The sequence below is a fragment of the Halocalculus aciditolerans genome (genome assembly GCF_014647475.1).
GTDB classification, from domain to species: Archaea; Halobacteriota; Halobacteria; order Halobacteriales; family Halobacteriaceae; genus Halocalculus; species Halocalculus aciditolerans.
The window spans coordinates 1-215853 of sequence record NZ_BMPG01000002.1 but is presented as its reverse complement, the minus strand read 5'-3'; the positions used below and the strand labels follow the sequence as shown (position 1 = coordinate 215853).

Here is a 215853-nt window from a genome sequence, read left to right as displayed (position 1 = left end):
CGGCGTTCCGCGTCGCCGCGACGAGCGCGTCCTCGGGAGTCATCCCCATTCCGACGCACGCGAGCGTCGCCGCGAACCCCATGCTCCGCGCGTAACAGTTCGGGTTGAAGTCCGACGCGATGGCCGGCTCGTCGAACAGCGACGGGTCGGCGTAGTCCGCGCCGAGTCCGAACGCCGTCCCCGGCAGGAGCACGGGCGTCACGCCCGCTTCCGCCAGCGCGGCCGCGTCTTCATCTGTGGCGTTCAGGAGGTGGTCGGCGGACGCCGCGCCGACGTCGGCACCGACCTCGCTCCCGCCGATGCGCGCGAACTCCTCGGCGTGGATCTTCGGCGTCAAGCCGCGCTCGACGCCGGCTTCCAGCACGCGACGCGACTGTGCTGCGGTGAACGCGCCCTCGTCGCAGAAGACGTCGCAGAACTCGGCGACGCCCTGCTCGGCGACGGCAGGCAACTGCTCCTCGACGACCGCGTCGACGTAGTCGTCGGCGTCCGTCCCTTCGGGAACGGCGTGTGCGCCCATGAACGTCGGGACGACGTCCACGGGGTGTGCGCCGGCGGCGCTGTCGATGGCGTCGAGCATCCGGAGCTCCGTCTCCGTGTCGAGGCCGTAGCCGGATTTGACCTCGACGGTCGTCGTCCCGAACGCGAGCATCCGGTCGAGGTGCTCGGTGAGGTTCGCGGCGAGTTCTTCGGTGCTCGCGTCGCGGACCGCGCGCACAGTCTTGAGGATGCCGCCGCCGCCCGCGAGAATCTCCTGGTAGCTCTCCCCGCGGAGTTTCCGCGCGAACTCGTCGCTGCGGTCGCCCGCGAAGAGCGCGTGCGTGTGCGGGTCGACGAACCCCGGAGTCACCGCCTTCCCCGACGCGTCGACCGCGGTGTCGGCGTTCTCGGCCGGATACTCCCGCGTCACGTCGGCGGTGTCGCCGACGGCGACGACGCGCCCGTCCGCGACGACGAGCGCGCCGCCCTCGATGCGGCGGAGGCGATTCGGACTGTCCGCGTCGGCCGGGCCGACGACGAGGTCGGCGGCGTCATAGACGAGTGTGTATCCGGTGTGACCCGGTTCGACAAACGGGTCAGTGCGGCTCTGGCCGTGTTCGGTAGTGTTCTCAGGCATGGTGGTGTGTGTGCGCGCTGAGGAAGTGTGCGACGGCGCGCGCGGCCGTCTTCGTCGTGTGGCCGTTCGAGTCGAGGCGGGGCGCGGTCTCGACGACTTCGAACCCGGCGACGCGGTCGTCCGCGGCGAACGCGCGGAGGAGCGCGAACACCTCGCGCGCCGTGAGCCCGCCGGGCGTCGGCGCGGACACTCCGGGCGCGAGCGCGCCGTCCAGAACGTCGACGTCGAGGCTCACGTAGAGCGTGTCGACGTCCGCGACGGTGGCGAGCGCCGCCTGCGCGGCGTCCTCGACGCTCTCGCCGACTTCGCTCGCGGTGAGGACGCGGCCGCCCTGCTCGCGGAGGAAGGCGTGGTAGGCTCCCGTCGTCTCGAAGTGCCGCGCGCCGACGACGGCGAGCGCGTCGAGGCCCGCGTCGAACAGCTGGCGGTACGGCGTCCCCGAACTCGGCTCGTCGCCGACTTCGCGGCAGTCGAGGTGGGCGTCGAGACTGACGACGCCCACTGCCCCGTCGTCGAGGAGCGGGCGGACGTTCCCGTACGTGAGCGAGTTGTCGCCGCCGAGGAAGACCGGCGTCGCGTCGAGCGCGTGGACCTCCGCCGCGACATCCGCGACCGTTTCCTGTACGTGCGCGACGTCCCCCTCGGGAGGTCGGACGTCGCCGAGGTCGCCAACTGAAGCGACCGTGCCGTGCTCGAAGTGGTAGGCTTTCGCGGCGGCGAGCGACTCGCGAATCGCCGCGGGGCCGTCGCGCGCGCCCGTCCGACCGATGACCGCGCCGTCGTAGGGCTCGCCGACGAGCACGCGGTCGTAGCTGTCGGCGTCCGCGAGCGCCGTCCCCTCGACGACGTCGCCGAACTGGACGTCGTTCGGGTCGCTCGACGACCCCGACCACGCCGGCGGGTCGGCGAAGCCGCTCACTCGCCGCCCTCCGTTCGGTCGCGCATCGGCACGGCGACGCTCGATTCTTCGGCCTCGTCGAACGCCTCCTCGTAGCCGGCGTCCGCGTGCCGAATCACGCCCATCCCCGGGTCGGTCGTGAACACACGCCGGGCCTTCTTCGCCGCGAGGTCCGACCCGTCGAGGACGACGTGGTTGTTCGCGTGCAGGGCGTTCCCGATGCCGACCCCGCCGCCGTCGTGCACGCTCACGATGTCCGCGCCCGCCGCCGTATTCAGGAGCGCGTTCAGAATCGGCCAGTCCGCAATCGCGTCCGAGCCGTCCCGCATCGCCTCCGTCTCCCGGTGCGGGCTCGCGACGCTCCCCGCGTCGAGGTGGTCGCGCGTCACCACGATGGGCGCGGAAATCTCCCCCTCTGCGACGAGGTCGTTGATGCGGAGCGCGAACCGCGCGCGCTCCGTGAGTCGTTCCGCTCCGGCGGCGTCGCCGCCTCCGTCCCGGCGCGTCTCCGACGCATCGGCCGCCTGGTAGCCGAGCCAACAGACTCTGGAGGGGAGCCCCTGGAACTGTACCTGCTCCTGTGCGAGGTCGATCCACCGCGTGAGATCCTCCTTCTCCGGGAAGAGCTCTTTCACTGCTTCGTCGGTGCGGTGGATGTCGGCCTCGTCGCCGGAGAGCGCCACCCAGCGGAACGGGCCCTTCCCGCGGCAGAAGAGCGGGCGGATATACGCCGGAACGAACCCGGGGAAGTCGAACGCGTCCGCCATCTCGCGGTGTTCTTCGACCTGTCCGCGGATGTTGTTCCCGTACTCGAACGCGACCGCGCCCGCGTCCTGGAGGTCGAGGATGGCGCGGACGTGGCGCTCCATCGTGTCCAGGCTCTCCTCGACGTACCGCTCGGGGTCGTCGTCGCGGAGGGCGTCGGCTTCCTCGACGGTGTACCCGCTCGGGTAGTAGCCCTCCAGTTCGTCGTGCGCGCTCGTCTGGTCGGTGACGACGTCGGGGGTGAACCCGCGTTCGAGCATCCCTTCGAGCATGTCCGCGGCGTTCACGTGCACGGCGACGGAGTACGGGTCGCCCGCGTCCGCGGCCGCTTCCGCCTTCTCGATGGCGTCGTCGAGGTCGTCCGCTCGCTCCATGCAGTAGCCCGTGTCGAGGCGGCGCTCGATGCGTGACTCGTCCACTTCGGCGGCGATGCAGACGCCGCCGTTCATCGTCACCGCGAGCGGCTGTGCACCCCCCATCCCGCCGAGGCCGCCCGTCGCCACGATACGACCTTCGAGAGAACTCGCGTCGTACTCCTGGCTCGCCAGCTCCGCGAGCGTCTCGTACGTCCCCTGGATGATGCCCTGTGTCCCGATGTACGCCCACGACCCCGCCGTCATCTGCCCGTACATGATGAGCCCCTTCGCCTCCAGCTCGTGGAAGTGCGTCCAGTCGTCCCACTTACCCACTAAGTTGGAGTTCGCGATGAGCACGCGCGGGGCCATCTCGTGCGTCCGGAAGACGCCGACCGGCTTCCCCGACTGCACGAGGAGCGTCTCGTCGTCGTCGAGCTCACGGAGCTCCGCGAGGATGGCGTCGTAGGCGTCCCAGGAGCGCGCCGCGCGTCCCGTGCCGCCGTAGACGACGAGGTTCTCGGGGTCCTCGCCGACCTCCGGGTCGAGGTTGTTGTTCAGCATTCGAAGCGCGGCCTCCTGCCGCCAGCCCTCGCATTCGATGTCCGTTCCGGTCGGCGCGCCCTGATAGTCGAGCCACTGCTCGCTCGGGTCGCCGACGTCGAACCGTCGCGTCCTGTCCATACCGCGGTAGTCGGCCGCCCGCCACAAGGACGTACGGCCAGCGTACGCGGGGTTCTTTATCGGTGCGGCGCGTCGTTAGCGGTGTGTTCGAGGCGACGTTCCGGGTCGCGGGCGACTCGCCGTACGCGGCGGCGACGGCGGGGACGGACGCGACCATCACGCTCTGGTGTACCGACCACCGCGACCTCCTCCGCGTCGGCGCGGGCGCGGACAGCCTCGCCGTCGACGCGGTCCGTGACGCCGTCGGCGTCGCCGCCGAAACCACGTCCGAGGGCGACCGCCTCCTCGTGACGGAGACCTGCCTCCGCGACACCATCGCGGGCGTCGAAGCCCCCATCGCGGACGCCGGCTGCGTCGTCGTCCCCCCGATAACCTACGCGGGCGGCGCGCGCGTCGTCCACGTCCTCGCGCTCGACGCCGGCGACCTCGCCGACGCCTACCGCGCGCTCGGAGAGCGCTTCGACGTCGACGTCCTCGAAAAACGCGAACGCGCGCCCTCCCTCGCGTCCCGCTCGCCCGTCCCGCCCGACGTCTCGCTCACCCCGCGACAGCGAGCGGTGTTCACCGCCGCCTACGACGGCGGCTACTACGAACAACCTCGGAGGACCACCGTCGCCGAAATCGCCGACGGAATCGGCATCGACCGGCGCACCGCCGGCGAGCACCTCCGGAAAGCGGAAGCGAAACTCGTAGACGCCGCCGTGGCCGCCGGATTCGCCTGACTTCTAGCGTCGGTCGGCGACCGCCGGGAACTCCTCGCGGACGTCGGCGACCGTCTCCGGGTCGACGTCGGCGTAGACGACGTCCGGCTGGTCGTCCGTCGTCGACACCGGCGTCCCCCACGGGTCGTAGACCGTGGAGCGGCCGAGGAGCGACGCCTCCTCGTAACTCCCGCTCCCGTTCACCGCGGCGACGTAGGAGAGGTTCTCGATGGCGCGGGCGCGCGGCAGCGTCTTCCAGTGTTCGACGCGCGGATACGGCCACGCCGACGGGACGAGCGTGAGCGTGACGCCGCGCGCTACGTAGTCGCGGTAGAGTTCGGGGAACCGGAGGTCGTAGCAGGTCGTCACACCGACTGTGAACCCCTCGAACTCCGCGACGCCGGGTGTTTCGCCGGGCGTGAGGAGCTCCGTCTCCGCGGACCCGTACCCGAAGAGGTGGCGTTTCCGATACGTCAACAGCCGGTCGCCGTCCCGGCCGAAGAGCACCGACGTGTTCGCGAGGCCGTCCTCCGCCGGCCCGCCCTCGCTCGCCGCGAGGTCCTCCACGATACTCCCCGCGAGCACCCCGACGCCCTCGTCCGCGGCGACTTCCCGTATCCGCGTGAGCGTCGGGCCGTCGAGCGCCTCCGCCTCGCGAGCGTACGAGTCGAACGCGAAGTACCCGACGTTGAATATCTCGGGGAGAGCGACGAGGTCCGCGCCCGCTGCGGCCGCCGCCTCGATGGCGTCGACGGCGCGCTCGACGTTCGCCGACACCGCCGCGTTCTCCACGTCGAGCTGTGCGAGCGCGAGCCTCATGCGTCGCTCCCGTCCGCCTCGTCTTCGCTCTCGTCTCCGACCGACTCCACGAGCTCTCGCTCCAGCCGGTCGAGCTCCGCGTCGAGGTTCTTCTCGAAGAACCGCTCCACGCCCGGGAGCTTCCCCTGCACGACGAAGCGGTTCGTCAGCCGACAGCCGCCCTCGGTGTCTTCGAGCTCGTGCTCGCCCACGACGTTCGCGACGCGCGACTTCCCCTCGAACTTCACGTACTCGTTCTCGCGCACGTCGACGTCGTGCGTCTCGAACTCCACGGTCGTCCCGATGACCGGGAGTTTCACGAACCAGATGAACGCGTCCCCGCGGTCCTCGTAGCGGTCCACGACGCTAATCGCGGACGCGCGCTTCGCCGGGTCCGAGATGAACGCCCAGACCGCATCCCGCGACGCCGGCACGTCGAACGTCCGCTCCACTCGAACAGTCATACTCCCGGGTTCCGCCGGCGAGTGGAAAAACCCGCCGGTCACCCCCGAACCCCGAGGGCGACCGAACCCGACCGAACACGAGAGCGCACCGAAAAACCACGGAGAATCAGACCGGTTCGACCTTCCACGTCGTCGACTTCGACCGCCCCCACTTCTCGATGTCGACGTCCTCGGCCTTCTCCGCGAGTCGCGGGAGGCGGACGCCGACCTGTTTCGCGGTCAACCCGAGGTGTTTCGCGATTTTCTTCGCACGGAAGTAGCGGTCCCCGGACGCCGCACTGTCCTGGAGGTACTCGAGGATCGCCTGCTCCTCCTCGGTGTACTCCGTCATACGTTGACGTACGGCCGCGGGCGATTTAACGGTTGTTCTATTCGTACGCGTGAACGGCCGCGACGGAGAGCGCCGCGAAGACGAGCGCGAGCCCCATCCCGTACGCCCGACCGAGCTGCGTGCCGCCGACGAGGAGGTACGCCGCGGACGCCGCCGCGAGCAAGCCGAAGACGAGTGCGATGCCGGTTCGCTTGTCGGTCGCCGTCGCTGTATCAGACATATCCGCCAGTCACCCCCGAACACCCATAAAAACACGCGGTCCACGCCTCGACGACAAGCGAACCGATTCGTCCCGATACCTCGTCGTCTGGCGAGCCGGCTCTGGGTGCGCCGCGGTTCGACAGACGCGGCGCGACTCGTACCGGGACGTTTTCGTTTGCTCGCGCCTCCACGTGAGGTATGGACGTTCGCGTGCTCCTCTTCGGTTCGACGCTGAAGACCGCGCTGACGGTGGTGTTCGGCGTCGGTCTCGTGGTGGGCGGGGCGACGGTGACCGGCGTCGTCGGCGTGCCGGGGGTCGCTCGCCTCGACAACGCCTTCGGCCCGGTCAACGAGACGGACACGACGGTCTACTCGGACCTCGTCGTGCACAACCCGAACCCGGTCGGAGTTCGGCTCGGCGATACGACCGTCGACTACCGTATCGACATGAACGACGTGACGGTGGCGACGGGGACGAAGCACGGCGTCGGCGTCACGCCCGGAAACAGCACCATCAACCTCACGACGTACCTGAAGAACGACCGGATTCCGCCGTGGTGGGTGTCGCACGTCCGGAACGGCGAGAACACGTCGGTCGTGGTGACGGCGGAAGTTCACTCCGGCCTGCTCGGTCGCACGACGACGTACCAGACGAGCCCGCAGTACGTCACGACGAACATCACCGACCAGTTCAACTCCACGGAGACGCGCCCGATACCCGGCCCGACGGGCGACCCGCTCCTCTACGTCAATCAGACGAACGCGACGTGGGGTGCGGTGACGAACGAGACGACGCCGCTGGAGACCCGGTTCGTCGTCTACAACCCCCACCGCGTCCCGGTGACGTTCACGAAGCTCGGCTACAACATCACGATGAACGACGTCGCGGTCGGGAGCGGCGCGACCGAGGAGGAGATTCTGGTTCCGCCGCGCGGCACGCAGGTCGTCACCGCGACGACGAACATCCGGAACCAGCGCTTAGACGAGTGGTGGGTGAGCCACCTCCGGCAGAATCAGACGACGGAGTTCAATATGGACTTCTACGCCGTCGTCGACTCCCCGCTCCCCGGCGTGAACGACCTCCGCCTCCCCCTGCAGAACGCGGCGTACACGGAGATCATTCGCACCTACATCTTCCAGGAAGTGAAAGAGGAGGTCGGTCCGGAGAACGGGACGCAGTCCACAACGACGACGACGGAGCCGTTGACGACCGAGCGCGAAACGTCCGACACGACGGCGCTCACGGGCTCAGTCACGGACGCCGTACCGTCGGTCGTCGACTCGACGACGGAAGCCACAGACACCACGAAGACCACGAGCGCTGAGTCGGCGGCGAACGAGACGACGACAGACGGAACGACAGCAAGCGAGACGACGACCACGACGAGTGACGACGGGTCGCTCCTCGACGTTCGCGACGCGGGCGGACGGGTCGCGCCTGTGTCGCCGTAACTTCTTTACCTGACTGGGGCGTCGAGTCGGGTATGGCACGGAGTACTCACTCTCCTGGTCGAGTTCTCGGCCCCCAGTGAATCCACTTCCAGCGACTCGGAGCCCGACACCGTTCCGGCCGTCGACGCCGCCGGCGACGACGTCGCGTTGACGGTCGACAGCGACGGGGGCAGTATCGTTCTCTCGGTCGACGGCGAGCACGTCGAACTCTCGCGGAGCGCCGCACAGGAGTTGACGGACGCCGTCGGCGACGCGCTCGTCGAGCGCGAGGAGTTCTTCCGCACGGCCTGCGAGCACCGCGAGGACGGGAGTTACGTCGTGGAGCGGCGCGCCGCCGACTCCACGGGGAACTCCACGGTCTTCGACTCCTTCGACGACGCCCGACGGCTCTTCGAACGGCTGCCGCGAGCGTTCGGCGCGGACGACGTGCAGGCCGCGGGAATCACGGGCAGTCGTCGACACATGCTCGTGCGGCACTTCGCCGAGCATCCGGCCTTCCCGTGCTCGCTCGCGTCACGGAACCCGCTCCGCGCGGAGAAACAGGGCGGCCCGAGGGAGGGCTGAGACTGGCCCGCCTCCGCGGGGCGCTCGACCGCCGCCCATCGAGAACTGTCACGATTCTCTCCAAGACCACCACAATTGTTATGTGGTACCACAACACAGATGTTGGTGATGAGCGACGCCCAACAGACCAACAGCGGACGGCTCCGGTCAGCGGACAGAGCGATACTCGAGTTCCTCCAAGACAACGGAGCCGAGTACGCCGCCATCATCGCGAACCGAACGGGCGTCCACACCTCGTACGCCGAGTCCAGAATCGCCGCGCTCGCCGAACGCGGCCTCATCGAACCCGTCACCGACGAAGTCGTCTACCGGCTGACCACCGAGGGCCGCACCGCCCTCGACCCCCACGACCCCCGACTCTCCTGACACCCGAACCACACGCCGTCGAGGGAGTGTCGGTCGGCGTCGAACCGGCGAACCCACTCGACGCAGACAGGTCTGAGAGCCGATATTCTCCCGGCAGATTCAGGCGAGTGGCCGCCGGAACTAAGGGACGGACGGTCAACCTTTCGGACAACATGCACGACCTGACGGGCTTCCAGCGCGACCTCCTCGTCGTGACGGCCGGGATGTCGGAACCGAACGGCCTCGACATCAAAGACGAACTGGAGAACTACTACGAAACCTCGATCAACCACGGCCGACTCTATCCGAACCTCGACGCAGTCGTCGACAAAGGCCTCGTCGAGAAGGGAAAACGCGACGAACGAACGAACATCTACACGCTGACCAAACGCGGAGAACGAGAGCTCGAAGACCGAAAAGAGTGGGAACAACAGTACCTCGACGACGTCGTCGACATCGACGACTGACGGGGGGCAACGTTAACCGTCCCCTCTCCGAAGAGAGTGGTGATGCACGAAGGCGCTCGAAACCTTATCGACCACCTCCACGACGCGGACATCGGCCAGCTCCGCCGAGCCATCGCGTACGACGGCGAGGAGTACGACGTCGTCTTCGAGCAAACGGACCTGAGCGACGCCCTCTCCCCCGAGGAAGAAGAGGAGTTAGCGAAAAACCTCATCCTGAAAGGCTTCGACGACGACATCGAACAGCCAGAGTTCGGACGATTCGGCCACCTCGACATGAGCGTACGCTGGTTCCACGACGTCGTCGTCCTCCAAGTACCACTCGGCGAATGGAGCGGCGTCATCCTCTCCTACAACCGCGACTCCATCGTCGACACCGGCGCCTTCACCGACACCGCCCTCGACTACATCGACAACCCCGAGAGCGAACTCCGCGAGCAAGCCATAACCGAAGACGCCGAAGACGCCGACGAACGCGTCGAAGACCAATTCTCCTGAGGGCGCCGTACCACAGACCGTGATATATCGACGCACGCCTGATCCCTAACGCATCAAACGTTCGTCTGTAACACTGGAACGAGGCCCTCCTCTTCGGGATTTACGTCCCGATTCAACCGCTCTAGCGTTCATCTGTAACCCGAGAGCGAGAGAAGGTCGATTTCTCCCATACCGCTTCAACCGCTCTAACGTTCGTCTGTAACGCACCGTGTCGTGAGCCGTCGAACGGTCGTGAGCGCTTCAACCGCTCTAGCGTTCGTCTGTAACCGAGGACGCCCGCGGTGGCGAGACCGCTGGTAGCGAGGCTTCAACCGCTCTAGCGTTCGTCTGTAACGCGGTGTGCGAGCACCCGCGGCAGGTGCTCGTCGGCACTTCAACCGCTCTAGCGTTCGTCTGTAACGCGGTGTGCGAGCACCCGCGGCAGGTGCTCGTCGGCACTTCAACCGCTCTAGCGTTCGTCTGTAACCGTCCTCTCGTTCCTCGGCCAGCTTCTCGGCATCACACTTCAACCGCTCTAGCGTTCGTCTGTAACTGGTCGTCGAGCTCGCGGAGCGTCGGCCGCATCAGACTTCAACCGCTCTAGCGTTCGTCTGTAACTCGCAATCGTCTGCCTCGAAGACGCGCGCGAAGACCTTCAACCGCTCTAGCGTTCGTCTGTAACATAGCCGAGAGAAGGTCCTGACCGAGCGCCAGTTCCCTTCAACCGCTCTAGCGTTCGTCTGTAACGTTCGCCGTAGAGGTACGAATCCGGGATGGTACTGCCTTCAACCGCTCTAGCGTTCGTCTGTAACACGCCGCATCGCCCGTCGTCGACGCCGAACTTGAGCCTTCAACCGCTCTAGCGTTCGTCTGTAACTTGACGACAGTCTGACTGTGCCGAACGCGCCGAGTCTTCAACCGCTCTAGCGTTCGTCTGTAACTGACGACGGGCCCGTTACGTGGATTAACCACAACGATCTTCAACCGCTCTAGCGTTCGTCTGTAACGACGTCTGAGAATGACCGGATGCTTGTGTTGGCATCTTCAACCGCTCTAGCGTTCGTCTGTAACGGGACGCGCAACCCCAACCCTCGTCTGCCGCATCCTCTCTTCAACCGCTCTAGCGTTCGTCTGTAACGAGGACGCCTACGAGCGTGCAATTCTCGCGGACGCCTCTTCAACCGCTCTAGCGTTCGTCTGTAACCATGCCCGATTCGGGGCGTGTAGGGCTTGTACTGTGGGGTTTGCCTTGGGTGTTTCCGTCGACCGTTAGTAGTCCCTGAACGCGGCCCGTCGCGGCGAGCCCGGTCGGCCCGCGTTTCCGTCGACCGTTAGTAGTCCCTGAACCCCCGGGGGGTCGACGGTTAGAGGAAGGTGTCGTCTGCTTTGGGGTCGGTTCCGAAGACGGTGCGGTCGACGTAGTCTTCGCTGGAGACTTCGTAGATGAGGACGGATTCGTGGGGTTCGAGGAGGGCTTCTATTTCGCCGCGGAGGCGTTGGAGGCGGCCGTCGGTGATGAAGCCTTCGAGGACTGAGTTCTGGATGTGGGTGAGGTAGCGGCGGAAGAGTTTGAGGAAGAGGTGGGTGCGGTCGGCGTCGACGTCGTAGACGGCGATGATGTAGGGCATTACCACCACCGCCTGAGGGGGACGTATTCTTCGCCGGTGAGGAGGTGTTTTTTGAGTTTGTAGGCTTCGAGGCGGAGGAGATATTGGTAGCTGACGTTTCGGTCGAGGGTGGGGTGGTGGACGGTTTGGTCGAGGGTTTCTTCGAGGGCTCGGGTGAAGGTTTCGCGGCCGTCGTCGGTGAGGAGGCAGCCGTTGAGGTCGGATTCGAAGTCGTCGGTGGAGAGTTGGCGGCGGTTGAGGAGGCGGAAGATGACGCGGTCGGCGAGGATCGGTTTGAAGATGTCGGCGATGTCGAGGGAGAGCGAGTAGCGGCGTTCGCCGGGTTCGTGGAGGTAGCTGACGGTCGGGTCGAGGGCGGTGGCTCGGATGGCGGAGACGGTGTTGGCGTAGACGAGTGAGTTGGCGTAGGAGATGAGGCTGTTCGTCTCGTTGTCCGGGGGGTTGTAGGTGCGGCCGCGGAAGGCGAAGTCGTCGGGGAGGATGTCGTCGAAGGTGGCGTAGTAGGCTCTGCGTGCGCCGGCTTCGACGCCCATGAGTTCGTTGACGTCGGTGGCGTCGTCGATGGCGGCTTGTCGGTCGTCGAGGGTGTCGAGGGCGGTCGTGAAGTCGTGGTCTCGGTTGTGGTAGTAGGAGACGTTCGCGCGCATGTTGTGGATGCTGCCGTCGACGAAGCGTTTCGCGATGGTGAGGCGGTGGTCGGGGTCGTCGTAGGCGCGGACTTGGGCGACGACGGTTTGGCCGGAGGTCTGGCCGCGTTTCGGCATGATGGAGCCGGCGTAGTAGTCGTTCCAGCCGAAGACGTGCATCGCGATTCCCTGCTCGTTGAGGAAGGAGACGAGGCGGGTGTTGTAGTCGACTTGGCCGTGGAGGTAGATGGCCTCGGCGCGCTCGATGGGGAGGTACTGTTTCTCGCCGTCTTCGCGGACGAGTCGGATGGTGTCGTCGGTGCGTTCGATGCGTCCGTCGCTGAACACGTGGAAGTTGTCGTTCATGGGTTAGCAGCTCCAGCAGAAGTCGTAGTAGGCGCAGGATTCACAGAACGGCTTCTCGGTGGGGGCGGGCGGGCTGTCGCGTTCGATGACGTCGACGACGCCGCGAATCGCGTCTTCGACCCACTCCTCGTTCTCGGGGGTGAGTTCGACGTCTTCGCGGCGGCGTTCTCTGGGGTGTGCGAGGACGCCGTCGCGGTCGACGCCGGTGACGTGCTTGAGGTACCAGAGGTAGTAGAGGAGTTGGAGTTTCGCGGGGTCGACGAGCGCCGAGGAGGGCTTGACTTCCATCACGCGGCCGTCGTCGAGGACGTCGATGGCGATGGTGCCGTCGATGGAGACGTGCCGGCGTTTCTCGCTGTAGGCTTCGTCGTCGACGCGAGTGCCGCGCGCGACGGCGGCGTTGTCCCGGTCGATTTCGATGTCCCGCGAGTCGAACCAGAGTTCGCGCGTACAGACCTCGTAATACTGCATCATCACGCCGGTGACGTGCACGTCGTCCTCGATCGATTCGTCGCGGGCGGACGCGAGGAGGCGGTCGACGGGGTCGTCGGAGGGGGCGGTGTCGTCACCGTCTCCGGCTGTGTCGTCGATCATAGGAACTGGTGGGCGACCGTGCTCTCGGGGACCGTGAACCCGGTGCTGGTGTTGAAGTGGTCCCGGTACTGGTGCGTGTCGAGTGCGTACAGCCCTTCGTCCTCGATGACCGGAGGGAGGTCGAGGATCGCGTCCTTCGTCTCGTCGTCGTAGAGCGGAATCGAGAGCCGGATAGGCTTCGTTTCCGCGCGGAGGCGGTCGAGGGCGTCAAAGTCGAACGTTCGGTTCGCCTCTCTGAGTGCTTCGACACGCCGGCGCTCGGCGGGTGTTCGGGTGACGAGTACGTCGGCGGTGGGTTTCTGATCGATGAGGGAGCAGTCGCCGAGTGCGTCGGCGTCCGCGTCGTCGACGTAGTCGGCGTACGCTTGCGTCCCGACGTCGCGGACGTCGTGGAGTATCCGGTAGAATCTCTCGACCGCGGTTTTCGCCATCGCGGTTTCGTCGAACGATTCGACGCGACTCCGTGTCTGTTCGACCGCCTTCGCGGTGACGGGTAAGAGCTTCGTCCCCCCTCCGTCACCGCCAGTGTTGTAGACGGCTTCCGCGGGCGTCTTCTGACTGTCGTCGTTCGGCGCGTCGAGCCACCAGACGGTGACGGTGCCGCGGTCGCGTTCGAACGAGCGGTTGCAGCGCCCGGCGGCCTGCACGATGCTGTCGAGCGGCGCGAAGTCGCGGTAGACGCGGTCGAAGCTGATGTCCACGCCGGCTTCGATGAGCTGCGTCGAGACGACGAGCAGCCCGCAGTCTTTCTCTGTGAGTTGCTTCGCAGTCTCGACGAGGGTGAGTCGGTCGACGGGGCGGAGGCGCGTCGAGAGGTGGAGGACGGGGCGGCGGCCGTCGTCGAGGACGCGCTTGGCGACTTCGCCGACTTCGACGGCGTCGGCGTCGCCGACCGCGTCCAGTTCGTCCGCGTACGCGTCCGCGACGTCGACGAAGCCACCGTCGTCGGTGACGGCGTCGGTGAGTTCGCGCGCGCTGTCGATGGTGTTCGTCACGGCGAGCGCGGACTCATCGGAGAGCGCGCGGAGTTCCGCGGCGGCGTCCGCGTAGGAGTTCGGCTCCGCCCGTGATTCGATGTAGCGTTCGGCCGAGTCGTCGAACTCGTAGGTGACGCGTTCGACGGCGTCGAAGTAGTCGTAGTCGTCGACGTCGACGAGTTCGGGGACGTCCCCTCCTGACTCGACGCTGTCTCGGAACAGCAGCGGCTGCGTCGCGGTCATCGCGATCACGGTGGCGTCGTACTGGTCGACGAGGAGTTCGGCGAGCCGCGGCGCGAGCTTCCACCAGTCCAGCGGGAGGCTCTGCGGTTCGTCGAGAATTACCACGGCGTTCTGGAGCGCGGGGAGCTTCATCGACTGACGGTTCCGCGGGCCGGCGAGGCTCTCGAAGAGCTGGACGAACGTCGACACCGTCAGGCCGGCGCGCCACGCTTCGCCGAGCATCTTCGCGACGTCACCGTCTCGCTCCGCTCTGTCGGCCGCATTATCGCCGTCTGCGGCGTCGTCCGCGCCGTCGTACTCGATAGCCGCGTTCTCGAGGTGGTGATGGGCGGTGAGGAGGGGGCCCGCGAGGTCGGCGTCGTAGATGTCTCGGACGTCGTCGACGACCTGGTCGATGACGCTGGTGAAGGGGAGCGCGTAGACGACGCGGTCGCCGTCGAGCGCGTCCCGTATCGTGAACGCCGCGGAGAGCCCGGTGAGCGTCTTCCCCATGCCCGTCGGAAGGGTGAGCGTCGCGACCCCACCCCCGCCGTCCTCGGCGAACGACGCGGCGTTCTCGACGACCGCTTCGCGGGCGCGAGCGCGACAGTAGTTGAGTCGCTGCTCGCGCGTCCCGTCCGGGTCGGGGTTCGCCGCTGCTTGCAGGCCGTCGATGTGGCCGTTCAGCGTCTCCAAGTCGGGCGACTCCGCGCCGTACGTCTCTTCGCCGCGGTCCGCGCCGGCCGCGCTCGTCTTGTCGGCGAGCACGAGCGCGCTCCAACACTGGAGGACGAGCCCGTAGCAGGACGGGGACAGCGCGTCGGTCAGTTCTTGTCCGTCCGTCGAGACGTGTTCGGCGATCTCCTCGAGGAGGGAATCGTCGTTGACCAGGGACCGCGCGAACGCCGCCCATTCGTCTTCGCTCCCGGTCGCGTCCTCGAAGACCGTCGTCGCGACGTCGGGGGCGTCGTCGTAGATGTCCTTCGCCTGGTGGACGAGCGCGTCCAGCCGGTCGGCGTCGTCGGCGAGGTCGCCGGTCGTTCGCTTGTAGACGTAGTCAGTGACGTCGGGGAGGCGGCCGTGGTGCTTCGCGACGGCGACGAACCCGGCGAGGCGCGTCTCGTCGGCGAACTCGTCCCCATCGAGGACGGCGTAGGCGGCGAACGACCCGAGCGGCGCGTGATACCGCTTCCTCTCGGGCGTCGGGTCGCGGCGGTCGTCGTCGATATACTGCTGGAACCACGTCGTCGCCTTCCCGAAGTCGTGGACGAGCGCGAGACGCCGGACGACTTCGCGGAGCGACTCGCCGCTCGGCGTCGTCGCGTCCGCCGGAACGACGTGGTCGACGCGCAACGCGACGTCCCGGAGGTGGTCGAGGAGGAGTGTTCCGCCGTCGCCGTCCTCGGGCGGGTGAGAGTAGCGCTTCGCTGGGTCGAGCGCCATTCAGACGAACACCACTGTCCGGCCGTCCACCAGCGAGGTTTCGACATCCCGCACGGCGAGCGGACCCGCATCAGGGTTGTAGGTGTACGCCGTAAACGCCGTCGTCGTCCGGCCGCCAGCGTCAGTCTCCATAAACGCCGGTGACTCCTCGACCTGACACCGCGTTCCGGGGTCGGGAACGACGCTGTCGACGGCGTTCGGCACCGCCGAATCCACGTCGACGACGCCCTCGCTCGAACCGTCTTCGACGGCGTACTCGCCGTGGTAGTCGATCTCGGCGAGATGCTCTGAGAGCCCGAGACTCGGGACGTAGTGAGACTTCCCCGCGTCGAGCGTCTCGCGAAGTTCCCGGTAGCGCTCGTCGTCGGCGAGCGCGACGTCGACGCGGTAGGCGGGGTCGACGAGGACTTCGTAGTTGTGTTGCTGGCGGAGCTTCGCCGGGTTCGGGAGGCGCACGCTAACCTTCCCGCGCCCGTTCAGCGACGTGAGGTCGCTCTTCGCGGTCGAGAGCGCGTTCATCGGCATGTTGAGCGTTCGGAGCTCGCTGACGGGCTCGATAGCGACCGCCGACGCGCCCTCGGCGAACAGCTCGTAGTAGTCGTCGCGGCCGATGCCGAGCACGGCCGCGAGCAGCCCCGCGACCGTCGTCCGCGGGATGACGCGATACGTCTGCTTCACGACGTTCCCTTCGACGCGCCGGAAGTGCCCCCACGGACCGCGAACGGTGAAGGAGAGACAGCGCTCGGGGAACTCGTGCGAACTCGAAGCCGTCGACGCCTCGGCGGTCCCGTCGCTCGGCTCGGACGAACGGTCCAGAGCGTCGCGCTCACCACGACTTGCGCTCTCTTCGCCTTCGTCGAACCAGCCGTCGAGCGATTCCTGCGCCACGGCTACGCTCCCAGCGTCTCCGGGTACTCGTCGTAGACGTCGACGACGTCCACCGTGTCCTCGCCGACGGCGTCGCGGAGCGCGTCGTAGAGGACGACGGGTCCGCCGACGTCGCCGTCGTAAGAGCACTGGAGGACGTCGCTCGCGACGACGCGGACGCGTTTCACCTGTTTCTCCGCGTTCCCGAGACGGTCGACGAAGTCGTCGACGGCGAGCGTCAGGTCGCGGACGTTCCGCAGGTCCTCTTCGGCCTTCGACTCCGACTCGTCGAGGGCGAGATCTTTGTCCAACCCACCGAGGTGGTAGCTCTCCTCCGCGTACTCGACGCGGCAGTAGAGTCGCGGTTCCTGTCCGACTTTCGACCGGCTCACGGTCTGATTCTTCAGCGCACGCCAGCAGAGCGTGTCCAGCCGCCGGACGTCCTCGGACGTGAGCTTCGTGTCTTCCGCGCCGTGTTCGTCGACGAGCCCGTGGAACCTGATGAGCCCGTACTGGATGCGGTGGTCGTCGAGGTCGAACCCGCCCTGCTCTTTCTCGCCTTGCGTCGCGATGACGCTCGTGAGGCTGTCGTACTCCTCGTTCTCGTTCACCGCGTGCATCGACTTCCCCGGCGAGAACTGCACCGGCCCCGTGAAGTGGTCGGGGAGGAGGTCCTCGTAGTCGTCGTCGGTGTCGACGCTCATCGTCGCGCCGAAGTATCGGACGTCCGCGCTCTCGTCGAGGAACTCACCGAAGACGTCCTCACGAAGCCGCTCCGCGTCCTCGTCGTCGTCCGGGTCGTAGTCGTCGAGGTCAACGCCTTTCAGGCGGTCTTCGAGGAGGTCCACGCGAGTCGCCTGATAGCCCGCTTCGTTCTGCACGTTCCGGATGTAGACGCCGTGGCCGTCGTCGTCGAGCTGGTCGCGGAGGTACCGCTTCAGGCGGACGTCCGTCACGATGGCCTGCTGGGTTCCGGGGTCGATGCGCGGGCGGTTCGCGCCGCTGAGCGGGTTCTCGTTCGGGTTCGCGTCGACGGCGTCGTACAGGAAGACAATCTCGGAGCGGTTCTCGACAGCAGTGGATTCGGATTGGGTTTCGGACATCGTTAGTTCTCCTCGGGGTCAGCGTTCGCGTCGTCTGTGTCGTCGCTCTCGTAGAGCGAGCGGTCGTTCATCCCGTACGTCACGCCGAGCGCGTAGTAGAACCGGAGGTCGTTCTTCTCCAGATCCCACTCGTCGGGGTCGGGGTTGATGACGCGCTCGCGGAGGCGGTCGACGATGTGGTCGAACTTCGTTCCCGGATACGTCTGCCCGCCGCGTTTCTTCTCCTGGCGGGTGTAGGTGAGCGTCTTCTCGATCGCGTCCTGCGTGACCTTCTTCACGCGATTCGCGGTGATCGACTTCACGGGGAACTGGTCGACGAGCGTCGTCGAGCGGTCCTCGTGCCACTCCTGGTAGTTCCCGACCGCGCCGACGAGCGCGCCGAGCAGGAAGACGCCACAGCGCTGGTCGTTCGCGAGCGCGGGCGTGTCGTCGATGAAGTCTGCGAGTTTCTGTTCGCCGGCGAAGCCGCCGTCCGGAATAGTGATTTCGTCTCGTGATCCCATGGTTCGTGTCTCGTACGTCGGTGGTTCGGTGATCGGTCTCTTCGCGCCCTCGCCGGTGAGGAAGCCGTCCCCGGCGTCGGCGAGCGCGCAGAGCTGTGCGTACTGCGAGGCCACCCGGAAGACCGGGAACCCCTCGACGTCGTCGTCGGACGCGTCCGCCTCGATGCGGTCCACGTAGGCGTCGAGGAGGAACGAGACGGGAATCGACGTGCCGCTGAGGACGTCGACGAGCGCCTCGATCCGCGGGTCGTCCGCGCTCGCGTCCGTGTCGTCGTCACCCCGCGGGAACGTCTCCGCGAAGTACCAGCCGGACGTCACGGGTCCGAGAAGCTCGGTCGCGCCGTCTCCGGAGAGCAGCGTCCAGTTCGCCGTCGGCAGCGCCGCCGTCGCGTCGTCGCCGTCGCGGAACGCCGCCGTCTCCAAGATTCGACTATGGGCGTTCGCGACGACGGCCGGATAGAGGAGTCGGGCGTTCAGCGTCTCCCCGACGACGTCGTACCGCGAGGTCTGATGCGGCAGCACGGCGGAAACGTAGAACCGCAGGCGGTTCTCGTCGAACGAGCACTCCTCCCTGTACTGATACGCCCGCTCGATGGCGGTGATGCGCGACTCGTCGTCCGCCGTCGCCGCCGCGTAGAGGATGCGGTAGAGCGACTGCGCGCGCTCGGGATTCACTGTCCCGAAGAAGTACGGGAGCGCGTACACCTTCGCGCCGAACGTCCGGTACGCACAGGCCTCGACGAAGGCCCCCGCGTTCATCACGGTGACCGCCGCGTCCTCCGAGATCGGATGCGTCCGCCACGCCTCCTCGATGTCGAGCCCCGGGAACTTCTCCAGTTGCTTGCCGAGGAAGTAGTTCTGCGGGTCCTCCGCGGTCCCGACCGTCCGCGCGGACTGTCCGGTCACGAGGTCGACGGCGTCCCCCGAGGAGTCGTCGGCCTTGTTCTTCGTGACGAGCTTCGAGAGCTTCCGCGCGCGCATCGCCGCCTGGAAGACGTCGACCTCGCCCGGCCACCGGTAGTCGCCTGCTGGGTCCGTCTTCACGCGAACGGTCAGGAGCGCCGTCGCGGACTCCCCGCCGAGTTCGCGCTCCACGCCGTCCTCGATTTCGTCGAGGGCGTCCTCGCTCTCGCCGAGCGCCGCGAGCGCGTCGACGACCCAGCCGTTCTCGTGCTCCTCGGCGGTCTCCTGCACGACGTCGTCGGTCGCCCACTTCGTCAACCGCTCGTTCGCGTACCGCGCGAGCTTCTCCGGGTCGCTGTTCCGGCCGGCCTGATGCGTGACGCTGTGATCGATGCCGCGCGCCGCGGGATACTTACAGTGCGCGACCTTCTCGACGAGATCGTCGCTGTACCGCGTCACCTCGACGGGGCCGGTCTCGTCGTCGGCGAGCCGGGGGTCGTCGCCGGAGAGGTCGACGCGAACGACGACGAGACTGTCGGCGGTGTCGACGAGGTCGCCCGCCGCGTCCGGCGTGAGGTACGACGCGTACTCCCCGCCGCCCGCCGTCGCGAGCGTGTAGAGCGTCCCGTAGAGATACTGGAGGTCGCGAAGCGACGCGACCGGCGACGCCGGAAGCTCCTCGCGGAGTTCGTCGGCATCGTACGCCTCCTCGAACTCCTCAGGGGAAAGCATGCTCGCCCTCCAGTTCGGTCTCGCCGGGCCGCGTCCGGTCGACGACGTTCACGAACCCGAACCCGAGCGCGTTCCGGCCGCCGATCCCCGTATCTAACGCGAGATTCAGGTGGCGGCGGTGGTGGTCGTCGCGAACACGGTAATCGAGCTTCCACTTACTCACGACCGCCTCGATCTCGACGCCTTCCGTCACGGGAAGCGCGTACGTCTTGATCAGGTCGTAGCCCTCGAAGAGGTCGCCGTCGACGTCCTCCGGACCGGGCAGGTAGTCCGGTGCGAACTGATCGTGTTTGTGCTGGAGGTTCGCCTCTACCGCGTTCGCGAACGGCTCGACGGTGTGCTCGGGCTGCCAGTACGTCGGCGTCCCCTCGTACTCCCCGTCGATTCCGTACCGCTCGCGGTGCTCGTCGAACAGCCGTACGAACACACCCGTCGCCGTCTCGATCGTTCCCCGAGTCCCCGGTTCGCCGACGTCCGGATCGACTTGGGTGAGACCGTCGACCTCGAAGGACATCTCGCCGACGTTGAACTCGGGGTTCTCACGGAGGTCTTCCGCGACTGCCGCGAGAACGGGCTCCCGCGCAGACGCGACGAGCAACGACCGCTCGTCGCCCTCCGAAATCGAACCCCACGGGAAAATATTCGAGAACGACCACCCGCGCGGGTTCGGAGTGTCGTGCTCCTCGTCGAACGCCGTCCCCTCGAACGCCCGCCACAACCGACCACGAAGCTTGTGGTGGTACGAGATCGAATACTCTGCGTCCGCCTGTGCCGTTAATCGGACGAGAAGCCTCATCGGCTCACGGGAACCACCCAGGGTTGTTCCTGCTCATCGGACAGAAATGGATGGACTAGTGACATAAGTGTTTAGGTGAAAACGACCACGCATACAGCAGGGTAAAAGCCTGACTGGAACACCCCCCTCACCACAGCTCCCCAAACACACTCAACAGTGGTGTTCTGTCCAGAAGAGTACACGCCCGCGTGCTACCACATCAGAAAAACGTACTGCGCCGACTACCCCAAAATAACGCTGTCGCTGTTTGCCTTTACCTCAGGTAACCGGAACCCAGCAATACCTTCCGGTTTAGTTATATGTAGTATGGGGCCGGAGGGGGTAGAAATACGCGGCTATTGGCGTGTTTCGGGGCGTGATGCGGTCGTTTTCGAATTCTGATTTTTCGTGTATCATTCTTCGTAGAGGTCGAGGTTGTCGACGTAGTGACGGCGGCGGTGCTCCATGCGCTCGCGGGCGGTGGCCTTGTCGTAGTGCTTCTTGATGGTCGCGACGCTGGCGTTGACGCGTTCGGCGACGACCTCGGGCGGGATGCCGCGGTCGAGTTGCCACGTCACCGAGCCTGTTCGGACTTGGTGGGGGCTCCTCGACGACGGGCACTTACTCGCGTGGTTCCGCTCGGTGAACTGGCAGTCGTCGGGGTCGCGACCGTGCGGACACTCCGTGTGGATGCAGGGGAGCGTCGCGAGGTACGTCCAGACGCGGACAGTGTTCTGGGAGGGACGTCCCTGCCGACTCGACAGCAGCGGCTCGCGACCGTGTTCGTCGTGCGTCTCCCAGCGGTCATCACTCGTGAGGTACGCGTTAATCGCGGCCGCCGTGTCGTCCATAATGGCGACGGGCCGTTCCCCCATGCTCTTCTTCTTCAGCGGCGTCTCCGCGTCCGGTCTGTGCCGGAAGGAAAGGTACTGCTCGTCACGGTGGTAGTCGCGGACGTCGAGGCCGCGGAGAGCGCCGAGGCGGCAGCCGGTGTCCCAGAGTATCGCGAGGAGGACGTGCCGGCGTGAGCCGTGTTCATAGCGTTGGTAGTAGCTGAGGAGGGCGCGAGCCTCGGGCGTGTCGAGCTTGACGTCGGAACTCTCCTCGTCAGGCGAAACGCTGGGAACGTGAACCTTCTCGGAGAGGCCTTCGTCGACGGCCTCGATGCGTTCGAGGTAGCGGACGAACAGGCGGACATCGCCCATCTCTCCGTTGAGCGTGACGTTCGCGACGCCGTCGCCGGCGCGGGCGGTCTCGTAGTTCTCGAACGTCCACCCTGAGAGTTCGCTAACGCGCTCGATGCCGTTCTCTTCGCACCACTCTACGAACTGTTTCAGCCGGTACCAGTACGTCTTCGCGCTATGGTCGGTCGACTCAGGTCGGCGGCGGTCGACGTAGCGGTTGACGGCTTCGCGAGGCGTGAGGTCTTCCGGATTCACGCGTCCCTCCGGTCGTCGACGGCGTCGGCTTTCTGGTCGAGCTTCACCGCTTGGTGGTCAAGCTTGTCGCGGAGGGTGCGCAGAGTCTCCCCTTCGGTCCGAGTGACGTCGCCAAGGTGGAGCGCGTCGATGGCGTCGCGCGCGTCGGCGAGGTCGTCGGCGACGGCGCGGAGCGTGTTCGTGTCTGGGAGGTCTGGGGCGTCGTCCGTCATTCGTAGCTCGCCCCCTCTGCGGCCGCGTGGTTGTAGCGAGCGCGAGCGACGCCGAACGAGACGGTCGCGGTGTCGAGGAGCGCGCCGGGGTCGGTGACGGCGTCGGCGGCCTGCCACTCGTCGGCGGCGTTCCGGCGGAGCGCGTCACTCATCGTCGGCTTCCTCGCAGTCAGGGGCGTGGGTGAGGTTCGAGCGCTCGTCGACGAGTACCTCGCGCTCGCAGTCGGAGCACGCGACGTAGTAGTCGCCCGTCGGCTCGCCGTGCCGGTCCAGTTCGGCAGACGGTCCCTCCCACTTCGGGAGCTCGCCCGCGGTGAAGAACTCCTCCCGACTCACTGCCGTCGGAACGGACGGCGCGGTCACACCGCCGTCGGCGACGAGTCGCGGGCCGTTGTTGTTCGCGCACTCCCAGCAGAGGTTCTGGCCGGTCTCGGCGTCGAGGCCGACCGCCGGCCGCGTCCCGCAGCGCTCGCAGGTCGCGCGCTCGTCCGTCGACGTCTCGGGAGCGTGGCCGCTGGGGAAGTCGGGTGCGGCCGCGTAGCTACGCTTATCAGAATCCGGTACGTCCGTCGTCGTGTGGGCTTCCAGGCCCACGGTCGTGGTTTCGGTCATGTTCCGTACCGAAACCGCTCTACGGGGCGCGTTGCACCGCGCCCCGGTCTCACACCGTCCAACAGAGTCTTCTTCAACCAACCGTCGCGGCTTCGTACTCTCCACTATCAGACTTCCTGTGCATAAATGCACTGGTCGTCTGACTCTGTTCCTTAGTTGGCTCTATGCCCAATACGTCTAAAACTACTATATTCGGGCGCTATAGGCCGAACTAGTGCATACAAACGCACAATGAGAAAGTCTGCGTCGTGGATGACGCTATGGGACGACCGACTACTGGAATGGGCAGAAACCCATGACTCGGTTTCCGCCTCTGATGTCAAAGATACAGTCTACTTTCAGATATCACGGTCTAGTATCTCTCGTCGGTTGAAGAAACTCTCAGAACACGGTCTCCTTCAGCATCTCGGGAATGGCGTCTACGTCATTACGGAGCAGGGCGAGCAGTACCTTCGTGGCGAACTCGACGCGAATCAGTTAGAGCCAGTGAACGGGGAAGGCGGGGGCGCGGAGGCATAATGCCGGCTCAGATTCGCCGTCAGGGCGAGTGGATGCGCCCGGTAGACGAACGAATCCTCGAACACCTCTCGGAGCGAGCGTTGTCGTCGTCGCCGCGGGTCATTCTCTCACGCACTGAGTTCCACGACCTTGATGTCTCGAAAATCGGTGTTCGCGAGCGCCTTCGCGTGCTCTCTCAGGCCGGCCTCGTCGAGCCGTCGACGCCGAACCACGGGTCGTTCGAGCTGACCGTCTGGGGTCGGATGTACCTCGACGGCGACGTCGCCGCCGACCAGATCGTGCCGTACCCGGACGCCCGGCGGGCGGGGTACGTCCTCGGTTAGTCTGAGAGGACGACGGTCACGTAGACGTCACCGTTCGTCGCGGTGTGAATATCGGCTCCGTAGTGTCTGTACTCCGGCGAGTCGAGTGAATTACGTATATCAGGATCCTCTCTCCATCCGTCGATTATGTCGCTCGCGAGTTGACCAGGGCTCTCGTAGTAATCGATGGCGCGACCGCTCTCCAACGTGAATTTGTTTCGAACGGCATACCAATTCTGTAGGCCAAATTCCTGAAAGCTCTGGTCGAGCGTATCTGAGTCCATCGATTCATACCCGTTCTTCACGAGATAGCGCGTATAGTACGTAGACGCGTCGTCTGTCTCTGATTTTACCGTGAGACTGTTGGAACGCGAGCTGTTGAGTTGGCTACGCATCATCGCCTCGACGGTGGAGAACTCAATATCGCTCGCAGAATCTGCTTGACCGGGAACGTCGTCGACAGTCGGCGAGGTGTTAGCGGCAGCATCGTTGTTTGACGGGCTCTCAGCATTATCGACCGACGCGCTGGTGTCGTCCTCTTGGTTGGCGAAGTCATTGTCGTAGATGAGCGCTCCGCCGCCGAGTAGGACCGCGCCGGCGGCGACGCCGTAGCCGAGGAGCGCGCGCCTCGATGAAGGGACGCCCGACGCGCTCTCACTCTCGCTCCCGCTCTGTACGCTCTGCCCACGCTGGCGGGGGACGGACGGGTTCGAGGAGTTCAGCCGGAGAGGAGACTTCTCGAAGCGCATCGACCCGCATTTCTTACACGGCGGGGAATTCTTCGGATGGCGCGTCCCGCACTCCTTACACCGCCACTCGAACTCTCCGGGTTCGAGATCGCGGTCGTCTACCTGCTCGGTCGTCTGAACGAAATCCATAGAACCGCAGTCCTTGCACGGTGGGGAGTTCTTCGGATGGGGCCGACCGCAGTCCCGACACATCCATCTCATACGTCCGCTAGCGGCAGTGCGGCGACAAATAACGAAGGGTTACAATCCGTAGAGGTCGGTTCGTTCGAGCGCGCGGTTGATGGTGGCGCGTGAGGTGTCGAGGCGTCGAGCGGCCTTCCGCTTCGAGAGCTCGTCTTTCTGGACCATGTCGAGCGCGGCGACGACGTCGTGGTAGTCGTCAGCCTCGACGAGCCGACCGTCATCTTTCGAGAACCCGAGAGGAGCGGGGCCGTGGTGGTAGTCGTCGTTCGCCTGTCGCGCGGCGATTCCTTCTTTCGTCCGCTGCTGGGCCATGTTTGCTTCGAGTTCGGCGAAGACGCCCAACAACTGGAAGAGCGCAGTCTGGTACGGGTCGGACTCCTCGGGGCGGAGCGTCAGGCCCTCGCTGACGATGTGGAGCTCGACGCCGTCGCTTTCGAGACGCGACGCTGTCCGTTCGAGGTCGCTGATGGACCGACAGATGCGTGAGATGCTGTGAACGACGACGGCGTCGAGGTCTCCGTCGGACGCGTCAGTCATCATCTCTTGGTAGCCGGAGCGGTCGGTGTTCGTGCCGGTGCTTTTGTCGCGGTAGATGCTGAGGTCAGAGAGGCTCGCGCCGAACTCGCGTTCGGCGTACTCCTGGGTACTCGTCAACTGGCGTTCGAGACTCTGGTCGTCTGTCGAGACGCGGCAGTAGCAGGCGATTTCTCCCATGCACTCGTGCACGGGGGGCAGGTATTTAAAATTCGGGCGAAACGTACAGGATGTACGAGAACGGTCGTAGATGAACGGGGCGTCAGACTCTCAGGGAGGAGTCAGACAAGTTCACCCTCGGTCTCTGCGAAGGGACTAAGCGACTGGCACGCCCACACACGAGTATGAGCAGCACAGACGACGGACTAAGCGAGCACACCCTGAAGCGGCTCCGTCGGCTCGAAGAAGACGACGAGGACATCGACGACGTCGTGAACCGTCTCATCGACGAAAGCACCGAGACAGAGGACGACTACGTGATGCCTGAAGAGGAATACGAACGCATCGAGGAAGGACGTCGCCGCTCGAAGAAGAAGAGCAAGGAGCGCATGAAGCAGCTAGAGGACGCCGACCTGTGAAGGTCCTCGATGCCACCTTTCTCATCGACTACCTCGCCGACAAGAACAACGCCCGTGAGTTCGTCGACAACCACGGTGGAACGGGAGCCGACTGGGTGATGCCGACTCCCGCGTACGCCGAAGTCCTCGTCGGTGTCGGAAACGGACCGGAAGGCAACTTGGACGCCGCTCGTGAAACGCTCGACTGGGGCGAAGTCGTCGGCGTCGACGAACGTCTGGCGAACATGGCCGCCGAGATCGCGGAAGATATCCAGCCCGGTGGTCCCTATCTCGCTGGGATGGACGGCGTGATTCTCGCCGTCGGTCGCGACTTGAGTGCGCCCGTCGTCTCCCGAGACAACGACATGACCCACGAGAAAACGAAAGAAGTCGTCGACGTCGAAGAGTACGCCGAGTAACGGGTCCCGCTGAATCAGCGGAAGTTCCCGTTCTCGTCTCGCTCCTGTTCTCTCGCGCGTTCCGACCGCGACCGCTCTCGTCCGCGTTCCTCTTGGACGTCGCGGGCGATGTCGCGCGCTGGCGGACGTCGCCGGCGAGGTCGCGGACGACCGTCGCGACCACCGCCACCGAAGACCTTGGCGACGTTCGCGAACGCGGCGTCGCCGAAGGCCCATGCGGCGGCGAGGAGGACGCTGAACTCGACGACCCACCAGAACTCGTCGGGGAGCTGGTAGCCGGTGTAGAGCGCGCCGGCGAGGATTCCCACCTCCGAAACGATGAGCACCGCGGCGAGGCCGTCGTTCGTCCACCGAAAGCGAGTCATCGCTGACGTCGTCTCGTTGTCTCCGGTCTGGTCTGGGTCAGTCATTCAGAACGTCCTCCTTCACGAGTTCGCGGCGGAGTCGCGCCGCCTCTTGCTCGATGGCGACACGGGCGGCGTCGTCGAGACCGCCCGCGTTCAGCTCGTCTTCGAGATCGCGGACGCGACCGACGAGGCCGTCGTCGCTCTCGACGTCGGTCTCGCCGACGAGGACGCGCCGAGAGAGTCGTGCGTCTCCGGCCGCCTCGCGCGCCCAGCGAGCGCCGCCGACGGCCGCGCCGGCCGTCACGATGCTCGACGCGCCAACGACGACCTGAAAGACCGCGTCCATCGTCAGGCACTCCCTCCGTCCCACAGGCCGCCGACGACGTCCTCGGCGCGGTCGTCGATTTGCGTCTCGAAGTCCGCGGCCGGCACGGCTTCCGCGACCTCGATGATGACGTAGATAAGCGCGAGCAGGAGCACGATGGAGATACCGGACTCCACCGCACCGAGCGGGTTCGCGCCCATCAGAGGCCCCCCGTGTAGGAGTTCGTGCTATCCAGTTGTGCGCCGATGCGCTCGTAGCCGGTGGGGATGTTGTCGTCGGTGTCCACGGTCGTACTCTCGTCTTCGTCGCTGCTGCTCGACCCGCCGCCTCCACCGCCTCCGCCGCCGGAGTCGTTGGAGTCGTCGGGAGTCGATACGTCGCCAGTCTCCGCGTTGTAGTCGTAGCCGCCGCCGAGGCCGGTTCCGTAGCCGTCGGTCGGCGAGGTGTACGCGGGCTCGTCGTCGTCGCTCGACGAACTCCCGCCGCTCGATGAGCTGGTGTCGTCGCTCGACGAGTCGCCGATGACGTCGTTGTCGTAGACGTCGCTCGGATTCTCTCGGAGGTTGCTTCCCGGCCCGGAGTAGCCCGGCCACTGTGAGGGGTCAGGGATGCCGAGGCCGTCGACGACGTCCTGAAACGGATCGCCGAGGTTGTCCCGAAGCTCGCTCTCGCCGTCGGCGGTTCGTTTCAGGAGGTCTGGGATGTTCAGCAGGTCCTGAACCGTCTGCGGGTCGGTGACGACCGCAGTCGCGCCCGACGCTCCGCGAGAAGCGGCGAGAAGCTTCCGCGCTTGGTCCGCAGTGAGCGCGCCGGTGGCGATGACGCCCGCGGCCGTTCCGACGTCGGTGACGTCGTCGGGGACGTGCTGCCAGAGGTTCGGGAGCGCGACGGCCGCGGCCGCGGTCGCGACGCCCGAAGCGACGTCGGAGTCGCTTCCGCCGTCGTCCCCATCCTCACCGACTTTTGGAGTGTAGTCGTAGTAGCTCCCTCCGAGACCGGTTTCGTAGTTGTCGGGCAGTGAGGTGTACGCGGGTTGTTCGTTCTCCGCGTTTTCCTCGTCGTCTTCCTCCTTCTCGTCGGCCGTCGTTGAGTCGTCAGGCGTCTGAGTAGGCGACTCCTCCTCGTTCGGAGGCGTCGACGGTGTGCCGGGGCTATCCGGCGTCGGGTTCGGCGTCTCCTCCGTCGTCGTGTCGTCGTTCTTGTCGGCGTTCTCGTTCGTCGACGTGTCCGTGTCCGGGGTGGGTTCCGGGTTCCCGCCCTCGCTCGTCTGTGGGCGCTTCAGCGTCCCCACGAGGCCGAGGAGCAGGAGCATCACGGCCCATGCCGCCTGCGCCTTCTTCGTCTTGCTGTCCATCATCTGATTCTCTGCCCTGTGGCTCTGTGTGTCGTGTTTGTCATGGATTAGACTGAGTGACTGTGTGGTCCGACCGCGTACTTCCGGGGAGTGACCACGAACCGCTGTCTATACGACCCGCTATATCCGCCGCTGAAATCGATTTCGACGCGCGTAATCGTTCCCGACTGGAACGTTGTTTCGTACGACGCTGTAGGGCTTGAATACCCGCTGTGGGTATCCACAAGAGAGCCATCGAGATAGACCCGTGACTCATCAATATAGCCATATTGTCCTACGAGATGTTCGATTTTGACTCCGTCCCCTGCCGTATGGAAATCGATGGCGAACGTCTTGTCGCCGTTTACCTGTTGGTCGTAGGTCCATGCTGCTCCATCATCGTAGCCAGTTGAGGACGACGCCGACTGCGTACTGGTCGGCCGATTGTGGTGCGCGTCGGCGTCAAGGGCGTGCGAATCGAACTCAGACTGCGTGGCGACGTCGAAGGCGAGCTGGTTGTTGCCGACGGAGTCGGGAGCGATGTGGGCGGACCCCACGGCGTCCGCGGCTATTTCGGAGCCGGTGACGGCGTCGGCGGCGAGCGCGCCGGTCGTCACTGCGTTCGTCGCCAACTGACCGGAGCCGACCGCGGACGCGGCGATGTGCGCGGCCTGGACGGCGTCGGTCGCGAGCTCGGCGGAGTTGACCGCGTCGTTCGCCAAGTGCTCGTTCGCGACGGCGTCGACGGCGACTTTCGCAGCCGTGACGGCGTCGGTCGCGAGTTCGGCGGAGTCGACGGCGTCGGCCTGTAGGTGCTCGTTCGCAACCGCGTCGACAGCGACCTTCGCGGCCGTGACGACGTCGTCGTCGAGGTCGCCAGTGGCGAGCGGATACGCCGAAAGCGAGGAAGCCGGGCCGCCGAGACGGGACTGCACGAACTCGCGGTTCGCGGCGTCGTAGAGGGTCGTGCCCTCGTCGACGAGGTCCGCGGCGTGCACGTCCATATCGGTGATGGCGTTGAGCGCGTAGGGACTCGCGAGCGCCGCGAGCAGCAGCGGGGTGTCGTAGTCGTCGATAGTCGCCGCGACGTCGGCCTTCGTCGGTGGGTCGGTGTTTGGTCTGTCGCTCATCGTGCGTACACGCTCACGTTCGGCTTGTTCTCGTTCCCGCTGGTGTCCTCGACGTCGACTTTGAGATACGGGCTCGCTACCGAGGTCTCGATGAAGACGTCGGTCGTGCCGTCGCTCTCGTAGTCGGGATTATCGCTCGCTCCGCGGCTGGTGACAGGGTTGAACTCCTCGTCGCAGAAGTGGAGCGTGACCGTGCCGGAGCCGTCCCAGTCGGCGACGTGGACGGTGACGACGTCAGCGCGGTCGGGGGCGCGAACCCCGAGGTGAACGGGGTCGTCCTTCACGTTCCGTCCGGTGTCGGTCCAGTGCACGAAGTCGTCGCTCGCAGGCTGCACGGAGTCGCCTGACGCGTTCTCGACGGTGGCGAGTTCGCGGACCTGCGTGTTCGTTTCAAGCCCCATTAGGCCACCTCGTAGCCGACCGGCTGCACGTGGTAGGTGTGCGTGGAGTTCGAGACGTTCGAGATGACGACCTTCAGCGAGCGCTCGAAGCGCCGCGCCGGGACGAACGTCACGGCGAGGTCGTCGATGTCGGTCGGCGGCACGCCCGCCGGCCCGTACACGTTCTCGCCGTCCGTGCGAACCTCGTAGGTCGTGTTCGGTTGCTTCGTGACGGCGCAGATGGGGAGGACGAACTGCGTCGAGCGCTGCTTCGGCTCGAACGAAATCGTCCCCTGCTGGCCGGCGTCGAGCGTCACCGTCACGGGTTCGTTGAACGGGACGTCGTCGGTCGAGGGGGCGGGAGTGACGTGCATCGTCACCGCCTCCCCAGCTCGACCGTGCGGTCGTTGGTCTGTTCGTCCTGGTCGTCGTCGACGAGGTCGAGGACCGCTTCGGCGTCCCGTCGCTGGGATGCGTTCAGCGTGTCCTTGTCGACGTTTTTCTCGACGTCAGTCATTCTTCTGGATGTAGAGGATGGCGAGGAACAGCACGACGTTCACCGCGGAGAGCGCGATGTCGAGGTCTTGGCGGGACCACGACGTACTCTCGACGAATCGGTCAATGGGGTTCCTGCCGGTGTTGGTCATTTCCCACGCGCCAGTCGACGTGCTCTCCGACTCCTCCGACGTCGACGTCGTCGAGGCCGTGGTGTCGAAGTTGCCCGCGCCAGGCGAGGGTGTGGGAGTGGTCTCTTGCTGTCGCTGCGCGCTCGCGTTGAGTCCTGAAGACATGGGAGAGAGGGAGTTAGCCCATGTCCGCCTTCACGGCGGACTTGAGGCCGGGGATGGTCTCCGAACCCCGCTCGACCGGGATGGAGAGCAGGAGGTTCGTCGCGCTCGCGCCGTCACCGTCCGGGTCCTCGAAGCGCACCTCGTAGGGCGCGTTCACGTAGACGTCGAGGGTGATTTCGGTGGCGAGGTAGCCTTCCAGCTCGGTGCTGAAGCTGAAGTACTCCGGCTGCTCGAACTGGTTGCCGAGATGCATTCGGGAGAGGCTGACGCTCTCGATCTCCTTCGACGCGCTCGTCGTGCCGGAGGGGGCGGCCTTCCGAACGGAGAGGCTGGCCGCCTCGTCGACGATGTACCAGACGTGAACGTTCGAGTCGGTCCCGCTGTCGGTGACGTCGACGGTGTTCGCGTCGTAGTCGATGGCGTCGGGCGTCCCGTAGTACGTGCCGTCGAGCCAGACGACGACGTCCTGCGTGTTCGGCGTCTCCACCAGCTCGTGCGAGAGGCTGAACGTTTCCGTGTTGTCGGCCGTGCCGTCGCTCGTGAACCCCTCGTAAGCGGGGATGGCGACGCGGAACGGATTGGACCGGCCGGAGCGGATGCGATGCCAGTAGTCTGCGCGGAGGCGAGCGACGCGAGACGACTGTCCCGGCGTACTCGCCTGCGTCTCGAAATCGTCCTGGGCCAGCTCGCCGGGCGTTCCCTGCGCGTTCTGGACCCGAGTGAGTGCGTCCGGCATCTTAGAGGTCGTGCGGCCCCTCCACGCCGTTGCTGTCGAACTCGAAGCGACTCTGCGACCAGTCGATGACCGCGTCGGATTCGATTTCCACGAGGAAGTCGTCGACGTCGCGGATGTCGACGTGGTCAGCGTTCCCGGTGGCTTCGGCCATCTCCGGGTGCTGGAGCTTGATTTTCGAGCCGTCGATGTTGTCGACGTCCTGCTGGGTGGTGATGTCGTTCTGGTTCCAGAACGAGATGTTCTTGATCTTCTCGCTGACCTTGTACGCGTCGGAGTGGCCGGCGAGCTTCACGTAGAACGCGACCTTCGTGTTCGGAGGGAGCGGGTCGCCGTTCGAGTCGCGGAGCTTGAAGTAGCACGGGAGGCCGACGGTCGACCCCTTCGCGACGTGGTTGAGGAAGCGGAGCCAGAGACTCCGGTCGGGCGAGACGGTGAGGATGGGCGTCTTGATGCCCGCAGCGTTCTGACTCGTCTCGACGAACTCGCTGGTGACGCCGTTCTGGGCGTAGAGTTCCGTCATTTACACTGCCTCCTGAACCTTGCTCTTGACGCCGAAGCGCTCCATTGCTTTGTCGAGCGTGTAGAGGCCGCCGCCGGTGACGATTTCGTGCTGGTAGTCGCCGCCAGCGAACACGCCACCGACCATGATGACGACGCCGTACAGCTCGTCGGGCGCGTCGACGCTCCGCTCGATGGTGTTCTTCATCACGGACCCCGCGAAGAACGCGGCCGCGATAACCACGATGCTAATCCACGAATCGACGTCTGCGATTTCGTCGAAGTAGTTGCCTAATTCAGCCATCTGCAAAACACTCTGAGAGGCCGTATACCCTTAGGATACCAACGAATAGACGAATTCGTGAACGTGGGAAAACGGGCGGAGGATGGCGTGGGATTGCTCAGTCAGTCCGCTCGTGAAATTCCATCAACCGCCGCGCGGCTTCGGCGTTCCCGAGGTCGCGGTCCAGATGGCGGCCCAGCTCTTCCCGAATCCGTCTCCACTGTGCGGCGTCTTCTCCGTAGAGCGTCACCTGTTCTCGACTCATTCGATACCTGGAATGCTGATTTTGTTCCCTTCTCGCGCGTAGTGCGGCGCTTTCGGGTTCCAGTCCTGTGTGTTCAACCGGGCGGTCGTCCCCTCGTCGTCGGAGAAAACGAACTCCATCCCAACCGTCTGGTCGCCCTCGCGATGCACGCGGACGCTGCGCGCCTCTCCGTCGGCAGGTAGCAGCTCGTCACGCCCGGCAATCGACGGGACAGAGTGCCCACCGAGCTTGTGGACGTCCTCGTCGTAGTCGAGTACGCCAGACAGCTTGTTCAAGTCGTTCTCTTCCTTGAAGCCGCCCATGAGCCACGCCGTCGCCTGACTGATGACTACCTTATCAATCTCTGATAGTTTTTGGGTGATCCATATCGCCGAGATACCACGCTTCCGGCCCGTCTGCGCCAGCCAACGGATGTTTGGGAGGAGCTTCGTCGCTTGGGGCGCGACGGTGTGCGCTTCGTCGACGACGAGGAGCAGGTCGAGGTCGAGCAGCCTGATTCCCGCGATAACCGTGTCGCAGACTTCTCGCCATTGCTCGTCGGAGAGTTCGTGTTTCGCGAGAATGACCGACGGGTTCCGTTTCAAGAATGTCGCCCACTGCTCCGCGGACCAGCTCAGCTCGCGCTCTCCGACGAGCCAGTGCTTCGCCATCCCCGCTTTGACGAGCCCGCGGAACTCGTCGCAGTAATCGAGCGCAACCACGCCGTCATACTCGCGGTCGGAATCGCCGAATCCGTCTTCGTCGTCGCGCAGGTTGAACTCCGTGACGGCCTGGCCGGTGTAGCTCTTTCCCGTCCCGGTCGCAGACGCAAGGGCGAGGTGCACGGTGGTTTACTCCGTGTCCAGGCTCTCGGCGTCGACGACGACTTCGTCAGCGGCAATCGTCGTTTCGCCGCCGTGCCATCGGTCGACTGTGTACGTCCCGCCCGATTCGAGATGTTGCAGGAGCGCTTCCGGGATGAGCTGGTCGCGTTCGCGATCGCCGTCGTCGCTCGGGTTGCGCGTGTCGCGATAGACCTGCCACACTAGCAGCAACACGAGGAAGAGCGCGTAGAGACCGACGATGCGGTCGTTGTGAGAGAGACGAGACAGTCGGCTCATCGCTGGTCCTCCTCGAACTCCGTCGCGAGCGCCGCATGCACGCCGTCCGGGGCCTCCCCGTCGCCGACGTACTCGTGCGTCTCCGCGCCGTTCTCCTCGACGACGAGGAACGGATACTGCGACGTTTCTCCCGTCGCGTCCGTCGACTCGACGATGCGGCGTGTCTCTTGGCAGCCCTGTTCGTCCTTCTCGTGTACGGTGTCGATGTTGTATCCCATCAGTTGCTCTCCATGCTGTCGTTCAGCTTCTTCAGCCCGTGCTCCGTTTCTTCGAGCGGCCCCGCAACCGCCGCGCGCATCGCTTCCGGCTCGGAGAAGTTGACGATCTCGCGCTCGAACGTCTCGATTGACATCCCGAACTGGCTGTCGACGAAGACCGCCGCTAAGTCCTCGTCTCGGTCGCTCTCGTCGTACTGCGGGAACGTCGAGCGCATCCGGTCTGCCCACGTCTCTTTCTGCGCCTCCCACTCCTCGTCATCGAGGTTCAGGTACGTCGCCGCGTCCGGCTCGCCCAAGAACTCCTCGACGTAGTGGTCGGAAAGACGTCGCTGGAACATCGCGCCGATGAAGCGTAGTAGCTCGTCGGTGCGCTCCTCAACGTCGATTGGTTCGTCGAGGACATCGACACCGTTCGCCTTCTGGAGGGCGCGCGTCTCCTTGCGCAGCGCTGCCTCCTGCTCTGCGAGAGCGCCCGCCCAGGGACGGAGGAAATCGCTCTCTGTCGGGTCGCTCCGTAGAATCTGTGCTTCTCGCTTCAGTTTTCGAAAGTCGTCGAACATCGTTAGAGGTCGTAGTTGTCCATCAGTCGTTCAATCGCGTTGCTCGCCAGGTCTGTTTCCAGCACGAGGACTGCGCCGACAATCGCCACCGACCCGAGCAGCACGGAGACCCACGGAGGCATCTCCGTTGGCGCTCCCTGCTGGTCGAGCAGCCTGTCGACGTCACGGGCGAGGTCGAAGGGGCCGATGTCCGTCATCGCCTCGACGTCGCTCGCCTTCTGTTCGAGGTCCGCGCCGTCGTTCTCGGAGACGATGACCGCCGCGCACACCAGCGCGAGCAGCCCGACGTAGGCGTCTCCGAGTGTCGACGCGTCCCCAAGCGCGTTCCCGAGCGCGTCGTCGCTCTCGACATCGTCGGCCGTCTCGTCGGTGGCATCGTCTTGGCTGGCGTCGTCGGCCTCTCCGGCCTCGTCATCTTGGTCGTCGGGGCGAGACTCCTCCTCAATCTCCGAGAGCAGGTCACTGTCGAGTTCTGCGCGCTCGCTCTCGTCGATTTCGGGCAGTTCTTCGTCGACATCCTCGTCGACGTCTTCTTCCTCCCGCTCTTCTAGGGCAGTGGCACTCATCGTTTCACCACCGGGTCAGGGGAGGGGCCGGCGGTGGTTTCACCGCCTTCGTCGTCCCCCTCGTCGCTGGTCTCGTTGTCCGTGTTCTCCACGGAGGGCGATCCGTCCGTTCTGCGTCGGATGACCACCACGACGCCGACGGCGAGGATGAGAAGGCAGGCCCCTGCAACCACCCGCTTTGAGGTGATCGGGCTCTGGTCGTCGTCGCCGTCGTCGGTCGTATCGGGTACACCACCCGCATCCGCCCTGTTCGAGGGGGTGGTATCGTCGTCCTCGTCGTCCTCCTTGTCGCCGGACCACTGTTCTTCGTACTCGTCAGCGCCTTCGTCCGTCTCTTGCTGGTTCACGTCCTTGCTCTCCGCCCCCTCCGAGGGGGTGGTGTCGCTGGTGTCGTCGACGTCGCCGCCGACGCGCGTCTTCACGTCGTCGCGATACCGGCCCCAGTCGTGGCTCTTCGCCGGGCTGGCGTTGATGTGGCCGCGGTACTGGTTCCCCGTCATCGTCTGGCCCGCTCCGTAGTCGCAGCCGTCGACGGGGCACGAGTCGCCGGGGGTGTCGGTCTGCTCCATCCAACTCACAGGCCGTCCACCTCGGTCATCTGAGGGTCGCGTTCACCGCAGGCGGGACACTTCCCCCGAAAGATGTCCTTCCGTCCCGTCTTCGGGTTTCGGCAGGCCGTTTCGCGTCGGGCGTCGGCGTGGTCGCCGACGTCGGCCTCGACGATGTTGTCGGGACCATGGCCGGGGAGAAAGAGCGCTCCGCAGCACTCAGAAACGAACACTTGCGGCGTCGAGCGCGTTCTAAGTAGCATTAGAGTGTCCCCTGCGCCGCGTCTCTGAACTGGCGCTGCTCGGTGGCTTCTTCGTCGTTCTCGACGCCCCGGCTCGCGTCACTCCGGTCGTCGACGCCGAACTCGGTTGCGGCCTCGACGTCGGCGCGTGCCTCCTGGCCCTGTGCGTGACGCACGTCGGTTTCGACGTCGAGGTCGGTTTGGCCGTCGTCCCGGTCGTCGACGAACTCGCCAGCGTCGTGGTCGTCGAACTCGTCGAGAGTCGTGAGTTCGGGGAGGTGGGCGAGGTCGTCGACCAGCTCGTGCAGGCGTTCGGGATGGAGCGGTTCCTGTCCGTGGCGGCGTCGAATCGCGTTGATGGCGCTGAAAGCGCGTTCGGCGTTCGCGCGCTGCTCGCGGACGGTGTCGACGGCGTCGTCAAGGTCGCTGATTGCGCTCTTGTAGCCGCTCCACGCTCGCGAGAGCGCCCCCTGTTCCTGTCCGGTGAGGGTGTCCTGCTCGCTGGCGTCGTCGACGTCGCGGTCGTCCTCCAGGAGGGACGCGACTTCGTCGTCGGCGTAGCCACACGAGTCCTTTAGGAACTCGCAGGCGTCGGGGTCGCCGTGTTCGCAGTGGTCTCGGGCGTGGTCGCACTCGCCGGCGTCGGCGGCCTTCTGTGCTCGCGCCAGCTGGTCGTCGACGTCGTCGCCGGCGTCGAGGCGGCGACCGCCATCTTCGCGGGCGGCCCGTTCCGCCACCTCCCGGTGTTCGTCGACGCTCAGCTCGGGGTCGTACCAGCTGGTCCAGTCGTCGACACCGGCGTCGAGGAAGACGCCTTTCGCGGCGCGGGCCTTCATCACGTTGTTCGAGCCTGTGAAGGGGCCAACGCGCTGCTTCTCGGAGTCAGAGAGGGGGACCTGACCACCCCCTTCGGAGCGCTCCGACCGCTCTTCGGCGGCGTGGCCGACGGCGTCGTCGAGGACGTCGTCGGGGACGTCGCTCACGAACGCGACGGTCTTGGTGCGGCGGTCGTCGTCGATGGGGCATAACCAGTCGCTATGCTCGTCTCGGAGTCTGTCGGCAGCGTCCTTGCTGCCCATTTCTACCAGCTCGCTCACGGGTGCGACCACCCCGGAAAGCGCACCGGTAGGGGTTGGTTGAGGAAATCCATGCGGCCGATACCAAGCGGTAGACCCGCAAAGGGGAGGGGAAAACCAGAGTTAGACTATGGTTTGATGAAGGTTTTTACTAGTTCGTATCCGAGTAGTGGTGTCGTCATGGCGATGAATAAGTTGCAGTCCATGGGCGGCACGTCGTTCGGCGTCGTGCTCCCGATGGACGACCTGCGAGACGAAGACTTGGTTGTGATGAACGAGAACGGCGGTCTCGAAGCGGAGGAGGTTCAGATGCGCATTCGACGCTTCGACACCGGGGCGTGGCAGGTGCTTCGCACCGACCTGCACGACTACCCCGCGTACCACGAAAAACCGGCATACGCGCAACCGGCGAAAGCGACCGTCTGAAGAAGAAGGACGCTGGTTCTACTGCTGTTCTACTTCCGCACCTACTGAACGATTCGCGGCGTTCGCGAGTGTCGTCTGAGTCTTCCGGTCGACAGTGAGGAAGACGTCGGGCTTCTGCGGTCGCTGGAAGAGGTGGACGGCCTCCCGCTCGAAGTCGTTGAGGTGCGAGAGTCCGACGCTGTTCCAGCCGACCGAGAGAACGCGGCCACCGGGACAGGTGAGGCGTCCGAGCGCCTTCCGCGCCGCCCAGATACCTCCCGACGGGCCACGCCCGACCGTGCGGCCGTCGTAGTGCTCGCGGGCCTGCTCGCCGTCAAACGGCGGGTCGAAGACGACGACGTCGAACGACTCCGCGGGGAGGTAGTCGTCGAGGTCGCGGACGTCGTGGTGGGTGTCGGCGTCGCGTCGATCGTCGAGGTCGTTGCGGTGGATGGTCGGGTGTGAAAGGTGGGTCTTACCGGCGCACGCGTTGAGGACGTCGCCGGTGAGGTAGCACTCGACGACGTCGCGCACCTGCGGCGTCTCGAACGTCCACGCGCCGAGCGAGATAGGCGTCCCGTCCGGGTGGCGGCCGCCGATGGTGTGGTACGCGGTCGGGACCGTCTTCCCGTGTCGGAGCGCGGCCGGTTCGCGTTCGACTCCGCTCATAGAACCACCACTGAGTCAGGGGAGACGCCTGGCTCTCCCTCGACATGATCTTCGGCATCGCCACGCGTGTCGTAGACCGAGTGGCAGACTGGACACTGATACCTGTGGTCGTCCTCGCCTCCCGCGACCTCGCAGTCAGCAAGTTCCGAGAGGCAGTCGCGAGCCGCGGACGGGTTTGCTCTGAAGCCTGACTCCACGACCACCCAACCGACGAGATGGCGGAGTTCGTCCTCGCTCGGGTTCGGGTCCTTCTCAATGGCCTCACGGCACATCTGGAGCAGTAGGCCGCCGTAGCGGCACTCAATGTCGCTCACGAATCGGACTCACCCCGTTCGGCGTCCGGGAGCACAGTCTGCCCGCCCCGCCGCCGGGCGCGTTCAATCGCGGCTTCCGAAACATCCACACCCCAGTAGTGGAGGCCGAGGTCGCGGGCCGCCTCAAGAGTGGGAGCGCTCCCGCAGAACGGCTCAAGGACGCGCTCACCCGGAGACAGAACCGGCTCAAGGACGTCGCGGAGCAGGCTCGCCGGTTTCTCGGTCGGGTACGTATCCGCACGTCCCGGTTGACGCGCGGGCTCAACCGCTTCAAACACGGTACCAGTTGATTGCGCATACCGGTCGGTCTCGCCGACCGTCCCACCGACGAGGTACCCGTGCTCACTCCGGTAGTAGTGTCCGAGTCCGATTCGCTCACAGTCCCAAATGAGCGTTTTCCGGAACGTGAACGCCTCCTCGACGGCGCGCCGGAACGCAGGCAGGACATCGTCGTCAGCGAAGACGAACACCCACGAGCCCGGTTCTAGCGCCGGACGAAGCGCCTCGAGGAACGCCGGGAGGCGGTCGTTCGAGACCATCTGCCAGTCGTCGGGCCGGGATTTCTCTGCCGCGCCGGGACGCGTCTCATTCGCGAACGTCCAGGGGTAGTCGACGACTGCGGCCTGCGCGCTGTCCGCCTTGAGGCCGCGGACGGCTTCAAACGCATCCGCGCGTTCGAGGACTCTCTCGCGTTCGATGTCGCTCGCAGACTGAACGGTGTCGTCAGTCATCGCTACCACCTGCGACGGCGGTGTCGGTGTCGTCGCCGATGATGCTGGGGATGTCGGTAGGGAGGATGACGCGGTAAACGGTGTCGCCGCGGGCGTCCCAGCCGCCGCGGAGTTCCTTGACGTAGCCTTGTTCGATGAGGGGCTGAACGCGGGTCTTCCGGACGGTCTCCTTCTTCTGTCCGGTGTGCTGGGCGAGTTCGGAGAGAGCGGCGTCGGCGTCGACACGTCCGTTATCGCTCCGTGCGCACTCTTGGAGCGTGTCAAGGGCGTCCTGTAGCTCGGGCGTGTTCGGCGGTCGGATGTACGGGCCATCGACTTCTTCGTCGGGGAGGTAGTCTTCGACGGCTTCACGGACGAGTTCGGTGGCGTCGAGGCCGTGGTTTTCGAGGTAGGCTTCGACGCGCTCGCCGAGGTCGCCCTTGAAACGCGTGTCGGCACGCACGACGACGCCGGCGTGGTCACCACCGGATTCCATCCGGGTCATCAGGCATCGCCTCCTGCCGCAATCTGGGGGGTCTCTGCGGCAACAGATGAAACGGAGGTTCGAGACACCCGCATCCGGGGGGTCCGAACTGAGGGGTCATTTCCGCTGGAGACAGTAGTGGCCGCAACCCCCTCCCCGTGGTGTTCGAGAGTGTGTCTGGGGGTCGGGTTCATCGTCCCGTCCACCCCTGGCCGAACGTCCGTTCGTCCTGGCCGCCGGCCTGCCACTCGACGGGTTCACGGCCGCCGTCGGTGACGAGTTCGGGTTCGGTCTCGGTGGCGTCGGTGGCTTCGAGGGCGACGGCGTCGCCTGCCTCGATGAGCTGGCCGTCGACGCTGGTCGCGCCGATGAAGTCAGCTTTGCGGAGCACGCAGAGGTGCGCGCAGGGGGAGTCGTCTTCGTCGCGGTACTGGAAGCCCTTGCAGTCGCAGTAGCCGACGCGAGCGCCGCGCTCGGCGGCGTAGGTGACGCGGTGAGCGGTCGCGCCGTCGCGGAGCGTGACGACGTAGTCGATGGGTGACTGTCGCTCGATGAGCGCTTGATGTGGGTCGGCGCGTTCCCAGCTCGTCGACGACGCCTCGGCTTCGCGCTTGAAGTCGAGATACGTCACGCCTGGCACCTCCCATCGTCGAGGGCCGGGCACTGTTGGTCGTCACTCCGGATGTAGCAGCCGCAGTAGACACATATCTCGGGTTCCCGAGAGGTCGCGGAACTCACGCCGAACACCTCCGTTCTGAGCCCGCGCTATCCGGTGATTTTACGGCAGGAGGGAACCAGAAAAAGCTGCTGGTTTCCTTATATATGGTATGGGGCCGGAGGGCGCGCAGTCGCAGTCAGGTCGATACTCCAACCCAGTCGTAGTTTTGGTGTTACTCGTCATCGTCTTCCTCTTCGCTGTCAGTCATGATGTCCAAGTCCTCTGTCTCCGGCCGCCGCCGCGCGAGTTCGTCGTCAAGATCGGCCTTGTCGTAGTAGCGCCGGATCGTCTCCGGCGACGCCGCGACGCGCTGCGCGACACGGACGTAACTCAGGCCGCGATTCAACTGCCACGTAATCGAGCCTGTTCGAATAGCGTGTGGCGGGCGACTCGACGGACATTTCGAAGCGTGTGACTTCTGCGTGTACTCGCAGCGATCTCGCTGACGGTTGTGCGGACACGCAACAGCAACACACGGCTGGGTTGCCTGATAGCCCCACGTCTGAATCGTCGACTCCGCCGGCCGACCGTACCGCGTCGCGAAGAGTGGCTCACGGCCGTTTTCGTCTCGTTTATCGGGACGCTCGCGGGCGATGTAGAATTTCAACGCGTCCGCGATTGGCTTCGGAACAGCCACGTTCCGCTCGTGCTTCGTGCCGTCCTTCAGCCGCGTCGGTGGCCGGTGGCGGAACGTAATCTTCCGTTCCTCTGGGTGCCAGTCGCGAAGGTCGAGCGACCGCACGCAGCCGGTTCGACACCCAACGTGCCAGAGAAGCTCAAGTAGAACGTGCTGAACCGTTCCGTAGTCGCGCTTACTCTCGCGATAGTGTTCGATGAGGCGGCGCGCGTCTTCAGGTTCTAACTGCTGGTCGTCGGTCTCCTCATCATTCGAGAGTCTCGGGATTTCGACTCGGTCGGGAAGATCCGTAGACACGACGTCGAGCTGCACGCAGTACTTGACGAGTTCCTTTAGCGAGACCATCTTCCCCTTCACCGTACTCGGGGCGTCGCCCCGCTCGTCGAGGAATCGTTCGTACTCGTCGATGAGCCACCCGTCAAGGTCGCGCATCGTCTCGATCTCGTCGCGTTCGTCGCACCAACGGACGAACTGTCGAAGCCGCTGCTCGTAGCTCCGAACCGTCTTCTCCGTGTTCTTGTTCCGTCGCTTCGCGATGAATCGGTCAACCGCCTTCGCCGGCGTGATGTCGCGCGGTGGCCGGCTTGTCGTCGACTCACTCACGCTCCCACCTCGATGGAGTGGTCACCGGCGTCGCGCATCGCACACCCGAGACAACGAACTCCGTCGAAGCCCTCGCTCCGGCACGGCGTCTCCGCGGGCTCGCCGCACGCCACGCAGACCGATTCGTCGGTCTCGGGTTCGCTCGCGGTCTCGACGTCGCGCTTCGTGTCGGCAGCCCACGCGCGGCGCTGCGCCTGCGTCGTCTCCGAGTGCCGGCCGTGATCCATCACCGTCAGATTCGACGGCCGGTTGTCCCACTCGACGCCCGACTCGTGGTGGACGTCGCGACCCGCGAGGTCCGCCAGCACGTCCTCAATAGGGTCGTCGACGTCGTAGCACGCAACGACGGCGAGCAGCCGATGGTGGTAGAGGTAGATGTCCTCCTTGCCCTGCCGCGCCGTGTGTGGACGCCACTCCGTGGAGCGCCAGCGCTCGTAACCACCGCCAGAATCGACGCGCGTGTCCGTCAGCTGCGTTGTCGGCTTCGTGCGCAGTGACGCGTAGCCCTGCGTCTGTCGCGGCGTTGGCCCAATGACGTGGTCGCCGGTTTGTTGGGTAGCCACGATCATCAGTCGCTCACGATGCGGGGAGCCAGTCCAATCTCGACACTACCGCGGCCGTCGTCGAGTTCGTGCACGGCCTTCAGCGGCATCTCGTCGCCGAGTTTCACCGAGAGAATCGCGTCCTTCGGCATCGGATTCAGCATCCCGTCGTCGCCGACGAGGTAGTCCGTCGAGAAGATGCTCCGGACCTCCTCCGGAACCTGCGCCTCCTCAAGGCCCTCGTTTCCGAAGACCGTGCGCACGTCGTCCGTATCGCCGTTTCCGAGCACGCGTATCTCTTCCGCGTCTGGGTCGGCTTCCACAATGACGTGGTCTGCGACGAGATCGGCGTCCTCGATGGCCGCTCGAAACTCCGATACCGCCACGGAGAACGACACCGGCACGTCCGGGACCATATCGTCCGGTCCGTTCCGCATCGAGTCTGGGTCGATAGCGGCCATGTTGAACTCGCGTTTCTCGTGTCGAATCTCCATCTTCCGCGTCTCCGGCAGGTACTCGAACTCAACCGGGTCCGACTTCGACGCGCGCTTCAGGTAGTCCTCCAGCCGGTTGATGTCGAGCCCGATGGGGAACTGTCCGTCACCAACTGACTCGAACGCCTTCGGCTCCAGGTCGATTTCGAGCATCGCGACGTTCGCCGGGTCAACGACGCCGACGTAGAGCCCTTCGCGGCCAATCTGGAAGACGCCCTCATCGACGATTGACTGCATCTGCCCGATGACGTCCTTGACAACGCCAGCGCGCACGATGACCTCCAGCGGGTCCGTCGAAGTTGCCGCGCTCGGCTCCTCTTCGGCGTCCTTCGGGGCGGCTTCACTCATCGACGTCACCTCCGTCGTCCGCGCCCGGCTCCGCAGGATTCTGCGTGTCGAATCCTTCGCGGTAGCACGGCCAGCACGGCAGGTCGAGTGTCGCGTCCCAACACACGCAGTCGTTGGGGCGGCCATCCTCCGGAGTGTCGGGCGTGAAACCGTCCAGTGTAGACGTCCCGCCGTCAGCGATGAGGATGCCGTCCTCCCACACATCCACGTCCTCGCCGCCATCCGGCTCGCCGCCGTCCGTCACCAGTTTCGGCTCGTCATCCGCGGCATCGTCGAGGGGGTCAACGAGGCGAATCGTCGTCCGGCTCGGACAGTACGCCTGACCGCGCACGCAGAGGCCCTGGACCGCATCGAGCGCCGACAGCGACCCCATATCCTCAACGGCCTCCTCGAACACCTCCGCCGTCGGCGCTCCGACGACGCCGTCGTTCTCGCGGTCGAGACGCTGGATGATGTGTCGGACCTCCTCGCGCTGCTTCGCGCGAATCTCACGGCGCTCGCGGCGCGCTTTCTCCGCCGGAGACTCCTCCTCGTCTTCGTCGACGACCTCCGACGTTTCGGGGTCGACATCACTCATCGCGACCACCCGAGCTACCCGCGTCTGTTCCGACATCGATGCTATACTCATCGAATCGCCGGCCATCATCGTGGTCTCGAACACGAAGATACAGCCGACGACTCCCGTCATCACCCTCCCACACCTTCGCCTTCACGTCGCCTGATTCATTGAGCGGCTCGTACTCGTTCCCGAGTGCATCGGTCTCGATTTTGCTGTCTCCGTATTTCCCTTCCTTGACCGCCTTCTCGTCGCTCGCGATGATTCGCTCCGCGGCATCCTCTACGTGCTCGATGTCGACGCGGTAGAGGTCGCCCTCGTCACTCGCGATGACCGTCGGTCCTTCGAGTGCGAGCTGATGGAGGTGCGTATCTGGCAGGAGGTCCGGCTTCTCTGGTGCGTCACTCATCGCGACCACCGTCCGCGGCCGCGCGCTTCGACGACGACCGATTCATCACGACCGCATCCAGCTCGTCGTACGCCGCCTGCAGCACGACCTGCGCCTTCCCCGTCGTCACGTACTCGTTCGTCCGCTTGTCGAGCGCCGACTTCTCCAGCAGACCCGAATCCACGAGGTCGTCGAGGTTCGGGTACAGCCGGCCGTGGTTCACGTCCGTCCCGTACCGCGCTTCGAGGTTGCGCTTGATCGCGAGCCCGTAGCACGTCTCGCCCGTCCTCTCGACGGTCGCCGCAGCCACCAGGCAGTCGCGCTTGAACGCCGTCAGACCGTAGAACTCCTCGGCGGCGCTCATGCTCCGACACCCCGGGAGAACGCGGTACTCTTTACAGCATGCAGTGCGTCTTCGTCAGTGCGGGGTTCTAGCCCCGCGCGTTTGGGTTCGAACATAGCGATCCAACGAACCCTCCCTTTCTCACGGGCCAGCGTTGCAGCGCTGGCCCGTGTAGCCCAAGTCCAACAGACTCGGGAGCGTAGGGAGCGTTCGTATTACCACAAATATCTGCCACGCACATAAATGTTCGCAACCGATTCACTAAGTTACTATTAGACGTGAACGTGGTGAATAGGCAGCTTGTATGTCGGGAACCGATAAATATGTTCTAATGAGACATCGGGCAGAGTGGCAGGTCCTACTTGACGACCGAATCCTGGAGATAATGTCTGACGAAGATAGGGCCCTCGACGCGGCGGATTTGGACGAGCGACTCAATGTAGATTATTCGACCGCGCATATACGACGTCGCTGCAACAAGCTCGCTGAGGAAGGCTTGCTGACTCGGGTACATCCAAAGAAGGCCGCATACGTAATCACTGACGAGGGCCGCGCCTACCTCAACGAAGAATACGACGTCGCGAACCACGTTTACCTCGACGAATCCTCCAAATCTCTCGGCGGCGTGCAAGAGGGTGCGAACGGAGAGCAGGGAATATGATGCGGAACAACGGCGACTGGATGCACGTCCGGGACGAAGTCCTCCTCGAGTTCCTTCGCGACGACGGCGGCGACGTGCGTCCCCACTGGCTCGCCCACCAGCTCTCTATCAAGCAAGCCCGACCCGTTCACTCCGGCCACATCCTCGACTCTCTCAAGTCTCTCGCGCAAGCCGGCTACGTCGAACCCGACCCCAACAACGATCTCACCTTCTCAATCACTCAGCAGGGACTTGGCTACCTCGACGGCCGCTTCCGCGCCGATCTGCTCGTTCCCGAACCGAATCCCGCGCGGCCAGGGTACGTATTGGGATGAACTTGGACAGAGATGAGATGATGTCCTTTGGAGACATCAAGTACGAGATCCTATCTGTTATCCTCTGTGGTGTTACAGCTGGAGTCATATTCTCGTATTTGGGGCGTGGTTACCAGGTTGAATCCACTATCCCAACGTCGCTTGCTACGGTCCAGGGATCGTTTTTAGCTATTGTAATATCTGTATATCTTCTGTCTTCGCAAGTCACTGCGGACGAATTTGGCCCATTCGTTCTAGAGGATTTGAATGACTCAGTTGGAGTGCAAATTCTCGCACCGATATTCACCGTGTCAATATTAACTGACCTTCTATACGTAGTCACAGCCAATGAACCGCTGATTATTCTCCCAGTAAATCTCAATCTATCTTTGGGTATACCGGTGTTATTAGCGACTATATGCCTTCTTTCCATCTTCCCAGTACGTCGAGTAATGAACCAGTCTGCGGATCCAGAATACATTCTATCCACGACTGCGGAAGAAGTGAGTTGGAACTCCGTAGAGCGACAGCGACTAGAGAACCTGCCAAATTTTTCTGACGAACCACAGAAACCAGAACGGAGCCCTCTCCTCATTATCGAACAGATTCTCTATGCGGCAAAAGATCGGGGAGACGAGATTACACTTCGCCAGTCAATATTCTATATGCAGAGTGCTGTGGTGAGCTTGATTGATCAATCTGGAGGTTCTATCGGAAGCACATCAACTATCTTCGGATATTGGAAAAGATGCGTTGAGGTCGGTCTACAAGGAGAGAAGGAACGGATCTCACTTACAGGGAAACTCCACGTCAGGCTTCTATCCGCCCTCATACTAGTCGACGAAGACGAATTAATTCGTGAACGGCTACGAGAACTTGAGGAGATTCAGCGAACAGCATTTGACACTGGGTACAACGAACCGCAACTCTTGGACGCCCACAACGATCTACTAAAGAAATCTCTTACTGAAGGTGAGGGGGATAAGGTTGAACTAATACTGTCTTCTCTTCTCTCTGTCGGGAGTTCTCTCATTACAGAAGATGGAGACAGAACTGACGGTAGCTCTATTTCAGGAGAGAGTCGAGACTTAATCGCTAGCTGCTTATCGAATTCGATAGCCGCTCTAGGTTTAATCGCGACTCACCGTGAATCCGACACGGCTTTGTTGAGAAGAACGACACAAAATAATGTTAAAGGAATACAGGGTGTACTTAAAAAATTAGAGGAGAAAATCGGGAACTCCAATTCTGAAGACGGGTCGGCTCAAGGGGTTAAGCGTAATATTCTTTCAGAAGTTCGAGAGTCTCTACTGAAATCAATCGAGACTATTTACCCTATTGATCAAACTGTGTGTCAAAAGCTGGTTGGTATTTCGATCGAGATTGCGATCTTCCAAAAGCATTCACATAATCAATTCCTCACCGAGCTACCCGATGATGTCGTAGATGACGATGGATTTCAGGACATGATTGATGCGATTGCAAATGATGCCCAAAGTGGGCACTATATTGTCACTCTTGACTCCTGCACCGACGTGACGGAGTTAGAGGTTTCAAAATTCGTCGTCAAGCTGAAAACTGCTACTAAGCCATAGCAAGCTGTGAGACATCGAAGAATGTGTCTTGGTCAGCATAGTATAGATCGTCATCTTCGTCGCTGGAAAGGATTTCTAGAGAAACTAGCTGGTCCATCTTGTCCTCCAGAACGAATTCGTGTTCGACTGCACTGTATCCGTAGAGTTCTTTCAAATTGTTTCGTATCGCGTGTAGATCCAGATGGAGGTCAGGATCGTTTCGCTCAACAGCATCAAAATAATAGCTGTTAGCAAATTTTGGAAGATGGCGGAGAATGTTTAGGCCTAGTTTTTCACTAAGCTCCTTGTAGCCCCTCTCAACAACTTCTCCAAGTATTTTCTCGTTAAACTCTTGTGTCGATATCTCTCCAAGATCGTACTTGTCCAAGGGCTCTGCAGAGTAAAGGTACTCACCATCAAAGCGTATGAAGCCTAAGTTCTGTAGAGTTTTGACGTATTTGTATGTCTTTCCGTCCTCTTTCGCTTGTGCCTTCTTGATCTCAGAGAATTTAACTGGGTGATACTTACGCGTCCATCGGAGAATCTGTTTTATTGGATTTAATTGATTCTCGACTGCAGGAGTTCTCGCGATCTTCTCGTAAGTCGCTTGTGCCATTGCCTGACTTAGGTTCTCCCGGAGTCGCTTCTTCTCAGTAGCAAGTCCTTGAGACACCTCATCGCGAGTTTTGAGCTTCATTTCATATCCGGAATCTACAGATTCTGCTTCCAACTCGGCGATATCATCTACTGCGATGAATTTGATTGTTTGCTCTTGGTTATCCCTACAATCGGTCACATCTTTGGGGAATGAATTTCCGATATTAACCGAGATCGATCCTTGACTAGATCGATAAAAGTCAGATATGTAGGTCCCAGTGCCGTATATCCGTTTTAACCTCTGTTCGATGTATTTCTCAAGATCTTCACTATCTGCCTCCGGAATTCGAATCGTCTCTGGGATTAATCGTTCTGCCATTGTCAGTACTGGGAAATCCTTTTTTGGTCTGTTGGTTCAATCCACAGAGAGCTTGTTACGTTTAACTCTCCCAGCCAAGCAGACATAAAATCATCTTGTGGGATCTCTGTTGCTTCCATTTTCTGACCGTTTGTGTTTCGGAACCTTCGCGGATCATATATGAGAACATAATTGTGGTTGACTTTCATGACTAGGGTGAAGTTATCTCGACCACCATCGTACTTGTCCGATTGAACGGTATACCCAACACAATCCTCATAGTAGGCCGGTGTGAGTTGCACGATTGGAAGAGAGACATTCTTGTTCTTGGTTATATCTCGCAGATCGTTAATACCGAGATTGTCCTCATACGTCGCTTTAAAGGGGTAATTACTAATCTCAGATGTGAGCCGGGAATCAATATCCAGGGTATAGCTACCGATGTCACGGCAGTCGCAAACTTTGCGCGCTCTCCGCTCACTTATTGTCAAATCTTCAGGGACATCTTTTCGTTCCGAGAATTCACGAAGCATATTTTGAACGACATTCGGGAGAACTGCTATGATATCGTCTTGTGCCCCGAATGGGTTCATCGTTGTTTCAGCAGCTTTGTGATCCTGCTGAGTAATCGTCATTGGATGTATGTTTCACACAGTGTTTATGAAGGTGTTGGGTCGTTATCTATTGAGCACGGTTGCAGGAGGTTATTCACTGAAACCCGTTTATGCAGGAAGGGGGAGTCTCCGAGTTTGGTTACTCTGCGGTTGACATCTCTCGAACCTTTTGACTGAACCTCTTACCTCGTAGTGCATGGCTGAATCCACCGTCGAGACGAGAAGAGCACGTCTTGGAGTGAGACGTATCGCGGCCCGATACTGACCTAGCCTTTTCACACAGAGTAAACCGACGTGGAGCATGGTTGCCCTCGACGATGACGTGCCGTTTCTCAGCGAGGAGGTACGACAAGACCTCGATTCACCAGTCATTTCCGCACTACTCGAAGAACCCAGAACACCGCAAGAACTCGGAGACATGGGGCTTTCGAGGCAAGTCGAGCCCCGGCATCGACCGTACGTCTCATTACTCAAAGTCACCGGGTCAAGTGGGCAATCACACATCGGAGGGAGGTTCACCTACGTCTACCACATGCACGGCGATCTCCGACGCGGCATCCGTCGCTTCATCGAGGAGAACGAAGTCGAACTTGCGAACACGCTCGACACTCGATACAACGTCGTCGGTGAGAGTTTCGACGAGTACGACTACCAGGTGCTGAAAGAGGAGTGGTACGCGCTTCGTTCGAAGTCCTAACTCGCTCGTTTGGGTTCACTGAATACTTCGGTAGTAGTAATGGTGAGAGGCGTATTGATCCGGCAAGCGTTTTGCTCGTCAAAATCCCGATTTCCATTTTACATAACTTGGCGACACTCCATCTGAGAGGATGAGGCAGACATATTCTATGTACATAGTGCGCACGAAATTACAGCTGTCACCGCCCCTCGATTATGACACAGAATCTACTAAATGTCGAAGGAGATCAACTACGACGACGCCGAGCAGTTACTCCGGGAGACCTGGCGTGAAGTAACCGACAGCGACGAATCCTCCTACGTAGATCAGTACGTCCTCAAGCAGGGTCTTCGGCAGGTCATCTCAGCGGACAAGTATGGCACAAGGACGTTCAAGTATATTCTCCTCACGAACGTCCTCGCAAAAGCAGTCAACCCCGAAGTCAACGCACTCGCTCTCAAGGATAGTAGCGAACTCAAGGGCTCATTCAACTCCGGCGGTCTAGCGACCGACGTCGTCACCGACTGGGAGAAGGACAATGGAGAGCGTCTCGGTGGGTCGAACGAGCCTCGAACGAACAGCGTCTACTATCGTCAGGCCGAACTCAATACGGACTACGAAGTCCGGAACGACGACCTCTACCAGACGATGATTCGAGTCCTCTCGGAGCTAGAAGAACAGACTGCATCCGGAGACCTAGATCCGATGGATATGCTCCGCCAAACGCTCTACGAGGTTTCTCGGCTGGAGCCGACGACAGTCAGCTATACGAATCCTCCCGATGTCTCCTACCTCGAATTGGAAGAAATCGTTCGAGAGTACCTGACAGAGTCAAGTACGGGCGAGCGGCTCGCAGCTGTGACTGCCGGCGTGCTCGACGCGCAGTACTTCTTCGCCGATCGTGACGAAGTCTACATCAAAGTCGAACATGTGAACGTCGCGGACGAAAACTCGAACGCTGCCGGGGACGTCGAGGTCTTCGAAACAGACGCAGAGGAGGATCACCTCTTGGCTGCAGAAGTAAAGGACAAGCCAGCGACGAAAACCGACATCCAGCACTCGATCGCAGCCGGCCGCGAGCACGAACTCGACGAGTATCTATTCATTGCTGGGCAAGGATTCCGGTCTGACGATGAATACGAGCGCGCACTCGACGCGATCGAAGACGCGGAAATTGAACTCGTACTCCTAACTCCAGAAGACCTCTACAGTAGTCTAAAGTTTCAGCGACGAGCCGGGCGTCGACGGTTCCGCGAATCCGTTGGAGAGTTTCTCAACGATATGCGAGCTCAAGAGGACAGCAAGAATAGCTGGAAAGAACTGATTGAGTCCCTGGACGGGTAGGGACCTACGGGCTGACTTCTGCGGTCAGAACTGACAGTCGGTCGCTTTTGCTTCCGTCCGGGTCCTCGTCGACGTCTTCAGTTAACGAGATCTGCAGCTCAGTGTCCAACTGTCGGCGAAGCAGTTCCAGCACGTCGATAGCCTGCGCGATTCGCTTCCCACGGCCGGTTACAGTCACAGATTCTCCCTCCTGAAGCTGCGGGAGAACAGCCTCAACGTAGCGCCACGGTGAGTGAGAACTCGAAACCGTAATCGAACTATCCTTGACGTCGACTACCCCGCCATCCGCACGAACGGCGCTTGTCGTGTCAGCCACGTCGTGTTCATCAGTCGCGATTCCAAGCTGCTCAACCATCGCACGAGCAACTGATTCTGCGAGTCCAGGCGGGACAGCATTCCCGATTTGGCGCTGAACCTCGCGCGGCGGACCACTAATCTCGTAAGTCGCGGGGATATCCATCAATCGCATCTCCTCTAGGAAGGAGTATCTCCGAGAACGCCAGTGGAACGGACCAACGTAGGTCCCGGGCGAAGCCTGCAGCGTCCACGTCGGCCGGTCCGGGTCCTGCTTCAGCAGGTAGTTGTAGTGGCGAGAGCGCCAGTCGAACACCTTCTCGTCGAGTTCATCCTCACTCCGCTCGACGTACTCCCCCTTCTCCGGATCGTACTTCCGTTCCGTGAAGTGCTGGTAATTTCCACCCGGCGGGATATCCTTTAGCAGATAGCCGTACTGCCCACCTACCGCATTCACGTAGCCTTCGTCAGCGGTAAGCTCCGAGTCGATGTCGAATTCTTCGAGGGCCTCCTCTGCAGTCACCCACGAGGGCTTACCCGTGATCGAATTCTTCGCTTCAACGTGGGTTGGATCGGGGAAATACGGCTTTTCGTCGCCACGGAATCCGATAACGAAGAGGCGTTCTCTAGTCTGAGGAACGCCGAAATCAGCTGCGTTGAGTGTCGAGTGGTTGAGGGTGTATCCTGCATCTGAGAACGCTTCTTTGATAATCTCGAAGTCCTCGCCATCATTCGCTGACGCTAACCCGCGGACGTTCTCGAAGATGAAGCCCTTCGGTTGAATCTCGGATAGAAGTCGGACGTATTCCTGAAACAGCATCCCGCGAGCTGCGTCCGTTCCCTCACGGTTTCCCTCATTCGATCGGGAGAATGTCTGGCAAGGCGGACCGCCAACCATTAGGTCGATATCTTCCGTTCCGGCAAGATCGAGGATTTCCTCTGCTTCGATGTCGTGTATGTCACCCTCGACAACCGACCAGTCATATGCGGCGTTCGTTCCCGAGATCCCGTCGTCGTACTGCGAACTATTTGCTCGCAGAGACTCTGCTGCCTCCTCGTTTGCATCAACCGTTATGAGGGTCTCGATTCCAGCCCGGTGGAGTCCAATATCGATTCCCCCTAGCCCGGAGAAGAGACTAATTGCAGTAGGCCGGCTCATCGTTGATACCGACAATTAGCCGAACAGCTACAAGAGTGTTCCTTCCCAGGAGAGCCTCACGTGAGCCAGTGTGAGGGATAGAATAGCTAACGCAGAATCCATGTACATAATGTACACTAACTGAATTATGTATCAACAAATGACTTCGCCTGTGCCCGCCCCACATAGCGTGAAGGCAAGGAGCCGACACGGAACCTCATCACTCGATTTGACCATACCCGCAGAGCTGAAGCGGGAACACGGAATCTCTGAAGGAGACGTATTCGTCGTCGAGATTGAGGAGACAGACGACGATCTCTCAATCCACTATAAGCGAGTTCATGAAGCAAATGGATAAACTATGAGCTGGCGTTGTGGAGAGTTACTTACTCAAACCATCGGCAGTCCCCACACGGTACTCATCAAGGGATCCGGACTCGAGATCTTCAATGAATTCTCACACACACCTTTTCACATCGTCAAAGTTTGAGGGCTCGAAGCTACGGCTATAGTCGTTCGAAATCAGATTCATGTGTTCGAGATCTCCATCGTAGACATACAGACCAACGGTCCATCGAGACTCACTTTTCTCAGCCTCAATTTGTGCGGGGAAATCCGGATTGCTGACGATACTATGTCCACTCGTATTTACCGAGATGACCCATGAATCAGGCAGGATGTCGGCTAGTTCCTCGTCGTTGAATGCCTCAACCATCACTCTATCTATCGTATCTCAGTTTCATACCTGTTTGGGCTCCCTGTCTGATGACTCACGAGTCAAGTTCATCTTATGTACATAGTGTACGCGGTTGAATAGGAGAGACTTCCAACACGAATTCATCGTGTCTCTCGACGATTTTCTCTCAGACGAAACAGCTGAAGAGTATGGTGATGACTTAAATGATGAAGACCTTCGCCTCATTCGAGAGTTTCGCTTGCAGGAAGGGGAGAAAGCGAATCTGCCGGTTGTCTACGGTCTATATGACCGGAAGACAGGAGAACTCCTCTACGTTGGCCAGACGAACAAATTAATTCGCCGAGTCAGTGATCACTTCCGTCGAACAGACGGAAGTCAACTTCTTGGACTCGTAGAACGCGACGATGAGATTAATATCTACCAAGGAACAGAAAAAGGTAGAGATGGGAATATTTGGGACCGTGTGAAGGTGAAATACATCGAGATACAGGATCGAAGCCGAAGGCGGAAAATCGAGAACGTACTGGAAGCAGAACTTGACCCTCGATATCCATCGAAGTAGCGCATCTGTTAGTTGAGTTGTTAGCCGCACACCGTTTAGAAGGCTAGCCGGATTGCCTCAGATTCTACTTCCCAAGAGCGAGAACGATAGTTCCATCCACAGCCAGATCACAACCGCTACGAGTACGAGCGCCGCGACCTTCACGCTAGTTCGAACCGACTTGATTCGGAGTACCCTGGCGAGCGTCATCCGCGCCTCGACTGATACCGCCGTACCGACAGCTGTCCTGAGGGCCGTCGCGCCGAACATTCACGCCTTCACGCCGACTCATCCCCAGCACCGCGAACCGCGAGCCAGAGGAAGATGCCCGCGGCACCAACGAGGACGAGCGGAATCGCGTCGAGCGCCGCACGCGACGCCATCCCTACCAGTGCGACCTTCACACCCGTCAGCACGCCGAACGCTGCCACGACGCCGCGCCAGCCCGCCACGTCCCGCGCACGACCGAAGACGCCGAACATTACGCCATCACCCTCGCCGACCGCAGGAGGCTCTCAGCGAGCGCCGTGAGCGGCGAGAAGTCCACCACCGGCAGCACCCCGAGATAGTGGAGCCCCCAGACGACGCCGACCGCCCCACCCAGGAAGAGGAGGTACGGCCGAAAGAGCACCGCGACAACGACCGCGAGTGTCTGAATCACGCCCGCGAACTTCGCGAGGAGCTTCAGCGGCACCCAGCGCCCCTTCAACGCGACGAGGAAGCCGCCCTTCGCGAGGAGCGAAACGATGCGCCGCAGCATCACTTCCCACCCCGAACGACGATTGGCCGCGGTCCGGAGCCCTTCACCCACTTCTGGTAGACGAAGTAGAGCCCGCCCGCGACGAGCGCGAGCGCGACAATCGGCGCGATCTTCCCGATGTTCTGCCCTATCGGCTGCAGGAGCGCGCCCGGCGCGACCATGATGGCGACGACCGCGACGTAGACGACCGCCGCGCCGCCCGTCCCTAGCCAGACCGTCCGACGCTTCGCGTGCGTCTGCCGCAGCGCCACGTATACCAGCGCGAGCGCGAGGAAGCCCACACCGATGACGAACACCGGACTCGACAGCGGCCCACCACCATCGGAGATCGGCCCTGTCACCCCGCTCCCCAGAGTCGACCCGCCGGTGCTCGACGGCCCCGACGAGTTCTCCGGAGCCGGCTTGATTTCGAGAAGGTCCGGCCCATTACTCGCGTGGAGCGCGACCGTCGACGCCGCCGTCGCCTGGTCGCGGATGAGCTGCTTCGCGCGACTGTAGAGCCAGTAGTCCGTCCCGGACTCCGCGTTCGTCAGCGTGTACGTCACCTTCCCCGGGCCACTCGGCCCCTGCGTCACGTTCAAGATCGGCGTCGAGCCGCCCTCGACAACCTGTACGTCGACCTCGCGCTCCGGGTCAACCATCACGTTCGTCGTCGAAACGTTCGCCGTCGCGCCCGCCGGCGCATTCGGCAGGTAGAGTTTCTGCGATGACCCCGCGCTCGCGAAGCGCGAGTACTCCGCCGGATTCTTCCACGACTCCGCCGAGAACTGATGGAGGTAGCCGCCGCGCGGCGTCCCCGACACGTCGATGTAGAACCCCGGCGAGCGCGACTCAACGCGGAACTCTGTGTGTAACTGCTGGCCGACCGGCGACGGATGAAGCACCTGGATGCTCCCGTTGTTCACGCGCACCTTCGAGCCGTTCGCGACGACGTTCACCGTCTCGTTCTCCTGCACGTCGCCGAGATCCACCTGCAGCGTCGTGTTGTGCAGCTCGTAACTCGACGACGACGACATCGACGAGTAGGAGTTCCCGTCAGAGCGCGATTGGAGCCGCCGCATGCCTACAACGTCGCCGGCGAACGGAATCGTGAGGTTCGCGCTCTGCTGCGCCGTCCCGAACGTCTTCGTCACGTTGTACGACTCTGACCACTGCTGGCCCGTGTACTGCACCACTTGGTCGTCAATAGCCGAATGCGAGTAGTCGAAGCCAACTGCCGGACTCGGCGCATCCGCCGACAGCGTACTCGTGTCGAGCGAGACGTTCACTCGGTTCGTCCCCGTCGACAGCCACGCCGGGTCAACCGATAGCGACTGCGTCTGCCCATCCGATAGAGTCGTGAACGACGCATTATGGCCGTTCACCTCGACCGTCCCACTCGGCGTGTCAGTCACCTCCGTGTAGGAGACGTTGAGCGCGACCGTCGAGCCCGACGACGCCGACACGTCCGCGGTCGTCGAGGAGCGAGACAGCTCGGGGACCGACTTAGTGATGGTCTCACCGTCCGACAGCGTGCCGGAGTAGGAGACGTCGCCGACACCGTCACCGTCGACGTCGACCGATGGGGAGTCTGTCACCGTGTGCTCCGTCCACGATGCTACGTAATCGACGCCACCGCTCGCCGAGGTCGAGACCGAGTGCGACCCCGTCGAGAGGCCGGAGAATGACCGCGTCACGTTCTCGCCGGGGGCGAGGATACCGTTGTAGCTGGCAACCGTCGTGCCGTCCACTGACAGTGACGGGTTCTCAGTCTGCGTGATCTCCGTCGCCGATACGTCTGCGTCGTACGGCGCGCCACTTCCGAGCCCCCAGTCAAGTGTGTTGCTCCCCGCCGAGAGCCCGGAAAGCGTTCGCGTCGCCGTTTCTCCCGGTCCCAGCACACCCGAGTAGCTGGCGGTCGACCCACCAACCGTCACGCTCGGGTTGTGCGTGTGAAGGGTCTCGTCGTAGTCGATGGTCCAACTCGGCTTCGGTCCGGTCGACGACGACGTCGTCACGGAGTGCGAGCCCTCAGAGAGCGAGGAGAGTGACCGCGTCGTCGACGAGGAGAGCTGTCCCGACTGCGACACCGTCTCCCCGTCCACTGAGAGGGACGCGCCCTCCGTCTGTGTCCGCGGCGACCATCGCATCTCGTAGGCAAGCTCGCCACGATTCCACGAGAAACTCACATCCTGTTGTCCATCTACGAGGTCGAGCGACTGCGTCTGTGCTTCTCCGTCGGATAGAGAACTAAACGAGAGAGTTTGACCGCCCGACGAGACACTCACATCTGTAGGAGACATAGAGTATTGCGTCATCCCATCAGCGTAGATGTATGAACCCGGAGTGCGCACAGTGAGGTTGCTAACTCCTGTTGTGTCGTCAGTGTCTATGATTTTACATTCAGTCTCTCCGCTCCCCGACATAGAGGTCGACGAGTTCGCAATCTCCACACCGTCTGCATAGACTTCAATATTATTTGTTTGGTAGTTGTAATTATTGTGCCAACACGCCTCAACTTTACTCACTGTGGATAATGGATTCGTGTCTGTCGCTCTTTGATCAGTAGATGAACCGAAGTAGTTTGTGGCAAGCTGTCCTGTAACCTCGACTGTGGGGTTATTGGACCCGTCCGGACCAACCGGAGCAAGGTTACCCTCAACTGACACTGCAAATGATGTGTCAGAGTTAAGGGTTCCACTCCTCGAATCGGTCGCTCCGACTGCGGTCCGTGGAGCGAGTGTGACGCTCGACGAGGCAGTCTCCGCGTCGCCTTGGATGGTCACGCTCCCATCGCCGGTTCCGCTCGTCGACCGTGACGCGCCCGTGGTTGACGAACCTGTGAACCTCACTTCTCCGTTCTCAGGTTGCTGGTTGCCGCCGAGCGTCCAGGACGTTGAGCCCGTTGAGACAACCGAAGCCGACTTCGACGCCGACGACGTCGACCGCTGGCCCGTCCACGTCACGGATTCGTCTGTCGCGTTGGCGTTGCCGCCGACCGTCTTCGTCGTCGACGCACTCGGGGATGCCGTCCCACTCCACGACCCGCTCGACGTTGTCTCGACACCCGTCAGCGCCACCTGCGGAGTCTGTATCGGCGCGTTCCCCGACACCGAGAGCGGCATCGAGTCGTCGTTGCCGAGCATCGCCGTCTCGTGGTCGCGTTGTGTCTGACGGTTCCCGGTTACGTTCACGTGGAAGTCCGAGACGTTATCCGCCGACCGCAGTGAGTACGTGTACTGCGTGCCGTCACTCGCTGGCGAGCCCTGGAGATGGACCGTGCCGTTCCACGACACCGTATTCGTCGGCGAACTTGACGCCATCGCGGGCGTCCCGATCGCGCTCATCGCGACGAGCGCGAGCACGAACAACACCCGTGCGCGCGACTTCATTCAGACACCCCCCGGGGGGTCGTCCCAGTCGATTCTATATCGCGCGTGCGTGGAGCCGTGAAGATCGGCGAGCGCGACCGCCGCCGCTGCCGCCGCAAGTAGAAAACGGTGAATTCGTACACCTCGACGCGTCTTCTTTTCTTTTTCGAGCGCATTTACGCACTCACCTCCGACTCCGAACTCAGGTGGACGCTATTCCGGCTCACCGTCGGGAAGACAAGCTCGAACTTCGCATCCACCCGCCGCCGAGACTTCATGTTCGGCCACGCAATTGGCGCGAACTTGTTCGTCGACCAGACGACGCCCTGCCCCGTCGGCATCCGCGACGTCAAGTCTGTCTCCAAGGGACAGCGCTTCTCGCCCGGGAGCTTCTTCCCGACCGGCGGCGAGTTCCCCGCGAGCGTCGCCCACCACCGCTGCTTCTTCCGGTACTTCGGATGCAGCTCACTGAGCGCGTGCGTCATCGTCACGACCGTCACGCCGTTCTTCCGCGCGTCCGCGAACTTCTCCGCGAACCACTTCACCTTCTGGTAGGACTGATGATCGTCCTTCTCCGCGTCCGGGTCCAACAGATTCCCCGCCTCGTCGAGGAGGAGACTCGTGAAGTGGACGAAGTCGTTGTGCGTGATTCGTGCCGCCATGTACGCGAACCACCACTGATTTACCGGTGTCGAGGAGTTCGGCCCGTCCTCGCCGTCCGGCGTCACGTCGCCCGGCGCGTGGTAGTCGAAGCGGGAGACCTCGTTGCAGCCGCGGAATAGCGGGTCCGGGTAGACGACGTAGATCTGGCCCGGTGTGAGCTTCTTGTTCAGGTCGCGTGGGCTCTTGTAGCGCACGACGTCGCGAACGAGGTCCGTGAGGTCGATCGTGAACGGCGAGAGACTCGGGTCCGTCGGCGTCACCCGAACCTCCACAGGCAGCCCGTCCGGGAGCGCGACAGTGATCCACGGCGCGAGCGACAGCCACTCCGTCCGCTCACTCACACCGGACTCGTCCATCGTGTCTGCCCACAGCACCGTTTCGTTGTTCGCCTGCGTCAGAATCGTCGCGAGGAACTGTCCGAACGTCGACTTCCCCGAGCCGGGCTCGCCGTGCATCTGTAGGTCCGTCCCGGAATCCGAGAGCGACCCCCAGCGGCGATCGTCCGCCGCGAGCCACTCCAAGAGCTTCCCGCGGAGTCGCGGCTCGTCCTCGAACGCCGGATGCGGGTCCGGGTCCTCCGGCCGATACTCAACGTCGTCGGCCACGTAGCCGAGGTAGTCGAGATCGCGGCCCGTCACGTGCGTCACCGCGTTCACGAACGACCCCGGATGCGTCGCAACCGCCTTCCCATGCTTCTCCGCCTTGTGGAGATAGCGGTGGAGCGGCGGCAGCGAGAAGTCCTTGTAGATGTTCTCGCCATCGTTGTGCCGGCCGTTCCCGAAGTCGCCGGTAGCCTGTGCCGAAGTCGTATGCGAGGCGAACGTCTCCGCGATCTGCTCTCGCAGCTCGCTCACCGACGCCGCCTTCGCGTTCATGGAGTACGTACTCATCAGTTCCAAGAGAGCGGAGTTTGGTCGGGGGTCTCCGCCAGTTCTACCCCTTCGTTCGAGAGCTGTGCGACCTCCCGTGTCGCCTCGTTCATCAGCCGCAGCAGACTCGGGAACTTTGCCTCGCCGACCGAGACGCCCGAGACAGCAAGCTGCGCGCGCAGGTGGAACCACTCGCGCCCACCACCCAGCGCCGTCGACAGCGTCGGATGACGCCGGCAGACCGTCAGGTACTCGCGTGGCAGCAGACGGTCCGTCGCCTCCCGAGTCTCCGCAACCCACGACACGACGTCCTGTGACGACATCTCGCCATCGAGGAGGTCACGGAGCGCCGCCGTCTGTTGGTCCTCGAAGTCCGCAAGCACCGGCCGCATCGCCACCGCACCCTGCTCGTCCGGGTCCGGAGCCTCTGCGTCCTCGGCGTTGTACTCGGTCGCGTCTTCCGCGAGATACCGGAACGCGTCCGCGCACGCCGGGTCGATCCACGACTCGACGAACCAGTCGCGGAGCGCTCGCGCGTTCTCCTCGGGGAACGGTTCGTCCGTTTGCACCATCGCGTTCCGACGCTCCGCGTCGTTGATGAAGATCGCCGTCAGCGAGGGCGAGCCGCCGATCCACTCGAAGAACCCCGACGGGAGCAGGCCGAACGTCCGCACGCTCACGCGCTCCAACCACATCACGACCTCACGCCGGTCGTAGAACCCCCGGCGGGTCTCCGAGAGGAGGTCGAGATGGTCGCGCTTCAGCTCGTCGAGCGCCGGCCGATGCTCCATGTGTCGGTAGCCGGCCGGAGACTCGTCGTCGTACCGCCCCTGGTAGCGGGGACGATCAGTCACCGGCCGGCACCTCCTCGTCATCCTGGCGGTCACGACGGCGCTCCGAGTCGCCGCCTTCGCCCCACATCTCGTTCATGAACCCGCCGAGCTCCACGTTGAACGAGTCCATCAGACCGAACGCCTCCCGCGTCGGGTTCTTCCGGTCGCGGATGCGGGCCTTCTGCTGTTCGTCGAACGTCTCCGCGCGCTCGTAGCCGTCTGCGGCCGTCAGTGCCGTCTCCATCGCCGCGCGTTTGTGGACGTCAGCCGGCACGATACGTGCATGTCCGTCCTTCGCTTCCGCCTGCACGACGAGGACACCGACGAGGACAGCAAGCACCGTCAGCCAGCTGAGCCCCATCGCGAACGCCTGCAGCACGCCACCTGCGACCGCTGTGAACACCGTTACCCCGACCTTCGATAGGTCGAGCGCACGATCTTGGGAGGCCGGGAGGTTGTCGCCCTCGGAGCCATCCGTCACCGGGCGCAGGCTTGTACAGCCCTTCCAGCCCCAGTGCTCCGGCGTGTAGTCGAGGACGTGCTCGGCGTCCTCGTCGATGATGACCTCCTTGTCCGCGTCTGAGTCCGGGTCGCCGTCGAGCGTCGTCCGGACCTCGTCGAAGTTCTCGACGAACGCCGCACCGCCGAAGACGCGCGCCAGGAACTTCGACCAGCCCGGCGGCACGATAATCGGCCCGTCATCCGTGCGCTTCACCGAGTGCGTCTTCCGGCTGAAGCCGTGCGAGTTCCGGATCTCCTCGCCAGTCGGACTCACGGCGTCCGTGAGCCGTCTCTGCACGAAATCCCACGTCTCGAGGGCGTCGTCGTAGCCTTCGATTTGCTGCACGAAGCCGACGAAACCGATGAGCCAGACGACCACCCACGGCGCACTCTGCCAGAGCGACGCGAGGCCCGACCACGACGTCCACACGATGACGAAGCCACCGAGCCCGCCGAAGAGTGCGTACGGGAAGTACCCCCACTGCGGGCTCGCGAGCCCGTGCTTCAGGAGGTACCGAGCGAGTGCCCCGAGCGCAAGTATCGCGACGACAGACCACAGGAGGATGTGCTTCGCGATCCACCCGAAGAGGTCCGCGCTCGTCTCAATCGATACCGGCTGACTCCCCGCCGACGAGTGATGCGCGTAGACCCAGCGGGCCGAATCCGGCGAGCGCTCCAGCCACATCGTCATCTGCTTCGTCGACTCGTACGACGCTGGCAGCGAGAGTTCCTTCACGCCCCCACTCCCCGTGAACGTCACCGTCTCTGTCGACTCCGACACGTTCACTGGCACCGCCTTCGTCGCCGTCCCGTTCGCCGTCTGTACTGTCGTCTCACCCGGCTCCCACGTCACGATGTGGAACTTCAGGTCGGCCTTCCCACCGTTCCGCGGACCGCTGTAGTGAACGCGGAGCGTATTCCCCTTCACGAGGTCGTCACGCTGCAGGAGTTCCGCCGCCTGATACTGATTCGACGACGAATGCTTCAACGGATTCACCGGCTGCCGGTCGATCCAGACGCTCGCGTAATCACTCACCCAGCGCGTCGACGGCGCACGACCACTCGGTTGCGTCCCGTGCGTCCGGAGCTGCTGCAGCGTGTAGCCGTGACTGTCTGGGCTCGCCCCTCCGCCCGAAGCCATCGCGAGGCCCGGGCCGAGAAGGCCCACCAGGAGGACAGCCACGACAGCGATGCGTGCAACTCGCTCAGTCATCGGTGTCGAGCCCCGCCGTCCTCTCGAAACGCTGCCACAAGCGCCAGAGCTTGTACGACAGGTAGATGCCGCCGAACCCGAACGCAGCGAGTTCGAGCGTATGCACCGGCAGCGCCGGAATCTTGTCTCCGAACGTGAACGCGAGCATAGCGCTCACTCGATAGAGCGAGCCGCTCGCGAGCACGGCGAACGTCACCAGTGTCCCACCAATCGACAGAATCCCTGTCACCGGATGGTGGAACGCCTCACGTAGTGTCATCATGTCTGTTAACCCCTGATGAACGCGCGAATAGCCGACAGCACCGGAATATCCGCGCTAATCGCGCTAATCGTCCGATACAGTACCACCATCAACCCGACCCAGAGCACGACCAACACGACGATCGCGAGCGGCCCTGCGTCGAGCGCTGTCGTCCACACACCTCGCGCCGCCGCCGACGCCAGCGACAGTAGGCCGGCTCCAAACGCCCCGAGCGGGCTGAACACTGCATCAGCTGCCTCAGTGAACACCCACGTGAGCGTCGACCACGTCGACGTCACGAGGTGATTCACTCCGACCACGACGCCGAACGCGAGCGCGATAATGTACTCACTGATGCGAGCGAACACCCACGCCTTCGGGTTCTGTACAAACCGCGTGACAGAACTCCCGAGTGACGATCCGGAGTTCGAACCTGTGGAGCTGTCGCTCGACGTCGTGTCTGTCGATTCGCCACTGTCGAGAAACGGGAGACTCACGCTTGCGTCACCTCCCAGCCGACGATGACGAGCATCAAGACGGCAATCCCGATGCCGACACCGAACGCCAGTGGGCCGAACTGACTGATGAATCCCTCAATGCCGGCCCACATCGCCGACACAATCCACGACGGAGCGTTAGTCAGCCGACTCACCATCTCACCGCTCCAGTTCGCAACGCCCTGGAGAGAGTCAATGAAGAGCGCGTGCATGACGCGCGAGATGAACACCGCGAGCCCGCCAGCGAACATCGACGACACGAGGCCGACGAGAATCGCAACTAACCGATCGTAGCGGATGCCCGTGATGTATCCCTTCGCGTTCGTGTCCGTGACGGAGTCCATGAGCGAGTCGCTACCCGGAGATTCAGCGGGTAGTTTCATGGATGCCTCCCCGTGACCGAATCCATGAGCGAGTCGCTACCCATGCCGCGTTACCCCCAGGCACCAGCACTGGTAACGAGCGCTCACGTCACCGACCTCCGAGATAGGGACCGTCTGAGCCCCTCACTCCTCCTCACCCTCGCTTCCAACGAGGGGAACGTCGAACGGGATGAACGCGACGAGATTCCCCGTGGTTTCGAGGTTCCGATACCACGCGATGACATACAGGCCCGCGATGATTGCCACGATCATCACCGCGAACGTCAATGGCCCGAACTGCGCCCACGGACCCGACTGTACGCTGTTCGCAGACACCGACGCACCGACACCGAGCATCTCCGCCGCTCCGCTGAAGATGGTCCCCACGAAGTGACTCACACCATCTGCGAACGCCCCGAACACCTGCACGGGGATATCGAAGATGGAGCTGATGAGGAGCGAAATCGACGCGAAGAGCGTCGTCACTGGCAGGAGGAAGTCCTTCGCGACGAGGTTCGTCAGCGACCCGCTCTCGATCGACGCCATATCGTTCAGCGTCTCGATCTGGTCACTGATGCTTCTGGTCACGAAGGATCACGCCCCCGTCGCCGTGCGCTTCAACCAGAGCCAGAGCCCGGACACGAACGCGCCGAGACCGCCGACAATCTCCATTAGGATGTTCCCGCTACCCGAGGAGACGGGGCCACTCGACCCACCGCCGCCGGTGTTCTGCGGGATATCCTGCGCGGCCGACACCTGGTCCTGGGTGAGCTTGATCTTCCCGTGCCAGACGATGTTCGACCCAGCCTGCACGGCCGAGATGAGCACGTGCTTGTCGCCCATCCCCGTGTACTTCCCGGAGAGGGAGTTCCACGACGAGATGTTCTCCCAGTCCGACGAGCCCGTGTTAGAGGCGTACTGAACCGTGAGGTAGCGGTCGGAGACGTAGCGCTGGTTCGCCATCAAGGAGAGGCCCTGGTGGTCGAGCGCGATCGCCGACGGCACGCGGATTCGGTTGTAGTCGTCGAGGAGCTTCGCGTAGTTCGGATACGAACTCGCATCGGACCACGTCACGTTCACGTCCGACGCGTCGAGCTGCGACGCTTCGTAACGGACGTCGAAGACGTGGAGCTTGTGGAGCTCCGCGCTACTGAACGCGTCACCCATCGTCGAGAGCGACGTAAGGTCCTGGTAGCCGCCATCCGAGACGTTGTAGAACTCCTCCGACTGCTCCGACGTCGCGTTCCAGTGCTTCCCGAGCACCGTCTTCGTCTTCTTCTCCGCATCGAGACCCGTGATCGTCCCCGTCGCGTCAGCACCGCTCACGCGGACAGAGAGATTCTCGATGTAGTCGAACGACCCAGTCCCCTGCGTCGTCACCGAGTTCAGCTTCACCTGCTTCACGTAGCCGTCACCCGTCGTGTTCGCGAGGGAGACATCCTTGTGCGCGCCCGACTTCGCGTTCACGCGAAGCACGATGTCCGAGCCCGCCGACGCCGAATCTACGTTGTACGTGACGTAGATGACGCGCTTCTGCGCGTCACCAAGCGCACTGAAGTTATCGTAGGTCGCCGTCGCCGTCGTCGTTGAGGACGTCCCCGACGACTCGAACTGAATCGAGTCGACACCCGACGCCGTCGCCCCGTTCGTCTGCGAGACCGTCATCGGCGAGTTCGACGCCCACTCGCTCGCGTCAATCGCCGACGCGTTCGAGTTCCGCGGGAACACGCCGTACGCGCTCGCGTTGATGCGGTCGTACCGGACCGCAAAGGATTCGTGACGACTCTGGTTCAGTGTCGCCGGGAGCGACTTCACGTTCCCGTTGTCGCCGTAATACTGGAGCACGTCCATGCTTCCCATCGAGTGCTTGTTGATGGTGAGCTGGTCCTCGTGGACGTACGGATTCGGCCCCTCCGAATAGTTGATTGCGCTGTTCTGCTGCGGTGCGTTCATCGCGGCCGCCGACCCGACACCACTCACCATCAGAATTGTGAGAATGCCGAGAACCGGGAGGAGCCGCCGAAGTCGAGAGTTGTTCTGTTTCGTCATTAGTTGGTTTCCGTGATTGGTTCGCCGCCGCTGCTGGCGGGAGTTGTTTCGACGTCACCGACGAGCACGCCGAGATTCGCGGCGTACGCGAAGAACGCTGGCAGAACCAGCGCCGGAACGAGCACGAAGAGTCCCGAACCGAAGAGATACGCAAGCGTCAGCGACACAGAGAGGAACCCGAGGAGGACCGAGACCGAGATGAGGCGAGCGTCGTCACTCACCATCCGGCTCCACCTCCCGCGTCCCGCTCCACTTCGATCTCGCCGCGACGTATGCCGCACCCGCGCCGAGTACGACGAGGAGAACACCGGCAAGGAGCTGAGACGTCCCGCCCCACAGGTAGCCGCCCGATGCAACCGCGACGATCGAGGCGAGACCGAGGATGTTCGCGACGTCCTCGTCGAGCGTCCACCCACGCGACTGGATGACGCGTGCTCGTCCGGACGCGAACTCGCCACCATCCGTCGCGACCTCGGCGTCTCCCGTGTAGGACACTCTCGTGTCCGCCGGCACGAACACCTCCGGCACGTCCGTGTCGAGTTCGACGCGAATCGGCGCGTCGACTGCGTCCGTCTCGAGGACCGTTACCTGACCGTTCTCGCGAATCGAGACCTCGCCGTCAGTCACGGCCGACACGCTCCTTCAGACGGGATACGTGTGCCTTCAGACGGCCCTTCACCCGGCCGTACTGGCGGATGAAGCCTGCACGCTGATGCGGACGAGACTTTGCGGCCATTCACGCGTCCTCCTCCGCCGCGAGCTCCGCCGCGACCTTCTCACTCGCCCGCTTCACAGCACGCTCGCTCACGCGCTGTTGGACGTCGATATGGTCGGTCACGCCGAGCCCCCGACGAGCCGGCGCACGCCATCATCCAGACGGGCGATATCTCGAAGCTCAACGACGGCCGCGATGCTGCGGTCAACGACGCTCTCGCTCAATGCTTCTGAACTGCCGTGCGAGTCGGCGGTTTCCACCGACTCCCCTGCTGCGTAAGCCATGGGGTACATTTCCGCCGATTCGGCGGCGGATACCCCACCACGACCCCCTACGAACTAGTACCTCCGCAAAACTACACTTCTACTGCAACCAGATGTACATCGAGTAGCAACCAAATGGCCCCTCGCTGTACTCTTAACTACCAGAGCGGACAACACGCATTCATGCAGCAACTCACCGTGCGCGGCTCGTCCGGGATGGTCACGATCCCGAAGGACCACCTTCGACGCGACGGCGTCATCGACGACGACTTCCCCGACGACTTCAGCCAGTCAGTCGTCGTCGACCGGCTCGCACGTGGCGAGTACCTCGTCCGCCTCGTCGACGACGGCGAAGTCCCCGACCTCCGCGATAGCGACGCCGTCCAACAGGCCGCCGCACAGCTCGTCTTCGAAGAAGACTACCGCGGCCGCGCTACCGCCGACTGATTGCTCTAGTCGGTCACCGAATTTCTTGAGTTGTCAGTCGGTATCTTCTTCTTCTTCGTCCTTGGAATCCGAGAGAGCGACCATTTCATACGTTTTGGGTTCGGTGTCTTTCTCCTCAGACTCGTCGTCCCCACTCTCACTTGACATCATCCAAATTTTCACCCCCACTAACATTATCTTTTCCCCAGAAAGCAACCGTTGGTATTACTACTAATAACGCGACTTCTACCAGGATTGGTAGTCTGAATCCGACCTGTTCAAACCCAACTCCAGCGAAGAACATAATTGCAGTAATTGATGCCCAAAGACCGTTTTGGAAGTCATTTTTCTCTCGTTCAACCGCTTCACGTCCTTCTTCAATTGGATCCAGATATGAGAAATAAACTCTCCGGTAGTATGTCTTTGGTGACATTCCATCCCGGATATCTTGGTCGATCTTTCTCGCTGCATTTTCCGAAAGACCTCGTTTGAACTCCCTCGGGTGGTATACCTTAGCACAGGACCAGATAGAATAGCCAAACGAGAAAAACCCCGCAAGCAGCAGAAGTGAAGCATGTATCTTGCTCAGTGAAACGCCGGTTAGAACCACACTTGCAGACAGTAGGTCAATTTTCACTAAATCAATGGCTCGCTGATTCAGTTGAGTATGCGAAGCAAGAATATTCTGGAGTGTATCCTGCAATTCTCCTACGCCGTGCTTATAGAGGCCTACATCTGGATCGTCACCCTCCAGTTCATCCGACATTAACTATTGGTTCTCTCCGTCCATGTGCCTATAATTCTACTCCTCAAGTAGACGAATATCTTCTCTGGATTGCTCAGAGTCGGTATGACGCGCAGAGCGCTACAGCCAGTCCGCTTTCCCACGTTCTCGCTTCTGCGCGTCCGGGGAGTGTTTCCCCTTGTAGTGGTCGAGGAACGTCTCCAGGTCGTTCCATCCTCCCCAGTCACAGACGAGCATCGCGTCGACGTCAGCCGACCGGAGGTTCGTCGCCCAGGTTCGACGGAGATCGTGGAAAGAGAGATACCGCCATCCGCGCTCGCCAGTGTCGTCGGCGAGCTGCTCCGCGGTCGACTCCACCCAGCGCCGAAGCGACCGCGTCGACGTGATGTTCAGAAGGGAGTCGCTGCTCGGTGCGTCGCGGAACTCGTCGAGCGTCCGGACCGTCGTGAAGAGGTCGCGCGGGATGGGCGTCTCGCGGTACTTGTCGCCCTTCCCGTGCCACACTCTCAACATCGGCCCGGCGTCGGTGTCGACGACGTGTTCGGGAGCGACGTCGAGCACCTCGTGAGAGCGGAGTCCGCAGTGCGCTCCGAGTGAGAGCGCGATGCGTTTCTGTTGGGAGTCCGCTGCGTCGAGGAGTTCCTCGACCTCGCCGATACTCAGCCATACCTTCATGTCGTCTCGCGTGTCGTGTTGTTCGAGGTTCATCGTTCGTGTGTCCGCCTTCCGCGTATCCCGGTCAGTTTCTCGCACTTTGCGCCTGGACCCGCCCCGAATCAACCGTCGTCGGAGCGGAATCTGTCCGACTCTTCCCGTAGAGTCGGACGCTCCCTACTCATCTGTATTCTCTCCGAGCCGGCTCTCGACGTAGTCGGCGATGCGCCGCTTCTGCTGAAGCGTCGACCCCTCCATCCTGTGCGCCGCCAGCGAGACGAACACGAGGAAGTGAAGGACTGAGTCAATATCGCCGAAGTGCCCCCAGTAGGCTATCGCGAAGAGCACTCCTGCGAAGACGAACCCCCGAATGACGCGGTAGTAGGCGGCGAGAATCCGGCCGAGCGGCCTCTCGTGGTCCTCTCCGAACGGGATGTACCCGAAGACGTAGCGGTCGGTCCCCATCAGACGCCCACCTCGTTGAGGGAGAGCTGCGTTCCGTCCTCGACGTCGACCGCATCCGGGGATGGTTCGACGTCGTCGACGAGGTCGTCGCGGAGCGGCGAGAGTCCGAAGTCCTCCGGGTCGTGCGTCGCGATATGCGCCGACGCCTTCGTCGCGCCCGAGAGGTCAACGCCGCAGTCACGAGCGGGACACGCCGTCAGCACGACACGGTGATGTCCCGACGGCGTCTCGTAGCGGCGAGCCGTCATCGGCTCACCCCGAAGCGTTCGATTCGGCGACGAACGTCCTCGACGTCCTCCCGTGCTTCCACGGCGAATCTCGCGTATCGAGACTTCGCCATCCACATACGGCCCGTCTCCGGGTCGTGCCAGTAGTAGACGTTCCCGCCCGTGACGACATCCGAGAACGTCGTCCCGAGGCACTCCGCGCGACGCCGTCGACGTAGCCACGAAATCACGCCGACCACCCCTCAGCCGCGAACGCACCCAACACGAACCCGAAGCCGAGCGAGGTCACGACTACTCCGACGCCCACGAGACCGCCGAGTCCGTAGCCGGAGGCGAGGCAGACCACGCTCCAGAAGAACACCCCGGCCAAGAACATCCGCTCGCCGTTCGAGATTCGGGAGTTCTCACGCTCTCGACGTTCCACGATCTCGGCCCACGACTCACCCTCGCCACGCGGCACTCCCGCGTCGCGGAGGTCGTCGAGCGACTGGCGACCCTCACTCATCGACCGACACCTCCTCGACACCGTATAGCCGGTCGAAGTGGTTCGTCCCATTCGCCACATCCACGATAGCGACGAACGGAGCTATTCCGGCCCCGATGCGGCTGCAGCCGCGGTTTCGCATAACTCGATAGAACCCGACCCAGCCGAGTTCCTCGCGCCCGGACTCACTCACCGGCCGACACCCCCTCGACGCGCGCCGCGACAGCATCACGGTACTCTGCCGTCGCGTACGCCGGCACGGTCTCACGACACCACTCACGCGCCGAATGAACGCCCTCGAAGACTTCCGACGCTTCGACGTTCTTCTTCCGAATCCCGGTTCCAGTCTCCAAACCGGTGCGTTCGTACTCTTCGAGCGTCGCGTAGCCGACTCGCGCCACCCACTCGCCATCCGGGTCGACTTCCGGGCCTCTCCCGTGCTTCGCGCGGAGCCGCACACTCGTCACGACCCGCTCGTCGACGGAGAGCTCGCTTCGCTCTGGGTCGATGTTGACGGCGAGATACTCGCGACCGTCGCGTGGGTCGAACCAGATCACGCCCGGCTCGTCGAGCGCTGCATACCGAACGTGGGCGTAGCTTGCCTCGACGTCAATGGAGACACCGATTTCCGGCTCGTCGGTCGCCAGCTCCGACAGCGTCGGCTGACGCGACTTACTCATCGAGCATCGCCTCCCGGGCCGCGTTCAGCTCTGCCTGCTTCTCGTTGCTGCCGCCGTGGTCCGGATGATGCTCTTTCGTGAGAGCACGGTAGGCGGCCTTCACGACGTTCTCGGGGGCGTCGGCGTCGACGCCGAGTACCTCGTGCGGCGGCCGTGAGTGCGCGACGACAGTCCCGTCTACGGCGTCCTCGTCTCCTGGTGGGAGACGGGCGTTCGCGAACTCGCTCCCGCCAGTCTTCACGGGACGCGACCCCATCATTCGCTTCTCGGAGACGTAGTGATAGACAGTGCGGACGTTGTCGCGGAGGCGGCTGTACGCGTCGCAGGCGACAGCGTATTGGTCTCCCTCCATCGTCCACCTGAGAACGAAACCGGGGTCGTCCGGGCTCGCTCGGCTGTACGGCCGTCCATCACGCTGCCGTTGTTCGGCGTCGAACGAGTAGCGGTAGTCGTCGACGTCGAGACGAACAAGCTCACGCTCCAAGTCGTCGAACGCTTTCGCGAGCGAGACGTCGTAGCTCCGGTTCGGAGATCGCGCTTCACTCGCCGTCCGTTCGAAGCCGTCCGGCCAGTCGAGACGAGTCACTGCGACCGCCCCCGTTCGGTGTCCGGACGCACTTCACGCTGCTTGTAGAAGACAAACCACTTCGTACAGTGATTCTCCCGCCTACTCGTCGTCGTGCCAAACAGCGGGGAACGCGACGACAGATTGAGCACAGTCGAGAAATCCGTATCCATGTCGGCGAACTTGAAGACAAGCGTACCACCCGGAGCGAGTACGCGGAACAGCTCCCGAAAGCCACGGCGAAGATCATCCTGCCAGGTCTCGGCATGCAAGCAGCCGTATTTCTTCGTCATCACGCCCGTAAGCGTCTCCATACCGTCCGAGCGAATGATGTGCGGCGGGTCAAATACCACGAGGTCAAAGGACGCGTCGGCATATGGAAGGTCTCGGAAATCCTCTACAGAATCCGGCGCGACCGTGTAGTTCGGGTTATTCGGTCGTTGTTCTTCGGGGAGTGCTTCATCAACGAATCCCGCATTCTCTTCTCGATCGTCGACGTACAGCGTATCGTCACGCTCCTTCTGACCGGGCAGCCAGATGCTCCGGCCGCCACACGTCGCGTCGAGGATTTCCTCGGGGACGGACTTGCGTTCGATACCGCTCATTCGCTGACCACCTTCCGGAGCTCCACGACGAAGTCGTAGAGTTGGGCTTTCGGTTCGAACGTCACCGCCGAGGACGTCGTCGACGTCCGCTCACACTCGAACACTGAGACGTACCGAGTGCCGTCTCCCCGGCGGTCGAAGTGCTCCGCACCCACCGACAGTCCGCCGTCCCACGAGACCCAGACGACGAGACTCTCTCCCTCGCCGCGGAAGCCGTGGTAGTCGAGCTCTGCCGCCGACGTGAACCCGTCCGCGAAGTCGAGCCGCTCGCCGTCGACGTAGACGTCGAGGTCGTAGTCCGCCATCGCGACGTCAATGTGCGGCGGCCTCTCCGACACCGGATACTCAGTCATCCGACTCGCCCCCGACGACCGTCGCCGCCTCCTGGCGCGCCCACTCGTCCTCCACCGTCGGCGCGTCGTCCTCAAGGCCGTCACTCGACGACGTCGACGAGCCGCCCGACGACTCCATCTCGCCCGGCGGCTGTGGCCGAATCCGCCCCCACTCCACCTCGATGTACCCCTCGTGCTTCAGCGGGTCGAGGATCGTCATTTTCACCAGCTGCTTCCCCCGCGAGAACTCTTGGGCCAGCACCGTCACGACCTCCTCGGCCGACACGACGCCCGACGTTCCCGCCGCCTCCAGAATCCACTGGTACGCCCGCGTCTGCTTGTCGTTCAGTTCCGGGAACTTTCGGCCCGCCTGCTGGTTCATCAGCAGACGAAGGCCGTCACGCACCGCCTCAGACTGGTTGTCGACGTCGTCGAGGAACGACTGCAGCTCCTCGTCGTTGATGCGGACGTTCACCATTCCCCGACACCCCCGACGACCGCTTCAGCGTCTCTGCGCGCAGCAGCGCACGCGCCGCCACAATAACCGCGCGTCCGGCGGCGCGCCCCCACACACAATATACTCTCGCAGCGGTGGGACACGGGTGGTGATACACGGGTTCGATGCGCCGGCTTGAGGCTTGAAGCGGTCGTATTCAGCATTTTTGACTGTGTTACAGCGTCGTTTTCTGTGTTACTCCACCCGAAACAGACGAAACGGGGTCCGGCGGCGTCCATCATAGCGGCTCCTCCTCGCCCTCGGCGGGGACGAACAGCCAGTACGGTCGCGAGTGATGCGTCTCGTCAGTGTCGAGGTTCGTCACGCCGATTTCGTTCAGCGCTCTCCACTTCCAGTAGAGGAGCGCGACGTGCGCGCACCAGTCCCGGTACGTCCACGCCTTGCACGAGCACTCCGCTCGGAGCGCTCCGTTCTCGATCGCGAAGAGAACGCGATGGTGGTCGCCGAGGTCGTCGCCATCCTCGTAGCCGAGCACGACGTCGAAGTGCGCCGCGTCCCTCGACGGCCCGACCTCGTGCGGCGCGACCTGAGCGCGACGCCACGAGCTGGAGAACTCGAACTTCTCTGGAAGGACCAGACGCGGCGGCGCTCCGACGCGCTTGTCGATCGCCTCACGTGCGGCGTCGACGGCGTGAGAGTCCGAACTCACGCCGACCACCCCGGAATAACGCTATCGCTGTTTGCCTTTACCTCAGGTAACCGGAACCCAGCAAGTGCTTCCGGTTTAATTATATGTAGTATGGGGCCGGAGGGATTTGAACCCCCGATCGACTGATATCTCCGGTTGCGCCTCGGAACTCCAGAGGGTCGTCGTCGCGAGCGGATGATCAGTCCGTCGCTCGGTATACCAGTGGAGTATCGTCCCGGGCGCGTGGCCTCTGGAGTCAGTCGCCATGCCTGGCTTGGCCACAGCCCCGTGCATTCGTTCGTATGGTGATTCGGCTAAAAGGGGTTTCGATTCGGGAGCGGTGAGGGGTGCGGGTAACTGTGGTTCGGGTAGCCGTAGTGTGGCGTAGAGCGGCGGCGGATGTGGTGGGGTGCGGTGGACATTTCGGGGCGGGGCGAGTTGGAGAGGGTATGCAGGAGTTTCCGATCGTGGTGCGTGAGGCGGGTGGGCGAAATCGGCTGGGTGTAGAGGACGAGGGAGCGTTGGACGCGAACGTGCGTGATGTCGTGGTGGAGGGGTACGAGCGGGTGGACGTCGAGGGGGCGGCGGACGGCGACGTCGTGGGGTACGTGGTGGCTGACGATTTCGGGGCGGCGGTCGAGCGTGTAGAGTGGGAGGAGTGAGGGCGGCTGGTTGGGTGGGTGGCTCGTGAGTTTTACGTCGTTACGAGGCGTCGCGTTCGGACCAGCCGCAGTCCTGGCATTTGTAGCCGGTGACGAACTCGGTGACGCTGGGCATGTAGCCGACGGAGAGGACGTCGCCGCCGCAGTCGGGGCACTGTCGGTCGGTGTCTTCGATGGGTTCGGCTTCGAGGACGTCGCCGTCTTCGACGAGTTCGGCGAGTTTCTTCGGGGTGACCATGCGGCCTTCGACGACGCGGTTCTGGGGCATACCCTACGTGTGGCGTGTGGGGAAGAAGGGTCTTCGGTCTCGGGTTAGAGCCAGGGTTCGCGGCCGTCGTCGTCGCGGATGCCGGGGTAGTCGAAGCCGCTGTCGGCGTCGGGTTCCGGCTCTGGCTCCGGTTCGGATTCGGGGTCGGTATCGGGGTCGGCACCGCCGTCGGTGGCGGCGGTCGCAGTGTCGGCGGCGGTGTGGTCGTCCTCGGTGGCGGCGGCGAGTTCGGCTTCGGCGGCCCCGGGGTCGATGGCGAGGACGCTGGCGACGAGGAAGACGGGGAGCGGGACGTACTCGGGGACGCCGACGTTGAAGAGGGAGAGCGCGAGCGTGCCGAGGGCGACGGCGCTCCCGAAGCGGAAGCGGTCGATGTCCAGCAGGTGGTAGAGGTAGGGCTGGAAGACGACGACGCTCGCGGCGAAGCCGACGCCGACGAGGGCGGCGGCGGCGGCGCGCGCCATGAGCATCGGGTCGTACTGGACGGCGAGTTCGACGCCGCCGAAGGTGGCGCTGGCGACGAAGCCGAGGCCGACGATGACGGCGGGACTCGGGAGGTATTCGCCGATGCGGGCGCTCGCGGTCTTCGCGGCGATGGCGAGGATGACGAGCGCGGCGAACCGCTCGAAGACTTCGAGCGAGAGCATGCTCTCGATGGTCGGGGCGAGCGCGGCTTCGAGCGCGGCGATGACGACGAGCGGGACGCCGACGAGCGCGACGGCTTTCAGCTGCGTGCGCGTGTCGGGCTCCATCTCGGCGAGGATGACGGCGACGGTGGCGCTCCCGCCGAAGACGAGCAGGCCGGTCTGGATGATGCCGGCCGGCGAGTCGAGCGCGCCGGCGAGGACGAGCGCGGCGAAGATGCCGTCGACGAGCGGGAGGAGCATGACGGTGGCGAGGAGGCGGGTCGCGCCCCCTACCTGTTGCTCTAAGCGAAGCGCGATGGGGTGACGTGAGCTACTCATCTAGCGATGATACCCGTCACGTTGGGGGGACCCGTGGTCGGACACTGCGGTGTCGCGGACGGCCGGTCGCCGCCAGGTCTCGGTTACTCCCATAAATTTAAATGTCCCTGTGGGTTTCGCGATCGCGCCGGAGTTGGCAGTGCGGTTGCCGGCGGTGCGGAGACCGAGGGGACTGTGGGAGTCCATACACGTCTATTCCCGACTTATCGTGATAAATATTGCGTGACAACTGCCCGCAAGACACGGTGTGTTTCAGAGACGGTATTTAAACGCGGTTACTGTCCGTAGGCGAATTGGACGAATGGCCGCCGATTCGACGAAACCCACGGAGCGAAACGCCGTTCGTCCACCGAACTCGGAGTAATTGTGATAGATGTCTATCAGCAATTCGCCGGCGCTGTGGCACACGAATGCACATCCGCGCCCCTCTCGGAACGCTTTTACCCCACGCCCGTGTGGGATTTACATGGCGAAGGAGTACCCCGACGACGGTCAGTTTTCGGAGAAACTCCGCGTTCCGGAGGCGTTGACGTTCGACGACGTCCTCCTCCGACCGCGCGAGAGCCGAGTCGAACCGGACGAGGCAGACCTCACGACGAACGTCTCGAAGAACGTCGAACTCAACGTTCCCGTTCTCTCCGCCGCGATGGACACCGTCACCGAGAGCGACCTCGCTATCGCGATGGCGCGCGAGGGCGGCCTCGGCGTCCTCCACCGGAACACGGACACCGACGAAGCCGTCGCGGAAGTCCAGCGCGTCAAACGCGCCGACGAGCTCGTCATCCGCCGCGAGGACGTCGTCACCGCGAACCCCGAGCAGACCATCGACGAAGTCGACGCGATGATGGAGCGCGCCGGCGTCTCCGGCGCGCCCGTCGTGAACGACGACGACGAAGTCCTCGGCATCATCTCCGGGACGGACATCCGGCCGTACCTCGAAGTCGGCGACGAAGACACGGTCGAGGAAGCGATGACGGACGAAGTCATCACGGCGAGCGAGGACCTCGAGGCGCGCGACGCCCTCGAACTCATGTACGAGCACAAGATCGAACGCGTCCCCATCGTGGACGCCGAGGACCGCCTCGTCGGCCTCGTCACGATGCAGGGCGTGCTCGCGCGCCGCGAGCACGAGGACGCCGCGCGCGACGCCGACGGCCACCTCCGCGTCGGCGCGGCCGTCGGCCCCTTCGAGATCGAGCGCGCCGAAGCCCTCGACGACGCCGGTGTCGACGTTCTCTTCATCGACTGCGCGCACGCGCACAACCTGAACGTCATCGACTCCGCCCGCGAGATCAAGGAGTCCGTCGACGCCGACGTCGTCGTCGGCAACATCGGGACGCGCGAGGCCGCCGAGGACGTCGTCGACTTCGCCGACGGCGTGAAAGTCGGCATCGGCCCCGGCTCCATCTGCACCACGCGCGTCGTCTCCGGCGCGGGCATGCCACAGATCACGGCTGTCGCCGAAGTCGCGGACGTCGCCGTCCAGCACGACGTGCCCGTCATCGCCGACGGCGGCATCCGGTACTCCGGCGACGCCGCGAAGGCGTTCGCCGCCGGCGCGGACGCCGTGATGCTCGGCTCCTACTTCGCCGGCACCGACGAAGCGCCCGGCCGCGTCATCACGATGAACGGCAAGAAGTACAAGCAGTACCGAGGGATGGGGAGCGTCGGCGCGATGCAGTCCGGCGGCGGCGACCGCTACCTCAAAGAAGAGCCCGAGGACGAGGAGTACGTCCCCGAGGGCGTCGAAGCCGCAACGCCGTACAAGGGGAGTCTCGCGAGCGAGCTCCACCAGATGACGGGCGGGATTCAGTCCGGGATGGGGTACGTCGGCGCGTCGACCATCCCCGAGATGAAGTCGCGGAGCCGCCTCGTCCGCGTCTCGGCGGCAGGCCAGACCGAAGGCCACCCGCACGACGTGATGATTACGGACGAAGCGCCGAACTACAGCCCGAGCGAGTAACTAGAAGCCCTCGCGCACCATCGTCGGGTGCGTCGGGAAGGCGGCGTCGAGCGCATCGAGCGCGTCCGTCTTCGTCTCTTCTTTCCGTTCGACTGTGAGGCCGTCGCGAACGCGGAGCTCCGCGGTAGTCCGGAAGCCGGCGACGAGCTGGCTCAACGCGGCGATGTTCGCTTCTATCTCCGGGTCGTCGTCGACGCGTTCGACGGTCGCGGTGCCGTCGGCGACGGTGATGCGGAAGGTGTCGTCGTTCCAGTCGGCGAGGTCGTCCTCGACGCGGAGAGTGACGGCGGCCTCCACGTCACCGGGGTAGTCGAGGCGTTCGAGGCCGGCGACGTCGACGACGCGGAACATCGTGCCCGCCTTCATCGTCGTCTCGACCTCGCCGTCGTCACTGACGAGGCCGACGAGGTCGACGTCGTCGGTCGTGGTGAGCTTCAGCGTCGACACCTGACTGTCGTGGTCGGCGAGGAAGCGGAGGAGGTTGCGGCGGGCGTCGGGGTCCGCGTAGGCGAGGTCGGTCGTCGAGAGGACGCGGCCGCCGTCGCCGTCCGTGATGGTGTAGACGACGTAGCCGCGGGTCTCGCCGCCGTCGCCGTCCCAGGCGTAGACGTAGGGGTCGGTGTCCCACGAGTGGAAGACGCGGTGTTCCCACCACTCTCCGCCCTGTTCGAAGTCGAGGTGGTAGGGCGCGCCGTGTTCCGCGCGAACCCGCTGGAGGGCTTCCCAGTCGTCGGGCGTCGCCCGCCAGATGGTTCCGCTGGTGTGTTCGCGCGTGGGCGCGAGCTGCTCGGGCGCGAGTTCGTGCGTGGCGTAGCGGGTGGCGACGCCCCAGCCCATCCGCTCGTAGAAGGGGTGTTTGAACGGCCAGAGCGCGCTGAACGCGACGTCGCTCTCGCGGTACTCGCGGAGGGATTCGGCGAGCATGAAGCGGACGACGCCCCGCCGGCGGTTCTCGGGCGGCGACGCGACCGCGGAGACGCCGCCGAGGTCGACGGTCTGCCCGCGGAGCGGCGCGTCGAACCAGTAGTGCCGGCAGACCGCGAGCAGGTCGCCCGCCGCGTCGAAGACGCCGCGTTTGTCACCGAGCCGCGCGGGCGGCGGGACCTCGTCTGCCTCCTCGGCGTCGAACGGCCCGTCTTCGGGGCTGAACGCGTACGACACCATCTCGCGGAACTCGTCTTCGGCCCCGTCGGGGAGCGGGCGGTAGTCCATACTGGTGACGGAACGCGCGCCTGGATTAAACGTACCGTGAGGGTGTGACGCACACGCCGACGCCGGGTCGTCGCGGCGACGATACGGACCGAATCAGAGGATGATGGATTTGGTGGTGGTGAAGGCGTCGATGCTGCTGTCGAGGCCTTCGCGGCCGATGCCGGAGGATTTCCGGCCGCCGAAGGGGATGTCGCCGAGGCCGTGGCTCGGGCGGCCGTTGATGCGGACCGCGCCGGCCTGGACGCGGTCGGCGACACGGAGCGCGCGGTCGTAGTCGCTCGTGAAGACGGCGGCGTCGAGCGCGAGGTCGGTGTCGTTCGCGAGCGCCACCGCTTTCGCTTCGGTGTCGAAGCGGGTGACGGCGGCGACGGGTCCGAACTGCTCTTCGCGGATGATGCGGGCGTCGTGGGGAACATCGGCGAGGAGCGTCGGCTCGTAGACGTAGACGCCCTCCGCCTGCTTTTCGTACTCCCCGCCGCGCACGAGGTCTGCGCCGTTCTCGACGGCGTCGTCGACGAGTTCCTGCACCCACTCGGCCTGCGATTCGTCGATGACGGGGCCGAGGTCGGTGTCGTCGTCGAAGAGATCGCCGACGGTCCAGGAGTCGAGTTCGTCGTCGATGCGCGCCACGAGGTCGTCGTGGACGGCGTCCTGTGCGAGGACGCGGGAGACGGCGGAGCAGCGCTGCCCGGCGTACTTGACGGAGCCGGCGGCGGCGTCCGCGGCGGCGTCGGCGAGGTCGGCGTCCGCGAAGACGATCTCGGGGGCGTTCCCGCCGAGCTCCATGTGGAGTTCGACGAGTCCGGCCTGCTTCGCGACGTGCTTCCCGGCGCTCGACGACCCCGTCATGGCGATGGCGTTCACGCGGTCGTCGCCCGCGAGGTAGTCGCCGATTTCGCTCGCGTCGCCGGGGAGGAAGTTGAACGCGCCGTCCGGGAGACCGGCGTCGGCGACGACGTCCGCGAGGACGGCGGCGGTCACCGGCGTCTTGCTCGCGGGTTTCAAAACCACGCTGTTGCCGGCGGCGAGCGCGGGCGCGACCTGGAGCGCCGTCGTCGCCAGCGGGTAGTTGTAGGGCGTGATGCAGAGCGCGAGCCCGCGCGGCTCCGGTTTCACCACGGCCTGCCAGTTCTCGTGGCCGGCCGTCGTCCCCTCGCGGTACTCGCCTTTCTGCTGGCGGGCCTCCTCGGCGGCGCGCCGGAACCGCTCGACCGCGGAGTCGACCTCGCCGCGCGCGCTCGAAATCGGCTTCCCGGCCTCGCGCACGATGGTCTCCGCGAGCTCCTCCCTCCGGTCGGCGATACCGTCCGCGACGCCGTTCAGCCACTCGTAGCGCTGCGGGATGCTCGCGTCTCTGAGCGCGGGTTTGACGCGGTGCGCGGCGGCGAGCGCGTCCTCGGCCGCCTCGACGCCCGCCGCGCCGACGTGCGTGAACACGCCGCCGTCCGCGAGGTCGGTGACCGCGATGGCGTCCGCGCCGTCCCGCCACTGGCCGTCGACGTACGGGCGCTGGTGGGCGGGGACTGTTAGCTGGTTCATACTCGCCCTTCGAGCCCCCGCGATAAAATATTTACTCAGAATCGGAAAACGATTTCTCGGGGGGCGAGTTCGGGTCCCGCGCCGACCCCTCCGGTTCCTCCGACCCCTCTGACTGTTTCGACCGCCCCGACGGCCACACACCTTTTTCCCGCCCCGCTCGAAGCACCAAGTATGACGGACGATGTCGACGTCGAAGTGGAAGTCGAAGTGGAGATCGACCGGGACGAACTCGAAGTCGAACTCGGCGGGAGCGAGCGCGGCGAAGCCGAGTTCGAGGTCGCCGGCACCGAAGTCGAAGTAGAAATCGAAATCGAACGGACGGGCGAGCGCGAGAGCGCGACGCCCGACGACGTCCTCGCGGAGTCGGACGAAGACGAGTACGTCGAACCGGAGGCCGCCGACATCGGCGGCGCGGACACCACCGGCGAGGACGTCGAGGAGTACGAAGAGCCCGAAATCGAGGACGCGGCCGACGGAAAGTAAGCGCGCGAGCGAGTCGTTTTTCGGTTTAGAGGTCGCAGCCGGAGAACGTCGTACACTCGACGCCTTCTCCCTCTAGGGCGTCGACGAGGACGTTCAGGCCGACGGCGTCGCTCGCGATGTGACCGGTGACGACGAGGTTCTTCTCCTCGCCGGCGAACTCCTCGCGGAGCTCCGCGGCGTCGATCGCGGAGACGTGGATGTAGATGACCGTGTCGACGCCGTGTTCGAAGTAGGCGCGCGCGACGTCCGCGCCGCCGTTCGTCCCGGCCGCGTGGTGAACGGCGACCTCGCCGACCTCGTTCGCGTCGTCGCCGACCCGCGTCTCGATGTCCGTCGCGGCGTTCCGAATCTCGGGGAACGCGTCGTTGAACGCCGCCTTCAGGTCGGCGACGGTCGCGTCCGCGGTGAGTTCCTCGACGACCTCGACGAAGAGCCGGCGGCCGAGCTCGTCGGGTGCGAGGTGGATGTTCATGTACGGCTGGTCGAGGAGTTCGGCGACGCTCGGGTTGTGCCGGTAGTTCGCGGCGTGCGCGCCGTACTCGGCGTTGTCGCGGATGCCCTGCGCGGCCTCCTCGGCGACGTCCTCGGGGACGCCGTGGTTCGTCATGAACTCCACCTGCTTGTCGAGCACCTCCGTGAACTCGAGGCGCGCCTCATCGCCCGCGGGGTGGTGCGCGAGCGCGAGGTCGAAGTCCTGGTCGTTCGCGAGCTGGAGCTCCGGCGATTCGAGGTCGATGCCGACGAGCGCCGACTCGATATCCTCGCCGGGCACGTACGTCGTGCTGTCGCCGGGAACGTCGTCCCAGTCGACGAGGTCGAGGCTCAACTGCATGATGTCGTCCGTGGAGAGACCCATGCTTCGACCGTCGTCGCGGGGGTAAATGGACTAGGGGGAAGCGGCAACGTGGTTCGGAACGAGCGCCGAAGGCGCGAGTGAGAACCACGTTTAGAGCGAGCGGAACAACGCGACCCGCGAGCTAGCGCGAGAGGGGTGCCACCGTCGAAGGCGCGAACGCGTCGACGTGGGGGTCGGTGTAGTTGCGGCAATCAGCCCTTCGTCCGGTACGGCTTTTTGCGGGACGCGGGTAGGGTGAGGTGATGGTCGACGATCTCTTCAGTTCGTTCGAGTTGCGGGAGACGGAGTTCCGGAACCGCTTGATGGTGTCTCCGATGTGTCAGTATTCGGTGGAGGCGATGGACGGGGTGGCGACGCCGTGGCATCAGGTGCATCTCGGGTCGCGCGCGTCGGGCGGCGCGGGGATCGTGATGGCGGAGAAGACGGCGGTGGAGCCGCGCGGTCGCATCACGCCCCAGGACCTCGGTATCTGGAGCGAGGAGCACGCGGAGGCGCTGCGGGAGACGACGGCGTTCATCAAGAGCCAGGGGGCGTCGCCGGGCATCCAGCTGGGGCACGCGGGGCGGAAGGCGTCGACGTCGCGGCCGTGGGAGGGCCACGAGCCGCTGCAGCCGGACGAGGACGGCTGGGAGGTCGTCGCGCCGAGCGAGGACGCGTGGCCGTACGAGGAGCAGGACGCGCCGCCGATGACGGTGCCGTCGACGGACGAGGTCGAAGACATCGTCGAGCAGTGGCGCGAGGGCGCGGAGCACGCGCTCGACGCCGGCTTCGAGGTGGCGGAGATTCACGGCGCGCACGGCTACCTCCTCCACCAGTTCCTCTCGCCGGTGACGAACCACCGCGACGACAAGTACGGCGGGAGTTTCGAGAACCGCGCGCGCCTGATTCTCGAAGTGACGGAGGCGGTGCGTGAGGTCTGGCCGGACGACAAGCCGGTGTTCGTGCGGCTGTCCGCGACGGACTGGCTCGACGACCGGGAATCCTGGGACGTCGAGCAGACGGCGCGGCTCTCCGACCTGCTCGCGGACGCGGGCGCGGACCTCGTCGACGTCTCGTCTGGCGGGATTAGCCCGCGGTCCGCGCCGGAGTGGACGGGGCCGAACTACCAGCTCGCGCTCGCCGAGCACGTCCGTGAGAACACGGAGACGGACATCGCGGTCGGGACCGTCGGCGGCATCACGTCGCCGGAGCAGGCCGACGCAATAATCAGAAACGACCGCGCGGACCTCGCCATCGTCGGCCGCGAGTTCCTCCGCGACCCCTACTTCGGGCTGACCGCGGCCGCCGAACTCGGCGAGGATGTCCAGGAACTCGCGCCCGTGCAGTACCACCGCGCGTTCCGGTAAGCGACCCGACCGCACAGTCCGTCGCTCCGGCTGGAGCCGAGGAGGCGAGCCGGCGTCGACAGCGCCGGTTCTTGCTGCGCGTTTGTGATTATTCAGCGAGCGGTCCCGAGTCGTTACAGCATCTTTATGCTGTTTCACCTATTCGTGTCGGCAGACTCAGTATGGCAGGAGATGAGACGCCGCCGGACGGGCTCTCCGGGGAGCCGGGGACGGAGTCGGTGGCGAGCGACTTCGTGGAGTACGGGATCGACGACAAACCGCCGCTCGTGCGCTCACTCCTTCTGGGGTCGCAGCACTACCTGACGATGATCGGCGCGAACATCGCGGTGCCGCTCATCCTCGCGAGCGCGATGGGGATGCCGGCGTGGGCGACGGCGCAACTGGTCGGGACGTTCTTCGTCGTGTCGGGGATCGCGACGCTCGCGCAGACGACGTTCGGGAACCGCTACCCCATCGTGCAGGGCGCGTCCTTCTCCATTATGGCTCCGGCGCTCGCGGTCATCGGCGTGATGGCGACGAGCGGCGCGGGCTGGGAGACGATGGTCAGAGAGCTCCAGGGCGCGGTGCTCGTCGCGGCGGCGGCGGAGATGCTCATCGGCTACCTCGGCCTCGTCGGCCGGCTGAAGCGGTATCTCTCGCCGGTCGTCGTCGCACCGACCATCGCGCTCATCGGACTGGCGCTCTTCAACGTCTCGCAGATCACCTCCGGCCAGCAGAACTGGTGGATCGTCGGGCTGACCGTCCTGCTCATCGTCGCGTTCAGCCAGTACCTCGACGTCTACCACCGCGCGTTCAAACTCTACCCCGTCCTCATCGGCGTGGTGGTCGCGTGGGTCGCCGCCGCCGTCCTCTCCGCGGCCGGCGTCTTCGGCTCCGGCGACGCCGCCTACGTCTCCGCCCGACCCGTCGCGGATGCCTCGCTCTTCGTCGTCCCCGGCGTCCTCGTCGGCCAACCGCTCTTCACGCCCGCGTACATCGTCGGTATCTTCGCGGGCTTCATGGCATCAGTACTAGAGAGCTTCGGCGACTACCACGCGGTCGCGCGCATCGCCGGCGTCGGCGCACCCTCTCGAAAACGCATCGATCACGGCATCGGCATGGAGGGCCTGATGTCGATCTTCTCCGGGTTCATGGGGACCGGGAACGGCTGTACGTCCTACTCGGAGAACATCGGCGCAATCGGCCTCACGGGCGTCGCGTCGCGCTACGTCGTCCAGATCGGCGCGGCCCTGATGCTCGTCGTCGGATTCGTCGGCTACTTCGGCGCGCTCGTCACCACCATCCCGGACGCCGTCGTCGGCGGCCTCTTCATCGCGATGTTCGGCCAGATCGCCGCCGTCGGCCTCTCCAACCTGAAGTACGTCGACCTCGACTCATCTCGAAATATCTTCATCATCGGCATCTCCCTCTTCGCCGGGCTCGCGATTCCGAACTACATGTCGAACGTCGGGAGCGCCGCCGCCTTCCAGGAGGGACTCAGCCAGGTCGCCGTCCTCGGTCCCGTGCTCGGCGTCGACGTCATCGCGCAGACCGTCTACGTCGTCGGCGGCGTCGGCATGGCCGTCGGCGGCCTCATCGCCTTCGTCCTCGACAACACCATCGCGGGCACGGACGAGGAGCGCGGCCTCACCCAGTGGTCCGAACTCGCCGAGGAGGATGGCGCGTTCCAGTCCGCGTACGACCGCTTCGTCAAGAGCGACTGATTCTGCGACGCTCGCGGTTCTCGACGCCGTAGTCCGGAGCCGCGCGCGGGGAGCGTCGGTCTTTATGCTCGCTGGGAGCGTTCTGTTCGGTAGCGAGGTGCAGGATTCTGAGACGCACGCAGTTCATCGGTGAGGCGGCCGGCGTCGACCGGGCGCTCGCCGCCGCCGACCGGCAAGCCCCCAGTTGCGGGACGCCGGACGCTGGCGGGCCTGCTCGGGAAGTCGGCCAGCGACGGTGGAGCCGCGCTCGGAGCGGTCGAGGACGGGGGCGTTGGCTGTGAGCGCTGACGGGAGTTCGGTGTCGGCGGACGGCGTGGCGGCGATGGTGTGCCGCGTCGTCGAGTTGAACACCGTCGACGTGGCCGTCGAGCGTATCGACCGGGAGGCTATCGAGCGGACGCTCGCGGGGAGCGGTATCGACGGTGAGGCGCTCGACGCGGCGCTCGCTCGGCTCGTCGCGAGCGGCGACCTCGTGGAGACGCCGGGCGGATTCCGGCCGGCCGAGCGCGAGAGTTAGACGAAGATGAGCGGGACCATAATCGCGACGCCGCCGAGGACGCCGAGGGCGAGTTCGCGGTAGCCGCCGCCGGGGAGGTCCGCGCCCGCTTCGAGGGCGTCCGGGACGAACTCGGCGAGGACGAGGTAGAGCATCGCGCCGGCGGCGAACCCGTAGCCGAAGGGGAGGAAGCGGTACGCCCACGTGACGAAGGCGAACGCGATGACCGCGCCGATGGGCTGGGGGAGACTGGAGAAGACGGCCGCGCCGACCATGCGCCACTTCGAGACGTCCATCGCCTTCAGGGGGATGGAGACGGCGAGGCCCTCGGGGATGTTGTGGACGCTGATAGCGACGGTCATGACGATGGCGAGCACGGGAACCGTGAGGCCGAGAATCGGAACGCCGCCCTGGAGGCCGAGTTCGGCGAAGGAGACGCCGACGGCGACGCCCTCGGGGAAGGAGTGGACGGTGAGGACGCCGAGGATGAGCGCGAGCTTCTTCAGGTCGCCCTCGGCGACGGCTTCGGGGTCGACGTGCACGTCGTGGGCGTCGTTCGGTCCGGCGTCGTCGTTGCTGGTGTCGGCTCCGGCGCGGTCGGCGGGCTCGTCGTGGCTGTGGCCGTGGCCGCCGACGTCGACGCGGTCGAGAACGGAGTTAGCGACGACGACGAGGACGACTCCGGCGGCGACGCCGACGGCGAGAACGATCGGAAGGCCGGTCGTGAGCGCGAGGCCCTCGCGGAGGAGGCCGAAGACGGACGCGGCGAGCATGATGCCGGAGGCGACGCCCCAGAGCGCGACCGTCCAGCGGTCGGAGGTCTCGTCGACCACGAAGAAGGGAAGTGCCCCGAGTCCGGTCGCGAGGCACGTGACGAGTCCCGCGAGGAAGACGAACGCGTAGGCAGTGACGGCGTCCATGTCTAGGTGGTACTCCGTCATCCGGCCACTTACAGTTTACCATCCGAAAAGATAGTTTTCGGGAAGCCTAACTTTTTCTTCCATAATCGGGCGGTGGCCACCCAGACTTATCGGGGCCGCGGGCGATAGACCGCGCGTGCAGGAAACGAGCCAGCGGAGTCAGTCCGACGAGCTGCGTCGGCTGTTCGACCCGGCGCGCGTCGCGGTCGTGGGGGCGACGGACCGCGAGGGCGCGGTGGGGCGGGCGATACTCACGAACCTCGACGGCTTCGACGGCGAGGTCGTCGCGGTGAACCCGAAGCGCGAGTCCGTGCTCGGCTACGCGTGCTACCCCGACCTCGCGAGCGCGCCCGACGTGGACGTCGCGGTCGTGGTCGTGCCGCCCGACGCGGTCGCCGACGTCGTCCGAGACGCGGGTGAGGCGGGCGTGCCGAACGTCGTCGTCGTGACGGCGGGATTCGGCGAGGCCGGCGGCGAGGGCGCGCAGCAAGAACAGGAACTCGTCGACCTCGCCGCGGAGTACGGGGTGAACCTCGTCGGCCCGAACTGCCTCGGCGTGATGAGCACGCGCTCCGGGATGAACGCGACGTTCGGCCCGTCGATGGCGCTCCCGGGCTCCGTGGCGTTCATGAGCCAGTCGGGCGCGTTCATCACGGCCGTGCTCGACTGGGCGAACGACGCCGACTTCGGGTTCTCCGACGTCGTCAGTCTGGGGAACAAGGCGGCGATGGACGAGACGGATTTCATGCGGGCGTGGGGCGAAGACGAGGAGACGAACGTCGTGCTCGCCTACCTGGAGTCCGTGGTTGACGGCCGGGCGTTCATCGACACGGCGCGCGAGGTGACCAGTGAGACGCCGGTCGTCGCCGTGAAGTCCGGGCGGACGGAGGCGGGCGCGCAGGCCGCCTCCAGCCACACGGGCGCGATTGCGGGGAGCGAGAAGGCCTACGAGGCGGGGTTCGAGCAGGCGGGCGTGCTCCGCGCGGAGAACGTCCAGGAGTTCTTCGATTTCGCGAAGGCGCTCGACGGCCTCCCGAAACCCGAAACCGAGGGCGTCGGCGTCGTGACGAACGCCGGCGGCCCCGGCGTGATGACGACGGACGCCGTCGGCGACTCCTCGCTCTCGATGGCGTCGTTCGGCGACGACACCCGCGACCGCCTGCTCGACGCGCTCCCCGGGAACGCGAACGTCCACAACCCCGTGGACGTCATCGGGGACGCGGACGTCGACCGCTTCGAGACGGCGCTCGACGTCACGCTCGCCGACGGCGGCGTCGGGATGGCGGTCGTCGTCGCCGCGCCCACGGCGATGCTCGACTACGAGGCGCTCGCCGACGCCGTCGTCGCCGCCCAAGCAGAGCACGGGAAGCCCGTCGTGACGTGCTTCATGGGCGGCGAGCGCGTTCGCGCGCCCGAGCGCGTGCTCAACGAGGCCGGCATCCCGAACTACTTCGACCCCGCGAGGGCGGTGGACAGCCTCGACGCGCTCGCCGAACACGCCCGCCTCACCGACCGCGAGTACGGTACGCCCCGCGAGTTCGACGTCGACCGCGAGCGCGCGCGGGAGATCCTCCGCGGCGTGACGGAGCGCGAGTCGAACCAGCTCGGCGTCGAAGCCATGGACCTCCTCGACGCCTACGGCATCCCGACGCCGCAGGGCGGCGTCGCGGAGTCGCCCGGCGAGGCCGAGGAACTCGCCGCCGACGTCGACGGCGACGTCGTGATGAAGATCGTCAGCCCCGACATCCTCCACAAATCCGACATCGGCGGCGTGAAAGTCGGCGTCCCCCAGGCCGAGGTCGGCGACGCCTACGAGAACCTCGTGACGCGCGCACGGACCTACCAGTCGGACGCCCGCATCCTCGGCGTCCAGGTGCAGGAACTCGTCGACACCGAGCACGGCGTGGAGACCATCCTCGGGGTGAACCGCGACCCGCAGTTCGGCCCGCTCCTCATGTTCGGCCTCGGCGGCATCTTCGTCGAAATCATGGAGGACACGACCTTCCGCGTCGCCCCCGTCACCGAGCGGGAGGCCGACGAGATGCTCGCCGACGTGCAGTCCGCGCCGCTCCTCCGCGGCGCGAGAGGGCGAACCCCCGTCGACCGGGACGCCCTCTCGGAGTGCGTCGAACGCCTCGGCCAGCTCGTCACCGACTTCCCGGCCATCCTCGAACTGGACGTCAACCCGCTGCTCGCGCGGGGCGACGAAGCACTCGCGCTCGACCTCCGACTCACCGTCGACCCCGACCAGCTATGACCCGACCACTCCTCGTCGCCTCGACCGAAGCCAGCACCGGAAAGACCGCCGTCACGCTCGCACTCGCCGCGATTGCGCGCGACGACGACCGCGCCGTCGGCTACATGAAGCCGAAGGGCACGCGGCTGCGCTCGACGGTCGGGAAAACCCTCGACCAGGACCCGATGCTCGCGCACGAGCTCCTCGGCCTCGACGCGCAGGTCGGCGACATGGAGCCGGTCGTCTACTCGCCGACGTTCGTCGCGGACGCAATTAGAGGGAGCGAGGACGTCGACGCGCTCCACGACCGCGTGCGCGAGGCCTACGAGACGCTCGCAGACGGCACGGAGGCGTTCTTCGTGGAGGGTGGGGACGCCATCCAGACCGGGCGCGTCGTCGACCTCGACGAACCCCGCGTCGCCGACCTCCTCGACGCCGACGTCCTCCTGCTCGCGCGCTACCGCGAATCCCGTGACGTCGACGACGTGCTCGCCGCGGCGGACGCGTTCGGCGACCGCCTGCACGGCGTCGTCTTCAACGCCGTCGCCGACGCCGACTACGACACCGTCACGGAGGAGGTCGCGCCGTTCCTCGACGCTCGCGGCGCGCCCGTCCGCGGCGTCCTCCCGCGCGTGCAGGACCTCGCGGGCGTCACGGTCGCCGACCTCGCGGACGAACTCGGCGGGCGCGTCGTCGCCGGCGGCGGCGGCGAGGCGTTCGTCGAGCGCTTCCTCGTCGGCGCGATGTCCGGGGAGGCCGCGCTCACGCACTTCCGTCGGACGAAGGACGCCGCCGTCATCACCGGCGGGGACCGCGCGGACGTCCAGACCGCCGCGCTCGAAGCCCCCGGCGTGAAAGCGCTCGTCCTCACCGGCGGCTACGAGCCATCGGGCGCGGTCGCCGGCCGCGCCGAACAGGAAGGCATCCCCATCATCGTCGTCGACGCCGACACGCTCTCCACCATCGACCGCGCCGAAGACGTCGTGAGCGGCGGCCGCACGCGCGACGACCGCACCGTCCGCCGGATGCGCGACCTCCTCCGCGACCACGCCGACCTCGACGCCATCCTCGACGGCAGATAGCGCCCGCCGCCCCCCTTAGTCGCCCGCCACGAGCGCGTCGAGGAGCGTGATGGCGAGGTTCTTGTCGAGCGGGTCGTTCGCGTTCCCGCACTGCGGGGACTGCACGCACGCCGGACAGCCGGCCTCGCAGTCACAGCCGCGGAGCATGTCGAGCGTGCTCGCCGCGAGCGAGCCGAGCGAGCCGTAGCCCTCGCGGACGAGGCCGACACCACCCGGGTAGCCGTCGTAGATGAATATCGTCGGCTCGCCGGTGTGCGGGTGGCGCGGCGTGGAGACCCCGCCGATGTCGCCGCGGTCGCAGAGGAGTTCGGTCGGGAACATCGAAATCATCGCGTGTTCGGCGGCGTGAATCGCGCCCGGGAGGTCGCCGCCGGCGACGAGCGCCTCCGCGACGTCCTCCGGGACGGCGTAGTAGAGCGCCTTCGTCTCCAGGGTGCGCGGCGGGAGGTCGAGCGGAATCGTCCCTACGGTCTCGCCGCGCTTCGCGTCGCGGCGCTCGTACCCCGTCACCTGCGTCGTGAGCGTGATGTCCGCGAAACGCGCCGTCACGTCGTCGCGGGCGAACGGCGTCGATGTATCGAGGTCCGCTTCGACGCTGATGGTCTTGTCCGTGAGCACGCGCGTGTAGTGGTCGGCGTACGTCCGCTGGAGGCGCGCCACTCCCGCGTCGAGGTCGAGGTCCGACACCTCGTACGTCTTGCCCTGGTGGTGGTAGATTGCGCCCGGATGGGCGTCCCGGACGGCATCAGCGTGCGAGAGCTCGGCGAGTTTCGTGTTCGAGGAGTCGAGGAGCTGCACGTTCCCGTCGTCGATGCTTCGCAGGCTCATCTCGTGTTGCGGGCTTCCCTCGCCCGCGTACGTCCACCGCGTCCCGTAGTCCGTGTCGCGGCGCTCCAGCTCGCCGGCGTCCGCGAGGGCGTCCACGTGCGCCTCGAACTCCGGGAAGTGCTCGCTGTCCCCGGGTTTCAGCCAGTTCTCCCGCGCCGCCGACCGGAGGTGTGGGTCGAGAATCTGGTCGTTCTCCGGGTCCGCGACCGCGCGCTCCGGCGGCCCGTCGAAGAGGGCCTCCGGGTTGTTCATCACGTACTGGTCGAGTTGGTCCTCGCCCGCGACGAGCACGACTGCGCTGTCCGCGCTCCCGCGGCCCGCCCGCCCGGCGCGCTGGAAGGTGTTCATCCGCGTCCCCGGATAGCCGTCGAGCACCACCGCGTCGAGGCCGCCGACGTCGACGCCGAGTTCGAGCGCGCTCGTCGACCACACCCCGCGCAGGTCGCCCGACTGCAAGCCGGCTTCGAGCTCGCGGCGACGGTCGTGCGTCAGCGCCGCCTGGTACGCCGCGATTCGCTCCGCGAGGTCGTGCTCGCCGCGCTCTCTGAGGCGGTCGCGGCTCCGGTTCGCGTTCTGCTCTGCGCCCTGCCGCGAGCGCGTGAAGACGAGCGTCTGATGACCGCGTTCGACGAACTCGGTGAAGACCTCCATCGACTCGACGTGATTCGACCGCCGCCGCCCGTCTCCGCCCGTCTGTCGCGGCGGGTTCCAGAGGAGCCAGTGCGTGTCCCCCGACTCGCTCCGGTCGTCGTCGACGAGCGCGAAATCCGCCGCCGCTCGCCCGGTGACGGTCGCCGCGTGCTCGACCGGGTTCCCGATGGTCGCCGACGCGCAGACGAACTGCGGCGACGCGTCGAATCGCTCGCAGACGCGCGCGAGCCGACGCAGGACGAGGGCGACGTGGCTCCCGAACACGCCGCGGTACTCGTGGACTTCGTCGACGACGACGAGGTCGAGCGTGGAGAAGAACCACTCCCAGAGCCGGTGGGCGTGCGGGAGGAGCGCGTAGTGCAGCATGTCCGGGTTCGAGAGCACGACCGTCGGCTCGCTCGCCCGGACGTCGCGTTTCTCCGCCTTCGACAGCCGGCCCGTGTACGTCTCCACTCGCACCTTACTCCCGAATCCGAGGCCGTGCGCGAGGTCCGAGAGCGATTCGGCCTGGTCGGCGACGAGCGCGTTCTGCGGGCCGAGATAGAGCGTGCGCCCGCCGTGGTCCATCGCGTTCTCGAACGCCGGAATCGTGTACGCGAGCGACTTCCCGGACGCCGTCGGCGTCGCCACCACCACGTCCTTCCCCGCGCGTATCGCGTCGACGGCGTCCGCCTGATGCGCGTAGAGCTCCGTGATGCCGCGGTCCTCAAGCGCCGACGCGAGCCGGGGTTCGAGGTCGACGGCTCGCGTCTCCGCCGCCCGTCCCGGCAGCGTGCGCGCGTCCGCCACCCGCCCTTCGCCGAACGCCTCGCCCAGCCACTCCTGCGGGTCGTTCACACCCGAGATAGGGGGTGATTCGGGGAAACGCGTTCCGGTCGCCGCAGTCCGAGAGCCGCCGCCGAGCGGCAAGGCCTATCCCCCCGGCACGCCCAGACTCAGCCATGTTCCCGGACCTCGACTACCTCGACTGGATACAGGGTCGCCCGGAGGTCGCGATGTACGACCTCGGGACGAGCGACCTGCGCGGCGAACACGACCAGGAGACGCGCGTCGTCCCGCCCGCCCTCGACGGGCTCGCCGACCCGCCCGCCGGCGCGACGCTCGAAATGCAACTCGCGGGCGCGTACGGCGTAGAGCCCGACCAGGTCCTCGTGACGCCCGGCGCGTCCACCGCGAACTTCATCGCGTTCGCCGCCGCCCACGAGGCCGACCCGGAGAACGCCCACGCGCTCGTCGAGAAACCGGGGTACGAGCCGCTCGTGAAGACGCCCGCCGGCGTCGGGTTCGGCGTCGACCGATTCCGCCGCGCCGACGACGCCTCCCTCGACACCGGCCGCATCGAGAAGGCGATGACGCCCGACACCGCCCTCGTCACCATCACGAACCGCCACAACCCCTCCGGCCGCCTCACCGACCGGGAGACGCTCGCCGAAGCCGCCGCTATCGCTCGCGAGGGCGACGCCCGCCTCCTCGTCGACGAAGTCTACGCGCCCTTCACTCGCGACGCCGGCGACGGCGCGTTCGGCGGCGTCACCGCCGCCGACCTCGACGGAACGGTCGTCACGGGAAGTCTCACGAAGTTCTGGGGGCTCGGCGACCTCCGCATCGGCTGGGTCGTCGCCGACGCCGACTTCGTCGACCGCGCCCGCAAGGTCTCCCACCACGTCCCCGGCGTCGCCGGCCCCAGTCGCGCGCTCGCGATGCGCGCGCTTCACAACCTCGACCACCTCACCGGGCGCTCCCGCGACCTCCTCGACGCGAACAGCGACCTCCTCGCCGAGTTCGTCGCCACCCGCGACGACGTCGAGGGGTTCGTCGCGCCCGACAGCACGTTCGCCTTCCTCAACCCCGTGCACGCGGACGGCGACGAAGTCACCGCGAAGGCCTGGGAGCGCGGCCTCCTCGTCGTCCCCGGCCGCTTCTTCGGTGAGAGCGACCGCATCCGCGTCAGCCTCGGTCTCGCGCCGAACCAGATGGCGTCCGCGCTCCGCGAACTCGGCGACGTCCTCGACTCGCTCGACGAATCGTAACCGGCCGTCACCCGGAGAGAGCGACGGCGTGTCGCGGGCGTCTCACCCGTAATGCAGGCGCGCTGTCGCGGGAATGAGTCGCCCGGAGCGGGCGCTGCGATAGCTCTAACAGTTAAGGGGCCAGGCCCATTCTTCGAGCACATGGACGACACCCCGCAGGAAATCACGAGCCTGGTCGGCCGCGAGGTCTACTCGAACAACGGCGTCTTCGTCGGCGAAGTCGAAGACATCCGCCTCAACCTCGACCAGGAAGTCGTCAACGGCCTCGCCCTCGGCCAGCTCAACGGCGAGCTCTTCGAGGAGGTCTCCACCGGCCGTAAAGGCATCATCATCCCCTATCGCTGGGTGCGGGCCGTCGGCGACATCATCCTCATCAACGACGTCGTCGAGCGACTCAAAGGCGCAGAGTCCTCCGAAAGCGGCCTCGTAGCGTGATCTGCTAGTTCCCGTTCGACGCGGCCGGCTCCGCTTCGACGTCGACGCCCATCGCGTCGAACAGTTTCCGCCGCACGGCTTCCTCGGTGAGCGAGAGGAGCGTGTCTCGGTTCTCGTCGGAAATCTCGATACCGGTGAAGATGCCGAGCGGAATCTCCGCGGACGCCTGCGTCGAGTGCCCGGCGGCCTCGCCGATCTCGGAGAAGGCGTCCTGGAGGACTTTCCCGATGTTCATCCGGATGTCCTTCGAGCGCGCGGAGAGGAAGATGGTGTCTTCGACGATGCCGAAACAGACGGTCGTCGTAATGCCTTCGAGGTTGAGGAGCTGCTGGGCGGCCTGCCCGAGCGCCTCTCGGTCCCGGATGAATCCCGCGTTCGACACGAGGTGTGAGCCCTGTACCTCGCGGTTCGTGATGGCTTCCGCGAGCACGTCGAGGGTCTCCGGGCTCATGTTCGGCGACTCGACCTGTTCGAGGACGTCGTGGTTCGCGAACGGGTAGAGATAGGCGGCCGCCGTCAGGTCGGCCGGCGTCGTATCTCGGCGGAAGTCGAGCGTCTCCGCGCGAATCCCGTAGAGTAAGGCGGTCGCCACCTCCTCGGACACAGAGAGGTCGAACTCCTGGATGTACTTCGTCAGAATCGTCGACGTGGAGGAGACGTTCGGGCGGACGTCGACGAACTCCGCGTCCACCTCGCCGCCGGACTCGTAGTGGTCGATGAAGATGTCGACCTGTGCGTCCACTTGGAGTTCGCCGGCTTTCGCCGGGTCGATGAGCGCGACCGTGTCGTAGTCGTCGATGTCGACGTCCTCGTACGGCGTCAACTCGATGTCGAGGAGGTTGACGAACGCGCGGTTCTCCTGGTGGCCGATGTCGCCGAAGTAGAGGATGTCCGCGTCGACGCCGAGGTGTTCCGCGATGGCGCGCAACGCGACCGCAGAGGAGATGGAGTCCGGGTCGGGGTTGTCGTGTGTGACGATGGCCATCCGGTCCGACGTCGCGTCGATGACGTCGGAGAGCTGACGGGCCTTATACTCCAGTTCGCCGGACTCCAGGGCGCGGAGGGAGGCGTCGGCGATGACGCTGGAGGGGTTGATGACGACGTCCGCGCCGAGTTCGGTGAGTTCGTCGCTCGTCACGGGGTCGCTCGCGCGCACGACGACGAACTGCTCTTCGTTCTGCGAGCGGATGTTCCGCACCGCCGCCTCGTTCGCGTCAATGTCCGAGGACATGATGAGGACGACGTCGCGCTCCGCGACCAACTCCGCCACCGCTTCGTCGCGGATATCGGCCTGCTGTGCGTTCAAATCCTGGTCGCGCAACGCCTCGACCCGGGACTCGTCCTTATCGACGATGAGGACGTCCTTCCCTCGCTCGACGAGTTCCTCGGCCACGGCGTGCCCGACGGAGCCACAGCCGAGTATCGCGTACGTCGACATCGAGGATATCGTCGCCCGGCTACTCATATGGTACGCGAGTTGCGCCCGTCCGTACTTAATCCTCCCGACCACTCCGCCGTCCCCGATACGAAACTTCTTTTACTACCCCACGGCTACGATGAAGTGCGTGGGCCGGTAGCTCAGTCCGGCAGAGCGTCTGACTCTTAATCAGACGGTCGCGTGTTCAAATCGCGCCCGGCCCGCTTCTCTCGCGAACCACACGCCGAGCAGACGCGAGTCTGCGAGGCCAGCGTGAGCGAGTGTGCGGACCCGAGGGATTTGAACGCCAGACGGGGCGGGCGGAGCGAGTCCCGGCCAGTGTTCAAATCGCGCCCGGCCCGCTTCTCCGATTCGCTAAACATGCGAGCGTCGCGTAGCGATACGGCGTCAGGGAATCCCGGTCAGCGTCCACGTTGCGGCTCGTTTCCTCGTGGCGAGCAGCACTAAATCCCTTTTTCGGGGTCGGAGTTTTCGCGGGTGGGCGTCGACGTCGACGGTTGGCGTGTCGTTTCGCGGGCGACGGGTCGGTCGGCGGCCGACATTATGGTGCGTGGTAACTAGTGGCAATCTATTTGTGGGCGGGGTGTGAGGAATGATGATGGAGGAAGCAATGTCGGTGGTACAACGTGCCGGGCGGTGGACGCTCGGCGAGAAGGCGGAAGGCGTGTTCGTGGTGAAGAAGGGCGGCCAGCTGGTCGCGAAGATCATCACCGGAGAGTATACGCCGGGCGCGGCGGACCGGAACGAGGCGGAGTGTACGGTGGAGCGCGTCGTCGAGGTCGGCGAGCAGAGCGAGGTCGCGGGCGTGTTCAGGGAGACGGTAGCCGACCGGTGTGTGCGTGGGTTCGACCGACCGAGCTAGTCCTTCGATTCGACGCCTTCGGCGATGGTCCCGTTCTGCCCGACGGCGATTGGGGGGTCGTGGACGAGAACGCCGTTGACGGTGGCGTTCCCGTTCCACTCGACGGGGTGCCAGTCGCCGTCGCCGCGGCGGACCCGGAGCGTGCCGCTGCTGCCGCCGGCGAGCGTGACGTCCTGGTTCTTGTGGATGGCGTGGATGGTGCCGCCGCCGAGTCGGAAGGGCGTCCAGGTCCGGCCGTCCCACTCCCAGTAGCGGCCGTTCCCCGCGCCGACGAAGACGAGGTCGCCGACGGCTTCGACGGCGTAGAAGCTGTTCTGCGCGCGGTCGATGCCGATGCGCTCCCAGCCGTCGGCGGTGGTCTTCCAGACGTTCCCGCTGCCGTCGACGCCGTAGCCGATGCCGTCGTCGTCGGCGGTGAGGTCGTAGAGCGCGTTCCCGTTGTTCGGCTTGGACTGGAACCCCCAGTCGGGGATGCCGTCCGTCCCGACGTCGCCGGGGAGGGTGTGGCCGCTGCCGTCGGCGAGCAGGATCTTCTCGCGGTTTCGCGGCCCGGAGACGGTGAGGGCGTGCCACGCGGTCCCGTAGCCTTTCGGCTGCGAGAAGTCCTCGCGTTCGCCGGTCGGGACGTCGTAGTAGCCGAGCGCGCCGCCGGCACCGCCGAACCAGACGCGCTTCCCGTCGTCGGTCACGTCGATGCTGTGGAGCGCGCGTCGTTTCGCACCGGGGCCGTTCTCGACGATGACGCCCCAGGAGCCGTCCTTCGCGCGCCCGATGACGTATCCCCTGTTCGCGACGGCGCAGGGGCCGTTCACCGAGTTACAGATGTCGTTGATGGTGACTTTCACCGGCGACTCGACCGACTCCCAGCGGCCGGACGAGTCTCCGGACGCGATATCCCACATTAGTTAGCGCGACGGGCTCCTGAAAGATAAATCCAACCGCCGACACCGCTCGACCGAACACGCCGAACCGGCTCGTTTAATGCAATTGGTGAAGTGTGGGAATTATACGGCGGCATCGCGTCCTCTCCGTATGGTCGAGACCGAGGAAGAACTCGAGACACTCCTCCGCGAACTCGAAGTCCGCATCGAAGACCTCAACGACTACGTGGACGACGACCCCACGCCGGTCGTCTCGAACTCGAAGATGCTCGACGACTTCCTCGACCGACTCGAAGAGCGCGTCGGCGACGCCCGCGAGCAGTGGACCGACGACGACGTCACGGCCGCTGTCGAAGCCGAAGCTGACGCTGACGACGACGTCGAGGACGCCGACGAAGCGTCCGAGTGAGCCCCGGTTCTTTTCACCAACAACAGAGAAGAACAGAGCATGAGTGACGACGACGAGGAGACCATCGTCGACCGCGTCAAACGCATCCTCGAACACCCCGAGGAGCGCGACGACCGGGACGACCCCGACGACGATGACGACGACGAGGACGACGCTCCCGACGGCGAAACGACGGCCGAATCCGAAGACAGCGACGAGGACAGCGACACAGACGAAGACACTGACGACGAATATTCCGACGACGATGCGGACTCCGACGAGGATTCCGACGACGATGCGGACAGCGACACGGATTCGGGTGACAGCTCGGACGACGCAGACGATGACTCCGACGGCGACGAGGATTCAGACAGCGATTCGGACGAGGATGTCGATTCCGACGGCGATGGGGACGAGGATGTCGATTCGGCGTCCGACGGAGAGTCGGCCACGGGCGAGACCACGGAGAGCGGCGCTCGCGGCGTGAACGAACACACCGACGGCGAGTCTGAGGGCGAGAGCGGGGACGCCGACGCTGACGGCGGCGCGGAGGATGAAACCACTCGCTCCGAGGGCGAGTCGAAATCCGGCCGCGTTCGGTCGTTCCTGTTCGGCGAGGACGCCGACGAGGACGAGGACGTCGACGAAGACGAGCGGCGGGACGCGGGCTGGGACGACGAGCCCGACGACGAGGACGAACACCCCGACGCCGGCTGGAAGGAGAACCATGAGGGAGACGTCGATTGGGACGGTGAACCCGACGACGAGGACGACCACGACGACGCGGGCTGGGGTGACGAAGCGGACGCCGACTGGGACGCGACGCCGGACGACGCCGACGACCACCCCGGTGCCGGCTGGCAGTCCGACCTCCGCGACGCCGGAGAGGCAGGCGGGGACGATGACACCGACGAGGACACAGACACCGGTGAAGACGGTTCTCCCGGCGACTCCAGCAGCGATGAGACCGGGGAAGCCCGGCACGGCGACCCGGACGCAGCCGAGGTCGAGAGCCCGTCACCAGCGGAATCGGGCGAGTCCGCGGACTCGACGAGCGAATCGGGAGGCGAGTCAGACGGCGAGGGGAGTGCCAGCGAGGGGTTCGAGGGAGAGAAGCGCGAGGAAACGGAGGGCGACGAAACAGAGGGCGAGGAAGCGGAAGACGAGGCCGCGTCGACGGATCCCGCGGGTGACGGGCTCGCGTCGGACGGCGGTGGCGATGAGTCCGGGAACGAGTCGAGCGAGAGCAGTTCGAAGCGGTCGGTGAAGGCGCAGACGAGTTCGGGGTGGGGTGACGTGTTCGTCGGGGAGAGCGTGAAGGGCGTCGTGAGTCAGTCGTCGCGTGCGGGCGGTGAGAACGGGAACGACCCGCCGGACCCCGATGACGACGACGAGGCGGACGAACCCGACGCTTAGCGGGGTTCGAAGCGGTAGCCGTCCCACTCCTGGCTCTCGGCGATGCGGATGCCCTGGTCGGGGTCGCGGAGTTCGTCGACGTAGACGGGCGTGACGGTGTCGCCGGTCTCGACGTCGTCGGTCGTACACTGGCCGATGGCGCGAACGGACGAATCGTCGAGGTCGAAGGACTCGGCGTCACGCCAGTCGTCGAGGTCGAATTCGACGATGACGATAGTGTTCGGTGAGCGGACGCCGGGCGGTGTCGCGGTGGACGTCGTCCAGGTGACGACGGTGGCGTCGCGCTCGCGGAGGTCGATGGTCGCGACCTGTTCGCGGCCGCAGGTCGGACACCGCGGGTGTCCGGGGTAGGTGACGTGGCCGTTCTCGCAGACGTGCGCGTCGAAGGACGCGTTCTCGTTCTGAGTCATCTATGGGCGTTCGAGGATAGTAGTGGTGACGCAGTTCCCGAACCCGCCGACGTTACAGGCGAGGCCGACGTCGGCGTCGACCTGCCGCTCCCCGGCCGAGTCGGTGAGCTGGGCGTAGAGTTCGTAAATCTGTGCGACGCCGGACGCGCCGAGCGGGTGGCCCTTGGACTTGAGTCCGCCCGAAGTGTTGACGGGGAGGTCGCCGTCGCGGTCCGTGACGCCCTCCTCGACGGCTTTCCAGCCCTCGCCTTTCTCGAAGAACCCGAGGTCCTCGCTCTGGAGGAACTCGAGGATGGTGAACATGTCGTGGAGTTCGGCGACGTCGACGTCGTCGGGGCCACGGCCGGCCATCTCGTAGGCGCGCTCGGAGGATTCGACGACACCGTTCATCACCGTCGGGTCGTCGCGTTCGTGGACGACGTGGGTGTCGGTCGCGCCCGCGACGCCCGAGATGACGGCGTAGTCGTCCGTGTACTCCGCCGCGACGGATTCGGGGCAGAGGAGGAGCGCCGCGCTCCCGTCCGTGATCGGGCAGAAGTCGTAGAGCCGGAGGGGGTCGGCGACGATCGGCGACTCCAGTACGGTCTCCAGGTCGACTTCCTTTCTGAACTGGGCGTGCGGGTTGTCGACGCCGTTCTTGTGGTTCTTCACCGCGACCTTCCCCAGGCTCTCGCGGGGGGCGTCGAACTTCTCGAGGTAGTGGCGGGCGGTGAGGCCGGCGAAGCTCGGGAGCGTGAGGCCGTGCTTGTACTCGACGGGGTGCGTGAGGCTCGCGATGACGTCCGTCGCTTCGGCCGTGCTCTCGTGCGTCATCTTCTCGCCGCCGACGAGGAGCGTGAGGTCGCTCGCGCCGGAGGCGACGGACTGCCAGGCGGCGTAGAGGCCCGCGCCGCCGCTCGAACTCGTCTGATCGATTCGCTGCGTGTACGCGCCGAGCGCGCCGATGTCGTGGGCGAGCATGTTCGGAGCCCCCGTCTGTCCCTCGAACTCGCCGCTCGCCATGTTCGAGACGTAGAGGTGGTCGAGGTCGCTCGCCGCGACGCCGGTGTCGTCGAGGCAGTCGGTCGCGGCTTCCGCGAGGAGGTCGCGGAGCCAGCCGTCGCGCTGCCCGAACTGCGTCATCGACGCGCCGATGATTGCCACGCGGTCCATACGGAGACGCCGAGAGTAACCGACTTAGGCGTTCGGGAACGCGAGCGTCTGCGTCGACGGCCGCCGACGCGGACGCGTTCGCGTGCCGGTGACACGCCCCGTGAGAGCCACGCGGGAAACCGGAAACCCGACCGGGGGAGCGAACGCCTATAGTACCGATACGGCGAACACCCAGTATCTCGTGTCCGTCTCCCTGAACCCCGTTCGGCTCCTCCTCCTCTGGGTCGGCGTCGCGCTCTCCCGCGTCGGTCTCATCGACGAATCACGCGCGCGCCGCGTCGTCGACCTCGCGTGGCCGCGCGTCGTCACCGGCCTCGCGCGCATGTCGAAGAGCGCCGCCGACGTCGCCATGGTCGGCGTCGTCCTCGGCCCCGCCGCCATCACGGGCGTCGGGTTCGCCGGCCCCTACTGGGGGCTCGCGTTCAGCCTCGGCGGCGGCCTCGCCGCCGGCACTATCGCGCTCGTCTCCCAGCGCTTCAGCGCCGGCGCGCACGACGAACTCGGCCAGGCCATCCGCGCGAGCGCGCTCCTCGCCGTCGCCGCGTCTCTCTCCGTTGGCGTGCTTTTCGTTCTCTTCCCGCGCTTCCTCATCTCCCTCATCACGAACGGCCCCGAGACGATCACGTACGGCGCGGACTACCTCCGCGTGCTCGGGTTCGGCGTGCCGTTCGCCGCGTTGAACCTCGTCGGAAGCCGCGCGCTCATCGGCGTCGACGACGCGTGGACCGCGATGGTCGCACGCGCCGGGGGCGCAGTCGTCAACATCGCTCTGAACGCCGTCTTCATCTTCGGCCTCGGCTGGGGCGTCGTCGGCGCGGGCCTCGGAACCGTTATCGCGAACGTCTTCGTCACCGCGTTCTTCGCCGTCGGTCTCGCCCGCGGCCGCCTCCCCGGCGTCGGCGACTTCCCCGTCGCCGTCTCCCCGTTCGGCTCCTACCTCCACCCGGGCGACCTCCGGGACGTCTTCACCATCGGCCTCCCCGTCATCGGCCGGAACTCCGTCTGGACCGTCGCGCGCTTCCCCCTCCTCGCCTTCCTCTACGTCATCGGCCCGAACGTCGCCGCCGCCTACATCGTCACCCGCCGCATCTGGGGGCTCCTCAACACGCCCGGCTGGGGGTTCGGCCTCGCCGCCAGCAGCCTCGTCGGGCAAGCGCTCGGCACCGGGGACGAGGACACCGCCGCGAGATACGGCTGGGAAGTCGCCGTCTTCGCCGTCGCCACCTACGCCGTCTTCGCCGTCCCCGTCATCCTCTTCGCGCGCCCCATCGTCGTCCTCTTCCTCGGCGACCCCGCTTCCCCCGCCATCCAGTACGCCGTCCCCCTCGTCTACGTCGCCGCCGTCGCCATCATCCCGCAGGGCGTCACGAGCGGCATCGCCGGCGCGCTCGACGCCACCGGCGACACCCGCTGGCCATTCTACGGCCGCGTCCTCGGGATGTTCTGCCTCGCCGTCCCCGCCGCCTACCTCGGCGCGACCACGACTCTCGGCGTCCTCGCCATCTACTTCACCTTCTTCGCCGAAACCGTCACCCCCGCGATCATCAACACCTACCGCTTCCGCTCCGGCGCGTGGAAAGCAATCAGCCGCGGCTACCGCCCCGAACAGGCCGCCGGCGACTAATTCACGGCCGAGACGGCGCGCGTTCGCTAAAACCACTGTTCACGGTGAGTCGCGCCGCCGCGCTCACCCCCATCGACCCCAACCGATTACGTATAGCGATATATGATTTATCCGTTCGCCTTCGAACGCGAGGACTGCTAGAGCACAGCGTAGACGTTGTCGAGATAGACCTCTCGCACCCGGTCGCCCCAGTTATGCGTGTAGGTGTCGATGATGTCGTCGCCGACGTCCCCGCGGAGGTACTTCACGACGCCGCGGTCGCCCGTTCGGTCGCGGAGGTGCGTCGTGAAGAAGTGCCGGAAGTAGTGCGGCGTCACGTTCTCCGTCGCGTCCGCCCCGGCGCGATACCACCCGTGGTCTTCCGCGTAGCCGCGGACGATTCGCTGCACGGCGCTCGGGTCGAGCCGCGTTCCCCAGGCCTCCGACGTCCGCGCGAACAGCGGCTCCGCCGGCGACCGCGCGTCCGGCCGCACCGCGAGCCACGCCCGCAACACCTCGTTCAACTCCGAATCCACCGGCACGACTGTCGAGCGCTTCCGCTTGTTCGACGACGACCGCACCTCCCCGTTGTACTCTTCCTCGGCCGCCGGCTCGGACGCGACGTAGAGGGACGGCGGCCGCCCCTCCAGCTGTGGACGCGCACCCAGACCGAGCGCCTCGTACTCGCCGACGTCCCCGTCGAGACGGACGTCGCGAAGGTCGAGGTTACAGAGCTCGCCCACACGCATCCCCGTTTTCAGCAGCGTCACCACCATCGCACGGTGGAGCGGGTGGCGAACGCGACCGACGAACTCGCGCATTCCGGCGACGTCGATATCGCGGCGCTCCGGGTTCGAATCGATGCGCTCGTCGATCTCCTCCATCACGAGCGCCATCGGATTCTCCTCGAACTCTCCTACTTGTACCATGTAGCCGTAGAACCGGTGGAGGTAGCCCGCGTAGGTCGCCACCGTCCCCGGCGCGTAGGACTGCCGCAGGCCGTGCACCCACGCCACGCACTCCCGATAGGAGACGGACGCCGGATGCACGCTCTCGCCCTCGACAGACGCCTCGAACGACCGCAGCACGCGCTCGTACTCCTCGCGCGTCCGCGCCGTCCGCCCGTGGAACTCCATGTCCTCCAGGAAGTACCCGACCGGGTCATCGCTCTCGCTACTCATCGCGCACCAACACGTACCCGCCGTCCCGCCCGCTGTACCGAACCCGATTCGACGCCTGCAACTCGTCCAACACGTCCTCGATTTCGTCCTCGACGTCGCCTACAACCGCGTCGACCAATGCGTCCCACCCGAGCGCCCCCCCGCGATCGAGTGCTTCGAGGACGGTGTCTTCGAGGCCGCTACCCCCAGGGGTTGCGCCTCCAGAACCACCTTCCTCTGAGCCGGATATATCCGGGTTCTCGGCCGTCGACGACTCCTCGACGAACCCCCGCCGGCCCGCCTGCACCATCGTCCGAACGAACTCGCTCTGCGACATCCCCAACGCCTCCGCCTCCGCAGACCACTCCGACTTCTGATACTCGGGGACGTACGTGTACACCGCCGTCCGCTCCGCTGAATCGCTCATACCCGACCCACAACCCACGCCACAATCAATGTTTGCACACTCCCGTCTTAGGGCACTAAGAACGAACTCTGAATGTGTAATTAGCAGGAATATACCCTCAGAGTTCTAGTCTTTACGTCCGTATTGCGGCCGACCACCTCATCTCTCCGGATTCTGAACTAGTAGAATTCACTTCGGTAAGAACCCTGGGAAGGAGTCGAACAGTTAGGTTGGTGAGCTGTACCTCGACCTATCGCACTCCATAACTCGACACATTACTCATGCCGGATATGTTTGTTCGATATCGTCTGGAGCCGTTTTCACGCGTTTCTTCGGGACGGCGGGGACCAAGCTCTGAGAGAGGGAGTGTTTCTGATTCGGTTACTCGAGAGAGTCCTCGAACCGACGGCGTTGCGTCGCAGGGCTGGTCACCGGTGGCTGGGGTTCGGGCTTCGCGACGATTCGGTCGTGACGGTTCGGTCGCACCGGTGTGTGCCTGGCGTGTGTCGTTTGTCCTCGACGGAGCTTTCGGCGCTCCAGTTGGTTTCCGGCCGCCATCGTGGAACGCTCGATACGGCGTCGACGTCACACCCCCGAGTTGAAGCCACAGAGCGGCGTCGGATACCGCTTCGAGACGGAGTCACAAAAGCCTCGCAGTCGCTCCTACGTGGGAACTGCTCACGTTCCGCTGGTGGCCCGCGCTGTATCGATAAACAGCGACGAGAGCCCTAGAGCGATTCGCCGCCGTCGCAGGTCGCGAGCGCGCTCGCTCTCGCCTCCGTGAGAAATTCTGGGGGCGAGGTCGCCGTAGTGGCTTCTGGTCTCATCGGCCGGAGGTCGCGATGCAGGGCCCCTCTCATATCGAATCTCCGTCGCTCGATCGACTCCGGTCGTCCTGCCGTCCGACTGAGTGTGTCGCGTTCGCGGAGTCGCTGGCCGGCGAGTCCGTTTCACACTACTTGGTACGCGAGAGGCACTCGAACTCGCGAGCTGACGTCGAGAGCACGCACGGTTTGAACCATCGTGAGACGTCGTCTCGCGCGGCGTGGTTCCTCGTTGAGCGGCGTGCTCGTGGGCGGTCGGTAGTGTTTTAGTCAGTCTCGCTCTGTGGGTGCTCAGCGAAGCGTTCTGCTTCGGTAGGCAGCGGTGCGGTGTCGAGTGGAATCCGCGATGGGTGGCACTCCCGGGCGGCCGACGGCGACGGGGCGTCGAACGAGCTCTCGGAGACTGCGGCGGCCTACGGGTGTTCTGAGCCGGCGCGTCGGTCGTCGACGAACGCGCACGTCGAGAGCCAGCGCGCCGTGCTCCACTCGTCTTCGCCGCCTTTCACTCGACGGGCTCGTGCGGGGGGTCGAGTCGCGCTGCGTCGTTGGTTCGGTCTCCGGTCGGCGTTTCACGTCGCACTCAGGTCTGTGGTCAGTGAAGGCTCCAACCGCCGAGTGACGTCGTTCCGGCGCACGTCGACGACGGGACTGCGCTGCCGCTTCTCGAACCGGGGGCTCGGTATCGAAGCGTCGGAGCAGTGTCTGAGCTTACCCCGATACAGCCTGATTCCCCGCAAACTCGTCGTCTAGCTGTCTTTTCTGACTGTCGCCACGTGAACTCGCAAACCGTATCTCGCTATACCGATTGTCGGGGGTGGCGGGTGGGTCGTGGCTACTGAGTGAGGCGGCATGAGAACGTGGGGCGGAAGTGGCGCGGCCGCTGGGCGGCTGTCGAGGAGAGCAGGAAGGAGCTTATTGGGCTTCGTAACGGTCGAGTGCGGCACGGAAGAACGCGCCGAGCGCGAGGTGCTGGTGCATCGCGGCGGTGATGCGTTCTTTCGCTTCGTCGTCGTCAGCGGGGACGTACTCCTTGGTTCGAACCATCTCGTGGACGTCGAGGACGCCGTCGGCTTCGAGGTCGTGGAGTTGCGGGTAGACGGTGCCGGGACTGAGTCCGACGTCGAAGAGGCGTTCGACGCTCTCGATCATGCCCTTCCCGTGGATGCCGTCGCCTTCGAGGAGGACGAGCGTGAGGAGGAGTTCGTCGAGGCTCTCTTTGAGGAGGTCGTCGTCGAACTCGAGGTCGCCGTTTCGGTCACCGAGGGTGGCGGCGATGGCGTCGGCGACGGCGTTGTCGGCGCTGTGGCCGCCGGGCGTGGACGGCTGCATCGGCTCGGCGGTCTCCGCGAACTCTGGCGCGTACGCCTCGTCGATGAGTTTCTCGATCGGGATGGTGCTCCGTTGCGGTTCAGCCTGGTCGGGTGCCCCCCAGAGGCCTGCCATACCTCTACGGCTATCGTACAGTTACTTGAACCGACAGGCGCGTTTTCACCGCGTGAGAACACGACGAGGCGACTCCTGTCGTGGCGATCCGCGGTCGTCGCGGCCCGTGGCGGCCCGGAGCGCCGGTCTGTCGACGGCGATGATTCGGCCCCGTCGACCCGCTCGGTTCCGCCGTCGAGATATATTTGTTCGCTATCTATTTGTGGTGTGTCCCAGCGGCACCTGCGAATCTTTATACGGCTCGTGGGCCACGCTGTGGACGTGACCGGGAGCGACCAGGCCGACGTCCTGCAAGCCCTGGCGGACGAGAGTGTCCGCGAGGTCCTGGCGCGACTCGACGAGACGCCGCGGTCGGCGAAGGACCTCGCCGACACCATGGACCTCTCGCTCCCGACCGTCTACCGACGACTCGACACGCTGGAGGAGCTCGACCTCGTCGTCTCCCGGACGGAGCCAGCGAGCGACGGGAACCACTACAAGGTCTACGAATGCAACTTCGACAGCACCGTTATCAAGCTCGCGGATGGAGCGTTCGAAGTCGACGTGTATCGACGGGAGTCAGCCGCGGAGCGGTTCGCCGGTCTCTGGCGGGAGCTCTCTGACAGATGATGGGGGGTGTGACGGCGGCGGACGTCGTGTTGGGCGTGCTCCGCGTCGCGGTGTTCGGAACGGCGCTCGGCCTGACGGTCGTGAGCTACCGCGCGTACCGCACGCATCAGTCGAAGCGCTTGGAGTACGCGTTCGTCGGGTTCGCGTTCATCAGCATGGGAGCGGCGATGACGAACATGGGCGCGACGCTCGGCGAGTACACGATATACTTCGAAATCGCGAAGACGATTCCGTTCCTCGTCGGCTTCAGCATGCTCTACGCCTCCCTCTACCGCTGACAGGTTTCGACGTCGATGCCGGCCTGACAGCACGACGACCGATACTTTTCGGACTGCGAGACGAGTTTGCTCCGCCGGTAGCGTTCGGCGACGACGGCGTCGCACGCCGTGCAGGTGAGGCGGTAGTTCGGGGCGGCGAACCGCTCGCAGGTGAGCGGGACGCCGAGCTCGTCGGCGCGCGCTTCGAACGCGGGGCCGTGGGTCGTCGTCCCGTAGGCCTGTACTTGTTCGGCGTGGAGGAGTTCGTGGCGGAGGACGTCGCGCATCGCGTCGACGCCGAGTTCCTCCCACGCGGCCCACGTGAGTCGAATCTCGACCGACGGCGGGTCGTCGATTGGCGTGCCGACGGCGGCGTCGCTCGGGCGCTGGTAGGTGCACGCGCCGGCGCGGCGTTTCGCGCGCGTCGACGTTTCGAACGCCACGGCGTCGAGGTCGACGGTGAGCCCGTCGCTCGCGACGAGTTCTGGGGAGATGGCGGCCGCCCAGTCGGCGAGGTCAGCGGGCGCGGTGACGGCGACAGACTGCACGGAGACGAGTGGGTCGCTCTCGTAGGTAAAGGCTCGGACGGCCCTAGTCGGTGCGGTAGCTCGCGGGCCACGCGGGGACGTAGGGGGCGCGCCGCGTGAAGGTGTAGGCGGACTTCTTGACCGCGCCCGCGGCGTACTGGACGGCGGAGCGATGGATTGGCGTGCGTCTCCCGCGGATGCGGGTGTCGCCGTCCGCGATGGCGTCGACGACGGCGTCCGCGGAGACGTCGCTGGCGGGGGCGTCGACCTCGGTGTAGGCGCGGCCGACGTTCCCGAGGAAGTGCGCGTCGCTCCCGGCGACGGAGCCGTAGTCGTGTTTCGTGGCGAACGCGGCGGCCTTCCGGTTCCGGTAGCCCGTGAAGAGCATCGAGTTGAAGACTTCGAGGGCGTCGGCGGGGCAACCGACGAGGTTCCGGCGTCGGACGCCGTGGCGCGTCCGCTGGAAGGGGTGGGCGACGATGGCGGCACCGCCCTGCCCGTGGACGTGGTCGACGGTCGCGGCGAGCGGTTCGCCCTTCGGCGGGCACTCTTCGACGCCGACGGCGAGCAGGTGGCCGTGCGCCGTGGAGACCTCGACGCCGGGGATGCCGAGCAGTCCGTAGTCGCTGGCGAGATCGGCGGCGCGGAGGGATTCGTCGATGTCGTCGTGGTCGGTGACGACGACGGCGTCGAGACCGACGTCTGCCGCGTGTTCTAAGAGAAGTTCGACGGGCTCGTGGCCGTCGTACGAGCCGTCCGAGTGGACGTGGGGGTCCACGCGAACCGTCGTCGTGGAGTCGGCCATATCCCGTTGTTCTCGCCGCGCGCGTAAATGTTCTACCGCTTCGCGTTTACTGAACGACGTGTTCGTCGAGCGCGTCACGCCACGGCTCGGGAACGTCGCGCGGCCGGCCGTCGTCGTCCACGACTACCTGTACGGTCTCCGCGGTCGCGACGACGTCGCCCTGCCAGCGGAGCTCGTAGGAGAGCGTGTAGCTCGACGACCCGACGCTCTCGACGCGCACGCCCGCAGACACGCCGTCCTGCCCGTGAATCGGCCGTTCGAAGTCCATATCGAGGTGCGCGAGCACCTGGTCCGTGGACTCGACGACGACGCCGAGTTCGTCCCGCAGGAATCGCGTCCGGGCTTCTTCGAGGAAGGTCACGTAGACCGCGTTGTTCACGATACCGACCGTGTCGAGGTCGCTGTACCGGACGTCCAATTCACACTCGTAGGCGAACGGTTCGGAAGTCACGACGACGCCTACCACCGGGACGGATTCAGGTATTACGCTTCGACGGCGAGGAGTATTCAGATAAGCAGACTCACTCAGACGAGATGTCGAGGTCGACGTTTCCGAGAACCCCCTCGCGTCAGGGTTCGTCGACGCCGGTGATTTCGAAGCGCGCGCCGCCGGACGCGGACTCCTCCAGGTGGACGTCCCAGCCGTGGCCGTCGGCGATTTCGCCGACGATGGCGAGCCCGAATCCGGTTCCGTCCTCGCCCGTGGACACGCCCGCGTCGAAGATTTCGCCGCGGAGGCTCTCCGGAACGCCGGGGCCGTCGTCCGCGACGTAGAAGCCCGTCCGAGTCGACGCGCCAGCCGGGGAGGTATCCGTGCGAGCCGTCGCGTCAGCCGCCTCGGGACCCCCTCGTAGCGCGCCGACGGTGACGGTGACGTCGTCGCCGCCGTGTTCGACGGCGTTGGCGAGGAGGTTCTGGAGGAGTTCGTCGAAGCGGCGGGAGTCGGCGAGGAGCGCGTGGGTGGAGTTGACGTCGAGGCGGGCGTGCGGGGTGTCGATGCGCCGCCAGGCGTCTTCGACGGCGGTTCGGAGGTCGACGGGCTGGGGGTCTTCGACGGTCGCGCCCTGTCGGGCGAGCGCGAGGACGTCGTCGATGAGGGCGGCCATCCGGTCGAGTTCGTCGGCGGCGTCGCGGAGGTGTTCGTCGCTCCCGGTCTCCTCGGCGAGTTCGAGGAAGCCGGAGACGAGGCCGAGCGGGTTTTTCAGGTCGTGGGCGACGGTGGACGCGAAGGTTTCGAGGCGGTCGTTCTGCCGTTCGAGTTCGGCTTCGCGTTCGACGAGGTCCGTCACGTCGCGGAAGACGCCGATCCATTCGGTCGCGGTGTCGTCGTCGCCTTCGACGAGCGCGGCGTTGAGTTCGGTGACGAGTTCGTCGCCGGCGACGCGCCAGCGGACGGGTTCGGTGAGCGGGTCGAGTTCGCCGTTCTCGGGGACGAGCACGTCTTCGTCGGCGCAGTCGACGTCGAGCGAGCGGAAGGTCTCGCCCTCGGCCGCGCCGACCGGGACGTCGAACGTCTCCGCGAACGCCGCGTTCGTCTCCGTGATCGTGCCGTCGCGGTCGGTGACGACGACGGGGTCGGGCGCGGATTCGAAGAGCGCGCGGAACCGCCGTTCGCTCCGGTCGCGTTCGCGTTTCAACTGGAGGCTGAGCCCGCGGCGTTCGAGGAGGTTCTCGATGCGCGTGCCGAGTTCGCCCTGCCGGACGGGCGCGTGGACGACGTCGTCCGCGACCTCCCAGGCTTTCTCGGGGACGCGGTCCGGGCCGCGTCGGCCGAGCAGGAGGAGGACGGGGAGGAAGGTCGCGTCGCCCGCCTCTTTGAGCGACGCGAGGTCGTCGAATCGGCGTTCGAGCGTGTGCGCGTCGACGACGAGGAGGTCGAGGGAGCCGGCGGAGAGGTCGCCGCCGGTCGCGACGTCGTAGCGGTCGCTCAGGCGGTCGGCGAGCATCCGGCGGTTGCGGTCGTGGCGGACGGCGAGGCGGACGCGCGGCGACCCCCCGAGCGGGGTCGACTCAGTCGCGTTCGTCGAACTCATCATCGTCGGTCCACTCCGGCGTGCCCGAGAGGATACCCTGGAGGTTGGTCAGCTGGTCGCCGACGCGAATCCCGTGCTGGGTGATCTCGTACTCCCGGAGGTTCCGTTCGAAGTCGCTCGCGCGCTTCTTCAGCACGCCGATGGCCTTCCTGAGTTCGCCGTCGAACTCGAGGTAGCGGAGGAAGACGATGTTGTCCGCGATGTAGGAGACGTTCACCTCCGTCGCCTGGAACTGCCCGGTGATGTCGGCGATTTCGGAGACGAGAATCGTCGTCACCCCCATGTTCTTGAGGTAGCGGCCGAGGGCGTGAATCTCGTTCGTGAGTTCCTCTTCCTCGCCGTGGACGGCGAGCCGGTAGCCCTGGATGCCGTCGATCATCACGATGTCCGCGCCGTTCTCTTCGACCTCGTAGCGGACGTCGTTCGCGAACTCGGGCGCGGACCGTTCGAGCGCCTCGATCTCCTTCAGTTCGAGCGTGCCGCGTTCAATCATCGCCTCGACGGGGATGTTGATGGCGCTGCACCGCTGGAGGAACGTCTGCTCCGACTCCTCGAACATGTAGATGACGGAGCGCTCGCCGCGGCCCGCGGCCTCCTTCATGAACTGCGCGCCGGTCGTCGTCTTCCCGACGCCGGAGGGGCCGGAGATGATGGAGACCGTGCCGCGTTCGAGGCCGCCGTGTAGGAGCGCGTCCATCTCCGGGATGCCGGAGGGGACGCTCGCCGGGTCGAACTCGCTCTGGTACTCGTCCGGGCGGAGGCGCGGGTAGACCCGCATGCCGTCGTCGCTGATGCGGACGGCGTGGTCGCCGCCTTCGAACTCGGAGCCGCGGAACTTCGTCACGCGGAGGTTCCGGCGTTCCGAGTCGTGGTCGAGGTGGACGATGCCGTCGCTCATGAACTGGAGGTCGTCGTCCGGCGTCGCCGCCGTGTTCTGACTCGTGAAGAGCGTCGTGCAGTCCTCCTCTTTGAGGAACTGGAGGAAGGAGAGCACTTGCTCTCTGAACTGGTAGTCGTCGGGGGCGAGGTAGCGGAACTGCGTCATCGGGTCGACGAACACCCGCTCGGGCTCGTGTTCGCGGACGGCGTCGACGATGCGTTCGGTGATGCCGCCGGTCTCGACTTCGTCGGCGGGGAAGATGTCGTAGGACTGCGATTCGGTGAAGGAGTCGGCGGAGGGGCTGAGGTCGAGGAAGGCGACGCCGTCGAGGTCGAGGCCGAAGTTCTCGGCGTCCCGCTTCACGTCGTGTTCGGGTTCGCCGAGGTTCACGAAGAGCGCGTCCGCGGGGTCGCCGGAGAGCAGGAAGTGGACGCCGGCGAGCGTCTTCCCCGCGCCGGGCTTCCCGCGAATCATGTAGCTCCGTCCGGGGATGTAGCCGCCGCCGACCACTCGGTCGAGCCCGGGAACGCCAGTCTGTACACGCGTCTCGAACACGCCGCGATTGTCGTCAGTCGTCATAGTTGGGGGGAACGGCCGGCCCACCAAGCCGGCCGGGTCGCATCGGAATCGACCCGTCTGCCGAACCGGGTCGTACCGGAACCGTGTCGCTATCGTCTGGAAGGCCTCCCACTCGGATAAGGGATTCCCTCCGAGTAGGTCGCCCGGTGAAAACTACCGGGCGCGGCACGGACGCGGCCAGCGTCTCGGACGCGGACGGGGTGCCGTCTCGGACCTGAGTGGCCGTGAGAAGGAGGAACTGGTCGGGTTAGAGGTCGACGCGGTCGCCGATTTCGACGACGTCGAGTCGGCGGGGGTAGTCGAAGGAGGCGGCGTGGTGGTGGAGGGCTTTCGGGTCGGCGGTGAGGCCCTTCCACATGTCGAAGTGCGTCGGGAGGAGGCGGTCGAACCGGAGCGCCGAGGCGGCCTCGACGACTTGGTTCTCGTCGTTGTACCACTTCGTGACCTTCGGCTCTCGGGTTTCCTTATCGGGGATGTTTCCGACAGTGCCGAACGCGAGGACACCGAGGTCGATGTCGTAGGTCTCGCCGATGGCTTCGAAGTCCTCGGTCGGCTTCGTATCGCCGCCGTGGAAGAAGGTGCCCGCGTCGTGTTCGATGACGAAGGAGACGGGGCCGGCGGCGTCCGGGTCGTGCGCGACTTCGACGTGCACGGTGAACTCGCCGACGTCGAACGAGGTTCCCGGCATCACGGTCTCGAACTGGTCTGTCGTGAGGTCGTACTCCTCGATCCAGCCTTCGTCCTGGGTGACGCCGACGCTCGCGTCAGACCCGTAGAACGTCGCGTCCGTGTTCGCGAGGATGGGGCCCTGGGAGTCGGCGTGGACGTGGTCGGTGTGTTCGTGCGTCGCGAGGACGGCGTCTGCTTCCTCGACGTCCGCGGGGTCAAAGGGGACGGGGATCATTCTGACTGTTCGCGGCGGGTCGCCCGTCCCGAGGTAGGGGTCGATGAATAGCGTCGTGCCCTCGCTGCCCTTCAGGACGAAGCCGTTACAGCCGAGGTACCAGACGGCGACGGTGTCGGGGTCGGCGTCCTCGACGGCGCGGGGGAGCCAGTCGCCCCAGTCGGAGTGGATTGCCATACGCGGGGCGTCGGCCGGGAGGGAGTAGGGGTTTTCGGATGGCGTGCGGTGCCGTCGCACGACCGTACTACCCCGACCGCGGGGGTTAAACGGCCGTAGTCGGTAAGACTGCCTATGAGTCAGGAGACCGCTGACCCGGATCGACAGACGGGTCAGGAGACGGCTGACCGGCAGCGACACCCCGGTCAGGACGCGGTGGACGACGCGCAGTCCGAAGGGGACCTCCGGAACACGGGGCTGAGCCTCAAACACGACCGCGAGTGGGACTACGAGCTCGAACGAATCGTCGAGAAGGTGGAGGAACGCGACGCCGAGAAGGTCGGTCTCCAGTTCCCCGAGGGCCTGAAGCGGCGCGCGCCCGCCGTCGCCGACGACCTCCGCGAAATCCTCCCCGAGGGCGTTCGCGTGATGATCTCGGGGCAGCCGTGTTACGGCGCGTGCGACCTCGACACGTTCATGATGCGGCGCACGGACGTCTTCGTCCACTTCGGGCACTCGCCGATGAAGGAGTCGGACAAGATTCTCTACGTCCCGCTCTTCTCGAACGTCGACGTCGAGCCCATCATGGAGCAGTCGCTCGACGAGCTCGAAACGGGTAAGGTCGGCCTCGTCACGACCGCCCAGCACATGAACAAGTTCGGCGAGATGAAGGAGTGGCTGGAAGGCCGCGGCTTCGACGTCGAGACCCGGAAGGGCGACGACCGCCTGACCCACGAGGGCCAGGTGCTCGGGTGTAACTACGCGAGCGCGGACGTCGACGCGGACCAGATTCTCTACGTCGGCGGCGGGAAGTTCCACCCGCTCGGCCTCGCGATGGAACACCCCGACAAGAAAGTCGTCATCGCCGACCCCGTCAACAACGTCGTCACCATCGCCGACACGGAGCAGTTCATCAAGCAGCGCTACGCCTCCGTCCACAAGGCGATGCAGCAGGACGTGGAAAAGTGGGGCGTCATCTTCTGCACGAAGATCGGCCAGGGCCGCTGGGACCAGGCCGAGGAAATCGTGGAGAACAACGAGAACGCCTACCTCATCACGATGGACGAGGTCACCCCGGATAGGTTGAGGAACTTCGACATGGACGCCTTCGTGAACACGGGCTGTCCGCGCATCACGACCGACGACGGCCCGCGCTTCCACAAGCCGATGCTCACGCCCGGCGAGTACGAGATCGCCATCGGCGAGAAGCCGCTCGACGAACTCCAGTTCGATACGTTCCACGGGACGTGGTGAACGTGGTTTCGGGCGCATCGCGCCCGAAACCACGTTGATGCGAGCGGGAGCGACTGGAAGGAGCGACGCGCGAACGCGGTCGGAACGGCGGTCCTCTCTAGTCGCGCTCGCTACCGCTCGCTCCGAATCGCGGTGAAGCGAGCGGGCCGGTTTCGATTTTCGAGGCGTCGACGGTGAAGAATCGGGGTGGCGGGACCGATAATTTTTATCGGTTGGGTGTGTGTTCGGAAGTATGTCGTTTCTACTCGCGCAGGTGGGGTCGGGCGCGCTGCAGGGCGTGAGCATGTCGTCCCGGCTGGGTATCGCGGTGGTGGTGTCGTTGTTCGTGGCGGGCGGATTGATGTGGGGAGTGCCGGAGTTTCTGGAGGGGACGATTCGGAGGGTGAAGCGGGAGACGCTGCGGTCGTTTCTCTGGGGGCTTGGGGTGTTCATCGCCTTGCTCTTCCTCGTGCGGGTGGTGGCGCTCGCGCCGGTGGTGGGGAAGCCGCTGGCGGCGTTCGCCGGGCTGCTCTTGCTCGTGGTGGCGTACGTCGGGCAGATAGTCGTCTACATCCACGTGGCGCGGCTGGCGCTCGACCGGCAGGGCGTGGATAGCGAGTCGGCGACGGTGGTGGCGGCGGTGGCGCTCGCCGTCGTCGTGTCGCTCATCCCGGCGATTGGAGTGTTGGCGTCGTTCGTCGTCGGGGCGCTCGGGCTGGGCGCGATCGTGAAGGACCAGTCGGGGGTGCGGGTCGGCGAGAGCGACGTTCCGGCGTAGGGTTCGAATAGTCGGTATCGGAACAGGAGCGAACGTTTTTCACCGTACTGTCCGACGGTCCACGTATGCCGCTCGGCGTACTTCAACTGGCAGGCGGTTTCGACCCACAGACAGTGCAGGGACTCGGCACGGGGGTTCGGATCGGCGGGTCGCTCCTCATCTCCATCGTGGTCGGCGCGATACTGCTCTACGGCGCGCCGGACTTCCTGGAGCGGACGATTCGACGGGCGCGCGAGGAGACGGTGCGGTCGTTCCTCTGGGGGTTCGGCGTGGAGATCGCGATATTCATCGTGTCGGTGCTCCTCATCATCACGATTATCGGGGCGCTGGTGGCGATTCCGCTGCTCCTCGTGCTCGCCATCATCGTCTACGTCGGCCAGATTTCGGTGTTCATCCACCTGGGTCGGCGGGCGCTCGAGTACGCGGACGTCGATAACGACCTCGTGGCGCTCGTCGTCGCGGCGGTGCTGGCGGCGGTGCTGGGGGCGATTCCGATTCTCGGCCCGGTCCTGACGTTCGTCGCGGGCGCGGTCGGCTTCGGCGCGATACTCGTGAACTGGCGGAGCGACTGACGGAACTCCCACTTCTCCCCTCCCGTTTCTCGCCGTCGACGCCGACCGCTCGCCCGCAGCGATTACTACTGCGCATCTGCAAAGCTTTTAGTATATCCGCTATGTATGTGGTTGTATGAGTGCGACGCCGTCCCACGCCGTGGAGCAGACCATCGAGTGTTGTCGACCGACCGATGCGACCCCCGTGACAATCGACGCCGACTCCCTCGAATCGACCGCGAAACCACACCTCCGAACCGTGAAATCCGAGCTCGCCGCGAACGGTCTCGTGCCGGCCGAACTCCACGTCGACGCGTGTTTCGACGAGGACTGCTCGCTCGCGACGCAGGACGAGATCGACCGCGTCCGCGACCTCGTCTTCGCCGCCGCCTTCCTCGGCGTCTCCACCGTCACGCTCTCCTACGACGCCGTCGCCGACCCCGACATCGTCACTCCCGCGCTCGACGCCTGCGCCGAGCGCGCAGAGCGCGAAGGCGTCACGCTCGAACTCGCCGACTAGCGACTCCGCTGCGGACGGCGGTTTCTCTTCTCGGGAGCGGGCGGTTTTTCTCGCTCCCGGCCAGAGTAGCTGTATGAAGCAGGCGGTCGAGCGGCGGCTCGCGGACGTCGCGGCGTTCGAGAACCCGAGGGCGGCGCTCGAACAGTACGCGACGCCCGCGGACATCGCGGCCCAGCTCCTCCATCTCGCCGGGATGCAGGGCGACCTCTCGCGGCCGGTGCTCGACCTCGGGACGGGGACGGGAATGCTCGCGCTCGCGGCGGCGCTCTACGACGCGCCGCGCGTCGTCGGCGTCGACCGGGACGCCGGCCCGCTTCGGACGGCGCGGGAGAACGAACGACGGGTCGCGCCCGGACGCGGCGTCGAGTGGGTGCGAGGAGACGTCGCGTCGCTCCCGGTCGCGCCCCCTGAGGCGGTGACGGTGGTGTCGAACCCGCCGTTCGGCGCGCAACAGCGGGGCGCGGACCGGCCGTTCCTCGCGGCGGCGGCGGAGCACGCCGCGGTCTCCTACACGATTCACAACGCGGGGAGCGAGGACTTCGTGGAGTTCTTCGCGGGCGAGCGCGGCGGCGAGGTCACGCACGCCTACCGCCTCGCGTTCCCGCTCCCGAACCAGTTCGACTTCCACGACGCCGAGGCGGCGCAAGTGGACGCGGAGCTCTTCCGGATTCGCTGGCCGGCGGCGCGCGACGGCGAGTGAGCGAGCCGAACTACTGGTAGGTCTCTTTCTCGACGACCGTGACGCGGGTCCCGTTGTCGACGGCGACGATTCGGGTGCCGTTACGGACGAAGTCGAGGCCGTCGACGGTGACGGTTCCGTTGGCGGCGGGCATCGCGGCGGACCCGGTGACGGTGTCGTTCCGGACGGTTTTCAGGGCGAACCCGGACGCTTCGGCGGCGACGCCGACCGTCGTGTCTCGGATGACCGGCTCGGCGGTCGAGGAGGCGGAGCGGTAGGCGGTCGTCCAGTCGCCGTCGGGCGCGCGGAGGCTGACGGCGTAGACGGGGTCGCCGCCGGCGGGGACCCAGCCGCGGCGGCGGACGTCGATGGTTTCAGTCCAGCCGACGCCGCCGACGCGAACGGTTCGTTCGCCCCAGTAGGCGAGGTTCCCCCGGGAGACCGCTTGCGTCCAGACTTCGCGGTCGGGGTTGGAGACGATGACGCCGCTGGCGTTCACCTGCGTGGTCTCGCCGAAGGCGGAGACGGGGACGACGTTCACGCGCTGGTTCGGGACGTCCTCGGCGTAGGTGACGCGGTAGTCGTTGACCTGCACGCCGCCGCCGGGGTCGTCGCCGGCGACGCTGGTGAGGTTGACGGGGACGGCGACGCCGGCGACGACGCAAAGGGGGAGGACGACGGCGAGCACGGCGGCCTGCCGGCGGTTGAGGCCGAGGTCGAGGTCGACCGCCGGGAGGAGCGCGCGGTCGGTGGCGCGGACGGCGGTGGCGGCGAGCGCGGCGAGCGCGAGGACGAGGAGGACGCCGAGCCAGCGGTAGAGGACGTAGGTCTCGGGGCCGCGGTACCACCAGACGGTCCAGAGCGGGAGGGCGAACCCCGCGCCGACGACCGCGCCCCAGAGGGAGAGGGCGCTCGGGCGGCGGTCGCGGTGGGCGGCGAGGAGCGCGCCGAGGAGGAAGCCGATGAGGAGGCCGGTGAGGTGGCCTTGGATGGCGATGCCCGCCCACCACGGACCGCCGTAGGAGGGGCCGGCGCTGGCGACGGCGACGGGGTCGCGGAGCGCGGTGAAGACGTCGCTCGCGACGGTCTGTGCGACGATACCGACGATGGCGGCGAGCGGGTAGCGCGTGATGGCGAAGCCGAGGAAGGCGAAGACGACGCCGGAGAAGCCGATGATGGGGCCCCACGCGAGGACGCTGGTGAGTTCGGCGACGCCGACGACGGCGAGCGGGAAGAGCAGGAAGGCGCGGGCGTAGGGGTTGGTGCGGAGCGACTGGAAGGTCGCGCGGCCGCGTTCGCGGGGGTAGTGGCCGACGGCGTACTCGGCGATGGGGGCGAAGACGAGCGTGCCGACGAGGTTCCCGGTGAGGTGGCCGAATCCGCCGTGGCTGAACGGCGCGGTGAGCACGCCGAGCGGGTAGAAGTACGACCAAGAGGTAAAGGGAATCGTGACGGGCGTGTAGAGGCCGCGGACGCCGTTCTGGAGGAAGAGGTAGACGGCGGTGACGAGGCAGAGGACGACGAGCGTGCCCCAGGGGACGCCGAAGAGGAAGCGCCGGCGGAGCGCGCGCGTCCACGCGCCCCGCGGTCGGTCGAGCGCGCGGAGCACGCCGAGGGACGCGACGAAGGCGAGGACGACGAGGAGCGCGTACGCCGTGTCGGGCGCGAGCGCGCCGAATCCGGCCGCGACGGCGACGCCCCCGGCGACACAGAGCGGGCCGCCGACGACGAGCGCGTCCCACCGACCGAAGACGCCCCGAGCGACGGCGACCGCGAGGAGCGCGCCGAGGGCAAGCGTGACGGCGGGCCCGGCGAGCGCGGCGAGAGCCGTGGGGACTGCGGAGACCGCGAGCATACCCGAGGGCTAGCGGGCGACGGTAAAAATACCGCGGGCGCCGGCAGCGGCGTCTGCGTCGTCCCCACTCCCGCCCGCGTCGCCCTACCGGGGGTCGAGGCGGCCGCTCGGGTCGAGGACGTTCTCGGGATCGTAGCGGGTCTTGACGTCGCGGAGCCAGTCGTAGTTGTCGCGGTAGATAGCCCGGGCGGCGTCGTCGCCGGTTCCGGAGCCGGGGAAGTTGGGGAGGAGGCCGTCGCCGCCGTGCTCGCGGACGGCGGCGACGCTCTCGCGCGCCCACTCGACGTGCGCGTCGTCCGCGTCGGGGTCGGTCCACGCGCACTCGAAGTTGAGGACGTAGCCGGCGTCGCGGCGCGGGAACGCGGTCGCGTCGGGGGCGACGTCGCTCACCGCGCCGCCCATCGGCCAGACGAGCGCGGTGTCGCGGGGACCGGGGAGCGCGCGGGCGCGCTCGGCGAAGACGTCGACGACGTCGGGCGTGAGGTCGTCGACGGCGATGGACTTCCAGTAGTAGCGGTCGCCCGCGGGCGAGTCGCCGTCGAGCATCGACTGGAGCTCCGTGTAGGGGAGGCGGCCGACGGTTGATTCGACGGGGTCGCCGAGGTCGGCGTAGGCGGCCAGCTCCCGCTCGCCTTCGACGGGCGGGCCGGCGTGTGCGCCCATGAAGCAGACGCCGAGTTCGGGGGAGTCGGGGCGCGGCGCGACGAACGGGGAGACGTTCGCCTCTCGGCTCCCGCGTGCGGTGCGGCGGCGGTAGTCGGCGAGCAGTCGGTCGAGACCATCGAGGGGGTACCAGACCTCGCAGTAGGCGACGTCGTGGGGGAGGGGGACGAGGTCGAACTCGAAGGCGAGGGCGACGCCGAAATTCCCGCCGCCGCCGCGGAGCGCGCGGAAGAGGTCGGGGTGGTCGTCGGCGCTGGCGGTGACGCGCTCGCCGGCGGGGGTGACGAGGTCGACGGCGGTGAGGCGGTCGCAGGCGAGGCCGTGGGCGCGGGTGAGCCAGCCGGTGCCGCCGCCGAGGGTGAGGCCGGCGACGCCGGTGTCGGAGACGACGCCGCCGGGGGTGGCGAGGCCGTGTTTCTGGGCGGCGGCGTCGAGGTCGCCCCACTCCGCGCCCGCGCCGACGCGCGCGGTCCCGGCGTCGGGGTCGATTCGGACGGCGTCCATCGCGGAGACGTCGAGGACGAGGCCGCCGTCGCAGACGGAGAGGCCGGGGCCGGAGTGGCCGCCGGCGCGGACGGCGACGCCCAGGTCGGTCTCGCGGGCGGTGGTGAGGACGGCGCGAACGTCGGCGGCGTCGGTCGCGTGGGCGACGGCGACCGGATGGCGGTCGACCGTGCCGTTCCAGACCGTGCGCGCGTCGTCGTATCCTTCGTCGTCGGGGCGGACGAGGCGGCCGGTGAGCGTCCCGGCGAGGTCGTCGAGTGCGGCCGCGTGGGCGGCGGCGTCGCGCGTGGCCACCGCTCGGTCGTAGCCAGTCATACAACCAGGTGGTTCACGCGGGGTGAAAAGCGGTCGGGTCCGGATCGGCCGCCCGGTGATCGGTCGAGGTGCGGAGAGGTCAGTCCGCGGACTCGGACTGCCGACCCACGAGGCGGCGGCGGAAGCTCTCGCCCTCGATCGTCTCCTCGACCTGCGTGTAGACGAGGACGAAGCCGAGGGCGGCGAGGAGCGCGCCGAAGACGAAGGGAGTGGCGTAGCTCGCGCCGACGGGGAGGCTGAAGCCGGAGAGGTAGCCGGAGGAGAGCGGGCCGATGGCGGTGCCGAGGCCGAAGCTCATCGTGAGGACGGAGAGGGTGGTGCCGGAGTTCGAGCCGCGGGCGATGTCGCCGGCGAGCGCCATGGCGGGCGCGAAGACGGCCGCGCCGGCCGCGCCCTGGAGGAATCGGGCGACAATCATGCCGGCGGGCGTGGAGACGAAGCCCTGGGCGAGCGTCGCGGGGACGAGGAGCGCGAGGCCGGCGAGGATGAAGGGTTTGCGGCCGTAGGTGTCGCTCCACGCGCCGATGGGGGCCTGGAGGAGGACCTGGGCGAGGACGAAGGCGGAGAACTCGACGCCGAAGAGGAAGGACGTCTGGTCGAGGTGTTCGTTGATCTGTGGTTCGATGGTGGAGAGGAGGGCGATGCCGACGGCCATGAAGAGGGAGGCGAGGCCGAGGGTGAAGACGGAGTCGAGGACGCCGGGGCCGTCGCGCTCGAAGACGGCGATGCCGAAGTCGTTGGCGGCGTCGGCGGCGTCCTCGTCGGGGTCGGGTTCGGGGTCGGAGACTAAGAGGAGGACGAGGCTCGCGCCGACGAACGCGCCGAGCGTGGCGATGTAGAACGCGGCTTCGAAGCCGGAGAACGTCACGCCGAGGACGTGGTAGGGGCCGCCGTGGATGACGCCGCCGGCGAGGACGGGGCCGAGGCCGAAGCCGAGCATTCGGAAGGTGTTGAAGACGCCCATGGAGCCGCCGCGGCCCGCGTCTGTCGAGAGGTCGTTGACGAGCGCGATGGTGGCGGGGACGGTCAAGGCGACGCCGATGCCCTGAGTCATCCGGACGAGGAGGACGAGGTCGTAGCTCCCGGCGAGCGTGTACGCGAAGTTCGCGATGCCGAGGATGACGAGGCCGAGGATGACGAAGATGCGGCGGCGGCCGGTGCGGTCCGAGAGGTTCCCCGTGAAGGGCTGGAGGAAGCTGTTGAAGAAGCCGAACGCGGAGAGGATGATGCCGGTGACGACCGCGGTTCCGAGGCCGAACGTATCACCCTGGATGACGCCGCTCGCGATGTAGAGCGGGAGGACGACGATGAGGAAGGAGTTCCCGATGGAGTCCATCATCCGGGCGAACGCGAGCGTGAGAATGCGGCGGTCGGTGTCGAGGATGCTCATTCGCGTCGACCCCGTATCGTGACCGTGTCGTTTCGAACGTGAACGTGCATACTACCTTACTGACCAGTAAGTCAGGGACGCGGGTAAAGGTTGGGTTCCCGGCCGCCGATGCTCGGTCGCGTCGAGAAGCGGGAGACCGCACGAGTGCGTCGACTTACACGACGCGGGGCGTCGGTCCGTGCGACTTCGTTCGCACGGTGTGGGGGGCGTCGCGGGCCGCGTTACTCGGACGGCTCGTCGAGGTGAGCGGCGAGCGTTTCGTGTGCGCGCTCGCGGCGGCGGTCGCGCTCCGCCTCGCTCACGTACTGCGCGAACCGCTCGTCGATGTAGGCGTCGCGGACGCGCTCGAAGTCCGCGGGGCGTTCCTCCGGGGTCATGTGTTCTTCGACGTACGACTCCCAGTGGTCGCGCTCCGCCCACTCCCCGGAGAGTTCCGCCTCGCGGCGCACCCAGTCGTAGTAGCCGGCGACGGCGTCCCAGTAGCCGCGCTCGCGGCGGACGTCCTCGACGAGCGCGACGCCGGCCGCCGCGCCGTCGCCCGCCGCGACGAGCGCCTGGTCCGTACAGCCGCCGAGCGGCCCCGCGACGTACAGCCCCGTAATCGGCGTCCGGCCCTCGGCGTCCACGACGTCGGGGTCGAGTTCCGCCTGCGTCTCGCCGCCGTATTCGACGGTGTGGAAGCACTCGGCGAAGCCGTCGAGGTAGTCCGCGCCGAACTTCGTCGCGGCGACCACGCGGGACGCCTCGACGCTGCGACCGTCTTGCGTCTCGACGACGAACCCGTCCCCGTCTTTTTCGACGTGTTCGACGAGGTCGTCGACGACGCGCCCGCCGACCTCGCGGACGTGGTCGTGCGCGAGGTCGGTGAACGTCTCGATGTCGATGCCCGCGGGGAACCCGAGGTAGTTGTGGAGGAACCCGCAGCGCGCGATAGAGGACCGGCCGCGGTCGAAGACGACCGTGTCGAGGTCGTAGCGCGCCGCGAAGACGGCCGCGGCGCAGCCCGCCGGCCCGCCGCCCACGACGACGACGTCGGCACGTTCGGGGGCGTCGTCAGTCATCGCGACACCCGGCGGTACTCGTCAGTGCACTGTCCACGAGGGGAGTGTTCGTCACCATACCCCAGTATTTTAGGCCGACCGAAAAATACGTGTGGGTTCGGCCGTCGCCGCCCGCAACCTCCGGGAAAGGCAAGGTTGAAACCGTTCAGCGCCCACTATCCCGGTATGGACCTGCGGGTCATCGAACGAACCGAGGAGGAACTCGAAATCGAGATCGGCGGCGAGGACCACACCTTCATGAACGTCCTGAAGGGCGCGCTGCTCGAACTCGACGAGGTCGACGCCGCGACCTACGACATGAACCCCGAGCAGTCCGGCGGTCAGACCGAACCGATTCTCTCCATCAAGACCGTCGACGGCACCGACCCCCTCGACGCCCTCCGCCTCGGCGCGGAACGCGTCAACGAACAGCTCGACACCTTCCGCACCGCCTTCCAAGACGCCGCGTAGACACGTCTCGATGCGTCGACGCCGGAGACAGCGGGTTCGTTTCTAGAGGCGGACGTCGACGCCGTGGTCGTCGAGGTACTCTTTGACTTCGCGGATAGTGTAGTTCCCTTCGTGGAAGATGGAGGCGGCGAGCGCTGCGGTCGCGCCGGCTTCGAAGGCGTCGAGCATGTGCTGGGGTTCGCCGCAGCCGGAGGAGGCGATGACGGGCGTCGTGGTGTGGTCGCAGACGGCGTCGATGAGCGGGATGTCGTAGCCGTCGCGGGTGCCGTCCTTGTCGATCGAGTTGATGAAGAGTTCGCCCGCGCCGCGCTCCTCTGCCTCCTGCACCCACTCGACGACGTCGACGCCGGTCCCTTCCCGGCCGCCCTTGACGGTGCATTCGAACCAGCAGGATTCGCCGTCGACCGCCCGGTAGTATTCGCCGTCCTCGTCGAAGCGGCGGCGGGCGTCGACGGAAACGACCATGCACTGGTTCCCGAAGGACTGCGCGCCCGCGGTGATGAGTTCGGGGTTCTCCAGCGCGGCCGTGTTCATCGAGACTTTGTCCGCGCCGGCGCGCAGCGTCTCCTTCACGTCCTCGCGCGTGCGGATGCCGCCGCCGACGGTGAGCGGGATGAAGATCTCGTCGGCGACGGCGGAGACGGTGTCGAGCATGGTGTCGCGGCCGTCGGCGCTCGCCGTGATGTCGAGGAAGACGAACTCGTCCGCGCCCGACTCGTTGTACCGCTTCGCCATCTCCACGGGGTCCCCGGTGTATTCGAGGTCCTCGAAGTTCACGCCCGTGTAGACCGCGGCGTTCCCGTCCTCGTCGAGGTCGACGTCGATACACGGGATGATGCGCTTCGTGAGAGTCACTACGTGAGCGTTCGCGGGGTCGCCGTTTCAGCGTTTCGTCGGCGGAGAGGAGAACACAGAAGTCGCCGCCGAACGAGGAGGCGAGTATGGGCGACACACCGGACGACGCCGACGAAAACGGAGCGGAGGCGGACAACGTAGAAGAAACCGAGCCGAAGCACGTGGGGCGGACGACCGCGCCGCAGCAGGCGTACACGTCGCGGCAGGTCGGTCTCGGCCTGCTCGTCCTCGTCGTCGGCGTCGCGGTGGCGTACGGCCTGCCCTTCTTGCTTTAGTCGAGCGCAGGTTCGAGGACGTCGCGTTTCTCGCGGAGGAGGTCGCGCGTGTAGTCGAGGGTGTCGCCGGCGACGTCGACGGTGAGCGTGCCGTCCGCGGTGGTTTCGCCGATGACCTCGACGTCGACGCCGAGGTCGGCGAGGGCGTCGGGGTCGGTGGTCTGGACGACGGCGCGGCCGGGGGCTTCGCTGAAGAGCGCGGCCCGCGAGGGGAGAGACGCGTCGACGCCGGCGTCGGCGTCGCCGTCGACGACCATCTCGGCGAGCGCGACGAGGAGGCCGCCGTCGCTGACATCGTGGACGGCGAGCGTCGCGTCGTCCCGCGCGGCGTCGCGGACGGCGTCGACGCGCGCGGCCGCGTCGGTGACGACGGGGAGGACGTCCGAGCCGTCGTGGTTCGCGAGGTAGGCGGAGCCGCCGAGTTCGTCGTCGTGGCCGCCGACGAGGACGAGCGCGGCGTCTTCGGCGTCGAGGCCGGTCCCGGGGGCGTCGTAGCCGTCTCGGACGCCGAGCATCGCGAGCGTCGGCGTCGGCGGAATCGCACCCGTCACGGAGTCGTTGTAGAGGCTGACGTTCCCGCCGACGACGGGGGTATCGAGGTCGCGGCAGCCGGTGGCGAGGCCGTCGACGATAGCCTTGAAGCCCCCGTAGACGTCGGGATTCTCGGGGTTGCCGCCGTTGAGGCAGTCGACGGCGGCGAGGGGTTCCGCACCGACGGCGGCGAGGTTCGTGGCGTTCTCGACGGCGGTGGCGTACGCGCCGCCGTAGGGGTCGACGGCCGTCCAGTAGGGGTTCGTGCCCGCCGAGAGCGCGAGTCCCTGGCCGGTCTCGCGAATCGCGAGGAGCGCCGAGTCCTCGCCGGGACCCTCGCTCGTGCGGACGCCGACTTCGTGGTCGTACTGGCGGAACACCCACGACTTATCGGCCGTGTTCGGGTCGGCGAGAACGGCGTCGGCGGCGTCCGCGAGCGCAACGTCCGGGAGGTCGGTCTCGGGCGCGGGCGGTTCGACGGCGTCGAGGTCGTTCATCGGCGCGCCGTCCGCCGCGAACTCGGCGGGGACGTCGACGACGGTCTCGCCGTCGAAGGTCGCGACGTACCGGCCGGAGCCGGTGAGGTCGCCGATGACGGAGCAGCCGAGGTCGTACTTCTCGGCGATTGCCTCGACGGCGTCGAGGTTCCCGGGCGCGACCTCGTAGACCATGCGCTCTTGGGATTCGGCGAGGAGGATCTCCATCGCGTTCATGCCGGGTTCGCGCTGGTGGACGTCCTCGAGTGCAATCTCGCAGCCGAGGCCGCCTTTCGCGACGAGTTCGCAGGACGCGCCGCCGAGGCCGGCCGCGCCGAGGTCGCGCGCCGACTCCACGAGGCCGCCGTCGACGAGCTCCTCGTTCGCCTCGACGAGCAGCTTCTCAGTGTACGGGTCGCCGACCTGCACCGCGGGGCGGTCTTCGGTCTCGGCGTCCTCGGCGAGGTCTTCGCTCGCGAAGGACGCGCCGCCGAGGCCGTCTCGCCCAGTGCTGTTCCCGACGAGCACGAGTCTGTTTCCCGGCTCCTGGGCTTCCGCGGTGACGACGCGCTCCCGGGGGAGGAGGCCGACGCAGGCAACGTTCACGAGCGGGTTCCCCTCGTACTGTTCGTGGAACTGCGTCGAGCCCGTGACAGTCGGAACCCCGATGGCGTTCCCGTAGTCGCCGATTCCCTCCACGACGCCGTCGAGGAGGTAGCGAGAGTGCTCGGCGTCGAAGTCGCCGAAGTAGAGCGAGTCGGCGAGCGCGATGGGGTACGCGCCCATCGAGAGGGTGTCGCGGACGATGCCGCCGACGCCGGTGGCCGCGCCGTCGTAGGGGTCGACGTAGGACGGGTGGTTGTGGGACTCGACGCCGAAGGTGACACACCACTCGTCGTCGAGCGCGAGGACGGCGGCGTCGTCGCCGGGGCCGACGACGACCTGTTCGCCCTCGCTGTCGAACGCGGAGAGGAGGGGGCGCGAGGAGCGATAGGCGCAGTGTTCGCTCCAGAGGTTCTCGAACAGGGCGTCCTCGGCGCGGGAGGGCGCGCGGCCGAGTTCGGCTTCGACGAGGTCGCGGTCGGCGTCGGCGAGCGGCATACACGAGTATGTGCCTTCCCCCGGATTAATGCGTTTCCATGTGCACCTTTGTGACTACTCGGTGAGGGCGACGTCGACGATGTCCTCCAGGCGCTCGCGGCTCTCCGGGGCGAGCGCACCGGGGAGGGCGACGTAGACGCCGCGACCGCCGCGTTCGCGCACCGCCTCGACCACGGTCTCGAGGAAGCGGATGACGCGGTCCGTCTGCGCGTACATGAAGAGCGTCGTCACGTTGTCGAACACCACCCAGCCGCGGCCCGGGCGGACGTGCCGGAGCGCCTCCGAGAGCCGGATGCTGACGCCCGTCAGGTCGCTCGGCGCGGTGCGCTTCGCCACCCAGAGCGGACCGTCGTAGGCGACCGTCGACCCCGTGACGGGGACGACGCCGACCCGAGCGGGGTCCGCGCCGCACTCGTCGACGGCGCGCTCGATGCGACTCGGGAGCGCGGTCGTCGAGACGACGAGGAGGTTCTCGAACGCCGCGTCCGGGAGGAAGTCGAACGACACCTGCGCACCGCTCCGGTAGAAGAGCGCCTGCGTCCCCGCGTCGAGGGCGTCGACCGACCGGCCGCCGTCCACGCGCGCGGGTCGCTCAGGCATCCTCGAACCCCCCGATGTCCTCTTCGTCGACGTCCACGACCGGCGGTTCGCGCTCCCCGAAGACGATGAAGTCGCGGGCGAAACACCACGACGCGCCGAACACCGTCGCGCTCGCCACCGTGAACGAGACGTAGGCCGCGTACTTCGCCGCGAGACCGAGCACGCCCGCTCGCACCGCCGCGTCCAGCACCGCGCCGGCGGCGAGGAAGACGAGCGTCGCGAGGAGGAGTCGAACGCCGCGCGCGTACACGACCGCCCATCCCTCACGGACGAGCACGCCCGCGATAGCCGCCGTCGCTACGACGAGCACGAGCGTTTCGAGGGCGAACAGCGCGGCGAACGCCAGTTCGACCGCGTTCACAGCACTTCACCCCGCATCGTCGCGTGGACGAACCGGTACGCGGCGAGCGCGGCGCAGACGACCGGGACCGCCCAGAGGACCGGCACCCACGGGAGCGAGACGTAGGTGTCGAACCTGATTGCGGTGAGGCCGGTCGTCACCGCGAAGAAGGCGATGGCGACCGGGAGCGGTTCGAGCACGCGGCCCCACGGCGTGCCGGCGTACCCCCACGCGGCCACCGTCATCAGCACGGTCGCTCCCGCGAGCAAGAGCGCCTGAAGGAGCGAGAGCAACACGAGCGAGAGCGCCGCCACTACGCCTCCCTCCGTTCGGCGTCGTGACTCCACATCATACACGCGGGTTGTGGCGGCCGCGGTATTGGTCTTTCCGCCGACGAGTCAGGTGCGGGCGTCCTCGTAGGCGTCGAGGTAGTCGGCTGCGGCGTCCGCGAGGTAGTTCGTATCCGTGCCGACGGCGAGGAAGTCGACGCCCCACTCCCAGCGGGACTCGACGGTCTCCCGGCTCGTCGCGAGCGTCCCGAGGGGTTTGTCGGCGTCGTTCGCCGCGTCGGCGATGCGGTCGGTGGCGTCGCGGAAGGTCTCGGAGTCGAACTCGCCGAAGACGCCGAGCTGCGCGGAGAGGTCGGCGGGGCCGATGAAGAGGCCGTCCAGTCCTTCGACGGCGGCGATGTCGTGGACGCACTCGACGGCGGACGCCGTCTCTATCTGGACGATGACGAGCGTGTCGGCGTTCGCCCGAGTGTAGTATTCGTCCAGGGACGCGCCGTAGCCGGAGGGACGAGTGCCGGCGACGCCGCGCACGCCCTCGGGCGGGTAGGCGGCGGCGTCCACCATCGCCGCGGCCTCCTCGGGGGTGTCGACGGCGGGGACGATGACGCCGGCGGGGCCGAGGTCGAGCACGCGCTTCACGGCGATGGGGTCGGCGGCGGGGACGCGGACGAGCGCCTCCGTGTCGCCGTCGGCGGCGTCGACGGCGCGCACCATCGCGGCGAGCGACTCGATGCTGTTCTCGCTGTGCTCGCCGTCGAGCACGAGGAAGTCGAACTCCTGTTCGGCGAGGAGTTCCGCGACGACCGGGTGGCCGACGGATACCCAGCCGCCCGCGACGGGTTCGAGCACGCGCAGTCGGTCCGCGAAATCGGACATAGCCGACTCTTTCGCCGGCGGTTCCTTAGAAGTAGGCGTTCAGGCCGGGGAACCGGACGATTTTTGCCGTCCGGTCGACTACGCTGACGCGTGCTATCGGTCGAGTTACACGCGCACTCCGCGCTCTCTCACGACGGCCGCGACCCGGTGGAGATGCTGCTGGAGCAGGCCGCAGCCGTCGGTCTGGACGCGCTCTGTGTCACCGACCACGACGAGTTCGACGCGAGCGAGGAGGCCGCCGCGATGGCCGACGACTACGGCCTCGTCGGCATTCCGGGGATGGAGGTGACCTGCGCCGCCGGGCACGTCCTCGCCATCGGCGTCGAAAAGGCCGTCCCCTCCGGCCGGCCGTTCACGGAGACGCTCGACCACGTCCGCGACGCCGGCGGCATCGCCGTCGTCCCCCATCCCTTCCAGGAGTCCCGGAGCGGCGTCGCCCGGAACGTCGGCCGCGACCAGCTCGCGTCCGCCGACGCCATCGAGATCTACAACTCCCGACTCCTCACCGGCCGCGCGAACCGGCAGGCCGAGCGCTTCGCCCGCGACCGCGGCCTCCCCGTCACCGCCGGCTCCGACGCCCACATCGCCGAGATGGTCGGCCAAGCCGTCACCGAAGTCGACACCGACGACCGGAGCGTCCAGGGTATCCTCGACGCCATCCGCGACGGCCGAACGAGCGTCGTCGGGAAGCGAACGCCGTGGCGCATCAGCTTCCGGCAGGCCGCGGGCGGCGCGAAACGCCGCGTCAGAGGCCGACTCGACGACCTCTTCTGATGACCGACCTCCGCGGCGCGTCCGGCGAGGCGGTCGAGCGCGCCCTCCGCGAGCACGACGCGCTTCCGGGGACCACTGGCTACGCCGGCAGAGTTTCCGATGGGCGTCTCGTCCGCGACGTTCTCGGTCGCGTCCCGCTCTACGTCGACGGCGACGACTGGGCGTTCGACGCCGACGCGCTCGCCGACCCCGAACCGTTCCCCGCCGGCCACGTCGGCACGCCGACCGACCACGAGCGCGCGTGGACGCTTCCCGAACCTGAGCCCATCGTGGACGACGCCGCGGCCGTCGACGCCGTCGCCGACGCCGTCGAATCCGCCTGTGGCGCGGTCGGTTCGACTGCCGACGACCTCGCCGTGGCGTTCTCCGGCGGCGTGGATTCGGCGGTCGTCGCGCGGTTCTGCGACGCGCCGCTGCACGTCGTCGGCTTCGAGGGCGGTCGGGACGTCGACGCCGCGCGCGAGTCGGCCGCCGCGATGGGGCGAGCGGACGACCTCACCGTGCACGAACTCGCCGTCGAGGACGTCGAGCGAGCGGTCCCCGTCGTCGCGCGCGCCATCGGGCGGACGGACGCGATGAGCGTTCAGATCGCCCTCCCCATCTACCTCGTCGCCGAACGCATTCAGAGAGAGGGCTTCGACCGCCTCGCGCTCGGCCAGGGCGCGGACGAGCTCTTCGGCGGTTACGCCAAAGTCGCGAAAGCCCCGGACGACCCGCGCGTCGACGCCGACACCGTCCGCGGCGCGCGGCGCGAAGTCCTCCACACGCTCCCCGACCAGCTCGACCGCGATATCCGCGCGCTCCGCGCCGCCGGCGTCACCCCCGAGATTCCGCTCCTTCACGACGAAGTCGTCCGAGCCGCGCTCGAACTGCCCGATTCACTCCTCGTCGACGGCGACGAACGCAAAGTCGCCCTCCGACGGGCCGCCCGACGGTGGCTCCCCGACCGGGTCGCCGACCGCGACAAGGTCGCCGTCCAGTACGGCAGCCTCGTCGCCCGCGAACTCGACCGCCTCGCCCGGCAGGCCGGCTTCAAGCGACGAATGGACGACCACGTCACGAAGTACGTCGAGAGTCGAATCGGCTAATCAGTTTTCGCAGGCCTCGATGGCGTCGAGGGCGATAGCGCGGGTGTCGGCGTCGAGGTCGCTCTCGCGGAGGTCTTCTGGAGTGTACCAGTCCCAGGCGTCAGCGCTCGCTTCGCCAGCAGCCGGTGAGACGTCGCGGGAGTCGACGCGCGCGTAGTAGACGTGGTCGATGTGCTGGTGGGCGGGGCGGCCGTCGACGACGTCGATGTCGTAGAGGAGCTGGTGGCGCGGCCGCGGGAGCGTCTCGCCGTTCGGCGCGCCGACGGGGTCGGTGTCGTCGACGAGCGTCGGATCGAGGCCGGTTTCTTCGCGCACCTCGCGCAGGCCCGCTTCGTGGGGGAGTTCGTCGCGGTCGACGTGCCCTCCGGGCGGCACGCGAATCCCGAGCTTCTCGTGGTGGTGGAGGGCGGTGGCGCTATCGTTGACGATGTAGACTGTCGCCGTAAAATGCCGCGTCGTCTCCATACCGGACCGGAGGGCCAGGAGCCGTATTTACGCTTCCATCGGGATGGAGCCCTCGGCCTCTAAGAGCTCGTGGTAGCGGTTGCGGATGGTGACTTCGCTGATGTTGGCGACGTCGGAGACTTCGCGCTGCGTGACTTTCTGATTGGTGAGGAGGCTGGCGGCGTAGACGGCGGCGGCGGCGAGGCCGACAGGGCTCTTCCCGCTCGTGACGCCGGCCTGTTTCGCGGATTCGAGGAGGCTGCGCGCCTGTCGCTGTACTTCCTCGGTGAGTTCGAGTTCGCTGCAGAAGCGCGGGACGTAGCTCGCGGGGTCGGCGGGCGCGACTTCGAGGCCGAGTTCGCGGACGACGTAGCGGTAGGTGCGGGCGATTTCGTCTTTCTCGACGCGGGAGACGTTCGCGACTTCGTCGAGCGAGCGCGGCGTGTTCGCCTGCCGCGCGGCGGCGTAGAGCGCCGACGTGGCAACGCCCTCGATGCTGCGGCCGGGGAGGAGATCCTCGTCGAGCGCGCGGCGGTAGATGACGGACGCGGTCTCTCGAACGTTCTTCGGGAGGCCGAGCGCGGACGCCATCCGCTCGATTTCGCCGAGCGCCTGCTTGAGGTTGCGCTCCTTGCTGTCGCGGGTGCGGAAGCGCTCGTTCCACGTGCGGAGGCGCTGCATCTTCTGGCGCTGGCGGCTGGAGAGGGAGTTCCCGTAGGCGTCCTTGTCCTGCCAGCCGATGTTGGTGGAGAGGCCCTTGTCGTGCATCATGTTCGTCGTCGGCGCTCCCACTCTGCTCTTCTTGTCTTTCTCGGCGGAGTCGAAGGCGCGCCACTCGGGGCCGCGGTCGATTTCGTTCTCTTCGACGACGAGGCCGCACTCGGTGCAGACGGTTTCTCCCCGCTCTTCGTCGACGGCGAGGTTCCCGCCGCACTCGGGGCAGACGAGGTCCTCACCGGCTGATTCTCGTTCGTCTTCCGACTCGTCTCGCGTCCGCTCGTCCTGGCTCCGGATGCGTGAGTCACTCATAGTGAAAGGGTGGGACCGATTCTGTGGTTGTCCCGGCGACCAATACACGTAATAGTCGGACCGGAGTATGAAAAGGCTTATGACCGATGGTGTGAGCGGTTGCCACGGTCGAGGCGGCGTTCGGCGGACTTCCCGGGTATCGAAACGCTTACCGACGAATCCCCGTTCACTTCGCGTATGAGCGAATCCGACGTCGACGCAGGAGACGTCCGTCACGTCGCCGAGTTGGCGCGTGTCGGACTGGACGACGAGGAGGTGGACGAGTTCACCGAGCAGTTCGGTGACGTGCTCGCGTACTTCGACGCGCTGGACGACGTCCCCGAGGTGGAGGCGGAACCCGACCTCGTGAACGTCATGCGCCCGGACGAGGTCGAGGAGTCCCTCGACCGCGAGGAAGCGCTGGAGAACGCCCCCGAGACCGAAGACGGCTTCTTCAAGGGGCCGAAGGTGTCGTAGATGTCGGAGCACAACGCGTTCATCACCGAGGCGACCATCGAGGGCGACGACGACGGCCCGCTCGCCGGAAAGACGGTCGCCGTGAAGGACAACATCAGCACCGAGGGCGTCCCGACGACCTGCGGGTCCGCGATGCTCGAAGCGTACGTCCCGCCCTACGACGCCACCGTGGTCGAGCGCCTGCGTGACGCGGGCGCGGACATCGTCGGGAAGGCGAACATGGACGAGTTCGGGATGGGAACGACCACGGAGACCTCCGCGTTCGGCGCGACGGAGAACCCCGTCGACCCGGAGCGCGTTCCCGGCGGCTCCTCTGGTGGGAGCGCGGCGGCGGTCGCGGCCGGCGACGCCGACCTCGCGCTCGGCAGCGATACTGGGGGGTCTATTCGCGCGCCCGCCGCCTTCTGCGGCGTCGTCGGCATCAAGCCGACCTACGGACTCGTCTCCCGCTACGGCCTCGTCGCGTACGCGAACAGCCTCGAACAGATCGGACCCCTAGCGAACACGGTCGAGGACGCTGCCGGCCTCCTCGACGTCATCGCGGGCCCGGACGAGAACGACGGCACGACCCTCGACGCCGGCGCTGAATCGGACTACGCCGCGGCGGCGGACGGCGACGTCGACGGCCTCACCATCGGCGTCCCCACCGAGCTCGTCGAGGACGCCGAGGAGGAAGTGAAATCGGTGTTCGAGGACGCGCTCGACGAATACCGGGACGCCGGCGCGGAGGTCAAGGAAGTCAGCCTCCCCTCGGTTGAGTACGGCGTCGCCGCCTACTACGTCATCGCGATGTCGGAGGCGTCCTCGAACCTCGCGCGCTTCGACGGCGTGCGATACGGCGAATCCGGCGGCTACGAGGGTAACTGGAACGAGTCCTTCGCCGAAACTCGCGAGGAGAACTTCGGCCCCGAGGTCAAACGCCGCATCCTCCTCGGGACGTACGCGCTCTCCGCCGGCTACCACGACAAATACTACAAGCAGGCCCAGGAAGCCCGCGCGTGGGTCCAACAGGACTTCGACGAGACCTTCGAAGACGTTGACCTCGTCGCCTCCCCCACGATGCCGATTCTCCCGCCGAAGCTCGGCGAGAGCCTCGACGACCCCCTCACGATGTATCTCGCGGACGCGAACACCGTCCCCGCGAACCTCGCGAACCTCCCCGCCATCAGCGTCCCCGCCGGCGACGCCGACGGCCTCCCCGTCGGCCTCCAGCTCGTCGCCCCCAGCCTCGACGAGGAGACCGCCATCCGCGCCGGCAGCCTCCTCGCCTGAGCGGCTGGACGTATTCTCCGGCGGTATCGGCGGTCTGTTCCCGATGTTCTGGTTCTCGACCGCTTCGGGTCGCGCGTTCAGGCCATCCGGGAGTCGCGGCCCTCGGCGGCGTCCGCGCTCACGTCCGCGGCGTCGATACCGCCCGCGAGGTCGCTGGTCCGCACGTGGAGGTCGCGCTGGGGGAAGGGAATCTCGACGGCGGCGTCGACGAAGCGGTCGTGGATCGCGCGGTTGAGCGCGTGCGTGGCTTTCGCGTCGTGGAGCGGGTGGCGGACCCACGCGAGGAGTTCGTAGTCGAGACCGGAGTCGCCGAACCCCCGGAGCCGGACGCGGGGCTCCGGCGAGCGCGCGACGTGGTCTTCGGCCGCGGCGGCGTCGAGCAGACAGGCTTCGACGACGTCGAGGTCGCTCCCGTAGGCGACGCCGACGGGCACCTTGATGCGCGTCTTCGTCACGGGCGCGGAGTTGTTGATGATCTGCGCGGAGTTCAACACCGAGTTCGGAACGGTGACGACGACGTTATCCCGCGTGAGCAAGCGCGTGGAGCGAATGGAGATATCAAGAACCGTGCCGGCGACGCCGGTGTCGAGAACGACGTAGTCGCCGACCTTGTAGGTGTTGTCGACGTAGAGCGCGATGGAGCCGAAGAAGTTCGCGACGGTGTCCTTCGCCGCAAAGCCGATGGCGATACCGGCGATGCCGGCGGACGCGAGGAACGGCGTGATTTCGACCTGCCACGCCCAGAGGACGAGGAGTATCGCCGCGAGGATGACCGCGAACTGCCAGAGGTTCGCGAAGATGGGCGCGAAATCCGCGTTCGACTCCGTGCGCTCGTCGTACAGCACGAGGAGCGCGCCCCCGGCGCGCGCGACGGTGCGCGCCCAGACGAGCACGGCGACCGTGAACGCCGCCGCCTGCAGCGACAACCCCACCCCGGCGTCGAGCGCGACGACGGACGGCGCGACGTACGCGCCCGCGACGGCGACCGTAACCGGAACGGGAACGCGGAGCTCGCGGAGCAAGCGGTCGTCGAGGTCCGTCCGCGTCCGCCGCGTCAAGAACCGGACCGCCTGTAACCCGACCTCGTTCACCACTACTGCCGCGAGAAACGACCCGCCGACCAGCGTCCCCACCGCCATCCACGCCGGCATCCCCGCCAGCCACACCCCGAGCGAATCCACCAGAGCCATGCCTCCCGTACGCCACCGCCGACTAAACGTCTTCCCAGCACACCGCAGAATAACGGGCTACACCGGCCAGCTCGTCCGACCCGCCCACTCGCGGGTCGTTACACTCGCGCTCGTATCTGGTGGTTCTCGCGCGCCATCGGCGCGCTCCGAACCACCTACTCCTCGTACGCGAGGTTGAGAATCCACTGGCTGAAGGCGTCGCCCTGCGGGTCGACTTCCTCCTCGCCGACGAACGGGGAGAGCATCTCGTCGGCGACGAGGAGGGAGAAGTCGACGTCGGCGGGGTCGATGATGGGCTCGATGAAGTACGTGGTGTTGCCTTCGTAGACGGCGTCTTCGCGGGCCACGAGGCCTTTGTCTTCGAGTTTCTTCGCGACGCGACTCCCCTTCCGTGAGTCGACGTCGAGGGCTTTCCAGAACTCGCTCTGGTAGATGCCGCCCTCCTCGCGGATGAGCGCGATAGCGCGCTCTTCGACCTCTGTGAGGTCTTCGTCTGCCGTGCTCATGTTCCTGACTGGGTCCGCGCGGCGTTTAAACCTGATTGTCTATGCGCTCGTAGGGCGTCTCGCCCGGGGGGCCGTCGGCGAACCACCAGTCCGCGCCGCCGCCGGCGTCGTGGACGGCGACGAGGGCGGAGGAGCGCGTGCCGTAGTCGTCGCCGTGGACGCAGACGTCGTGGTCGTGGTCGGTGAGCACGCGGCGCGCGCGGTCGAAGAAGTCGTCTGCGTCCGCCGCGCCGGCGAGTTCGGCCTCGACGAAGTCGGCCTTCTCCGCCTGGTCGACGGGGTCGTTCACGACGACGTGGACGCCGGGGTCGAGCGTCGTGACGGCGAGGTTGCCGTCCCACTCGACGAGGTAGGCGTCGGCGGCGTCGGCGAGCACGAGGTTGAAGCCGGCGTACGAGTGGGTTTCGAGGGCGGTTTCGACGCGGTCGCGGGCGTCGGCGGCGCTCGCGGCTTCGAGGCAGTCGCGGACGAGGAGGCCGCGGGAGCGCTCCCCGTCGAGGTCGACCCAGCGGTTCGTGATGCCGACGAAGACGCCGGCGTCGTTGACGCCCATCCACGTGCCGCCGGCTTCCTCGTCGCGGGGGGCGAGCACGCGGCGGTCGCCCCACTCGCGGAGCCGGGGCGGCGTCGAGGGGCGGCCGAGGGCTTCGTCGCGGTTCGCGGCGACGGCCACGGGTGTTTCAGCGAAGACGTTCCAGGCGACGGCGAGCGTGCACACGACCGCTCGTACCGTCGGCGGTGACTTATAGGTCGGCGGCGCGCGCGAGCGATTCCCGGACGGCGGTGCGGTCGACGGTTCCGGACGCAGTGCGAGGAACGCTGTCCGCGAACGCGATGGTGCGCGGGCGTTTGAAGCCGGCGAGGTTCGCGTCGCAGTGCGCGCGCAGTTCCTCGCGCGTCGGCTCGCGGCCTTCGGCGGGGACGACGAGCGCGGCGACGCGTTCGCCCCACTCGGGGTCGGCGATACCGACGACGGCGGCGTCGGCGACGCCGTCGTGGCGGCGGAGGACCGAGACGACCTCGCCGGGTTCGACGTTCTCGCCGCCGGAGACGATGCGGTCGGAGCGCCGGTTGAGCACGGAGAGCCGGCCGTCCTCGAAGTAGCCGACGTCGCCGGTGACGAAGCCGTAGTCGGTGAAGGCGTCCGCGTTCGCCTCCGGGTTCTCGTAGTATCCCGGGGTGACGGTCGGGCCGTCGACGACGATGCGTCCGGATTCGCCGTCCGCGACGGGGTCGCCGTCGTCGTCCACGATGGTGACGTCGACGCCGAAGAGCGGGCGGCCGACGGTCCCGTTGTCCTCGTCGACTTCGGGGGGCGTCGCGGTCGTTATCTGACTCGTCGCCTCCGTCATCCCGTAGCTGACGTGGATGGGGACGCCGCGGTCGACGGCGTCGGCGGCGAGGCCGCGCGGGGTCGGCGCGCCGCCGACGAGCGCAAAGCGGAGGGAGTCGGGGAGGTCGCCCTGCTGGAGGAGGCGGCGGAGCATCGTCGGGACGAGGCTCACGCCCGTCGGCTCGTACTCGTGGAGCGCCTCGAACACGCGTTCGGCCTCGAAGCCGTTCGTCAGGACGGTCGTCGTCCCGTAGAGCGTCGCGCGGAGCGGGACGGAGAGCCCGCCCATGTGGTACATCGAGAGCGGGTCGAGCCAGGCGTCGGCCTCGTCGAGGCCGAGGCGGAACGCGGAGGCGGTGGCGGCGGCGTAGAAGTTCCCGGGCGTCAGGCGAACGGCCTTCGGGGTTCCGGTCGTCCCGGACGTGAACATGAGCGCCATCGTGTCGTCGGTGTCCCACTCGGCGAGCGTGACGTCCTCGACGGGTTCGTCGGGGAGCCACGCGACCTGCGGGGACTGGGGTTTGTCGACGGAGACGACGGGCACGGTTTCGGCGGTCGTGAGGGCGTCCGGCTCAGTCTCCGCCTCGCAGACGAGCGCGATGAGGTCTGCGGTCGCGCGCTGCGCCATCAGCTCCGACGGCGCGAGCCGCGCGTTCAGCGGGACGAGCGTCGCGCCGAGGCGCTGGCAGGCGAAGACGAGGCGGACGAACGCCGGCCGCGTCTCCATCAGGACGCCGACGTGGTCGTCGGCGGTGACGCCGAGCGCGGCGAGCTGCCCGGCGGTGCGGTCGACGGCGGCGTCGAGTTCGGCGTACGTCCACTCCCGGCCGGTCGGGGCGGCGACGAGCGCGAGCGCTCCGGGGGAGGACCGGACGCGGTGGGAGAGCCAGTCTCGCATCACTCGCCCGCAGAACCCCCGATGGCATGTCCGTTTCCCCTCGGGACGGCTATGTATCCGTTCCTGACAGGTGTCGCGTCGGGGACGAGGTCGCGCGCGAACCGGCCGCCCGTCGCGAGGCCGGCGGGCGCGGGGTCCGGGAGGCTCGCTGCGAGATGCACCGCGCCGGAACGCGCGTACGCGGCGTCGACGGTGTTCGACACGACGGGCGTCACGCCCGCGTCGAGCGCGGCGAACGCGGCGTCCCGCGCGCGGTCGAGCCCGCCGAGCGCCATCGGCTTCAGCACGACCGCCGCCACGCCCGCGTCGAGGCAGGCGTCGACGCCGGCGTCGACGACGGATTCGTCCGCCGCCACGGGCCCCACACTCGTGAGTCGGGCGAGCGCGTCGACGCCCGGAACGGGCTGTTCGACGTACGCGAGGTCCAGTCCGCTCGTCGCGTCGAGGAACGCGCGCGCTTCCGCTTCGTCCCACGCGGCGTTCGCGTCCGCGCGCAGTTCGAGGCGCGGATACGCGCTCCGGACTGCGTCCAGCCGGTCGGCGTCCGCCGCCACGGCCCGCGCGCCGACTTTCACTTTCACTGTCTCGAAGCCGGCGTGGACCGCTGTCTCGACGGCGCTCAGCGTCCCTTCGACGTCCGCGTCGCCGACGGTCGCGTTCACCGGGACGCGCTCGCACTCGCGCTCGCCGCCGAGCTCCCGGTAGAGCGGCCGGTCGGCGGCCCGCGCTCGCGCGTCGAGGCACGCCTGACTGACGGCGTGCCGGGCCGCCGGCGCACCCTCGCAGGCGGCGAGCGCCGCCGACCAGCGTTCTTTCTCGTCGGCGTCGCGGAGCGCGCGCTCGCAGGCGGCCAGTGACTCCGTCCAGCCGGGGAGCGGCGTCGCCTCGCCCGTCCCGCCGCGCGCCGCGAAGAGAAATCCCTCGCGCTCCTCGATGCGGCCGGCGGCGGTTTCGAGCGGGGTAGCGAGCGGGAGCGCGAACGCCTCGACGCTCATAGCGCGAGTCCGACCGCGAAGAGCGCCGCGAACGCGAAGAGGAGTTTCCCCGTCGTCGAGAGCGCGGGGTCGAGGTGCTCGCCGTCGTCGTACCGGAGGACGGTCCGCGTCACCGTCGCGGCGAGCGGGAGCGTCAAGAGCGGGAGGAGGACGGCGGCGTCCCACCCCGCGCGGGAGACGAAGAAGTAGACGGGCACGAGGTAAGCGACGACGAGCAGGAGGACGTACTCGGCGCGCGCGCCGGTGCGGCCGAACCGCACGGCGAGCGTGTTCTTCCCCGCTTTCCGGTCCGTGTCGACGTCGCGGAGGTTGTTCACGACGAGAATGGCGGTGTTGAGCGTGCCGACAGCGACGCTCGCGGCGAACGCCGCGGTCGGGAGCGTCCCCGCGGGCGGCGCGACGGGGAAGACGCCGGCCGCCGCGGCCGCAGCCTGCACGTAGACGGTCCCGACGACGGCGACGACCCCGAAGAAGACGAAGACGAAGACGTCGCCGAGGCCGTGGTAGCCGAGCGGGTACGGCCCGCCCGTGTACGCGATACCGGAGAGAATGCTCAGCACGCCGATGACGAGGATGGGAACGCCGCCGACGGCGACGAGGTAGAGGCCGACGACGACCGACGCGAGGAAGGTCGCGTACATCGCGCGTTTCACGGTCTGCGCGGGGATGAGTCCGGCCTGCGTGACGCGCGTGAACCCCTCGCGCTCCTCGGTGTCCGCGCCCTTCTCCGCGTCGTAGTAGTCGTTCGCGAAGTTCGTGCCGACCTGGATGAGGAGCGCGCCGACGAGCGCCGCGACCGCCGGCAGGGGCTCGAAGACGCCGAGGCCGAGCGCCAGCCCGACGCCGACGAGCACCGGCGACGACGCCGCGGGGAGCGTGTGCGGGCGCGCCGCCATCACCCACGCCTGCGTCCGGGAGATTTCCGCCGAATCAGACATGACCGGGAGTTCGCGTGGCGAGAGGAAAGCGCCTGTGGTTCCGGGAACGCCACCCGGTGGGCTTTTCAGGCCGCCGGGCGGACCACTGTGCCGTGAGCGACTCACCCCCCGGAGCGACCGCCACGGACGCGCCCGCCGACGCGTGGCTCTACGCGTGGGCCGGCGCGAACGTCGCCATCGGCGTCGCCTCCCTCCTCGTCCCCCTCTACGTCGTCCAGCTCGGCGGCGACGCGTTCGCGCTCGGCGTCCTCTGGTTCGCCACGTCCATCGCGATGGCCCCGAGCGCCGTCGTCGTCGGCCCCGTCGTCGACCGCCTCGGCAACCACCGCCGCCTCGTTCTCGCCGGCTTCCTCGGCGTCGCCGCCGCGCTCGCCGCCCTCCCCTTCTTACACACTGTTCCGGCCGTCGTCCTCGTCGACGCCGCGCTCTGGTTCGCCGTCGCCGGCGTCACGCCCGTCCTCACGACGCTCGCGCTCGCCGACGTCCCCGAACGCCGGTGGAACGCCCGCCTCGCCCGCCTGAACAAGTACCAGGGCTACGGGTGGGCGGGCGGCCTCGTGCTCGGCGCGGTCTGGACGAGCGCGCTCGCCGGCCGCCTCTCCTCGCTCGCCGTCCAGCGCTCGCTCCTCGGCGTCGCCACCGTCGTCGTCGCCGTCAGCACGCTCGTCGCGGCGCGAACGCTCCCGCGCGCCGAAGGGGCGGACGACAGCCGCCTCCGCCGGCGGCCCTCCCGGCGCGCCGTCCGCGCGGTCTTCTCCCCGCTCCTCCCCGGTCGCGTCGTCTCCATCGTCCGCTCCAGCGACCCGCGCGCGCTCCTCACGGGCGTCAGCCGCCCGCTCGCCGCGTACTTCGCCGCCGTCACCGTCTTCTTCGTCGGGTTCTCCGTCTTCAGCGCGCCGCTCCCCGACTTCCTCACGACCGCCGGCTTCGGCGACGACGCCGTCTTCGCGCTCTACGTCGTCTCCAGCCTCGCCTCCGCGGTCTGTTACGTCGCCGCCGGCGAACTCGCCGACCGCTACGACCTCCGCGTCCTCCAGTCGAGCGCGCTCGGCCTCCGCGGCCTCGTCTTCCCCGTCGTCGCCGCCGCCGGCTACGGCCTCCGCGCGTCGCCGACCGGCCTCCTCGTCGTCGGCGTCACCTTCGCGCTCGTCGGCGTCTCCTGGGCCGTCATCGCCGTCACCGCGAACTCACTCGTCGCCCGGTACGCGAACCGCGAGAACCGGGGCGCGGCGCTCGGCCTCTACACCGCGCTCTCCTCGGTCGCCGGCGGCGTCGGCGGCCTCCTCGGCGGCTGGCTCGCCGCCACCTACGCGTACTTCACGACGTTCGCCCTCGCGGGCGGCCTCGTCGTCGCCGGAGCCGGCGTCGTCCTCGCCCTCGACCGCGTCGAACCCGGAGCGTAGTCAGTCCTCGTAGCGCTCGGCGAGGTCGAGGAGTTCCTCGCGCGAGGGGACGTCCGGGTCGTCGTCGCCGCGCCGCCCGAGCCAGACGGCGACGACGAGCGCGACGAAGAGCCCCGCGAGAAAGAGCGGGTGGCTGGCGAGCGTCGCGTTCAACGACTCGAACCCGAACCCACCGAACGCGGCGAACAGCGTGTTCATACCTCCTGCTTCGAGCCGCCTCCGCAAGAACGTTCTGACGGCGGAAACCCCGGCACTCCACCGGGGAATCAGTCCCGCGGAAAACCGACGCGGAACGACGCCGCCAACTATATCGCGGTCGTCGAAGCCACCGACGCCCGCCTGAGAGAACCCGACGACGAGACCGTCGACCTCGTCACGTTCCGGGAGGGCGAACGTCCTTCGCGCGAACGCAGTCGTGCCCATCTCGACGCCTCCTCTGAGGAGGAGAACGCGGGAGTTATCCGGGCGGTCGAAGAGGTATCGGCTATGTCGGTCCAACCGTACAAGCGCCTCGTCGCGTTCGTCAAGCGACAAGCCGGGGATTACTTTCGGACCGCCGTCTCGTTCACCGAAGACGATTGGGAGATCATCTACCGGCGCGCGGATTTACCGCGAGAGCACGCCGAAGAGCGTACCGGCGAGATCGTCGAGGGTGCTCGCGGGAAGACCGCGCTCCGACGACCCGACAGCCCGTTCGGCGAGTTCAACGCCTCGATAGAACTCTACGAGGACGGCGTCTTCGCCATCATCCACGAGAACCCGTCCGAGGGCGTGTTGTTCTCGCTCGAACGGGATGCCGCACGCGACCTCGCGGCGTTCATCCACAAGTGCGAACTCATCCTCCACGCCGAGAATCGGTGAGTGCGGTCGAGGCAGCCGCCCCGATGAGACGTGCGCGCCGAACCGTGGACGGCGAAACAGTCGGCCTCGCCACACTCAGCAAGGGAACGCATTCCTCGCGTGAGTATTCGAAATTCCGCCGCGTCGTGAACCGCTACGTCGAACCGGATCCCCGAAACGAGGGTCACGGCGCGGCCGCCCCCGAACGCAGTGAGCGCGATTCACTCGCCGCGAAGCGGCGAGGCCCGAGCCTGACCACCGCGGCCCGGAGGGCCGCGACGGGAGGGTGACGGGCCTTTGTCGCCAGAAACCTCCGGTTTCTGGCTGAACGGCGGGAAATCGAAGATTTCCCGCAGTGTCGTCGGATTCCGACGGAATCCGACTGCTAACCGGAACGCTTCGCGTTCCGGTAATGGTGGAGATTTTTATCGGGCCGGCGGAGCCGGCCCGATAAAAAGGTCTCTAGTAGTACCAGGGGTACTCAGAGTAGTCGGGGTCGCGTTTTTCGAGGAAGGCGTCGCGGCCTTCCTGGGCTTCGTCGGTCATGTAGCCGAGCCGGGTTGCTTCGCCGGCGAAGACCTGTTGGCCGACCATGCCGTCGTCGGGGAGGTTGAAGCCGTACTTGAGCATCCGGATGGCGTTCGGGCTCTTGCCCTCGATGCGGGCCGCCCACTCCAGCGCGGTCTCCTCCAGTTCGTCGTGGGGGACGGCTTCGTTCACCATGCCCATGTCGGCGGCTTCCGCGGCGTCGTAGGTCTTGCCGAGGAAGAAGACTTCGCGCGCCTTCTTCTGGCCGATCTGGCGGGCGAGGTAGGCGGAGCCGAAGCCGGCGTCGTAGGACCCGACGTCGGGGTCGGTCTGGAGGAATTTCGCGTGCTCCTCGCTCGCGAGGGTGAGGTCGCAGACGACGTGGAGGCTGTGGCCGCCGCCGACGGCCCAGCCGGGGACGACGGCGACGACGGGTTTCGGCATGAAGCGGATCTGCCGCTGGACCTCTAAGATGTGGAGGCGGCCGGCCTCGGCTTTATCCGGTGACTCGTCCTCGCCCCGGTATTCGTACCCCTCGCTCCCGCGGACTGACTGGTCGCCGCCGGAGCAGAAGGCCCAGCCGCCGTCCTTCTCGCTGGGGCCATTACCAGTGAGGAGGACGCAGCCGACGTCCGCCTGGCGTTTGGCGTGGTCGAGCGCGCGCGAGAGCTCGTCGACCGTGCCGGGGCGGAAGGCGTTGCGCTTCTCCGGGCGGTCGAAGGCGATGCGGAGCGCGCCCACCTCGCTCGCGCGGTGGTACGTGATGTCCCGGAAGTCGAAGCCCTCGACTTCCTCCCAGGCGTCCTCGTCGAATATCTCGGAGACCATACTCGAACGGGCGCGCGGGAGTACAAAGAGGTTGATTACTCGGCGGCCTCGCCCCGCCCACCGGCTCCGTCGGCGTCGCCGCTACCGTCTCCGTCGCCGCTGTTTCGTCTGTCGTTCCACCGGGTAGCGGGGAAAATGCGGGTATCGGGGGCGTCGAACGGGCTCTCGGGGCCGGTGGCCCACGCGGTGAGGTAGACGACGCAGGCGGCGACGAGGGCGGCGGGGAGCTGGAAGGTGAAGACGCCGTAGGCGACGGTGAGAACGACGGTCGCGCGGACGACGGTCTGGCGGTCGGCGCTCCCCTGGTAGAGGAACGCGGCGGCGACGAAGAAGGCGAACGCGACGCCCGCGCCGACGAGCAGCTGCTGGACGATGAGGAAGCTGTACAGGACGGTCGCGATGCCGAGGAGGACGGCGAGCGCCGCGGCGACGAGCCGCTCCGTGGAGGACATACGGGAGGGAGGTCGACGGAGTGACTTAATGATTCAGGTGAGGCGCTCGACGAGCGCCTCCCGGACTTCCTCTCGCGTTCGGTGGCTCGCCTCGGCGTCGGAGACGTACTCGACGACCTGTGTGCCCGCGCTGTCGAGGCTCGCGCGGTAGCGCTCCCGGAACGCATCGAGGGAGTCCGTGCGGGCGTAGTCGAAGCCGTAGAGGTCGGCGGTGGGTTCGAAGTCGAGGCCGTGCGGCGTCTTGAACTGCCCCTGGAAGGGCGGGTCGAACTGCTCGATGGGGAGCATGTGGAAGATGCCGCCGCCGTCGTTGTTCACGAGCGCGATGGTGGCGTCGACGCCGCAGCGCGAGAGCGCCAGGAGGCCGTTGAGGTCGTGGTAGTAGGCGAGGTCGCCGGTGAGAAGAACGAGGGGGTCGTCGGTCGCACTGCCCGCGCCGAGCGCGGTGCTGGTGACGCCGTCGATGCCGGACGCCCCGCGGTTTCCGAGCACGCGGAGCGCTTTCGCGTCCGGGCGGGCGAACCGGTCGAGGTCCCGAATCGGCATCGAGTTCGAGACGAACACGGTCGCGGGATCGGGGGCGTCGGCGGCGACGGCCGCCGCGATGCGGCCCTCGAAGGCGTCGTCGCGTTCGTCGAGGAGCGCCCAGTGTGCGGCTTCGGCGGCGTCGAGGGCCGGCCACGGCTCGGCGGGCGACTCGACGCGGTCCGCGAGCGCGCGGGCGAGCGGCGCGGGGTCGGCGACGACGAGGTCGCTGGCTCGGAACTCGGCTTCTCGCCAGCCGCCCGACGCGTCGGCGACGAACTGGCGCGCGCCGGTTCGAGCGAGGTACTTCCTGAGCGGCTTCGAGGTCGGTGACGCGCCGAACCGAAGGACGACGTCCGGGTCGGGCCAGTCCGCGGTGACGTCGGGGTGGAGGTAGGCGTCGTAGCCGCCGAGGACGGGACCGTCGGGGACGTGCGGGCCGTAGCGGACGCCGGAGAGCGGGTCGGCGAGGAGCGGGAAGCCGGTCGCGTGGGCGAGGTCGACGAGCGCGTCCGCGTACGCCTCGTCGGTCGGCCCGGCGACGAGCAGGCCGCGGTCGGCGGCGTCGACGGCCGCGGCGAGCCGGTCGAGCGTCGCTTCGCTGGGCTCGGTCACGCCGGCGTGGACGTCGACGAACGGGCCGTCCCGGCCGCGCGCGGCGAGCGGGTGGTCGGCCGCGAGATCCTCGGGGACGCCGTCCGGGGATTCCGCGGGCACCGTCGTCGGTTCCAGCGGCTTCGCGACCGGGACGTTCAGGTGGACGGGCCCCGGCTCCGCGCCTGCCGTCTCAGCGACCGCGCGGCAGACGGTCGTGCGGAGCGAGCGGAGTCGTCGGGGTTCCGCCGCCGGCTCCGGGAGGTCGCGGTAGAACCGCACCGCGTCCCCGTAGAGCTTCTCCTGGTCGACGGTCTGGTTCGCGCCCGAATCGCGGAGCTCCGCCGGGCGGTCGGCCGTGAGGACGAGGAGCGGGACGCGGCCCGTATCCGCCTCGATCACCGCCGGGTGGAAGTTCGCGGCCGCAGTGCCAGAGGTACAGACGACAGGCGTCGGCCGACCCAGCACCTTCCCGCGGCCGAGCGCGAAGAACGCCGCCGAGCGCTCGTCGAGGTGCGAGAAGACCGTGAGCTCGTCGTGCGCGTCGAGCGCCACCGTCAGCGGCGTCGACCGACTCCCGGGCGCGACGCACACGGCGTCCACGCCCGCCTTCGCCAGTTCGTCCGCGATAGCGCGCCCCCAGAGCGTCGCGCGGTTCGGGGCAGTCATACTCGCAGTTCTCCCCCGTCACCGTAAAGCGTCCCGAAACCGGCGCGCGGCGGCGTCGCTCACCGAGCGAGCGCGCGCAAAAAGGAAACGCGTGAGAGCGGCACGGTGGTTGTTCGTTAGTCCGTTACGCGGCAGCGCCGGCGCTCGCGCTCGCCTTCTCGAGTTTGCCGATGCGCCAGCGGAGGATGATGACGAGCGCGAGACCGGCGACGAGGAGGACGTTGATGATGTAGAGTGCCTGCGTGTAGCTCCCGGTCGCTTCGAGAACGGTGGACGCGATCGTCGGGCCGACGACGCCGGCGAGGCCCCACGCGGTGAGGGCGTAGCCGTGAATCGCGCTCACTTCCTTCGTTCCGAAGAGGTCGCTGAGGTAGGCCGGGAGGCACGCGAACCCGCCGCCGTAGCACGTGATGACCAGGAAGAGAAGTGCGGCGAGGAACCAGACGCCGAGCGCGTTCGGCATCAGGAAGAACGCAACGATCTGGATGACGAAGAACGCGCCGTACGTCGTCGTCCGTCCGATGTAGTCGGAGAGGGACGCCCAGAAGATGCGGCCGCCGCCGTTGAAGATGCCGATGTAGCCGACGATGAACGCGGCCGTCGTCGCGCTAGCGCCGCCGATGGACTGCAGCATCGGGGACGCGAACGCGAGGAGCATGATACCGGCGGTGACGTTGATGAAGATGATGAGCCAGATGAGGGCGAAGCGCGGCGTCGTGCGCGCTTCTTTCGCGCTGAGGATGTCGAGGCCGGGGAGTGCGCCCTTCGCTTTCTCCTGAGCGCCCTCGACGCCCTCCATGCCCTCGGGGAGCCAGCCCTCTTCGGGCTTCGCGAGGTAGCTCGCACCGAGCGACATCAGGACGAAGTAGATGGCACCGAGGACGAAGAACGCCGTCGAGACACCGTAGTTCTGGATGAGGAAGTTACCGAACGGGCCCGTGAGGAGCGCGCCGGCACCGAAGCCCATGACGGCGAGGCCGGTCGCCATCCCGCGGCGGTCCGGGAACCAGTCGACGAGCGTGCCGATCGGGGAGATGTAGCCGAGGCCGAGACCCATCCCGCCGATGACGCCGAACGTGGCGAGGAAGAGCGGGAGGCTCTCGAGCTGTACGGAGACACCCGCGCCGACCGTCCCCAGACCGTAGAGGACGGCGGCGGCGAATCCGGATTTCCTGGGGCCGTACCTCTCGACGTAGCTCCCGAGGAACGCCGCGGTGATACCGAGGACGAAGATGGCGATGGAGAACGCCAGCGAGACGCTCGACGTGTCCCACCCGACCGTGTTCTGTAGGGGAATCTGATAGATGCTGTACGCGTAGATACCACCGATTGACAGGTGGATCGCGACGGCCGATACCGCAATCAGCCACCGGTTCTTGCTCGAATCTCGTTTTGGCATCTTCGGATAGGAACCACGTGATTATCATAAAAATTGTGTTCGCTGAGGCACCAGATCGGGCGAAATCGGCCGGTATTTGGGTATTCGACCCGCGTACCAGTCACTCCGATTACCGTATCGGGTCAGGAGAGGTGGGCGCGAACGCTGTCGAACTTCAACTGAATCTCGTCCCACTCCGCGTCCGCGTCGGAGTCCGCGACGATGCCCGCGCCCGCGTAGAGGTGGGCGTCCCGGTCGCGGGCGAGCGCCGACCGGATGGCGACCGCGAACGTGCCGTCGCCGTCGGCGTCGAACCAGCCGACGGGCGCGGCGTACCACCCGCGGTCGAACGCCTCCGCCTCACGAATCGTCTCCAGCGCCGCGTCCGGCGGCCGCCCGCCGACCGCCGGCGTCGGATGCAGGGCGTCGACGAGCTCGAGCACGTGTCTGTCCGTGTCGGCCGCGATGGGCGTGAAGAGGTGTTGGACCGACGCGAGCTTCTTCACCCGCCGGTCGCCCGACCGGACGTTCCGCGCGACCGGCGCGAGCTGCTCGCGGATGCTATCCTCGACGACCTCGTGTTCGTACACGAGCTTCTCGCTCGACCGGAGCTCCCGCTCCAGCTCGGCGTCTTCCGCCGCGGTGTCCCCGCGAGACACCGTCGCCGCGAGCGCGCCCGTCTCCACGCGCCCGCCGCGCCGCGACACGAGGCGCTCCGGGCTCGGCCCGAAGAACGCGCCGCCGTCGTTCGCCCGGAACGCGAACCGGAAACACTCGGGGTGTCCGCGCTCGATGCGCGTCATCGCCGACACGAGGTCGAACGAATCCCCGAGCTCCGCGTCGAGCGCCTGCGCGAGCACGACCTTCTCCAGGTCGCCCGCCGCGATACGCGCGGTCGCGTCCGCGACCGCCTCCCGCCACGCCGCCCGCGTCGTCGTCGGATGCTCCGCGACAATGCCCGGCGGGTCGACGCTCACCGACGCCGCGTCGACGGCCTCGACCGACTCGCGAACCCGCGCCATCGTCCGGCGCGCGCTCCCCGCGTCCGCCTCCGGCCCGAACTCGTTCACCGTGAGGTACGTCGCGTCCTCGGCCACGGCGAACTGCACGTGCGGCAGCACGAACGCCACCCCCGGAAACCCCGACCACGGCGGCGACTCCCGGTGCCCGTCGTGGAACGCCATCCCGCCGAGCACCCGCGGGCGAGCGACCGCCGGCGCATCCGACGCCGGCGCGTCCGCGAACACCGACTCCACGCGCTCCCGAACCGCATCCAACTCACCCGGCCCCGACGCCGTCACCGACGCCGCCGCCCCGCACCCCACGAGCGACGGCTCACCCGGCGCAGACCACACCGCGTGCGCCCGAAAATCCGCGCGCAGAACGTCCACCAGCGACGTCTCCGCCAACCGAACCGTCTCCGTGACGAGACGAGCGTCCTCTACCCCACACGACGCGTCCTGACGCGGCTCCATCACCCCGTTCTTCGAACGAACACGCCTTTAGCCCTTCTACTGCGAGCCGGATAACCGGAAAATACCGTCACAGCCCATCACACCGCTACAGCACGGAAGAGGCGACGCATACGCCGTACTGCTGATTACGGGACCACACGAGAGAATTCGGCGACCGAGTGGCTCGAAGAGCCCGGAAGGTCGCCGATTCACAGCGCGCTTCGCGCGCTGGCCGACGAGCGACTAACGCGGCGCAAAGCGCCGCGGCTGGAGTGAGGAGGCTTTTAGTCCAGGTTTTTATCGGGCCGGCGGAGCCGGCCCGCAATAAAAAAGTGGGTTCTAACTGTACCGCTCTTCGTTCCAGGGGTCGGCCGTGTTCGAGTAGCCGCGTTTCTCCCAGTAGCCGCGCTCGGGTTCTTCGAGGAATTCGACGCCGTCGACCCACTTCGCGCCCTTGTAGGCGTACTTGTGGGGGGTGACGACGCGGAGCGGGCCGCCGTGTTCGCGGGGGAGGTCGTCGCCGTCGAAGCCCCACGCGAAGAGGACTTCGTCGCGCATGCAGTCGTCGAGCGGGAGGTTCGTGGTGTAGCCGTCGAGGCCGTGGAACATCACGTGCGTCGCGTCCTCCGTAACGCCGACGAGGTCGGCGAGCCGGGTGAAGGTGAGGCCGGTGAACTCGCAGTCGAAGCGACTCCAGCCGGTGACGCAGTGGAAGTCCTGTCGCTGGGTCTCGCTCGGGAGGTCGGTGAACTCGTCCCAGCTCCAGCGGCGTTCGTCGTCGACGGCACCCCACGCGCGGAACTCCCAGGTCTCCGGGTCCCAGGCGGGCGTCCCGCTCTTCGAGAGGACGGGGAACTTCGAGGTCTCGCGCTGTCCCGGCGGGAGGCGGTCGTCGCCGAACTCCTCGTAGAGGTCCGTGACGTCCCTGACACTCATACGCGACTGGTGGGGCGCGGGGAAAGTAGGCGTGTCGATGCGAAACGAGAAGTCACCGCCGCGAAGTCGAAAGTCGACTTACGGAATCGGGAACATGAGTTCGGACACCCGATAAGTAGCCCGCCAAGTTTATACAGGGGGACGGGTTAGCGTCGGGTAAGAGAATGCCATCGGTCGAACTCAATATCCCCGACCACATCGAGATGCAGATCGCCCAGCTCGTCGAGCAGGGCGAGTTCCTCAGCCGCGAAGAAGCCATCGAACAACTCCTGTCCGCGGGCATCAAGGCCTACAAGACGTCCGGCCCGATGGACGAGGACGCCAGTCTCGAAGACGAGAGCGGGATGATGGGCCACGAAGACGAGTACGTCTTCTAACGGGCGTGTGACCGGTTCGCGAGAAAGGCTTTTACTCGCGAGCGGCTAATCACGACCATGCACAAGGACGACCTGCTGGAGCTCCACGAGGAGATGGTGGAGATCAAGGAGAGCTTCCTCTCGTACGAAGGCGTCGACGAGAGCGTCTTCGACACGTACGAACAGCTCGACGTCGACCCGTCGCACGTCCACAAGTCGAAGAGCGAGCACAAACACGCGGTGTTCGTGCTCGGGAACGCGCTCGCGACGGCGATGAGCGAGGACGAGTTCTCCAGTGCGGGCCGCATCTCCAAGCGGATGGAGGAGCTGGCGGACGACGCGCAGTCGAAGCTCTAGTTCCGGCTCGCTAACACCCCGCCGGAAAGAATTATACGTGGGAGAGGCCACCGTGCGGGTATGAATGAACGCACGCGAGAGCGCGTGTCGGAGTGGGATTCCCGGCCGTTCACGGACGGCTACGAGGGACTGCACGCGCTCGCGGACGAGAATTTCTCCGGCGCGGTCGTCGTAGGCGACACGCACCTCTTCATGCTGAACGGGCGCGTCGTCGGCGTCCACGAGGGGACGATCGAGGCGTTCGAGGACGCGACCGGCACGGTCTACAGCGCGCCGCACAAATCCCTCCCGCTGCTCTTCTCGATGCTCGAAGCGGACGGAGAGACGCAGGCGACGTACTACACGAACGACACGCCGCTCTCGGAGACGGACGCGATGCTCTCGGACGCGAGCTTCACGGGGTACGTCGAGCTCTCCGAGAACGTCCTCTCCGGCGACTACTACACGGTCTACTACGGCGGCCGGTCGATGAGCGCGGCGTTCGTCGGCACGTCCGACGACCTCGTGACGGGCGACGAGGCGTTCGAGCGCGCCGACGGCGAAGTCGGCCTCTACGAGGTCGTGAAAGTCGACGTCGATATCGTCGACATCCCCGAGGTCGAGACGGAATCGGAACCAGAGAACGCGGCGGCGTCGACGGCCGAGAGCGCGGGCACGGCGGCGGGCGCGAGCGCCGCCGGCGGAGCCGCATCCGAGGCTGCGTCCGAAGCTGCGACCGAATCCGCGACCGAAGCGGACGGCGAATCGGACGCCGAGCCCGGGCGGGCGCGCGGGCCGACCGAACCGCGCGCCGAGCCGACGGACGAGCCAGCGACCGCGGCGGAGCCGACTGCCACCGGCGAAGACGAGGCGACGGAGCCGGCGTCGACGGCGGACGCGGCGGCAGAGCCGGCCACGGACGCGGAGCCGGAAACCGAGGTCGAGGCGGAGCCAGATACCGACGTCGAACGGGGCGTCGAGCCGACGGACGAACCCGCGACCGACGCCGAGCGCGGGGCCGACGAGAATGCCGAAGAGGAGTCGGTCGGCGTCGCGTCCGCCGAAGCCGCGTCGGACCGTTCGAGAAGTGCGGCCGACGCTGGCGAGACGAGCGGCTCGAAGGCCTCGGCAGCGGACGAAGAATCTGTGAGCAGGGATGGAGCCGCGAGCGGCGGGGTGTCCATCGAGAACGCAGAGTCGGACGCGGCGGCGGACGATTCGGGTGCCACCGCCGGAGAGGAGTCGGCGGCGTCGGCGTCGCTGGAGACCGAGTCGGTGCTCGACGAATCCGTGGACGCGCTCGCGCGCGATGAGGGTGAGGATGAGGCGGAGGCTGAGCCGCGGCCGGGGCCGGCGGAACCGGGTCGAGAGCCGGTGTCGGAGGGGCCGACGGCGCGCGCTATCGACGACGCCGAATCCGACGGCGAGCCCGCAGGGACAGAACCCGAGTCGGGAGCGTCGGCGGAGCCGAGCGGGCGTCGCTCGCGAGCGAAGCCCGGTGAGACGGCGAGCCAGGGCGTCGACGAGCGGTTCCAGGAGGAAGCGCAGTGGCGCTCGACGAAGTCCGTGCCGGCCATCAACCCGGAGCAGTCGAAGTCGGGAGCGGGGACGGAGACGAAGCGGAGTCGGGCGGCGGCGGAGAAGCAGCGGCGAGAGCAGAAACGCACGCAGCGCTCGGCGGCGAGCGACGCCGATTCGGGCGGTGAGAGCGAGTCGTCGTCGCGGCAGTCCGACGGGCAGGCGCAGCGCGACGGGCAATCCGGCGGGCGGACGCAGCGCGACATTCTGGAGCGAGCGCGCGAGCGCATCGGGACGCTCGAACGCGCGGTGGAGGAGCGCGACGAGCGCATCGCGACGCTGGAGGCGGAGCTGTCGGCGGCCGGGGACGCGGAGCGAATCGCGGAGTTAGAGCGCCAGCTCGCGGCCGCCGAGGAGCGCGCGGCCGAAGCGGAGGCGGACGCGGGCGGGGAGGAGCTCGACGCCGTGCGGGCCGAACTCCGCGAAGCCCGGGAGGAGCTCTCGGACGTTCGCGACGACCTCGAGTCGGTGCGCGAGGAGCGCGACCGGCTCCGCGAGCGCGTCGAAGACCTCGAAGAGCAGCTCGCGGAGGTCGGCGGCGTCGCGGGCGGCGAGGCGCTCGACCCGGAGGCGGCGGTGTCCGGGACGAACCTCTTCGTGCGGTACGGGTCGAAGGCGGACGCGACGCTCGACGCCGTCGGTGAAACGGACCCGGACGAGATTAACGCGAACCTCACGCTCGAACACCACACGCAGTTCGAGGCAGCAGACGCGACGGTGAACGGGGAGCCGTTCGCGGCGTTCCTGGAGTCGACGCCCGAGTACCGGTTCGTGTCGTGGGTGGTCCGCGAGCTCCCCTACGAGATTCTCGACACCGGCCACCGGAAGGGGCTGGCGGGCGTCTTCGACGTCGTCTCCGACATCGACCGCGCGGAGCTCCACGGGACCGTGGAGACGGAGAACGACGAGGGCGCAGAGCACGTCACGGAGTTCGACGTCGTCATCCGCGACCGGATGGGGAACCCGCTGCTCGTCGCGAACCTGAACACGAGCCGCGAGCCCGTGCGGGGCGGGGAGATGGAGGCGCTCGTCGACGACGCGGGGACGGTGGCGACGGACGCGAACCTCGGCGGCGCGTTCTACGTGACGTCGTCGTTCTTCGAACCGGACGCGCTCGAAGCGGCGTCGGAGGCGACGGACGCCGGCGGGCTACTCAGTCGGAGCGACAAGGAGAGTTACGTGAAGGTCTCGCGGAAGAACGGCTTCCACCTCTGTCTGGTCGAAGACCGGAACGGGACGTTCCACTTGACGGTGCCGGAGCTCTAGGCTTCGTTCTTCTCGCTGGCGTGAATCTTCATGGATTCGAGTTTGCCGACGATTTCGTCGACTTTCTCGTCGAGTTCGGCGACGAACTCTTCGGTGCGCTCGGTCGTGATTGCGCCCTGGCTGGACGGCTCGATGAGGTTCTCCTCTTCGAGGACGCGGAGGGAGTACCGGACCTTGTGGTGGGGGTAGCCGGTCTCGTTGGACATCTTGACGATACCGATGGGTTCGTTCTCGATGACCATGCGGAGGACTTCGAGGTGTCGTTCCAGCATGTCGACTTCCTTCTCTAGTCGGTCTATCATGGCATTTGTTAACTCGTCTGCGCGGCGTTTAAAGGTTATTGTCGCGCTCGCCGCACAGTGGCTGTATTCCGGGTCTACGCCGCGCCCCGTGATAACCATTTGGGTCAGGTGAACACGCCGCCTGTGATACCCACGTGTGTGCGTACTCTACCCCCTGTTCCCGCGCGTTTACGGCACGTTTTCGGTGGTATTCGGCGTGGATTCCGTAACGCGTTTACCCCGTGCGGGGAAAGACCCAGCGTATGATTACCACCATCGTCGGTGCCCAGTGGGGCGACGAAGGCAAGGGCGGCGTCGTCGACCTGTTCGGCGGCGACGTCGACGTCGTCGCGCGCTATCAGGGCGGCGACAACGCCGGTCACACGGTCGTCGAGGGCGGCGAGGAGTACAAGCTCTCCCTCGTCCCGTCCGGTGCGGTCCGCGGCATGACGGGCGTGCTCGGGAACGGCTGCGTCATCAACCCCGGCACGCTCTTCGACGAGATCGACGCGCTCGAAGAGCGCGGCCTCGAACCCGACGTCCGCCTCGCGAAACGCGCGCACGTCATCATGCCCTACCACCGCGCGCTCGACGGCATCGAGGAGGACGTGAAATCGGAGGACGACAAGGAGGTCGGAACGACGGGTCGAGGCATCGGCCCGACGTACGAGGATAAGGCCGGCCGGCGCGGCGTGCGCGTCGCCGACCTCCTCGACCCCGAACTCCTCCGCGAACGCCTCGAATACGCGATCCCGCAGAAGCGCGCGCTCTACGAGGACGTCTACGGCGGCGACGCCGGCGACGAGTTCGACGTCGACGCCGTCTTCGAGGAGTACCGCGAGTACGGCGAGCGCATCGTGGAGAACGACATGGCCGTCGACGCCGGCGACTACCTCACCGAGCGCGCCGAGGCCGGCGCGAACGTGATGCTCGAAGGCGCGCAGGGGACGAGCCTCGACATCGACCACGGGAACTACCCCTACGTCACGTCGTCGACGCCGACGGCCGGCGGCGGCGCGGTCGGCACCGGTCTCAGCCCCGGTCTCGTCGGCGACGGCGAAGTCGTCGGCATCGTGAAAGCCTACCTCTCCCGGGTCGGGAGCGGGCCGATGCCCACCGAACTCGGCGGCGTCGAAGGCGACACGCCCGGCTACGGCGAACAGGGGAGCGGAACGAACGAGGAGCTCGCGACCTACATCCGCGAGGAGGGCGGCGAGTACGGAACCGTCACCGGCCGGCCGCGCCGCGTCGGCTGGCTCGACGTCCCGATGCTCCGGCACGCCGCGCGCGTCAACGGCTTCACCGGCTTCGCGCTCAACCACCTCGACGTCCTCGCGGGCCTCGACGAAGTGAAAGTCGGGCACGCCTACGAGCTCGACGGCGAGACCACGCACACCGTGCCGGCGACGACCGAACGCTGGGCGGACTGCGAACCCGTCTTCAAGACGTTCGACGGCTGGGAGGAGTTCGACTCCGGCCTCGTCGCCGTCGAGGGCTACGACGCCCTCCCCCTCGAAGCCCGCCAGTACGTCGAGTACCTCGAGGGCGAACTCGACGCGCCCGTCTACGCGCTCGGCGTCGGTCCGGCGCGCGAGGAGACCGTCGTCCGCTACAACCCCTTCGACGCCTGAACCGGTCGCCTCGGCCGACTCACCCGCCAGCTCGGCTCCCGCGGGCGTCGAGTCCGCGGGCTGTCGGCGGAGTGAGACCCGCAGGTTTTTGCCGGCCGCCACCCACGCTCACGGTATGAAGCGGGACCTGATGGACATCGTCTGCTGTCCGCTCGACAAACACGACCTGGAACTCGACGTCGACGTCGAGGAAGACGAGGTCCTCGAAGGCACGCTCACGTGTACGGACTGCGGGGAGACCTACCCCATCGAGGACGGGATTCCGAACCTCCTCCCGCCGGATATGCGCGACTGACCGGTCTCTAAATCCCTAAACCTTTTTCGTGCCGCGGGCGGTATCGGCTGGCGTGCCAGGAACGCTCACCGTCCACTTCAACCGCGGTCGCAACGAGAGCGTCGCGGTCGACCGCGACCGCTTCGAAGTGACGGGGTCGTTCACGCTCGAACTCGTGAATCACGGGTCGCCGGCACACGTCCACCTCCGCCTCGACGACGCGCTCTCCGGCGTCGCTCGCCTCGACTCGGCGAACGAGTACCTCGACGAGGGCGAGACGCTGCGCGTCCCCGTGATCGTGTCGGCGGCCGCAGACGACGTCCGCGGCGAACTCGAAGTCGTCACGCAGTACGGCCGGGAGAAGGTCTCCGTTCCGGTCTTCGTGGACTACACGTCCGAGGAGGCGAAACCCGTGGAGATCGACGAGTCGCTCGGTGAGTTCCAGCCGTCCGAGCCCTCGCGACGATTCAGCCTCGGTCGGCTCGCGCCGGCGCTCGTCGTCGCCGTCGGCATCCTCGTCACCGTCCTCGCTATTCTCGTCGCCGACAGAACCGTCGCCGCGATGGTCGCCGTCGTCGTCCTCCTCGGCAGCGTCTCCGCCGCCGTCTTCCTCTACCGACAGGTCTGAGCACGCGCGAACCGCGAGCGCGAATGCGCGAACACGACACGAGCGGACTCAGGGGCGACGAGTGCGAGAGAGAAAGAGCGAGAGCGGCGTGCCGTTACTCGTAGGTCGGTTCGTCGCTGAGCCCGCGGTCCGTGGTGCGTTTCGCGCGGAGGTAGCGCGCGCGGTACTGGTTCGCGTCCTCGTTCAGGTCGGCGGGCCGGATTTCGTCGACGGTGTCGTCGGCGACGGCGTCGAGGAGGCCTTCGACTTGCTCCTTCTCGGTCGGCGTGAGGGAGAAGGTGTACTCGTGGTCGTCTTCGCGTTCGAGCGTGGTGAACTTCCGCGCGGCGGTGACGAAGAGCGAGCAGGGTTCGCGGCAGGGGAACTCGCCGTCGCCGCGTTCGACGGCGAGCTCGTCGTCGTCGGTGTTGTCCCACTCGCGGCGCTTGAGGCACGCGCCGTCCGTACAGCAGGCTTCGGCCGCCCACTCGAGCGCCTCGCGCGGGAGCTGCTGGACGATCTCGTAGATGCCGGACTGCCGGCCGGCGGTCTCCTGCCAGTGCGTGACGTCGAGGTCGCCGTCGCGTTCGCGCCGCCAGTTCGCCACCGACGCCGGGTAGACGAACTCGACGGTCTCGACGAGTTCGTCCGCGTCGAGCGTCGGATACACCCAGCCGTGCGGGAGCGTGGGTGCGGTCTTCAGCGGTCGGTAGTCGCCGTCGTCGTCGCGCTTCACGACCGTCCGAGCGTCGAGCGGGTCCGCGTACGCGTCGAGGTCCGCGACGTCCGCGCGGGCGTCGTCGACGTGCCGGACGTCGTAGACGTGCACGCCGCCCTCGCGGCGCGCGTGAATCCGGAGTTCACCCCACTCGCGTTCGAGGCCGTCGCCGTCCAGCGCCGCGATGCGCTCCGCCGGGTCGAGCTCCGCTGTGTGTTCGACCCAGCGGAGGAACGCGCGCTGTGCGGAGTCCGGCCCGCCGCTCACGTGGTGCGTCCAGAAGTACCAGTTCTCGACGTAGGGGTCGCCGGCCGCGATCTCGTGGAGTTCGGGCGTAGAGAGGCCGCGCTCCGAGGTCTCCGGCGTCTCGAAGGAGTAGCCGTAGGCGGAGCTCTCGACCCGGAGGCCGTCGAAGTCGATGCCGTCGGGGGCGGCGGCGAAGAGCGCGTTCGTCGGGTCGCTCACGCCCGGCCCTCCTCGACCTCGCCGTCGGCGTCGGCGTCAGCGTCCGACACGGCGTCGGGGTCCGTTCCGCCGGTTTCGGCGCGCACCTGTTCGACGGCGTCGAGGACGTCAGCGCCCGCTTCGCCGGCGCGTTCGAGGATGACGTCCGCGACGAGCGGTTCGGTGCCGACCGCGCCCGCGTACCAGATGCGGGTGTCGTCGACGAGGGCGGGGACGTCGTATCCAAGGCGGTAGTCCTCCGTGATACCCATGTCCTCGGGGATGTCCTCTTGCGTATGAAACCCGTCGGCGACGAAGAGCGGGACGACGACGACGTCCTCGCTCTCGAAGTAGTCGGTGACGTCGTCGACTTCGGGCTCTTCGTCCATGTAGAGCGCCTGCACTTCGTCGAAGCGGTCCATCCCGCGGATGCGGTCGGCGTGGTACTCGATGGCTTTCGCGGAGTTCTCGTTCCGCTCGGTGCCGTGGCCGACGACGGCGAGCCCGAACCCCTCGCCCACGTCGGGGTCGCCGGTGACGGACTTCGCGCGCTGGACGATGACGTCGCTCATCGCGTCGTGCGTTCCCACCGGACCGCAGTAGTGGACGGTCTTGTCCACGTCCGAGGCGTGGAAGGTCGCGGACGTGGCGCTCGTCCCGTCGGACTCCCAGGCGGCGATGTCCCAGCCCTCGAGGCGGAGTTCGCGCGGGATGACCTGCTCGGTGAAATACCCCTCGCTGACGAAGAGCGGGACGACGAACACCTCCTCGGATTCGAGCGTCCGGAGGACCTCCCGGAAGGACGGCTCTTCCTTCCAGAAGGTCTCCCGAACCTCGTCGAAGGCCCCCGTCTCCCGAATCGTGTCCGCGTGTGCGAACGCCGGGTCGGACGACCCCGGGTTCAGATGCGAGCCGTGTCCGGCGATGACCAGCGCCTGCATTGTTACGTGGTCCTTCGTCAGAGAGGGCCTTAGGAACTTCGTCACCCGCGCGAACTCGCCCCCATCGGAGGCGACGACGATTCGACGCCTGGATCAGCCGTCCGACTCGGAGCCACCCGGTTCGCCGGTGTCGCGGGCGTCGACGACGAGCGTGCCGGCGGCGAGGTCGCCGAGGCGGCGGTACTCTCCGGCGACGGCGACGACGAACCCGACGAGGTAGACGCCGACGACGTCGACGAGGCGGAGCGCGTTCCGAACGAGGACGGCGCGCGTCGACGGCGGATTCCCCTCGGTATCGCAGACGGCGAGGCCGAGGAGTTTCTTCCCGGGCGTCTGCCCGGTCGTCCCTTCGAAGAGGACGAAGAAGCCGACCCAGGCGAGGAGCGCGCCGGCGACCATCGCGGCGACGCTCGGCCCGCGGGCGAGGGAGACACCGCCGAATCCGCCGAGGACGCCGAACGCCGCGGCGAAGACGAGGTCGACGAGCGCCGCGGCGGCGCGCCGGCCGAGCACGTCGCGCTTCGACGGGTCGAGGTCGGGGAACGCAGCAGTCGTGTCGGCGTCCGCGCCCGGCGGTTCCGGGTCGACGGTCGTGTTCCCCTCGCGGAAGAACCGGGGGCGGTGGCGGACGGTGACGGTCGCGCCGCGGTCAGCGAGGGCGGCGTGGAGCCCGGGGAGGTGCGCGTAGCCGGCGACGACCGTCACGTCCTCGTAGCCTTCGCGCTCGGCGACGTCGACGGTCGCGTCGGCCATGATGTTGTCGCGGACGCGAATCGTCGCGCGAACAGCGATAACAATCGCGACTGCCGCGACCGCGAGCGTCCACGCGGAGAGCCCGCCGACAGCGTAGAGGGCGGCGAGCGAGCCGACGTGGAGGCCGACGGCGAGTACGGTTCCGAGCGCGCGGCTGCGGCGGTACGCGGGCTGGTAGACCGCGCGCGGGAGGAGGAGCGCGAGCGCGGTCGCGGCCGACGCGAGCGGCGAGAGAGCGAGGAGAACGGCGAGGCCGAGGTAGTTCGCGGCGCGCCAGCCGAAACCGCCGTAGTCGGTGAGCGCGTCGACGGGGCGGTCGACGCCGTGCACGGGGAGGTCTCGCTCGGCGGCGATGGCGCGGGCGGCGGTCTGCTCGGGCGGCCGGATGTCGCGGTTGCAGGCGGCGACCAGCGGGAACTGCACCGCGGCGAGCACGCCGAACCCGGCGGCGGCGAGCGGCGCGCGGAGGAGGAACGCGAGCCACGCCCGGACGCCGACGGTGCTCGCGGGCTGTTCGAGGCAGAGCGCGTCCGTGCCCTCGCTGCAGTCGTCGAGTTCGCGGCGAACCTTCCCCCGGCGGTCGACGTGGACCGCGCCGAAGAGGCGTGCGTCCATACCGACCGCTCAACCCACCGATACTTCGGCGTTCCGATGCGCTCGGACACCGGGAACCGCACGGGTTTTGACCGCGGGCGAGCGGAGAGACCGTATGGAGAGCGACAGCCTCGCGGCACGCGCACGGGCGGCGGTCGACGACCGACCGTTCCTCCGCGCGGCGCTCGCCGCCGACGTAGTGAACTACGCCGCCGCAGCGCGAACCCTCGACCTCAACGTCGAACCCGACGACATCGGCCCTGACCCGTCTGCCGAACCGGCGCAGAGTGACACCGACTCGCCTGTCGAACCGAGTCGTACTGACGCCGTCGCGGCGGCGCTCCGCCGGTACGCCGAGGAGCTCGACGTCGCCACCGACGCGCGGTCGGTTCGCGTGACGATGGAGGGGCGGCTCGGCGAAACAGACGAAACGGGGTTACTCTCCGTGAACGGCACGCGCTACGCGTCGGGGGCGGGGTCGCTCACCGGGGTTCTCGCGGCCGGCGACGTCGACGCGCGGGCGCTCGCGGCCGTGCTCGACCGCCTCGACGCCGCGGGCGTCGAACCCGAAGCCGCGAGGTTCGCCGGGGACGCGCTCCTCGTCGTCGTCCCGCGACGCGACGGCCCCGATGCGGTTCGCCTCACCGAACGCGCGCTCGACGCCGTGCCGCGAGTCGTCGACGCGCCCTGAGGCGGCGACCGAGCGTGACGCACCGCGGAAGCGTGGTGCTTTACATCCCGCCCGGAGTAAGCCGGGATATGACGCTCCACGTCACGAACACGCTGACGGGCGAACTGGAGCCGTTCGAGCCGCACGACCCCGACTCGGTTCTCCTCTACACGTGCGGGCTCACGGTCTCCGACGACGCCCACCTCGGTCACGCCCGGCTCTGGGTGCACGCCGACGTGATGCACCGCTGGCTCGCCCACGAGGGCTACGACGTCCGCCACGTCCAGAACTTCACCGACGTCAACGAGAAGATCGTCGCGCGCATCGGCGAGGACGACCTCGGCGAGACGGAGGAAGAAGTCGCGCTCAACTTCGTGCAGTCCGTCATCGACGACATGCGCGGGCTGAACCTCGAACGCGCCGAGGTCTACCCGCGCGTCTCCGAGCACGTCCCCGAGATTATCAGCCTCATCGAGACCCTGGTAGACGAAGGGTACGCCTACGAGTCGAACGGCAGCGTCTACTTCGACGTGACGGAGTTCCCGACGTACGGCGAGCTCTCCGGGCAGGACCTCGACGAGCTCGAAGCGCAGGGCCCGGAAGACGAGCAGGCGGAGAAACGTCACGCGGCGGACTTCGCGCTCTGGAAGGCCGGCGCAGTGAGCCCCGAGGACGTCGCCGAGCACCGCGACGCCGACCTGCCCCCCATCGAGGAGTCGGCGGGCGAGACGTGGGAGTCGCCGTGGGGCGAGGGCCGCCCCGGCTGGCACATCGAGTGCTCGGCGATGAGCATGACGCACCTCGACGACGCCATCGACGTCCACGTCGGCGGCCGCGACCTCGTCTTCCCCCACCACGAGAACGAGATCGCGCAGTCCGAAGCCGCGTCCGGCCACGAGTTCGCGAAGTACTGGCTGCACGTCGCGCTTCTCGAAACCGAGGGCGAGAAGATGAGTTCGAGCCTCGGGAACTTCTTCACCGTGAAGAACGCGCTCGCGGAACTCGGCCCGGACGTCGTGCGGACGTTCCTCGTCTCGGCGGCCTACAACCGCCCGCAGACCTACAGCGAGGAGACTATCGCGGAGGCCGAGGAGCGCTGGGAGCGCCTCGACCGCGCCTACGAGCGCGCCGTCGACGCCTGCGACAGCAACGAGGCGTACGCCACGGTCCACGACCACGAGCTCCGCCTCGCCGTCGAGGACGCGACCGCGGACTTCAACGCCGCGATGAACGACGACTTCAACACCCGCGAGGCCTACACCGCGCTCCTCGAACTCGCGTCCGCCGTCAACCGCCACGTCGACGACCACGACGAGTACGACTACCGCGGCCTCCGCGAGGCCATCGAGGCCTTCGAGGACCTCGGCGGCCGCGTCCTTGGGCTCTCCTTCGGCGGCGAAGACGGCGGCGACGTCGGCCTCGCCGGCGACCTCGTCGAGCTCGTGCTCGGCCTCCGCGAGGACGCCCGCGAGAGCGGCGAGTACGAGCGCGCCGACGACCTCCGCGACCGCCTCGAAGCGCTCGGCGTGACCGTCGAAGACACTGACGACGGCCCGATCTACCGGCTCTAACCCGGAAAATGTCACTCGCGGGCCGTACTGCTTATCCCGCGCCCGGGTGAAAGCCCGCGCATGCAGCGACGCATCCTCGTCTCGGTCGCGCTCGCCGCCCTGCTCGCCACGTCGGGGTGTTCGGGCCTCCTCGGCGGCCCGGTGACGTTCAGCGCGTCCCCGGCGACCGTGAACGATAACGCCCTCAATCAGACCGACTACAGCCTCGAAAGCATCGACAATCAGACCGTCTCCCGGAACGTCTCCGCCGCCGGCGAAACGAAGGAGGTCGAAGTGACGAACGTCGTCGCGAACTACCACCGCACCGTCGACCTCGGGCCGCTCGGCGAGCGGGAAGCCGCCGTCTTCACGGCGTTCTCCAGCCCGCAGATCGACGTGCTCGGCCAGCAGTTCAACCCTCTGGAGAACTACAACAACCACGACCTCGTGATGCTGTTGCAGTCCCAGTACGAATCCGTCAGCGACATCCAGAACGTCTCCAGCAGCGAGCGAACCGTCCTCGGCCAGCAGACGGTCGTCTCGAAGTACTCCGCGCAGGCGACGTTCGAAGACGGGAGTTCCACGGACGTCTACATCGTCCTGACGAAGGTCAAACACGGTGACGACTACGTCGTCGGCGTCGGCGTCTACCCGCAGCAGCTCGACGGGGAAGACCAGCGGATTTCGACGCTCCTCGGCGGGCTCCAGCACGCGACCAACTCCTGACGCCCGGCGGACCAGCGGACCACGAAGCCTTTTCACGTATCGCGCAGTCATCGCAGATATGGATCGCTTTCTCGCCGCCGGCGTCATCCTCACGACGCTCGGTATCGGCGGCTACGCCGTCGGCGTCTTCTACCCGTACCCCGGCCGCGGATTCACCCTCACCGCGGTGATGGTCGGCATCACGCTGCTCGCCGTCGGCATCGACTGGGGTGAGGCGGCGTGACGCTCCGCGCGCTCGTCTACACCGACGAGGACGTCACCGAGTACGACGACCTCGCCGCCGCGAAACTCGCCAACGGCACCACGTGGGTGCGCGCCGACGACCCCGACGAAGCCACGCTCGAAACGCTCCATGAGGTCTTCGACATCCACCCGCTCGCCGTCGAGGACGTCGGCAACGACGTCCGCCCGAAAGTCGAGGAGTTCCCCGCGCACCTCTTCGTGCTCGCGAAAGCCGCGCGCCTCCGCCACGGTGACACCACGTTCGAGAAGGAGATCGACGACCGCCCCGTCGGCCTCTTCATCGGCACGGACTGGCTCGTCACTCTCACCTTCCACTCGCTCGACGTCCTCGACGCCGTCCAGGAGAGCGTCCTCCGCGAGGACCCGCGCGTCCTCGGCCGCGGCCCGGACTTCACCGCGTACCGCGTCCTCGACCGCATCGTCGACAACTACTTCCAGCAGCTCGACCAGATCGAAGACCGCCTGGAGTACGTCGAAGAAGAAGTCCTCGAGACGCCCGAGCGCGAAATCCTCGAAGAGATCAACGACGCGCGCCGCGAACTCCTCGCGATGCGGAAGCTCCTCTGGCCGACCCGCGACAGCATCAGCACGCTCGCGCGGGGCGACTCCCCCCAGATACAGGAGAGCACGGAGAAGTACTACCGCGACGTCTACGACCACCTCGTCCAGCAGGTCGACCTCGTCGAGACCTACCGCGAACTCGCCATCGGCGCGCGCGACATCTACATGAACTCCCTCTCGATGAGCACGAACGAGGTGATGAAACGCCTCACCATCGTCGCCACCATCGTCCTCCCGCTCACCCTCATCGTCGGCGTCTTCGGCATGAACTTCGAGACGATGCCCGAACTCACCTGGCCGACCGCCTACCCCGCCGCCCTCCTCGGGATGGCCGGTATCTCCGGCGTCCTCGTCTACTACTTCCGGAAAGTCGGGTGGCTGTGAACGCGGTTCGGAGAGAGGACGCGGTTCGGAACGAGCGCCGAAGGCGCGAGTGAGAACCGCGGGAGGACGAACGGGGAGCAGGCGGAACCTTCGGTTCCGCCGAGTGGACGAACGGCATCGCCGTGAGTCCAGCGACCCGTGAGTCCGCGCGGAGCGGCCGATCGAGCATGGTCGGAACAAGTTCCTCCCTGCTCGCGCCTGCGGCGCTCGCTCGTTCGGTCGCGTTCCGCGACGTGCTGCTCGCACTCGCTATCGCTCGCGCGAGAACCACGTTACGGCGAGCGGGAGCGACTGGTAGGGAGCGACACGCGAGGAACGCGGTTCGGAGCGAGCGAGAATCGCGAGCCAGCGCGACGTGCGGAGGCCGACGTCGGCGGCCGAACGTGACCCGCAAGCAGTGCGGTTCGGCGGGGTGTTTTCGCGGTTTAGAGCGCGAGTGGGATGAGGAGGACGCTCATGAGGTGGATGCGGCGCGCGCCGAGTCGTTGGGGGAGGAGGCCGACGAGGGTGGCGGCGGCGAGGACGAGGAGTCCGGCGGGGCCGCAGAGGGCGGCGGTGAGCGCGATAATTGCGGTGAGTGCGGTGGCGAGGAGGGTTCGGTGGTCGACGCGGGCGGCGGCGGTGAGTGCGCGGTCGCCGAGGGCGAGGAGGAGGGGGATGGCGGTGGCGGCGGCGAGGACGCAGGCGGTGAGGAGGACGGGGAGGTCGATGGGGACGCCGGCGTCGGTCATCGCGACGAGGACGCCGGTGTGGGCGTCGCCGGTGGCGGCGAGGGCGAAGAGTGCGAAGAGCGCGGTGGCGGTGTTGACGGCGGAGGTGGTGGCGACGTAGGCGCGGTCGTCCATGTCGGGGAGGGCGGACAGCGCGCCGACGGCGGCGACGCCGGTGGAGATGCCGGCGACGTAGCTGACGACGCCGCCGGCGAGGACGCCGACACCGGCAGAGACGCCGAGGCGGCGGGGGGCGGCGTCGATGCGGGCGTCGTCCTGTGGTGGTGGGCCGCCGCCGTGGCGCGCGGCGAGGAGGATGGGGACGCCGAAGAGGCCGGCGAAGACCGGGAGGAGGACGTTCGGCGTTGTGAGCGGGCCGTGGAGGGCGAGCACGCCGAGGCCACCGGCGAGGAGCGTCGAGGCGAGTCCGACGAGGCGGCGGGTGCGGGTCGGTTCGCCGGCGAGGAGGAGGCAGGTGACGGCGACGAGGAGGGCGGCGCGGTGGGCGGTGACCCACGGCCCGAGAGCGGTCATGACGCGCGTCATCGGCCACGCGAGGAGGAAGGCGAGCGGGACGGCGCTCGCGCTCCCGAGCGCGGACACGCGGATGGCTTCGCGGCCTCGCCCGCCGAGGACGAGGCGGTGGCCGGGGAGCGTCGACGCGGCCATCGCCGCGTCGGGGACGCCGACGGCGAGCGCGGGGACGACGTCGAGTATCGAATGCGTCGTCGCGGCGGCGAGGAGGACGACGCCGACGACGAGCCGCGAGAGCCCCATCTCGGGGAGCGTCGCGGCCGCCGCGACCGCGAGCGTGTTCACGTGGAGGCCGGGCGTCAATCCGGAGAGCGTGCCGAGGCTGACGCCCCCGGCGACCGCGACGAGCACCGTCGCTGTCAGCGCGTACTCGCTCGTGAACACGACGCCCGAGACCATACCACCCGCATCGCCGCGTCACCCTACTTCAACGCTCGGACGACACAGGCTCCGCTCGCGTGTCAGGCAGTGCGTCGAACGCGGCGGTCGCTGTGAGGCGTGGCGTCGAAAGAAAAACGCGTCGTCGGAAGTGAGCGCGTCGGGATTAGCCGAAGAGGTCGCCGAGACCTTCGCCGGAGGCTTCTTCGTCCTCGTCCTCCTCTTCCTCGGCTTCCGCTTCCGCTTCGTCCTCGGACTCCTCTTCTTCCTCGCCACCCTCGTCGGAGCCGCCCGCTGCGGCACCGCCGGACGCGCCGCCCGCGGGGACCGCGGCGGCCGTCTCGATGGCTTCCTCGATGTCGACGTCTTCGAGGGCCGCGACGAGCGCTTTGACGCGGGACTCCTCGACGTCCACACCGGCGGCCTCGAGGACCGCGGTGACGTTGTCTTCGTTGATCTCCTCGTCCGATTCGTTCAGGATGAGTGCTGCGTAAACGTATTCCATTGTCGTAGTGCTCCGTGTTATCCGAACATGTTACCGAGGCCTTCCGCGCCGGACTCCTCGTCGTCGTCGTCAGAGTCGTCCTCGTCGGCGGCTTCCTCGGTGGGTTCCTCGTCAGTCGATTCGTCTTCCTCGGTCTCGGTGGGCGCAGCCTGCGCTTCGACGCCGCGGAGCTCCTCGGGGAGCGCCTCGTCGTCGTCGATCTGCGCGGCGAGCGCGCGGACCTGGCCGTCGGCCTTGCGGACGAGGTCGTCCGCGAGGTCCGGGCTCTCGATAGCCGCGAACAGCCCGACGGATTTCGCGTCGCCCGCCGCCTTCGCGATGAGGGACGGCGCGGTCTGCGTCGTCGGGTACTCCGCGTTGATGGAGAGGTTCCGGGCGGCGGCCGCGGCGGACTGGATGTCCGCGCGGTACTCGTCTACGTCGATGGCGAGCTCTTCGGGTTCGAAGAGGACGCCGTCGGAGTAGACGGCCTTCAGGTCGAGTCCGACTTCCTTCGGCTCGATGCCGAGTTCGCCGAGGACGTTCGCGACGTCTTCGGAGACGACGCCGCCTTCCTCGACGACGACGCTGTCGGAGAGCACCTGAATGGAGCCTTCCTGGATGCGTGCGTCAGCACCGATCTGCTGGAGTTCGCCGACGAAGGGACCCGGGTCGACACCCGTGTCGCCTTCGGGGATGACGATGTCGTTCGGCGCGACTTCGCCAGCGCCGATGGGCGCGGGCGTCTTCGACTCTTCGAGCTGCTTGTAGAGCCCGAAGGGGTTGTCGTTCGTGCCGACGAGACCGACCTGGCCGGCGACGTAGGACTCGAGGTTCTCGAGGCCGTCGTCGACTTCGTCGAGCGCGCGCTCGAGGAGCGTGTTCCGGCTGACGCGGAGCTCCGCACTCCCGTGCAGCGCACGACGCATGTCCTGCAGCTGGCGGCTCGGAATCCCGGCGATCCCGACGACGCCGACGCTGTCGTAGGACTCGAGGAGGGACGAGATGGACTCGACTTCCTCCTTCTTCCACTCGGGAACGTGCTCCGTGTGCCGTTCGGATTCAGCTTCAGCGGACATCTCAGGCCACCTCCACGGCGGGCCCCATCGTCGTCTTCACGTAGACGGAGTCGATGTTGAGCGGGCCCTTCTCCAGGTCCGCGTGGAGCCGGCGGAGGATGACGTCGATGTTGTCACCGATGTCATCCGGGCTCATGTCCTCTGCGCCGACGCGCGTGTGGAACGTGCGGCGGTCGCGGGAGCGGAGCTGGACAGTGTTCTTCATACGATTCACCGTTTCGACGACGTCGTCGTCCGGCTGCAGCGGGGTCGGCATCTTACCGCGCGGACCGAGCACGGTACCGAGGTAGCGACCGATGTCCTGCATGAGGGACGCTTCGGCGATGAAGAAGTCGGTTTCATCGGCGAGGTCCTTCGCAGCATCGGTGTCGTCACCGAGATCTTCCAGATCGTCTCCGGAGAGAACTTGGTCGGCGACGTCCTCGGCGCGGACCGCGGTTTCGCCTTCGGCGAACACCACGATCTGCGTTTCCTGACCGGTACCCGCTGGCAGCACGACGCCCTCGTCGATACGGTTCGACGGGTCGTTGAGGTCGAGGTCGCGCAGATTGACGGCGAGGTCCACGGTCTCGCGGAAATTCCGCTCGGGCGCGGACTCGAGCGCCTCACTGACGGCCTCTACGATATCATTTTCTGCCATTTTTCACCTCCGTAGTACCGGACCCCCTTTCGGGGGATCTCCTACGGGTCAGTGAAACAGGCTACGCCTGTCTCACTTCGAGGAACGGTCATGCCGTCCTTAAACCCGTCGTTACGCCCGGGCGGGCGTGCCCGAGTCACACACCGCGAGCGCGCCGATGGACTTTTCCCGGTCGTCAGCCGAGCACTCGCCGTGACAGCCGTCGCCGACCGCGTCGCCGTCGAACTCGGAGTCCCGGTGACGAGCAGCCGCCGCCTCGACGGCGGCGAAATCGGAACGGTGACCGCGTGCGCGCTCGCGGACGGGCGGCGGGTGGTGGCGAAGACGGGCGCGACGCCGCTCGACGTAGAGGCGCGCGCGCTCCGCCGCCTCGCCGCCGCCGGCCTCCCGACGCCGGACGTCCTCGCGGTCGCACCCGACCTCCTCGTCCTCGAACACGTCCCGCACGGCGAGTGGACGCCGCGCGCCGCGGAAGCCCTCGGCGAGCGCGTCGCGCGTCTGCACGGGACGACACGCGACGCCTACGGCTACCCGGAGGCGACGTGGAAGGGCCGTCTCGAACTCCCGAACGACCCCTTCGAGTCGTGGCCGCGCTTCTTCGCCGCGAACCGCCTCCGGCCGACCGCGAGCGCCGCACGCGAAGCCGGCGGCATCACCGACGACTCCCTCGACCGCGTTCGCGCGCTCGCGGACGACCTCGACAAGTACCTCCCCGCGAATCCGCCCGCCGCCCTCCTCCACGGCGACCTCTGGCGGAACAACGTCGTTCCCGGCGACGGCGACGTCCGCGCCGTCCTCGACCCCGCGTCCTCCTACGGCGACCCCGCCGTCGACGTCACGTACGCCGACTGGTGCGGCCTCGACGACGCCTTCCGCCGCGGCTACGAATCCGTCCGACCACTCTCTGTCTCCGACGCGACGAGAACCGTCTACGAACTCTCCTTCGCCCTCGATCACGCCTTCCACTTCCCCGACGACGGCTACGACGCCGCCGTCGACGACGCGCTCTGCACGCTCGGCAGGTAACGCACGCGGCACGCGCTCGACAGCGAGACACCACAGCAGCGAGCGGCACCGCACCACCGAGAGTTGTCACTGCGCGCGTGAAAACCGCAGTAGAACGGTGAGAATCGGCCCGTCTGTTCCGCTAATCTCGCTTACGCCGAAGCGAGCACGTCGTCGAACTCGCCGGAGTCGGCGCGCTCTTTGAACGTGCGGGCGTCCTCGCCCTCGATGGTGACACCGAGGGAGACGCAGGTGCCGGCGACTTCCTTCGCGGCGTTCTTCGTGTCGTACGCGAGGAGGTCGGGCTTCTTCTGCTCGGCGACGGTCTTGAGCTGCTCGATGCTCATGTCGGCGACGAAGTTCTCCTGGGGTTCGCCGCTCCCGGTCTCGAAGCCGAGTTCGTCCTTGATGAGGGCGGCCGTCGGCGGGACGCCGACTTCGATGCTGTAGGAGCCGTCCTCCTCGTACGTGATGGTGACGGGGACTTCCGTGCCGTCGAAGGCGGCCGTCTGTTCGTTGATGTCGTCGACGACTGCCTGCACGTCGACGGGGGTCGGGCCGAGTTCGGGGCCGAGGGGCGGGCCGGGGTTGGCCTGTCCGCCCGGAACCAGGACTTCGATGGTATCAGCCATACTCGGAGGAAACGTCGCCGCGGGTTTAACGCTTACTTTTCGGTGGGGACGCCGGTCAGGGGAGTGAGACGCCGTGACGCGCGAGGAAGTCCCCGACGTCCTTGATGACGACGGGGCTGCCGATGATGCGCGCGATGCCGTCGTCTTCAGTGATTGTGACGGTGAACTCGGCTTCGAGGTCGGCGCGCACGTCGGCGAGCGCGGTCGCTGGGAGGACGATCTGCGTGGCGTCGCGGAAGCTGCCGGGGTCTCCCATGTCGTCGGGTATCTCGACAGCACGGGCTTTAACGTGTCGATAATCGTGAGGGATACGTCGGCGCGGCTCGCTGTGGGTCGCGTGTCGCGCGCGACGGGAAGAGGAAAGGGCTTTCCAGTGACGCCGCCCTACGGGAGTGCAATGGGACTTGAGGAGGACATCGAGGCACTCGAGGAGGAGATAGCGAGTACTCCGTACAACAAGTCCACGGAAGCGCACATCGGTCGGCTGAAGGCGAAGCTGGCGGAGAAGAAGGAGAAACTGGAGACCCAGCAGTCCGGCTCCGGCGGCCCCGGCGGGTACGCCGTCGAGCAGCACGGCGACGCCACCGTCGCGCTCGTCGGCTTCCCCTCCGTGGGGAAGTCGACGCTCGTGAACGCGCTCACGAACGCCGACAGCGAAGTCGGCTCCTACGAGTTCACGACGCTCGACGTCAACCCCGGGATGCTCAAGTACAAGGGCGCGAACATCCAGATTCTCGACGTCCCCGGGCTCATCGAGGGCGCGGCGGGCGGCGCGGGTGGCGGCCGCGAAGTCCTCTCCGTCGTCCGCTCCGCCGACCTCGTCGTCTTCGTGCTCTCCGCCTTCGAGATCCAGCAGTACGACCGGCTCGCCGAGGAGCTCTACAACAACAAGATCCGCCTCGACACCGAGCCGCCGAGCGTCCGCATAACTAGAAAAGGGATGGGCGGCATCGACGTGAACGCGCCGAAGAATTTCGGCCTCGACCACGACACCATCCGCGAAGTCCTCCGCGAGCGCGGGTTCGTGAACGCCGACGTCGCCATCCGCGGCGACCCCGACGTCGATGAAATCATCGACGGCGTAATGGACAACCGCGTCTACCTCCCGTCGATGGTCGTCGTGAACAAAGTCGACCTCGTCGACCCCTCCTACCTCGACACGATGGAGGAGAACCTCCGCGAGCGCGACGTCGACCCCGAGGAGGCCATCTACATCTCCGCGAAGGAGGAAAAAGGGCTCGACGGCCTGAAGGACACGCTCTTCGAGCGCCTCGACCTCATCCGCGTCTACATGGACAAACCCGGCCGCGGCGTCGACTACGAGGAGCCGCTCGTCATCAGGCGGGGCGCGACCGTCGACGACGCCCTCCACAAACTCGGCGGGAGCCTCGACGAGCGCTTCCGGTTCGCGCGCGTCACCGGGCCGTCCGCGAAACACGACGAACAACAGGTCGGCCGCGACCACGTCTTGGAGGACGAAGACATCCTCCGCGTCGTCGCGAGACGCTGACGGACGGCCTCCACACAGTCTCCGCGCGCCACGCGCGCCCCGCTTCATCGCGTCCTCCGAGCGTCCCTCTCTCCCTCCTCTTCTCGCGGTCGCTGACCATGTCGGTCGTGGCGTCGCCGCTTGTCGTGGTTTTTCGGTGGCGCAACACGGAGAGAGGGTATGCGAAGCGAGCACGGGATGGTGGCGCGGTGGCGGGCGCGGGTGGACGCGCGGCGCGTCCTTCTCGTTCTCCTCGCGGGCGCGTTGCCGTGGGCGGTGGTCGCGTGGGACACCGGCTGGTACCCCGTCTTCTCCGCCGGGTTCGCGTCGCTCGACCCGCTCCGGTTCACGCTCCTCTCAGTCTATTTCTCGCGCGCGGTGGTCTCGCCGGGGTTCGCGGCGCTCGGCACGGGCGCGTTTCTCTACCTTCTCTCGCTCGCGAGCGCGCTCGCGGGCGACCCCGACGAGCGCCTGACCGCGGGTCTCCTCGTCCTCGCGGGGCTCTGCGTCGCGTCGTTCGCGTGGCGCGTGTCCGGCCAGCGCGGCGTCGTCGTCGCGCCGCTCGGCACCCTCTGGCTGTGGGCGGCCGCGGCCGTCGGCTACCGCGACGTCGCCGCCCGCGCGAGCCACCTCTTCGGAACGGCTCGCTGAGAGAAGACGCTGCCGCCGTGTACCGGAACGCCGACCCCGCGGCCGTATAACGACTGGTCGCCGAGGGAGCCGCCGCGTCCGGTACGTTTTTCGACACGCCACTCCACGCCTCGACCATGACCGAGTTCGCACTCGACCACGTCATGATGCGCGTCGGCGACTTAGAGGAGTCCCTCGACTGGTACCAGACCCACCTCGACTACGAGGAGAAGGGCCGCTGGGAGGCCGACACCTTCACGAACGTCTACCTCGGTCCGGAAGACCAAGCCGACGACGCCGCCGTCCTCGAACTCACGTACAACCACGACACGAGCGAGTACGACTTCGGCGACGCCTGGGGGCACATCGCCGTGCGTGTCGAGGACGTCGAGGAGGCCTACGCGGAGCTCATGGACGAGGGCGTCGAGGACTACCGGCCGCCCGAGGAGAACCCCGGGTACGCCTTCGTGAAAGACCCCGACGGCCACGAGGTCGAGATCGTCGAGCGCGACCACGGCGCGCGCTGGAGCCTCGACCACACGATGATTCGCGTCGAGGACGCAGACGAAGCTCTCGGGTTCTGGACGCGGAAGTTCGGGTACGAACACACCGGCCGCTGGGAGGCCGACACGTTCGCGAACTACTTCATGAAGCCCGAAGGGAGTAGTGAAGAGGCGATGGCCATCGAGCTCACGTACAACTACGACGGCCGCGAGTACGACCTCGGCGACGCCTGGGGCCACGTCGCGGTGCGCGCCGACGACCTCGAAGCCGCCTGGGACGACCTCATGACCCGCGAGGCCGTCGACTACCGCGACCCCGAATCCTGCGACTACCAGTACGCCTTCACGCGAGACCAGGACGGCCACGAGATCGAGGTCGTCAACGTCGACGACACCGAGATGAGCTAACCGACACGACCGGCTCGACCACTCAACTACCGCCCGTCTCGGGTTTCCTCGGTTCGACCGTCCACCCCTGGCGGGCGCGGCCGGGTCGCCGCACGCTTTTTCCCGCGTCCCCTCGTCGCTCCGGCCGTGATAGATTCCCGGTCTCCGCTGCGCGTCGTCGCGCTCGCGTGGGCGACGGTGTGCGCGCTCGCCCTCCTCGGCTACGCGGCCCTGCAGCTCGACGGCGTGTGGACGCCGACGCTGGCGCTCGCGCTCGCCGCCGGACTGGCGCTCGCGGCCGTCGTCGGTGTCGTCGTCCCGATGGCGTGGCACTGCTTGAAGACCGGGCAGGACTGGGCGGTGCTCGCGGCGGCGGCGGCCGGCCTCCCAGTCGCGGTCGTCGCCGGCGAGTTCTTCTCGGTCGTCGTCGGCCCGGACGTCGTCGGCCAACTCCCGCTCCTCACGGTGTGGGCGGCGGGCTGGGCGTTCTGCATCGCGTCCGTCCCCGCGGTCTGGGCGGAGCGCTCCACGAAGCCCGGCGGGTGGAAGCCGAGCGCCCTCTACTACCTCGTCGCGCTCGGCGGCGTGGCGTTCTTCGGCCAGCTCGCCGCCGTCGTCTACTGCTACCAGCGACACCGCGCCGTCGGCGTCCCCTGAGTACGACTGCGGTCGGCGGTCTGACTCGGTTCGACAGACGGGTCAGTCGTCGACGTGTTCGTTGGGGAGGCCGGCGAGGCCGGTGAGGGCGTCCTGTTCGATGTGGTGGAGGTCGCCGGGGAGGATGAGCATGTGGAGGGGGTCGCCGAAGTCCCCGTCGGCGAGGGCGGCGAGGGTGTCGGCGCGGACGAGGGGGTCGGGGCTGCCGGCGCGCGCGACGACGACGCCGACGGCGTCGGGGTCGTAGTGCTCCGCGAGGAGGGCGGCGGCGTAGTCGGCCGTCATGTACTCCTCGAAGTCGGGGTCGGGACCGCGAGGCCCGCGGCCGACCTTGATGTCGAGGTAGCAGAGCGTGTGGAGGCCGCGCTCTTTGTTGTCCTCGATGGTCTCGACGACGCTGCCGGGGACGCCGTCCGCGCCGTGCGCCCACTCGAAGGGGAGCGTGGTGGCTTTCCCGAAGCGGTAGTTCTGGAGGCCGGTGAGCGAGGAGGCGGCGGATTCGGCGGTGGGAGCGTGAATCACGCGGGTGTCGATGCCGCGCTCGTGGGCGCGCAGGCGGAGGTCGACGTGCGTCGTCGAAATCATCGTGTCGCCGGCGGTGAGGAAGACGACTTCTCCAGACTCGGCGGCGTCGAGGACGGGTTCGGGTTCCTGTTCGACGCCGACGCGGTCGCGCACCTCGATTTCGGTGTCGTGGTAGGCTTCGAGGTCGTCGACGTCCGCGCCGACGAGGTGGCTGGTGTAGAACTCGGCGAACGCGCGGTCGGCGTTCCGGACGGCGTCTCGGCCCTCGACGGTGACGGAGTGCTCGTCGTAGAGGCCGAGGCCGACGAACGTGAGCATACCCGTGAGTCCGGGGCGGGAGAGGATAAGGCCCGCGAAGAACGCCAGCGTGCGGTCAAGCGAAGGCGGTAAGTCCGGGCGGCGGCGAGGGAAAGTATGGAAGCGCCCTGTGTCCGCGTTCGCCCGCAGTCGGGCGAAGAGACGCGCGAAGCGCTCGCCGACGCGGGCGTCCTCGACGCCGACCTCGACATCACGGTCGACGACGGCTGGCTCTACCTCCCCGTCGCCGACCCGGACGGCGTCCCGGAGCGGTTCGACGTCGTCACGCACGACGTGCCGGTGCGCGAGGGGCAGACGATGCCCGCCGACATCCTCGGGTTCGAGCCGTCCTACGAGCGCCTCGGCGACGTCGTCATCCTCCGCGAGGACGACCCGGAGCGCGCCCGGGAGATTGCGGACGCCATCGTGGCGTCGGACGTGAAGGCGCGGACGGTGGTGAACGAGGCGTCGAAGGTGAAGGGCGTCGAACGCACGCGCGACTGGGACGTCCTCGCCCGCGCGGACGACGCGGACGGCGACGAGGGCGACGCGGACCGGTCGTGTACGGAAACCGTTCACCGCGAGTACGGCTGTGCGTTCGAACTCGACGTCGCCGAGGTGTACTTCTCGCCGCGGCTCGCCACCGAACGCCACCGCGTCGTCGAGCAGGTCGAGGCGGGCGAACACGCCTTCGATATGTTCGCGGGCGTCGGCCCGTTCGCCATCCCGATGGCGAAACGCGACGCCGCCGTCGTCGCCACCGACATCAACCCGGACGCCGTCGGCTACCTGAAGCAGAACGCGCGACGGAACGGCGTCGCCGACCGCGTCACCGCGCTCTGTGGGGACGTGCGCGAGCTCGCCGACGACTACGAGGGCTGGGCCGACCGCGTGGTGATGAACCTCCCGAAGACCGCCAGCGACTTCCTCGACGTCGCAGTCGAACTCGCCGGCGACGAGTGCGTCCTCCACCTCTACGACATCCAGCACGAAGACGACCCCTTCGGCCCCGGCGAGACCGCGATTCGAGACGCCGCCGAACCCGCCTACGGCGTCGAAATCGAAACCGAGCACGTCGTTCGCTCCTACGCCCCCCACGAACTCAACGTCTGCATCGACGCCCGCCTCACCCGACTCTGATTCGACAGCCTTAACTCTCCAATCCGGTTACGGAGTAATGCAGGCAGGCGCGTCGGCCGGTGTAGCTCAGACTGGCAGAGCGATTCCTTCGTAAGGAATAGGCCGAGGGTTCAAATCCCTCCACCGGCTCTTCTTCCGATTCTACTCGCGTAGTGGTTTCTCTACCCGCTTCGACGCCGATACAGTTCCACAGCGGTGGCTGTTCGTGGGACGTGGTCGTCGACGGTGTCGAATCAGTGCGGAGGAGAGGCCGGGTCGTTATCGCTGTGAGAGGGCGAGCCAGCCCATGAGGGCGGTGATGGCGAGGAAGGCGAGGAGGCTCTGGTTGGGGATGGAGAGGCCGAGGGCGGGGAGGCGGTATTGGACGGCGGTGCAGCCGCCACCGCCGAAGCCGCAGGCCGTGCCCGTCAGCTGGAGCCAGGAGTGGTAGGCGGCGACGGCCGCGCCGAGGACGGAGAACGGGAGGACGAGCCGCCAGACGCCGGCGTCGCGGGTGAGGAAGGCGTAGGCGGCGATGGCGGTGAGCGGGTACATCAGGACGCGCTGGTACCAGCAGAGGTGGCAGGGGTGGAGCCCCATGACGAGGGAGTAGGAGAGGCTCCCGGCGGTCGCGACGACGGCGACGGCGAACGCCAGCGCAATCGTTCGGCGCGGCGTCGGGGCGGAATCAGCCATTCTCTGTCCGTTCGGACGCGCCGAGTAAAGAAATAGCGGTCAGAAAGGTCTCGACCGGTTGGGTGGGTCAGTCGTCGCCGGTTTCGGTGGCGTTCCCGTCCCCGTCGGCGCGGTAGAAGGGGACGTTGATGTGGGCGCTGGCGCGGCTGATGACGTGCGCGCCGGCGGGCGCGGTGAAGAAGAGGAAGGCGATGCCGAGGATGGCGGGGAGGCCGTCGCCGAGCGGGCCGAAGTAGACCCAGGCGGCGAGGAAGAGGGTGGCCGCGCCGAGCGTAGTCGCTTTCGTCGTGGCGTGCATGCGGTTGTAGACGTCGGGGAAGCGGAGGAGGCCGACGGTGCCGACGGTGAGGAAGAACGCGGCGACGAGCACGAGTCCCGTGGTGAGCACGAGACGGATCGTCTCGATCATTCGACGATCGCCCCCTCGCCGAGGAATTTCGCGACGACGACAGTGGTGATGAAGCCGACGGTCGCGAGGACGAGTGCGACGAGCACGAAGAACCCGCGGTCGGTGTTGAGCGAGTGCAGGAGGCCGATGGCGACCACGTTGGTGGCGACGGTGTCGAGCGCGACCGTGCGGTCGGGGACGGTCGGGCCGGCGAGGATGCGGTACGTGCAGAGGAGCGTGAGCGCGCTCGCCAGCACGGTGGTGCCGGCGACCGCGGTGTGGAAGACGGTCTGTAGGAGCGTGGTTTCACTCATCGGTGTCACCTCCGAGGGTGTCGGCGGGGTCGACGACGTAGTTCGGCGCGGCGTCGTCGGGCGATGCGTCCTCGTCGAACATTCGGAGGGCGTAATCCTCCCAGATTCGGATGGTCGTGACGATGCCGTCGGGGTCGGCGATGTCGACGGTGTGCACGCGGACGACGTTCGCGTCGTCGTCGTAGTCCATGGAGAGCGTGCCCGGGGTGAGCGTGATGCTGTTCGCGATGAGGGTGATCGCGCCCGGTGTTTCGACGCGCAGCGGGACGTCGACGACGCCCGGGTCGAGTTCGGCGCGTGGGTCGAGGACGAGGCGGGCGACCGTCACGTTCGCGACGAGGAGCTCTTTGACGAAGAACCCGAGGTATCTCGCGGCGAGCGGAATCGACCGAGCGACTCGGTCGACGTCGGTTCGTCCGGGGAAGAACGCGCGCCCGAAGTAGGCGACGGGGAGCGCGAAGACGACGCCGACGAGGATTTCGAGGGCGAGCGGGCCGGGTTCGGCGGGCGGCGCGGCGGCGAACACCCACGTGACGGTGAGCGCGACGACCGCGAGCTTCCAGCGCTGCGTCCCCGCCGGAGTACCAGCGTCAGCGTCGGCGTCGACGTTGGCGTCGGCGTCAGTGTCGGCATCGGCGTCGGCGCTCATGCGCTCTCACCTCCGAAGACGCCGGCGATGTAGGCGTCGCGGCCGGCGGGCGTCGCGGCGTTCGCGGCGTGCTGGGTGAATTGGAGCACGGGGTCGTAGCCGACGCCGGCGGCGACGACGACGAGCGCGAGGCCGAGACAGCACGCGAGCAGGTATCGGTCGACGTCGGCGTCGGCGACGGCCGGCGTTCGTGCGCCCCAGAAGACGCGGTTCCACGTGCGCGTGGCGTACGCGATGGTGAGGAGCGCGCCGACGATGACGACGGCGAGCGCCGCGAGAGAGGACGTCGCGGCGACGCGGAAGACGGCGAACTTCGCGAAGAACCCGACGAGCGGCGGGACGCCGACGAGCGAGAGCACGCCGACGAGGAAGGCCCCCGCGAGGAGCGGGGAGCGACCCGCGAGCCCGCCGATGTCGCTGAGGCGGGTCGTCCCGGTGGCGTCGGAAATCGTACCCGAGACGAGGAAGAGGAGGGCTTTCGCGAGGCCGTGGGCGAGCGCGTAGGCGAGCGCGGCGGTGAGCGCGAGCGTGCGGACGCTCGGTTCAATCGCCGCGATGCCGAGCGGGACGACGATGAAGCCGAGTTGGCCGATGCTGGAGTACGCGAACGTCCCGGCGAGCGACGGTCTGTCGACCGCGGTGAGCCCGCCGAGCAGGACGCTTCCCGCGGCCATGACGAGGAGGACGACGCCGACGACGTCGAGCGGCGTCGACAGCCCGAAGAGCCGAACGGGGACGGGAATCGCGCTGCCCTGGAGGACGGTAAAGGAGAGGCGGAGGATGGCGTAGACTCCGACCTTCTTCACGACGCCGGAGAGGAGCGCGGCGGCGGCGGGCGGCGCGGCGTCGTAGACGCTCGGCACCCACCAGTGGAGCGGGACGAGCCCGGCTTTCAGCGCGAACACGCTGATGAGGAGGAGCGCGAGGCCGAGCACGGGAACGGGGTCGACGTTGTACGCGGCGGGGTCGGCGACCCGGCGCGCCACGTCGGCGATGTTGAGCGTGCCGGTGACGCCGTAGAGTCCGCCGATGGAGACGAGCATGAGCGCGCTCCCGACGAGGTTCACGACGAGGTAGCGCGTCGCGGCGAGCGTCTCCTTCCCCGTGCTCCGGAACGCGACGAGCGCGTAGCTCGCGAGGAGCGTCACTTCGAACCAGACGAAGAGGTTGAAGAGGTCGCCGGTGAGGAATCCGCCGGTGACGCCGACGAGGAGGAAGGCGTAGAGCGGGTGGAAGAACTGGTCGCCGTAGCCGTCGAGGTCGCGGAGGGCGAAGAGCAGGCTCGGCACGGCGACGAGCGCGGTGAGCGTCAGGAAGAACGCGGAGAGCGGGTCGGCGACGAAGCTGATGCCGTACGGCGCGACCCAGCCGCCGACCTGGTAGGCGAGCACGCTCCCGTCGCCCGTGAGGACCGCGTAGTCGAGGTAGGCGACCGCGGCGGCGTACGCGAACACGCCGAGCGTGCTCGCGGTGCGGCGGACGGACGGCTGTGCGCGGCCGGCGAGCGTCGCCACCGCCGTGATGAACGCGACGGCGAGCGGCGCGACGACGGCGTGCGTCGTCGTCATCGCTCCACCCCCTGCAGGCGGTCTAAGTCGATGGTTCCGTGCTCCTCGTAGACGCGGTAGGCGAGGACGAGCGCGAACGCCGTCGTCGCCAGTCCGATGACGACCGCGGTCAGGACGAGCGCCTGCACGAGCGGGTCCGTCACCGCCGTCTCACCGTGACCGCCGTGGCCGCCGACGACCGGTGCGACGCCCTGAATGCCGCCCATCGTGATGAGGTAGACGTTCGTCGCCTGACTCAGCACGATGACGCCGAAGATGACGCGCACGAGGTCGCGGCGCAGCACGAGGAACGTCCCGATGGCGAACAGCATGCCGATACCCACGGAGAGGACGACTTCGGTCACGCGCACACACCCCCTGTGAACGCGAGCAGCGTGGCCGTGACGCTGCCGCCCGCTGGTTCGGAGACGTCTCGTCGCGCTGGACACCGCAGGCTCGCGGGTCGCGTTCGCTCCCCGTCACCGGAACGCGGAGCGTTCCGGTTGCGAGCGAGAACTCCGTTCTCGCCACCGCTCGCTCGTTCGGAGACGTCTCGCTTCGCTCGACGTCTCCACCTCATTCGGCGCTCACCACCGAAACCACCGTGAGGAGTGCGCCGACGACGACGCCGTAGACGCCGGCGTCGAAGACGGCGGCGGAGGCGACTTCGAGTTCGCCGGCGAGCGGGACGTGGTGGAAGATGAGGAAGCTCTGCGCGAAGAACGCGGTTTCGATGCCGGTGAGCCACATGAAGACGACGCCGGCGCAGGCGGCGGCGACGGAGACGCCGAGGCCGGCGGCGACGAGGCCGGTGTACTCGTCGATGACGCCGTGTTCGATGTGCTCGAAGACGGTGCCGGGTTCGCGGTTCAGGATCTCTTCTTCGACGGCGTCCAGCCCGTACGTGATGTAGGTGAGGGCGACCGCGGTGGTGGTGAGGACGCCGGCGATGAAGCCGCCGCCGGGGAGGTTGTGGCCCTGTGCGAAGAGGGCGACGGCGACGACGACGGCGAGCGGGACGACCGTTCGGGTGACGGTGCGGAGGATGACGGTCGTCACTGTGCTTCACCCCGTTCGCGCATAGCGACGACGGTCAGTACGGCGAGACCCGCCATGGCGATGACGGAGATCTCCCCGAGCGTGTCGAGTCCACGGAAGTCGACGAGGATTACGTTCACGATGTTGTGGCCGCCCCCGTCGGGGACGGCGTGTTCAGCGAAGTAGCCCGCGATGGTGTCTGGCTGGCGGTACGTGGCGGCGAGCGCGCTCGTGGTGACGAGCGCGCCGACGAGAACGGCGAGCAGGCCGTCGCGCGTCGCTCGACTCGACGAGATCTCCCCGTAGTATTCGGGGAGTTCGGAGAGGACGAGGAGGAAGACGACGAAGACGAGCGTCTCGACGACGATCTGCGTGAGCGCGACGTCGGGGGCGTTCGCGACGACGAAGAAGATGGCGACCATGAAGCCGAGGACGGAGAGCGCGAGGACGCCCGCGAGGTGGCTGTCGGCCTGTATCGCGCCGGCGGTGGCGACGACGGCGACGAGGAAGACGATGGCGAGCTCGGGGTCGAGCGTGACCGTAAACGCGGAGAGCGCGCGCGGGAGGACACCGCCGGTGACGGTGTAGCCGAGCGCGGTGACGGCGATAGCGGTCGCGAGGAACGCCGTCGCGTAGGAGCGGATGCGGCGCGGGTCGACGAGTTCGTCCGCGCGGAAGGAGACGTTCGCCGCGCCGTCGAGGAGGAAGCGGTACCACCAGTTCGCGGCGAGTCCGGGCGTGCTCGTCACGGCGTCGACGGCCGCGCCGATGCGGTCGCGGTACGGGTAGAGGAGCGCGCCCGCGCCGATGGCGATGGCGCTCATCCCGACGGCGGGCGTGAGGTGCGTCGGGATGTAGTAGGAGAAGGCGTGGCCGTGGCCGCCCTCGCCGCCGCCGCCGACGGCGGTGGCGATGTCGCCGACGAAGTGGTTGAAGTGCGTCGGGGGCGCGCCGAGCGCGGCGGAGACGCCGCCGAGGCCGATGGCGAGCGCGATGCCGCCGAGGACGACGACGGGGACGAGCATCGACGCGCCGGGCGCGTGGACGTCGTCGAGCGCGGGCGTGGTGTCGCCGAAGAAGACGGCGACGAACCGGATGGCGTAGACGAAGGTGAAGATGCTGCCGACGACGGCGAGCACGGGGAAGAGCCAGTAGACGCCGCCGTCGTGGACGGCCGCCTCCCACGCGGCCTCGAAGAGGAACTCCTTGGCGTAGAAGCCGTTGAACGGCGGGATACCCCCCATTCCGAGGCCGGCGATGACGGCGACGAGGGCGGTGACGGGGAGGGCGTGGCGGACGCCGGAGAGCTCGTCGAGCTCCTGGGTGTGTGCGGCGTGCATGACGATGCCGGCGACGAGGAAGAGGGGGGCTTTGAACGTCGCGTGCGCGATGAACTGGAACGCGCCGGTCTCAGCGCCGAGGAGAGAAGTGAAACCGAAGCCGGCGGTGAGGAGGCCGAGGTGGCTCGCCGTCGAGTACGCGAGGAGTTCTTTGAGTTCGTCGGCGGCGACGGCGAGGAGCGCGGTGACGCACATCGTGGTGAGGCCGAGCGCGGCGATCCAGAAGCCCCACTCGCCGGTGTCGAGGACGGGGCGGAGGCGGCCGAAGAGGAAGACGCCGGCCTTGACCATGGTCGCGGAGTGGAGGAAGGCGGAGACGGGCGTCGGGGCGGCCATCGCGTCCGGGAGCCAGATGTGGAGCGGGACCTGTGCGGATTTCGCGCCCGCGCCGACGGCGACGAGGCCGGTGACGGGGAGGAGGAGGCCGGCGGATTCGAGCGCGGCGCGCGTCCCGGCGGGGTCGGCGAGGAGTTCGGCGACGCTCGTCGTGCCGACGCCGACGGAGACGAGGATGATGGCGAGGAGGAGGAAGAGTCCGCCGCCGACGGTGACGACGAAGGCTTTTCGCGCCGAGCGCCGCGCCTCCCGGTCGTCGGAGTCGTGGCCGACGAGGAGGAACGAGCAGAGGCTCGTCATCTCCCAGAAGAGGAAGAGGGCGACGAGGTCGCCGGCGAAGACGACGCCGAGCATGGAGCCCATGAAGGCGAGCATGGTGGCGTAGTATTTGCCCGCGCCGTGGTGGTCGGCCATGTAGCCGACGGAGTAGAGGAAGACGAGGACGCCGACGCCGCTCGCGAGATACCCCACGAGGACGGCGAGCGAGTCGACGTAGAAGGAGAGCGAGATACCGAGGGTGGGAACCCACGGCACGCTCGTCGCGCCCTGCGTGCCGGACAGGGCGACGACGAGAGCGAAACAGACGCCCGCGACACCGGCCGCGAAGTAGCCGGTGCGGTCACCGAACCGCCGGTAGACGGCGGGAGCGACCGCAGCGGCGACGAACGGCAGGGCGACGAGCGCCAAGACGACGGCGAATCGCGGTGTCGGATACACGCGCGGCAACTCGGACACGAACAGCAAAAGCGTTCTCACTCGTCGCGACCAGACGGCCGCCAGCGTCCGGTTTTCGACCGCCGCCACGCGATTCCCGACCGAGCGAAGCGCTGGTCAACCCGACCGTTAGCGGACGGGTTAAACCCGAGCGGGGGCGGACAGCCCGAGGGCTATCACACAACGCTATATACCGGGTGTGGCGTATCGACGCGGCGATGAGTATTCGAACGCGCATCGCCTCGGTTCACCGCTCGGGGAACCGGCGTGATGCGGTCACGCTCGCCCGGGAAGCGCTCTCACACGACGACGTCGACGAGGTCACCATCGGCGCGGAAGTCGTCACCGTCGAGACGACACACTTCACCGGCACGCACGCCATCGACGGCTTCAGGGGCGGCGAAGTCGTCGTCGCCCAGAACGGCGAGTACACCCTCCGCGGCGACTCCCCCGTCACGTTCGAGACGCGAACGATGTACGACAACGCCTTCGAGAAACTCGTCGAAGCTGAAGCCGACCTCGACCCGGACGCGCTCGTCGAGGCCGACGCGGACGCCGACGCCACCGGGGCGCGCACGCCCCGCGCCTGAACGGGCGAAACCGCACCGCCACCGACCGTACTGGACGAGCGGCCGGGCGACGACGCCGTCGCCGGTCGCGAATCGAACAGGGAGACGTCGCGTCCGTCGAGTCGCTGCTCGGAGCGTAGCTTCGGTGAGAGAACGGCGTTCGTGGAAGCCGCGGCGCTCGAACGGCGAGCGCCGCGTCAGCGAGTCGACGTCGCGCTACAGGCGCGTGACGTTCTTCGCTCGCGGTCCCTTGTCCGCTTCTTCGATGTCGAACTCGACTTCCTGCCCTTCTTCGAGGTCGGGGCCGCCGACGTCCTCCATGTGGAAGAACACGTCCTCGTCCGCCTCGTCCGTCTCGATGAATCCGTAGCCTTTCTCGTCATTGAAAAAGGCGACCGTACCGGTTGCCATCACCGGTAATGACGCGGTCATCGTATAAATAACCGGCGGGGAATCCGGGTCAGAGGGACTTCTGCGGCTTGACTTCGACGACTGCCCCGTCGACCGCGTCGATGCGGTCGCCGACGAACGGGAACTCGAACTCGAAGGACGCCGACTCCCCGCTCGCGAGTCGGGAGAGCGTCTTCGTCTGCTGCGCGAGCGGCGCGTTGTCGGCGCGAACGACCGTGCTGACGACGTCGAGGGAGGTGAGCGTCGTCGCGGCGGTGTTCCGCACGTCGCCCGTGACGGTGACGACGAGTTTCTCCCCGCGGCGCTCCGTGTCGTAGTCGTAGTGCCAGTCGATTGCGCTCGGGTCGAAGCCGCCGAGACAGCCGGCCGTGGTCGCCGTCGCTGTCGCGGCGACCGCGGCGCTGAGAAATCGACGGCGCTCCATTCGAATCGTCGCCGGCTACGCCGCGCGAACGCATAAACACCGCGGCCTACCCGGGGTAGGTGTGCTCCGCGACGCGCCTTCCGTTCGCCGCGCGGACCGTGACGGTGTCGCCGTCGTTGTTCCAGAGCGGGCTGCCGGCGGCCCAGTACAGGTCGTTCGCGGTGTCCGTTCCGCGCCCCGTGTGGACGGTGACGGCGTCCCCGGCGGGGAGCGTGAACTCGTCCGGGAGCGTGTAGGTGTGGTCGGCCGCGTCGGTGACCGTCCACCCGCCCATCGCCAGCGCGCTGTCGCCGGTGTTCGTGAGGACGACGTACTCGTCGTTCAGGTTCTCGCCGTCCGGGCCGTCGGCGTCGGCGTGCACGCGCACGGCGAGCGCGGCGCTCGCACTGCCGCCGTCCGCCGCGGTCGTCGTGGTGGCGTCACTTGTCGTCGTTCCCCCAGTGTCGGTTCTGCCGGTGTCGGTTCCGCCGTCGGTGGCGGGCGTGCGGCACGTCCAGAGCCCGCGGTTCGCGGCGCGGGCGTCGTCGGCGGCGCGCACGTACGCGTCCTCGCGGGAGAACTCGCTGTCCGTGTAGACGCGAGCGTACCCCTCGGCGACGGCGGCGTAGTTATAGGTCGTGTTCCCGACGGAGACGTACGCGAGGAGGCGGCCGTAGTAGCCGCGGCGGTCGGTGTTCGGGTCGAAGGTGAGCGTGACGTTCCGGTCGGCGAGGCGCGCTGTGGCGAACGCGCTCGCCTCCTCGCCCCAGCGGCCGAGGCAGGCGCGGCCGGCGTCGGTCTCCGGAACGCCGGTGAACTCGCTCGGCGTGTTCTCGGCGTGCGTCTCCGGGGTGTCGATGCCGACGAGCCGGACGGTGTCGCTCGTCCCGTTCGCGTACGTGACGTCGATGGTGTCGCCGTCGACGACGCGCGTGACGTGCACGGTCACGGCGTCGCCGCCGGCGCTCGGCCCCGAAGCGGTCGGAGCCCCGGCGTTCGAGGCGTCCGGGAGCGGGCCAACGCCGGCGCAGCCGGCGAGCACGAGGAGGACGGCGAGGGCGGCGGTGGCGTGTGCGCGCATCAGCTACCGCGGTGGACGGCCGGCACGCGAAAGAACGCTTCGGCCCGCCCCTACCGTCGGCGGCCCGCCGCGGCGAGGGAGAGCGCGAGCGCGAGGAGCGCGCTGAGCGCCGTCGCGACGCCGAACCCGGGCGTACCGATGGCGGTCCGCCGCGGCTCCATCGCCTCGACCGTGACGGACTGACCCCCGGCGCTGACGGTGTGGCGGCCGGCGGTCGGGACGGTCACCTCCACGGACTCTGTAGTCGACGCGCCGGGCGGGAGAGCGACGGTGACGGCACCGACTTCCGTCCCGTCGAGCGTGACCGGAATGGAGCCGTTCGCCGGGCGGTTCGCCGGGTTCGACACGGTCACGGCGACAGTGACGTTGTCGCCGGCGGTGACGTTCGTCGCGGCGGCGGAGACGTTCGAGACGACGGGGTCGGCGGGCGGGAGGACGGTGACGTCGACGGTGCGGTAGCCCGCCGTGAGCGTGAACGTCCCCGTTTCCGTGAACGTGTGCGTGAGCGTCACCGTCGCGTTCTCGCCAGCGCCGAGCGTCCCGGTGGCGCGCTCGACCGTCTCGTTCGGGCCGTCGAGCAGGACGGAGTAGTTCCCGGGTTCGCCGCCGGTGTTCGCTACGTCCACGGTCGCGGTGAACGTCTCCCCGGCGACCATCGTCGGCGGCGTCGCGGTCGAAACGTTCCGGGTCGGCCCCGTCACGCGGAACGCCGTCGCCGGGAAGGACATCGCGATTCGCGCGGGGAGCGTCTCGAACGCGCGGTCGTGCTCGGCGAGCGACCACATCTCCGGCGTCGCCGTCGTCTCCGTCCAGCGTTCCGCCGCGACGCGGTCCGACCGGTCGCCCGCCGCCGCCACCGCGTCGAGGAACACCGACTGCGTGACGTTCCCGTCGTACGCGTTCAGGTAGCCGAGGACGTCCGCGTACGACCCGCGGTCCCCCACGCGGAGGCCGTAGTCGATGTTCGCGGCGGTGAGCGCGCCCGTTCGGTACGGGACGAGGGCGCTGTCCCACGTCGACGGCTCGGAGAGAACCGCGCCCGCGTAGCGCTCGTTCGTCCCCTCCGCGAGCGTGTCGTGGAACGCGGGGAAGCCGATACGGCCCGCTTCCAGGTCGACGAGGAGCGACGCGTAGACCGCGGTCGCCTCAATCGTCCACTGCGTCGCCGCCGTCGGCTCGTACGCCTGCCGCGTGTGGACGTACTCGTGCACCCACGTGTCGCCGGGCGTGTCGAGGCGCTGGTCGGCCTCTACCCAGACGTCGCTCCCGCCGTACTCCAGACCCGCCGGCCCCCAGCCGACGCCCGTCGGCGCGGCGACGAAGAACACCGACGGGTCGCGCGCGCCTACCTGGAGGCGCATCGAGGCGTCGGCGAGCGCCGCGAGCACGGCCTCCGGGCGTTCAGCCGGCGTCGCCGCTTCGGGCACGACCAGCGTGAGATCCTGGTTCGCGGCGGACGCCGTGTAGGTCTCGTGCGGGCCGAGGTAGGCGATTTCACCGCCCGTCGCTCCCTCACCGTCGATTTCGGCGACGCGGTCGAGCGTTACCTGCCCCGAGCCGACCCACGTCCACGACGTCCGCATCGTCGGCACGGGCGCGATGGCCCAGTCGGGCGTCGCGACGAACGAGTAGCCCTGCCGGGTGTCGGTCGCGTGCCGGCCGTCGTACGTCCGGTTCACCTGCACGCGGACGGAGAGCGACGGCGACTCCGTCCGGCCGTCCCAGACGTAGCTGTTTCCGTCCTTCCGGAAGCCCTCGGCGTCGACGACGGTGAGCGTCGAGTCGGGCGTGACGGAGAGCGACCGCAGGCCGTCCGGGAGGTCGTAGGAGACCTCCGCGTGCACGCTCCCCGGCTGGTCGGGCGTGAGCGAGAGCGTGGCGGTTCTGACGATTTCGTTCCCGCTCCCGTTCGCCGCCGTCGCGCCGAGCGGCGCGCCAGCGAGCGTCGCGGTGACGAGGAGCGCGGCGAGGAGGACGCGCATACGGGCTACGACGAACGGCCGCGTAAAGAGTTGAAAGGTCTCCGAGCGCGGCGCGTCAGCTACTGTCGACGTCCCGTCCGCGGCCGCCTCCGGGCCTCCGACACGTTTTACCGGCCCACCCCACTACCTCCCGGTATGGTCGAGAACGTTATCTGGCCCGCGTACCTCGACGCGGAGCGAACGCGCAGCGAGGGGCGGCGGGTGTCGCTCGGACTCGCCGTCGGCGAACCGACCGTGGACGAGATCGCCGAAGCCGTCCGGCAGGTCGGCTACGACGCCGTCATCGAACGCGAGAAGACGTACTCGCGCGCGCCGTGGCGCGCCGACGGCCGCGTGCTCGTGAAGGACGCCGACGACGCCGGGAAGTCCGACCTCCTCCAGGCCGTCGCCGCGTACGTCGGCGCGCTCCGCAGCTGATGAAGAAGGCAGGCGAGGGCGTTCGCACCGCCCAAGGCCTCCTCGTCGTCCGCGCCCCTGGCGAGGACCACGCGGACATCGGCGACTTCCTCCTCGACGACCAGCTCGACGAGATCGGGCGCGTCGTCGACGTCTTCGGCCCCGTCGACCGGCCGTACGTCGCCGTCACGCCGAACGCCGGCGAGCGTCCCGCGAGCTACCTCGGGAAGTCCCTCTACCGACGCTAGCGGGGATTCGTCGAAGCCGGAACGGCCAAACGGCAGGCGGGTGAACGCGGGAGTATGAATCAGCGTCAGCGAGTCTCCGTCGCCGTCGTCGGCACCGCCGCGCTCTTTCTCGCGGTGCAGCTCGGCGCGCTCGCGCTCGTCGGCCCGTTCGAGGCCGCGGGCTACCAGACCGTGCCGAACCCGCAGGACCCGACGAACAGCCTCCTCTACGTCGGCGTGCTTCTCGTCGCGACCGCCGGCATTCTCGCCGCGATCAAGCTCGGCGGCGAGTCCATCCTCCGCTACTTCATCGTCGCGACGAGCGGGCTCGTGACGGCGTACGTCTTCTCGGTCGTCCTCCCGCCGCTCGCGGTCGCGGGCGCGAACGTCACGCCGTGGGTCGGCGCGGCCGTCGTGATGGGCGCGCTCCTCTTCCACCCGGAGTGGTACGTCCTCGACGCCGCCGGCGTCCTGATGGGGATGGGCGCGGCCGGTCTCTTCGGCATCAGCTTCGGTATCCTCCCGGCCATCATCCTGCTGTCGCTCCTCGCGATATACGACGCCATCAGCGTCTATCGGACGAAGCACATGCTCACGCTCGCGTCGGGCGTGATGCGGCTCAGAGTCCCCGTCCTCCTCGTCATCCCCGTGACGCTCGGCTACTCCTACCTCGAAGAGGCCGAAGAGATGGCGGAACGCACGGACGACCAGGCCGCCGCCGACGACGGCGAACCCGAAGCCGACGCTGACGGTGACGGTGACGCTGGTGGCGACGCGACGGCTGCTGACGGCGAGGGCGAGGAGGCGGACGAGGGCTTCGAGCGGGACGCGCTCTTCATCGGGCTCGGCGACGCGGTGATGCCGACGATTCTGGTGGCGAGCGCGGCGTTCTTCCTCGACGCGCCGGCGGTGCTCGGCGTCGAGCTCCCGGCGCTCGGCGCGATCGTCGGGACGCTGGCGGGGCTCATGGTCCTCCTCCGGATGGTCCTGAAGGGCCGCGCGCACGCCGGTCTCCCGCTCCTCAACGGCGGCGCGATCTTCGGCTATCTCGTCGGCGCGCTCCTCTCCGGCTACGGCCTCGTCGGCGCGCTCGGACTCGGGCCGTACCTGTAGGGCGAACTGGCGACGGAAGCAAAGCGATTCTCGACGCGTGTCGTCGCACTATCGCGGACGCGTCGAGGCGAGTGTCAAGTCACGGCCCGGGATGGCCGCGTCTTCGGTGAAAAAGGCTCGGAGGGGGTCAGTCGGTTATTCGCCGGTGAGGGCGTCGCTCGCGGCGGCGAGTTCGAGGTCGGTGCCTCGTCCCTTCTCGACGGCGCGCTCGTAGAGCATGTGGGCGGCGGCGGCGGTCTCGATGCCGGTCCCGCCGGAGTCGAAGACGGTGACTTCGTCCTCGGTCTCGCGGCCGGGGATGTCGCCGGCGACGATGTCGCCGAGTTCGCCGTAGAGGTCGTCTTCCTCGACGACGCCTTCGTCGAGGGCGTTGAGCCAGGAGCCGGCGTCCTGTGTGGCGCGGGCTTCGAGGTCGACGACGTACTTCGCGCGTTCGACGGTGGTCGTGTCGAGCTCGTTCTTCCCGGGCGTGTACTGGCCCATCGCGGTGACGTGCGCGCCGGCTTCGAGCGCGTCGCCGTCGAAGACGGGGCTGGAGGCGTTGGTCGCGGTGATGACGATGTCGGCGTCCTCGACGGCGGCGTCGCTGGACGCGACGGCGGCGACGGCGGCGTCGAGTTCCGCGTTCGTGTCGCCCGCGAACGCCTCGCGGTGTTCTTTCGTCGGGGAGTAGACCCAGACGGTGTCGAGGTCGCGGACTGCCGCGGTGCAGCGGAGTTGGCCGCGGGCCTGCGCGCCGCTCCCGATGACGGCGACGGTGGACGCGTCCTCGCGGGCGAGCGCGTCGACGCCGACGGCACCGGTCGCACCAGTTTTGAAGGGGTTCATGCTCGCGCCGTCGAGAAGGGCGAGCGGTTCGCCGGAGTGGGCGTCGAAGAGCGGCGTCATGAAGAAGGCGTCCCGGGAGCTGAACCCGCCGCTGTACATGTAGCCGCCCATCGCGCCGGTGTCGGGGAGGCGCGCGGCGTAGCTCGTGAAGAACCCGGGCGGGTCCTCGCTCGGCAGGCGCGTTCGGGGTTCGGCGGGCGCGCCCTCGCCGCGCTGGCGGTAGGCGTCGCGGACGACGTCGACGTAGTCCGCGGGTTCCGCGAGGTCGTCGACGTCCGCACTGCTCAGATACCGGAACGTAGGCATAGTCGAGCGTTAGTGGGGGAGAGGAAAAAGCGTTGAGGAGGAACGCGGTTCGGAACAAGGCCGCGAAGCGGCCGAGTGAGAACCGCGGGAATGAGCGGGAGCGAACGCAGTGAACGACACGCGAGCCAGCGGTTCGGTATGGGGTCGAGAGGGCGCGAGCGAGAAGTCGGGGAGAGACGAAGGGGACGCGGTCGGTGGCGGGGACGCCGGGAGAGCGTGAAGAGAACGGGAGAAGTGTGAGAGGCGGTGGGGTTAGTCGGCGAATTCGACGGCGGGGGCGTCTGGGGCGCGGTCGGGGGTGACGTCGCCGGTGGGGACTGCGTCGGTGGGGCCGTTGACGAAGAGGGCGTGGCCGGTGAGGGCGACGGCGACGAGTGCGCCGGCGACGACGGCGGTGGTGGTGCCGAAGCCGCCGACGCTGAGAGTGCCCGAGATGCCGATGAGTGCGAGGGGAATGAGGCCGAGAACGTAGTCGTAATACTCAGTCATAATGTATCAGATAGTAGGCGACACGGAGGGATAAGTGTTTTCCATAATACTCGGAGAAGTCGTGAGAAATCAATACGTGGGATTTCTGGTGGCAACTAATAACTTATACAGTGGAAACGGATTGCTAATCCGGCGTGCGACTAGGAGCCACACCACCCCCTGAGAAGCACTGAGGGAACTCCGAGGGACAGATACGGTGTTTTACGGAGGTTCCGCTTCGCCGTTCGGCGTCGAGTCGGTTGTTTAGGATGCTGAGAAGTTCGGGGCCGTCGGTCAGTCGCGGTAGGCGGCGATGGCGAGCGCGGCGACGCGCCAGACACCGAGGAAGAGGACCCCGAAGAGGTAGGTGACGGCCGCGAAGAGGACGAGCGCGCCGCCGGGAGCGGCCTCGCCGACGGCGACGCGGATGACTTGGGCGAGGACGTCGGCGAGGGCCCACGCGGCGGCGACGCGGCCGAGGTTCGCGCGGAGTGACGTCTCGGTGTCGCTCGCGTACACGCCGAGGCCGTAGGCGGCGAGGGCCCACGCGGCGGCGAAGGGGAGGACGGCGACCGCGGCGCGCGCGACCGGGTTGCCGTGCTGGAGCTCTCCGACGATCACGAACAGGAGGATGGCGGCGGCGTCGCCGACGGCGTACCGGCGGAGCGCCGTTCGGGAGACGGAAGCGAACTGCATACCTCGGGGTTTTCCATCAGCGCCTTTCGCTTTCACGGTTCCGCGCCGGCGAGACGACCGGTGACGGTGTACGTGAAGCCGGGTTCGGGGACGGCGGCGTCGAAGCCGGCGCTATCGAGGCGGGCGGCGAGGTCGTCGGGCGCGTAGAACCGGGAGTCGAAGCCGAAGGCGCGTTCGGCGGCGACGAAGAGGCGGCCGCGGAGCGCCGTCGGGTCGACGTCGCGGACGACGAGCACGCCGCCGGGGCGGAGGACGCGGGCGCATTCGCGGAAGACGCGGTCGTGGTCGGGGAGGTGGTGGAGGGCTTCCGCGACGACGATGGCGTCGACCGCGCCGTCGCGGATCGGGAGGAAGCGAGCGTCCCCGAGGACGGCGGGGAGACCGCGGGCGTGCGCTCGCCGGAGCATCTCCCGGGAGGCGTCGAGGACGACCGCTTCCTCGTCGAGTTCGCGGGCGACGCGGCCGGTGCCGCCGGCGAGGTCGAGGACGCGCGCGACGTCGCGCGTGGCGTTCGCGAAGCCCGCGCGCACCGCGTCGACGTCGGCGGACGGCATCACGGGGTCGTAGAGCGGCGCGAGCCGGTCGAAGAGCGGAACGTCGTGCACGGTTCGAGTAGTCCGCCCGCGGAGTCGTATACCTAAGGGACCCGGCGGGCGTACGTCGGCGCATGGAGTACGAGGTCGTCGGCGACCCCGACGAGGGGCCGACGCTCGAACTGGACTGGCGGGAGTTCGCGTACGCGGGGAAGTTCGTGATGTCGAACACGGGGAAGGCGGTCGCGCGGGAGGACGGCGAGGTCGTCGCCGCCGTCGCGTTCAACGCCGACCGCACGGACGGCGACGTCTGGTGGCTCCGGTACGTCACCGTCCGCGAAGGCCGGAAGGGCGAGGGCGTCGGCCCGCGGCTCTGCGCGTTCACGGCCGCCGCCTTGCTCGACGGACGGGCAGAGCGCGTTCGCATCGCCGTGAACAACCCGTTCGCCTATCACGCGCTCCACAAGGCCGGGTTCGGGTGGACGGGGCGAGAGACCGGCATCGCCGAACTCGTCCTCGAACGCCCCGCGCCGGCGGACGCCGCGGCGTCGTACGGCGAAGGGCTCGTCCGCTACCTCGACCGCGACCTCAGCGACGCGGAAGAAGCCTTCGTGGAAGAACGCCGAGACCGCGGGCCGCCCGCGCGCGTTGACGTCGACGAGGCCGCGTGAGGCGTAGGTCGGACGGCGCGAGGCGTGTACCGGGCGGCGTGAACTGCGGGCGGAGCGGAGTGAGCGTGAGTTAAGGCGGTGGAACGCCGAAGCGGGAGTGATGGGAAACGCGGATCTCCGGCAGCTCGCCGCCATCGAAGACGTCCCCTTCGAGGACCTGGAGGGGCGCGTCGTCGCGGTGGACGCGCACAACTGGCTGTACAAGTACCTCACGACGACGGTGAAGTGGACGCGCGACGGTGTCTACACGACGAGCGAGGGCGAGGAAGTCGCGAACCTCGTTGGAATCGTGCAGGGCCTCCCGAAGTTCTTCGAGCACGACCTCGTTCCGATATTCGTCTGGGACGGCGCGGTCACGGAGCTGAAAGCGGACGAGATCGAAGAGCGGCGCGCGGCGCGCGAGAAGCGCGAGGAGCAACTCGAAGCCGCGAAGGAGGCGGGTGACCGCGTCGAGGTCGCGCGCCTCGACTCGCAGACGCAGCGGCTCACGGAGACGATTCACGAGACGAGCCGCGAGCTCCTCGACGCTCTGGACGTGCCGCAGGTCGAGGCCGCCGCGGAGGGCGAGGCGCAGTGTGCGTGGATGGCGGCCGAGGACGACGACGTGGATTACGCGGGGAGCGACGACTACGACTGCTTGCTCTTCGGCGCGCCGCGCACGCTCCGCCAGCTCACGAGCAAGGGCGACCCCGAGCTGATGGACCTCGCCGCGACCCTCGACGAGCACGGCCTGACGCGCGAGCAGCTCGTCGACGTCGCCATCCTCTGCGGCACGGACTTCAACGAGGGAGTCAGCGGCTTCGGGCCGAAGACGGCGCTGAAGGCGGTGCGAGAGCACGGCGACCTCCACGCCGTCCTCGACGCGGAGGGCCGCGAGATGGCGAACGCGGACCGCATCCGCGACCTCTTCCTCGACCCACCAGTCACGGAGGAGTACGACGTGGACCTCGACCTCGACCCGGACCTCGACGCGGCCCGCGAGTACGTCCTCGACGAGTGGGAGGTCGACGCGGGCGAAGTCGAACGCGGGTTCGCCCGCATCGAGGAGTCGCTCGTGCAGACCGGGCTCGACCGCTGGACCTGAGTCGGCTGTCGCCGTGTTTTTCTCCCCATAGCCCCGACCGAGAGGTATGGAACTCTCACTCGAAGATATCGAGGCGCTCATCGAGGACGGCATCGAGGACGCGGAGGCGGACGTCTTCCGGACGCGCGGCCCGCACGACGACGACCACCTCGGCGCGACCGTCGTGTCGCCGGCGTTCGACGGGCTGTCGCTCGTCCAGCAACACCAGCTGGTGTACGACGCGCTCGGCGAGCACATGACGACGGACATCCACGCGCTCGAACTCTCGACGTACACGCCCGAGGAGTACGAAGAGCACGCGGGGTAGGCGGGTTCGGAGCTACGCGGATTCGTTCTGCGGACGGGTCCCGGTCGAAGCGTCGCTGACAGCGAAGAGTCCCGCGGCGAAGAGGAGGCACGCGCCGACTGCGGCGACGGCGCAGAGGGGTGTCGTGGCGTCGGCGAGCGCGCCGGCCGCGGGTTTCGCGGGGACGCGGACGAGCGCGTAGAGGAGGGACGCGGCGCTCAGGAGCGTCGCGCGACCGACGGCGCTCGCGTGGTCGTTGAGGTGGCCGCCGAGGATCGGGTCGACGGCCGCACGGCCGGCCTTCGCGGCGACGAACGCCGGGAGCGCGGCGAGCGGCGCGACGACGGGAAGCGCGAGGGCGGCGGCGACGAACGCCGGAAGGACGGCGAGCGCGCGGCGGGGAGAGAGCGCGCGTTCGATCCGCGGAGCGGCGTACCCCGCGACCGCAGAGGCGACGCTGAACGCGGCGTAGAGCGGACCGAGGGCGGCCTCGGGGAAGCCGAGCGTCGTCGTCGTGACCGGCTGGATGAAGGTGTCGACCGCGCCGACGGCGGCGAAGACGACCGCGGCGTAGAGCACCACGCGGCGGAGGGCGGGAGCGGTGAGTGTGGCGCGGACGACGCGCAGTGTCTCGGCGAAGCCGGCCGCACTCTCGGCGTCGGCAGCGCGGGTTTCGGGCGTGGGGAACGTCCAGACGACGGGAATCGCGGCGGCGGCGACGACGGCTCCGAGGACGAGCGGGAGGCGGTCGTCGACGGCGTAGAGAGCGCCGGCCGTCAGCATCGACACGGCGCTGACGGTCTGGTTGACGCTGCTGCCGCGGCCGCGGATTCGCGTGAACGCGTCGGCGGCGTCGAGTCGGTCCTCGAGCGCGTCGTAGAGCCACGCGTCGGCGCTCCCGGAGCGGAACGCCCGTCCGGCACCCCAGAGGACCCAGAGCGCGGCGAACGCGGGGAAGCCGCGTGCGACGACGTGTCCGACGAGCGAGACGGAGAGGAGCGCGGAGCCGAGCGCGAGCGCGACCCGTCGGCCGAGGCGGTCGGCGACGTAGCCGGTCGGAATCTCTCCGAGCACGCTCGCGGCGGCGGAGAGACTGCCGAGCAGCCCGATTTGCGCGAACGTGAGGTCGCGGGAGAGCAAGAACAGCGTGAACACCGGCCAGAAGAACCCGTAGGTCGCCGTCGCCTCGTAGAGGTAGTACTTCACGACGAGGGCGGGCGGGGTGGAGTCGCGACGAATCACGGGCACTCGGGCGGGGCCGCCACACCGGCAGTGTTCGGTCGAACGCCGAAAAACGTTCGCTGATACGCGTTTCAGTAGTCTCGGAGGGACGTTCGCGGGCGGGGTGCGAACGGTACCCGATAGGGATTAGTGGCGGGCTGGTAATGACTCGGACATGAGTAAGAGCGATGGGCTCGCGGCCCACGTGCCCGAACTCCGGCAGGTCTTAGAGGAGAACGTTCTCGACTTCTGGCTGCCGCGGTGTCTCGACGAGGAGCACGGCGGCTACCGCCTGAGCTTCGACCGGGAGGGCGCGTTCGCGGGGAACGACGACAAGATGATCGTCACGCAGTCGCGGATGCTGTGGTTCTTCGCGCGCCTCACGAGCTCCGACGCCGTCGACGGCGACTACCTCGAGGAGGCGGAGCTCGGCTACGACTTCCTCACGACGCAGATGTGGGACGACGAGCACGGCGGCTTCTACTGGGAGGTCGGCCGCGACGGGACGGTCCAGAAGGAGAACAAACACCTCTACGGCCAGTCGTTCGCGCTCTACGGGCTCTCCGAGTACTACCGCGCGACCGGCGACGAGGACGCCCGCGCGCTCGCCGTCGACCTCTTCGAGACGGTGGACGACGCCGCGAAAGACCACGCCCACGGCGGCTACGACGAGTACTTCACGCCCGACTGGACGCAGATTACGGAGGGGCAGACCTACCTCGAGAACATCGAGCCCGACTGGTCGCCGAAGGAGTCCGGGGAGAGCGTGCTCGACCCGAGCCTGAAGCTCATGAACACCCACCTCCACCTCATGGAGGCCTTCACGACCTTCTACGAGGTCACCGGGCACGAGACGGCGCGCGAGCGCCTGCACGAGCTCCTCGACCTCCTCACGAACACCGTCGTTCGCAAACGGCTCACCGCCTGTACGGACAAGTACGAGCCGGACTGGACGCCGAAGCTCGACGACGAGGACTTCCGGGTCGTCTCCTACGGCCACGACCTCGAGAACGTCTGGCTGACGATGGAGGCCGCCGACGCCCTCGGCGTCTCGAAACACGTCTTCGCCGACCTCTACGAGCGCCTCTTCGACTTCTCTCTCGAGAACGGCTACGACGACGAACACGGCGGCTTCTACTTCTTCGGCCCGCTCGACGGACCCGCCTCCTTCCGCGTGAAGGCCTGGTGGGTCCAAGCGGAGTGCATGACGAGCGCGCTCCGCATGCACGAGTTCACCGGCGACGACCGCTACCGCGACGCCTTCGAGGAGACGTGGGGCTTCATCCGAGAGTACCACGTCGACGAGGAGTACGGCGAGTGGCACTCCGGCGTCACCGAGGCCCTCGAACCGGTCGGCCGGAAGGGCGCGATGTACAAGGGCGCGTACCACAACGGCCGCGCGCTCCTCGAATGCATCGAACACCTCGAAAACGACGACTGACCCGACCACGACACCGACGGCTAACTGGAGGGCTGATCGACGGCTGACTGACGACTGATCGACGACAGGGCGACTGAGCGCTGACCGACTCCGCGAGCGCGAATTCTCTTCTCGGATACGCAGATACGCACCCGCCGGTCGTCGAGCGCGCCGCGCGTGGGTCCTGAGAGCAGCGAGAAGGCGAGAGCAACGAGAGCGGGTGAGAGCAACGAGAGCGGGTGAGAGCGAATCGGCCGGCGGCGGCGGTCTCGTCAGTAGCGGGCGAGGCCGTCGGCGGTCTCGTCGTCGAGCACGCGGTTGTGGAGGGCTTCGCCGGTCTTCCGGTCGAAGAGGTGGATGGCGTCTTCGGGGATGCGGGCGGCGGCGTCGCTGCCCTGGTGGACGATGCGCTGGCCGGAGACGACCCCGACGAAGGACGTGTCGGCCAGGTCGAGGTAGACGTTGTTCTCGTTCCCCATCGGCTCGACGACGTCGACGGTGACGGGGAAGTCGTGGTGGCCGTCGGCGGCGTCGACGAGTTCGATGTCCTCCGGGCGGACGCCCATCGTGATGTCCGTCGCGCCGCCGAGGTCCGCGAGCGTGTCCTCGGAGAGCGTGTATTCGAAGTCGCCGGCGTCGAGGGTGTCGCCGTCGAGCGTCGCGTCGAAGAAGTTCATCGACGGGTCGCCGATGAACCCGGCGACGAACCGGTTCGCCGGCCGGTGGTAGGCTTCGAGGGGCGTGGCGACCTGCTGGAGTTCGCCGTCGTTAAGAATGGCGATGCGGTCGCCCATCGTCATCGCTTCCGTCTGGTCGTGCGTGACGTAGACCGTCGTCGTGTCGAGGTCTTCCTGGAGGCGCTGGAGCTCCGTCCGCATCGACGACCGGAGCTTCGCGTCGAGATTGCTCAGCGGCTCGTCCATCAGGAAGACCGCGGGTTCGCGGACGATAGCGCGGCCGAGGGCGACGCGCTGCTGTTGGCCGCCGGAGAGCTCGCCGGGCTTCCGGTCGATGAGGTTGCCGATACCGAGGAGCTCGCAGGTGTCCTCGACGACCTCGTTGCGCTCTTCCTTCGACATCTCCGTCGACTGCTCTAAGCCGAACGCCATGTTCTCCCGCACCGACATGTGGGGGTAGAGGGCGTACGACTGGAACACCATCGCGATGTCGCGGTCGCGGGGCTTCACGTCGTTCACGACGCGGTCGCCGAGCGAGACGGAACCGTCCGTGACGGTTTCGAGGCCGGCGATCATGCGGAGCGTCGTCGACTTCCCGCAGCCGGACGGGCCGACGAGGACGAGGAACTCGCCGTCGTCGATGTCGATATCGATACCGTCGACGGCGACGATGTCGTCGCCGCCGTCGTCGAACACCTTCGTGACCGAATCGAGTGTGAGTTCTGCCATAGTGAGTGAGTTACTGTCCGGCGACACCTCTCGCGAACTTGTCCCCGAAGAGGACGTAGACGATGAGCGTCGGGATGGCGGCGACGAACGCGCCGGCCATCTGCGTGTTGAACGTCTGGACGATACCGCCGGTGAGTTCGTTCAGTTTGAGCGTGACGACCGCGGCCTGCCCGCTCCCCGAGGGGATGATGATGAGCGCGAACAGGAGGTCGTTCCAGATCTGCGTGAACTGGTAGATGAGCGTCACGGCGAACATCGGGACGGAGAGCGGGAGGATGATGCGGCGGTAGATGGTGTACGCCGTCGCGCCGTCGAGGCGCGCGGCTTCCAGCATCTCCGTGGAGAAGTTCTTGTAGTAGCTCCGGAAGAGCAGCATCGTGAGCGGGATGCCGTACGCGGTGTGCGTGATGATGAGGTTCACGAGGCTCGCGTAGTACGGCTCCATGAGCGGCAGCCCCCAGAGGGGTTCGAGGAGCTGTTGGGTGTTGACGATGGCGAAGAACCGGGAGAGCGGGACGAGGACGGCCTGATAGGGGATGAAGATGCCCGCGACGAACAGGAGGACGATGGGGACCTGGCCGCGCCACTTCAGGTTCGTCAGGCCGTAGGCCGCGAGGCTCCCGAAGAGCGCGGAGAGGGCGGCGGCGGGGACGGCGAGGATGACGGAGTTGATGAGGCCGCTCTTCAGCGTCGCGAACGCCGTCTTCCACGGCTCCGTCGTGAACCCGCCGGGGCCCGGCGGGGCGATGGGGGCCGTGTGCGTGAACGCGTCCGTCGTCTTGAACGCGGTCATCAACCCGGCTTCGAGCGGGGAGAGGTAGAAGACGACGAGGCCGGCGAGGAGCGCGTAGAGCGCGGCGCGCCCCGCGGTCAGCCCGCTCGTGAGCGCGGCGAGTCGGCCGCGCTCGGAGTCGTCGGTCGGTTCGCCGTCGGCGTCTGCTGGTGGAGTCTCCGTCATAGTTCACCTCGCCGGTATTCGCTGTAGAGGTAGGGGGCGATGACGGCGAGCGCCATCACGAACAGGATGATGGCGATGGCCGAGCCGTACGCCCACTGGTTCGACCCGAACGCCTCGCGGTACATCATCGTCGCGAGGATGTCGGCCGCGGGCCCGGGGTTGCTCCCGAAGAGGACGTAGAGGAAGTCGAACGCCTTCAGCGCGAAGACCATCAGGACGACCGCGGCGCTGATGGTGGACGCGCGGAGCTGCGGGATGATGACGCGGCGGTACATCGTGAGCGTGCTCGCGCCGTCGATGCGCGCCGCCTCGTAGTGGTCGTCAGGGATGGCGCGCAGGCCGGCGAGGTAGACGACCATCGCGTAGCCGGAGTACTGCCAGAGGAGCGCGAAGATGACGGCGAACAGCCGTATCTTGACCGCGGACGGGAAGTACGGTATCGTCGCGAGCACGCCCGTGTCGATGTAGCCGCCGAGCCAGTTCATCGCGAGGAAGTCGAGCCCCACGGACCGCAACACGACGTTGATGACGCCGGTCGTGTTGTTGTACATCCAGCTCCAGAAGACGGCGGTCACGACGAACGAGAGCGCCATCGGGAGCAAGTAGACCGTGCGGAACGTGTTCTCGAAGCGGATGCCCTGGTCGACGAGGATGGCGAGCAGGAGGCCGCCGACGAGACAGAGGCTCGTGAAGACGACGAGGAGGATGACCGTGTTCTGCACGGCCGTCCAGAACGTCGGGTCGCTGAACGCCTGCCGGTACATCTCGAAGTCGAACGCCGAGAGCTCGTACGTCGGGAGGCTGAACCCGCTGAAGTCGGTGAGGCTGATGACGAAGTTCCAGCCGATCGCGCCGTAGACGAAAAAGCCCATCAGGAGGAACGGGGGCAGCCAGAACGGGAGAGAGCGCACGAACTCGCTGTCGAAGTCCGGAAGGAATCCGCTCTCGCCGGTGTGCTCGACGGTTCCGCCGTCGGTGCGGACGTCGTCGCCCCGAACCGACCGGAGGCGTTCGCGTAGTTGGTTAAGGCGTGACATCAAACGATAGAGGAGTGGTGGTTAGTTGCCGAACGCGCTGACGTAGGCACTGAAGGTCGCGTCGACGTCCCAGTTCGAGGTGAACGTCGCGGTCGCGTTCTCGAGGTTGGTGAGCGTCTCCGGCGACGTCGCCAGGCCGTGCGCGATGCTCGGCGGCTGACTGTCGGAGTTCGAGAAGTCGTCCATCTGGTCCTGACTGAAGGGGTTGAACGGCTCTTTCGGCACGTCAGTGCGCGGCGGGATGGACCCCTTCTTGGGGTTGAAGCGCTGCTGGGCGTCGACGGACCCGACGTACCGCAGGAACTTCTTCGTCGCCTCCGGCGAGGGGTTGTTCGCCGGGAACGGGAAGGAGTCCATGACGAGCGTGTAGAGCCCGTCCGTACCGGGGAACGCGACGTGGTCCCAGTGCGTGCCGTACTCGAAGTCCTCCGCGCCGTAGTACATCCCGGCCGCCCAGTCGCCGTTGTGGAAGAACGCGGCGTTCCCGGAGATGAACTCGTTGTTCGCCTGCGTCCAGGAGAGGGAGTCCGAGTCGTCGTTCCAGTGCTCGCGGTACTGCTTGACGATGGAGAGCGCGTCCTTCGCTTCGGTCTCGACGTCGCCGCCGTTCCCGTCGATGAAGGTGTTGTAGGTGTCGAGGCCGTGCTCGCCGAGGAAGACGGTCTCCCAGAGCTGGAGGGTCGTCCACGGGCCGCTGGTGGCCTGCACCATCCCGTGCGCCTCAGTCTCGCTCTCGACGGTCGCCATCGCGTCGACGAGGTCGCTCGGCGTCGAGATGTCGTCGATGGAGACGCCCGCGTCCGAGAGGACCTGCGGGTTGTAGAAGAGGTTGTTGAGCCGGTGGATGTTGAGGGGAACGGTGACGAGGTTCCCGTCCGGCTTCGCGGCGTTCATCGGCCCGTCCATGTACGCGTTCTTCATGTCGTTGTGCGACCAGACGGACTCCTCGATGTCGACGAGCTTGTCGGCTTCCGTGTACGGGAGGAGGTTCTTCCCCGGCCACGCCTGCCAGCTGCTCGGCGGGTTGTTGTTGAGGATGCGCTTTTTGATGACGGACTTGAGGTTCTGCCCGGCCCCGCCGGAGACGGGGTTCTGCTCGACTTCGACCTCCGGGTATTTCTCCTTGAAGCCGTCGAAGAGCGACTGGATGGCGTCGCCGCCGTCGCCGCCCGTCCACCAGTGCTGCACTTCGAGCGTGGCGGACGCGCCGCCGCCGGAGCTGCTCGTGGTGGTCTCGCTCGTGGACCCGTTGCCGCTCCCGCCGCTGTCACCGCCACCGCCGCCGGAACAGCCCGCGAGACCCGCGATTCCTGCGCCCGCTGCGAGTTGTACGTACCGCCGTCGAGTGTGCCCGTTGTCGCTGTCTGTCATGGTTGTCGGCCCTGGGTAACCCGTTACGGGAGATTCCTTATAGTCGTTACCATAACGTTCTTTCACAAACGAGTGAACTGTTCACGAACGGCGAGACACGGCGACGCGCGGTCTCCCGCGGACTCCGGCGCGTTCGCGGCGGCGTCGGCGGCGTCGGCGGCGGACAAGGAGTCACCCGCGACCGATGGCTTTTATCTCCGCCTCTGCGATGGGCCGGATATGAGCGACGACTACCGCGTCGAGCAGGACAGCCTCGGGGAGATGCAGGTGCCGGCGGACGCCTACTGGGGCGCACAGACGCAGCGCGCCGTCGAGAACTTCCCCATCAGCGGCGACACGTTCGACGAGCGGTTCATCCGCGCGCTCGGCGTCGTCAAGAAGGCGGCGGCGCGCGCGAACGCCGACCTCGGGACCGTCCCGGAGGACAAGGCGAACGCCATCGCGCAGGCCGCCGACGAGGTCATCGCCGGCGAGCTCGACGACCAGTTCCCCGTCGACGTCTTCCAGACCGGCTCCGGGACGTCGACGAACATGAACGCGAACGAGGTCATCGGGAACCGCGCGACCGAGCTCTACGGCGGGGAGATCGGGACGCGAGAGATCCACCCGAACGACCACGTGAACTTCGGGCAGTCCTCGAACGACGTCATCCCGACCGCGATGCACGTCGCGGCGCTCGAAGCCCTCCAGAAGGACGTCGAGCCGGCGCTCGAAGAACTCCGCGACGCCCTCGAGGAGAAGGAGGAGGCGTTCGCGGACGTCGTGAAGACGGGGCGCACGCACCTCCAGGACGCGACGCCGGTGACGCTCGGCCAGGAGTTCGGCGGCTACCGCGCCCAGATCGAGAAGGGGATGGTGCGCGTCGAGAACGTCAAGCCGCACCTCCGCGAACTCGCGCTCGGCGGGACAGCAGTTGGAACGGGGCTGAACACGCATCCGAAGTTCCCCGAAAAGGCAGCGGAGTACATCAGCGAGGAGACGGGCATCCAGTTCCGCGAGGCCGACGACCACTTCGAGGCGCAGGCCGCGCACGACGCGATGAGCGAAGCGCACGGCGCGCTCCGCACCGTCGCCGGGAGCATGAACAAGATCGCGAACGATCTCCGCCTGCTCGCCAGCGGCCCGCGGAACGGCCTCGGCGAGATCGAGCAGCCCGAGAACCAGCCCGGGAGCTCCATCATGCCCGGGAAGATCAACCCCGTCGTCGCCGAGGCGGTGAACCAGCTCCACAAGGAGGTCGTGGGGAACGACACGACCATCGAGTACGGCGCGGCGGAGGGCCAGATCGACCTGAACCTCTACAAGCCCGTGCTCGCGCAGGACTTCCTCGAATCGGCCCGCCTCGTCGCGAACGGCGCGAGCACGTTCGGCGAGAAGTTCGTCGCGAAACTCGAAGCGAACGAGGAGTACTGCGCAGATCAGGTGGAGCGCTCGATGGCGCTCGCCACCGCGCTCAACCCCGCCATCGGCTACGACAAGGCGAGCGAGGTCGCGAAGACCGCGCTGAAAGAGAACAAGACCGTCCGCGAAGTCGTCTTGGAGAAGGGCTACCTCGGCGAGGACGAAGTCGACGACGTCCTCGACCCGGCGAAGATGACGGTGCGCGGCATCCTCTCCGGCGAATAGTCAGTCGTCGGCGGCAACAGCGTTGTTTCCAGAGAGGTGCGCGAATTCTCCTTCGCACTGCGGCATCCCTCATCCTTCAAGTGTATAAAACGAGCAATCGGTGCCCGTGGCATCCGACGACCGGGTGCTCGTCAGGGCCCGGAAGGTCGTCGGTTCACCGCGCTCGCTTCACTCGCGCGGGCCGAGGAGTGACCGAAGGGAACGACGACGGCTTTTAGCGTAGCTTGTGTCGCCAGAAGTCTCCGACTTCTGGCTGGACGGCGGGAAATCGAAGATTTTCCGCAGTGCCAGCGAGCGAAGGGAGCGCAGCAAAAGGTACCGCCGTGACCCGGCGATTTTTCACGCCGGCCGGAAAGTGGAGAGTATGGAACGACTGGACCCGCGCGTTCGCTACGTCTGGGGAGCGGGCGCGGTGCTCACGGCGGCTCTCGTCGCGGCGGCCGCGGGGGGCGTCACGTGGGTCGTCCGCGCTCCCGGGGTCGCACCGCCCGTCGCCGCAGCCGCGTTCGTCGCCGCGCTCGTCGTCGGCGTCGCGTACGCGGTGCTCCGGTATCGCGCGTTCCGGTTCGAACTCCGCGAGGACACGCTCTACATCGAGCGCGGCGTGCTGACGGAGGTGCGAACGACGGTGCCGTTCGTGCGCGTCCAGCACGTCGACAGCCAGCGCGGTCCCGTGGAGCGCGCGCTGGGGTTGGCGTCCATCGTGGTCTACACGGCGGGGTCGCGGGGCGCGGACGTCAAGATTCCGGGGCTCGACGCGGCGCGCGCCGCGGAGTTACAGGAGCGACTGCGGTCGCTCGCCATCGAGAGCGAGCCGACTGACGCGGTATGACGGGGACAGGGGGAGCGAGCGGGACGAGACTCCACCCGCTCTCGATTCCGTACCGAGCGGGGACGCGTATCGTCGAGTTCGGGTGGGCGCTCGTGCTCGCGCTCTTCGGCGCGTCGAGCGGCCTCGTCGCGAGCTACCGCTGGTACGCCATCGGCGCTGTCGCCCTCCTCGTGCTCGCCGTGCTCGCCTATCAGGTCGCGGAGTATCGGCGGTTCCAGTACGCGCTCACGGCGGAGACGCTGGACATCGACTCGGGCGTGTTGTCGCGGCGGGAGCGCGAAATCCCGCTCGGCCGCGTGCAGAACGTCGACGTCTCGCAGAACGTCGTGCAGCGCGTCCTCGGCATCGCGACGGTGAACGTCGAGACCGCAGGGGGCGGCGAGACGGAAGCGGTGTTGGCGTGCGTGAGCACGGAGGAGGCCGAACGCCTCCAGCGGGAGATCCGCCGGCGGAAACGCGCCCTCGAAGGCGACGGCGACGAAGAGACGGAAGCCGGGGAGCCGGAGCCGACGGGTGCGGAGACGCCGGACGAGGTGGTGTTCGAGCTGGACGACCGCTCGCTCTTCCTCGTGAGCGTGCTCTCGTTCGACCCGCGGCTCGCGTCGGTGGTGTTCGGCGCGCAGCCGTTCATCTGGCCGGTGCTCGCGCCGATGCTCGAATCGGTCGTGTCGGGGCTGTCGCTCGCGGTGCTGGTCCTCGCGGCGGCCGCGGTGACGCTGGTCGGCGTCGTCTTGTTGTGGACGGCGTCGGCGGCGCGGACGTTCGCGCGCTACTACGGCTTCCGGCTGACGCGCGACGGCGACGACCTCCGGTACGAGCGCGGCCTCCTCCAGCGGTACTCGGGGACGATCCCGCTGGAGAAACTGCAGACGCTCGTCGTGACAGAGAACGTCCTGATGCGGCGGTACGGCTACGCGGCGCTCCGCGTCGAGACGGCGGGGTACGCGCCCGGGTCGGGGTCGAGCGGCGGGTCGGCGACCGTCGTCCCGCTCGCGGACCGCGAGGCGGTGTTCGCGCTCGGCCAGCGACTCGAACCGTTCGAAGTCCCCGAGTTCGAGCGCCCGCCGGCGCGGGCGCGCCGTCGCTACCTCGGCCGGTACGCGCTCGCGGTCGCGGGCCTGCTCGCCGTGACGACGCTCGTCGACCAGTTCGTCGTCGCCTACCCGCTCTGGTGGACGCCCGCCCTCCTCTTCGCGCTCGTCCCGGTCGCGGCGCACTACAAGTACGTGAACCTGGGGTACGCGGCGACGGAGAACCACGCGTTCGCCCGCCGCGGGTTCTTCGCGCGCCACACGCACGTCGTCCCCTACTACCGCGTGCAGACGGTCGTCCGGCGCGCGACCGTCTTCCAGCGGCGGTGGGGGCTCGCGGACGTCGTCGTGGACACCGCGGGGTCGGGCGGCGGGACGAGCGGCGACGCCGTCGTGCAGGATATCGACGCCGAGCGCGCGGCGGGGCTCGCCGACGGCGTCGCCGACCGCCTCCGCACCGCGCTCCGCGAGCGCGTACGAGCGCGACGCGAACGGAACAAGCAAAAGCGAAACGGGCGAGAACGGAGAGAAGACGGGCGGGAGCGGACCGATCAGGGTGGGGTGTCGGAGCGCGACGACGCCGCGTGAGGGCCACCGGCGGAGGCGGGTCGGACCGTTCGATGACTCCGTGAACCCGAACACTCTTCCCGGTAGCTGACCGTTCATTCAGTTATGGACGACGACGCGGGCGAACCCGCCGACACGCGGGAAGCGCTCATGCGGGCGACGTTCCGGGCCCTCTGCGAGCACGGGTACGCCGACCTCTCTATCCAGCGAATCGCCGACGAGTTCGAGAAGTCGAAGAGCCTCATCTACTACCACTACGACGACAAGGACGCGCTCCTCCTCGACTTCCTCGACTACATGCACGAGCGGTTCACGACCGGGATGAGTGAGATGGAGCGCGCGTCCCCGGACGAACAGCTCCTCGGGTTCTACGACACCGTCTCCCCCGAGGAGTTAGACGCCGAGCAGTCGGGGTTCCTCGTCGCGCTCTTCGAACTCCGGACGAAAGCCCCCCACGACGACGCGTACCGCCAGAGCTTCACGGATATGGACGAGCTGATGAAGGAGCATCTCGCGCGCTACCTCGAATCCGGCATCGAGGCGGGCGTGTTCCGCGACGTCGACGTCGACGAGACCGCAGAGCTCCTGCTCTCCGCGTTCACCGGTGTGATGGTGGAGCGCGCGACGACCGACATGGACGACCGCGTAGGCGTCCACCGCGAGGCCTTCGAAGCCTACGTCGACGACCTCCGCGTCGACGACTAACCCGATTGCTGTATCGCGCGCCAGACGCGTTCCTCGGTGAGCGGCATGTCGACGTGGTCGACGCCGTAGGGTTCGAGCGCGTCCACCACGGCGTTCACGACCGCGGGCGGCGCGGCGATGGTTCCCGCCTCCCCGATTCCCTTCACTCCGAGCGGGTTCGTCGGGCTCGGCGTCTCCGTCGCGTCCGTCGTTAGCTCGGGAATCTGGTCGGCCTTCGGGACCGTGTAATCCTGCATCGACCCGGTGAGGAGCGTGCCGTTCTCGTCGTACTGCGCGCCCTCGTAGAGCGCCTGCCCGAGGCCCTGCGCCACGCCGCCGTGCACCTGCCCCTCGACGATCTTCGGGTTCACCTGTACGCCGCAGTCGTCGACGGCGACGTACCGCTCGACGTCGACTTCGCCCGTCTCGGGGTCGACGGCGACGACGGCCGCGTGCGTCCCGAACGCGTACGCGGTCTCCTCCTGCTCGAAGAACGTCGTTTCCTCCAGTCCGGGTTCGAGGTCGCCGGGGAGACGGCCGTACGCCGCGCGCGCCACGTCCGCGAACGCGACGGACTGCTCGGGCGCGCCCGCGACGTGGAACGCGCCGTCCTCGAAGACGGTGTCTTCCGGCGCGGCTTCGAGTTCGCTCGCCGCGATGTCGCGGGCCTTCTCCCGAACGTCCGCGGCGCTCTCGGCGAGCGCGCTCCCGGCCGTGATGGTGCTCCGACTCCCGAACGTCCCCGTCCCCGCCGGGATGCGGTCCGTGTCGCCCTCCACGACCTCGACGTCCTCGTCGGGGATGCCCAGTTCGTCCGCGACGATCTGCGCGTACGTCGTCGCGTGCCCCTGCCCGTGGGAGTGCGTGCCCGCGAACACCGTCACGCCGCCGTCCGGATGGACGCGTACGACGCCCGACTCGAACCCGCCGCCGGTCGACTCCACGAAGTTCGCGAGCCCGACGCCGACGAGCCGGCCGTCATCGCGCTCCGCGCGCTCTCCTCTCTCCCCGCGCTTTCCGCGCTCTCCGTTCGCGCCCTCCTCTCCGCGCTTCTCTCGCACGGCCTCGTAGTCGACGAGGTCGAGCGCGCGGTCCATCGCCGCTTCGTACTCGCCCGAGTCGTAGGTCGCGCCGACCGCCGTCTCGTGCGGGAAGTCGTCCGGGTCGAGGAGGTTCCGCCGCCGGAACGCCGCCGGGTCGCAGCCGAGGGCGTCCGCGGCGCGCTTCACGAGGCGTTCGAGGACGTAGATGGCCTCCGGTCGCCCCGCGCCGCGGTAGGAGTGGACGGGCGCGGTGTTCGTGAAGACGCCGCGCGTCCGGCAGCAGACCGCGGGAATCTCGTACTCGCCGGCGAGCAGCCGGCCGTACCACGTCGCGAGCGCGGGCCCGCTCCCGAGCCCGTACCCGCCGACGCCCGCGTACGTGTCCGCGCGCAGCCCGCGAATCGTCCCGTCAGCGTCGAACGCGAGCGCCGCCGTCGTCACGTGGTCGCGGCCGTGCGCGCCCGCCTGATAGTTCTCCGAGCGCGTCGCCACCCACTTCACCGGCCTGTCCAACTCTCGGGCCGCCCACGCCGCCATCGCCTCCCCGGGGTGGTGGTGGCCCTTGTGCCCGAACCCGCCGCCGACGTCCGGCGCGACGACCCGGACGTCGTTTTCCCGCAGCCCGAGCGTCTGCGCGAGCTTCGAGCGGTGGCGGTGCGGCGACTGGCTCGTCATCTCCACGCGGAGTGTCCCGTCGTGAACTCGCGCGAGCGCGGCGCGCGGCTCCATCGCGTTCGCGACGAGCCGGTTGTTCACGAGGTCGAGCTCTACCACTTCGTCGGCGTCCTCGAACGCCGCGTCCGTCGCCGCCTCGTCGCCGAGTTCGCCCGCCGTCGCGACGTTGTCCGGGCAGGCCTCGAAGAGCGTCGGCGCATCGGACGCCGTCGCGTCCACCGGGTCCACGGCCGCCTCGCGCGGGGTATATGAAACGTCGACGGCGGCCGCGGCGTCCGCCGCCCGATACCGCGACTCCGCGACCACCGCGGCCACCGGCTGGCCCTGGTAGCGCACGCGGCCGTCCGCGAGCACCGGATGCCCCGGCACGTCACCGCGCACGCGGTCCGTAATCGGAAGCCGCCCGGGGATTCCCGCCTCGCGCAGGTCCGCCCACGTGTACGCCGCGAGCACGCCGTCCATCGCCTCGGCCGCCCGCGTGTCGATGGCCTCGACGTCCGCGTGGCCGTGCGGGCTCCGGACGAACGCGAGATGCGTCTCGCCGGGCGCGGTGATGTCGTCCGTGTACTCGGCGTTCCCCGTGAGGAGGTCGGGGTCCTCGCGGCGCTCGCGCGGCCTCCCAACGTGTCGTTCCGCTCGCGCCCGCGCTTCCGCGTCCTCGCCGACCGTCGGCTCCGTCATACCCCAGTGCTCGCCGAGAGCGCGGATAAACGTTCGTGGCCCTACGCGTCCCGCCGGCTCCACACCTCAGGCGCGGCCGCCGCGCGCCGCGAGCTCCGTGCGCGGCCCGTACTGCGCGAGCTCCGCGGCGACGCGTTCGAGGTCGTCGGGGCCGGCGAACCCGTAGAGGCCGTCGACGAAGGGGAGCGCGGTCGCCATGCCGCGCGCAGTCGGCTCGTAGCGCTCGGAGACGGCGAGCGGGTTCAGCCAGAGGACGCGGCTCGCGCGCCGCGAGAGCCACGCCATCGCGCCCTCGAGCTCGTCGAGCTCGCCGCGCTCCAGCCCGTCGCTCACCACGACCGCCGTCGTCGCCCAGTCCACCGCGTCCGGATACGTATCCCGGACCTCGGCGAGCGCGTGCCCGATGCGCGTCCCGCCGCCCCACTCCGTCTGCGCGGCTTCGAGTTCGCGCACCGCCGCCGCGATGCTCGGCGCGTCGAACGCCGTCGAGACTTCGCGGACGTCCGTATCGAAGAAGAACACGCGCGTCCGCCGCCACTCCCGGCGGAGCGCCGCGACGAACTGCAGGAGGAATCCCCTATCTACCGTGTCGAGAACGGACTGGCTGACGTCGACGAGGACGATGCCCTTCGCCGCGGTCTCCTTCCGCGACTGCTCGGGGAGCGGGAGCGGCGCGCCGCCCGCGCTGAGACTCCGCCGGAGCGCCGCTCGCGTGTCCGGCCGCCCCCGACCGCTCTGCTGCCAGCGCCGCCCGGGGAGGTCGGCGACGGCGCGCGTGAACGCGCGGACCGCGGCCTCGACGCGCGCGGTGTCTCGAACGGCGACGGCGTCCGCGGAGAACTCGTCCGGGGAGCCCGCGGGACTGTACTGCGCCGTCGTGGCGTCCGCGTCCGCGTCGTTCGACCCCGGCGTCACCGTCGCGCCCGCGCCGGCCGCCGACCCGCCGCTCGCGCGGTCGTCGCCGACCTCCGACGCGTTCGGGTCCGTCCCGCCGATGCTCGCCGACACGCCCGTCTCCGGCCGGACGTCGTCGGAGAGGCGGCCGTCCGCGTACGCCGGCGACCCCTCGCCCGTGACCCGCGTCCAGAAGACCGAGAAGAGCCGGTCGAAGGGTTCGAGGTCCGCCTCGCGCGTCACGAGCGTCGCCCGCAGCGCCGCGCGGACCTGCGCCTCCTCGAAGCGCTCGACGGCGTCGAGGGCGCGCGCCGCCGCGAGCGCGCCGTTCGCCGGCACCGCGACGTTCGACTCGCTCAGCTCGCGGACGAACCGGAGGAGTTCGTCGCGGAGCGTATCGGGGTCGACGCTCACGGCTCCGAGACGAGGTCGGCGAGGAGGTCGTCGTCGACGCGGCGGACGTCCTCGGCGTCCTTCAGGAGACAGCCGAGCGTCCGCCGGGCGTCCGCGACGGTGAGGTCTCCGTCCGAGGCGTCGAGCACGGAGAGCGCGGACGCCCAGTCGAGCGTCTCCGCGATGCCCGGGCGTTTCCGCAGCGGCTCCTCGCGCAGGCGGTGGGTGACGCGGCAGACGTCCTCGGCGACCTCGCGGCCGAGCTCCGGGACCTTCCGCTCCACGATGGCGCGCTCTTTCTCCTCGCTCGGCGGCTCCACGTAGAGGTAGAGACACCGCCGCTTCAGCGCGTCCGAGAGCCCGCGCGTCCGGTTCGACGTGATGACGACGACCGGCGGCACGCTCGCCGACACCGTGCCGAGTTCGGGAATCGAAATCTGGAAGTCGGAGAGGAGTTCGAGGAGGAGCGCTTCGAACTCCTCGTCCGCCCGGTCGACCTCGTCGATGAGGAGGACGGGCGGTCGCCCGTTCCGCCCGCCGCGGAGCGCGCGCAAGAGCGGGCGCTCTAAGAGGTAGTCCTCCGTGAAGACGGAGTTGTCGTCGGCGACGCCGGCCTCGCCGGACTGCACGGCGAGCAGTTGCTTCGTGTAGTTCCACTCGTAGAGGGTGTTCTCGGCGGCGAGCCCCTCGTAGCACTGGAGGCGGACGAGTTCGGTCTCGAAGCCGGCGGCGAGGACTTTCGCGAGCTCCGTCTTCCCCGCGCCCGGTTCGCCCTCGACGAGCAGGGGTTTCCCGAGCCGGAGCGCGAGCAGCACGGTCGTCACGATGTCGTCCTCGGCGACGTAGTCCTCGCCGTCGAACACCGCGCGGATGTCGGCCTCCGAGACGTCGTCGAACCCGCGCGTGGCGTCGGCGGCGTCCGTCATGGTCGTCCTCGCGTTCGTCTCATCGTGTGGGAATCGTTCGTGTTCACGGGGTAAAAACTGGGCGTGGTCGGGGCGTCAGGTCGCGCGCTCGATGGCGGCCGCGACCGCGCGGCCCGTGTAGACGGAGAGGAGTTGCGCGCGGAACTCCGCCGACGCCTGATTGTCGTCCATCATGAAGTCCACGTCGAGGTCGTCGGCGGCGTGTTCGCCCGCGGCCTCGGCAGCGTCCTCGGTCGCGGGGCCGCCGACGAGTTCGTCCTCCACCGGCTGGAGGCGGACGCCGTGGTCCATCGCGCCGTTCGCGCCGATGCGCGCGCTCGTGACCGTGCCGTCCTCGACTTCGACGGTGGCGGCGACGCCGACCATCGCGTACCCCGAGGAGGGGCTGGGCTTCTTCGCGTACGCGCCGCCCGCCGAGTCCTCGTGGGGGACGCGGACGCCCGTCACGAGTTCGCCCGGCCCGACGTCCGTCGCGTACATCCCGAGGAAGAACTCGTCCGCCGGGACCTCTCGGCTCCCGTCCCGGCTCTCCAAGAGGAGCGTCGCGTCGGCGGCGAGCGCCGCCCCGGGAAGGTCCGAGGCGGGGTCGGCGTGCGCGAGATTCCCGCCGATCGTCCCGCGGTTCCGCACCTGGACGTCGCCGACCTGACTCGCCGCGTCGGCGAGCGCCGGCGCGTGCTCGTGCAGGCCGTCGTGGTCGGCGATGTCCGCGTAGTGCGTGAGCGCGCCGATGCGCGTCGAATCACCGTCCTCTTCGATGCCCCGGAGGTCGGCGATACCGCCGATGTCGATGAGGGCGTCCGGGCTCGCGAGCCCGGACTTCATCGTCGGGAGCAGGCTGTGCCCGCCCGCGAGGAGTTCCGCGTTCTCGTCGCTGTGCTCGTCCATCAGGTCGAACGCCTCCGCGACGTTCGACGCCTCGTAGTAGTCGAACTGTTTCGGGAACATCTACTTCGCCTCCTCGACCGCCCGCCACACGCGCTCTTCCGTGAGCGGCATCTCGATGTCGTCGACGCCGAACGGCTGCAGCGCGTCCGTCACGGCGTTCACGACGGCCTGCGGAGCCGCGATCGTCCCCGCTTCGCCGACGCCCTTCACCCCCAGTGGGTTGTGCGGACAGGGCGTCACCGTGCTCTCCGTCTCCAGCTCGGGAATCTGTTCGGCCTTCGGGACCGTGTAATCCTGCAGGCTCCCCGTGAGGAGCGTGCCGTTCTCGTCGTACTGCGCGCCCTCGTAGAGCGCCTGCCCGATGCCCTGCGCGACGCCGCCGTGGATCTGGCCTTCGACGATTTTCGGGTTAATCTGGTTCCCGACGTCGTCGACGGCGACGTACCGCTCGACCTCGATTTCGCCGGAGTCGGGGTCGACGGAGACGATGGCCGCGTGGAGGCCGAACGGGAAGACGAAGTTGTCCGGGTCGTAGAACGACGTCGCCTCCAGCCCCGGCTCCATGTCGTCGGGGAGGTCGTGGGCGAGGTAGGCCGCGCCCGCGACTTCCTGGATGCCGACGGACTGCTCGGGCGCGCCCGCGACGTGGAACGTCCCGTGGTCGAACTCGACGTCTTCTGCGTCCGCCTCGAGTTGGTGGGCGACGATTTCACGGGACTTCTCGACGATTTTCCGCGCGCTCTCCACGAGCGCGCTCCCGCCGACCGCGGCGCTCCGCGAGCCGTACGTCCCCATGCCCTGCGGGACTTCGTCGGTGTCGCCCTCGACGATTTCGACGTCGTCGTAGGGGATACCGAGTTCGTCCGCGACGATCTGTGAGAACGTCGTCGCGTGCCCCTGGCCGTGCCCGGACGTGCCGACGTAGGCGGTGACGGTGCCGGACTGGTGGACGCGGACGAGCGAGCTCTCCCAGAGCCCGGCCTGCGCGCCGAGCTGCCCGGCGAGCTCGGAGGGCGCGAGCCCGCACGCCTCGATGTAGGCGGAGAGCCCGATGCCGAGGTATTTGCCGTCCTCGCGCGCGAGTTCCTGCTCCTCGCGGAAGGCGTCGTAGTCGATGGCGTCGAGCGCGGCGTCGAGGGTCTTCTCGTAGTCGCCGGAGTCGTACTCGACGGCGACCTCGGTCTGGTAGGGGAAGTCGTCGCTGTCGACGAAGTTCTTCCGCCGGAACTCGGCGGGGTCCTCGCCGATCTGCCTCGCCGCCTGCGTCACGATGCGCTCGACGAGGTAGGACGCTTCCGGGCGTCCCGCGCCGCGGTAGGCGTCGACGGGCGGGACGTTCGTGAACGCGCCCGTCACCTCGACGTGAATGGCCGGGATGTCGTACTGCCCGGAGAGGAGCGTCCCGTAGAGGTACGTGGGGACGGCGGGCGCGAACGTCGACAGGTACGCGCCGAGGTTCGCCTTCGTGTCCACCTCGAAGCCCGTGATGTGTCCGTCCGCGTCGAGCGCCATCCGCGCGCTCGTCTCGTGGCCGCGGCCGGGCGCATCAGTTTGAAAGCCCTCCGTGCGCGTCGCCACCCACTTCACGGGTCGTTCGAGTTCGCGCGCGCAGAGCGCGGTCAGCGCCTCGTCCGCGTAGTGGTGGATTTTCGCGCCGAACCCGCCGCCGACGTCCGGCGCGCGGACGTGGAGTTTCTGCTCGGGGTGGTCGATGACCCCGGACATCAGGAGGCGGTGCAGGTGGGGGTTCTGCGACGTCATGTGGACGCGCAGGTCGTCCGACCCCGCGTCGTACTCGGCGACCGTCGCCCGCGGCTCCATCGGGTTCGAGATGAGGAGCTGGTTCACGAGGTCGATGTCGACGATTTCGTCGGCGTCCTCGAACGCCGCGCTCGTCTTCTCGGCGTCGCCGAGCTCCCACTCGAACGCGACGTTCCCGTCGTCTTCGTCGTGGAGCGTCGGTGCGCCCTCCGCGAGCGCGTCTCCGGGGCTCGTCACGGCGTCGAGTTGCTCGTACTCCACGTCGACGGCCTGGGCGGCGTCGGCGGCGACCGCCCGCGAGTCCGCGACGACGACCGCGACGGCGTCGCCCTGATAGCGGACGCGTTCGCTCGCCAGAATCGGATGCGGGGGCGTGCGGAGGCTCTCGAGGAGCCAGCCCACCGGAATCTCCCCGGGGACGTCGAAGTCCGCGGCCGTGAAGACCGCTTCCACGCCGTCCATCGCTTCCGCCTCGCTCGTGTCGATGTCGCCGACCTTCGCGTGCCCGTACGGGCTTCGCGTCGCGGCCATGTGCAGCATGTTCGGCCGCTGGATGTCGTCGGTGTACTCCGCGCGGCCCGTGATGAGCGAGGGGTCCTCGCGTCTTTTCACGGCCGAGCCGAGCACTTCCTCTATCGGTACCTCGTCCGCGTCGATGGTTTCGATTGACATGCGTCAGTCCCCGTGTGCTTGTGCGCCGCGGAGCTTCCCGGCCGCGCTCTCGACGGCGTTTACGATGTTCTGATAGCCGGTGCAGCGACAGAGGTTGCCTTCGAGGGCCTCCCGAATCTCCTCGCGGCTCGGGTCGGGGTTCTCTTCGAGGAGCTGTTTCGTCGTCATAATCATCCCCGGCGTGCAGTAGCCACACTGGAGGCCGTGTTCTTCCTGGAAGGACTCCTGTATCGGGTGGAGGTCACGGCCCTCCGCGAGCCCTTCGACGGTCGTGATTTCCTTCCCGTCGGCCTGCACGGCGAGCAGCGTGCAGGATTTGGCGGCGTCGCCGTCGACGTGGACGGTGCACGCTCCGCAGAGCGTGCTCTCGCAGCCGACGTTCGGGCCGGTGTAGCCGAGTTCGTCCCGGAGTGCGTGTACCAGGAGCGTGCGCGATTCGACGGTCAGTTCGTGGTCCTCACCGTTGACGGTGAGCGTGATGTCGTGTTCTGCCATGTGTCGTCTGTGTTCCCGTGGCGTGGTTCGCGTCTCGGGCCTCGGCCGCTCCGTCGAGTGTTGAGGCGCGCCGTCACCCCGGACGAACACACCAAGTCCTTGTCACCATCGGACGGTGTGACTAGGGATACCACACAGCAAAAAGGTATCCCAGCCCCCCATCCACGACCCACCACGTTGCCGAATATTCGTGAAGGATTATCGTTGCGGGCGCGTGCGGACAACGCCTATCTACCCCGCGCACGCTACGTCGAGACGTGCCAGCCGACCGCGCGCGCGACGAGCTTCCGGTCGTCACGCCATCCGCGGACGCGACACCGCCGTCAACCCCGTCGACGGTCGTCGGCGTCCTGCTCGCCGCCGGGACGAGCAGCCGGTACGGCGACGCGAACAAACTCCTCGCACCACTGGACGGCGAACCGCTCGTCCGCCGCGCCGCCCGCGCCCTCCGCGACAGCGGTGTCGACCGCGTCGTCGTCGTCCTCGGGCACGACGCCGACCGCGTACGCGACGCCCTCACCGGTCTCTCCGTCGACCTCATCGAGAACCCCGACTACGAACGGGGGCAGGCGACGTCGGTCGCAGCGGGCGTTCGCGCGGCCCGTGACGCCGGCGCGGACGCCGCCGTCTTCGCGCTCGGCGACATGCCGTTCGTCGCGCCCGCGAGCGTCGACGCCCTGCTCGCGGTCTACGCCACCAGGAAGTGGACCGCGCTCGCCGCCGCCTACGAGGGGAGACGAGGGAATCCCGTGCTCTTCGACGCCCGGCACTTCGACGCGCTCGCCGACGTCGACGGCGACGTCGGCGGGAAGTCCATCCTCCTCGACGGCGAGCGGAGCGCGCTCGTCGAGACCGGCGACCCCGGCGTCCGCCGCGACATCGACACCCGAGAGGCGTACCAGGAGGCGCTCGCCGACCGCGAGTGAGAGCCCACCCTGAGGTTTATTTTTCGACGCGGTGACCGCGACGCATGAGCGCGGGAGACGACGCCGATGAATCGCCCCGAAGTGGCGGGGAATCAGCCGAGGGCGACGCCGACAGCTCGGTGGGAAGCGACGAGGAATCGACGGGAACCGGTGCGGCGTTCCGGGGACAGTGGCGCGTGGACTACGGCGACTACGACCCGGCGGCCGTCGAAGCCGCGTTAGAGAGCGAGTGGCGGCGCGACCTCCTGCTCGCCGACTACGAGAACGCCGCCGAAGACGGGCGGAACAAGGAGACGCTCCTCATCCAGTCGTTCTACGTCTCCCTCGCGCTGTTCGGCCTGCTCCTCGACGTGGCGAGCCGGCTCTACTGGAACGGCCGGCTCGCGGAGCTCGCGGGCGTCGCTGCCGTCGGCGCGCTCCTCTTCTGCCTCCTCTCGAACTGGTCGCTCCGCTACCGGCGCGGGCGGAACGCCGCGTGGGACCGGCGGAGCGAAATCGAAGACTACGTCGAGCGCGTCGACGACGCCCTTCTCCGGAGCAACGACGCGAAGTTCAAACGCCTCACGCGCGTCGAGAACGGCCGCTATCGGCTGGACGGCCAGCGGTGGTACGAGACGGGTTCTATCGCCGACCTCGTCGTCTACACGGAACTCGGTATCGGCGCGCTCTGGGTCGTCGTCGCGACGTACGCGGTCGCCACGCTCGCATGAACTCCTACATCCTCCGGGCAGGACAAGTCGACCGAGTCAGCGGAGCGAGCGTTCGACGCCCGTGTAGCCGCAGGATTCGCAGAAGGTCGTAGAGCGCTCGCCGAGCGAGTAGCCGACGAGCGGCGTGCCACAGCGCGGGCAGGGGTCGTCGGGGCCGGCGAGCGGTTCGACGCCGCCGACGACGACGGTGAGGTCGAGGGCGTCCGGGTCGCGGTCGTCCTCGACGGTCGCGCCCCAGATGAGGTGGGCGTCGGACGCGACGCGCTCGCGGACGCCCGCGACGACGTCGCCCGCGGTTTCGACGGTGACGCCGGGGCCGCCGACGACGTGGACGAGGACCGTCGGGGCCTGCGCGAACCCGAACCCGGGCGGGGCGGCGTCGAGCGTCCGGCCGACGACGGCCGCGTTCGCGTCGCCGGGGTCCGCGTGCCCGCTCGCGAGGACGGCGAGGTCGTGGTCGCCGAGGACGGTGCGGAGGTCCGCGAGGTCGAGGTTCACGACGCCGACGCCCTCGACGATGTCTCTGAGGACCGCGACGCCCGCTCGGAGCGCGGTTTCGGCGTCACCGTGGCCGCCGACGAGGACGACGGCGTCGGCCGCGGCGCGGAGGTCGCGGAGCGCCGCCCACGCCTCTTGGTTCAGGCCGCCGTCGGGGACGGCCGCGACGACGACGCCGAGCGTGTCGGGCGCGAGCGCGTCGACGGCCGCGACGGCGTCCCCGGTCGCGTCGCCGAGTTCCACGGCGGCGAAAACCGCCGTCGCGTCCACGTGTGCGGGAACCGCGCTCGCCCCCGCAGGGTGTGAGTCGCCGTCGCTCGCGGTGTCCGCGTCAGTGTCCGTGTCCGCGTCGGTATCGGTGGCAACGTCGGTGTCGGTGGCGGCGTGGCCGGCGGGGCCGAAGCCGCGGACGACGATGGAGTCGGCGAGCGCGTCGAGGGCGGCGCGGAGCGAGCGCTCTCCGGTCACGCGCGCTCCCTCCGCGCCTCGCGTCCCGCGCCCGCCATCGTGGTGGTATCCGGTGCGCGGCCCTCATAAATCCATCCGGAGAATCGCGCTCGAACGCCCGGAACCGCGGGCGAGGCGTGTCAGCCCGCTATCCGCTCGGCAGCGAAGCGGGGCAGGAAGTCGCGGCGAGGTGGGCGGTCAGGTGTCGGCGAGGCCGACGGCGCGGGCGATGCGTGGTTCGTACTGGATGCAGAGCGTGCCGAGGAGGCTCATGGCGAGGACGTAGCCGGCGGCGAACGCCGGGACGAGGTCGCGGACTTCGGGGACGGCGCTCGTGGCGGCGAGCGTCGCGATGATGAGGGAGAACTCGCCGCGGGCGACGAGGCCGAGGCCGACGCGGACGGAGCGGCGGTCGGAGAGGCCGTAGAGGCGGCCGCTGGCGACGCCGGAGACGAGTTTGCTCGCGGTCGTGAGGAGGACGGCGACGGCGAGGAGGACGGCGACGTCGGCGACGACGAGCAGGTCGGTGACGAGGCCGATGGAGAAGAAGAAGACGGCGGCGAAGACGTCGCGGAGGGGGGTGAGCGCGGTCTCGATGCGCTCGACGAGCGACGTGCCGGTGAACGCGGTGCCGACGAAGAACGCCGCGACCGCTTCGCTCACGCCGAGCGAGAGCGCGAGGGCGGCGACGACGACGAGCACGCCGAAGACGTGGAGGACGAAGAGTTCGTCCGAGTTGATGTCGAAGACGCGCTCGACCTGCTTCGTGCCGAGGGACGCCGCGGCGGCGAGCACCGCGAGGAAGACGAAGGACTGTCCGACCGTGACCGCGGCCTCGGAGAGCGTGCCGCCGCCGATGACGACGGCGGAGACGACGGCGAGGTAGACGGCGATGAGGAGGTCCTCGACGACGAGCGTGCTGAGGATGACCTCCGCGTCCGGGTTCGCGAGCCACCCCGCCTCCGTGAGCGACTTCGTGATGATGGCGCTGGAGGAGATGTAGACGATGCCGACGAGGAGGACGGTTCCGGTCACGCCGAACCCGAAGAGCAGTCCGATGGCGACGCCGACCGCGGCGTTCACCGCGAAGTCGAGCGCGCCGATACCGAGGACGCGCCGGGTGTTCGAGAAGAGCGTCTCGACGTGGAACTCCAGCCCGAGGAAGAACAGGAGGAGGACGACGCCGAGCTCCGCGATGGTGTCGATGAAGGCCGTGTGCTCGACGAGCCGGAGGGAGACGCCGAAGAGGTTCGTCGGGACGTGCGGGCCGACGATGATGCCGGCCGCGATGTACGCCGGGATGACGGACTGGCCGAACCGCCGGGCGAGCGCGCCGGCGAGCGCGATAGCGAGGAGCGCGATCCCGACTTCGAGGAGAGAGAACGCCGCCATCTAGTCGAGCGAGCCGGTCCGGAGGAGCGTCTCCAGCGCCTGCTGATCCTCGCGCGTGCCGACGACGACGAGGACGTCGCCGGCTTCGAGCGTCGTGCGCGCGCCGGGACTGGCGAGCGTGTCGTCGCCGCGCTGCACGGCCGCGACCGTCACGCCCGTGTGCTCGCGGATACCGGCGTCCGCGAACGTCTCCCCGACGAGCGGCGACGTCTCAGGGACCGTCACCCACTCGATGACCGCGCCGCCGAGCGGGACGTCCGCGTTGTCGAGGTCGAGCGGCTGGAAGTCCGCCCCCTGGAGGACGTTCGCCGCGTCCTTCGCCTGCGTCGACGACAGGTCGAAGAGCTTCTCCGCGTCCGCGTCCGCGTTCGGCCGGCGGAATATCTCGCGCTTCCCGTCGTGGTGGACGATGACGACGAGCCGCGAGCCGTCGTCCGCCTCGACCTCGTAGCGCTTCCCCACGCCGGGGACGTCCGCCTCGTAGATGACCATGTAGTCTACTCGCCGGCCGAGAGAGCCATAAATCACCGGGGTTAGAGCGTGTACGAGTCGACGGCGTCGACCGCGGACCGGTAGCTCACGTAGCCGGCGACGCCGACGAATCCGGCGGTGACGAGCGCGCCGAACACCTGCACGCTCTCGGCGGAGAGGCCGACGGCGTTCCCGATGCCGGACGCGACGAGCGTGCTCTGCGTCGCGAGCCCGGGGAGGGAGACGATGAAGAGGACGAGAGAGTAGACGGCGAACGCGATGAGGCTCGGCGCGACGACGCGGCGGCTCCGCGAGATGCGGACGGCGTCGAACCGCGGGAACGCACAACCGACGCCCGTCGCGAGCATCGACCCGCCGACGAGGAGCGCGAGCGTCGCGGCGGCGAGCGTGAGAAGCTGGGTCGGTGTGAGCGGGACGAGAACGCCGAGCACGAGCGCGGCGGGGAGGACGACGCCCGCGCCGGCGAGCACGGCGGCCGTGACGAGGCCCCGGACGTACGCGCGCCCGGAGAGCCCGCTCGTGAGCGTCACGGGGAGCATCGCGCCGTCGTCGCCGAGCGGGTTCAAGGCGAACCCCGCGCCCGCCGCCCACGCGCCGTAGACGGCGATTACGACCGGGAGCGCGCCGGGGACCTCGCCCGTCTGCGCGATATCGGCGAGCGGCGTGACCAGCGCGAACGACGGGTAGAGGACGAAGACGACCTTGATGGGGCGGCGGTAGGCGCGTGTCAGCGCGATGCGCGCGACCCACGCCGACGGCCCGCCGACCGCGCTCGCGAGCCGTCCGCCCGCCACCGACGTCTCCTCGTGCTCCCCGGACGCCCGCGTCGAGGCGACCGTCTCAGTGTACCAGGCGTCGCCGGCCGCGGCGACGGCCGCGCGGAGGCAGACCGGCGTCACGGCGGCCACGGCGGCGAACCCGGCGACCGCGAGCAGGGGTGACGCCGTGCCGAGCGCGGCGAGCGGCGCGAGCCCGACCCAGCCGACCGGCGTCCCGCCGACGGCGTCGAGCAGCGGGCGGAAGACCGAGAAGTCCTGATAGACCGTCACGAAGTACATGTAGGCGAGGAAGACGCCGACTGCGAGCTTCGACTTGTGCGCGGCGAAGAACGGCGACCGCGCGATGCCGGCGCGGAGGACGTACCCCACGGCGTGCCCGGCCGTCACCGCGAACACCGCGAGCACACCCACCGCGAGCGGCACACAGACGCCCGCGAGGAGCGAGCCGGAGCCGACCGCCAGCCCGCCGCCGACGAGGAGCGCGAGCGGCGTCAGATACACCGCGACGCCCACCAGCTCCGCGACGAGGATGCCGCCGACCACGTCCCGATACGGGACGGTGGTGAGCATCCCGGCCTCGTGGTCGATTTCGCCCTGCTCGCCCACGATTCGGAAGCCCGTCAGCCCGCCGAGACCGAGCACGATACCCGACGCCGTCCACGTCGCGTACGTCGCCGCGTTCGAGACCGCTCCCGCGGCGAGCTGCCCGCCGACCACGTACGCGCCGGCCGCCGCCCCGAACGCCACCCCGACGAGGAACAGCGCGCCGACGGCGAGCGCCACCAACTGGAGGGCGCTCCCCGTGACGACGCGAAACCGGCGGACCGTCTCGAACCGACCGATAGCGAGTGCGTGCGACGGGTTCGGGAATCCCCTCACGGCTCGTCCTCCGTCGTCACTTCGAAGAAGACGTCCTCCAGACTCTGCTGCTCCCCGGACGCCGCCCGCCGCTTCAACGCGTCCGGCGCGCCCTCCGCCACCAGGTCACCGTCGAACAGTACGCCGACCGTGTCCGCGAGCTCGTCGACGACCGAGAGGATGTGAGAAGAGAGGAAGACCGTCGCGTCCTCCGCCGCCAACGCCGCGATGGTGTCCCGTACCGTTCGCGCCGCCCGCGGGTCCAGCCCCGACGTCGGCTCGTCTAAGAACACCACGTCCGGCTCGTGGAGGAGCGCCTGCACGATTCCCGTCTTCTGCTTCATCCCCTTCGAGTACGCGCTGATGCGTTTGTCCGCGTCCCCCGCCAGCCCGAACCGGTCGAGGAGTTCGTCGATGCGCGCCGCCCCCTCCCGCTCCGGGAGGTCGCGCAACCCCGCGATGTACTCCAGTTGCTCGCGGCCGGTCAGCTCGTCGAATAACGGTGGTTCCTCCGGCAAATAGCCGATTCGCGGCACCACCGCGTCGCGGTCCGCCACCGACGCCCCGGCAATCGACGCCGACCCCCGCGTCGGCACCGTCAACGTCGTCAACATCCGCATCGTCGTCGTCTTCCCCGCCCCGTTCGGCCCCAGAAACCCGTACACCGTCCCCGCCGGAATCGAGAGGTCCAACCCCTCGACGGCGACCTCCTCGCCGTACACCTTCGTCAAATCCCTCGCCTCGATAGCCAGTGGCCCGGACATACGACGACCTGCACCCCACACCCGGGAATACGTTGTGGAAGCGAAGTGTTACCACTCCCCAACCACTCGTGACCCACCGCTATGTATACCGAGAAAAATCCCCGAACAACAACAGCCCCGATGGCTGTCGCTCCTCGGAGACTAATGA

At 67.3% G+C, this 215853-nt stretch carries 248 protein-coding genes, 3 tRNA genes and 1 CRISPR repeat array (1 of these 252 only partly in view); of the genes, 82 read left to right on the top strand and 169 right to left on the bottom strand.

Annotation, left to right across the window (positions count from 1 at the left end; genetic code table 11):
* The 3 genes in view from hutI to hutU are tightly spaced (each overlapping or abutting the next) and all read right to left on the bottom strand, a layout consistent with a single transcriptional unit that may run on beyond the window.
* Positions 1 to 1117 carry the 5' portion of an imidazolonepropionase gene (gene hutI / locus IEY26_RS07800; RefSeq protein WP_188977619.1) on the bottom strand. Its footprint begins 164 nt before the window's first position, so only the first 1117 of its 1281 coding nucleotides appear in the window; the start codon lies at positions 1115 to 1117; the stop codon falls past the left edge of the window.
* Positions 1110 to 2036, bottom strand: a complete 927-nt coding sequence (gene hutG, locus IEY26_RS07795) for a formimidoylglutamase (protein ID WP_188977617.1) — start codon at positions 2034 to 2036, stop codon at positions 1110 to 1112. The genes hutI and hutG overlap by 8 nt, the downstream gene beginning before the upstream one ends.
* Complete coding sequence (hutU, locus tag IEY26_RS07790) at positions 2033 to 3817, bottom strand: urocanate hydratase (protein ID WP_188977615.1); 1785 nt, start codon at positions 3815 to 3817, stop codon at positions 2033 to 2035. The genes hutG and hutU overlap by 4 nt, the downstream gene beginning before the upstream one ends.
* Before the next feature lie 83 nt (positions 3818 to 3900).
* On the opposite strand from hutU, the gene IEY26_RS07785 reads away from it, so the two are divergent.
* Entirely contained in the window at positions 3901 to 4539 is a 639-nt protein-coding gene (locus IEY26_RS07785) for a helix-turn-helix domain-containing protein (protein WP_188977613.1), read from the top strand.
* A 3-nt stretch (positions 4540 to 4542) separates the two neighbouring features.
* On the opposite strand, the gene IEY26_RS07780 is transcribed toward IEY26_RS07785, so the two are convergent.
* The 4 genes from IEY26_RS07780 to IEY26_RS07765 form a co-directional block, all read right to left on the bottom strand.
* The gene (locus IEY26_RS07780) at positions 4543 to 5337 is read right to left on the bottom strand and encodes a nitrilase-related carbon-nitrogen hydrolase (protein WP_188977611.1); all 795 of its coding nucleotides are present in this window, start codon (positions 5335 to 5337) and stop codon (positions 4543 to 4545) included.
* Positions 5334 to 5780, bottom strand: a complete 447-nt coding sequence (locus IEY26_RS07775) for an SRPBCC family protein (RefSeq protein ID WP_188977609.1) — start codon at positions 5778 to 5780, stop codon at positions 5334 to 5336. The genes IEY26_RS07780 and IEY26_RS07775 overlap by 4 nt, the downstream gene beginning before the upstream one ends.
* A gap of 106 nt (positions 5781 to 5886) precedes the next feature.
* Positions 5887 to 6111 (bottom strand): DUF7123 family protein, encoded by a 225-nt coding sequence (locus tag IEY26_RS07770; protein ID WP_188977607.1) that lies wholly within the window; start codon positions 6109 to 6111, stop codon positions 5887 to 5889.
* A gap of 37 nt (positions 6112 to 6148) precedes the next feature.
* Positions 6149 to 6331 (bottom strand): DUF7525 family protein, encoded by a 183-nt coding sequence (locus tag IEY26_RS07765; protein ID WP_188977605.1) that lies wholly within the window; start codon positions 6329 to 6331, stop codon positions 6149 to 6151.
* 179 nt (positions 6332 to 6510) lie between these two features.
* Here IEY26_RS07765 and IEY26_RS07760 point away from each other — a divergent pair, with 179 nt between their 5' ends.
* From IEY26_RS07760 to IEY26_RS07740, 5 genes are all read left to right on the top strand, one after another.
* A complete protein-coding gene (locus IEY26_RS07760; protein ID WP_188977603.1) occupies positions 6511 to 7764 on the top strand; it encodes an LEA type 2 family protein in 1254 nt (417 codons plus the stop codon).
* 147 nt (positions 7765 to 7911) lie between these two features.
* Complete coding sequence (locus tag IEY26_RS07755; RefSeq protein ID WP_188977601.1) at positions 7912 to 8328, top strand: DUF7528 family protein; 417 nt, start codon at positions 7912 to 7914, stop codon at positions 8326 to 8328.
* A gap of 108 nt (positions 8329 to 8436) precedes the next feature.
* Complete coding sequence (locus tag IEY26_RS07750; RefSeq protein ID WP_188977599.1) at positions 8437 to 8694, top strand: DUF2250 domain-containing protein; 258 nt, start codon at positions 8437 to 8439, stop codon at positions 8692 to 8694.
* A 152-nt stretch (positions 8695 to 8846) separates the two neighbouring features.
* Positions 8847 to 9140, top strand: a complete 294-nt coding sequence (locus IEY26_RS07745; RefSeq protein WP_188977597.1) for a helix-turn-helix transcriptional regulator — start codon at positions 8847 to 8849, stop codon at positions 9138 to 9140.
* Positions 9141 to 9182: 42 nt separating this feature from the next.
* The gene (locus IEY26_RS07740) at positions 9183 to 9635 is read left to right on the top strand and encodes a hypothetical protein (RefSeq protein WP_188977596.1); all 453 of its coding nucleotides are present in this window, start codon (positions 9183 to 9185) and stop codon (positions 9633 to 9635) included.
* 109 nt (positions 9636 to 9744) lie between these two features.
* Positions 9745 to 10818: a CRISPR direct-repeat array (repeat unit 30 nt; unit sequence CCTTCAACCGCTCTAGCGTTCGTCTGTAAC).
* A gap of 160 nt (positions 10819 to 10978) precedes the next feature.
* Here IEY26_RS07740 and cas2 read toward each other — a convergent pair.
* From cas2 to IEY26_RS07680, 12 genes are all read right to left on the bottom strand, one after another.
* Complete coding sequence (gene cas2, locus IEY26_RS07735) at positions 10979 to 11242, bottom strand: CRISPR-associated endonuclease Cas2 (protein ID WP_188977595.1); 264 nt, start codon at positions 11240 to 11242, stop codon at positions 10979 to 10981.
* Positions 11242 to 12234: a type I-B CRISPR-associated endonuclease Cas1b gene (gene cas1b, locus IEY26_RS07730; protein WP_188977594.1), complete on the bottom strand. Its 993-nt coding sequence runs from the start codon at positions 12232 to 12234 to the stop codon at positions 11242 to 11244. Before cas1b ends, cas2 begins: the two co-directional genes overlap by 1 nt.
* 3 nt (positions 12235 to 12237) lie before the next feature.
* Positions 12238 to 12828: a CRISPR-associated protein Cas4 gene (cas4, locus tag IEY26_RS07725; protein ID WP_229773983.1), complete on the bottom strand. Its 591-nt coding sequence runs from the start codon at positions 12826 to 12828 to the stop codon at positions 12238 to 12240.
* Positions 12825 to 15470, bottom strand: coding sequence for a CRISPR-associated endonuclease Cas3'' (locus tag IEY26_RS07720; RefSeq protein ID WP_188977593.1), 2646 nt, complete (start codon positions 15468 to 15470; stop codon positions 12825 to 12827). The genes cas4 and IEY26_RS07720 overlap by 4 nt, the downstream gene beginning before the upstream one ends.
* Positions 15471 to 16358, bottom strand: coding sequence for a type I-B CRISPR-associated protein Cas5b (gene cas5b / locus IEY26_RS07715; protein ID WP_229773982.1), 888 nt, complete (start codon positions 16356 to 16358; stop codon positions 15471 to 15473).
* 2 nt (positions 16359 to 16360) lie between these two features.
* A complete protein-coding gene (cas7b, locus tag IEY26_RS07710; RefSeq protein ID WP_188977592.1) occupies positions 16361 to 17440 on the bottom strand; it encodes a type I-B CRISPR-associated protein Cas7/Csh2 in 1080 nt (359 codons plus the stop codon).
* 2 nt (positions 17441 to 17442) lie between these two features.
* On the bottom strand, positions 17443 to 19578 hold the full coding sequence (cas8b, locus tag IEY26_RS07705) for a type I-B CRISPR-associated protein Cas8b/Csh1 (protein ID WP_188977591.1): 2136 nt from the start codon (positions 19576 to 19578) through the stop codon (positions 17443 to 17445).
* The gene (gene cas6 / locus IEY26_RS07700) at positions 19565 to 20374 is read right to left on the bottom strand and encodes a CRISPR-associated endoribonuclease Cas6 (RefSeq protein WP_188977589.1); all 810 of its coding nucleotides are present in this window, start codon (positions 20372 to 20374) and stop codon (positions 19565 to 19567) included. Before cas6 ends, cas8b begins: the two co-directional genes overlap by 14 nt.
* A gap of 392 nt (positions 20375 to 20766) precedes the next feature.
* Positions 20767 to 21792 carry a tyrosine-type recombinase/integrase gene (locus IEY26_RS07695; RefSeq protein ID WP_188977587.1) on the bottom strand — a complete coding sequence of 342 codons (1026 nt, stop codon included), beginning with the start codon at positions 21790 to 21792 and terminating at the stop codon, positions 20767 to 20769.
* Entirely contained in the window at positions 21789 to 22004 is a 216-nt protein-coding gene (locus IEY26_RS07690; RefSeq protein WP_188977585.1) for a hypothetical protein, read from the bottom strand. The genes IEY26_RS07695 and IEY26_RS07690 overlap by 4 nt, the downstream gene beginning before the upstream one ends.
* Positions 22001 to 22156: a hypothetical protein gene (locus IEY26_RS07685; RefSeq protein ID WP_188977584.1), complete on the bottom strand. Its 156-nt coding sequence runs from the start codon at positions 22154 to 22156 to the stop codon at positions 22001 to 22003. Before IEY26_RS07685 ends, IEY26_RS07690 begins: the two co-directional genes overlap by 4 nt.
* The gene (locus IEY26_RS07680; protein ID WP_188977582.1) at positions 22149 to 22616 is read right to left on the bottom strand and encodes a hypothetical protein; all 468 of its coding nucleotides are present in this window, start codon (positions 22614 to 22616) and stop codon (positions 22149 to 22151) included. The genes IEY26_RS07685 and IEY26_RS07680 overlap by 8 nt, the downstream gene beginning before the upstream one ends.
* Positions 22617 to 22847: 231 nt before the next feature.
* Here IEY26_RS07680 and IEY26_RS07675 point away from each other — a divergent pair, with 231 nt between their 5' ends.
* Positions 22848 to 23135 (top strand): winged-helix domain-containing protein, encoded by a 288-nt coding sequence (locus IEY26_RS07675; protein ID WP_326838278.1) that lies wholly within the window; start codon positions 22848 to 22850, stop codon positions 23133 to 23135.
* On the top strand, positions 23135 to 23458 hold the full coding sequence (locus tag IEY26_RS07670; RefSeq protein WP_188977578.1) for a hypothetical protein: 324 nt from the start codon (positions 23135 to 23137) through the stop codon (positions 23456 to 23458). Before IEY26_RS07675 ends, IEY26_RS07670 begins: the two co-directional genes overlap by 1 nt.
* Here the strand turns inward: IEY26_RS07670 and IEY26_RS07665 are convergent.
* Entirely contained in the window at positions 23455 to 24315 is an 861-nt protein-coding gene (locus IEY26_RS07665) for a CAP domain-containing protein (protein ID WP_188977576.1), read from the bottom strand. The two genes, IEY26_RS07670 and IEY26_RS07665, sit on opposite strands and share 4 nt — an antisense overlap.
* Positions 24316 to 24426: 111 nt before the next feature.
* The gene (locus IEY26_RS07660) at positions 24427 to 25083 is read right to left on the bottom strand and encodes a recombinase family protein (RefSeq protein ID WP_188977574.1); all 657 of its coding nucleotides are present in this window, start codon (positions 25081 to 25083) and stop codon (positions 24427 to 24429) included.
* Between the two features lie 164 nt (positions 25084 to 25247).
* Between IEY26_RS07660 and IEY26_RS07655 the strand changes: the two genes are divergently transcribed.
* Together IEY26_RS07655 and IEY26_RS07650 are read left to right on the top strand one after the other, a co-directional pair.
* Positions 25248 to 25481 (top strand): hypothetical protein, encoded by a 234-nt coding sequence (locus tag IEY26_RS07655; RefSeq protein ID WP_188977573.1) that lies wholly within the window; start codon positions 25248 to 25250, stop codon positions 25479 to 25481.
* Positions 25478 to 25879: a PIN domain-containing protein gene (locus IEY26_RS07650; RefSeq protein WP_188977571.1), complete on the top strand. Its 402-nt coding sequence runs from the start codon at positions 25478 to 25480 to the stop codon at positions 25877 to 25879. Before IEY26_RS07655 ends, IEY26_RS07650 begins: the two co-directional genes overlap by 4 nt.
* A gap of 14 nt (positions 25880 to 25893) precedes the next feature.
* Here the strand turns inward: IEY26_RS07650 and IEY26_RS07645 are convergent, their stop codons facing one another.
* The 20 genes from IEY26_RS07645 to IEY26_RS07550 all read right to left on the bottom strand — a co-directional run bounded on the left by IEY26_RS07645 (position 25894) and on the right by IEY26_RS07550 (position 36298).
* Positions 25894 to 26289 (bottom strand): hypothetical protein, encoded by a 396-nt coding sequence (locus IEY26_RS07645; protein WP_188977562.1) that lies wholly within the window; start codon positions 26287 to 26289, stop codon positions 25894 to 25896.
* The gene (locus IEY26_RS07640; RefSeq protein WP_229773981.1) at positions 26282 to 26596 is read right to left on the bottom strand and encodes a hypothetical protein; all 315 of its coding nucleotides are present in this window, start codon (positions 26594 to 26596) and stop codon (positions 26282 to 26284) included. The genes IEY26_RS07645 and IEY26_RS07640 overlap by 8 nt, the downstream gene beginning before the upstream one ends.
* Positions 26575 to 26751: a hypothetical protein gene (locus tag IEY26_RS07635; RefSeq protein WP_188977558.1), complete on the bottom strand. Its 177-nt coding sequence runs from the start codon at positions 26749 to 26751 to the stop codon at positions 26575 to 26577. The genes IEY26_RS07640 and IEY26_RS07635 overlap by 22 nt, the downstream gene beginning before the upstream one ends.
* Complete coding sequence (locus IEY26_RS07630) at positions 26751 to 27908, bottom strand: hypothetical protein (RefSeq protein WP_188977556.1); 1158 nt, start codon at positions 27906 to 27908, stop codon at positions 26751 to 26753. The genes IEY26_RS07635 and IEY26_RS07630 overlap by 1 nt, the downstream gene beginning before the upstream one ends.
* Before the next feature lie 44 nt (positions 27909 to 27952).
* Entirely contained in the window at positions 27953 to 29014 is a 1062-nt protein-coding gene (locus IEY26_RS07625; protein ID WP_188977554.1) for a hypothetical protein, read from the bottom strand.
* Entirely contained in the window at positions 29011 to 29415 is a 405-nt protein-coding gene (locus IEY26_RS07620) for a hypothetical protein (protein ID WP_188977552.1), read from the bottom strand. Before IEY26_RS07620 ends, IEY26_RS07625 begins: the two co-directional genes overlap by 4 nt.
* Positions 29415 to 29768 (bottom strand): hypothetical protein, encoded by a 354-nt coding sequence (locus tag IEY26_RS07615; protein WP_188977550.1) that lies wholly within the window; start codon positions 29766 to 29768, stop codon positions 29415 to 29417. The genes IEY26_RS07620 and IEY26_RS07615 overlap by 1 nt, the downstream gene beginning before the upstream one ends.
* A 2-nt stretch (positions 29769 to 29770) precedes the next feature.
* Positions 29771 to 29911 (bottom strand): hypothetical protein, encoded by a 141-nt coding sequence (locus IEY26_RS07610; protein ID WP_188977548.1) that lies wholly within the window; start codon positions 29909 to 29911, stop codon positions 29771 to 29773.
* Complete coding sequence (locus tag IEY26_RS07605) at positions 29904 to 30185, bottom strand: hypothetical protein (RefSeq protein ID WP_188977546.1); 282 nt, start codon at positions 30183 to 30185, stop codon at positions 29904 to 29906. The genes IEY26_RS07610 and IEY26_RS07605 overlap by 8 nt, the downstream gene beginning before the upstream one ends.
* A 13-nt stretch (positions 30186 to 30198) precedes the next feature.
* Positions 30199 to 30921: a hypothetical protein gene (locus tag IEY26_RS07600; protein ID WP_188977544.1), complete on the bottom strand. Its 723-nt coding sequence runs from the start codon at positions 30919 to 30921 to the stop codon at positions 30199 to 30201.
* A gap of 1 nt (position 30922) precedes the next feature.
* Positions 30923 to 31441 carry a hypothetical protein gene (locus IEY26_RS07595; RefSeq protein WP_188977542.1) on the bottom strand — a complete coding sequence of 173 codons (519 nt, stop codon included), beginning with the start codon at positions 31439 to 31441 and terminating at the stop codon, positions 30923 to 30925.
* Entirely contained in the window at positions 31442 to 31723 is a 282-nt protein-coding gene (locus tag IEY26_RS07590; protein ID WP_188977540.1) for a hypothetical protein, read from the bottom strand.
* Positions 31724 to 31820: 97 nt separating this feature from the next.
* Positions 31821 to 31967, bottom strand: coding sequence for a hypothetical protein (locus IEY26_RS07585; protein WP_188977538.1), 147 nt, complete (start codon positions 31965 to 31967; stop codon positions 31821 to 31823).
* Positions 31964 to 32791 (bottom strand): ATP-binding protein, encoded by an 828-nt coding sequence (locus tag IEY26_RS07580; RefSeq protein ID WP_188977536.1) that lies wholly within the window; start codon positions 32789 to 32791, stop codon positions 31964 to 31966. The genes IEY26_RS07585 and IEY26_RS07580 overlap by 4 nt, the downstream gene beginning before the upstream one ends.
* 6 nt (positions 32792 to 32797) lie before the next feature.
* Positions 32798 to 33067: a hypothetical protein gene (locus IEY26_RS07575; RefSeq protein ID WP_188977534.1), complete on the bottom strand. Its 270-nt coding sequence runs from the start codon at positions 33065 to 33067 to the stop codon at positions 32798 to 32800.
* A complete protein-coding gene (locus IEY26_RS07570; protein WP_188977532.1) occupies positions 33064 to 33285 on the bottom strand; it encodes a hypothetical protein in 222 nt (73 codons plus the stop codon). Before IEY26_RS07570 ends, IEY26_RS07575 begins: the two co-directional genes overlap by 4 nt.
* The gene (locus IEY26_RS07565) at positions 33285 to 33845 is read right to left on the bottom strand and encodes a hypothetical protein (protein WP_188977530.1); all 561 of its coding nucleotides are present in this window, start codon (positions 33843 to 33845) and stop codon (positions 33285 to 33287) included. Before IEY26_RS07565 ends, IEY26_RS07570 begins: the two co-directional genes overlap by 1 nt.
* Positions 33846 to 33847: 2 nt before the next feature.
* Positions 33848 to 34411, bottom strand: coding sequence for a hypothetical protein (locus IEY26_RS07560; RefSeq protein ID WP_188977528.1), 564 nt, complete (start codon positions 34409 to 34411; stop codon positions 33848 to 33850).
* Positions 34408 to 34989: a hypothetical protein gene (locus IEY26_RS07555; protein WP_188977526.1), complete on the bottom strand. Its 582-nt coding sequence runs from the start codon at positions 34987 to 34989 to the stop codon at positions 34408 to 34410. Before IEY26_RS07555 ends, IEY26_RS07560 begins: the two co-directional genes overlap by 4 nt.
* A gap of 232 nt (positions 34990 to 35221) precedes the next feature.
* Complete coding sequence (locus tag IEY26_RS07550; RefSeq protein WP_188977524.1) at positions 35222 to 36298, bottom strand: hypothetical protein; 1077 nt, start codon at positions 36296 to 36298, stop codon at positions 35222 to 35224.
* A 159-nt stretch (positions 36299 to 36457) separates the two neighbouring features.
* Here IEY26_RS07550 and IEY26_RS07545 point away from each other — a divergent pair, with 159 nt between their 5' ends.
* Positions 36458 to 36703, top strand: coding sequence for a hypothetical protein (locus tag IEY26_RS07545; RefSeq protein WP_188977522.1), 246 nt, complete (start codon positions 36458 to 36460; stop codon positions 36701 to 36703).
* A gap of 18 nt (positions 36704 to 36721) precedes the next feature.
* Here the strand turns inward: IEY26_RS07545 and IEY26_RS07540 are convergent, their stop codons facing one another.
* The 11 genes from IEY26_RS07540 to IEY26_RS07490 form a co-directional block, all read right to left on the bottom strand.
* On the bottom strand, positions 36722 to 37351 hold the full coding sequence (locus IEY26_RS07540) for a hypothetical protein (RefSeq protein ID WP_188977520.1): 630 nt from the start codon (positions 37349 to 37351) through the stop codon (positions 36722 to 36724).
* A complete protein-coding gene (locus tag IEY26_RS07535; RefSeq protein WP_188977519.1) occupies positions 37348 to 37665 on the bottom strand; it encodes a hypothetical protein in 318 nt (105 codons plus the stop codon). The genes IEY26_RS07540 and IEY26_RS07535 overlap by 4 nt, the downstream gene beginning before the upstream one ends.
* Positions 37662 to 38396 carry a DNA methyltransferase gene (locus tag IEY26_RS07530; protein ID WP_188977517.1) on the bottom strand — a complete coding sequence of 245 codons (735 nt, stop codon included), beginning with the start codon at positions 38394 to 38396 and terminating at the stop codon, positions 37662 to 37664. The genes IEY26_RS07535 and IEY26_RS07530 overlap by 4 nt, the downstream gene beginning before the upstream one ends.
* Positions 38389 to 38880, bottom strand: a complete 492-nt coding sequence (locus IEY26_RS07525) for a hypothetical protein (protein ID WP_188977515.1) — start codon at positions 38878 to 38880, stop codon at positions 38389 to 38391. The genes IEY26_RS07530 and IEY26_RS07525 overlap by 8 nt, the downstream gene beginning before the upstream one ends.
* A 169-nt stretch (positions 38881 to 39049) precedes the next feature.
* Complete coding sequence (locus tag IEY26_RS07520; RefSeq protein WP_188977513.1) at positions 39050 to 39490, bottom strand: hypothetical protein; 441 nt, start codon at positions 39488 to 39490, stop codon at positions 39050 to 39052.
* 259 nt (positions 39491 to 39749) lie between these two features.
* Positions 39750 to 40817, bottom strand: a complete 1068-nt coding sequence (locus IEY26_RS07515; protein WP_188977511.1) for a tyrosine-type recombinase/integrase — start codon at positions 40815 to 40817, stop codon at positions 39750 to 39752.
* Entirely contained in the window at positions 40814 to 41380 is a 567-nt protein-coding gene (locus IEY26_RS07510; RefSeq protein ID WP_188977509.1) for an HNH endonuclease, read from the bottom strand. Before IEY26_RS07510 ends, IEY26_RS07515 begins: the two co-directional genes overlap by 4 nt.
* 5 nt (positions 41381 to 41385) lie before the next feature.
* The gene (locus IEY26_RS07505) at positions 41386 to 42201 is read right to left on the bottom strand and encodes a beta clamp domain-containing protein (protein ID WP_229773978.1); all 816 of its coding nucleotides are present in this window, start codon (positions 42199 to 42201) and stop codon (positions 41386 to 41388) included.
* On the bottom strand, positions 42194 to 42778 hold the full coding sequence (locus IEY26_RS07500) for a hypothetical protein (protein WP_188977507.1): 585 nt from the start codon (positions 42776 to 42778) through the stop codon (positions 42194 to 42196). Before IEY26_RS07500 ends, IEY26_RS07505 begins: the two co-directional genes overlap by 8 nt.
* The gene (locus tag IEY26_RS07495; RefSeq protein ID WP_188977505.1) at positions 42771 to 43166 is read right to left on the bottom strand and encodes a hypothetical protein; all 396 of its coding nucleotides are present in this window, start codon (positions 43164 to 43166) and stop codon (positions 42771 to 42773) included. Before IEY26_RS07495 ends, IEY26_RS07500 begins: the two co-directional genes overlap by 8 nt.
* Positions 43159 to 43509: a helix-turn-helix transcriptional regulator gene (locus tag IEY26_RS07490; protein WP_188977503.1), complete on the bottom strand. Its 351-nt coding sequence runs from the start codon at positions 43507 to 43509 to the stop codon at positions 43159 to 43161. Before IEY26_RS07490 ends, IEY26_RS07495 begins: the two co-directional genes overlap by 8 nt.
* A 364-nt stretch (positions 43510 to 43873) precedes the next feature.
* Here IEY26_RS07490 and IEY26_RS07485 point away from each other — a divergent pair, with 364 nt between their 5' ends.
* The 3 genes from IEY26_RS07485 to IEY26_RS07475 are packed head-to-tail and all read left to right on the top strand — an operon-like array spanning position 43874 to position 46037.
* Complete coding sequence (locus IEY26_RS07485) at positions 43874 to 44149, top strand: helix-turn-helix domain-containing protein (RefSeq protein WP_229773976.1); 276 nt, start codon at positions 43874 to 43876, stop codon at positions 44147 to 44149.
* Positions 44146 to 44463, top strand: coding sequence for a hypothetical protein (locus IEY26_RS07480; protein ID WP_188977501.1), 318 nt, complete (start codon positions 44146 to 44148; stop codon positions 44461 to 44463). The genes IEY26_RS07485 and IEY26_RS07480 overlap by 4 nt, the downstream gene beginning before the upstream one ends.
* A gap of 20 nt (positions 44464 to 44483) precedes the next feature.
* The gene (locus IEY26_RS07475; protein WP_188977499.1) at positions 44484 to 46037 is read left to right on the top strand and encodes a hypothetical protein; all 1554 of its coding nucleotides are present in this window, start codon (positions 44484 to 44486) and stop codon (positions 46035 to 46037) included.
* Here the strand turns inward: IEY26_RS07475 and IEY26_RS07470 are convergent.
* On the bottom strand, positions 46027 to 46992 hold the full coding sequence (locus IEY26_RS07470) for a hypothetical protein (protein ID WP_188977497.1): 966 nt from the start codon (positions 46990 to 46992) through the stop codon (positions 46027 to 46029). The two genes, IEY26_RS07475 and IEY26_RS07470, sit on opposite strands and share 11 nt — an antisense overlap.
* A gap of 2 nt (positions 46993 to 46994) precedes the next feature.
* The gene (locus tag IEY26_RS07465; RefSeq protein WP_188977495.1) at positions 46995 to 47606 is read right to left on the bottom strand and encodes a hypothetical protein; all 612 of its coding nucleotides are present in this window, start codon (positions 47604 to 47606) and stop codon (positions 46995 to 46997) included.
* 280 nt (positions 47607 to 47886) lie between these two features.
* On the opposite strand from IEY26_RS07465, the gene IEY26_RS07460 reads away from it, so the two are divergent.
* Positions 47887 to 48282 (top strand): hypothetical protein, encoded by a 396-nt coding sequence (locus IEY26_RS07460; RefSeq protein ID WP_188977493.1) that lies wholly within the window; start codon positions 47887 to 47889, stop codon positions 48280 to 48282.
* A 213-nt stretch (positions 48283 to 48495) separates the two neighbouring features.
* On the top strand, positions 48496 to 49605 hold the full coding sequence (locus IEY26_RS07455) for a restriction endonuclease, SacI family (RefSeq protein ID WP_188977491.1): 1110 nt from the start codon (positions 48496 to 48498) through the stop codon (positions 49603 to 49605).
* Between the two features lie 4 nt (positions 49606 to 49609).
* Here the strand turns inward: IEY26_RS07455 and dcm are convergent, their stop codons facing one another.
* Positions 49610 to 51058 (bottom strand): DNA (cytosine-5-)-methyltransferase, encoded by a 1449-nt coding sequence (gene dcm / locus IEY26_RS07450; RefSeq protein ID WP_188977489.1) that lies wholly within the window; start codon positions 51056 to 51058, stop codon positions 49610 to 49612.
* Between the two features lie 436 nt (positions 51059 to 51494).
* On the bottom strand, positions 51495 to 51752 hold the full coding sequence (locus tag IEY26_RS07445; RefSeq protein ID WP_188977487.1) for a hypothetical protein: 258 nt from the start codon (positions 51750 to 51752) through the stop codon (positions 51495 to 51497).
* Between the two features lie 127 nt (positions 51753 to 51879).
* Between IEY26_RS07445 and IEY26_RS07440 the strand changes: the two genes are divergently transcribed.
* Positions 51880 to 52296, top strand: coding sequence for a GIY-YIG nuclease family protein (locus tag IEY26_RS07440; protein ID WP_188977485.1), 417 nt, complete (start codon positions 51880 to 51882; stop codon positions 52294 to 52296).
* A gap of 257 nt (positions 52297 to 52553) precedes the next feature.
* On the opposite strand, the gene IEY26_RS07435 is transcribed toward IEY26_RS07440, so the two are convergent.
* From IEY26_RS07435 to IEY26_RS07425, 3 genes are read right to left on the bottom strand one after another with little or no spacing between them, the layout of a single operon-like run.
* Complete coding sequence (locus IEY26_RS07435; protein ID WP_188977483.1) at positions 52554 to 52757, bottom strand: hypothetical protein; 204 nt, start codon at positions 52755 to 52757, stop codon at positions 52554 to 52556.
* Positions 52757 to 53035, bottom strand: a complete 279-nt coding sequence (locus IEY26_RS07430; protein WP_188977481.1) for a hypothetical protein — start codon at positions 53033 to 53035, stop codon at positions 52757 to 52759. Before IEY26_RS07430 ends, IEY26_RS07435 begins: the two co-directional genes overlap by 1 nt.
* Positions 53035 to 55203, bottom strand: coding sequence for a serine-rich family protein (locus IEY26_RS07425; protein WP_188977478.1), 2169 nt, complete (start codon positions 55201 to 55203; stop codon positions 53035 to 53037). Before IEY26_RS07425 ends, IEY26_RS07430 begins: the two co-directional genes overlap by 1 nt.
* 553 nt (positions 55204 to 55756) lie before the next feature.
* Here IEY26_RS07425 and IEY26_RS07420 point away from each other — a divergent pair.
* Together IEY26_RS07420 and IEY26_RS07415 are read left to right on the top strand one after the other, a co-directional pair.
* On the top strand, positions 55757 to 56188 hold the full coding sequence (locus tag IEY26_RS07420; RefSeq protein ID WP_188977476.1) for a hypothetical protein: 432 nt from the start codon (positions 55757 to 55759) through the stop codon (positions 56186 to 56188).
* A gap of 105 nt (positions 56189 to 56293) precedes the next feature.
* Positions 56294 to 56467 carry a hypothetical protein gene (locus tag IEY26_RS07415; protein ID WP_188977474.1) on the top strand — a complete coding sequence of 58 codons (174 nt, stop codon included), beginning with the start codon at positions 56294 to 56296 and terminating at the stop codon, positions 56465 to 56467.
* 94 nt (positions 56468 to 56561) lie between these two features.
* On the opposite strand, the gene IEY26_RS07410 is transcribed toward IEY26_RS07415, so the two are convergent.
* The 10 genes from IEY26_RS07410 to IEY26_RS07365 form a co-directional block, all read right to left on the bottom strand.
* A complete protein-coding gene (locus tag IEY26_RS07410) occupies positions 56562 to 57938 on the bottom strand; it encodes a hypothetical protein (protein WP_188977472.1) in 1377 nt (458 codons plus the stop codon).
* On the bottom strand, positions 57938 to 58771 hold the full coding sequence (locus tag IEY26_RS07405) for a hypothetical protein (protein WP_188977470.1): 834 nt from the start codon (positions 58769 to 58771) through the stop codon (positions 57938 to 57940). The genes IEY26_RS07410 and IEY26_RS07405 overlap by 1 nt, the downstream gene beginning before the upstream one ends.
* Positions 58764 to 60464: a FluC/FEX family fluoride channel gene (locus IEY26_RS07400; protein ID WP_188977468.1), complete on the bottom strand. Its 1701-nt coding sequence runs from the start codon at positions 60462 to 60464 to the stop codon at positions 58764 to 58766. The genes IEY26_RS07405 and IEY26_RS07400 overlap by 8 nt, the downstream gene beginning before the upstream one ends.
* A complete protein-coding gene (locus IEY26_RS07395; protein WP_188977466.1) occupies positions 60457 to 60723 on the bottom strand; it encodes a hypothetical protein in 267 nt (88 codons plus the stop codon). Before IEY26_RS07395 ends, IEY26_RS07400 begins: the two co-directional genes overlap by 8 nt.
* 8 nt (positions 60724 to 60731) lie before the next feature.
* Positions 60732 to 61202 carry a hypothetical protein gene (locus tag IEY26_RS07390; RefSeq protein ID WP_188977464.1) on the bottom strand — a complete coding sequence of 157 codons (471 nt, stop codon included), beginning with the start codon at positions 61200 to 61202 and terminating at the stop codon, positions 60732 to 60734.
* Positions 61199 to 61585, bottom strand: coding sequence for a hypothetical protein (locus IEY26_RS07385; protein ID WP_188977462.1), 387 nt, complete (start codon positions 61583 to 61585; stop codon positions 61199 to 61201). Before IEY26_RS07385 ends, IEY26_RS07390 begins: the two co-directional genes overlap by 4 nt.
* Positions 61586 to 61708: 123 nt before the next feature.
* A complete protein-coding gene (locus tag IEY26_RS07380) occupies positions 61709 to 62152 on the bottom strand; it encodes a hypothetical protein (RefSeq protein ID WP_188977460.1) in 444 nt (147 codons plus the stop codon).
* A 6-nt stretch (positions 62153 to 62158) separates the two neighbouring features.
* On the bottom strand, positions 62159 to 63517 hold the full coding sequence (locus IEY26_RS07375; protein ID WP_229773974.1) for a hypothetical protein: 1359 nt from the start codon (positions 63515 to 63517) through the stop codon (positions 62159 to 62161).
* A 95-nt stretch (positions 63518 to 63612) separates the two neighbouring features.
* The gene (locus tag IEY26_RS07370) at positions 63613 to 63837 is read right to left on the bottom strand and encodes a hypothetical protein (RefSeq protein ID WP_188977456.1); all 225 of its coding nucleotides are present in this window, start codon (positions 63835 to 63837) and stop codon (positions 63613 to 63615) included.
* Positions 63827 to 64240 carry a hypothetical protein gene (locus IEY26_RS07365; protein WP_188977454.1) on the bottom strand — a complete coding sequence of 138 codons (414 nt, stop codon included), beginning with the start codon at positions 64238 to 64240 and terminating at the stop codon, positions 63827 to 63829. Before IEY26_RS07365 ends, IEY26_RS07370 begins: the two co-directional genes overlap by 11 nt.
* Positions 64241 to 64774: 534 nt before the next feature.
* Here IEY26_RS07365 and IEY26_RS07360 point away from each other — a divergent pair.
* The gene (locus IEY26_RS07360; RefSeq protein ID WP_188977452.1) at positions 64775 to 65038 is read left to right on the top strand and encodes a hypothetical protein; all 264 of its coding nucleotides are present in this window, start codon (positions 64775 to 64777) and stop codon (positions 65036 to 65038) included.
* 136 nt (positions 65039 to 65174) lie between these two features.
* Here the strand turns inward: IEY26_RS07360 and IEY26_RS07355 are convergent, their stop codons facing one another.
* From IEY26_RS07355 to IEY26_RS07300, 12 genes are all read right to left on the bottom strand, one after another.
* Positions 65175 to 65783: a hypothetical protein gene (locus tag IEY26_RS07355; protein ID WP_188977450.1), complete on the bottom strand. Its 609-nt coding sequence runs from the start codon at positions 65781 to 65783 to the stop codon at positions 65175 to 65177.
* 99 nt (positions 65784 to 65882) lie between these two features.
* On the bottom strand, positions 65883 to 66470 hold the full coding sequence (locus IEY26_RS07350) for a tyrosine-type recombinase/integrase (protein ID WP_188977448.1): 588 nt from the start codon (positions 66468 to 66470) through the stop codon (positions 65883 to 65885).
* A gap of 123 nt (positions 66471 to 66593) precedes the next feature.
* A complete protein-coding gene (locus tag IEY26_RS07345) occupies positions 66594 to 66881 on the bottom strand; it encodes a hypothetical protein (protein WP_188977446.1) in 288 nt (95 codons plus the stop codon).
* Positions 66881 to 67129, bottom strand: a complete 249-nt coding sequence (locus IEY26_RS07340) for a hypothetical protein (RefSeq protein ID WP_188977445.1) — start codon at positions 67127 to 67129, stop codon at positions 66881 to 66883. The genes IEY26_RS07345 and IEY26_RS07340 overlap by 1 nt, the downstream gene beginning before the upstream one ends.
* Positions 67130 to 67334: 205 nt before the next feature.
* Positions 67335 to 67664 (bottom strand): hypothetical protein, encoded by a 330-nt coding sequence (locus IEY26_RS07335; protein WP_188977442.1) that lies wholly within the window; start codon positions 67662 to 67664, stop codon positions 67335 to 67337.
* Between the two features lie 113 nt (positions 67665 to 67777).
* Positions 67778 to 68272 carry a hypothetical protein gene (locus IEY26_RS07330; RefSeq protein ID WP_188977440.1) on the bottom strand — a complete coding sequence of 165 codons (495 nt, stop codon included), beginning with the start codon at positions 68270 to 68272 and terminating at the stop codon, positions 67778 to 67780.
* Complete coding sequence (locus IEY26_RS07325) at positions 68265 to 68858, bottom strand: J domain-containing protein (protein WP_188977438.1); 594 nt, start codon at positions 68856 to 68858, stop codon at positions 68265 to 68267. The genes IEY26_RS07330 and IEY26_RS07325 overlap by 8 nt, the downstream gene beginning before the upstream one ends.
* Positions 68855 to 69442, bottom strand: coding sequence for a class I SAM-dependent methyltransferase (locus IEY26_RS07320; RefSeq protein WP_188977436.1), 588 nt, complete (start codon positions 69440 to 69442; stop codon positions 68855 to 68857). Before IEY26_RS07320 ends, IEY26_RS07325 begins: the two co-directional genes overlap by 4 nt.
* Complete coding sequence (locus tag IEY26_RS07315) at positions 69439 to 69795, bottom strand: hypothetical protein (protein WP_188977434.1); 357 nt, start codon at positions 69793 to 69795, stop codon at positions 69439 to 69441. The genes IEY26_RS07320 and IEY26_RS07315 overlap by 4 nt, the downstream gene beginning before the upstream one ends.
* Complete coding sequence (locus tag IEY26_RS07310; RefSeq protein ID WP_188977432.1) at positions 69788 to 70252, bottom strand: hypothetical protein; 465 nt, start codon at positions 70250 to 70252, stop codon at positions 69788 to 69790. The genes IEY26_RS07315 and IEY26_RS07310 overlap by 8 nt, the downstream gene beginning before the upstream one ends.
* Positions 70253 to 70508: 256 nt before the next feature.
* On the bottom strand, positions 70509 to 70940 hold the full coding sequence (locus IEY26_RS07305; RefSeq protein WP_188977430.1) for an SWIM zinc finger family protein: 432 nt from the start codon (positions 70938 to 70940) through the stop codon (positions 70509 to 70511).
* A 91-nt stretch (positions 70941 to 71031) separates the two neighbouring features.
* Positions 71032 to 71207: transfer RNA gene (locus IEY26_RS07300), tRNA-Trp, on the bottom strand.
* Between the two features lie 161 nt (positions 71208 to 71368).
* On the opposite strand from IEY26_RS07300, the gene IEY26_RS07295 reads away from it, so the two are divergent.
* Positions 71369 to 71581, top strand: coding sequence for a hypothetical protein (locus IEY26_RS07295; protein ID WP_188977428.1), 213 nt, complete (start codon positions 71369 to 71371; stop codon positions 71579 to 71581).
* A gap of 40 nt (positions 71582 to 71621) precedes the next feature.
* On the opposite strand, the gene IEY26_RS07290 is transcribed toward IEY26_RS07295, so the two are convergent.
* Entirely contained in the window at positions 71622 to 71849 is a 228-nt protein-coding gene (locus IEY26_RS07290) for a DUF5795 family protein (protein ID WP_188977426.1), read from the bottom strand.
* 44 nt (positions 71850 to 71893) lie between these two features.
* Positions 71894 to 72814: a DUF5794 domain-containing protein gene (locus IEY26_RS07285; protein WP_188977424.1), complete on the bottom strand. Its 921-nt coding sequence runs from the start codon at positions 72812 to 72814 to the stop codon at positions 71894 to 71896.
* Positions 72815 to 73280: 466 nt separating this feature from the next.
* Here IEY26_RS07285 and guaB point away from each other — a divergent pair, with 466 nt between their 5' ends.
* Positions 73281 to 74777 (top strand): IMP dehydrogenase, encoded by a 1497-nt coding sequence (gene guaB, locus IEY26_RS07280; protein WP_188977422.1) that lies wholly within the window; start codon positions 73281 to 73283, stop codon positions 74775 to 74777.
* Here the strand turns inward: guaB and IEY26_RS07275 are convergent, their stop codons facing one another.
* Both IEY26_RS07275 and IEY26_RS07270 read right to left on the bottom strand, forming a co-directional pair.
* Positions 74778 to 75989 (bottom strand): GNAT family N-acetyltransferase, encoded by a 1212-nt coding sequence (locus IEY26_RS07275; RefSeq protein WP_188977420.1) that lies wholly within the window; start codon positions 75987 to 75989, stop codon positions 74778 to 74780.
* A gap of 93 nt (positions 75990 to 76082) precedes the next feature.
* Positions 76083 to 77528, bottom strand: coding sequence for an aldehyde dehydrogenase family protein (locus IEY26_RS07270; protein WP_188977418.1), 1446 nt, complete (start codon positions 77526 to 77528; stop codon positions 76083 to 76085).
* Between the two features lie 171 nt (positions 77529 to 77699).
* Between IEY26_RS07270 and IEY26_RS07265 the strand changes: the two genes are divergently transcribed.
* Positions 77700 to 78011, top strand: a complete 312-nt coding sequence (locus tag IEY26_RS07265) for a hypothetical protein (protein ID WP_188978954.1) — start codon at positions 77700 to 77702, stop codon at positions 78009 to 78011.
* Positions 78012 to 78036: 25 nt separating this feature from the next.
* Here the strand turns inward: IEY26_RS07265 and IEY26_RS07260 are convergent, their stop codons facing one another.
* The gene (locus IEY26_RS07260) at positions 78037 to 78867 is read right to left on the bottom strand and encodes a hypothetical protein (protein WP_188977416.1); all 831 of its coding nucleotides are present in this window, start codon (positions 78865 to 78867) and stop codon (positions 78037 to 78039) included.
* A 242-nt stretch (positions 78868 to 79109) separates the two neighbouring features.
* On the opposite strand from IEY26_RS07260, the gene IEY26_RS07255 reads away from it, so the two are divergent.
* From IEY26_RS07255 to IEY26_RS07245, 3 genes are all read left to right on the top strand, one after another.
* Positions 79110 to 80213: an NADH:flavin oxidoreductase/NADH oxidase gene (locus tag IEY26_RS07255; RefSeq protein WP_188977414.1), complete on the top strand. Its 1104-nt coding sequence runs from the start codon at positions 79110 to 79112 to the stop codon at positions 80211 to 80213.
* 161 nt (positions 80214 to 80374) lie between these two features.
* Complete coding sequence (locus IEY26_RS07250; protein WP_188977412.1) at positions 80375 to 81916, top strand: uracil-xanthine permease family protein; 1542 nt, start codon at positions 80375 to 80377, stop codon at positions 81914 to 81916.
* A gap of 277 nt (positions 81917 to 82193) precedes the next feature.
* Positions 82194 to 82433: a hypothetical protein gene (locus IEY26_RS07245; RefSeq protein ID WP_188977411.1), complete on the top strand. Its 240-nt coding sequence runs from the start codon at positions 82194 to 82196 to the stop codon at positions 82431 to 82433.
* Here IEY26_RS07245 and IEY26_RS07240 read toward each other — a convergent pair.
* The gene (locus IEY26_RS07240) at positions 82430 to 83353 is read right to left on the bottom strand and encodes a ZIP family metal transporter (protein ID WP_229773973.1); all 924 of its coding nucleotides are present in this window, start codon (positions 83351 to 83353) and stop codon (positions 82430 to 82432) included. The two genes, IEY26_RS07245 and IEY26_RS07240, sit on opposite strands and share 4 nt — an antisense overlap.
* Before the next feature lie 115 nt (positions 83354 to 83468).
* Here IEY26_RS07240 and IEY26_RS07235 point away from each other — a divergent pair, with 115 nt between their 5' ends.
* Both IEY26_RS07235 and IEY26_RS07230 read left to right on the top strand, forming a co-directional pair.
* A complete protein-coding gene (locus tag IEY26_RS07235; protein WP_229773970.1) occupies positions 83469 to 85589 on the top strand; it encodes an acetate--CoA ligase family protein in 2121 nt (706 codons plus the stop codon).
* A complete protein-coding gene (locus IEY26_RS07230) occupies positions 85586 to 86650 on the top strand; it encodes a phosphotransacetylase family protein (RefSeq protein WP_188977408.1) in 1065 nt (354 codons plus the stop codon). The genes IEY26_RS07235 and IEY26_RS07230 overlap by 4 nt, the downstream gene beginning before the upstream one ends.
* A 15-nt stretch (positions 86651 to 86665) precedes the next feature.
* On the opposite strand, the gene IEY26_RS07225 is transcribed toward IEY26_RS07230, so the two are convergent.
* Positions 86666 to 88966 carry a DEAD/DEAH box helicase gene (locus IEY26_RS07225; protein WP_188977406.1) on the bottom strand — a complete coding sequence of 767 codons (2301 nt, stop codon included), beginning with the start codon at positions 88964 to 88966 and terminating at the stop codon, positions 86666 to 86668.
* Between the two features lie 104 nt (positions 88967 to 89070).
* On the opposite strand from IEY26_RS07225, the gene IEY26_RS07220 reads away from it, so the two are divergent.
* Positions 89071 to 90159 carry a pyridoxal phosphate-dependent aminotransferase gene (locus tag IEY26_RS07220; RefSeq protein ID WP_188977404.1) on the top strand — a complete coding sequence of 363 codons (1089 nt, stop codon included), beginning with the start codon at positions 89071 to 89073 and terminating at the stop codon, positions 90157 to 90159.
* Positions 90160 to 90300: 141 nt separating this feature from the next.
* Positions 90301 to 90594 (top strand): PRC-barrel domain-containing protein, encoded by a 294-nt coding sequence (locus tag IEY26_RS07215; RefSeq protein WP_188977402.1) that lies wholly within the window; start codon positions 90301 to 90303, stop codon positions 90592 to 90594.
* A 4-nt stretch (positions 90595 to 90598) separates the two neighbouring features.
* On the opposite strand, the gene IEY26_RS07210 is transcribed toward IEY26_RS07215, so the two are convergent.
* Entirely contained in the window at positions 90599 to 92059 is a 1461-nt protein-coding gene (locus tag IEY26_RS07210; RefSeq protein WP_188977400.1) for a DHH family phosphoesterase, read from the bottom strand.
* A 102-nt stretch (positions 92060 to 92161) separates the two neighbouring features.
* Between IEY26_RS07210 and IEY26_RS07205 the strand changes: the two genes are divergently transcribed.
* A tRNA-Lys gene (locus IEY26_RS07205) sits at positions 92162 to 92235 on the top strand.
* A 389-nt stretch (positions 92236 to 92624) separates the two neighbouring features.
* Positions 92625 to 92894: a hypothetical protein gene (locus IEY26_RS07200; protein WP_188977398.1), complete on the top strand. Its 270-nt coding sequence runs from the start codon at positions 92625 to 92627 to the stop codon at positions 92892 to 92894.
* Here IEY26_RS07200 and IEY26_RS07195 read toward each other — a convergent pair.
* Positions 92891 to 93796 (bottom strand): beta propeller repeat protein, encoded by a 906-nt coding sequence (locus tag IEY26_RS07195; protein WP_188977396.1) that lies wholly within the window; start codon positions 93794 to 93796, stop codon positions 92891 to 92893. The two genes, IEY26_RS07200 and IEY26_RS07195, sit on opposite strands and share 4 nt — an antisense overlap.
* A gap of 130 nt (positions 93797 to 93926) precedes the next feature.
* Here IEY26_RS07195 and IEY26_RS07190 point away from each other — a divergent pair, with 130 nt between their 5' ends.
* Positions 93927 to 94184: a hypothetical protein gene (locus tag IEY26_RS07190; protein WP_188977394.1), complete on the top strand. Its 258-nt coding sequence runs from the start codon at positions 93927 to 93929 to the stop codon at positions 94182 to 94184.
* 39 nt (positions 94185 to 94223) lie between these two features.
* Positions 94224 to 95579 (top strand): hypothetical protein, encoded by a 1356-nt coding sequence (locus IEY26_RS07185; RefSeq protein WP_188977392.1) that lies wholly within the window; start codon positions 94224 to 94226, stop codon positions 95577 to 95579.
* Here the strand turns inward: IEY26_RS07185 and IEY26_RS07180 are convergent.
* On the bottom strand, positions 95576 to 95989 hold the full coding sequence (locus IEY26_RS07180; protein WP_188977390.1) for a PhlB family protein: 414 nt from the start codon (positions 95987 to 95989) through the stop codon (positions 95576 to 95578). The two genes, IEY26_RS07185 and IEY26_RS07180, sit on opposite strands and share 4 nt — an antisense overlap.
* On the bottom strand, positions 95990 to 97141 hold the full coding sequence (locus IEY26_RS07175; RefSeq protein ID WP_188977388.1) for a thiolase family protein: 1152 nt from the start codon (positions 97139 to 97141) through the stop codon (positions 95990 to 95992).
* Between the two features lie 181 nt (positions 97142 to 97322).
* Here IEY26_RS07175 and IEY26_RS07170 point away from each other — a divergent pair, with 181 nt between their 5' ends.
* On the top strand, positions 97323 to 98765 hold the full coding sequence (locus IEY26_RS07170; protein WP_188977386.1) for an MATE family efflux transporter: 1443 nt from the start codon (positions 97323 to 97325) through the stop codon (positions 98763 to 98765).
* A 137-nt stretch (positions 98766 to 98902) separates the two neighbouring features.
* Here IEY26_RS07170 and IEY26_RS07165 read toward each other — a convergent pair whose 3' ends face one another.
* From IEY26_RS07165 to IEY26_RS07155, 3 genes are all read right to left on the bottom strand, one after another.
* Positions 98903 to 99925: a tyrosine-type recombinase/integrase gene (locus IEY26_RS07165; protein ID WP_188977384.1), complete on the bottom strand. Its 1023-nt coding sequence runs from the start codon at positions 99923 to 99925 to the stop codon at positions 98903 to 98905.
* Positions 99918 to 100331: a DUF5805 domain-containing protein gene (locus IEY26_RS07160; RefSeq protein ID WP_188977382.1), complete on the bottom strand. Its 414-nt coding sequence runs from the start codon at positions 100329 to 100331 to the stop codon at positions 99918 to 99920. Before IEY26_RS07160 ends, IEY26_RS07165 begins: the two co-directional genes overlap by 8 nt.
* 1715 nt (positions 100332 to 102046) lie before the next feature.
* Positions 102047 to 102577 (bottom strand): helix-turn-helix domain-containing protein, encoded by a 531-nt coding sequence (locus tag IEY26_RS07155; protein ID WP_188977381.1) that lies wholly within the window; start codon positions 102575 to 102577, stop codon positions 102047 to 102049.
* A gap of 261 nt (positions 102578 to 102838) precedes the next feature.
* Here IEY26_RS07155 and IEY26_RS07150 point away from each other — a divergent pair, with 261 nt between their 5' ends.
* Positions 102839 to 103186 carry an ArsR/SmtB family transcription factor gene (locus IEY26_RS07150; protein WP_229773968.1) on the top strand — a complete coding sequence of 116 codons (348 nt, stop codon included), beginning with the start codon at positions 102839 to 102841 and terminating at the stop codon, positions 103184 to 103186.
* Entirely contained in the window at positions 103183 to 103464 is a 282-nt protein-coding gene (locus IEY26_RS07145) for a DUF7521 family protein (protein ID WP_229773966.1), read from the top strand. Before IEY26_RS07150 ends, IEY26_RS07145 begins: the two co-directional genes overlap by 4 nt.
* Here IEY26_RS07145 and IEY26_RS07140 read toward each other — a convergent pair.
* The 6 genes from IEY26_RS07140 to IEY26_RS07115 all read right to left on the bottom strand — a co-directional run bounded on the left by IEY26_RS07140 (position 103455) and on the right by IEY26_RS07115 (position 109348).
* Positions 103455 to 103991 carry a SprT-like domain-containing protein gene (locus IEY26_RS07140; protein ID WP_188977377.1) on the bottom strand — a complete coding sequence of 179 codons (537 nt, stop codon included), beginning with the start codon at positions 103989 to 103991 and terminating at the stop codon, positions 103455 to 103457. The genes IEY26_RS07145 and IEY26_RS07140 overlap by 10 nt on opposite strands.
* Positions 103992 to 104034: 43 nt before the next feature.
* The gene (locus IEY26_RS07135) at positions 104035 to 104775 is read right to left on the bottom strand and encodes a CehA/McbA family metallohydrolase (protein WP_188977375.1); all 741 of its coding nucleotides are present in this window, start codon (positions 104773 to 104775) and stop codon (positions 104035 to 104037) included.
* Between the two features lie 46 nt (positions 104776 to 104821).
* Entirely contained in the window at positions 104822 to 105226 is a 405-nt protein-coding gene (locus tag IEY26_RS07130) for an acyl-CoA thioesterase (RefSeq protein WP_229773964.1), read from the bottom strand.
* A gap of 118 nt (positions 105227 to 105344) precedes the next feature.
* Positions 105345 to 106811, bottom strand: coding sequence for a two-component system sensor histidine kinase NtrB (locus IEY26_RS07125; RefSeq protein ID WP_188977373.1), 1467 nt, complete (start codon positions 106809 to 106811; stop codon positions 105345 to 105347).
* The gene (locus tag IEY26_RS07120; RefSeq protein ID WP_188977371.1) at positions 106786 to 108267 is read right to left on the bottom strand and encodes an ATPase domain-containing protein; all 1482 of its coding nucleotides are present in this window, start codon (positions 108265 to 108267) and stop codon (positions 106786 to 106788) included. The genes IEY26_RS07125 and IEY26_RS07120 overlap by 26 nt, the downstream gene beginning before the upstream one ends.
* A gap of 247 nt (positions 108268 to 108514) precedes the next feature.
* Entirely contained in the window at positions 108515 to 109348 is an 834-nt protein-coding gene (locus tag IEY26_RS07115; RefSeq protein ID WP_188977368.1) for an MBL fold metallo-hydrolase, read from the bottom strand.
* A gap of 114 nt (positions 109349 to 109462) precedes the next feature.
* Between IEY26_RS07115 and dph2 the strand changes: the two genes are divergently transcribed.
* The 5 genes from dph2 to IEY26_RS07090 all read left to right on the top strand — a co-directional run bounded on the left by dph2 (position 109463) and on the right by IEY26_RS07090 (position 113109).
* A complete protein-coding gene (gene dph2 / locus IEY26_RS07110; protein ID WP_188977366.1) occupies positions 109463 to 110581 on the top strand; it encodes a diphthamide biosynthesis enzyme Dph2 in 1119 nt (372 codons plus the stop codon).
* 232 nt (positions 110582 to 110813) lie between these two features.
* Positions 110814 to 111338 carry a hypothetical protein gene (locus IEY26_RS07105; RefSeq protein ID WP_188977364.1) on the top strand — a complete coding sequence of 175 codons (525 nt, stop codon included), beginning with the start codon at positions 110814 to 110816 and terminating at the stop codon, positions 111336 to 111338.
* A gap of 65 nt (positions 111339 to 111403) precedes the next feature.
* A complete protein-coding gene (locus IEY26_RS07100) occupies positions 111404 to 111910 on the top strand; it encodes a hypothetical protein (RefSeq protein ID WP_188977362.1) in 507 nt (168 codons plus the stop codon).
* 115 nt (positions 111911 to 112025) lie between these two features.
* Positions 112026 to 112409, top strand: a complete 384-nt coding sequence (locus IEY26_RS07095) for a hypothetical protein (protein WP_188977360.1) — start codon at positions 112026 to 112028, stop codon at positions 112407 to 112409.
* 73 nt (positions 112410 to 112482) lie between these two features.
* A complete protein-coding gene (locus tag IEY26_RS07090; protein WP_188977358.1) occupies positions 112483 to 113109 on the top strand; it encodes an METTL5 family protein in 627 nt (208 codons plus the stop codon).
* Between the two features lie 10 nt (positions 113110 to 113119).
* On the opposite strand, the gene IEY26_RS07085 is transcribed toward IEY26_RS07090, so the two are convergent.
* The 4 genes from IEY26_RS07085 to IEY26_RS07070 all read right to left on the bottom strand — a co-directional run bounded on the left by IEY26_RS07085 (position 113120) and on the right by IEY26_RS07070 (position 118876).
* Positions 113120 to 114943 (bottom strand): rhomboid family intramembrane serine protease, encoded by a 1824-nt coding sequence (locus IEY26_RS07085; RefSeq protein ID WP_188977356.1) that lies wholly within the window; start codon positions 114941 to 114943, stop codon positions 113120 to 113122.
* Between the two features lie 84 nt (positions 114944 to 115027).
* Complete coding sequence (locus IEY26_RS07080) at positions 115028 to 116425, bottom strand: FAD-binding oxidoreductase (RefSeq protein ID WP_188978890.1); 1398 nt, start codon at positions 116423 to 116425, stop codon at positions 115028 to 115030.
* A gap of 79 nt (positions 116426 to 116504) precedes the next feature.
* A complete protein-coding gene (locus tag IEY26_RS07075; protein ID WP_188977354.1) occupies positions 116505 to 117815 on the bottom strand; it encodes an MFS transporter in 1311 nt (436 codons plus the stop codon).
* A gap of 221 nt (positions 117816 to 118036) precedes the next feature.
* On the bottom strand, positions 118037 to 118876 hold the full coding sequence (locus IEY26_RS07070; protein ID WP_188977352.1) for an FAD-dependent oxidoreductase: 840 nt from the start codon (positions 118874 to 118876) through the stop codon (positions 118037 to 118039).
* 165 nt (positions 118877 to 119041) lie between these two features.
* Between IEY26_RS07070 and IEY26_RS07065 the strand changes: the two genes are divergently transcribed.
* The gene (locus tag IEY26_RS07065) at positions 119042 to 119326 is read left to right on the top strand and encodes a DNA-directed RNA polymerase subunit L (RefSeq protein WP_188977350.1); all 285 of its coding nucleotides are present in this window, start codon (positions 119042 to 119044) and stop codon (positions 119324 to 119326) included.
* A 42-nt stretch (positions 119327 to 119368) separates the two neighbouring features.
* On the opposite strand, the gene hisF is transcribed toward IEY26_RS07065, so the two are convergent.
* A complete protein-coding gene (gene hisF / locus IEY26_RS07060) occupies positions 119369 to 120181 on the bottom strand; it encodes an imidazole glycerol phosphate synthase subunit HisF (protein WP_188977348.1) in 813 nt (270 codons plus the stop codon).
* Positions 120182 to 120267: 86 nt separating this feature from the next.
* Here hisF and IEY26_RS07055 point away from each other — a divergent pair, with 86 nt between their 5' ends.
* Complete coding sequence (locus tag IEY26_RS07055; protein ID WP_188977346.1) at positions 120268 to 120456, top strand: DUF7550 family protein; 189 nt, start codon at positions 120268 to 120270, stop codon at positions 120454 to 120456.
* Here IEY26_RS07055 and purL read toward each other — a convergent pair.
* The 5 genes from purL to IEY26_RS07030 form a co-directional block, all read right to left on the bottom strand.
* Positions 120453 to 122564, bottom strand: a complete 2112-nt coding sequence (purL, locus tag IEY26_RS07050; RefSeq protein ID WP_188977344.1) for a phosphoribosylformylglycinamidine synthase subunit PurL — start codon at positions 122562 to 122564, stop codon at positions 120453 to 120455. The two genes, IEY26_RS07055 and purL, sit on opposite strands and share 4 nt — an antisense overlap.
* 54 nt (positions 122565 to 122618) lie before the next feature.
* Positions 122619 to 123164, bottom strand: coding sequence for a DUF7504 family protein (locus IEY26_RS07045; RefSeq protein WP_188977342.1), 546 nt, complete (start codon positions 123162 to 123164; stop codon positions 122619 to 122621).
* Positions 123157 to 123525: a hypothetical protein gene (locus IEY26_RS07040; protein WP_188977340.1), complete on the bottom strand. Its 369-nt coding sequence runs from the start codon at positions 123523 to 123525 to the stop codon at positions 123157 to 123159. Before IEY26_RS07040 ends, IEY26_RS07045 begins: the two co-directional genes overlap by 8 nt.
* On the bottom strand, positions 123522 to 123818 hold the full coding sequence (locus IEY26_RS07035) for a hypothetical protein (protein ID WP_188977337.1): 297 nt from the start codon (positions 123816 to 123818) through the stop codon (positions 123522 to 123524). The genes IEY26_RS07040 and IEY26_RS07035 overlap by 4 nt, the downstream gene beginning before the upstream one ends.
* A gap of 84 nt (positions 123819 to 123902) precedes the next feature.
* The gene (locus IEY26_RS07030) at positions 123903 to 124670 is read right to left on the bottom strand and encodes an HpcH/HpaI aldolase family protein (protein WP_188977335.1); all 768 of its coding nucleotides are present in this window, start codon (positions 124668 to 124670) and stop codon (positions 123903 to 123905) included.
* A gap of 90 nt (positions 124671 to 124760) precedes the next feature.
* Between IEY26_RS07030 and IEY26_RS07025 the strand changes: the two genes are divergently transcribed.
* Both IEY26_RS07025 and IEY26_RS07020 read left to right on the top strand, forming a co-directional pair.
* The gene (locus tag IEY26_RS07025; RefSeq protein WP_188977333.1) at positions 124761 to 125444 is read left to right on the top strand and encodes a PHP domain-containing protein; all 684 of its coding nucleotides are present in this window, start codon (positions 124761 to 124763) and stop codon (positions 125442 to 125444) included.
* Positions 125444 to 126532: an asparagine synthase C-terminal domain-containing protein gene (locus IEY26_RS07020; protein ID WP_188977331.1), complete on the top strand. Its 1089-nt coding sequence runs from the start codon at positions 125444 to 125446 to the stop codon at positions 126530 to 126532. The genes IEY26_RS07025 and IEY26_RS07020 overlap by 1 nt, the downstream gene beginning before the upstream one ends.
* On the opposite strand, the gene IEY26_RS07015 is transcribed toward IEY26_RS07020, so the two are convergent.
* Positions 126533 to 126997 (bottom strand): NUDIX hydrolase, encoded by a 465-nt coding sequence (locus tag IEY26_RS07015; RefSeq protein WP_188977329.1) that lies wholly within the window; start codon positions 126995 to 126997, stop codon positions 126533 to 126535.
* Between the two features lie 27 nt (positions 126998 to 127024).
* On the bottom strand, positions 127025 to 128005 hold the full coding sequence (locus tag IEY26_RS07010) for a transcription initiation factor IIB (protein ID WP_188977327.1): 981 nt from the start codon (positions 128003 to 128005) through the stop codon (positions 127025 to 127027).
* Between the two features lie 177 nt (positions 128006 to 128182).
* Between IEY26_RS07010 and gatC the strand changes: the two genes are divergently transcribed.
* Positions 128183 to 128461: an Asp-tRNA(Asn)/Glu-tRNA(Gln) amidotransferase subunit GatC gene (gatC, locus tag IEY26_RS07005; RefSeq protein WP_188977325.1), complete on the top strand. Its 279-nt coding sequence runs from the start codon at positions 128183 to 128185 to the stop codon at positions 128459 to 128461.
* The gene (gene gatA / locus IEY26_RS07000) at positions 128462 to 129733 is read left to right on the top strand and encodes an Asp-tRNA(Asn)/Glu-tRNA(Gln) amidotransferase subunit GatA (RefSeq protein ID WP_188977323.1); all 1272 of its coding nucleotides are present in this window, start codon (positions 128462 to 128464) and stop codon (positions 129731 to 129733) included.
* 77 nt (positions 129734 to 129810) lie between these two features.
* On the opposite strand, the gene IEY26_RS06995 is transcribed toward gatA, so the two are convergent.
* The 6 genes from IEY26_RS06995 to IEY26_RS06970 form a co-directional block, all read right to left on the bottom strand.
* The gene (locus IEY26_RS06995) at positions 129811 to 130914 is read right to left on the bottom strand and encodes a mechanosensitive ion channel family protein (RefSeq protein ID WP_188977321.1); all 1104 of its coding nucleotides are present in this window, start codon (positions 130912 to 130914) and stop codon (positions 129811 to 129813) included.
* Positions 130915 to 131078: 164 nt separating this feature from the next.
* Positions 131079 to 131429 (bottom strand): helix-turn-helix transcriptional regulator, encoded by a 351-nt coding sequence (locus IEY26_RS06990; RefSeq protein WP_188977319.1) that lies wholly within the window; start codon positions 131427 to 131429, stop codon positions 131079 to 131081.
* 25 nt (positions 131430 to 131454) lie between these two features.
* The gene (locus IEY26_RS06985; protein WP_188977317.1) at positions 131455 to 132147 is read right to left on the bottom strand and encodes an NRDE family protein; all 693 of its coding nucleotides are present in this window, start codon (positions 132145 to 132147) and stop codon (positions 131455 to 131457) included.
* A gap of 25 nt (positions 132148 to 132172) precedes the next feature.
* A complete protein-coding gene (menE, locus tag IEY26_RS06980) occupies positions 132173 to 133660 on the bottom strand; it encodes an o-succinylbenzoate--CoA ligase (RefSeq protein WP_188977315.1) in 1488 nt (495 codons plus the stop codon).
* Positions 133660 to 134655 (bottom strand): mandelate racemase/muconate lactonizing enzyme family protein, encoded by a 996-nt coding sequence (locus IEY26_RS06975; RefSeq protein WP_188977313.1) that lies wholly within the window; start codon positions 134653 to 134655, stop codon positions 133660 to 133662. Before IEY26_RS06975 ends, menE begins: the two co-directional genes overlap by 1 nt.
* A complete protein-coding gene (locus IEY26_RS06970) occupies positions 134652 to 135593 on the bottom strand; it encodes a 1,4-dihydroxy-2-naphthoate polyprenyltransferase (RefSeq protein WP_188977311.1) in 942 nt (313 codons plus the stop codon). Before IEY26_RS06970 ends, IEY26_RS06975 begins: the two co-directional genes overlap by 4 nt.
* 92 nt (positions 135594 to 135685) lie before the next feature.
* Here IEY26_RS06970 and IEY26_RS06965 point away from each other — a divergent pair, with 92 nt between their 5' ends.
* Entirely contained in the window at positions 135686 to 136996 is a 1311-nt protein-coding gene (locus tag IEY26_RS06965; protein WP_188977309.1) for an MFS transporter, read from the top strand.
* Here the strand turns inward: IEY26_RS06965 and IEY26_RS06960 are convergent, their stop codons facing one another.
* Positions 136997 to 137194: a hypothetical protein gene (locus tag IEY26_RS06960; protein WP_188977307.1), complete on the bottom strand. Its 198-nt coding sequence runs from the start codon at positions 137192 to 137194 to the stop codon at positions 136997 to 136999.
* Between the two features lie 288 nt (positions 137195 to 137482).
* Between IEY26_RS06960 and IEY26_RS06955 the strand changes: the two genes are divergently transcribed.
* Positions 137483 to 137857 (top strand): DUF7522 family protein, encoded by a 375-nt coding sequence (locus IEY26_RS06955; protein WP_188977305.1) that lies wholly within the window; start codon positions 137483 to 137485, stop codon positions 137855 to 137857.
* 441 nt (positions 137858 to 138298) lie between these two features.
* Here IEY26_RS06955 and IEY26_RS06950 read toward each other — a convergent pair whose 3' ends face one another.
* The 6 genes from IEY26_RS06950 to IEY26_RS06925 all read right to left on the bottom strand — a co-directional run bounded on the left by IEY26_RS06950 (position 138299) and on the right by IEY26_RS06925 (position 145200).
* On the bottom strand, positions 138299 to 139192 hold the full coding sequence (locus IEY26_RS06950; RefSeq protein WP_188977303.1) for a 1,4-dihydroxy-2-naphthoyl-CoA synthase: 894 nt from the start codon (positions 139190 to 139192) through the stop codon (positions 138299 to 138301).
* A gap of 35 nt (positions 139193 to 139227) precedes the next feature.
* Positions 139228 to 139644: a hypothetical protein gene (locus tag IEY26_RS06945; protein ID WP_188977301.1), complete on the bottom strand. Its 417-nt coding sequence runs from the start codon at positions 139642 to 139644 to the stop codon at positions 139228 to 139230.
* A 33-nt stretch (positions 139645 to 139677) separates the two neighbouring features.
* A complete protein-coding gene (menD, locus tag IEY26_RS06940) occupies positions 139678 to 141432 on the bottom strand; it encodes a 2-succinyl-5-enolpyruvyl-6-hydroxy-3-cyclohexene-1-carboxylic-acid synthase (protein ID WP_188977299.1) in 1755 nt (584 codons plus the stop codon).
* A gap of 124 nt (positions 141433 to 141556) precedes the next feature.
* The gene (locus tag IEY26_RS06935) at positions 141557 to 142831 is read right to left on the bottom strand and encodes an L-lactate MFS transporter (protein WP_188977297.1); all 1275 of its coding nucleotides are present in this window, start codon (positions 142829 to 142831) and stop codon (positions 141557 to 141559) included.
* A gap of 122 nt (positions 142832 to 142953) precedes the next feature.
* A complete protein-coding gene (locus tag IEY26_RS06930; RefSeq protein WP_188977295.1) occupies positions 142954 to 144285 on the bottom strand; it encodes an isochorismate synthase in 1332 nt (443 codons plus the stop codon).
* Positions 144286 to 144603: 318 nt separating this feature from the next.
* Positions 144604 to 145200 (bottom strand): sulfite oxidase-like oxidoreductase, encoded by a 597-nt coding sequence (locus tag IEY26_RS06925; protein ID WP_188977293.1) that lies wholly within the window; start codon positions 145198 to 145200, stop codon positions 144604 to 144606.
* Positions 145201 to 145364: 164 nt separating this feature from the next.
* Here IEY26_RS06925 and IEY26_RS06920 point away from each other — a divergent pair, with 164 nt between their 5' ends.
* From IEY26_RS06920 to IEY26_RS06910, 3 genes are read left to right on the top strand one after another with little or no spacing between them, the layout of a single operon-like run.
* A complete protein-coding gene (locus IEY26_RS06920) occupies positions 145365 to 145577 on the top strand; it encodes a DUF7120 family protein (protein WP_188977291.1) in 213 nt (70 codons plus the stop codon).
* A gap of 57 nt (positions 145578 to 145634) precedes the next feature.
* On the top strand, positions 145635 to 145913 hold the full coding sequence (locus tag IEY26_RS06915) for a UPF0058 family protein (protein ID WP_188977289.1): 279 nt from the start codon (positions 145635 to 145637) through the stop codon (positions 145911 to 145913).
* Between the two features lie 60 nt (positions 145914 to 145973).
* Entirely contained in the window at positions 145974 to 148736 is a 2763-nt protein-coding gene (locus IEY26_RS06910) for a DUF7527 domain-containing protein (RefSeq protein ID WP_188977288.1), read from the top strand.
* Here the strand turns inward: IEY26_RS06910 and IEY26_RS06905 are convergent.
* Positions 148733 to 149038, bottom strand: a complete 306-nt coding sequence (locus tag IEY26_RS06905) for a hypothetical protein (RefSeq protein ID WP_188977285.1) — start codon at positions 149036 to 149038, stop codon at positions 148733 to 148735. The genes IEY26_RS06910 and IEY26_RS06905 overlap by 4 nt on opposite strands.
* Before the next feature lie 242 nt (positions 149039 to 149280).
* On the opposite strand from IEY26_RS06905, the gene IEY26_RS06900 reads away from it, so the two are divergent.
* The 3 genes from IEY26_RS06900 to IEY26_RS06890 all read left to right on the top strand — a co-directional run bounded on the left by IEY26_RS06900 (position 149281) and on the right by IEY26_RS06890 (position 151550).
* Entirely contained in the window at positions 149281 to 150648 is a 1368-nt protein-coding gene (locus tag IEY26_RS06900; protein WP_188977283.1) for an adenylosuccinate synthase, read from the top strand.
* 115 nt (positions 150649 to 150763) lie between these two features.
* A complete protein-coding gene (locus IEY26_RS06895) occupies positions 150764 to 150943 on the top strand; it encodes a methytransferase partner Trm112 (protein ID WP_188977282.1) in 180 nt (59 codons plus the stop codon).
* Positions 150944 to 150995: 52 nt separating this feature from the next.
* Positions 150996 to 151550 carry a DUF7524 family protein gene (locus tag IEY26_RS06890; RefSeq protein WP_188977275.1) on the top strand — a complete coding sequence of 185 codons (555 nt, stop codon included), beginning with the start codon at positions 150996 to 150998 and terminating at the stop codon, positions 151548 to 151550.
* Positions 151551 to 151644: 94 nt separating this feature from the next.
* On the opposite strand, the gene IEY26_RS06885 is transcribed toward IEY26_RS06890, so the two are convergent.
* From IEY26_RS06885 to IEY26_RS06875, 3 genes are all read right to left on the bottom strand, one after another.
* A complete protein-coding gene (locus IEY26_RS06885; protein WP_188977273.1) occupies positions 151645 to 152712 on the bottom strand; it encodes a DR2241 family protein in 1068 nt (355 codons plus the stop codon).
* A complete protein-coding gene (locus IEY26_RS06880) occupies positions 152709 to 153632 on the bottom strand; it encodes a CbiX/SirB N-terminal domain-containing protein (RefSeq protein WP_188977263.1) in 924 nt (307 codons plus the stop codon). The genes IEY26_RS06885 and IEY26_RS06880 overlap by 4 nt, the downstream gene beginning before the upstream one ends.
* Before the next feature lie 93 nt (positions 153633 to 153725).
* Positions 153726 to 155000, bottom strand: a complete 1275-nt coding sequence (locus IEY26_RS06875) for an RDD family protein (protein ID WP_188977261.1) — start codon at positions 154998 to 155000, stop codon at positions 153726 to 153728.
* Between the two features lie 94 nt (positions 155001 to 155094).
* Here IEY26_RS06875 and IEY26_RS06870 point away from each other — a divergent pair, with 94 nt between their 5' ends.
* The 5 genes from IEY26_RS06870 to corA all read left to right on the top strand — a co-directional run bounded on the left by IEY26_RS06870 (position 155095) and on the right by corA (position 159113).
* Positions 155095 to 155670, top strand: coding sequence for a DUF7523 family protein (locus tag IEY26_RS06870; protein ID WP_188977259.1), 576 nt, complete (start codon positions 155095 to 155097; stop codon positions 155668 to 155670).
* Positions 155671 to 155738: 68 nt separating this feature from the next.
* Positions 155739 to 157220, top strand: a complete 1482-nt coding sequence (cysS, locus tag IEY26_RS06865; protein ID WP_188977257.1) for a cysteine--tRNA ligase — start codon at positions 155739 to 155741, stop codon at positions 157218 to 157220.
* A gap of 60 nt (positions 157221 to 157280) precedes the next feature.
* Positions 157281 to 157925 (top strand): DUF6517 family protein, encoded by a 645-nt coding sequence (locus tag IEY26_RS06860; protein ID WP_188977256.1) that lies wholly within the window; start codon positions 157281 to 157283, stop codon positions 157923 to 157925.
* Positions 157926 to 157983: 58 nt separating this feature from the next.
* Entirely contained in the window at positions 157984 to 158148 is a 165-nt protein-coding gene (locus IEY26_RS06855) for a hypothetical protein (RefSeq protein WP_188977255.1), read from the top strand.
* Positions 158145 to 159113 (top strand): magnesium/cobalt transporter CorA, encoded by a 969-nt coding sequence (corA, locus tag IEY26_RS06850; protein WP_188977254.1) that lies wholly within the window; start codon positions 158145 to 158147, stop codon positions 159111 to 159113. The genes IEY26_RS06855 and corA overlap by 4 nt, the downstream gene beginning before the upstream one ends.
* 425 nt (positions 159114 to 159538) lie before the next feature.
* Here the strand turns inward: corA and IEY26_RS06845 are convergent, their stop codons facing one another.
* The 4 genes from IEY26_RS06845 to IEY26_RS06830 form a co-directional block, all read right to left on the bottom strand.
* Complete coding sequence (locus tag IEY26_RS06845; RefSeq protein WP_188977253.1) at positions 159539 to 160756, bottom strand: tripartite tricarboxylate transporter permease; 1218 nt, start codon at positions 160754 to 160756, stop codon at positions 159539 to 159541.
* 145 nt (positions 160757 to 160901) lie between these two features.
* Positions 160902 to 161240 (bottom strand): 50S ribosomal protein P1, encoded by a 339-nt coding sequence (rpl12p, locus tag IEY26_RS06840; protein ID WP_188977252.1) that lies wholly within the window; start codon positions 161238 to 161240, stop codon positions 160902 to 160904.
* A 17-nt stretch (positions 161241 to 161257) separates the two neighbouring features.
* On the bottom strand, positions 161258 to 162298 hold the full coding sequence (locus IEY26_RS06835; RefSeq protein WP_188977251.1) for a 50S ribosomal protein L10: 1041 nt from the start codon (positions 162296 to 162298) through the stop codon (positions 161258 to 161260).
* Position 162299: 1 nt separating this feature from the next.
* Positions 162300 to 162938 carry a 50S ribosomal protein L1 gene (locus IEY26_RS06830; protein ID WP_188977249.1) on the bottom strand — a complete coding sequence of 213 codons (639 nt, stop codon included), beginning with the start codon at positions 162936 to 162938 and terminating at the stop codon, positions 162300 to 162302.
* 192 nt (positions 162939 to 163130) lie between these two features.
* Here IEY26_RS06830 and IEY26_RS06825 point away from each other — a divergent pair, with 192 nt between their 5' ends.
* The gene (locus IEY26_RS06825) at positions 163131 to 163964 is read left to right on the top strand and encodes a fructosamine kinase family protein (RefSeq protein WP_188977248.1); all 834 of its coding nucleotides are present in this window, start codon (positions 163131 to 163133) and stop codon (positions 163962 to 163964) included.
* Positions 163965 to 164095: 131 nt separating this feature from the next.
* Here the strand turns inward: IEY26_RS06825 and IEY26_RS06820 are convergent, their stop codons facing one another.
* Both IEY26_RS06820 and IEY26_RS06815 read right to left on the bottom strand, forming a co-directional pair.
* The gene (locus IEY26_RS06820) at positions 164096 to 164575 is read right to left on the bottom strand and encodes a 50S ribosomal protein L11 (RefSeq protein ID WP_188977247.1); all 480 of its coding nucleotides are present in this window, start codon (positions 164573 to 164575) and stop codon (positions 164096 to 164098) included.
* A 55-nt stretch (positions 164576 to 164630) separates the two neighbouring features.
* A complete protein-coding gene (locus IEY26_RS06815; RefSeq protein ID WP_188977246.1) occupies positions 164631 to 164831 on the bottom strand; it encodes a VNG_1110C family protein in 201 nt (66 codons plus the stop codon).
* 141 nt (positions 164832 to 164972) lie between these two features.
* Here IEY26_RS06815 and IEY26_RS06810 point away from each other — a divergent pair, with 141 nt between their 5' ends.
* From IEY26_RS06810 to IEY26_RS06795, 4 genes are all read left to right on the top strand, one after another.
* Entirely contained in the window at positions 164973 to 166085 is a 1113-nt protein-coding gene (locus tag IEY26_RS06810; RefSeq protein ID WP_188977245.1) for an OBG GTPase family GTP-binding protein, read from the top strand.
* A 159-nt stretch (positions 166086 to 166244) separates the two neighbouring features.
* Positions 166245 to 166715, top strand: a complete 471-nt coding sequence (locus IEY26_RS06805; protein WP_188977244.1) for a hypothetical protein — start codon at positions 166245 to 166247, stop codon at positions 166713 to 166715.
* 116 nt (positions 166716 to 166831) lie between these two features.
* Positions 166832 to 167605: a VOC family protein gene (locus IEY26_RS06800; protein ID WP_188977243.1), complete on the top strand. Its 774-nt coding sequence runs from the start codon at positions 166832 to 166834 to the stop codon at positions 167603 to 167605.
* Positions 167606 to 167731: 126 nt separating this feature from the next.
* Entirely contained in the window at positions 167732 to 168241 is a 510-nt protein-coding gene (locus IEY26_RS06795; RefSeq protein ID WP_188977242.1) for a hypothetical protein, read from the top strand.
* 42 nt (positions 168242 to 168283) lie between these two features.
* Here the strand turns inward: IEY26_RS06795 and dph5 are convergent, their stop codons facing one another.
* Complete coding sequence (gene dph5 / locus IEY26_RS06790) at positions 168284 to 169084, bottom strand: diphthine synthase (RefSeq protein WP_188977241.1); 801 nt, start codon at positions 169082 to 169084, stop codon at positions 168284 to 168286.
* Positions 169085 to 169180: 96 nt separating this feature from the next.
* On the opposite strand from dph5, the gene IEY26_RS06785 reads away from it, so the two are divergent.
* Together IEY26_RS06785 and IEY26_RS06780 are read left to right on the top strand one after the other, a co-directional pair.
* Entirely contained in the window at positions 169181 to 170203 is a 1023-nt protein-coding gene (locus IEY26_RS06785; RefSeq protein ID WP_188977240.1) for a class I SAM-dependent methyltransferase, read from the top strand.
* 55 nt (positions 170204 to 170258) lie between these two features.
* Positions 170259 to 170332 (top strand) — tRNA-Thr (locus IEY26_RS06780).
* Between the two features lie 129 nt (positions 170333 to 170461).
* Here the strand turns inward: IEY26_RS06780 and IEY26_RS06775 are convergent.
* From IEY26_RS06775 to mbhE, 8 genes are all read right to left on the bottom strand, one after another.
* Entirely contained in the window at positions 170462 to 170878 is a 417-nt protein-coding gene (locus IEY26_RS06775; protein ID WP_188977238.1) for a disulfide bond formation protein B, read from the bottom strand.
* Positions 170879 to 170945: 67 nt separating this feature from the next.
* Positions 170946 to 171287, bottom strand: coding sequence for a monovalent cation/H(+) antiporter subunit G (gene mnhG, locus IEY26_RS06770; RefSeq protein ID WP_188977235.1), 342 nt, complete (start codon positions 171285 to 171287; stop codon positions 170946 to 170948).
* Positions 171284 to 171580 (bottom strand): monovalent cation/H+ antiporter complex subunit F, encoded by a 297-nt coding sequence (locus IEY26_RS06765; RefSeq protein ID WP_188977233.1) that lies wholly within the window; start codon positions 171578 to 171580, stop codon positions 171284 to 171286. The genes mnhG and IEY26_RS06765 overlap by 4 nt, the downstream gene beginning before the upstream one ends.
* Positions 171573 to 172229 (bottom strand): Na+/H+ antiporter subunit E, encoded by a 657-nt coding sequence (locus IEY26_RS06760; RefSeq protein ID WP_188977231.1) that lies wholly within the window; start codon positions 172227 to 172229, stop codon positions 171573 to 171575. The genes IEY26_RS06765 and IEY26_RS06760 overlap by 8 nt, the downstream gene beginning before the upstream one ends.
* Positions 172226 to 173797, bottom strand: coding sequence for a complex I subunit 5 family protein (locus tag IEY26_RS06755; protein ID WP_188977229.1), 1572 nt, complete (start codon positions 173795 to 173797; stop codon positions 172226 to 172228). The genes IEY26_RS06760 and IEY26_RS06755 overlap by 4 nt, the downstream gene beginning before the upstream one ends.
* Positions 173794 to 174141, bottom strand: a complete 348-nt coding sequence (locus IEY26_RS06750) for a sodium:proton antiporter (RefSeq protein ID WP_188977227.1) — start codon at positions 174139 to 174141, stop codon at positions 173794 to 173796. Before IEY26_RS06750 ends, IEY26_RS06755 begins: the two co-directional genes overlap by 4 nt.
* 211 nt (positions 174142 to 174352) lie before the next feature.
* Entirely contained in the window at positions 174353 to 174835 is a 483-nt protein-coding gene (locus tag IEY26_RS06745; protein WP_188977226.1) for an MnhB domain-containing protein, read from the bottom strand.
* The gene (gene mbhE, locus IEY26_RS06740) at positions 174832 to 177207 is read right to left on the bottom strand and encodes a hydrogen gas-evolving membrane-bound hydrogenase subunit E (protein WP_188977224.1); all 2376 of its coding nucleotides are present in this window, start codon (positions 177205 to 177207) and stop codon (positions 174832 to 174834) included. The genes IEY26_RS06745 and mbhE overlap by 4 nt, the downstream gene beginning before the upstream one ends.
* A 215-nt stretch (positions 177208 to 177422) precedes the next feature.
* On the opposite strand from mbhE, the gene IEY26_RS06735 reads away from it, so the two are divergent.
* A complete protein-coding gene (locus IEY26_RS06735; RefSeq protein WP_188977222.1) occupies positions 177423 to 177794 on the top strand; it encodes a hypothetical protein in 372 nt (123 codons plus the stop codon).
* A gap of 195 nt (positions 177795 to 177989) precedes the next feature.
* On the opposite strand, the gene IEY26_RS06730 is transcribed toward IEY26_RS06735, so the two are convergent.
* Genes IEY26_RS06730 through IEY26_RS06715 form a run of 4 tightly spaced genes read right to left on the bottom strand, consistent with a single transcriptional unit; the run spans position 177990 to position 181650 of the window.
* Positions 177990 to 178184 (bottom strand): cold-shock protein, encoded by a 195-nt coding sequence (locus IEY26_RS06730; protein WP_188977220.1) that lies wholly within the window; start codon positions 178182 to 178184, stop codon positions 177990 to 177992.
* 49 nt (positions 178185 to 178233) lie between these two features.
* A complete protein-coding gene (locus tag IEY26_RS06725) occupies positions 178234 to 178608 on the bottom strand; it encodes an FxLYD domain-containing protein (protein ID WP_188977218.1) in 375 nt (124 codons plus the stop codon).
* A gap of 46 nt (positions 178609 to 178654) precedes the next feature.
* Complete coding sequence (locus IEY26_RS06720) at positions 178655 to 179668, bottom strand: lamin tail domain-containing protein (RefSeq protein WP_188977216.1); 1014 nt, start codon at positions 179666 to 179668, stop codon at positions 178655 to 178657.
* Positions 179669 to 179718: 50 nt separating this feature from the next.
* Entirely contained in the window at positions 179719 to 181650 is a 1932-nt protein-coding gene (locus tag IEY26_RS06715) for a CARDB domain-containing protein (protein ID WP_188977215.1), read from the bottom strand.
* 135 nt (positions 181651 to 181785) lie between these two features.
* Here IEY26_RS06715 and srp19 point away from each other — a divergent pair, with 135 nt between their 5' ends.
* Genes srp19 through IEY26_RS06700 form a run of 3 tightly spaced genes read left to right on the top strand, consistent with a single transcriptional unit; the run spans position 181786 to position 183386 of the window.
* Positions 181786 to 182067 carry a signal recognition particle subunit SRP19 gene (gene srp19 / locus IEY26_RS06710; protein WP_188977214.1) on the top strand — a complete coding sequence of 94 codons (282 nt, stop codon included), beginning with the start codon at positions 181786 to 181788 and terminating at the stop codon, positions 182065 to 182067.
* The gene (locus IEY26_RS06705; protein ID WP_188977212.1) at positions 182067 to 182294 is read left to right on the top strand and encodes an H/ACA ribonucleoprotein complex subunit GAR1; all 228 of its coding nucleotides are present in this window, start codon (positions 182067 to 182069) and stop codon (positions 182292 to 182294) included. Before srp19 ends, IEY26_RS06705 begins: the two co-directional genes overlap by 1 nt.
* A 54-nt stretch (positions 182295 to 182348) precedes the next feature.
* Entirely contained in the window at positions 182349 to 183386 is a 1038-nt protein-coding gene (locus IEY26_RS06700; RefSeq protein WP_188977210.1) for a presenilin family intramembrane aspartyl protease PSH, read from the top strand.
* 135 nt (positions 183387 to 183521) lie between these two features.
* On the opposite strand, the gene IEY26_RS06695 is transcribed toward IEY26_RS06700, so the two are convergent.
* The 4 genes from IEY26_RS06695 to IEY26_RS06680 all read right to left on the bottom strand — a co-directional run bounded on the left by IEY26_RS06695 (position 183522) and on the right by IEY26_RS06680 (position 186289).
* Positions 183522 to 184520 carry an ornithine cyclodeaminase family protein gene (locus IEY26_RS06695; protein WP_188977208.1) on the bottom strand — a complete coding sequence of 333 codons (999 nt, stop codon included), beginning with the start codon at positions 184518 to 184520 and terminating at the stop codon, positions 183522 to 183524.
* A gap of 252 nt (positions 184521 to 184772) precedes the next feature.
* Positions 184773 to 185009: a hypothetical protein gene (locus tag IEY26_RS06690; RefSeq protein WP_188977206.1), complete on the bottom strand. Its 237-nt coding sequence runs from the start codon at positions 185007 to 185009 to the stop codon at positions 184773 to 184775.
* A 273-nt stretch (positions 185010 to 185282) separates the two neighbouring features.
* Positions 185283 to 185684, bottom strand: coding sequence for a DUF3054 domain-containing protein (locus IEY26_RS06685; RefSeq protein ID WP_188977204.1), 402 nt, complete (start codon positions 185682 to 185684; stop codon positions 185283 to 185285).
* Between the two features lie 32 nt (positions 185685 to 185716).
* Positions 185717 to 186289, bottom strand: coding sequence for a class I SAM-dependent methyltransferase (locus IEY26_RS06680; protein ID WP_229773961.1), 573 nt, complete (start codon positions 186287 to 186289; stop codon positions 185717 to 185719).
* 62 nt (positions 186290 to 186351) lie between these two features.
* Between IEY26_RS06680 and IEY26_RS06675 the strand changes: the two genes are divergently transcribed.
* The 3 genes from IEY26_RS06675 to IEY26_RS06665 all read left to right on the top strand — a co-directional run bounded on the left by IEY26_RS06675 (position 186352) and on the right by IEY26_RS06665 (position 188279).
* A complete protein-coding gene (locus IEY26_RS06675) occupies positions 186352 to 186888 on the top strand; it encodes a GNAT family N-acetyltransferase (RefSeq protein WP_188977202.1) in 537 nt (178 codons plus the stop codon).
* 100 nt (positions 186889 to 186988) lie between these two features.
* Positions 186989 to 187972, top strand: coding sequence for a flap endonuclease-1 (gene fen, locus IEY26_RS06670; RefSeq protein WP_188977200.1), 984 nt, complete (start codon positions 186989 to 186991; stop codon positions 187970 to 187972).
* Positions 187973 to 188018: 46 nt separating this feature from the next.
* Complete coding sequence (locus IEY26_RS06665) at positions 188019 to 188279, top strand: BolA family protein (RefSeq protein WP_188977198.1); 261 nt, start codon at positions 188019 to 188021, stop codon at positions 188277 to 188279.
* 12 nt (positions 188280 to 188291) lie between these two features.
* Here the strand turns inward: IEY26_RS06665 and IEY26_RS06660 are convergent, their stop codons facing one another.
* Entirely contained in the window at positions 188292 to 189500 is a 1209-nt protein-coding gene (locus IEY26_RS06660; protein WP_188977196.1) for an MFS transporter, read from the bottom strand.
* Between the two features lie 154 nt (positions 189501 to 189654).
* Here IEY26_RS06660 and IEY26_RS06655 point away from each other — a divergent pair, with 154 nt between their 5' ends.
* Positions 189655 to 190920 (top strand): AGE family epimerase/isomerase, encoded by a 1266-nt coding sequence (locus IEY26_RS06655; protein WP_188977194.1) that lies wholly within the window; start codon positions 189655 to 189657, stop codon positions 190918 to 190920.
* Positions 190921 to 191171: 251 nt separating this feature from the next.
* Here the strand turns inward: IEY26_RS06655 and IEY26_RS06650 are convergent, their stop codons facing one another.
* Genes IEY26_RS06650 through IEY26_RS06635 form a run of 4 tightly spaced genes read right to left on the bottom strand, consistent with a single transcriptional unit; the run spans position 191172 to position 195671 of the window.
* Positions 191172 to 192305: an ABC transporter ATP-binding protein gene (locus IEY26_RS06650; RefSeq protein ID WP_188977192.1), complete on the bottom strand. Its 1134-nt coding sequence runs from the start codon at positions 192303 to 192305 to the stop codon at positions 191172 to 191174.
* Between the two features lie 10 nt (positions 192306 to 192315).
* Complete coding sequence (locus IEY26_RS06645) at positions 192316 to 193263, bottom strand: carbohydrate ABC transporter permease (RefSeq protein WP_188977190.1); 948 nt, start codon at positions 193261 to 193263, stop codon at positions 192316 to 192318.
* A complete protein-coding gene (locus IEY26_RS06640) occupies positions 193260 to 194300 on the bottom strand; it encodes a carbohydrate ABC transporter permease (protein ID WP_188977188.1) in 1041 nt (346 codons plus the stop codon). Before IEY26_RS06640 ends, IEY26_RS06645 begins: the two co-directional genes overlap by 4 nt.
* 21 nt (positions 194301 to 194321) lie before the next feature.
* Positions 194322 to 195671: an ABC transporter substrate-binding protein gene (locus IEY26_RS06635; RefSeq protein WP_188977186.1), complete on the bottom strand. Its 1350-nt coding sequence runs from the start codon at positions 195669 to 195671 to the stop codon at positions 194322 to 194324.
* A 219-nt stretch (positions 195672 to 195890) separates the two neighbouring features.
* Here IEY26_RS06635 and IEY26_RS06630 point away from each other — a divergent pair, with 219 nt between their 5' ends.
* From IEY26_RS06630 to IEY26_RS06615, 4 genes are all read left to right on the top strand, one after another.
* Positions 195891 to 197297: a class II fumarate hydratase gene (locus IEY26_RS06630; RefSeq protein ID WP_188977184.1), complete on the top strand. Its 1407-nt coding sequence runs from the start codon at positions 195891 to 195893 to the stop codon at positions 197295 to 197297.
* Between the two features lie 364 nt (positions 197298 to 197661).
* The gene (locus IEY26_RS06625) at positions 197662 to 198129 is read left to right on the top strand and encodes a PH domain-containing protein (RefSeq protein WP_188977181.1); all 468 of its coding nucleotides are present in this window, start codon (positions 197662 to 197664) and stop codon (positions 198127 to 198129) included.
* Entirely contained in the window at positions 198126 to 199748 is a 1623-nt protein-coding gene (locus IEY26_RS06620; protein WP_188977179.1) for a PH domain-containing protein, read from the top strand. Before IEY26_RS06625 ends, IEY26_RS06620 begins: the two co-directional genes overlap by 4 nt.
* A gap of 84 nt (positions 199749 to 199832) precedes the next feature.
* Positions 199833 to 200432, top strand: coding sequence for a TetR/AcrR family transcriptional regulator (locus tag IEY26_RS06615; protein ID WP_188977177.1), 600 nt, complete (start codon positions 199833 to 199835; stop codon positions 200430 to 200432).
* Here the strand turns inward: IEY26_RS06615 and IEY26_RS06610 are convergent.
* The 6 genes from IEY26_RS06610 to IEY26_RS06585 all read right to left on the bottom strand — a co-directional run bounded on the left by IEY26_RS06610 (position 200429) and on the right by IEY26_RS06585 (position 208839).
* Complete coding sequence (locus tag IEY26_RS06610; protein WP_188977175.1) at positions 200429 to 202810, bottom strand: xanthine dehydrogenase family protein molybdopterin-binding subunit; 2382 nt, start codon at positions 202808 to 202810, stop codon at positions 200429 to 200431. The genes IEY26_RS06615 and IEY26_RS06610 overlap by 4 nt on opposite strands.
* Before the next feature lie 66 nt (positions 202811 to 202876).
* Positions 202877 to 204118 (bottom strand): VWA domain-containing protein, encoded by a 1242-nt coding sequence (locus tag IEY26_RS06605; RefSeq protein ID WP_188977174.1) that lies wholly within the window; start codon positions 204116 to 204118, stop codon positions 202877 to 202879.
* Positions 204115 to 205023: an AAA family ATPase gene (locus IEY26_RS06600; RefSeq protein WP_188977172.1), complete on the bottom strand. Its 909-nt coding sequence runs from the start codon at positions 205021 to 205023 to the stop codon at positions 204115 to 204117. Before IEY26_RS06600 ends, IEY26_RS06605 begins: the two co-directional genes overlap by 4 nt.
* Positions 205024 to 205098: 75 nt before the next feature.
* Entirely contained in the window at positions 205099 to 205971 is an 873-nt protein-coding gene (locus tag IEY26_RS06595; protein WP_188977170.1) for an FAD binding domain-containing protein, read from the bottom strand.
* Positions 205972 to 208344: a xanthine dehydrogenase family protein molybdopterin-binding subunit gene (locus IEY26_RS06590; RefSeq protein WP_188977168.1), complete on the bottom strand. Its 2373-nt coding sequence runs from the start codon at positions 208342 to 208344 to the stop codon at positions 205972 to 205974.
* Between the two features lie 3 nt (positions 208345 to 208347).
* The gene (locus tag IEY26_RS06585; protein ID WP_188977166.1) at positions 208348 to 208839 is read right to left on the bottom strand and encodes a (2Fe-2S)-binding protein; all 492 of its coding nucleotides are present in this window, start codon (positions 208837 to 208839) and stop codon (positions 208348 to 208350) included.
* Between the two features lie 257 nt (positions 208840 to 209096).
* Between IEY26_RS06585 and IEY26_RS06580 the strand changes: the two genes are divergently transcribed.
* Both IEY26_RS06580 and IEY26_RS06575 read left to right on the top strand, forming a co-directional pair.
* Positions 209097 to 209765 (top strand): nucleotidyltransferase family protein, encoded by a 669-nt coding sequence (locus IEY26_RS06580; protein ID WP_188977164.1) that lies wholly within the window; start codon positions 209097 to 209099, stop codon positions 209763 to 209765.
* 44 nt (positions 209766 to 209809) lie between these two features.
* Entirely contained in the window at positions 209810 to 210475 is a 666-nt protein-coding gene (locus IEY26_RS06575) for a hypothetical protein (RefSeq protein WP_188977162.1), read from the top strand.
* Between the two features lie 36 nt (positions 210476 to 210511).
* Here IEY26_RS06575 and IEY26_RS06570 read toward each other — a convergent pair whose 3' ends face one another.
* From IEY26_RS06570 to IEY26_RS06550, 5 genes are all read right to left on the bottom strand, one after another.
* The gene (locus IEY26_RS06570; protein ID WP_188978886.1) at positions 210512 to 211441 is read right to left on the bottom strand and encodes a zinc finger domain-containing protein; all 930 of its coding nucleotides are present in this window, start codon (positions 211439 to 211441) and stop codon (positions 210512 to 210514) included.
* A gap of 177 nt (positions 211442 to 211618) precedes the next feature.
* Positions 211619 to 212812, bottom strand: coding sequence for a cation:proton antiporter (locus IEY26_RS06565; protein ID WP_188977160.1), 1194 nt, complete (start codon positions 212810 to 212812; stop codon positions 211619 to 211621).
* Positions 212813 to 213304, bottom strand: coding sequence for a cation:proton antiporter regulatory subunit (locus tag IEY26_RS06560; RefSeq protein WP_188977158.1), 492 nt, complete (start codon positions 213302 to 213304; stop codon positions 212813 to 212815).
* 41 nt (positions 213305 to 213345) lie between these two features.
* Positions 213346 to 214962, bottom strand: a complete 1617-nt coding sequence (locus tag IEY26_RS06555) for a hypothetical protein (protein WP_188977156.1) — start codon at positions 214960 to 214962, stop codon at positions 213346 to 213348.
* Entirely contained in the window at positions 214959 to 215705 is a 747-nt protein-coding gene (locus IEY26_RS06550) for an ABC transporter ATP-binding protein (RefSeq protein WP_188977154.1), read from the bottom strand. The genes IEY26_RS06555 and IEY26_RS06550 overlap by 4 nt, the downstream gene beginning before the upstream one ends.
* Between the last annotated feature and the right edge of the window lie 148 nt (positions 215706 to 215853).

What these genes read in the sequence shown, in the direction of transcription:
- hutU (WP_188977615.1), bottom strand. Translation starts at nt 3,817, where the DNA reads ATGGACAGGACGCGACGGTTCGACGTCGGCGACCCGAGCGAGCAGTGG.
- IEY26_RS07780 (WP_188977611.1), bottom strand. Translation starts at nt 5,337, where the DNA reads ATGAGGCTCGCGCTCGCACAGCTCGACGTGGAGAACGCGGCGGTGTCG.
- IEY26_RS07775 (WP_188977609.1), bottom strand. Translation starts at nt 5,780, where the DNA reads ATGACTGTTCGAGTGGAGCGGACGTTCGACGTGCCGGCGTCGCGGGAT.
- IEY26_RS07770 (WP_188977607.1), bottom strand. Translation starts at nt 6,111, where the DNA reads ATGACGGAGTACACCGAGGAGGAGCAGGCGATCCTCGAGTACCTCCAG.
- IEY26_RS07765 (WP_188977605.1), bottom strand. Translation starts at nt 6,331, where the DNA reads ATGTCTGATACAGCGACGGCGACCGACAAGCGAACCGGCATCGCACTC.
- IEY26_RS07760 (WP_188977603.1), top strand. Translation starts at nt 6,511, where the DNA reads ATGGACGTTCGCGTGCTCCTCTTCGGTTCGACGCTGAAGACCGCGCTG.
- IEY26_RS07750 (WP_188977599.1), top strand. Translation starts at nt 8,437, where the DNA reads ATGAGCGACGCCCAACAGACCAACAGCGGACGGCTCCGGTCAGCGGAC.
- IEY26_RS07745 (WP_188977597.1), top strand. Translation starts at nt 8,847, where the DNA reads ATGCACGACCTGACGGGCTTCCAGCGCGACCTCCTCGTCGTGACGGCC.
- IEY26_RS07740 (WP_188977596.1), top strand. Translation starts at nt 9,183, where the DNA reads ATGCACGAAGGCGCTCGAAACCTTATCGACCACCTCCACGACGCGGAC.
- cas2 (WP_188977595.1), bottom strand. Translation starts at nt 11,242, where the DNA reads ATGCCCTACATCATCGCCGTCTACGACGTCGACGCCGACCGCACCCAC.
- cas1b (WP_188977594.1), bottom strand. Translation starts at nt 12,234, where the DNA reads ATGAACGACAACTTCCACGTGTTCAGCGACGGACGCATCGAACGCACC.
- cas4 (WP_229773983.1), bottom strand. Translation starts at nt 12,828, where the DNA reads ATGATCGACGACACAGCCGGAGACGGTGACGACACCGCCCCCTCCGAC.
- IEY26_RS07720 (WP_188977593.1), bottom strand. Translation starts at nt 15,470, where the DNA reads ATGGCGCTCGACCCAGCGAAGCGCTACTCTCACCCGCCCGAGGACGGC.
- cas7b (WP_188977592.1), bottom strand. Translation starts at nt 17,440, where the DNA reads ATGTCCGAAACCCAATCCGAATCCACTGCTGTCGAGAACCGCTCCGAG.
- cas8b (WP_188977591.1), bottom strand. Translation starts at nt 19,578, where the DNA reads ATGCTTTCCCCTGAGGAGTTCGAGGAGGCGTACGATGCCGACGAACTC.
- cas6 (WP_188977589.1), bottom strand. Translation starts at nt 20,374, where the DNA reads ATGAGGCTTCTCGTCCGATTAACGGCACAGGCGGACGCAGAGTATTCG.
- IEY26_RS07690 (WP_188977585.1), bottom strand. Translation starts at nt 22,004, where the DNA reads ATGACGGACGACGCCCCAGACCTCCCAGACACGAACACGCTCCGCGCC.
- IEY26_RS07685 (WP_188977584.1), bottom strand. Translation starts at nt 22,156, where the DNA reads ATGAGTGACGCGCTCCGCCGGAACGCCGCCGACGAGTGGCAGGCCGCC.
- IEY26_RS07680 (WP_188977582.1), bottom strand. Translation starts at nt 22,616, where the DNA reads ATGACCGAAACCACGACCGTGGGCCTGGAAGCCCACACGACGACGGAC.
- IEY26_RS07675 (WP_326838278.1), top strand. Translation starts at nt 22,848, where the DNA reads ATGAGAAAGTCTGCGTCGTGGATGACGCTATGGGACGACCGACTACTG.
- IEY26_RS07670 (WP_188977578.1), top strand. Translation starts at nt 23,135, where the DNA reads ATGCCGGCTCAGATTCGCCGTCAGGGCGAGTGGATGCGCCCGGTAGAC.
- IEY26_RS07665 (WP_188977576.1), bottom strand. Translation starts at nt 24,315, where the DNA reads ATGGATTTCGTTCAGACGACCGAGCAGGTAGACGACCGCGATCTCGAA.
- IEY26_RS07660 (WP_188977574.1), bottom strand. Translation starts at nt 25,083, where the DNA reads ATGGGAGAAATCGCCTGCTACTGCCGCGTCTCGACAGACGACCAGAGT.
- IEY26_RS07655 (WP_188977573.1), top strand. Translation starts at nt 25,248, where the DNA reads ATGAGCAGCACAGACGACGGACTAAGCGAGCACACCCTGAAGCGGCTC.
- IEY26_RS07645 (WP_188977562.1), bottom strand. Translation starts at nt 26,289, where the DNA reads ATGACTGACCCAGACCAGACCGGAGACAACGAGACGACGTCAGCGATG.
- IEY26_RS07635 (WP_188977558.1), bottom strand. Translation starts at nt 26,751, where the DNA reads ATGGGCGCGAACCCGCTCGGTGCGGTGGAGTCCGGTATCTCCATCGTG.
- IEY26_RS07630 (WP_188977556.1), bottom strand. Translation starts at nt 27,908, where the DNA reads ATGATGGACAGCAAGACGAAGAAGGCGCAGGCGGCATGGGCCGTGATG.
- IEY26_RS07625 (WP_188977554.1), bottom strand. Translation starts at nt 29,014, where the DNA reads ATGAGCGACAGACCAAACACCGACCCACCGACGAAGGCCGACGTCGCG.
- IEY26_RS07620 (WP_188977552.1), bottom strand. Translation starts at nt 29,415, where the DNA reads ATGGGGCTTGAAACGAACACGCAGGTCCGCGAACTCGCCACCGTCGAG.
- IEY26_RS07615 (WP_188977550.1), bottom strand. Translation starts at nt 29,768, where the DNA reads ATGCACGTCACTCCCGCCCCCTCGACCGACGACGTCCCGTTCAACGAA.
- IEY26_RS07610 (WP_188977548.1), bottom strand. Translation starts at nt 29,911, where the DNA reads ATGACTGACGTCGAGAAAAACGTCGACAAGGACACGCTGAACGCATCC.
- IEY26_RS07605 (WP_188977546.1), bottom strand. Translation starts at nt 30,185, where the DNA reads ATGTCTTCAGGACTCAACGCGAGCGCGCAGCGACAGCAAGAGACCACT.
- IEY26_RS07600 (WP_188977544.1), bottom strand. Translation starts at nt 30,921, where the DNA reads ATGCCGGACGCACTCACTCGGGTCCAGAACGCGCAGGGAACGCCCGGC.
- IEY26_RS07595 (WP_188977542.1), bottom strand. Translation starts at nt 31,441, where the DNA reads ATGACGGAACTCTACGCCCAGAACGGCGTCACCAGCGAGTTCGTCGAG.
- IEY26_RS07590 (WP_188977540.1), bottom strand. Translation starts at nt 31,723, where the DNA reads ATGGCTGAATTAGGCAACTACTTCGACGAAATCGCAGACGTCGATTCG.
- IEY26_RS07585 (WP_188977538.1), bottom strand. Translation starts at nt 31,967, where the DNA reads ATGAGTCGAGAACAGGTGACGCTCTACGGAGAAGACGCCGCACAGTGG.
- IEY26_RS07575 (WP_188977534.1), bottom strand. Translation starts at nt 33,067, where the DNA reads ATGAGCCGACTGTCTCGTCTCTCTCACAACGACCGCATCGTCGGTCTC.
- IEY26_RS07570 (WP_188977532.1), bottom strand. Translation starts at nt 33,285, where the DNA reads ATGGGATACAACATCGACACCGTACACGAGAAGGACGAACAGGGCTGC.
- IEY26_RS07565 (WP_188977530.1), bottom strand. Translation starts at nt 33,845, where the DNA reads ATGTTCGACGACTTTCGAAAACTGAAGCGAGAAGCACAGATTCTACGG.
- IEY26_RS07560 (WP_188977528.1), bottom strand. Translation starts at nt 34,411, where the DNA reads ATGAGTGCCACTGCCCTAGAAGAGCGGGAGGAAGAAGACGTCGACGAG.
- IEY26_RS07545 (WP_188977522.1), top strand. Translation starts at nt 36,458, where the DNA reads ATGGCGATGAATAAGTTGCAGTCCATGGGCGGCACGTCGTTCGGCGTC.
- IEY26_RS07540 (WP_188977520.1), bottom strand. Translation starts at nt 37,351, where the DNA reads ATGAGCGGAGTCGAACGCGAACCGGCCGCGCTCCGACACGGGAAGACG.
- IEY26_RS07530 (WP_188977517.1), bottom strand. Translation starts at nt 38,396, where the DNA reads ATGACTGACGACACCGTTCAGTCTGCGAGCGACATCGAACGCGAGAGA.
- IEY26_RS07525 (WP_188977515.1), bottom strand. Translation starts at nt 38,880, where the DNA reads ATGACCCGGATGGAATCCGGTGGTGACCACGCCGGCGTCGTCGTGCGT.
- IEY26_RS07505 (WP_229773978.1), bottom strand. Translation starts at nt 42,201, where the DNA reads ATGAGTGAAGCCGCCCCGAAGGACGCCGAAGAGGAGCCGAGCGCGGCA.
- IEY26_RS07500 (WP_188977507.1), bottom strand. Translation starts at nt 42,778, where the DNA reads ATGAGTGATGTCGACCCCGAAACGTCGGAGGTCGTCGACGAAGACGAG.
- IEY26_RS07495 (WP_188977505.1), bottom strand. Translation starts at nt 43,166, where the DNA reads ATGAGTGACGCACCAGAGAAGCCGGACCTCCTGCCAGATACGCACCTC.
- IEY26_RS07490 (WP_188977503.1), bottom strand. Translation starts at nt 43,509, where the DNA reads ATGAGCGCCGCCGAGGAGTTCTACGGTCTGACGGCGTTCAAGCGCGAC.
- IEY26_RS07485 (WP_229773976.1), top strand. Translation starts at nt 43,874, where the DNA reads ATGTCTGACGAAGATAGGGCCCTCGACGCGGCGGATTTGGACGAGCGA.
- IEY26_RS07480 (WP_188977501.1), top strand. Translation starts at nt 44,146, where the DNA reads ATGATGCGGAACAACGGCGACTGGATGCACGTCCGGGACGAAGTCCTC.
- IEY26_RS07475 (WP_188977499.1), top strand. Translation starts at nt 44,484, where the DNA reads ATGTCCTTTGGAGACATCAAGTACGAGATCCTATCTGTTATCCTCTGT.
- IEY26_RS07470 (WP_188977497.1), bottom strand. Translation starts at nt 46,992, where the DNA reads ATGGCAGAACGATTAATCCCAGAGACGATTCGAATTCCGGAGGCAGAT.
- IEY26_RS07465 (WP_188977495.1), bottom strand. Translation starts at nt 47,606, where the DNA reads ATGACGATTACTCAGCAGGATCACAAAGCTGCTGAAACAACGATGAAC.
- IEY26_RS07460 (WP_188977493.1), top strand. Translation starts at nt 47,887, where the DNA reads ATGGTTGCCCTCGACGATGACGTGCCGTTTCTCAGCGAGGAGGTACGA.
- IEY26_RS07455 (WP_188977491.1), top strand. Translation starts at nt 48,496, where the DNA reads ATGTCGAAGGAGATCAACTACGACGACGCCGAGCAGTTACTCCGGGAG.
- dcm (WP_188977489.1), bottom strand. Translation starts at nt 51,058, where the DNA reads ATGAGCCGGCCTACTGCAATTAGTCTCTTCTCCGGGCTAGGGGGAATC.
- IEY26_RS07445 (WP_188977487.1), bottom strand. Translation starts at nt 51,752, where the DNA reads ATGGTTGAGGCATTCAACGACGAGGAACTAGCCGACATCCTGCCTGAT.
- IEY26_RS07435 (WP_188977483.1), bottom strand. Translation starts at nt 52,757, where the DNA reads ATGTTCGGCGTCTTCGGTCGTGCGCGGGACGTGGCGGGCTGGCGCGGC.
- IEY26_RS07430 (WP_188977481.1), bottom strand. Translation starts at nt 53,035, where the DNA reads ATGCTGCGGCGCATCGTTTCGCTCCTCGCGAAGGGCGGCTTCCTCGTC.
- IEY26_RS07410 (WP_188977472.1), bottom strand. Translation starts at nt 57,938, where the DNA reads ATGAGTACGTACTCCATGAACGCGAAGGCGGCGTCGGTGAGCGAGCTG.
- IEY26_RS07400 (WP_188977468.1), bottom strand. Translation starts at nt 60,464, where the DNA reads ATGACTGAGCGAGTTGCACGCATCGCTGTCGTGGCTGTCCTCCTGGTG.
- IEY26_RS07395 (WP_188977466.1), bottom strand. Translation starts at nt 60,723, where the DNA reads ATGACACTACGTGAGGCGTTCCACCATCCGGTGACAGGGATTCTGTCG.
- IEY26_RS07385 (WP_188977462.1), bottom strand. Translation starts at nt 61,585, where the DNA reads ATGAAACTACCCGCTGAATCTCCGGGTAGCGACTCGCTCATGGACTCC.
- IEY26_RS07375 (WP_229773974.1), bottom strand. Translation starts at nt 63,517, where the DNA reads ATGAACGCACCGCAGCAGAACAGCGCAATCAACTATTCGGAGGGGCCG.
- IEY26_RS07370 (WP_188977456.1), bottom strand. Translation starts at nt 63,837, where the DNA reads ATGGTGAGTGACGACGCTCGCCTCATCTCGGTCTCGGTCCTCCTCGGG.
- IEY26_RS07360 (WP_188977452.1), top strand. Translation starts at nt 64,775, where the DNA reads ATGCAGCAACTCACCGTGCGCGGCTCGTCCGGGATGGTCACGATCCCG.
- IEY26_RS07355 (WP_188977450.1), bottom strand. Translation starts at nt 65,783, where the DNA reads ATGTCGGATGAACTGGAGGGTGACGATCCAGATGTAGGCCTCTATAAG.
- IEY26_RS07350 (WP_188977448.1), bottom strand. Translation starts at nt 66,470, where the DNA reads ATGAACCTCGAACAACACGACACGCGAGACGACATGAAGGTATGGCTG.
- IEY26_RS07345 (WP_188977446.1), bottom strand. Translation starts at nt 66,881, where the DNA reads ATGGGGACCGACCGCTACGTCTTCGGGTACATCCCGTTCGGAGAGGAC.
- IEY26_RS07340 (WP_188977445.1), bottom strand. Translation starts at nt 67,129, where the DNA reads ATGACGGCTCGCCGCTACGAGACGCCGTCGGGACATCACCGTGTCGTG.
- IEY26_RS07335 (WP_188977442.1), bottom strand. Translation starts at nt 67,664, where the DNA reads ATGGGACGAACCACTTCGACCGGCTATACGGTGTCGAGGAGGTGTCGG.
- IEY26_RS07330 (WP_188977440.1), bottom strand. Translation starts at nt 68,272, where the DNA reads ATGAGTAAGTCGCGTCAGCCGACGCTGTCGGAGCTGGCGACCGACGAG.
- IEY26_RS07320 (WP_188977436.1), bottom strand. Translation starts at nt 69,442, where the DNA reads ATGAGCGGTATCGAACGCAAGTCCGTCCCCGAGGAAATCCTCGACGCG.
- IEY26_RS07315 (WP_188977434.1), bottom strand. Translation starts at nt 69,795, where the DNA reads ATGACTGAGTATCCGGTGTCGGAGAGGCCGCCGCACATTGACGTCGCG.
- IEY26_RS07310 (WP_188977432.1), bottom strand. Translation starts at nt 70,252, where the DNA reads ATGGTGAACGTCCGCATCAACGACGAGGAGCTGCAGTCGTTCCTCGAC.
- IEY26_RS07295 (WP_188977428.1), top strand. Translation starts at nt 71,369, where the DNA reads ATGCAGGAGTTTCCGATCGTGGTGCGTGAGGCGGGTGGGCGAAATCGG.
- IEY26_RS07290 (WP_188977426.1), bottom strand. Translation starts at nt 71,849, where the DNA reads ATGCCCCAGAACCGCGTCGTCGAAGGCCGCATGGTCACCCCGAAGAAA.
- IEY26_RS07285 (WP_188977424.1), bottom strand. Translation starts at nt 72,814, where the DNA reads ATGAGTAGCTCACGTCACCCCATCGCGCTTCGCTTAGAGCAACAGGTA.
- guaB (WP_188977422.1), top strand. Translation starts at nt 73,281, where the DNA reads ATGGCGAAGGAGTACCCCGACGACGGTCAGTTTTCGGAGAAACTCCGC.
- IEY26_RS07275 (WP_188977420.1), bottom strand. Translation starts at nt 75,989, where the DNA reads ATGGACTACCGCCCGCTCCCCGACGGGGCCGAAGACGAGTTCCGCGAG.
- IEY26_RS07270 (WP_188977418.1), bottom strand. Translation starts at nt 77,528, where the DNA reads ATGAACCAGCTAACAGTCCCCGCCCACCAGCGCCCGTACGTCGACGGC.
- IEY26_RS07265 (WP_188978954.1), top strand. Translation starts at nt 77,700, where the DNA reads ATGACGGACGATGTCGACGTCGAAGTGGAAGTCGAAGTGGAGATCGAC.
- IEY26_RS07260 (WP_188977416.1), bottom strand. Translation starts at nt 78,867, where the DNA reads ATGGGTCTCTCCACGGACGACATCATGCAGTTGAGCCTCGACCTCGTC.
- IEY26_RS07255 (WP_188977414.1), top strand. Translation starts at nt 79,110, where the DNA reads ATGGTCGACGATCTCTTCAGTTCGTTCGAGTTGCGGGAGACGGAGTTC.
- IEY26_RS07250 (WP_188977412.1), top strand. Translation starts at nt 80,375, where the DNA reads ATGGCAGGAGATGAGACGCCGCCGGACGGGCTCTCCGGGGAGCCGGGG.
- IEY26_RS07240 (WP_229773973.1), bottom strand. Translation starts at nt 83,353, where the DNA reads ATGACGGAGTACCACCTAGACATGGACGCCGTCACTGCCTACGCGTTC.
- IEY26_RS07230 (WP_188977408.1), top strand. Translation starts at nt 85,586, where the DNA reads ATGACCCGACCACTCCTCGTCGCCTCGACCGAAGCCAGCACCGGAAAG.
- IEY26_RS07220 (WP_188977404.1), top strand. Translation starts at nt 89,071, where the DNA reads ATGTTCCCGGACCTCGACTACCTCGACTGGATACAGGGTCGCCCGGAG.
- IEY26_RS07215 (WP_188977402.1), top strand. Translation starts at nt 90,301, where the DNA reads ATGGACGACACCCCGCAGGAAATCACGAGCCTGGTCGGCCGCGAGGTC.
- IEY26_RS07210 (WP_188977400.1), bottom strand. Translation starts at nt 92,059, where the DNA reads ATGAGTAGCCGGGCGACGATATCCTCGATGTCGACGTACGCGATACTC.
- IEY26_RS07200 (WP_188977398.1), top strand. Translation starts at nt 92,625, where the DNA reads ATGATGATGGAGGAAGCAATGTCGGTGGTACAACGTGCCGGGCGGTGG.
- IEY26_RS07195 (WP_188977396.1), bottom strand. Translation starts at nt 93,796, where the DNA reads ATGTGGGATATCGCGTCCGGAGACTCGTCCGGCCGCTGGGAGTCGGTC.
- IEY26_RS07190 (WP_188977394.1), top strand. Translation starts at nt 93,927, where the DNA reads ATGGTCGAGACCGAGGAAGAACTCGAGACACTCCTCCGCGAACTCGAA.
- IEY26_RS07185 (WP_188977392.1), top strand. Translation starts at nt 94,224, where the DNA reads ATGAGTGACGACGACGAGGAGACCATCGTCGACCGCGTCAAACGCATC.
- IEY26_RS07180 (WP_188977390.1), bottom strand. Translation starts at nt 95,989, where the DNA reads ATGACTCAGAACGAGAACGCGTCCTTCGACGCGCACGTCTGCGAGAAC.
- IEY26_RS07175 (WP_188977388.1), bottom strand. Translation starts at nt 97,141, where the DNA reads ATGGACCGCGTGGCAATCATCGGCGCGTCGATGACGCAGTTCGGGCAG.
- IEY26_RS07165 (WP_188977384.1), bottom strand. Translation starts at nt 99,925, where the DNA reads ATGAGTAGCGAGAGCGATGACCCGGTCGGGTACTTCCTGGAGGACATG.
- IEY26_RS07160 (WP_188977382.1), bottom strand. Translation starts at nt 100,331, where the DNA reads ATGAGCGATTCAGCGGAGCGGACGGCGGTGTACACGTACGTCCCCGAG.
- IEY26_RS07155 (WP_188977381.1), bottom strand. Translation starts at nt 102,577, where the DNA reads ATGGCAGGCCTCTGGGGGGCACCCGACCAGGCTGAACCGCAACGGAGC.
- IEY26_RS07145 (WP_229773966.1), top strand. Translation starts at nt 103,183, where the DNA reads ATGATGGGGGGTGTGACGGCGGCGGACGTCGTGTTGGGCGTGCTCCGC.
- IEY26_RS07135 (WP_188977375.1), bottom strand. Translation starts at nt 104,775, where the DNA reads ATGGCCGACTCCACGACGACGGTTCGCGTGGACCCCCACGTCCACTCG.
- IEY26_RS07125 (WP_188977373.1), bottom strand. Translation starts at nt 106,811, where the DNA reads ATGATGAGTTCGACGAACGCGACTGAGTCGACCCCGCTCGGGGGGTCG.
- IEY26_RS07120 (WP_188977371.1), bottom strand. Translation starts at nt 108,267, where the DNA reads ATGACGACTGACGACAATCGCGGCGTGTTCGAGACGCGTGTACAGACT.
- IEY26_RS07115 (WP_188977368.1), bottom strand. Translation starts at nt 109,348, where the DNA reads ATGGCAATCCACTCCGACTGGGGCGACTGGCTCCCCCGCGCCGTCGAG.
- dph2 (WP_188977366.1), top strand. Translation starts at nt 109,463, where the DNA reads ATGAGTCAGGAGACCGCTGACCCGGATCGACAGACGGGTCAGGAGACG.
- IEY26_RS07105 (WP_188977364.1), top strand. Translation starts at nt 110,814, where the DNA reads ATGTCGTTTCTACTCGCGCAGGTGGGGTCGGGCGCGCTGCAGGGCGTG.
- IEY26_RS07100 (WP_188977362.1), top strand. Translation starts at nt 111,404, where the DNA reads ATGCCGCTCGGCGTACTTCAACTGGCAGGCGGTTTCGACCCACAGACA.
- IEY26_RS07095 (WP_188977360.1), top strand. Translation starts at nt 112,026, where the DNA reads ATGAGTGCGACGCCGTCCCACGCCGTGGAGCAGACCATCGAGTGTTGT.
- IEY26_RS07090 (WP_188977358.1), top strand. Translation starts at nt 112,483, where the DNA reads ATGAAGCAGGCGGTCGAGCGGCGGCTCGCGGACGTCGCGGCGTTCGAG.
- IEY26_RS07085 (WP_188977356.1), bottom strand. Translation starts at nt 114,943, where the DNA reads ATGCTCGCGGTCTCCGCAGTCCCCACGGCTCTCGCCGCGCTCGCCGGG.
- IEY26_RS07080 (WP_188978890.1), bottom strand. Translation starts at nt 116,425, where the DNA reads ATGACTGGCTACGACCGAGCGGTGGCCACGCGCGACGCCGCCGCCCAC.
- IEY26_RS07075 (WP_188977354.1), bottom strand. Translation starts at nt 117,815, where the DNA reads ATGAGCATCCTCGACACCGACCGCCGCATTCTCACGCTCGCGTTCGCC.
- IEY26_RS07070 (WP_188977352.1), bottom strand. Translation starts at nt 118,876, where the DNA reads ATGACTGACGACGCCCCCGAACGTGCCGACGTCGTCGTCGTGGGCGGC.
- IEY26_RS07065 (WP_188977350.1), top strand. Translation starts at nt 119,042, where the DNA reads ATGGACCTGCGGGTCATCGAACGAACCGAGGAGGAACTCGAAATCGAG.
- IEY26_RS07055 (WP_188977346.1), top strand. Translation starts at nt 120,268, where the DNA reads ATGGGCGACACACCGGACGACGCCGACGAAAACGGAGCGGAGGCGGAC.
- purL (WP_188977344.1), bottom strand. Translation starts at nt 122,564, where the DNA reads ATGCCGCTCGCCGACGCCGACCGCGACCTCGTCGAAGCCGAACTCGGC.
- IEY26_RS07045 (WP_188977342.1), bottom strand. Translation starts at nt 123,164, where the DNA reads ATGCCTGAGCGACCCGCGCGCGTGGACGGCGGCCGGTCGGTCGACGCC.
- IEY26_RS07030 (WP_188977335.1), bottom strand. Translation starts at nt 124,670, where the DNA reads ATGTCCGATTTCGCGGACCGACTGCGCGTGCTCGAACCCGTCGCGGGC.
- IEY26_RS07020 (WP_188977331.1), top strand. Translation starts at nt 125,444, where the DNA reads ATGACCGACCTCCGCGGCGCGTCCGGCGAGGCGGTCGAGCGCGCCCTC.
- IEY26_RS07015 (WP_188977329.1), bottom strand. Translation starts at nt 126,997, where the DNA reads ATGGAGACGACGCGGCATTTTACGGCGACAGTCTACATCGTCAACGAT.
- IEY26_RS07010 (WP_188977327.1), bottom strand. Translation starts at nt 128,005, where the DNA reads ATGAGTGACTCACGCATCCGGAGCCAGGACGAGCGGACGCGAGACGAG.
- gatC (WP_188977325.1), top strand. Translation starts at nt 128,183, where the DNA reads ATGAGCGAATCCGACGTCGACGCAGGAGACGTCCGTCACGTCGCCGAG.
- gatA (WP_188977323.1), top strand. Translation starts at nt 128,462, where the DNA reads ATGTCGGAGCACAACGCGTTCATCACCGAGGCGACCATCGAGGGCGAC.
- IEY26_RS06990 (WP_188977319.1), bottom strand. Translation starts at nt 131,429, where the DNA reads ATGAGCACGGCAGACGAAGACCTCACAGAGGTCGAAGAGCGCGCTATC.
- menE (WP_188977315.1), bottom strand. Translation starts at nt 133,660, where the DNA reads ATGCGAGACTGGCTCTCCCACCGCGTCCGGTCCTCCCCCGGAGCGCTC.
- IEY26_RS06975 (WP_188977313.1), bottom strand. Translation starts at nt 134,655, where the DNA reads ATGAGCGTCGAGGCGTTCGCGCTCCCGCTCGCTACCCCGCTCGAAACC.
- IEY26_RS06970 (WP_188977311.1), bottom strand. Translation starts at nt 135,593, where the DNA reads ATGTCTGATTCGGCGGAAATCTCCCGGACGCAGGCGTGGGTGATGGCG.
- IEY26_RS06960 (WP_188977307.1), bottom strand. Translation starts at nt 137,194, where the DNA reads ATGAACACGCTGTTCGCCGCGTTCGGTGGGTTCGGGTTCGAGTCGTTG.
- IEY26_RS06955 (WP_188977305.1), top strand. Translation starts at nt 137,483, where the DNA reads ATGTCGGTCCAACCGTACAAGCGCCTCGTCGCGTTCGTCAAGCGACAA.
- IEY26_RS06950 (WP_188977303.1), bottom strand. Translation starts at nt 139,192, where the DNA reads ATGGTCTCCGAGATATTCGACGAGGACGCCTGGGAGGAAGTCGAGGGC.
- IEY26_RS06945 (WP_188977301.1), bottom strand. Translation starts at nt 139,644, where the DNA reads ATGTCCTCCACGGAGCGGCTCGTCGCCGCGGCGCTCGCCGTCCTCCTC.
- menD (WP_188977299.1), bottom strand. Translation starts at nt 141,432, where the DNA reads ATGACTGCCCCGAACCGCGCGACGCTCTGGGGGCGCGCTATCGCGGAC.
- IEY26_RS06935 (WP_188977297.1), bottom strand. Translation starts at nt 142,831, where the DNA reads ATGCCAAAACGAGATTCGAGCAAGAACCGGTGGCTGATTGCGGTATCG.
- IEY26_RS06930 (WP_188977295.1), bottom strand. Translation starts at nt 144,285, where the DNA reads ATGGAGCCGCGTCAGGACGCGTCGTGTGGGGTAGAGGACGCTCGTCTC.
- IEY26_RS06925 (WP_188977293.1), bottom strand. Translation starts at nt 145,200, where the DNA reads ATGAGTGTCAGGGACGTCACGGACCTCTACGAGGAGTTCGGCGACGAC.
- IEY26_RS06920 (WP_188977291.1), top strand. Translation starts at nt 145,365, where the DNA reads ATGCCATCGGTCGAACTCAATATCCCCGACCACATCGAGATGCAGATC.
- IEY26_RS06915 (WP_188977289.1), top strand. Translation starts at nt 145,635, where the DNA reads ATGCACAAGGACGACCTGCTGGAGCTCCACGAGGAGATGGTGGAGATC.
- IEY26_RS06910 (WP_188977288.1), top strand. Translation starts at nt 145,974, where the DNA reads ATGAATGAACGCACGCGAGAGCGCGTGTCGGAGTGGGATTCCCGGCCG.
- IEY26_RS06905 (WP_188977285.1), bottom strand. Translation starts at nt 149,038, where the DNA reads ATGATAGACCGACTAGAGAAGGAAGTCGACATGCTGGAACGACACCTC.
- IEY26_RS06900 (WP_188977283.1), top strand. Translation starts at nt 149,281, where the DNA reads ATGATTACCACCATCGTCGGTGCCCAGTGGGGCGACGAAGGCAAGGGC.
- IEY26_RS06895 (WP_188977282.1), top strand. Translation starts at nt 150,764, where the DNA reads ATGAAGCGGGACCTGATGGACATCGTCTGCTGTCCGCTCGACAAACAC.
- IEY26_RS06880 (WP_188977263.1), bottom strand. Translation starts at nt 153,632, where the DNA reads ATGCAGGCGCTGGTCATCGCCGGACACGGCTCGCATCTGAACCCGGGG.
- IEY26_RS06875 (WP_188977261.1), bottom strand. Translation starts at nt 155,000, where the DNA reads ATGGACGCACGCCTCTTCGGCGCGGTCCACGTCGACCGCCGGGGGAAG.
- IEY26_RS06870 (WP_188977259.1), top strand. Translation starts at nt 155,095, where the DNA reads ATGGAGAGCGACAGCCTCGCGGCACGCGCACGGGCGGCGGTCGACGAC.
- cysS (WP_188977257.1), top strand. Translation starts at nt 155,739, where the DNA reads ATGACGCTCCACGTCACGAACACGCTGACGGGCGAACTGGAGCCGTTC.
- IEY26_RS06860 (WP_188977256.1), top strand. Translation starts at nt 157,281, where the DNA reads ATGCAGCGACGCATCCTCGTCTCGGTCGCGCTCGCCGCCCTGCTCGCC.
- IEY26_RS06855 (WP_188977255.1), top strand. Translation starts at nt 157,984, where the DNA reads ATGGATCGCTTTCTCGCCGCCGGCGTCATCCTCACGACGCTCGGTATC.
- IEY26_RS06845 (WP_188977253.1), bottom strand. Translation starts at nt 160,756, where the DNA reads ATGGTCTCGGGCGTCGTGTTCACGAGCGAGTACGCGCTGACAGCGACG.
- rpl12p (WP_188977252.1), bottom strand. Translation starts at nt 161,240, where the DNA reads ATGGAATACGTTTACGCAGCACTCATCCTGAACGAATCGGACGAGGAG.
- IEY26_RS06835 (WP_188977251.1), bottom strand. Translation starts at nt 162,298, where the DNA reads ATGTCCGCTGAAGCTGAATCCGAACGGCACACGGAGCACGTTCCCGAG.
- IEY26_RS06830 (WP_188977249.1), bottom strand. Translation starts at nt 162,938, where the DNA reads ATGGCAGAAAATGATATCGTAGAGGCCGTCAGTGAGGCGCTCGAGTCC.
- IEY26_RS06820 (WP_188977247.1), bottom strand. Translation starts at nt 164,575, where the DNA reads ATGGCTGATACCATCGAAGTCCTGGTTCCGGGCGGACAGGCCAACCCC.
- IEY26_RS06815 (WP_188977246.1), bottom strand. Translation starts at nt 164,831, where the DNA reads ATGGGAGACCCCGGCAGCTTCCGCGACGCCACGCAGATCGTCCTCCCA.
- IEY26_RS06810 (WP_188977245.1), top strand. Translation starts at nt 164,973, where the DNA reads ATGGGACTTGAGGAGGACATCGAGGCACTCGAGGAGGAGATAGCGAGT.
- IEY26_RS06805 (WP_188977244.1), top strand. Translation starts at nt 166,245, where the DNA reads ATGCGAAGCGAGCACGGGATGGTGGCGCGGTGGCGGGCGCGGGTGGAC.
- IEY26_RS06800 (WP_188977243.1), top strand. Translation starts at nt 166,832, where the DNA reads ATGACCGAGTTCGCACTCGACCACGTCATGATGCGCGTCGGCGACTTA.
- dph5 (WP_188977241.1), bottom strand. Translation starts at nt 169,084, where the DNA reads ATGCTCACGTTCGTCGGCCTCGGCCTCTACGACGAGCACTCCGTCACC.
- IEY26_RS06785 (WP_188977240.1), top strand. Translation starts at nt 169,181, where the DNA reads ATGGAAGCGCCCTGTGTCCGCGTTCGCCCGCAGTCGGGCGAAGAGACG.
- IEY26_RS06775 (WP_188977238.1), bottom strand. Translation starts at nt 170,878, where the DNA reads ATGGCTGATTCCGCCCCGACGCCGCGCCGAACGATTGCGCTGGCGTTC.
- mnhG (WP_188977235.1), bottom strand. Translation starts at nt 171,287, where the DNA reads ATGATCGAGACGATCCGTCTCGTGCTCACCACGGGACTCGTGCTCGTC.
- IEY26_RS06765 (WP_188977233.1), bottom strand. Translation starts at nt 171,580, where the DNA reads ATGAGTGAAACCACGCTCCTACAGACCGTCTTCCACACCGCGGTCGCC.
- IEY26_RS06760 (WP_188977231.1), bottom strand. Translation starts at nt 172,229, where the DNA reads ATGAGCGCCGACGCCGATGCCGACACTGACGCCGACGCCAACGTCGAC.
- IEY26_RS06755 (WP_188977229.1), bottom strand. Translation starts at nt 173,797, where the DNA reads ATGACGACGACGCACGCCGTCGTCGCGCCGCTCGCCGTCGCGTTCATC.
- IEY26_RS06735 (WP_188977222.1), top strand. Translation starts at nt 177,423, where the DNA reads ATGAGTATTCGAACGCGCATCGCCTCGGTTCACCGCTCGGGGAACCGG.
- IEY26_RS06730 (WP_188977220.1), bottom strand. Translation starts at nt 178,184, where the DNA reads ATGGCAACCGGTACGGTCGCCTTTTTCAATGACGAGAAAGGCTACGGA.
- IEY26_RS06725 (WP_188977218.1), bottom strand. Translation starts at nt 178,608, where the DNA reads ATGGAGCGCCGTCGATTTCTCAGCGCCGCGGTCGCCGCGACAGCGACG.
- IEY26_RS06720 (WP_188977216.1), bottom strand. Translation starts at nt 179,668, where the DNA reads ATGCGCGCACACGCCACCGCCGCCCTCGCCGTCCTCCTCGTGCTCGCC.
- IEY26_RS06715 (WP_188977215.1), bottom strand. Translation starts at nt 181,650, where the DNA reads ATGCGCGTCCTCCTCGCCGCGCTCCTCGTCACCGCGACGCTCGCTGGC.
- srp19 (WP_188977214.1), top strand. Translation starts at nt 181,786, where the DNA reads ATGGTCGAGAACGTTATCTGGCCCGCGTACCTCGACGCGGAGCGAACG.
- IEY26_RS06705 (WP_188977212.1), top strand. Translation starts at nt 182,067, where the DNA reads ATGAAGAAGGCAGGCGAGGGCGTTCGCACCGCCCAAGGCCTCCTCGTC.
- IEY26_RS06700 (WP_188977210.1), top strand. Translation starts at nt 182,349, where the DNA reads ATGAATCAGCGTCAGCGAGTCTCCGTCGCCGTCGTCGGCACCGCCGCG.
- IEY26_RS06695 (WP_188977208.1), bottom strand. Translation starts at nt 184,520, where the DNA reads ATGCCTACGTTCCGGTATCTGAGCAGTGCGGACGTCGACGACCTCGCG.
- IEY26_RS06690 (WP_188977206.1), bottom strand. Translation starts at nt 185,009, where the DNA reads ATGACTGAGTATTACGACTACGTTCTCGGCCTCATTCCCCTCGCACTC.
- IEY26_RS06685 (WP_188977204.1), bottom strand. Translation starts at nt 185,684, where the DNA reads ATGCAGTTCGCTTCCGTCTCCCGAACGGCGCTCCGCCGGTACGCCGTC.
- IEY26_RS06675 (WP_188977202.1), top strand. Translation starts at nt 186,352, where the DNA reads ATGGAGTACGAGGTCGTCGGCGACCCCGACGAGGGGCCGACGCTCGAA.
- fen (WP_188977200.1), top strand. Translation starts at nt 186,989, where the DNA reads ATGGGAAACGCGGATCTCCGGCAGCTCGCCGCCATCGAAGACGTCCCC.
- IEY26_RS06665 (WP_188977198.1), top strand. Translation starts at nt 188,019, where the DNA reads ATGGAACTCTCACTCGAAGATATCGAGGCGCTCATCGAGGACGGCATC.
- IEY26_RS06655 (WP_188977194.1), top strand. Translation starts at nt 189,655, where the DNA reads ATGAGTAAGAGCGATGGGCTCGCGGCCCACGTGCCCGAACTCCGGCAG.
- IEY26_RS06650 (WP_188977192.1), bottom strand. Translation starts at nt 192,305, where the DNA reads ATGGCAGAACTCACACTCGATTCGGTCACGAAGGTGTTCGACGACGGC.
- IEY26_RS06645 (WP_188977190.1), bottom strand. Translation starts at nt 193,263, where the DNA reads ATGACGGAGACTCCACCAGCAGACGCCGACGGCGAACCGACCGACGAC.
- IEY26_RS06640 (WP_188977188.1), bottom strand. Translation starts at nt 194,300, where the DNA reads ATGTCACGCCTTAACCAACTACGCGAACGCCTCCGGTCGGTTCGGGGC.
- IEY26_RS06635 (WP_188977186.1), bottom strand. Translation starts at nt 195,671, where the DNA reads ATGACAGACAGCGACAACGGGCACACTCGACGGCGGTACGTACAACTC.
- IEY26_RS06630 (WP_188977184.1), top strand. Translation starts at nt 195,891, where the DNA reads ATGAGCGACGACTACCGCGTCGAGCAGGACAGCCTCGGGGAGATGCAG.
- IEY26_RS06625 (WP_188977181.1), top strand. Translation starts at nt 197,662, where the DNA reads ATGGAACGACTGGACCCGCGCGTTCGCTACGTCTGGGGAGCGGGCGCG.
- IEY26_RS06620 (WP_188977179.1), top strand. Translation starts at nt 198,126, where the DNA reads ATGACGGGGACAGGGGGAGCGAGCGGGACGAGACTCCACCCGCTCTCG.
- IEY26_RS06615 (WP_188977177.1), top strand. Translation starts at nt 199,833, where the DNA reads ATGGACGACGACGCGGGCGAACCCGCCGACACGCGGGAAGCGCTCATG.
- IEY26_RS06610 (WP_188977175.1), bottom strand. Translation starts at nt 202,810, where the DNA reads ATGACGGAGCCGACGGTCGGCGAGGACGCGGAAGCGCGGGCGCGAGCG.
- IEY26_RS06600 (WP_188977172.1), bottom strand. Translation starts at nt 205,023, where the DNA reads ATGACGGACGCCGCCGACGCCACGCGCGGGTTCGACGACGTCTCGGAG.
- IEY26_RS06595 (WP_188977170.1), bottom strand. Translation starts at nt 205,971, where the DNA reads ATGTTCCCGAAACAGTTCGACTACTACGAGGCGTCGAACGTCGCGGAG.
- IEY26_RS06590 (WP_188977168.1), bottom strand. Translation starts at nt 208,344, where the DNA reads ATGTCAATCGAAACCATCGACGCGGACGAGGTACCGATAGAGGAAGTG.
- IEY26_RS06585 (WP_188977166.1), bottom strand. Translation starts at nt 208,839, where the DNA reads ATGGCAGAACACGACATCACGCTCACCGTCAACGGTGAGGACCACGAA.
- IEY26_RS06575 (WP_188977162.1), top strand. Translation starts at nt 209,810, where the DNA reads ATGAGCGCGGGAGACGACGCCGATGAATCGCCCCGAAGTGGCGGGGAA.
- IEY26_RS06565 (WP_188977160.1), bottom strand. Translation starts at nt 212,812, where the DNA reads ATGGCGGCGTTCTCTCTCCTCGAAGTCGGGATCGCGCTCCTCGCTATC.
- IEY26_RS06560 (WP_188977158.1), bottom strand. Translation starts at nt 213,304, where the DNA reads ATGGTCATCTACGAGGCGGACGTCCCCGGCGTGGGGAAGCGCTACGAG.
- IEY26_RS06550 (WP_188977154.1), bottom strand. Translation starts at nt 215,705, where the DNA reads ATGTCCGGGCCACTGGCTATCGAGGCGAGGGATTTGACGAAGGTGTAC.